The sequence below is a fragment of the Embleya sp. NPDC020630 genome (assembly GCF_044334985.1).
In the GTDB taxonomy this organism is placed as follows: domain Bacteria; phylum Actinomycetota; class Actinomycetes; order Streptomycetales; family Streptomycetaceae; genus Embleya.
In genome coordinates, this window is sequence record NZ_JBIRUB010000006.1 from 278,656 (window position 1) to 506,280 (window position 227,625).

200 protein-coding genes and 1 riboswitch (1 of these 201 only partly in view) are annotated in these 227,625 nt (G+C 72.6%); of the genes, 59 read left to right on the forward strand and 141 right to left on the reverse strand.

What is annotated here, in order from left to right; all coding sequences use genetic code 11:
- Window positions 1-195: 195 nt before the first annotated feature.
- From ACH4XV_RS22665 to ACH4XV_RS22690, 6 genes are all read left to right on the forward strand, one after another.
- Entirely contained in the window at window positions 196-1,668 is a 1,473-nt protein-coding gene (locus tag ACH4XV_RS22665) for a fumarylacetoacetate hydrolase family protein (protein WP_395792512.1), read from the forward strand.
- The gene (gene dapA, locus ACH4XV_RS22670; protein ID WP_395792514.1) at window positions 1,665-2,603 is read left to right on the forward strand and encodes a 4-hydroxy-tetrahydrodipicolinate synthase; all 939 of its coding nucleotides are present in this window, start codon (window positions 1,665-1,667) and stop codon (window positions 2,601-2,603) included. Before ACH4XV_RS22665 ends, dapA begins: the two co-directional genes overlap by 4 nt.
- Window positions 2,600-4,120 (forward strand): 5-carboxymethyl-2-hydroxymuconate semialdehyde dehydrogenase, encoded by a 1,521-nt coding sequence (gene hpaE, locus ACH4XV_RS22675; protein ID WP_395792516.1) that lies wholly within the window; start codon window positions 2,600-2,602, stop codon window positions 4,118-4,120. The genes dapA and hpaE overlap by 4 nt, the downstream gene beginning before the upstream one ends.
- A 177-nt stretch (window positions 4,121-4,297) precedes the next feature.
- Complete coding sequence (hpaD, locus tag ACH4XV_RS22680; protein ID WP_395792518.1) at window positions 4,298-5,416, forward strand: 3,4-dihydroxyphenylacetate 2,3-dioxygenase; 1,119 nt, start codon at window positions 4,298-4,300, stop codon at window positions 5,414-5,416.
- Window positions 5,417-5,476: 60 nt separating this feature from the next.
- Entirely contained in the window at window positions 5,477-6,235 is a 759-nt protein-coding gene (locus ACH4XV_RS22685; RefSeq protein WP_395792520.1) for an alpha/beta fold hydrolase, read from the forward strand.
- 96 nt (window positions 6,236-6,331) lie between these two features.
- The gene (locus ACH4XV_RS22690) at window positions 6,332-7,018 is read left to right on the forward strand and encodes a GntR family transcriptional regulator (protein WP_235619224.1); all 687 of its coding nucleotides are present in this window, start codon (window positions 6,332-6,334) and stop codon (window positions 7,016-7,018) included.
- Window positions 7,019-7,123: 105 nt separating this feature from the next.
- On the opposite strand, the gene ACH4XV_RS22695 is transcribed toward ACH4XV_RS22690, so the two are convergent.
- The 3 genes from ACH4XV_RS22695 to ACH4XV_RS22705 all read right to left on the reverse strand — a co-directional run bounded on the left by ACH4XV_RS22695 (window position 7,124) and on the right by ACH4XV_RS22705 (window position 9,828).
- A complete protein-coding gene (locus ACH4XV_RS22695) occupies window positions 7,124-7,861 on the reverse strand; it encodes a polyprenol monophosphomannose synthase (RefSeq protein WP_395792522.1) in 738 nt (245 codons plus the stop codon).
- Window positions 7,862-8,077: 216 nt separating this feature from the next.
- Entirely contained in the window at window positions 8,078-8,830 is a 753-nt protein-coding gene (locus tag ACH4XV_RS22700; protein ID WP_395792524.1) for an SDR family NAD(P)-dependent oxidoreductase, read from the reverse strand.
- On the reverse strand, window positions 8,827-9,828 hold the full coding sequence (locus tag ACH4XV_RS22705; RefSeq protein WP_395792526.1) for a methyltransferase: 1,002 nt from the start codon (window positions 9,826-9,828) through the stop codon (window positions 8,827-8,829). Before ACH4XV_RS22705 ends, ACH4XV_RS22700 begins: the two co-directional genes overlap by 4 nt.
- Window positions 9,829-9,916: 88 nt before the next feature.
- Here ACH4XV_RS22705 and ACH4XV_RS22710 point away from each other — a divergent pair, with 88 nt between their 5' ends.
- Entirely contained in the window at window positions 9,917-10,894 is a 978-nt protein-coding gene (locus ACH4XV_RS22710) for an aldo/keto reductase (RefSeq protein ID WP_395792528.1), read from the forward strand.
- Window positions 10,895-11,135: 241 nt separating this feature from the next.
- On the opposite strand, the gene ACH4XV_RS22715 is transcribed toward ACH4XV_RS22710, so the two are convergent.
- The 7 genes from ACH4XV_RS22715 to ACH4XV_RS22745 all read right to left on the reverse strand — a co-directional run bounded on the left by ACH4XV_RS22715 (window position 11,136) and on the right by ACH4XV_RS22745 (window position 19,203).
- Window positions 11,136-12,179 carry an aldo/keto reductase gene (locus ACH4XV_RS22715; protein WP_395792530.1) on the reverse strand — a complete coding sequence of 348 codons (1,044 nt, stop codon included), beginning with the start codon at window positions 12,177-12,179 and terminating at the stop codon, window positions 11,136-11,138.
- A 66-nt stretch (window positions 12,180-12,245) separates the two neighbouring features.
- Window positions 12,246-13,373: a zinc-binding dehydrogenase gene (locus ACH4XV_RS22720; protein WP_395792532.1), complete on the reverse strand. Its 1,128-nt coding sequence runs from the start codon at window positions 13,371-13,373 to the stop codon at window positions 12,246-12,248.
- 51 nt (window positions 13,374-13,424) lie between these two features.
- A complete protein-coding gene (locus ACH4XV_RS22725; protein WP_380034171.1) occupies window positions 13,425-14,297 on the reverse strand; it encodes a branched-chain amino acid ABC transporter permease in 873 nt (290 codons plus the stop codon).
- 34 nt (window positions 14,298-14,331) lie between these two features.
- Window positions 14,332-15,510, reverse strand: a complete 1,179-nt coding sequence (locus tag ACH4XV_RS22730; RefSeq protein WP_395792534.1) for an ABC transporter substrate-binding protein — start codon at window positions 15,508-15,510, stop codon at window positions 14,332-14,334.
- Window positions 15,511-15,638: 128 nt separating this feature from the next.
- Window positions 15,639-17,453 carry an ATP-binding cassette domain-containing protein gene (locus ACH4XV_RS22735; protein WP_395792536.1) on the reverse strand — a complete coding sequence of 605 codons (1,815 nt, stop codon included), beginning with the start codon at window positions 17,451-17,453 and terminating at the stop codon, window positions 15,639-15,641.
- Window positions 17,450-18,256 (reverse strand): ABC transporter ATP-binding protein, encoded by an 807-nt coding sequence (locus ACH4XV_RS22740; protein ID WP_395792538.1) that lies wholly within the window; start codon window positions 18,254-18,256, stop codon window positions 17,450-17,452. The genes ACH4XV_RS22735 and ACH4XV_RS22740 overlap by 4 nt, the downstream gene beginning before the upstream one ends.
- Window positions 18,253-19,203: an alpha/beta hydrolase gene (locus ACH4XV_RS22745; protein WP_395792540.1), complete on the reverse strand. Its 951-nt coding sequence runs from the start codon at window positions 19,201-19,203 to the stop codon at window positions 18,253-18,255. Before ACH4XV_RS22745 ends, ACH4XV_RS22740 begins: the two co-directional genes overlap by 4 nt.
- Window positions 19,204-19,295: 92 nt before the next feature.
- Here ACH4XV_RS22745 and ACH4XV_RS22750 point away from each other — a divergent pair, with 92 nt between their 5' ends.
- Both ACH4XV_RS22750 and ACH4XV_RS22755 read left to right on the forward strand, forming a co-directional pair.
- On the forward strand, window positions 19,296-20,726 hold the full coding sequence (locus ACH4XV_RS22750; RefSeq protein WP_395792542.1) for an amidohydrolase: 1,431 nt from the start codon (window positions 19,296-19,298) through the stop codon (window positions 20,724-20,726).
- Window positions 20,727-20,791: 65 nt separating this feature from the next.
- Window positions 20,792-21,349, forward strand: a complete 558-nt coding sequence (locus ACH4XV_RS22755; RefSeq protein WP_395792544.1) for a GNAT family N-acetyltransferase — start codon at window positions 20,792-20,794, stop codon at window positions 21,347-21,349.
- Window positions 21,350-21,438: 89 nt separating this feature from the next.
- On the opposite strand, the gene ACH4XV_RS22760 is transcribed toward ACH4XV_RS22755, so the two are convergent.
- From ACH4XV_RS22760 to ACH4XV_RS22780, 5 genes are all read right to left on the reverse strand, one after another.
- On the reverse strand, window positions 21,439-23,793 hold the full coding sequence (locus tag ACH4XV_RS22760; RefSeq protein ID WP_395792546.1) for a hypothetical protein: 2,355 nt from the start codon (window positions 23,791-23,793) through the stop codon (window positions 21,439-21,441).
- Window positions 23,790-24,290, reverse strand: coding sequence for a GtrA family protein (locus ACH4XV_RS22765; protein ID WP_395792548.1), 501 nt, complete (start codon window positions 24,288-24,290; stop codon window positions 23,790-23,792). The genes ACH4XV_RS22760 and ACH4XV_RS22765 overlap by 4 nt, the downstream gene beginning before the upstream one ends.
- Before the next feature lie 236 nt (window positions 24,291-24,526).
- Entirely contained in the window at window positions 24,527-25,732 is a 1,206-nt protein-coding gene (locus tag ACH4XV_RS22770; RefSeq protein WP_395792550.1) for a hypothetical protein, read from the reverse strand.
- 56 nt (window positions 25,733-25,788) lie between these two features.
- Entirely contained in the window at window positions 25,789-26,298 is a 510-nt protein-coding gene (locus tag ACH4XV_RS22775; RefSeq protein ID WP_395792552.1) for a SigE family RNA polymerase sigma factor, read from the reverse strand.
- Between the two features lie 174 nt (window positions 26,299-26,472).
- Window positions 26,473-26,715, reverse strand: a complete 243-nt coding sequence (locus ACH4XV_RS22780) for a hypothetical protein (RefSeq protein ID WP_395792554.1) — start codon at window positions 26,713-26,715, stop codon at window positions 26,473-26,475.
- Window positions 26,716-26,962: 247 nt separating this feature from the next.
- On the opposite strand from ACH4XV_RS22780, the gene ACH4XV_RS22785 reads away from it, so the two are divergent.
- Window positions 26,963-27,286, forward strand: a complete 324-nt coding sequence (locus ACH4XV_RS22785; protein ID WP_395792556.1) for a nuclear transport factor 2 family protein — start codon at window positions 26,963-26,965, stop codon at window positions 27,284-27,286.
- A gap of 34 nt (window positions 27,287-27,320) precedes the next feature.
- Here the strand turns inward: ACH4XV_RS22785 and ACH4XV_RS22790 are convergent, their stop codons facing one another.
- Complete coding sequence (locus ACH4XV_RS22790; protein ID WP_395792558.1) at window positions 27,321-28,760, reverse strand: lipase family protein; 1,440 nt, start codon at window positions 28,758-28,760, stop codon at window positions 27,321-27,323.
- A gap of 284 nt (window positions 28,761-29,044) precedes the next feature.
- Here ACH4XV_RS22790 and ACH4XV_RS22795 point away from each other — a divergent pair, with 284 nt between their 5' ends.
- Window positions 29,045-30,409: a cytochrome P450 gene (locus ACH4XV_RS22795; protein ID WP_395792560.1), complete on the forward strand. Its 1,365-nt coding sequence runs from the start codon at window positions 29,045-29,047 to the stop codon at window positions 30,407-30,409.
- Window positions 30,410-30,419: 10 nt separating this feature from the next.
- On the opposite strand, the gene ACH4XV_RS22800 is transcribed toward ACH4XV_RS22795, so the two are convergent.
- On the reverse strand, window positions 30,420-31,022 hold the full coding sequence (locus tag ACH4XV_RS22800) for a hypothetical protein (protein ID WP_395792562.1): 603 nt from the start codon (window positions 31,020-31,022) through the stop codon (window positions 30,420-30,422).
- Window positions 31,023-31,171: 149 nt separating this feature from the next.
- Window positions 31,172-31,234, forward strand: a riboswitch (guanidine-III (ykkC-III) riboswitch).
- A 12-nt stretch (window positions 31,235-31,246) separates the two neighbouring features.
- Here ACH4XV_RS22800 and ACH4XV_RS22805 point away from each other — a divergent pair.
- Window positions 31,247-31,561, forward strand: coding sequence for a multidrug efflux SMR transporter (locus ACH4XV_RS22805; RefSeq protein WP_078981618.1), 315 nt, complete (start codon window positions 31,247-31,249; stop codon window positions 31,559-31,561).
- Window positions 31,562-31,654: 93 nt separating this feature from the next.
- Here the strand turns inward: ACH4XV_RS22805 and ACH4XV_RS22810 are convergent, their stop codons facing one another.
- Both ACH4XV_RS22810 and ACH4XV_RS22815 read right to left on the reverse strand, forming a co-directional pair.
- A complete protein-coding gene (locus ACH4XV_RS22810; protein ID WP_078981355.1) occupies window positions 31,655-31,978 on the reverse strand; it encodes a putative quinol monooxygenase in 324 nt (107 codons plus the stop codon).
- Window positions 31,979-31,987: 9 nt separating this feature from the next.
- Window positions 31,988-32,833 carry an SMP-30/gluconolactonase/LRE family protein gene (locus tag ACH4XV_RS22815; RefSeq protein ID WP_395792564.1) on the reverse strand — a complete coding sequence of 282 codons (846 nt, stop codon included), beginning with the start codon at window positions 32,831-32,833 and terminating at the stop codon, window positions 31,988-31,990.
- Window positions 32,834-33,406: 573 nt separating this feature from the next.
- Between ACH4XV_RS22815 and ACH4XV_RS22820 the strand changes: the two genes are divergently transcribed.
- The 3 genes from ACH4XV_RS22820 (at window position 33,407) to ACH4XV_RS22830 (ending at window position 39,091) form a co-directional block, all read left to right on the forward strand.
- Entirely contained in the window at window positions 33,407-35,446 is a 2,040-nt protein-coding gene (locus tag ACH4XV_RS22820; RefSeq protein WP_395792566.1) for an alkaline phosphatase family protein, read from the forward strand.
- Window positions 35,447-35,524: 78 nt separating this feature from the next.
- Window positions 35,525-36,619 (forward strand): WxL protein peptidoglycan domain-containing protein, encoded by a 1,095-nt coding sequence (locus ACH4XV_RS22825; protein WP_395792568.1) that lies wholly within the window; start codon window positions 35,525-35,527, stop codon window positions 36,617-36,619.
- Window positions 36,620-36,658: 39 nt separating this feature from the next.
- Complete coding sequence (locus ACH4XV_RS22830; RefSeq protein ID WP_395792570.1) at window positions 36,659-39,091, forward strand: hypothetical protein; 2,433 nt, start codon at window positions 36,659-36,661, stop codon at window positions 39,089-39,091.
- Here ACH4XV_RS22830 and ACH4XV_RS22835 read toward each other — a convergent pair.
- The 7 genes from ACH4XV_RS22835 to ACH4XV_RS22865 all read right to left on the reverse strand — a co-directional run bounded on the left by ACH4XV_RS22835 (window position 39,075) and on the right by ACH4XV_RS22865 (window position 48,262).
- Window positions 39,075-39,518 carry a GNAT family N-acetyltransferase gene (locus ACH4XV_RS22835; protein ID WP_395792572.1) on the reverse strand — a complete coding sequence of 148 codons (444 nt, stop codon included), beginning with the start codon at window positions 39,516-39,518 and terminating at the stop codon, window positions 39,075-39,077. The genes ACH4XV_RS22830 and ACH4XV_RS22835 overlap by 17 nt on opposite strands.
- 135 nt (window positions 39,519-39,653) lie before the next feature.
- Window positions 39,654-41,261, reverse strand: coding sequence for a glycoside hydrolase family 13 protein (locus ACH4XV_RS22840; RefSeq protein ID WP_395792574.1), 1,608 nt, complete (start codon window positions 41,259-41,261; stop codon window positions 39,654-39,656).
- A gap of 55 nt (window positions 41,262-41,316) precedes the next feature.
- A complete protein-coding gene (locus ACH4XV_RS22845) occupies window positions 41,317-42,168 on the reverse strand; it encodes a sugar ABC transporter permease (protein WP_395792576.1) in 852 nt (283 codons plus the stop codon).
- Window positions 42,168-43,778, reverse strand: coding sequence for an ABC transporter permease subunit (locus ACH4XV_RS22850; RefSeq protein WP_395792578.1), 1,611 nt, complete (start codon window positions 43,776-43,778; stop codon window positions 42,168-42,170). The genes ACH4XV_RS22845 and ACH4XV_RS22850 overlap by 1 nt, the downstream gene beginning before the upstream one ends.
- 28 nt (window positions 43,779-43,806) lie before the next feature.
- Window positions 43,807-45,069 carry an extracellular solute-binding protein gene (locus tag ACH4XV_RS22855; RefSeq protein WP_395792580.1) on the reverse strand — a complete coding sequence of 421 codons (1,263 nt, stop codon included), beginning with the start codon at window positions 45,067-45,069 and terminating at the stop codon, window positions 43,807-43,809.
- Window positions 45,066-46,523 (reverse strand): alpha/beta hydrolase-fold protein, encoded by a 1,458-nt coding sequence (locus tag ACH4XV_RS22860; protein WP_395792582.1) that lies wholly within the window; start codon window positions 46,521-46,523, stop codon window positions 45,066-45,068. Before ACH4XV_RS22860 ends, ACH4XV_RS22855 begins: the two co-directional genes overlap by 4 nt.
- Complete coding sequence (locus ACH4XV_RS22865) at window positions 46,520-48,262, reverse strand: glycoside hydrolase family 13 protein (protein WP_395792584.1); 1,743 nt, start codon at window positions 48,260-48,262, stop codon at window positions 46,520-46,522. The genes ACH4XV_RS22860 and ACH4XV_RS22865 overlap by 4 nt, the downstream gene beginning before the upstream one ends.
- Before the next feature lie 244 nt (window positions 48,263-48,506).
- On the opposite strand from ACH4XV_RS22865, the gene ACH4XV_RS22870 reads away from it, so the two are divergent.
- Entirely contained in the window at window positions 48,507-49,547 is a 1,041-nt protein-coding gene (locus ACH4XV_RS22870) for a LacI family DNA-binding transcriptional regulator (protein ID WP_395792586.1), read from the forward strand.
- A gap of 95 nt (window positions 49,548-49,642) precedes the next feature.
- On the opposite strand, the gene ACH4XV_RS22875 is transcribed toward ACH4XV_RS22870, so the two are convergent.
- On the reverse strand, window positions 49,643-51,640 hold the full coding sequence (locus tag ACH4XV_RS22875; protein ID WP_395792588.1) for a GTP-binding protein: 1,998 nt from the start codon (window positions 51,638-51,640) through the stop codon (window positions 49,643-49,645).
- Window positions 51,641-51,825: 185 nt separating this feature from the next.
- The gene (locus tag ACH4XV_RS22880; RefSeq protein ID WP_395792590.1) at window positions 51,826-52,890 is read right to left on the reverse strand and encodes a LuxR C-terminal-related transcriptional regulator; all 1,065 of its coding nucleotides are present in this window, start codon (window positions 52,888-52,890) and stop codon (window positions 51,826-51,828) included.
- Between the two features lie 144 nt (window positions 52,891-53,034).
- Here ACH4XV_RS22880 and ACH4XV_RS22885 point away from each other — a divergent pair, with 144 nt between their 5' ends.
- Together ACH4XV_RS22885 and ACH4XV_RS22890 are read left to right on the forward strand one after the other, a co-directional pair.
- Window positions 53,035-53,634 carry a GNAT family N-acetyltransferase gene (locus tag ACH4XV_RS22885; RefSeq protein WP_395792592.1) on the forward strand — a complete coding sequence of 200 codons (600 nt, stop codon included), beginning with the start codon at window positions 53,035-53,037 and terminating at the stop codon, window positions 53,632-53,634.
- 4 nt (window positions 53,635-53,638) lie between these two features.
- A complete protein-coding gene (locus tag ACH4XV_RS22890) occupies window positions 53,639-53,956 on the forward strand; it encodes an NIPSNAP family protein (protein WP_395792594.1) in 318 nt (105 codons plus the stop codon).
- Window positions 53,957-54,357: 401 nt separating this feature from the next.
- On the opposite strand, the gene ACH4XV_RS22895 is transcribed toward ACH4XV_RS22890, so the two are convergent.
- The 29 genes from ACH4XV_RS22895 to dnaK all read right to left on the reverse strand — a co-directional run bounded on the left by ACH4XV_RS22895 (window position 54,358) and on the right by dnaK (window position 91,229).
- Complete coding sequence (locus tag ACH4XV_RS22895; protein ID WP_395792596.1) at window positions 54,358-55,236, reverse strand: YwqG family protein; 879 nt, start codon at window positions 55,234-55,236, stop codon at window positions 54,358-54,360.
- A 52-nt stretch (window positions 55,237-55,288) separates the two neighbouring features.
- Window positions 55,289-55,516 carry a hypothetical protein gene (locus ACH4XV_RS22900; RefSeq protein WP_395792598.1) on the reverse strand — a complete coding sequence of 76 codons (228 nt, stop codon included), beginning with the start codon at window positions 55,514-55,516 and terminating at the stop codon, window positions 55,289-55,291.
- A 345-nt stretch (window positions 55,517-55,861) separates the two neighbouring features.
- Window positions 55,862-56,272, reverse strand: a complete 411-nt coding sequence (locus ACH4XV_RS22905; protein ID WP_395792600.1) for a peptidase inhibitor family I36 protein — start codon at window positions 56,270-56,272, stop codon at window positions 55,862-55,864.
- A gap of 385 nt (window positions 56,273-56,657) precedes the next feature.
- Complete coding sequence (gene ppdK / locus ACH4XV_RS22910) at window positions 56,658-59,405, reverse strand: pyruvate, phosphate dikinase (protein ID WP_395792602.1); 2,748 nt, start codon at window positions 59,403-59,405, stop codon at window positions 56,658-56,660.
- A gap of 411 nt (window positions 59,406-59,816) precedes the next feature.
- On the reverse strand, window positions 59,817-61,001 hold the full coding sequence (locus ACH4XV_RS22915) for a hypothetical protein (RefSeq protein WP_395792604.1): 1,185 nt from the start codon (window positions 60,999-61,001) through the stop codon (window positions 59,817-59,819).
- A 178-nt stretch (window positions 61,002-61,179) separates the two neighbouring features.
- On the reverse strand, window positions 61,180-63,117 hold the full coding sequence (locus tag ACH4XV_RS22920; protein ID WP_395792606.1) for a hypothetical protein: 1,938 nt from the start codon (window positions 63,115-63,117) through the stop codon (window positions 61,180-61,182).
- A complete protein-coding gene (locus ACH4XV_RS22925) occupies window positions 63,114-65,063 on the reverse strand; it encodes a phage tail protein (RefSeq protein WP_395792608.1) in 1,950 nt (649 codons plus the stop codon). The genes ACH4XV_RS22920 and ACH4XV_RS22925 overlap by 4 nt, the downstream gene beginning before the upstream one ends.
- Complete coding sequence (locus ACH4XV_RS22930) at window positions 65,060-66,028, reverse strand: hypothetical protein (protein WP_395792610.1); 969 nt, start codon at window positions 66,026-66,028, stop codon at window positions 65,060-65,062. Before ACH4XV_RS22930 ends, ACH4XV_RS22925 begins: the two co-directional genes overlap by 4 nt.
- Window positions 66,025-66,954 carry a hypothetical protein gene (locus ACH4XV_RS22935; protein WP_395792612.1) on the reverse strand — a complete coding sequence of 310 codons (930 nt, stop codon included), beginning with the start codon at window positions 66,952-66,954 and terminating at the stop codon, window positions 66,025-66,027. The genes ACH4XV_RS22930 and ACH4XV_RS22935 overlap by 4 nt, the downstream gene beginning before the upstream one ends.
- Window positions 66,951-69,155, reverse strand: a complete 2,205-nt coding sequence (locus ACH4XV_RS22940; protein WP_395792614.1) for a baseplate J/gp47 family protein — start codon at window positions 69,153-69,155, stop codon at window positions 66,951-66,953. The genes ACH4XV_RS22935 and ACH4XV_RS22940 overlap by 4 nt, the downstream gene beginning before the upstream one ends.
- A 3-nt stretch (window positions 69,156-69,158) precedes the next feature.
- Window positions 69,159-73,298 (reverse strand): hypothetical protein, encoded by a 4,140-nt coding sequence (locus ACH4XV_RS22945; protein ID WP_395792616.1) that lies wholly within the window; start codon window positions 73,296-73,298, stop codon window positions 69,159-69,161.
- Between the two features lie 511 nt (window positions 73,299-73,809).
- A complete protein-coding gene (locus ACH4XV_RS22950; protein ID WP_395792618.1) occupies window positions 73,810-74,262 on the reverse strand; it encodes a GPW/gp25 family protein in 453 nt (150 codons plus the stop codon).
- Between the two features lie 2 nt (window positions 74,263-74,264).
- Window positions 74,265-74,543 (reverse strand): PAAR domain-containing protein, encoded by a 279-nt coding sequence (locus tag ACH4XV_RS22955; protein ID WP_126638728.1) that lies wholly within the window; start codon window positions 74,541-74,543, stop codon window positions 74,265-74,267.
- A gap of 64 nt (window positions 74,544-74,607) precedes the next feature.
- Entirely contained in the window at window positions 74,608-75,261 is a 654-nt protein-coding gene (locus ACH4XV_RS22960) for a phage baseplate assembly protein V (protein ID WP_395792620.1), read from the reverse strand.
- A gap of 188 nt (window positions 75,262-75,449) precedes the next feature.
- Window positions 75,450-76,685, reverse strand: a complete 1,236-nt coding sequence (locus tag ACH4XV_RS22965; RefSeq protein ID WP_395792622.1) for a phage late control D family protein — start codon at window positions 76,683-76,685, stop codon at window positions 75,450-75,452.
- Window positions 76,682-77,380 carry a LysM peptidoglycan-binding domain-containing protein gene (locus tag ACH4XV_RS22970; protein ID WP_395792624.1) on the reverse strand — a complete coding sequence of 233 codons (699 nt, stop codon included), beginning with the start codon at window positions 77,378-77,380 and terminating at the stop codon, window positions 76,682-76,684. Before ACH4XV_RS22970 ends, ACH4XV_RS22965 begins: the two co-directional genes overlap by 4 nt.
- Complete coding sequence (locus tag ACH4XV_RS22975) at window positions 77,377-78,147, reverse strand: hypothetical protein (protein WP_395792626.1); 771 nt, start codon at window positions 78,145-78,147, stop codon at window positions 77,377-77,379. The genes ACH4XV_RS22970 and ACH4XV_RS22975 overlap by 4 nt, the downstream gene beginning before the upstream one ends.
- 110 nt (window positions 78,148-78,257) lie before the next feature.
- Entirely contained in the window at window positions 78,258-78,350 is a 93-nt protein-coding gene (locus tag ACH4XV_RS22980) for a hypothetical protein (RefSeq protein ID WP_371863030.1), read from the reverse strand.
- A gap of 50 nt (window positions 78,351-78,400) precedes the next feature.
- Window positions 78,401-78,793, reverse strand: a complete 393-nt coding sequence (locus ACH4XV_RS22985) for a hypothetical protein (RefSeq protein WP_395792942.1) — start codon at window positions 78,791-78,793, stop codon at window positions 78,401-78,403.
- Window positions 78,794-78,795: 2 nt separating this feature from the next.
- Window positions 78,796-79,233, reverse strand: a complete 438-nt coding sequence (locus tag ACH4XV_RS22990; RefSeq protein WP_078981626.1) for a phage tail protein — start codon at window positions 79,231-79,233, stop codon at window positions 78,796-78,798.
- A gap of 110 nt (window positions 79,234-79,343) precedes the next feature.
- On the reverse strand, window positions 79,344-81,311 hold the full coding sequence (locus ACH4XV_RS22995) for a phage tail sheath family protein (protein ID WP_395792629.1): 1,968 nt from the start codon (window positions 81,309-81,311) through the stop codon (window positions 79,344-79,346).
- A gap of 29 nt (window positions 81,312-81,340) precedes the next feature.
- Window positions 81,341-82,252 carry a Pvc16 family protein gene (locus ACH4XV_RS23000; protein ID WP_395792631.1) on the reverse strand — a complete coding sequence of 304 codons (912 nt, stop codon included), beginning with the start codon at window positions 82,250-82,252 and terminating at the stop codon, window positions 81,341-81,343.
- Window positions 82,249-84,672, reverse strand: coding sequence for a DUF4157 domain-containing protein (locus ACH4XV_RS23005; protein ID WP_395792633.1), 2,424 nt, complete (start codon window positions 84,670-84,672; stop codon window positions 82,249-82,251). Before ACH4XV_RS23005 ends, ACH4XV_RS23000 begins: the two co-directional genes overlap by 4 nt.
- Complete coding sequence (locus tag ACH4XV_RS23010) at window positions 84,672-86,708, reverse strand: AAA family ATPase (protein ID WP_395792635.1); 2,037 nt, start codon at window positions 86,706-86,708, stop codon at window positions 84,672-84,674. The genes ACH4XV_RS23005 and ACH4XV_RS23010 overlap by 1 nt, the downstream gene beginning before the upstream one ends.
- A gap of 170 nt (window positions 86,709-86,878) precedes the next feature.
- Window positions 86,879-87,688 carry a LuxR C-terminal-related transcriptional regulator gene (locus ACH4XV_RS23015; protein ID WP_395792637.1) on the reverse strand — a complete coding sequence of 270 codons (810 nt, stop codon included), beginning with the start codon at window positions 87,686-87,688 and terminating at the stop codon, window positions 86,879-86,881.
- Window positions 87,689-88,116: 428 nt separating this feature from the next.
- Window positions 88,117-88,383, reverse strand: coding sequence for a DUF1876 domain-containing protein (locus tag ACH4XV_RS23020; RefSeq protein ID WP_380002618.1), 267 nt, complete (start codon window positions 88,381-88,383; stop codon window positions 88,117-88,119).
- Window positions 88,384-88,537: 154 nt separating this feature from the next.
- Window positions 88,538-88,834, reverse strand: a complete 297-nt coding sequence (locus ACH4XV_RS23025) for an acylphosphatase (protein ID WP_395792639.1) — start codon at window positions 88,832-88,834, stop codon at window positions 88,538-88,540.
- Window positions 88,831-89,358 carry a nucleotide exchange factor GrpE gene (gene grpE, locus ACH4XV_RS23030; RefSeq protein ID WP_395792641.1) on the reverse strand — a complete coding sequence of 176 codons (528 nt, stop codon included), beginning with the start codon at window positions 89,356-89,358 and terminating at the stop codon, window positions 88,831-88,833. Before grpE ends, ACH4XV_RS23025 begins: the two co-directional genes overlap by 4 nt.
- Window positions 89,355-91,229, reverse strand: a complete 1,875-nt coding sequence (dnaK, locus tag ACH4XV_RS23035; protein WP_395792643.1) for a molecular chaperone DnaK — start codon at window positions 91,227-91,229, stop codon at window positions 89,355-89,357. Before dnaK ends, grpE begins: the two co-directional genes overlap by 4 nt.
- Window positions 91,230-91,721: 492 nt before the next feature.
- Here dnaK and ACH4XV_RS23040 point away from each other — a divergent pair, with 492 nt between their 5' ends.
- Window positions 91,722-92,549 (forward strand): inositol monophosphatase family protein, encoded by an 828-nt coding sequence (locus ACH4XV_RS23040; RefSeq protein WP_395792645.1) that lies wholly within the window; start codon window positions 91,722-91,724, stop codon window positions 92,547-92,549.
- 80 nt (window positions 92,550-92,629) lie between these two features.
- Here ACH4XV_RS23040 and iolD read toward each other — a convergent pair whose 3' ends face one another.
- The 9 genes from iolD to ACH4XV_RS23085 form a co-directional block, all read right to left on the reverse strand.
- On the reverse strand, window positions 92,630-94,543 hold the full coding sequence (gene iolD, locus ACH4XV_RS23045; RefSeq protein WP_395792647.1) for a 3D-(3,5/4)-trihydroxycyclohexane-1,2-dione acylhydrolase (decyclizing): 1,914 nt from the start codon (window positions 94,541-94,543) through the stop codon (window positions 92,630-92,632).
- Window positions 94,540-95,442 carry a 5-deoxy-glucuronate isomerase gene (gene iolB, locus ACH4XV_RS23050; protein WP_395792649.1) on the reverse strand — a complete coding sequence of 301 codons (903 nt, stop codon included), beginning with the start codon at window positions 95,440-95,442 and terminating at the stop codon, window positions 94,540-94,542. Before iolB ends, iolD begins: the two co-directional genes overlap by 4 nt.
- The gene (locus ACH4XV_RS23055; RefSeq protein WP_395792651.1) at window positions 95,439-96,356 is read right to left on the reverse strand and encodes an aldolase; all 918 of its coding nucleotides are present in this window, start codon (window positions 96,354-96,356) and stop codon (window positions 95,439-95,441) included. Before ACH4XV_RS23055 ends, iolB begins: the two co-directional genes overlap by 4 nt.
- Window positions 96,353-97,390, reverse strand: a complete 1,038-nt coding sequence (gene iolC, locus ACH4XV_RS23060) for a 5-dehydro-2-deoxygluconokinase (protein WP_395792653.1) — start codon at window positions 97,388-97,390, stop codon at window positions 96,353-96,355. The genes ACH4XV_RS23055 and iolC overlap by 4 nt, the downstream gene beginning before the upstream one ends.
- 76 nt (window positions 97,391-97,466) lie before the next feature.
- Entirely contained in the window at window positions 97,467-98,342 is an 876-nt protein-coding gene (locus tag ACH4XV_RS23065) for an ATP-binding cassette domain-containing protein (protein WP_395792655.1), read from the reverse strand.
- Window positions 98,339-99,457 (reverse strand): ABC transporter permease, encoded by a 1,119-nt coding sequence (locus tag ACH4XV_RS23070; RefSeq protein WP_395792657.1) that lies wholly within the window; start codon window positions 99,455-99,457, stop codon window positions 98,339-98,341. Before ACH4XV_RS23070 ends, ACH4XV_RS23065 begins: the two co-directional genes overlap by 4 nt.
- Complete coding sequence (locus tag ACH4XV_RS23075; RefSeq protein ID WP_395792658.1) at window positions 99,454-100,449, reverse strand: sugar ABC transporter substrate-binding protein; 996 nt, start codon at window positions 100,447-100,449, stop codon at window positions 99,454-99,456. Before ACH4XV_RS23075 ends, ACH4XV_RS23070 begins: the two co-directional genes overlap by 4 nt.
- A gap of 183 nt (window positions 100,450-100,632) precedes the next feature.
- Window positions 100,633-101,520: a TIM barrel protein gene (locus tag ACH4XV_RS23080; RefSeq protein WP_395792660.1), complete on the reverse strand. Its 888-nt coding sequence runs from the start codon at window positions 101,518-101,520 to the stop codon at window positions 100,633-100,635.
- Window positions 101,517-102,686, reverse strand: a complete 1,170-nt coding sequence (locus ACH4XV_RS23085; protein WP_395792662.1) for a Gfo/Idh/MocA family oxidoreductase — start codon at window positions 102,684-102,686, stop codon at window positions 101,517-101,519. Before ACH4XV_RS23085 ends, ACH4XV_RS23080 begins: the two co-directional genes overlap by 4 nt.
- Window positions 102,687-103,092: 406 nt before the next feature.
- Between ACH4XV_RS23085 and ACH4XV_RS23090 the strand changes: the two genes are divergently transcribed.
- The 3 genes from ACH4XV_RS23090 (at window position 103,093) to ACH4XV_RS23100 (ending at window position 105,863) form a co-directional block, all read left to right on the forward strand.
- Window positions 103,093-104,094, forward strand: coding sequence for a LacI family DNA-binding transcriptional regulator (locus ACH4XV_RS23090; protein WP_395792664.1), 1,002 nt, complete (start codon window positions 103,093-103,095; stop codon window positions 104,092-104,094).
- 118 nt (window positions 104,095-104,212) lie between these two features.
- Window positions 104,213-105,127, forward strand: coding sequence for a TolB family protein (locus tag ACH4XV_RS23095; protein ID WP_395792666.1), 915 nt, complete (start codon window positions 104,213-104,215; stop codon window positions 105,125-105,127).
- Between the two features lie 196 nt (window positions 105,128-105,323).
- The gene (locus ACH4XV_RS23100) at window positions 105,324-105,863 is read left to right on the forward strand and encodes a DUF1772 domain-containing protein (RefSeq protein ID WP_395792668.1); all 540 of its coding nucleotides are present in this window, start codon (window positions 105,324-105,326) and stop codon (window positions 105,861-105,863) included.
- Window positions 105,864-106,311: 448 nt separating this feature from the next.
- Here ACH4XV_RS23100 and ACH4XV_RS23105 read toward each other — a convergent pair whose 3' ends face one another.
- The 3 genes from ACH4XV_RS23105 to ACH4XV_RS23115 form a co-directional block, all read right to left on the reverse strand.
- A complete protein-coding gene (locus ACH4XV_RS23105) occupies window positions 106,312-107,097 on the reverse strand; it encodes a 3-oxoacyl-ACP reductase (RefSeq protein ID WP_078981401.1) in 786 nt (261 codons plus the stop codon).
- A complete protein-coding gene (locus ACH4XV_RS23110; RefSeq protein ID WP_395792944.1) occupies window positions 107,098-108,450 on the reverse strand; it encodes an aldehyde dehydrogenase family protein in 1,353 nt (450 codons plus the stop codon).
- Between the two features lie 71 nt (window positions 108,451-108,521).
- Complete coding sequence (locus ACH4XV_RS23115; protein WP_395792670.1) at window positions 108,522-109,889, reverse strand: glutamine synthetase family protein; 1,368 nt, start codon at window positions 109,887-109,889, stop codon at window positions 108,522-108,524.
- Between the two features lie 83 nt (window positions 109,890-109,972).
- Between ACH4XV_RS23115 and ACH4XV_RS23120 the strand changes: the two genes are divergently transcribed.
- From ACH4XV_RS23120 to ACH4XV_RS23130, 3 genes are all read left to right on the forward strand, one after another.
- Window positions 109,973-110,716, forward strand: a complete 744-nt coding sequence (locus ACH4XV_RS23120) for a FadR/GntR family transcriptional regulator (protein WP_395792672.1) — start codon at window positions 109,973-109,975, stop codon at window positions 110,714-110,716.
- 317 nt (window positions 110,717-111,033) lie between these two features.
- The gene (eat, locus tag ACH4XV_RS23125) at window positions 111,034-112,497 is read left to right on the forward strand and encodes an ethanolamine permease (RefSeq protein WP_395792674.1); all 1,464 of its coding nucleotides are present in this window, start codon (window positions 111,034-111,036) and stop codon (window positions 112,495-112,497) included.
- A 119-nt stretch (window positions 112,498-112,616) separates the two neighbouring features.
- On the forward strand, window positions 112,617-113,402 hold the full coding sequence (locus tag ACH4XV_RS23130; RefSeq protein WP_395792676.1) for a gamma-glutamyl-gamma-aminobutyrate hydrolase family protein: 786 nt from the start codon (window positions 112,617-112,619) through the stop codon (window positions 113,400-113,402).
- 8 nt (window positions 113,403-113,410) lie between these two features.
- Here the strand turns inward: ACH4XV_RS23130 and ACH4XV_RS23135 are convergent, their stop codons facing one another.
- The 5 genes from ACH4XV_RS23135 to ACH4XV_RS23155 form a co-directional block, all read right to left on the reverse strand.
- A complete protein-coding gene (locus ACH4XV_RS23135; RefSeq protein ID WP_395792678.1) occupies window positions 113,411-114,226 on the reverse strand; it encodes a lipopolysaccharide kinase InaA family protein in 816 nt (271 codons plus the stop codon).
- An 84-nt stretch (window positions 114,227-114,310) separates the two neighbouring features.
- On the reverse strand, window positions 114,311-115,282 hold the full coding sequence (locus ACH4XV_RS23140; RefSeq protein WP_395792680.1) for a hypothetical protein: 972 nt from the start codon (window positions 115,280-115,282) through the stop codon (window positions 114,311-114,313).
- A complete protein-coding gene (locus tag ACH4XV_RS23145; RefSeq protein WP_078981407.1) occupies window positions 115,275-115,466 on the reverse strand; it encodes a hypothetical protein in 192 nt (63 codons plus the stop codon). Before ACH4XV_RS23145 ends, ACH4XV_RS23140 begins: the two co-directional genes overlap by 8 nt.
- A 281-nt stretch (window positions 115,467-115,747) precedes the next feature.
- Window positions 115,748-117,754 (reverse strand): phosphocholine-specific phospholipase C, encoded by a 2,007-nt coding sequence (locus ACH4XV_RS23150; RefSeq protein ID WP_395792682.1) that lies wholly within the window; start codon window positions 117,752-117,754, stop codon window positions 115,748-115,750.
- 39 nt (window positions 117,755-117,793) lie between these two features.
- Complete coding sequence (locus ACH4XV_RS23155) at window positions 117,794-119,230, reverse strand: hypothetical protein (RefSeq protein WP_395792684.1); 1,437 nt, start codon at window positions 119,228-119,230, stop codon at window positions 117,794-117,796.
- A gap of 774 nt (window positions 119,231-120,004) precedes the next feature.
- Between ACH4XV_RS23155 and ACH4XV_RS23160 the strand changes: the two genes are divergently transcribed.
- Window positions 120,005-120,412, forward strand: a complete 408-nt coding sequence (locus ACH4XV_RS23160; RefSeq protein ID WP_395792946.1) for a DUF2267 domain-containing protein — start codon at window positions 120,005-120,007, stop codon at window positions 120,410-120,412.
- A 96-nt stretch (window positions 120,413-120,508) separates the two neighbouring features.
- Window positions 120,509-121,003 carry a cupin domain-containing protein gene (locus ACH4XV_RS23165; protein ID WP_395792686.1) on the forward strand — a complete coding sequence of 165 codons (495 nt, stop codon included), beginning with the start codon at window positions 120,509-120,511 and terminating at the stop codon, window positions 121,001-121,003.
- Between the two features lie 30 nt (window positions 121,004-121,033).
- On the opposite strand, the gene ACH4XV_RS23170 is transcribed toward ACH4XV_RS23165, so the two are convergent.
- Complete coding sequence (locus tag ACH4XV_RS23170; RefSeq protein WP_395792688.1) at window positions 121,034-121,480, reverse strand: MarR family winged helix-turn-helix transcriptional regulator; 447 nt, start codon at window positions 121,478-121,480, stop codon at window positions 121,034-121,036.
- Window positions 121,481-121,680: 200 nt separating this feature from the next.
- On the opposite strand from ACH4XV_RS23170, the gene ACH4XV_RS23175 reads away from it, so the two are divergent.
- Window positions 121,681-122,091 carry a RidA family protein gene (locus tag ACH4XV_RS23175; protein WP_395792690.1) on the forward strand — a complete coding sequence of 137 codons (411 nt, stop codon included), beginning with the start codon at window positions 121,681-121,683 and terminating at the stop codon, window positions 122,089-122,091.
- Window positions 122,092-122,295: 204 nt separating this feature from the next.
- Here the strand turns inward: ACH4XV_RS23175 and ACH4XV_RS23180 are convergent, their stop codons facing one another.
- Window positions 122,296-123,741, reverse strand: coding sequence for an amidase (locus ACH4XV_RS23180; protein ID WP_395792692.1), 1,446 nt, complete (start codon window positions 123,739-123,741; stop codon window positions 122,296-122,298).
- A 461-nt stretch (window positions 123,742-124,202) separates the two neighbouring features.
- On the opposite strand from ACH4XV_RS23180, the gene ACH4XV_RS23185 reads away from it, so the two are divergent.
- The 4 genes from ACH4XV_RS23185 to ACH4XV_RS23200 all read left to right on the forward strand — a co-directional run bounded on the left by ACH4XV_RS23185 (window position 124,203) and on the right by ACH4XV_RS23200 (window position 127,771).
- Window positions 124,203-125,336 (forward strand): MBL fold metallo-hydrolase, encoded by a 1,134-nt coding sequence (locus ACH4XV_RS23185; protein WP_395792694.1) that lies wholly within the window; start codon window positions 124,203-124,205, stop codon window positions 125,334-125,336.
- 37 nt (window positions 125,337-125,373) lie between these two features.
- Window positions 125,374-126,054, forward strand: a complete 681-nt coding sequence (locus ACH4XV_RS23190; protein WP_395792696.1) for a response regulator transcription factor — start codon at window positions 125,374-125,376, stop codon at window positions 126,052-126,054.
- On the forward strand, window positions 126,051-127,418 hold the full coding sequence (locus ACH4XV_RS23195) for a sensor histidine kinase (RefSeq protein ID WP_395792698.1): 1,368 nt from the start codon (window positions 126,051-126,053) through the stop codon (window positions 127,416-127,418). Before ACH4XV_RS23190 ends, ACH4XV_RS23195 begins: the two co-directional genes overlap by 4 nt.
- 83 nt (window positions 127,419-127,501) lie before the next feature.
- Window positions 127,502-127,771, forward strand: coding sequence for a hypothetical protein (locus tag ACH4XV_RS23200; RefSeq protein ID WP_395792700.1), 270 nt, complete (start codon window positions 127,502-127,504; stop codon window positions 127,769-127,771).
- A gap of 112 nt (window positions 127,772-127,883) precedes the next feature.
- Here the strand turns inward: ACH4XV_RS23200 and ACH4XV_RS23205 are convergent, their stop codons facing one another.
- From ACH4XV_RS23205 to ACH4XV_RS23225, 5 genes are all read right to left on the reverse strand, one after another.
- A complete protein-coding gene (locus ACH4XV_RS23205) occupies window positions 127,884-128,903 on the reverse strand; it encodes an ABC transporter ATP-binding protein (RefSeq protein WP_395792702.1) in 1,020 nt (339 codons plus the stop codon).
- Entirely contained in the window at window positions 128,900-129,991 is a 1,092-nt protein-coding gene (locus tag ACH4XV_RS23210) for an ABC transporter ATP-binding protein (RefSeq protein ID WP_395792704.1), read from the reverse strand. Before ACH4XV_RS23210 ends, ACH4XV_RS23205 begins: the two co-directional genes overlap by 4 nt.
- Window positions 129,991-130,965, reverse strand: a complete 975-nt coding sequence (locus ACH4XV_RS23215) for an ABC transporter permease (RefSeq protein ID WP_395792706.1) — start codon at window positions 130,963-130,965, stop codon at window positions 129,991-129,993. The genes ACH4XV_RS23210 and ACH4XV_RS23215 overlap by 1 nt, the downstream gene beginning before the upstream one ends.
- 131 nt (window positions 130,966-131,096) lie before the next feature.
- Window positions 131,097-132,857: an ABC transporter substrate-binding protein gene (locus ACH4XV_RS23220; protein ID WP_395792708.1), complete on the reverse strand. Its 1,761-nt coding sequence runs from the start codon at window positions 132,855-132,857 to the stop codon at window positions 131,097-131,099.
- Window positions 132,858-132,910: 53 nt separating this feature from the next.
- Window positions 132,911-133,915, reverse strand: a complete 1,005-nt coding sequence (locus ACH4XV_RS23225; protein ID WP_395792710.1) for an ABC transporter permease — start codon at window positions 133,913-133,915, stop codon at window positions 132,911-132,913.
- A gap of 467 nt (window positions 133,916-134,382) precedes the next feature.
- Here ACH4XV_RS23225 and ACH4XV_RS23230 point away from each other — a divergent pair, with 467 nt between their 5' ends.
- The 4 genes from ACH4XV_RS23230 to ACH4XV_RS23245 all read left to right on the forward strand — a co-directional run bounded on the left by ACH4XV_RS23230 (window position 134,383) and on the right by ACH4XV_RS23245 (window position 139,078).
- Window positions 134,383-135,294, forward strand: coding sequence for a dihydrodipicolinate synthase family protein (locus ACH4XV_RS23230; RefSeq protein WP_395792712.1), 912 nt, complete (start codon window positions 134,383-134,385; stop codon window positions 135,292-135,294).
- 161 nt (window positions 135,295-135,455) lie between these two features.
- Entirely contained in the window at window positions 135,456-136,865 is a 1,410-nt protein-coding gene (locus tag ACH4XV_RS23235) for an aldehyde dehydrogenase family protein (protein WP_395792948.1), read from the forward strand.
- A 187-nt stretch (window positions 136,866-137,052) separates the two neighbouring features.
- On the forward strand, window positions 137,053-137,796 hold the full coding sequence (locus ACH4XV_RS23240; protein ID WP_235619233.1) for a GntR family transcriptional regulator: 744 nt from the start codon (window positions 137,053-137,055) through the stop codon (window positions 137,794-137,796).
- A gap of 13 nt (window positions 137,797-137,809) precedes the next feature.
- The gene (locus ACH4XV_RS23245; RefSeq protein WP_395792714.1) at window positions 137,810-139,078 is read left to right on the forward strand and encodes an alpha/beta fold hydrolase; all 1,269 of its coding nucleotides are present in this window, start codon (window positions 137,810-137,812) and stop codon (window positions 139,076-139,078) included.
- A 72-nt stretch (window positions 139,079-139,150) separates the two neighbouring features.
- Here ACH4XV_RS23245 and ACH4XV_RS23250 read toward each other — a convergent pair whose 3' ends face one another.
- Window positions 139,151-139,591, reverse strand: a complete 441-nt coding sequence (locus tag ACH4XV_RS23250) for a MarR family winged helix-turn-helix transcriptional regulator (protein WP_380011516.1) — start codon at window positions 139,589-139,591, stop codon at window positions 139,151-139,153.
- Window positions 139,592-139,702: 111 nt separating this feature from the next.
- On the opposite strand from ACH4XV_RS23250, the gene ACH4XV_RS23255 reads away from it, so the two are divergent.
- Window positions 139,703-140,077: a cupin domain-containing protein gene (locus ACH4XV_RS23255; RefSeq protein ID WP_395792716.1), complete on the forward strand. Its 375-nt coding sequence runs from the start codon at window positions 139,703-139,705 to the stop codon at window positions 140,075-140,077.
- A 475-nt stretch (window positions 140,078-140,552) separates the two neighbouring features.
- Here the strand turns inward: ACH4XV_RS23255 and ACH4XV_RS23260 are convergent, their stop codons facing one another.
- Both ACH4XV_RS23260 and ACH4XV_RS23265 read right to left on the reverse strand, forming a co-directional pair.
- Complete coding sequence (locus ACH4XV_RS23260) at window positions 140,553-141,032, reverse strand: carboxymuconolactone decarboxylase family protein (RefSeq protein ID WP_395792718.1); 480 nt, start codon at window positions 141,030-141,032, stop codon at window positions 140,553-140,555.
- Entirely contained in the window at window positions 141,029-142,108 is a 1,080-nt protein-coding gene (locus tag ACH4XV_RS23265) for a dihydrodipicolinate reductase (RefSeq protein ID WP_395792720.1), read from the reverse strand. The genes ACH4XV_RS23260 and ACH4XV_RS23265 overlap by 4 nt, the downstream gene beginning before the upstream one ends.
- A gap of 223 nt (window positions 142,109-142,331) precedes the next feature.
- Here ACH4XV_RS23265 and ACH4XV_RS23270 point away from each other — a divergent pair, with 223 nt between their 5' ends.
- Together ACH4XV_RS23270 and ACH4XV_RS23275 are read left to right on the forward strand one after the other, a co-directional pair.
- Window positions 142,332-142,985, forward strand: coding sequence for a response regulator (locus ACH4XV_RS23270; protein ID WP_395792950.1), 654 nt, complete (start codon window positions 142,332-142,334; stop codon window positions 142,983-142,985).
- A gap of 220 nt (window positions 142,986-143,205) precedes the next feature.
- The gene (locus ACH4XV_RS23275; protein WP_395792722.1) at window positions 143,206-145,296 is read left to right on the forward strand and encodes a GAF domain-containing sensor histidine kinase; all 2,091 of its coding nucleotides are present in this window, start codon (window positions 143,206-143,208) and stop codon (window positions 145,294-145,296) included.
- A gap of 550 nt (window positions 145,297-145,846) precedes the next feature.
- Here ACH4XV_RS23275 and ACH4XV_RS23280 read toward each other — a convergent pair.
- The 10 genes from ACH4XV_RS23280 to ACH4XV_RS23325 form a co-directional block, all read right to left on the reverse strand.
- A complete protein-coding gene (locus ACH4XV_RS23280) occupies window positions 145,847-147,193 on the reverse strand; it encodes an acetyl/propionyl/methylcrotonyl-CoA carboxylase subunit alpha (protein ID WP_395792724.1) in 1,347 nt (448 codons plus the stop codon).
- A 6-nt stretch (window positions 147,194-147,199) separates the two neighbouring features.
- On the reverse strand, window positions 147,200-147,673 hold the full coding sequence (gene accB / locus ACH4XV_RS23285) for an acetyl-CoA carboxylase biotin carboxyl carrier protein (protein WP_395792726.1): 474 nt from the start codon (window positions 147,671-147,673) through the stop codon (window positions 147,200-147,202).
- The gene (locus ACH4XV_RS23290; RefSeq protein ID WP_395792728.1) at window positions 147,670-149,451 is read right to left on the reverse strand and encodes a carboxyl transferase domain-containing protein; all 1,782 of its coding nucleotides are present in this window, start codon (window positions 149,449-149,451) and stop codon (window positions 147,670-147,672) included. Before ACH4XV_RS23290 ends, accB (ACH4XV_RS23285) begins: the two co-directional genes overlap by 4 nt.
- 47 nt (window positions 149,452-149,498) lie before the next feature.
- The gene (locus ACH4XV_RS23295; protein ID WP_395792730.1) at window positions 149,499-150,650 is read right to left on the reverse strand and encodes a type III polyketide synthase; all 1,152 of its coding nucleotides are present in this window, start codon (window positions 150,648-150,650) and stop codon (window positions 149,499-149,501) included.
- A gap of 233 nt (window positions 150,651-150,883) precedes the next feature.
- Complete coding sequence (locus tag ACH4XV_RS23300) at window positions 150,884-151,129, reverse strand: DUF5999 family protein (RefSeq protein WP_395792952.1); 246 nt, start codon at window positions 151,127-151,129, stop codon at window positions 150,884-150,886.
- 214 nt (window positions 151,130-151,343) lie between these two features.
- The gene (locus ACH4XV_RS23305) at window positions 151,344-151,775 is read right to left on the reverse strand and encodes a GNAT family N-acetyltransferase (RefSeq protein WP_395792732.1); all 432 of its coding nucleotides are present in this window, start codon (window positions 151,773-151,775) and stop codon (window positions 151,344-151,346) included.
- Between the two features lie 165 nt (window positions 151,776-151,940).
- Window positions 151,941-152,399, reverse strand: a complete 459-nt coding sequence (locus ACH4XV_RS23310) for a hypothetical protein (protein ID WP_395792734.1) — start codon at window positions 152,397-152,399, stop codon at window positions 151,941-151,943.
- A gap of 84 nt (window positions 152,400-152,483) precedes the next feature.
- Window positions 152,484-153,137 (reverse strand): methylated-DNA--[protein]-cysteine S-methyltransferase, encoded by a 654-nt coding sequence (locus ACH4XV_RS23315; protein WP_395792736.1) that lies wholly within the window; start codon window positions 153,135-153,137, stop codon window positions 152,484-152,486.
- Window positions 153,138-153,141: 4 nt separating this feature from the next.
- Window positions 153,142-153,624 (reverse strand): RNA polymerase sigma factor, encoded by a 483-nt coding sequence (locus ACH4XV_RS23320; RefSeq protein WP_395792738.1) that lies wholly within the window; start codon window positions 153,622-153,624, stop codon window positions 153,142-153,144.
- A 43-nt stretch (window positions 153,625-153,667) separates the two neighbouring features.
- Entirely contained in the window at window positions 153,668-154,180 is a 513-nt protein-coding gene (locus tag ACH4XV_RS23325) for a methylated-DNA--[protein]-cysteine S-methyltransferase (protein ID WP_395792740.1), read from the reverse strand.
- A gap of 285 nt (window positions 154,181-154,465) precedes the next feature.
- On the opposite strand from ACH4XV_RS23325, the gene ACH4XV_RS23330 reads away from it, so the two are divergent.
- Complete coding sequence (locus tag ACH4XV_RS23330) at window positions 154,466-155,332, forward strand: universal stress protein (protein ID WP_395792742.1); 867 nt, start codon at window positions 154,466-154,468, stop codon at window positions 155,330-155,332.
- 98 nt (window positions 155,333-155,430) lie between these two features.
- Here ACH4XV_RS23330 and ACH4XV_RS23335 read toward each other — a convergent pair whose 3' ends face one another.
- The 10 genes from ACH4XV_RS23335 to ACH4XV_RS23380 all read right to left on the reverse strand — a co-directional run bounded on the left by ACH4XV_RS23335 (window position 155,431) and on the right by ACH4XV_RS23380 (window position 162,404).
- Window positions 155,431-155,853, reverse strand: a complete 423-nt coding sequence (locus ACH4XV_RS23335) for a CBS domain-containing protein (protein ID WP_395792744.1) — start codon at window positions 155,851-155,853, stop codon at window positions 155,431-155,433.
- 212 nt (window positions 155,854-156,065) lie between these two features.
- Entirely contained in the window at window positions 156,066-156,830 is a 765-nt protein-coding gene (locus tag ACH4XV_RS23340) for a maleylpyruvate isomerase family mycothiol-dependent enzyme (RefSeq protein WP_395792746.1), read from the reverse strand.
- Between the two features lie 94 nt (window positions 156,831-156,924).
- Window positions 156,925-157,305 (reverse strand): hypothetical protein, encoded by a 381-nt coding sequence (locus ACH4XV_RS23345; protein ID WP_395792748.1) that lies wholly within the window; start codon window positions 157,303-157,305, stop codon window positions 156,925-156,927.
- A complete protein-coding gene (locus ACH4XV_RS23350; RefSeq protein WP_395792750.1) occupies window positions 157,289-157,795 on the reverse strand; it encodes a SigE family RNA polymerase sigma factor in 507 nt (168 codons plus the stop codon). The genes ACH4XV_RS23345 and ACH4XV_RS23350 overlap by 17 nt, the downstream gene beginning before the upstream one ends.
- 117 nt (window positions 157,796-157,912) lie before the next feature.
- Entirely contained in the window at window positions 157,913-158,761 is an 849-nt protein-coding gene (locus tag ACH4XV_RS23355) for a metal ABC transporter permease (RefSeq protein ID WP_395792752.1), read from the reverse strand.
- Window positions 158,758-159,630 carry a metal ABC transporter permease gene (locus ACH4XV_RS23360; RefSeq protein WP_395792754.1) on the reverse strand — a complete coding sequence of 291 codons (873 nt, stop codon included), beginning with the start codon at window positions 159,628-159,630 and terminating at the stop codon, window positions 158,758-158,760. Before ACH4XV_RS23360 ends, ACH4XV_RS23355 begins: the two co-directional genes overlap by 4 nt.
- Before the next feature lie 6 nt (window positions 159,631-159,636).
- Window positions 159,637-160,401, reverse strand: coding sequence for a metal ABC transporter ATP-binding protein (locus ACH4XV_RS23365; RefSeq protein WP_395792756.1), 765 nt, complete (start codon window positions 160,399-160,401; stop codon window positions 159,637-159,639).
- Between the two features lie 55 nt (window positions 160,402-160,456).
- Window positions 160,457-161,455 carry a metal ABC transporter substrate-binding protein gene (locus tag ACH4XV_RS23370; protein WP_395792758.1) on the reverse strand — a complete coding sequence of 333 codons (999 nt, stop codon included), beginning with the start codon at window positions 161,453-161,455 and terminating at the stop codon, window positions 160,457-160,459.
- A gap of 182 nt (window positions 161,456-161,637) precedes the next feature.
- Window positions 161,638-161,874: a hypothetical protein gene (locus ACH4XV_RS23375; RefSeq protein ID WP_395792760.1), complete on the reverse strand. Its 237-nt coding sequence runs from the start codon at window positions 161,872-161,874 to the stop codon at window positions 161,638-161,640.
- Between the two features lie 95 nt (window positions 161,875-161,969).
- Complete coding sequence (locus ACH4XV_RS23380) at window positions 161,970-162,404, reverse strand: hypothetical protein (RefSeq protein ID WP_395792762.1); 435 nt, start codon at window positions 162,402-162,404, stop codon at window positions 161,970-161,972.
- 219 nt (window positions 162,405-162,623) lie between these two features.
- Here ACH4XV_RS23380 and ACH4XV_RS23385 point away from each other — a divergent pair, with 219 nt between their 5' ends.
- The 5 genes from ACH4XV_RS23385 to ACH4XV_RS23405 all read left to right on the forward strand — a co-directional run bounded on the left by ACH4XV_RS23385 (window position 162,624) and on the right by ACH4XV_RS23405 (window position 166,469).
- A complete protein-coding gene (locus tag ACH4XV_RS23385; RefSeq protein WP_395792764.1) occupies window positions 162,624-163,235 on the forward strand; it encodes a TetR/AcrR family transcriptional regulator in 612 nt (203 codons plus the stop codon).
- A 321-nt stretch (window positions 163,236-163,556) separates the two neighbouring features.
- A complete protein-coding gene (locus tag ACH4XV_RS23390) occupies window positions 163,557-164,339 on the forward strand; it encodes a hypothetical protein (protein WP_395792766.1) in 783 nt (260 codons plus the stop codon).
- A gap of 143 nt (window positions 164,340-164,482) precedes the next feature.
- Window positions 164,483-165,403 (forward strand): zinc metalloprotease HtpX, encoded by a 921-nt coding sequence (htpX, locus tag ACH4XV_RS23395; protein WP_395792768.1) that lies wholly within the window; start codon window positions 164,483-164,485, stop codon window positions 165,401-165,403.
- Complete coding sequence (locus ACH4XV_RS23400) at window positions 165,403-165,963, forward strand: hypothetical protein (RefSeq protein ID WP_395792770.1); 561 nt, start codon at window positions 165,403-165,405, stop codon at window positions 165,961-165,963. The genes htpX and ACH4XV_RS23400 overlap by 1 nt, the downstream gene beginning before the upstream one ends.
- Before the next feature lie 272 nt (window positions 165,964-166,235).
- Window positions 166,236-166,469: a DUF2795 domain-containing protein gene (locus ACH4XV_RS23405; protein WP_126638651.1), complete on the forward strand. Its 234-nt coding sequence runs from the start codon at window positions 166,236-166,238 to the stop codon at window positions 166,467-166,469.
- Between the two features lie 31 nt (window positions 166,470-166,500).
- Here ACH4XV_RS23405 and ACH4XV_RS23410 read toward each other — a convergent pair whose 3' ends face one another.
- From ACH4XV_RS23410 to ACH4XV_RS23420, 3 genes are read right to left on the reverse strand one after another with little or no spacing between them, the layout of a single operon-like run.
- Window positions 166,501-166,989 (reverse strand): hypothetical protein, encoded by a 489-nt coding sequence (locus tag ACH4XV_RS23410; RefSeq protein WP_395792772.1) that lies wholly within the window; start codon window positions 166,987-166,989, stop codon window positions 166,501-166,503.
- A gap of 22 nt (window positions 166,990-167,011) precedes the next feature.
- Window positions 167,012-167,617: a DNA-binding response regulator gene (locus ACH4XV_RS23415; RefSeq protein WP_126638649.1), complete on the reverse strand. Its 606-nt coding sequence runs from the start codon at window positions 167,615-167,617 to the stop codon at window positions 167,012-167,014.
- Window positions 167,614-168,738, reverse strand: a complete 1,125-nt coding sequence (locus tag ACH4XV_RS23420; protein ID WP_395792774.1) for a sensor histidine kinase — start codon at window positions 168,736-168,738, stop codon at window positions 167,614-167,616. Before ACH4XV_RS23420 ends, ACH4XV_RS23415 begins: the two co-directional genes overlap by 4 nt.
- Before the next feature lie 129 nt (window positions 168,739-168,867).
- Here ACH4XV_RS23420 and ACH4XV_RS23425 point away from each other — a divergent pair, with 129 nt between their 5' ends.
- From ACH4XV_RS23425 to ACH4XV_RS23440, 4 genes are all read left to right on the forward strand, one after another.
- Window positions 168,868-169,779 (forward strand): ABC transporter ATP-binding protein, encoded by a 912-nt coding sequence (locus ACH4XV_RS23425; protein WP_395792776.1) that lies wholly within the window; start codon window positions 168,868-168,870, stop codon window positions 169,777-169,779.
- Window positions 169,776-170,486 carry an ABC transporter permease gene (locus tag ACH4XV_RS23430; RefSeq protein ID WP_395792778.1) on the forward strand — a complete coding sequence of 237 codons (711 nt, stop codon included), beginning with the start codon at window positions 169,776-169,778 and terminating at the stop codon, window positions 170,484-170,486. The genes ACH4XV_RS23425 and ACH4XV_RS23430 overlap by 4 nt, the downstream gene beginning before the upstream one ends.
- Window positions 170,487-170,711: 225 nt before the next feature.
- On the forward strand, window positions 170,712-172,262 hold the full coding sequence (locus ACH4XV_RS23435) for a M4 family metallopeptidase (RefSeq protein ID WP_395792780.1): 1,551 nt from the start codon (window positions 170,712-170,714) through the stop codon (window positions 172,260-172,262).
- A gap of 251 nt (window positions 172,263-172,513) precedes the next feature.
- Complete coding sequence (locus ACH4XV_RS23440) at window positions 172,514-175,969, forward strand: M28 family peptidase (RefSeq protein WP_395792782.1); 3,456 nt, start codon at window positions 172,514-172,516, stop codon at window positions 175,967-175,969.
- Window positions 175,970-176,068: 99 nt separating this feature from the next.
- Here the strand turns inward: ACH4XV_RS23440 and ACH4XV_RS23445 are convergent, their stop codons facing one another.
- Entirely contained in the window at window positions 176,069-176,536 is a 468-nt protein-coding gene (locus ACH4XV_RS23445; RefSeq protein WP_126638644.1) for a MarR family winged helix-turn-helix transcriptional regulator, read from the reverse strand.
- Window positions 176,537-176,720: 184 nt separating this feature from the next.
- Between ACH4XV_RS23445 and ACH4XV_RS23450 the strand changes: the two genes are divergently transcribed.
- The 5 genes from ACH4XV_RS23450 to ACH4XV_RS23470 all read left to right on the forward strand — a co-directional run bounded on the left by ACH4XV_RS23450 (window position 176,721) and on the right by ACH4XV_RS23470 (window position 181,823).
- Window positions 176,721-177,287: a DoxX family protein gene (locus ACH4XV_RS23450; protein ID WP_395792784.1), complete on the forward strand. Its 567-nt coding sequence runs from the start codon at window positions 176,721-176,723 to the stop codon at window positions 177,285-177,287.
- A 217-nt stretch (window positions 177,288-177,504) separates the two neighbouring features.
- Entirely contained in the window at window positions 177,505-177,786 is a 282-nt protein-coding gene (locus tag ACH4XV_RS23455; RefSeq protein ID WP_078981450.1) for a metal-sensitive transcriptional regulator, read from the forward strand.
- Between the two features lie 148 nt (window positions 177,787-177,934).
- Window positions 177,935-178,207 (forward strand): heavy-metal-associated domain-containing protein, encoded by a 273-nt coding sequence (locus tag ACH4XV_RS23460; protein WP_395792786.1) that lies wholly within the window; start codon window positions 177,935-177,937, stop codon window positions 178,205-178,207.
- Between the two features lie 166 nt (window positions 178,208-178,373).
- Complete coding sequence (locus tag ACH4XV_RS23465) at window positions 178,374-179,363, forward strand: hypothetical protein (protein WP_395792788.1); 990 nt, start codon at window positions 178,374-178,376, stop codon at window positions 179,361-179,363.
- Between the two features lie 159 nt (window positions 179,364-179,522).
- Window positions 179,523-181,823: a heavy metal translocating P-type ATPase gene (locus tag ACH4XV_RS23470; protein WP_395792790.1), complete on the forward strand. Its 2,301-nt coding sequence runs from the start codon at window positions 179,523-179,525 to the stop codon at window positions 181,821-181,823.
- Window positions 181,824-182,116: 293 nt separating this feature from the next.
- Here the strand turns inward: ACH4XV_RS23470 and ACH4XV_RS23475 are convergent, their stop codons facing one another.
- The 11 genes from ACH4XV_RS23475 to ACH4XV_RS23525 all read right to left on the reverse strand — a co-directional run bounded on the left by ACH4XV_RS23475 (window position 182,117) and on the right by ACH4XV_RS23525 (window position 194,807).
- On the reverse strand, window positions 182,117-182,905 hold the full coding sequence (locus ACH4XV_RS23475) for a VOC family protein (RefSeq protein WP_395792792.1): 789 nt from the start codon (window positions 182,903-182,905) through the stop codon (window positions 182,117-182,119).
- A gap of 178 nt (window positions 182,906-183,083) precedes the next feature.
- Window positions 183,084-184,676, reverse strand: a complete 1,593-nt coding sequence (locus ACH4XV_RS23480) for an ABC transporter ATP-binding protein (RefSeq protein WP_395792794.1) — start codon at window positions 184,674-184,676, stop codon at window positions 183,084-183,086.
- On the reverse strand, window positions 184,663-185,490 hold the full coding sequence (locus tag ACH4XV_RS23485) for an ABC transporter permease (protein ID WP_395792954.1): 828 nt from the start codon (window positions 185,488-185,490) through the stop codon (window positions 184,663-184,665). Before ACH4XV_RS23485 ends, ACH4XV_RS23480 begins: the two co-directional genes overlap by 14 nt.
- Before the next feature lie 20 nt (window positions 185,491-185,510).
- Complete coding sequence (locus ACH4XV_RS23490; protein ID WP_395792796.1) at window positions 185,511-186,464, reverse strand: ABC transporter permease; 954 nt, start codon at window positions 186,462-186,464, stop codon at window positions 185,511-185,513.
- The gene (locus tag ACH4XV_RS23495) at window positions 186,461-188,059 is read right to left on the reverse strand and encodes an ABC transporter substrate-binding protein (protein WP_395792798.1); all 1,599 of its coding nucleotides are present in this window, start codon (window positions 188,057-188,059) and stop codon (window positions 186,461-186,463) included. The genes ACH4XV_RS23490 and ACH4XV_RS23495 overlap by 4 nt, the downstream gene beginning before the upstream one ends.
- 49 nt (window positions 188,060-188,108) lie before the next feature.
- Window positions 188,109-188,900 carry a class I SAM-dependent methyltransferase gene (locus ACH4XV_RS23500; RefSeq protein ID WP_395792800.1) on the reverse strand — a complete coding sequence of 264 codons (792 nt, stop codon included), beginning with the start codon at window positions 188,898-188,900 and terminating at the stop codon, window positions 188,109-188,111.
- A gap of 160 nt (window positions 188,901-189,060) precedes the next feature.
- The gene (locus ACH4XV_RS23505) at window positions 189,061-190,362 is read right to left on the reverse strand and encodes an MFS transporter (RefSeq protein ID WP_395792802.1); all 1,302 of its coding nucleotides are present in this window, start codon (window positions 190,360-190,362) and stop codon (window positions 189,061-189,063) included.
- Window positions 190,359-191,411, reverse strand: coding sequence for an enolase C-terminal domain-like protein (locus ACH4XV_RS23510; protein ID WP_395792804.1), 1,053 nt, complete (start codon window positions 191,409-191,411; stop codon window positions 190,359-190,361). Before ACH4XV_RS23510 ends, ACH4XV_RS23505 begins: the two co-directional genes overlap by 4 nt.
- Window positions 191,408-192,583 (reverse strand): PLP-dependent cysteine synthase family protein, encoded by a 1,176-nt coding sequence (locus ACH4XV_RS23515; protein WP_395792806.1) that lies wholly within the window; start codon window positions 192,581-192,583, stop codon window positions 191,408-191,410. Before ACH4XV_RS23515 ends, ACH4XV_RS23510 begins: the two co-directional genes overlap by 4 nt.
- Window positions 192,580-193,521, reverse strand: a complete 942-nt coding sequence (locus ACH4XV_RS23520; RefSeq protein WP_395792808.1) for a Rossmann-like domain-containing protein — start codon at window positions 193,519-193,521, stop codon at window positions 192,580-192,582. Before ACH4XV_RS23520 ends, ACH4XV_RS23515 begins: the two co-directional genes overlap by 4 nt.
- Window positions 193,518-194,807 (reverse strand): ATP-grasp domain-containing protein, encoded by a 1,290-nt coding sequence (locus ACH4XV_RS23525; RefSeq protein WP_395792810.1) that lies wholly within the window; start codon window positions 194,805-194,807, stop codon window positions 193,518-193,520. The genes ACH4XV_RS23520 and ACH4XV_RS23525 overlap by 4 nt, the downstream gene beginning before the upstream one ends.
- A gap of 480 nt (window positions 194,808-195,287) precedes the next feature.
- Between ACH4XV_RS23525 and ACH4XV_RS23530 the strand changes: the two genes are divergently transcribed.
- On the forward strand, window positions 195,288-196,157 hold the full coding sequence (locus tag ACH4XV_RS23530; protein ID WP_395792812.1) for a hypothetical protein: 870 nt from the start codon (window positions 195,288-195,290) through the stop codon (window positions 196,155-196,157).
- 195 nt (window positions 196,158-196,352) lie between these two features.
- On the opposite strand, the gene ACH4XV_RS23535 is transcribed toward ACH4XV_RS23530, so the two are convergent.
- The 3 genes from ACH4XV_RS23535 to ACH4XV_RS23545 all read right to left on the reverse strand — a co-directional run bounded on the left by ACH4XV_RS23535 (window position 196,353) and on the right by ACH4XV_RS23545 (window position 203,777).
- Window positions 196,353-196,838, reverse strand: coding sequence for a DUF1992 domain-containing protein (locus tag ACH4XV_RS23535; protein WP_395792814.1), 486 nt, complete (start codon window positions 196,836-196,838; stop codon window positions 196,353-196,355).
- A gap of 119 nt (window positions 196,839-196,957) precedes the next feature.
- Window positions 196,958-197,755, reverse strand: coding sequence for a methyltransferase domain-containing protein (locus ACH4XV_RS23540; RefSeq protein ID WP_395792816.1), 798 nt, complete (start codon window positions 197,753-197,755; stop codon window positions 196,958-196,960).
- Between the two features lie 241 nt (window positions 197,756-197,996).
- Window positions 197,997-203,777, reverse strand: a complete 5,781-nt coding sequence (locus tag ACH4XV_RS23545; RefSeq protein WP_395792818.1) for a glycosyl hydrolase family 18 protein — start codon at window positions 203,775-203,777, stop codon at window positions 197,997-197,999.
- Window positions 203,778-204,039: 262 nt separating this feature from the next.
- On the opposite strand from ACH4XV_RS23545, the gene ACH4XV_RS23550 reads away from it, so the two are divergent.
- On the forward strand, window positions 204,040-204,849 hold the full coding sequence (locus tag ACH4XV_RS23550; protein WP_380011971.1) for an SAM-dependent methyltransferase: 810 nt from the start codon (window positions 204,040-204,042) through the stop codon (window positions 204,847-204,849).
- Window positions 204,850-205,003: 154 nt separating this feature from the next.
- Here ACH4XV_RS23550 and ACH4XV_RS23555 read toward each other — a convergent pair whose 3' ends face one another.
- Window positions 205,004-205,327 carry a chaplin gene (locus tag ACH4XV_RS23555; RefSeq protein ID WP_395792820.1) on the reverse strand — a complete coding sequence of 108 codons (324 nt, stop codon included), beginning with the start codon at window positions 205,325-205,327 and terminating at the stop codon, window positions 205,004-205,006.
- Window positions 205,328-205,570: 243 nt separating this feature from the next.
- Between ACH4XV_RS23555 and ACH4XV_RS23560 the strand changes: the two genes are divergently transcribed.
- Complete coding sequence (locus tag ACH4XV_RS23560) at window positions 205,571-207,064, forward strand: multicopper oxidase family protein (protein WP_395792822.1); 1,494 nt, start codon at window positions 205,571-205,573, stop codon at window positions 207,062-207,064.
- Between the two features lie 62 nt (window positions 207,065-207,126).
- On the opposite strand, the gene ACH4XV_RS23565 is transcribed toward ACH4XV_RS23560, so the two are convergent.
- The 11 genes from ACH4XV_RS23565 to ACH4XV_RS23615 all read right to left on the reverse strand — a co-directional run bounded on the left by ACH4XV_RS23565 (window position 207,127) and on the right by ACH4XV_RS23615 (window position 217,844).
- Complete coding sequence (locus ACH4XV_RS23565) at window positions 207,127-208,179, reverse strand: nitrous oxide reductase family maturation protein NosD (protein ID WP_395792824.1); 1,053 nt, start codon at window positions 208,177-208,179, stop codon at window positions 207,127-207,129.
- 71 nt (window positions 208,180-208,250) lie between these two features.
- On the reverse strand, window positions 208,251-209,639 hold the full coding sequence (locus ACH4XV_RS23570) for an acetyl/propionyl/methylcrotonyl-CoA carboxylase subunit alpha (RefSeq protein WP_395792826.1): 1,389 nt from the start codon (window positions 209,637-209,639) through the stop codon (window positions 208,251-208,253).
- A gap of 21 nt (window positions 209,640-209,660) precedes the next feature.
- Window positions 209,661-210,287 carry an acetyl-CoA carboxylase biotin carboxyl carrier protein gene (gene accB, locus ACH4XV_RS23575; protein ID WP_395792828.1) on the reverse strand — a complete coding sequence of 209 codons (627 nt, stop codon included), beginning with the start codon at window positions 210,285-210,287 and terminating at the stop codon, window positions 209,661-209,663.
- Window positions 210,284-212,350, reverse strand: a complete 2,067-nt coding sequence (gene accD / locus ACH4XV_RS23580; RefSeq protein ID WP_395792830.1) for an acetyl-CoA carboxylase, carboxyltransferase subunit beta — start codon at window positions 212,348-212,350, stop codon at window positions 210,284-210,286. The genes accB (ACH4XV_RS23575) and accD overlap by 4 nt, the downstream gene beginning before the upstream one ends.
- 52 nt (window positions 212,351-212,402) lie before the next feature.
- On the reverse strand, window positions 212,403-212,735 hold the full coding sequence (locus tag ACH4XV_RS23585) for a TcmI family type II polyketide cyclase (protein WP_395792832.1): 333 nt from the start codon (window positions 212,733-212,735) through the stop codon (window positions 212,403-212,405).
- Between the two features lie 99 nt (window positions 212,736-212,834).
- Window positions 212,835-213,317: an SRPBCC family protein gene (locus ACH4XV_RS23590; RefSeq protein WP_395792834.1), complete on the reverse strand. Its 483-nt coding sequence runs from the start codon at window positions 213,315-213,317 to the stop codon at window positions 212,835-212,837.
- A gap of 1 nt (window position 213,318) precedes the next feature.
- Window positions 213,319-213,573 (reverse strand): acyl carrier protein, encoded by a 255-nt coding sequence (locus ACH4XV_RS23595; protein WP_395792836.1) that lies wholly within the window; start codon window positions 213,571-213,573, stop codon window positions 213,319-213,321.
- Window positions 213,574-213,651: 78 nt separating this feature from the next.
- Window positions 213,652-214,896, reverse strand: coding sequence for a beta-ketoacyl synthase N-terminal-like domain-containing protein (locus tag ACH4XV_RS23600; RefSeq protein ID WP_395792838.1), 1,245 nt, complete (start codon window positions 214,894-214,896; stop codon window positions 213,652-213,654).
- On the reverse strand, window positions 214,893-216,161 hold the full coding sequence (locus ACH4XV_RS23605; protein WP_380011732.1) for a beta-ketoacyl-[acyl-carrier-protein] synthase family protein: 1,269 nt from the start codon (window positions 216,159-216,161) through the stop codon (window positions 214,893-214,895). The genes ACH4XV_RS23600 and ACH4XV_RS23605 overlap by 4 nt, the downstream gene beginning before the upstream one ends.
- Window positions 216,158-216,574 carry a cupin domain-containing protein gene (locus tag ACH4XV_RS23610; protein ID WP_395792840.1) on the reverse strand — a complete coding sequence of 139 codons (417 nt, stop codon included), beginning with the start codon at window positions 216,572-216,574 and terminating at the stop codon, window positions 216,158-216,160. The genes ACH4XV_RS23605 and ACH4XV_RS23610 overlap by 4 nt, the downstream gene beginning before the upstream one ends.
- Window positions 216,575-216,626: 52 nt before the next feature.
- Window positions 216,627-217,844: a SchA/CurD-like domain-containing protein gene (locus ACH4XV_RS23615; protein ID WP_395792842.1), complete on the reverse strand. Its 1,218-nt coding sequence runs from the start codon at window positions 217,842-217,844 to the stop codon at window positions 216,627-216,629.
- Between the two features lie 356 nt (window positions 217,845-218,200).
- On the opposite strand from ACH4XV_RS23615, the gene ACH4XV_RS23620 reads away from it, so the two are divergent.
- Entirely contained in the window at window positions 218,201-219,904 is a 1,704-nt protein-coding gene (locus tag ACH4XV_RS23620) for an FAD-dependent oxidoreductase (protein WP_395792844.1), read from the forward strand.
- Between the two features lie 93 nt (window positions 219,905-219,997).
- Here the strand turns inward: ACH4XV_RS23620 and ACH4XV_RS23625 are convergent, their stop codons facing one another.
- From ACH4XV_RS23625 to ACH4XV_RS23640, 4 genes are all read right to left on the reverse strand, one after another.
- Entirely contained in the window at window positions 219,998-220,633 is a 636-nt protein-coding gene (locus tag ACH4XV_RS23625) for a class F sortase (RefSeq protein WP_395792956.1), read from the reverse strand.
- A gap of 200 nt (window positions 220,634-220,833) precedes the next feature.
- Window positions 220,834-221,238, reverse strand: a complete 405-nt coding sequence (locus tag ACH4XV_RS23630) for a hypothetical protein (protein ID WP_395792846.1) — start codon at window positions 221,236-221,238, stop codon at window positions 220,834-220,836.
- A gap of 264 nt (window positions 221,239-221,502) precedes the next feature.
- Complete coding sequence (locus ACH4XV_RS23635; RefSeq protein ID WP_395792848.1) at window positions 221,503-222,537, reverse strand: methyltransferase; 1,035 nt, start codon at window positions 222,535-222,537, stop codon at window positions 221,503-221,505.
- 259 nt (window positions 222,538-222,796) lie between these two features.
- A complete protein-coding gene (locus ACH4XV_RS23640; RefSeq protein ID WP_395792850.1) occupies window positions 222,797-223,957 on the reverse strand; it encodes a PucR family transcriptional regulator in 1,161 nt (386 codons plus the stop codon).
- Window positions 223,958-224,049: 92 nt separating this feature from the next.
- Here ACH4XV_RS23640 and ACH4XV_RS23645 point away from each other — a divergent pair, with 92 nt between their 5' ends.
- Complete coding sequence (locus ACH4XV_RS23645; protein ID WP_395792852.1) at window positions 224,050-225,240, forward strand: amidohydrolase; 1,191 nt, start codon at window positions 224,050-224,052, stop codon at window positions 225,238-225,240.
- A gap of 66 nt (window positions 225,241-225,306) precedes the next feature.
- Here the strand turns inward: ACH4XV_RS23645 and aroC are convergent, their stop codons facing one another.
- The 3 genes in view from aroC to ACH4XV_RS23660 are tightly spaced (at most 48 nt apart) and all read right to left on the reverse strand, a layout consistent with a single transcriptional unit that may run on beyond the window.
- On the reverse strand, window positions 225,307-226,539 hold the full coding sequence (aroC, locus tag ACH4XV_RS23650) for a chorismate synthase (protein ID WP_395792854.1): 1,233 nt from the start codon (window positions 226,537-226,539) through the stop codon (window positions 225,307-225,309).
- Window positions 226,540-226,587: 48 nt separating this feature from the next.
- Window positions 226,588-227,406, reverse strand: coding sequence for a sulfite exporter TauE/SafE family protein (locus tag ACH4XV_RS23655; RefSeq protein ID WP_395792856.1), 819 nt, complete (start codon window positions 227,404-227,406; stop codon window positions 226,588-226,590).
- On the reverse strand, window positions 227,403-227,625 hold the 3' end of the coding sequence (locus ACH4XV_RS23660; RefSeq protein ID WP_395792858.1) for a zinc-binding dehydrogenase. The gene runs 821 nt beyond the window's last position; the window shows 223 of its 1,044 coding nt (coding positions 822-1,044); the start codon falls outside the window, past its right edge; its stop codon occupies window positions 227,403-227,405. Before ACH4XV_RS23660 ends, ACH4XV_RS23655 begins: the two co-directional genes overlap by 4 nt.

Sequence of the window (227,625 nt, forward strand, 5' to 3'; positions counted from 1 at the left end):
GGCCGGGTCCTCGTCGTGCCCGCGCCCCCCGCCTCCCATCTCCCGCCCGAACAAGCGTGCCCCTCCGGGTGGTTGACAGTGGAACCGAGATCACCTCTATTATTCTATCCGGAATCATATACGTTCCGAGATGGCATCGCCGATCCGGCGGGCGGTACCAGGCACGAAGGGCGGTGGCGAGTGACGCAGGACGCGGTGACCGCATCGACGGGACGGCGGCCCGGCAAGGTGCTGGCCGTACACCTGAACTACCCCTCCCGCGCCCGCCAACGCGGCCGTGTCCCCTCGCACGCCTCCTACTTCCTCAAACCCGGCAGCTCGCTCACCGGATCCGGCCGCGTCGAGCGCCCGGCGGGCGTCGAACTGCTCGGCTTCGAGGGCGAGATCGCCCTGGTCGTCGGCCGCGCCGCGCGTCGCGTGACACCGGCCGAGGCCTGGGCGCACATCGGCTGGGTCACCGCCGCCAACGACCTCGGTCTGTACGACCTGCGGCACGCGGACAAGGGCGCCAACGTGCGTTCCAAGGGCGGCGACGGCTTCACCCCGCTGGGGCCCATCCTGCTGCCCGCGGCCGAGCTGCGTCCCGAGGCACTGCGGGTACGCACCTGGCTGGACGGCGAGTTGGTCCAGGAGGACACCACCGCGACCCTGCTCTTCGACTTCGCCCACCTGATCGCGGACCTGTCCCGGCTGCTCACCCTGGAGGTGGGTGACGTGATCCTGACCGGCACCCCGGCCGGCGCCGGCGTGGCCGAGGTCGGGCAGCGCATCGAAGTCGAGGTGGACAGCCTCGACGACCCGACCCGGTGCACCGGACCGCTGCGCACCGACGTGGTCGCCGGCCCCGCGCTCGCCGACTGGGGCATCCCTCCGCTCGTCGACCCGGCCACCCGCGCCGACGCCCACGGCACCGTGCCCGACCCCGCGCTCACCGACGACCTGCGCACCCGGCTCGGCCGGGTCGCGGTGGCCACGCTCAGCGTGCAGTTGCGCGCCCGCGGCTTCGACACCGTCTCCATCGACGGCGTACGTCCGCTCACCCCGGGCACCCGCCTGGTCGGCACCGCCCGCACCCTGCGCTACATCCCGTTCCGCAAGGACCTGTTCGCCGCCCACGGCAACGGCCACACCGCGCAAAAACGTGCCGTCGACAACCTCGAACCCGGCCAGGTCCTGGTCATGGAAGCCCGCGGCGTGGACACCGCCGGCACCCTCGGCGACATCCTGGCCCTGCGCGCCCGCACGCTCGGCGCCGCCGGAATCGTCACCGACGGCGCGGTCCGCGACAGCGCCGCCGTCGCCGCCCTGGGCCTGCCCGTACTGGCCGCCGCCGCCCACCCCGCCGTGCTCGGCCGCCGGCACGTGCCCTGGGACGTCGACGTCACCGTCTCCTGCGGCGGCGCCACCGTACAGGTCGGCGACGTCGTGGTCGCCGACGACGACGGCGCGGTGGTGATCCCGCCCGCCCTGGTGACCGAGGTCCTGGCCGCCGCCGAAGAGCAGGAGGCGCGCGAGCGCTTCATCACCGAACAGGTCGCCCGGGGCGCCGCGTTGGCCGGCCTGTACCCCATCGGCCCCGACTGGGAACCCGCCTACCGCGCCTGGCGGGCCGCGCTGCCGCCCACCCACGACCCGGCTTCGCCCATCACCCGCGAGGAGTACCGATGAAGTACCGCGCCGACCCGTCCCTGATCCGCGGCTCGATCGCGCCGCTGGTCACCCCCTTCACCGCCGACGGCGCCCTCGACACCGCCACGCTGCGCCGCCTGGTGCGCTGGCAGCTCGCGGCCGGCTCGCACGGGATCTCGCTCGGCGGCTCGACCGGCGAGCCGTCCGCGCAGACCCTGGCCGAGCGGGCCGAGGCGATCCGGGTGGTCGCCGACGAACTCGACGACCGGGCACCGTTCTTGCCGGGTACCGGTTCGGCCAAGCTGGAGGAGACGTTGGAGTTGACCGGCGTCGCCCGGGACGCGGGCGCCGACGCGGTTCTGGTGATCACCCCCTACTACGCGCGCCCCACCCAGGACGCGCTGTACTCCTGGTACTCCACCGTCGCCCGCGAATACCCCGACCTGCCGGTGGTGATCTACAACGTGCCCAGCCGCACGGCGGTGGACATCGATCCGCGGACCGTGGCCCGGCTCTTCCGCGCGCACGAGAACATCGTCGGCATCAAGGAGACCACCAGGGACTTCGAACACTTCTCCCGGGTGATGGAGGCCGCCGGCCCCGAACTCCTGGTCTGGTCCGGCATCGAACTCCTGTGCCTGCCCGTGCTGATCCTCGGCGGCGCGGGCTTCGTCTCCGCGCTCGCCAACATCGCGCCCGCCGCGGTGGCCGAGATGTACGAGGCGTATCAGCAGGGCGACCTCGGTCGGGCCCGCGAACTGCACTACGCCGTACAGCCGTTGGTGGACCTGCTCTTCGTGGAGACCAATCCGGCGCCGGCGAAGTGGCTGATGCACCGGCGCGGCCTGCTCGGCTCCGACCTGGTCCGCCCCCCGCTGCTGCCGCTGTCCGAATCCGGCCGAACCGCCGTATCCGCCCTCGCGCAGAGCCGGTTCGACCTGCTGACCGACCCCGCCCTTGGAGAATCCGCATGAGCACCACCACGACGACGCCCGTCGAGCCCGCCGAGGTGCCCGCCGGGCTGCCCACCCGGCTGCGTCACTTCATCGACGGCCGACACGTCGACTCCCTGGACGGCGCCACGTTCGAGGTCTGCGCCCCGGCGTCGAACCTGCCCTACGCCACCGCCGCCGCGGGCAAGGCCGCCGACGTGGCGGCAGCGGTGGCCGCCGCCCGTCGCGCGTTCACCACCGGGCCGTGGCCGCGACTGCCCGCCAGGGAACGGGCCGTGGTGCTCAACCGCATCGCCGACGAGGTCGAGCGACGCGATGCGCGGCTGGCCGAACTGGAGACCTTCGACACCGGCCTGCCGATCACCCAGGCGCTCGGCCAGGCGCAGCGCGCCGCCGAGAACTTCCGCTTCTTCGCGGACCTGATCGTGGGTCAGACCGACGAGGCGTATCAGGTGCCGGGCCGCCAACTCAACTACGTGCACCGCCGACCGGTCGGCGTCGCCGGGCTGATCACGCCGTGGAACACGCCGTTCATGCTGGAGTCGTGGAAGCTGGCGCCGGCCCTGGCGGCCGGCTGCACCGTGGTGCTCAAGCCCGCCGAATTCACCCCGCTGTCCGCGTCGTTGTGGGCCGACATCCTCACCGAGGCGGGCCTGCCCCGAGGTGTGTTCAACCTGGTCGGCGGGATCGGCGAGGAGGCGGGCGCGGCGCTGGTCGAGCACCCCGACGTGCCGCTGATCTCGTTCACCGGGGAGACCACCACCGGGCGCACCATCTTCGCCGCCGCCGCCCGACACCTGAAGGGGTTGTCGATGGAACTGGGCGGCAAGTCACCGGTGATCGTCTTCGCCGACGCCGACCTGGACGACGCGATCGACGCCGCGCTGTTCGGCGTGTTCTCGCTCAACGGCGAACGCTGCACGGCCGGTTCGCGGATCCTGGTCGAGCGCGGGGTGTACGAGGAGTTCGTCGAGCGCTTCGCCGCGCGGGCCGAGCGGATCGTGGTCGGTCCTCCGGCGGATCCGGCCACCGAGGTCGGCGCGCTGGTGCATCCGGAGCACTACGAACGGGTGTTGGCGTATGTCGAGGTGGGTCGCACCGAGGCACGCCTGGTCGTCGGCGGCGCTCGCCCGGCACATCTACCGACCGGCAATTACCTCGCGCCGACGGTGTTTCGCGACGTGCCGCCCGATGCCCGGATATTCCGGGAGGAGATCTTCGGCCCCGTCGTGGCGCTGACCCCGTTCGACGACGAGGCGCACGCGGTGGAACTGGCCAACGCGGTCGACTACGGCCTGGCCGGCTACGTGTGGACCAACGACATCCGCCGCGCCCACCGGGTGGCACACCGGGTCGAGTCCGGGATGGTGTGGATCAACTCGCACAACGTGCGGGACCTGCGCACCCCCTTCGGCGGGATCAAGGCCTCCGGCCTGGGGCACGAGGGCGGCCACCGCTCGATCGACTTCTACACCACGCAGCAGGCGGTACACGTGGCCATGGCGCCACTGCACACGGCCCGATTCGGCGCCGCGTGACGATCACGGCCGAACCCCGCGCGATTCGGCCGTCGGTTCGTGCTCGACCGTATCCGCGCAGGTCGCTCGCTTGCTAGGTTCCGCACAGCTCTCGAAGCCGGTTCCGCACGACCCCAGGACACCGGCTTCCGCACCACCTCTCAACCGAACAGCGCGTCGAACAGGAGGAGAGCCCCCATGCCCACTCCCGCCGTTCCGCCCCCGCCCCCCGTGCCCACCGTCCGCCCCGGCACCCCCGCCCCCGTGCCCGAGCCGGGGGCGATACCCCCGCCCGACATCGTCCGGGCCGCCTACGCCGAGCTGATCGTCACCGACCCCGCCGCGTCCCGGGAGTTCTACGTCGACCTGCTCGGTCTGGTGGTCACCCACGAGGACGAGGACGCGGTGTACCTGCGCGCCTTCGAGGAGTACCTGCACCACTCGCTGGTGCTGCGTCGCGGCGCGAGCCCGGCGCTGGCCGCGCTCGCGTACCGGGTGCGCTCGCCCGGGGAGGTCGACGCGGCCGAGCGCTACTACCGGGCCCTGGGCGTACCGGTGGAGCGCCGCGCGGCGGGCGCCACCCGGGGCATCGGCCCGGCGGTACGGGTGCTGGACCCGCTGGGGTTCCCGCTGGAGTTCTTCTACGCAGCCGAGCACGTGCCGCGCCTGCATCAGAGCTACGACCTGCACGGCGCGGGCGCGATCGCCCGGCTCGACCACTTCAACATCGTGGTGCCGGACGTGGCGCGGGCCGAGCGCTACTACCGCGACCTGGGCTTTCGGGTGACCGAGGACATCCGGGGCGCGGACGACACGCTGTACGCGTCCTGGCTGCACCGCAAGGACACGGTCCACGACATCGCGCTGACCGGCGGCGACGGTCCCCGGCTACACCACATCGCGTTCAGCACCCACGAGCGCGGCCAGGTGCTGCACGTATGCGATCTGCTGGGCGCCCGGCGCCGGTCGGCGCACATCGAGCGCGGTCCGGGGCGCCACGGGGTGTCCAACGCGTTCTACGTCTACGTGCGTGATCCGGACCTGCACCGCGTGGAGATCTACACCACCGACTACTACACCGGGGATCCCGACCACCCGGTGCTGTCCTGGGACGTGCGGGACAACCAGCGGCGCGACTGGTGGGGCAATCCGGTGGTGCCGTCCTGGTACGCGGAGGCGTCCACCGTGCTGGACCTGGCCGGGAACCCGCAGCCGGTGTTCGCCCGGGAGGAGAACCACGAGGCGGAGGTGACGGTCGGCGCCGACGGCTTCTCGTTCGCTCGTGACACATCGCCGCAGGTGGGGTCCCCGCCGTGAGTGTCCACCCCTGGTGTAAGATCCGAAATCGTATCCGAAATAGTCGAGTGGAGAAGTAGGATGCGCCAGCGGCAGCCCCTCGCCGTCACCACCTATCCGAGCGCCGGGCCCTCCGAAGAGGTCGGGGAGTCCGAGCAACCCCCGGTGCTGCTCGTGCACGGGTTCTGTTCCGACGCCCGCCGCTCCTGGTTGGAGACGGGCATGGTGACGGCGCTGATCGACGCCGGCCGCACCGTCATCGCGCCGGACCTGCGCGGACACGGCGCCAGTCCGGCCCCGACGAGCGGCGACGAGGCGGACGCGAACACCACCGTCGACGATCTGCTCGCCGTGCTCGACGCGTACGGCGCGGAGCGGGTCGACATCATCGCCTACTCCCTCGGCGCCCGGCTGGTCTGGGCATTGGCCGAACGCGCGCCGGAGCGGGTGGGTCGCGTGGCGTTCGGCGGCATGAGCCCGGTCGAGCCGTTCGCCGCCGTGGACGTCGCGGAACTGCGCCGCGTCGTACGCGGCGAGGCGACCACCGCCGATCCGCTCACCGGGATGATCGCGGGCCTGATCCGCGCCGAGGGCGACCGCGCCGACGGGCTGGTCACGTGTGTCGAGGGCCTGCGGAGCACACCCTTCGAGCCCACGCCATGGGCCGGCCACACCCCGCCGTGGTTCGTGGTCGGCACCGACGACCCGATGACCCGGGACATCGACGTGTTGGTCGCGGCGGCCGCCGGATCACGCATGGTCGTGGTGACCGGCGACCACCACGGCGTCCTGGTCAGCCCCAACTTCCAGGGTTTGGCCGTGTCGGTCGTCGGCCGCTGACCCACCCGCCGCATACCGCGCGCACCGGATGACGCCGGGCCGGGACACCGTGTCCCGGCCCGCGACCGTATCCGGTCGAGACTGAGGAGACCGTAGTTGAGCCCCGCAAAGGCAACCGCCGCGAGCAAGGCGTCGAAGTCGTCCAAGTCGGAGATGTGTTACGAGCTGCTGCGCGGCCGGATCCTGGACGGCACCTACGGCCCCGGGTACCGGCTGGTGTTCGACCAGCTCGCCCGCGAGGCGGGAGTCAGCACCATCCCGCTGCGCGAGGCGGTGCGCCGGCTCCAGTCCGACGGCCTGGTGGAGATCGTCCGCAATGTCGGCGCCCGGGTGGCCGTGTTCGACCGCTCGCAGGTCGAGCACTCGCTCAACGTGCTGGCCCGCCTCGAGGGCTACGCGACGGCGATCTCGGCGCCGCTGATGAGCCCCGAGAACATCGCCGAGGCGAGGGCGATCAACGACCGGATGATCGAGGCGCTGGCCGACTTCGACCCGACCGCGTTCACCGCGCTCAACCGGAGGTTCCACTTCTCGCTCTACGCGCATTGCCCCGATCGGCACCTGAACGCGCTGCTCGAATCCGAGTGGGCCCGCCTGGACCACATGCGCCGCTCGACCTTCACCTACGTCCCCGGCCGGGCTCGCACCTCGGTGCGCGAACACGAGCACCTGCTCGACCTGATCGGCGCCGGCGCGGACCCCGGGGAGATCGAACGCGCGGCCTGCGCCCACAAGATCGCCACCGCGGCGGCCCTGCACCAGGCCAAGACCGGGACGCCGTAGCGGAACGTCCAAGCCCCGGTCGAACCGGCCGCGCGGCGCCGAAAGCCCCGGCCGGTTCGGCCGGGGCCCGGGTACGCCGGCCGCGGCCGGAGCGAGGTCGCGCCGTCAGCCGACCCTGCGCCCGAAGCGCAGCTTCCAGGGCGTCAGGGCGGATTCGATCTGCACGGCCAGGCTCATCTTCGACGCGCCCTCGGCCCGTTCCTCGAAGCGGATCGGCACCTCGACGATCCGGAGCCCGCGCTTGACCGTGCGGTGGTTCATCTCGACCTGGAACGAGTAGCCGTTGCTGTGGATCGACGGCAGGTCGATCGCCCGCAGCGCCGACGCCCGCCACGCCTTGAAGCCGGCGGTGGCGTCCTTCACGCCCAGCCGCAGGATGGCGTTGACGTAGTGGTTCGCCCACGTCGACAGGAGCTTGCGGTACCAGGCCCACTCGGCGGCGGTCGAGCCGCCGCGCACGTACCGCGAGCCGATCACCACGGCGGCGTCGCCGGTGCGCAGCGTGTCGAGCATGGTCGGGATCACCGCGACGGGGTGCGAGAGGTCGGCGTCCATCTGGATCACCACGTCGGCGCCCTCGTCCAGCGCGCGGGTGATCCCGGCGACGTAGGCGCGGCCCAGCCCGTCCTTGTCCTTGCGGTGCAACACCCCGACGAACCCCGATGACTCGGTGGCGAGCTTGTCCGCCACCTCGCCGGTCCCGTCGGGCGAGTTGTCGTCCACCACGAGCACGTGCAGGTTCGGCAGGCCCAGATCCGCGAGCAGGCCGACCAGAACGGGCAGGTTCTCCCGCTCGTTGTAGGTGGGAACGACGACGACGATCCTCGCGAAGGTCTCTACCACGATCCGGTTCCCGCGCGATCTCCCGGAGCATCGCGCGGCGGCACCCAGGCACCGGCGGACGACAGGTCTGTATGCATGAGGCGCGAGTCTATCGGCGCCCGGGCGCCGGCCGTCCGCACCCGAGCGGCGTGTCCGCCCGCGCGCGGCCGGCGGCACGGCGACCGGGGGCGGCTCCCGGTCGCCGGGGCCGGGTGCGCCCGGTCGCCGTGGCCGGGCTCAGACCAGCAGTTGGCCGCCGTCGACCTGGACGATCGTGCCGGTGATGTGCGCGGCGGCGGGTGAGGCCAGGAACACCGCGAGCGGGGCGACGTCCTCGGGGACCGCGATGCGGCCGAGCGGGATCCGGGACTCCCACGCCTGCCGGGCCTGCGGGTCGTCCATCAGGCCGGCCGTCATCGGGGTGTGCACCGGGCCGGGCGCCACGCCGTTGACCCGGATGCGGTGCGGGGCCAGTTCGATCGCGCCGGTACGGGTGAGCGCGTCCACCGCGGCCTTGGTGGCCTCGTAGTGGCCGAGGCCGGCGGTGGGTTGCCGGGCGCCGATCGAGCTGATGTTGACGATCACGCCGCCCGCGTCCTCCGCGATCATCCGGCGGGCCGCCGCCGCGGTGACGGTGAACGTGCCGCGCAGGTTGACCGCCACCACGGTGTCGAACACCTCGATCGGCAGGTCGACCAGGAGGCCGCCGCCCGCGACCAGGCCGGCGTTGTTGACCAGGACCGCGAGCGGGCCCACCTCGGCGAGCACCCGATCCAGGGCGGCGGCCACCGACGCGGGGTCGGTGATGTCCATCGCGACCGCGGTGCCGCCGATCTCCCCGGCGACCTTGTCCGCCGCGGCGGCGTCGATGTCGGCGATCACGACCCGGTCGCCGCCCTCGGCGAAGGCCCGGGCGACGGCCGCGCCGATCCCGCTCGCGCCGCCGGTGACCACGACCACCCGGCCCGGCCGCGCGTCCGGGGCGGTCATCGGGCCTCCGCCACGATCACCCGGGGGCTGCCGGGCAGTTCGAGCACGTCCACCGGGTGCCAGCCGGCCTCGACGAGCCATTCCTCGACCTCGGCCCGCGGATACACGGTGGTGCCGTCGATGACCAGGTATTCCCCGGCGTGCAGCGTGTCGATCAGGCGCGGCGTCCCGGTCGGCTCCAGGAAGAAGTCGAGCAGCAGCAGCCGGGCCCCGGGCTCGGCGGCCTTGCGCGCCGCAGCCACGATCCGCCGGTTGTGCTCGGGGTCGAAGCGGTGCACCACGTGTTCGAGGAGCACCAGGTCGAATCCGGTGGGCACCTCGCCGGACAGCGGATCGCCGCCGGTCACCTCGACCCGGTCCTCGACGCCGGCGGCGGCCAGGGTGTTCTCCGCGTGCCCGACGAGGTCGCCGTCGGACATGAACGTCGCGGACAGCCCGGGGTGCGCGCGCAACGCCTCGGCCAGGAACGAGCCGGACAACCCGGCCAGGTCAAGGACCCGCCGGTGGCCGCCGAAGTCGTAGCACCGGACCAGCATCGCCGCGTGCAGCGCGTTGTAGGTCATCACGCCGCCGAGGAAGGTGCCGAGCCGGTCGCCGCCGAGGTCGAGCGGGGCGGGGCGGGCCGTGCGCGAGGTCTCGCCGAAGCCGAGCCAGTGCGGGTAGCTGACGCCGTCGAGGAAGGTCAGGAACGGGCGCAGGTCCACGCCCTCCCCCGAGCCGGCGAGATGGTGCGCGGTGGCGGGCGAGTTGGCGTAGCCGGCGTCGCCTCGCTCCAACAGGCCCAGGCCCACCATGGTGTCGGCCAGGATCAGTGCGGTCCGCGCGGGCAGTCCGGTACGGGCGACGATCTCGTCGAGCGGCGCGGGGCCGTCGGCCAGGGCCGCGAACAGTCCGGCCTCGCCGGCCGCGAACAGCTGCTTGGCGGCCATGTATCCGATCGCGACATCGACGATGGGAGCCGGATCGACCGCGGCCCGGGCGTCCGAGGGAACTGGCATGCGGAACTCCTCGAGGGCAGGAAGTTGGTATCTGGAATGCTATATGATTACCGATGCCATCAACAATGCCGATCTTCGTGGAGGACCCGTGACGCGCTCCCCCGGCAGCAGTCCCGTGCCCCGTCGCCGCCTCGGCGCGCACGGCCCCGACGTACCGGTCCTGGGCCTCGGCTCGTGGAACACGTGGGACCGGATGCGTCCCGCCGACGCGGTCGCGCTGATCCTGGACGCGCTGGAGCACGGCGTGGAGTTGTTCGACGTCGCGCACTACGACATGGGCCCGCACGCGGAGAACGCCCGCACGGACCTGATCTTCGGGGAGGCCGTCCGCGAGGCGGGCGTGGCCCGCGAGGACTGGCTGCTGTGCGGCAAACTCTGGCTCTGGGAATACCCGAGGAAGGGCTTCGCCGAGCAACTGGACGTCGCCCTGGACCGGATCGGCACACATCGCGCCGACCTGGTCGTGGTCGGCGACTTCTTCGGCGAATTGCCCATCCCGGCCGTAGTCGCCGACGTCGCCGAACAGATCGCGGCGGGCCGGTTCACCGCGTGGGGCGTCAACAACTGGTCCGCACGCGACGTGTGGACCGCCCGCCGGTTCGCCGCCGCCGAGGGGCTGACCCCGCCGACGTTCGCCCAACTCAAGTACAGCCCGGCCCGCCGGGCGGTGGCCGAGGGCGCGCCGTTCGCCGAACTCTTCGCCGACGGATTGGCGTTGCAGGCGTCCGACGTCCTGGAGGGCGGCATCCTGGCCGGCAACCTGCACCCACAGCGCAAAATCGGCGCCGACCCCGGCAACCTCCGCGACCGCATCCGAGAGGTCTACCCAAAACTCGCCCACGCGGCAGCCGAGTTCGACGCCACCCCCGCCCAACTGGCCATCGCCTTCTGCCTCACCCACCCGGCAGTAGCCACGGTCCTCTTCGGCGCCAGCCGCATGTCCCAATGGCACGACAACCTCAAGGCATTGGACCTCGTCACCAAACACGGCACCACCCTCCGCGACTCCCTGGCGGACATCTGGGTGGACGCCGACATCATCGACCCGGCAGCCTCCGGCACCTGACCCTGCCCCCCGACCGGCACCCAAAACCGCCCGGGCTCCCCTGTTCACCCCAGCCCGGCACTCGAAGCCACCCCACCCCAACCAACCCCCAATCACCGGCCGGGCTCCCCCCTTCAGCCCGGCCGGCACTTGAGGCCAACCCAACCCAACCAACACCAAACGCCGACCGGACTCCCCCCTTCAGCCCGGCCGGCGCTTGAGGCCAACCCAAGTCAACCGACACCCAACGTCGGCCGAACGCTCACGGCCCCTCCGGGGACACCACCTCGCGGTCCGCGTAAAACGGCACGAGGCGTGCCCGCAACGCCGTCGCCCCGACCCGCTCAAGCAGCCGCAACCCCCCGATATTGTCGGCCAGTTGCGAGACCTTCGTCGCACCGAACAGCACACTCGCCGTAGCCGGATGCGACAGCGCGAACGCCACGCACACCTGCGCCGCCGTCGCGCCCAGATCCGCCGCCACCTCGGCGATCCCGGGCGCGGAGGCGATGATCCGCTCCCGCACCCCACCCGGATCCCGCCCGATCTCCCGCGCCGGCGCCACCCTGCCCGCCAGAATCCCGCCCTCCAGGACATCGGACGCCTGCAACGACAGCCCCGCCGCGAACAGTTCCGCGAACGGCGCGCCGTCCGCGATCGAGCGCCGGCACGGGCTGTACTTGAGCTGCGCCACCTGCGGCCCCGGCGACCCGGCGGCGAGCGCGTGCCCCCCGATGGTCCGAATCGCGGTCGCCGACCAGTTGTTCACCCCCCAGTGCCCGATCAACCCGCTCTTCTCCAACTCGGCCAGATCCCCAGCCAGTCGGGCCAGATCCAGATCCGGATCCCGGATGTCCCCCAGGATCGCCAGGTCGGCGTGATCCGTCCCGGCCCGGAACATCGCCCGCTCCACCTGCTCGCGCAACGACTGCGCGGGATACCCCTCCAACCAGATCTTGGTCGACAACTGGTAGTCCGTACGGGCCAGTCCCGCCGCCCGCACGATCGCCGAGAACAACACGTCGGTGAACACCGGCCGCTGCCCGGGAATCCCGTACACCGCGACGTCGAAGAGGTTGACCCCCCACTCCACCGCCTGCGTGACCAGGTCCACCGCGTCGTGGAAGTCCATCCGGTCGTAGGTGTGCCACGACCCCAACGACAACAGCGGCACCTGCGGCCCGTCCGCACCCAACCGACGCCGCGGCACGATCGCGTCGGAGCCCGCACTCCGCCCGCCGGCCTCCGACGCCGCAACCACCGGCTCCGCGCCTGCCGACGCCGAGTCCTTCGAAGTCTCACCCATTGCAATGGTCCTTTCGGCACCGCGAACATCCTCGCGGGCCATCGATCTCGGGGACGATACGGGACGTCACGGCAGCCAGGGGTGCACGACCGCCTTGACCTGCTCCTGCCGATGCATCGCCGCGAGCGCGTCGGTCGCGCCCGACAGCCCGACCGGAGCGGCGAACAGCCGATCCCACGCGAACCGGTCACGGAAGTCGCGCAGGAACTCGACGGCCCGGTGGTAGTCGCCGACATCGCCGTTGAGCGAGCCGACGACGTTCAGTTCCTTGCCCATCACGGTCCCGAGCGGCAACCGCTCCGGGGTGGGACCGGTACTGCCGACGATCACGAACGTGCCGCCGAACGCGGCGAGATCGACCGCCTCCGCGCCCACCCCGGGTGCCCCGGCCAGGTCCAACACCAGGTCCGCGCCGCGCCCCCCGGTGGCCTCCTGTACCGCCTCGCGCCGCTCGGCCGCGTCGACCGCCAGGCCCAGGGTCAGGTCCGCGCCGAACTCCCGGGCAAGGTCGAGCCGGGCATCGGGCGCGCCGATCGTGATCACCGTCCGGGCCCCGCTCGCCCGCGCCATCGCCCCGGCCACGATGCCGAGCGCCCCGGCGCCCTGTACCACCACCGACGCCCCGGGCCGCACCCCGCCGGCGCGGTCGAACGCGTGCAGCACGGTCTTGACCGCGCATCCCGCGCACGCGGCCCAGGTATCCGGCACGTCTTCCGGGATCACCACCTTCTCCGCGCGCGGCCCGACATAGGCGAACTCGGCCAACCCGGCCGTGGCGTACGGCCATTGGTCCGCGCGCTGGCGAAATCCATAGCCCCGATCCACGCACCCCACCGGCCGGCGCAGCACCGTACAGGCGTAGCAGGTCCCGCACGTGGACTCGGACCAGCCGATGCGATCGCCCACCCGCAACACCCGGCCGAGCGCGTCGGTGGCGCCCACCCCCACCGCCTCGACGGTGCCGGTCATCTCGTGGCCGAGCACCATCGGCAACATGCCCGGGAAGCTCATCGCCCCGCGCCACAGGTGCACGTCGGTGGCACACAGTGTGGCGCAGCCGATCCGGACCAACACCGCGCCGGGCTCGCAGCGTTCGGGCAGCCCGATCTCCTCCAGGGTCAGCGGTTCCTCGTGCGCGCGCAACACCGCGGCGCGGGTGGAGCCGTCCGGGACGGCCCGGGTTCCCATGATCATCAACGCTCTCCGGTTCTGTGTGTCATCGACTGTGCGCGCATCGGGTCCGGCTCATCGGCTGTGCGCGGTGTCCCACACCTCGTGCCGGCTGCGCCACCACAGCAGCACCAGGATCACCAGGAAGGGGATGACGCCGCGGTATTCGCGCACCTCGCTCAGGGAGGCGGAGACGCCTTCCAGGCAGCCGAGCAGCAGCCCGCCGCCCAGGGTCAGCGGCAGATTGCGGAATCCGCCGACCATGGCGACGGCGAGCGCGGTGACGATCAGCTTGCCCAGGGTGGAGAAGTCGCCGCCCAGGCGCGGCGCGACCAGGATGATCACCAGCGCGGTCAGCGCGCCGATCGCCACCCACACCGCGGTGGCCAGGCGCGGCGCGGAGATGCCGACCACCTGGGCGGTGCCGGGTCGCTCGGACAACGCCTGCAGGCGCAGCCCGACCAGCGTCCGGCGCAACATCACCTCGACGCCGACGGTGATCGCCACCGCGAAGGCGAGCGAGACCACCACGGCCCAGGACACGACCACGTCGCCGATCCGGAACACCGCCCCGTCGAAGGGCGCGGGGAAGCGGCGCGCGCCGGTGGAGGTGGCGCCGAACAGCCGCAGGCCCACCGCCATGACCGCGACGTACACGGCCACCGTCACCGCGGCTTTGGTGCGTTCGTTGTGCTCGCCGAACCAGCGGATCAGCACCGCGCCCAGCACACCGGACAGCGCCGCGCTGACCGCCACGCCCAGGAACAGCGCCGGCCACACGTTCAGGCCGTCGTCGGTCAGCGACACCATGGTGAAGGCGCCCATCGCGCCGACCGCGGCCATCGCGAAGTTCACCACGGCCACGAGTCGGTAGGTCAACACCACGCACAGTCCCAGCAGGGCGTAGCCGCCGCCGCTGCTCAGGCCCGCGATCACAGAGTTCAGCATGTCGACACCTCGTTCTCGGGCGATCCGCGCGGGGCTACTTCTTGCCCGGCACGATGAAGCCTTCGGGCAGTACCTGCCACTTGCCGTCGACGGCCTTGACGAATCGGCTGCCCTGGACCGGGTTGTGCTTGTCGTCGGGGCCGAACACCCAGGGGGAGCCGACCATCGGGTAGTCGATCGGGCTCATCTTCTTGAACGCCTCGGTGACCGTCTTGCGGGTGATGTCGCCCTTCATGCCTTTGAGCACCTGGACGAAGACGTCGGCGGCCATCACCGCGCCCTGGCTGAACGCGGTGCGCTGGATGCCGCGCTTGTCCATCAGTTCGGCCCAGCGCGCGTTGCCCGGCAGGGTGGTGTCGGTGTACGGCTGCCATTCGGTGCCGACGTAGGCCCGCATGCCCGAGGGCACCAGCTTGGCGTTGGCGTCGGTGTAGCTGTTCGCGCCCATGATGAAGTCGACGTTCTGCATGCCCTGGGTCTGCGCCTGGGCGAACCAGGGGCCGACCTGCGCGTTGTAGAGCACGGCCTGGCAGCCGGCCTGTTTGGCGGCGATCAGGTGCGGGGTGGGATCGCCTTCGCCGACGGCGGTGTCCTTGGCGGCGAGTTGTTTGCCGGTGAGGGTCTCCCACTCCTTGACCGCGTCGCTGATGCCGCCGCCACTGCCGGGCAGGGTCGTGTAGTACAGACAGACCTTGTCGTGGTGCAGCGTCTCGGAGGCGTAGTAGAGCATCGCGGTGAGCAGTTTGAACGGACCGGGGTTGACCGGCGCGATGTCGGGGCTGTTGAAGCACGCGGGGTCGACGCCGACGGCCGGGATGGAGACGATCTTCGCGGTCTTGTACGCGGCGCGGTTGACCCCGCAGTCGACCGCGCTGGAGGAGCCGACCAGGGCGACCACTCCCTTGGACTGCACGAGTTCGACCTCGTTCTCCGTGGAGCGTTGCGGGTTCATCGCGTCGTCTTTGCTGATCAGTTCGAGTTTGCGGCCGTTGATCCCGCCGGCCGCGTTGACCTCGTCGAAGACGGCCTTGACCGCCTGCGGGACCTCGGGGGTCTGGAACAGCCCGGTGATTCCATTGATCGAGCCGACCTTGATGGCGCCTTTGGTGGAGCCGCCGTCGTTGCCGTCGTCGGCGGCGCAGGCCGTCGCGGCGAGGGTGAACGCGAGCGCGAGCACGGCCGCGGCCGGTCGGCGCACGAGGGAACGCTTCATGGGAACGTCCTTGTCTTCGTGGGGGGTTGGATCGGCACGGGGTCGATCCGGTCGAAGGCATGCCGGGGGGATCCGGGTCGGCGGCGCGAGCGGGCGCCGGCCCCGGGGGACGGTCGGGCGGTCGGGGTTCAGCCGGTCGGGGTGACGATCGCGGTCGGGGGGACCGCGCCGTCGGGGGTTTCGGAGCTGCCGAGGTAGGCGGCGGTGACCGCCGGGTCGCGCAGGACCTGTTCGGTGGGCCCGGCGGCGATCACGTGGCCGAAGTCCAGGACGGTGACTTCGCGGCACGCGACCCGCACCAGTTCCATGTCGTGTTCGACCAACAGGACGGACACGCCGTAGCGTTCGGGCACCCGGGCCAGTCGTTCGGCCAGGCGCCGGGATTCGGCGGCGGACTGGCCGGCGGCGGGCTCGTCGAGCAGGGCCACCGCCGGTCGGGCGGCGATCGCGGCGGCGACGTCGAGCAGGCGCCGGGTGCCGGCGTCGACGATCGAGACGGGCAGGTCGCCGACGGGACAGCCGAAGAATTCGAGCAGTTCGTCGGCCTCGGCCCGGTCCAGGCGGCGGCCGGCGCCGATGTCGAGGTATTCGTACTGGGTGAGTTCGGGTGCGATCAGCGTGGTCTGGAACGTGCGGCGCAGGCCGCGTGCGGCGCGTACCTGCGGGGCGAGTCGGTCGATCGGCACGCCGTCGAGGCGGACCGTGCCGGGGAGGGTGCCGAGGAAGCCGCCGACGGCGGAGATGAAGGTGGACTTGCCCGCGCCGTTGGGGCCGATCAGGCCGACCACGGCGCCGGCGGGCACGGTGAGGTCGACCGCGTCGAGGGCGGTGACCGGGCCGTATCGCACGGTCAGGCCGGTGACCTCGAGGGCGGGCCCGGTGCCGATGGGCCGGGCCGGGGCGCCGACCGTGCGCTCCGCGGGCGGGCCCGCGTCGGCGCGTTCCCGGTCGGCCACCGGGGCGGCATCGCGTAGTTTGCGGGCCTTGGCCAGGCGTTTGCGGTTGCGGGTGAAGTCGGTCTGGCTCATCCCGCTGCGCAGCGCGAAGATCGGCACGATGCCGAAGACGATGCCGCCGAGGTCCTGGGGCAGTCGGACCTTCTCCAGGATGGTGGCCATGGCGGCCCCGAACACCCCGCTCATCAGGGCGCCTTCGGGGTGGTGCGGGCCGATGAGGATGGCGATGGCGAACAGGGTGACGGATTGGCCCATGGCGAAGTTGCCGGCCACCACCAGACCGAGTTGGCCGGCCATCAGGCCGCCGCCGACCCCGGCGACGAAGGCGCTGATCGCGAACGCGGCGAGTTTGCTGCGGGCCACCGAGATGCCGTGCGAGGCGGCCATGCGTTCCGAGTGGCGCAACTCCAGCCAGGATCGGCCGAGTCGGGTCTTGTCGAGGGCGGCGAGGGCGAACGCGATCACGGTGAAGACAATCACCACGAGCACGAAGTAGTTCGCGTTGGTGCTGAAGGCGGCGGGTCGGGCCACCGTTTTCAGTTCCTCGGTGCCGGGGAACTGCTTGGCGCCCAGCACGATGTCGGTGGACACCGCGGCGCCGAAGGTGATCACCGCGAGGTTGACCCCGCGTACCCGCAGCGCGGGCAGGCCGATCAGCATGCCGACCGGGGCGGCGGCGAGGCCGCCGAGGATCACCCACACGATCAGCCCGCCGGGGGCGTCGGCGAGGTTGAGCCGCATCACCACCCATGCGCCGATCGCGGCGAAGGAGAGTTGGCACAGGGACATCACGCCGGCGCGGCCGACGATCACGCCGTAGCTCTGCATGACGACGGCGCCGATCACGCTGGTGATGGCGAGGTAGAGCCAGTAGGGCGACAGGATCGCGGGGACGGCCACGCAGGCCAGGGCGGCGAGCGCGATGCCGATTGCCACGCGGCGCGGGTCGACCAGGTCCGAAAGGGTCTTCGCGGCCCGGGACTTCATCGGGTGCCACCGCCGATCGGGGTGTCGAGCGGGTGTGGGTCGAGGGCGTTGTCGGCGGGCGCCGGCTCGGCCGGGTCGGGGGTGGTCGAGCCGAAGTAGTACTCGTGCAGTAGCTCGTGCCGGCCGCGCAGGTCGGCGCAGGGGCCGTCGTGCACGATGCGGCCCTTGCGCAGCACGTAGGCGTGGGTGCCGACGTCGAGGGCGAGGTTGGCGAACTGTTCGATGAGCAGTACGGCCAGGCCGGAGGCGGCGAGTTCGCCGACCACGCGCATCAGTCGGCGCACGATCAGCGGGGCCAGGCCGAGCGACATCTCGTCGACCAGGACCACCTTGGGGTCGGTGACCAGGGCGCGGCCGAGCACGAGCATCTGCTGTTCACCGCCGGAGAGGTGGCCGGCCTGGAGGGTGCGCCGGCGGGCCAGTTCGGGGAAGAGCCGGTAGACCTGTTCCGGATCGCCGGCGCCGGCCCGGGCGACCAGGAGGTTCTGCTCGACGGTGAGAGTGCGGAAGATGGTGCGGGCCTGTTCGACGTAGCCGACGCCGGCCCGGGCGCGTTTGTACACGGGCAGTTTCTGCACCGGGCGGCCGGCGAGTTCTATGGTGCCGGCGGTGGTGCGCACCAGGCCGGCGATCCCGTCCATGAGGGTGGTCTTGCCCGCGCCGTTGGCGCCCAGGAGCACGGTGACCGCGCCGGGGGCCACGTCCAGCGAGACCCCGCGCACCACCGGGATCTCGTCCCGGTCGATGTCCACCTCGCGCAGCCGCAACACGGGTTCGGCGCCGGCCGGGCTGTGGGTACTCACCGCGCTCTCCCGTCGAACGTGTCCCGCAGCGCGCGGATCACCAGGTCGTGCGCGCGCCGTGCGTCGGTGAGGTCGGTGGCGAGCAGGCCGAAGAAGCCGTGGATGAGCCCGTCGAAGCGCACCACCTCGACCGGGGTGCCGGCCGCGGCCAGCGCCCGCGCGTACTCCTCGCCCTCGTCGCGGAGCACGTCGTATTCGGCGCCGAGCACCAGCGCCGGCGGCAGGCCGGAGAAATCGTCGGCGCGCAGCGGCAGCAGGTACGGGTCGGTCAGGTCGGCGGCGTCGCGCGGGTACTGGGTGAAGAACCAGTCCATGCTCGCCTTGGACAGGAAGTAGCCGTCGGCGAAGTCCCGGTAGGAGGGCCGCCCGTCGTCGGGATGGCCGAGCACGGGCGAAACCAGCACCTGGAGCGCGATCGGCGGGCCGGCCAGGTCCCGGCTCATCAGCGCGACCACCGCGGCCAGGTTGCCGCCGGCGCTCTCCCCGCCGACGGCAATTCGGTCGCCGTCCACCGACCGGCGCGCGCCCTCCTCGTGCAGTGCGCGGACCACGGCGTAGCAGTCCTCGGCGGCGGCCGGGTAGGGGTTCTCCGGGGCCAGCCGGTAGTCGACCGAGACCACGACCGTCTCGGCGCCGGCGCATACGGTGCGACAGGCGTACTCGTTCTCGTCCAGACAGCCGATGGTCCAGCCGCCGCCGTGGAACCAGACGAGCGCGGGGAAGGGACCGGCCCCCTCGGGGGTGTAGATCCGGACCGGGATGTCGCCGCCGGGCCCGGGGATCGTGCTGTCCTCGACAGCGCCGACCGCCGGCAGGTCGGCAGGCATGGTCCAGGTCTGCGCGAAGCCCTCGCGCATGGCCTGTGCGTCGAGGGCAAGGGGGGCGGGGCCGGATTCGCCGATCCGAGTGCGCTCGATGATCTGCTGGGCTTCCGGATGCAAGGGCACCGTATGCCTCCCAATCGACTCGCAAATCGTATCTGATTGCGTGTACGGTATGGGCTCTCGCAGGGCCTGTCCAGATCCCAGGAGGAATTAAGGTGCGCAACCGCGAATCGTGGAACGCCCGCCGCCCGGCCGCCCCCGCCGACGACGCGCCCGCCGATCTGGTCCTGACCGGCGGACGGGTACACGTCTTCGACGAGGGCGACCATCTGGCGCAGGCGATCGCGGTGCGGGCCGGACGGATCGTCCGGGTCGGCCACGACCACGAGGTCGCCCCACTGATCGGACCGGGCACCCGGCAGATCCCGCTGCGCGGGCGCGCGGTGCTGCCCGGCATCAACGACTCGCACCTGCACGGGGTCTGGCTCGGCGCGATGTGGCCGCACCTGTTGATGGACGCGCTCACCGCCGGCGCCGCCGACACCCCGCCGCCGGCCGCGCCCGCGCTGCGCACCTCGGCCGACCGCCGCACAGCCATCCTGCGCACCCGCGACCTGCTGGCCGCGCTCGGCGTCACCAGCTACACCGAACCCGGCCTGGGCCCCGGCGAGGACGGCGGCGAAACGGGCTGCTTCGGCTCCGCCGCGCTCGCCGACTACGCGCAACTGGCCGCCGAGGGCGAACTCGCGGCCCGGGTCACCGCGTTGCTCCTGTTCGGCGAGTTGGACGGTCCCGGCTCGGCCGACGCCTTCACCGCCGGACTGCGCGAATTCGCCGCCCCCGCCGAGGTGTCGGGCTGGTTCCGGGTGGCCGGCGTGAAGATCTTCGCGGACGGCATCCCGCCGATGCGCAGTGCCTGGGTGTGCGAGCCCTACCCCGACGGTACGCACGGCGCGCTGCTGATCGACGGCGACTCGGCCGAGCAGCGGCTACACCGGCTGACCGGGATGATTCGCGCCGCGCATGCCGCCGGGCACCAGATCGGCGTGCACTCCACCGGCGACCGCACCTCCGCCGCCGTGGTCTCCGCGCTCGGCGCGGCGCAGGCCGACGACCCCCGGCCGGCCCGGCACTACCTCATCCACGGCGACCTGTTGCCGCCGGCGACGCTCGCCGAGATGGCCGCGGCCGGCATCGGCCTGAACACCCAGCCCGGCATCGCGGTGGCGACCCGACACCTGCTGCACGACACGCTCGGCGCGCACACCCTGGCCCGGATGTGTCCCACCCGCGACGCGCTCGACGCGGGCGTCGACGTCTGCCTCAGCTCGGACTCTCCCGTGCTGACCCCGGACTGGCGCCGCGGGGTGGTCGCGGCGGTGACCCGCGCCGGCGTCGACGGCTCGGTCTGCGGCGTCGAGCAACGCCTCGCCGTGCGCGAAGCGTTGCGGGCGTACACGGTCACCCCCGCCCGCCAGGACGGCGCCGAGACGTGGAAGGGCTCGTTGGAACCGGGCAAGGTCGCCGACCTGTGCGTACTCGCGGCCGACCCGCTGCGGGTCGAGGTCGAGGCGCTGCCGCAGGTCCCGGTGGAACTGACGGTGGTGGACGGGCGGGTGGTGTACGAGGCGGCGGGTCGGGGGTGAGCGGCGGGCCGAGCCCCTCGTGCGAAGATCACGGTGATCGAGAACGGCCAACGTGGAGGACGACGATGTTCGCGATATCGCTGGGCGACGGTGCCGAGCTGCGCCCGCTGGAGCCCTGGCGGGCCGAGGAGTTCCTGGCCCACATGGATCGCGGCCGGGAGTTCGTCGGCCTGCACATCGGCCTGGCCGACGCCACCGCCGACCTCGCCGGCGCGCGAGCATGGCTCCAGTCGTACGCCGACAGGGCCGCCACGGACACCGGCCGGCTGTACGGCATATGGCTGGACGGCCTTCTCGTCGGCGGCGTGCTCTTCCGGACCTTCGACGCGATCGCCCGCACCTGCGAAGTCGGTTGCTGGCTGGAGCCGGCCGCCGCCGGGCACGGTCTGGCCACGCGCGGATCGCGGGTGATCATCGACTGGGCGATCCGCGAGCGGGGCATCCACCGCGTCGAGTGGCAGGTGTCCGACCAGAACGCGCCGAGCATCAACGTGGCCAAACGACTCGGCATGACCCGCGAGGGTACGCTCCGGCAGAACCACCTCTACCGCGGCGCATGGCAGAACACCGAGATCTGGTCCGTACTCGCCCACGAATGGCTCGCCGCGAACGCCCTCGCCTGACCCGAACACCCGAACCCGTACCGGGGTGCCCCGCGTCGCCGCAACCGGCCGGGGCCCCGAACCGGCGGGCGCACCCGGCCCGTTCGGGCTCAACCGCCGACCGCCGCCTCCGCCGGGCCGTAGTACCCGTCGCCCGCGAACCGCACCCGCACCGGCTGCCCGGCCACCGGATCCGGAACCCGCAGCACCGCCTCGCCCCGTGCCCCCGTCACGACCCGCGCGACCTCCCCGCCGGCACCGAGCAGGACCACGTCCACCTCGAACAGCGGCGCCCCGCACGCGTCCCGGAGCACCACCGCCACAGTGCCCGGGTCCCGTGCGGTCACCGCCAGGTCGGGCTCGCGGTTCGCACACAGGTCCCGGGTGAAGTCGCCGACCTCGAACAACTCCGCGCCGCCGAACCCGCCGCCGAACCAACCGATCCCGCCGTTCCCGCGCACCACCGGCCGATAGTGCCCGCGGTCGCCGAGCACGGCGAGCAGCAGGTCCCGGTCGCCGTTGCCGACACCGAGCAGCAGGTATTGCGCGCCGGACGCCCGCAACCGGCGGGTGAAGTCCGCGACATCGCGGGGCTCGCCCAGATTGGTGATCCGCCGCTGTCCGTGCTCGCCCATGATCAGGTACAGGAAGTCCGCCCGGGTGAAGTCGGTGAAGGCGATCGTGCGACCGTCGGGCACCCGGTCGAGCCCGGCGTAGGCGGCCGTGGGCAGGATCCGCCGGTCGCGGTCCGGATCCCGCATCAGCTCCACCGCCTCCCGCACATTCGCCCGATGCGCCCCGTAGCGGTCCCCCGTCCAGGTGTTGGTCGGCTGCGTCGCCCACCACATGGACACCGCCGTGGTCCCCACGAACACCGCCGCGAGCAGCCCCGCGAGTACCCGTCGCGCCGACATCGGCACCGCCACCCGCCCCCCGCGCACCCGGTCGGAGCGTTCAGCCAGCGCCGTCAGCACCACCGCAAGCCCCACACAGCCCAGGGCCGGCACGATCAACTGGTAGCGCGCCCACCACGGCGCCGGGGACGCGATCCCCCACACGATCACCGGAAGCACCAGCCCCCACAGCAGATCGAAGCGCCGCCGAACCCCGAACACCACCAGGCCCGCCACCAGGACAGGCAGCAGCAGGTAGATCCACTGCAACCCGAACCCGCCCGGCTGCTGGTCGTACGTATAGGCGAAGCGCTCCCGATCCAGCAGCCACGAGTGCAACGTGGCCCGCGCCTTCCCCTCCCCGATCACCAGCGGCGAGATGGTGGTCCGGATGATCAACTCGTCGACGGTGCCCCTGCCCGGGAAGCCGAACATGCTGAACGGGTAGAACGGGTTGCCGTAGCGAATCCAGGTACGCACATACCAGTAGCCGCCCAGCGCCGTCATCGGCAGGCCGAGCCGCGCCACATTGGGCACGGCCTCCCGGACCAGCGCGGCGGCATCCCCCCGCAGCCCGGCGACCCGACCGCGCGGTGGCCCGGACGGCGCGCCCCGGCGCACGTCGGCGAGCACGTACCCGGTCTGCACCACGACCAGCACGCCGACCATCGCGGCGGTCAACAGGTTCGACGACTTGACCCCGACGGCCACCCCGAGCGCGATCCCGATCCACCACACCTGGCGGCGCAGCGCGCGCTTCGGGTCCACGCCGCGCGTGATCGCCGCCGCCACCGTCGAGCGCAGGCCGAGCGTCAGGTGCAGCGAGGCGAGGGCGGTGGCCGTCGTCCCGAAGTCGACGTAGGTGGTAGACGCCTCCAGGAACACTGCCGGGACGGCGAGGATCCCGAGCCCGGCGAGCGTCGCGTGTGCGCGCCGGGCGCCGGCGGTGCGGGCGATCCCGGCGGTGGCGACCGCGCCCAGGGCGAGGAAGGGCAGTCCGGACGCCCAGCCCAGGCGGGTGTCGCCGAGGAACGCGCCGCTGAACCCGGTGAGCAGTTCCTGCCCCTGCGGATACACGTCGGCCCACAACACCTGTGGGGTGTGGCCGACATACCCCTGCTGGAGCCAGATCCCCGGCCCGGGCAGGTGGTACCACAGCCCGTCGTAGTCGAGCGGACCCAGGAACACGGCCAGCGCGCCCCGCCAGCAGTACTGCGCACCCACGAGCAACGCCACCACGCCGACCGCCGGATGCCGCCACGACCGCCGCACCCGGGGCGCGAGCGCGCGGACCAGGTCCCGGCCCCGCCGGCGCTCTCCGTCGACGCGGGCCCGCCGGGTCGCCGCGATCTCCGCCGCCGCGACCACGAGGGCGGCGACGAACAGGGGGACCGCGTCCAGTCGGCGCAGCAGGGCGCCGACCAGCAGGGTCAGCGCGGACAGTTGGGCCGTGGTCAGCAGCAGCCACAACAGCACGACGTCCACCGCGCGGCGCATACCGCTCGCGCACGCCAGGTGCCCGCATCCGGCGAGCGTGGCCGCGAGGGCGATCACCAGGGCCGCGGCGTTCACCGCAGACCCTGGGTCGCGTCTCGACGGACGTCGGCCGGGAGGGGAGCGGTGTCGGTCGCAGCGCGGAAGACCCAGGTGCGGTAGCCCCAGAAGCGGAACCCCGTGGCCAGGCCCATTCCGATCACGTTGCCGGAAATGTTGTCCGCGAGCAGGCTGTCGAAGCCCAGGACGTGCCGCGACACCCACAGGCAGCCGACCTGGATGACCAGACCGCCCAGGCTCCAGCCGATGAACAACAACAGTTGCCGACCCGCGTCGTGCACGGCGCCCGACGCGGTGCGCTCGCGGTAGGTCCACCGCCGGTTGCCCAGGTAGGCGACCATCGTGGCGACACTCAGCGAGACCAGCTTCGCGGGCAGGGCGGAGACGTCCAAGAGCGCGCGCAGGACGTTGAACAGAACCACGTCGACGCTGTAGCCGACCCCGCCCACCACCGCGAACCGCGATATCTCGGGGACGAATCTGCGCAGGTGCTTCGGGGGTATGGGCAGGATCATGAGCGGTCTCGTCAACCTCGGGAAGTCGAATGCGGGGCGCCGGTCGCGGACCGAGGCGTCTTCGGGTGTCGCCGACCGGTTCGGCGGTACGGACGGCCGCGATCACCGGGGCGGCACACCATTTCGGGCAGCGCGGAACCCACCCCCGGCATCGAGTCGGCGCCGGGGACAACGCGGGATGTCACATGGGCGGTTCGGTGGTCAGCGCGCGGGTCGGCGACGACCGGCGCGTGTCGTCAGCGGGCGTCCCAGCGCGCCGAGGCCGCCATCGCCTTCAGCATCTCCAGGTCCAACCCCGTGGTGCCCGTGGCGAGTTCGCCGTAGACGAGAGTGGATTTGGCGGATGGCGCGTCCACCTCGAACCGGATCTGCAGCCCGTGCGGCCGGTACACGGTGAGGCTCAGGGGCACGACCCGTTCGTCCACGGTGCGATTGAGAGCGGCCAGGGCCCGGTTCCCGTCGGACAGGGTCACCTCACCGCAGGTCCACGCCAGTGCGCCCGGAGGGCAACCCTGCCACCCGCCGAGCGGAGTCGGATCCACCCGGACGGTCAACAGATGACGGCCGGTAGCGGCCTGCACGACGAACTCGCCGCTGCGCGAGTCCCCGTCGCGGGCTTCCAGCCGCACCGCGTCCGGCAGCAGAGCCGGAACCAGGCCCAACACCTGCTCAGCGGCCGTCGGCTCCACGGCGATCACGGGTGCCCAGACCGGGCTGCGGGCGATCTCGGTGATCTGCTGGATGCTCATGGTCGGCACGCCCGCCGGCTCTCCGGCGTCGTCGTACGCCCCGGAGAGGCGGACCCCGACCATCGCTCCGTCGGCCCGGGTGTGTACGACGCTCCACTCCGCGTCCGGACTCCCGGGCTCCTTCGTGGACTTGCGTACGGTCAGTGCGCCGCCCTCGGGCTGCACCACCCGGACGCACTCGTTGTCCGGGCGAACTCCCGTGCAGTAGGCATAACTTCCCAGCTCGGTACGGCTGCCGGGCACCGGTCGGGAGATCGACACGACCAGCGACGACTTGCCCGCGGCCGTGGCATACGTCCCGGAGACCTGTGCCTCGGTCCGGAGCACCTTGGGCGCGTCGGCCTCGAAACGGCTTTCCGCATCGGTCAGCACCCCTTCCGGGGGCAGCGCCTTCATCAGGTACGGCACCAGATCCCGGCGCACGTCGGCCGCCGAGGGCAGCCGGGTCCGGTCGGCCGAATCCGACGAAAGCCCGAATCCGCCGTCCGTCGCGGCCCATCCCCCCACGCTCGCCGCCACCAGCACGAAGGCCAGTGCCGACCGACGCAGGGTACGGGCCCGCCGGCGCTGTCGGCCCCGGGCGAGCGATCGCGCCACCAGGTCGGAACTGGGCGCGGGGAAGTCCTCGACGGCGGAGCTCAGCGCCGCGGGCAGGTCGCGCTCGTACCGCTCGAAGTCCTCGTCGGTGATCACGGCCACCATGTCCTTTCGATCGCGATCGCCGGGGTTGGGGGAAGCGGTGGGGTCGGTCAGCATGTCGCCGCCAGGTCCCGCAGTTCGCTCCCGAGCAGCGCCCGCAGGCGAGTCAGCGCCCGTTTGGCGCGGACCGGGACGTTGCCGGGCGCGATGCGCAGGATGTCGGCGGTGTCCTTGATCGAGTAGTCCTCCCAGTAGCGCAGCACCAGCACCGCCCGATCGTTCGGGGACAGCCGGTCCAGGCCCTCCAGAAGGGTCAGCCGCAGTTCGATGTCGGTCCCGTCGGGCGACTGCCGGTCCGGCACGTCGCCGGCGGGTCGCTCCGACCAGCGCCGGAGGCGGCGGGCGGACAGATACGTCCGTACCAGCGTGGTGTGCGCGTAGGCCATGGGTGCGTCCATGACCCGCACCCGGCGCCACACCGGGAACAACTTTCCGAAGGTCTCCTGGACCAGGTCCTCGGCGAGATGCCAGTCTCCCGTGAGCAGGCAGGCGGTACGCAGCAGTTGTCCGCTGCGCGCGTGCGCGAACTCCTCGAAATCCGCGGCCATGCTTCTCGACATGGAGCCTCCGTACTTTGGCGTCGCACGAGTAACGCCACGACCCGCGGGTTACATGACACCCTCGCCGAAGATTTTTTCGACGGGTGTCGGCCGCGGCTCCAGGGGGCTCCGATCCGCCCCTCGCCGGGACGCCGAGGGGAGGCAACACCTCGGATCAACCGGGATATCCGGTGATCATCCGGGCTCCGCCCGATGCAGGGCGTGCCGCAGTGCGTGGACCAGCGCGCCCGCGTCGACGGACGGGTCCAGGTACCCGAGCGGCGCGAGGTGGTCGGCGGCGAACGGATCGGGAGCGGGCACGGGGGCGGCGACGGGTTCCGGGGGCGGCACGGCCTGCGGATCCAGGCGGTCCAGGGTGTCCTCGATGGCGTCGATGAGGCTGCTGAGCGCCTCGTCCAGCGATGCCGGTGCGGTCATGGACGGTTAACGAGTGCCGCGTTCACCCGAAACGGCGTACCGCCCGGAGCCATCCGATCGACTGCTTTCCCGTCACTCCCACGGTGCCGCTCCCCGGGCGGACCCGCTCCCGGGCCGAAGCCCGGGAGCGGGTCCCGCGTCGAATCCCTGCGGGTGTGCCGGGTTTATCGGGCCGGGTCGTCGGGGGACTCGTACCGGGCGCCGGTGGCGCTTCCGCCACCGACCGTTTGCCGTTCAGGAGGTTGTCGTGACCATCGCCCCCGGGAAACTGTCGGATCCCATCGTCGGAGCCTTCGTCTCCGCCGTGAACGCACACGACAAGGCCGCCTTCGTGGCATTGATGGCGCCCGGGGCGACCATGTCCGACGACGGGACGGATCGTGACGTCGACGACTGGGTGGATCGTGAGATCTTCTCGTCGAACGGGCACATGAACGTGCGCTCCGAGGCCGACGGCGGACGATCGCTCGTCGTCGACTACCGCAACGACACCTGGGGCGAGATGCGCACCGCCTGGCGCTTCACGGTCGAGGACGGCCTGATCACGCGCTTCGAAACGGGCCAGGCGTAACGGCCCGGGCCCCACGCGACGGCGGCCCGCGCCGTCACCCTGCCCGACCGGCCAGTTCCCGGAACCAGCGCAGCGCGGCGGCGGTGCCCAGCCGATTCGAGCCGGCGTGGTCGACATCCGCCCCGAATCGGGTCACCCGGACGTCCATACCCTTGGCCCGCATCGCCGCCAGGCAGTGCGCGGTGTTGGCGGGCGCCACCTCGTCGTCTCCGGCCGCCGCGTACAGCCGGACCGGCACCCGGGGCCGCCAGTCGGTGCACACCGCATCGGTCTCCCGCAACGCGGCGGCCAGTGCCCCGGTGGGTCGGGTGAGCAGCGCCCGGCCCCCTTCGGTCAGCAGTTCGTCGACGGAGTTCGGGGTCGCCTTCAGGATCTCGTCGTCCCGGTGCGAGCCGTCGAGCAGGCCCTCGATGGTGTCCGCGTACAGGCTCTGGAAGACGTCCGCCGGGCTGTCGTAGATGTGGTGCAGACGGTTGTAGGCGACCAGGAGCAGGGCGCTGTAGAGCACGCTCGGCTTGTCGGCCAACTGGCCGCCGAGCAGCGCGGGCAGTTGCACACCGCCGAAGTCGTACGCGCCGCCGATCGGGGCGATCGCGCCTACCCGGAACCACGGATCGGCACCGGATTGCAGCGCCCGAGCCAGCCCCAGCGCGGCCGACGCGCCCTGCGAGAAACCACTGACGTACACCTCGCGCGCCGTCGTGTGCCCGTGCCGGCCGACGAACTCGCGGGCCGCGCGCAGCAGATCGAGCGACGCGGTGGTCTCCGAGGGAATGTCCATCCAGGGGTGCGGGCCGGGCCCCTCGCCCTGGCCGAGATAGTCCGGCATGGTGACCGCGAAACCGGCCGAGGCGTAGGTCAGCGCCGGTGCGATGCCCCAGGTCTCGTCGCTGGTCGACGGCGCGTCGCCGCGGTACAGCTCGGTGCCGTGCGTGTACGACACCACGCGCAGCCGCCGCTCGCCGTGGACCGGCAGCGCGAGCAGGCCGGTCGCGGTGGTGGGGCGGCCGTGCGCGTCGACGGTGCGGTAGACGAGGCGGCGCAGTACGACGTCGTCGTGGATCGCGCCGGCGTCCCATCCGTCGTCGGCGAGCGCCCGCGCGGCCTCGGCGGCGGACACGGTACGCAGGTCCACGACGTCCACGAGCGTGCCGCGTCCGCGCGCGTCGGGGGCGGCGGCGACGGAGTCCGGCGCGGCGGGGGCGTCGGCCCGGGCGCCGCCGGCGAGGGGGACCACGAACAGCCCGGCGAGGGCGAGGCCCACCACGATCCGGCGACCGGTGGACCGGACGAACGACGGCCGGGCGAAAGGGGGCTCGGCGAAACGGGGCTCGGCGAACGGAGACTTGGCGCACGGAGACTTGGCGAACGAGGGCTTGGCGAACGAGGGCTTGGCGAACCGGTGCTTGGCCGGCAGAGGCATGGCGAACCGGGACTGGGCACCGTCGGGCGATGCCGTGCGCTTCTTGGTCATGTCTCGACGGTAGATTTCCCGAACTCGTCCCGGCAGCCGGTCGGCCGGGGGTCGCCGCGGCGGCATCCCCGGCACCGGACACCCCGGCGAACCCCCGGCGCCGACCCCGGGGCGTGCCGGGTGGACGCGGCGCGGATCCTCGGTACCCACCCACGCGACGCCCCCGACACACCGCCGTCCCCCGACGCGTTCCCCGATCCGCGATGCCGCGCTGCTGGAATGGGTAGGACACCGCACGGCACGAGCCGAAGCCGAATCCGCGCCGAATCCCCAGGGAAGTGCCCATGACCACGGCCCCCCACCCGCCCCGCGACCCGGCGCCCGTCGCCCGCGCCGGTCACGCTCCCGGCGCCTGGCCCGTGGCCGGGCACCTCCCGCACCTGCTCCGCGCGCCGCTGCGCTTCCTCGGCTCGCTGCCCGCGTACGGGGACCTGGTCGAGATCCGCCTCGGCCCGCGCCCCGCGTTCGTCCTGTGCCATCCCGAAATCGCCCGCCAAGTAATGAGCGACGGCCGCACGTTCGACCGCGTCGGACCGCTCTACGAGGGCTCCCGCGCCGCCCTCGGCAACGGCCTCGCCACCTGCCCTCACGCCGACCACCGCCGCCAACGCCTGCTGATGCAACCGGCGTTCCGCACCGAGCACTTGTCCGGCTACGCGGCGGCGATGGGCCACGAGATCGGCGTCGCGCTGGACCGGTGGCGGCCGGGCACGACCGTGGACATGGTCGACGAGATGTTCGCGCTCACCACCACGGTGGCCGTCCGCACCCTGTTCGGCTCGGGCATCGACGACCGCGACATCGCCGAACTGCGCGACAGCCTCGACACGTTCCTCAAGGGCGTCTATCTGCGCGCCCTGCTGCCCGCCGTCGACGCGGTGCCGACCCCGAGCAGCCGCCGCTACCGTCGGGGCCTTGCCGGCTGGCGCGCCCACGTGGCGCGCATCGTGGCCGACCGCCGGGCCGACGGTGCCACCGGCCGCGATCTGCTCGCCCGCCTGCTCGCCGCCCGGGACGACGACGGCGGCGCGCTCAGCGAGAGCGAACTACACGACCAGGTGGCGGTGTTGATCCTGGCCGGCGCCGAGACCACCTCCTCCGCGCTGGCCTGGTCCCTGCACTTGATCGCCGGCCACCCCGACGCGGAACGCGCCCTGCACGCCGAGGTCGACGCCGTCCTCGACGGGCGCGTCGCCGGCCCCGACGACCTGCCCCGCCTGGAATGGACCGGCCGGGTCGTGCGCGAGGCGCTGCGCCTGTACCCGCCCGCCTGGGTGCTCCCCCGCACCACCACCCGCGCGGTCGACCTCGCCGGCCGCCGACTCCCCGTCGGCAGCACTCTCGTGTTCAGCCCGTACATCCTGCACCGGCACCCGGACTTCCACCCGGAGCCCGAACTCTTCCGCCCCGAACGCGAGTACGCCGACGGCACCGCTCCCGGCGCCTGGTCGCGGTCCGCGTTCGTCCCCTTCGGCGCCGGCCCCACCAAGTGCATCGGCGACACCTTCGCGCTCACCGAGAGCGTCCTGGCCCTGGCCTCCGTCGCCGCCCGCTGGCGACTGCGCCCGGCCTCGGCCACGCCGGTTCGGGCCGTCCCGCGCAGCGTGCTGACCCCGCGCACCCTCCCGATGCGCCTGATCCCCCGCTGACCCGCGCCGCTCAGACCCCCTTCGCGACTCGCTCGCCCATCGGCCCGAAGAGCACTGCCCAGTTGCCCGGGAACGCCGGCACCGCCGCGGACAGATGGAAGCGCACGACCGTGCACTCGTCGGCCCCGGACCCGCCACCCCGGATCGCCTCCAGGCAGTGGTCGACGCAGTCGTTGACGTCGTCCTCGTCGAACCCGAGCCGCTCGTACGCCTCTCGCACCTCCGCCGGCAACGACCGCGACTCGTCCCACCCGGCGACCGCGTCGAACAGGTAGAGCAGGTGGCTTCCGGGCTCGGGCGGTTCGGCCCGCAGCCGCGCCGTCTCGAACTCCCGGTGCACGTCGTCCGGGACCAGGCCGGACAGCCTCACCGCCGCGTCCACCAGTTCGGCCCAGTAGGCCGCGTCGTGCTCGCCGTCGGTCTGCCGCAGATACGCGCTCGCGAACGCCGCCATGACCTGCGGGTCCTCGATCAGCGGCGAGACGACCATGTCGCTCTGGTAGTCGAAGCCGAACCAGAGCCGGCGCCCGTCGAGCACGAGGGATTCGATCCCGGCCACATGGCCGACCCGTCCGGGCAGCGGCTCGGGGCATTGCGCGGAGGTGATGTCCATGCCGCAGACCGTACCGGCGCTCCCCGACGCCGGCCCGGCCCTCCCCCCACGCACCCCGACCCCCGCAGGGTGATCCTGGTCACCGGCGGCGGCCGGCACTGGACGCGGCGGCTGTTTTGTGCGCCGTCGCGGGCGTGCGAGAGTGGTTCCCGGAGCCCGAACCGGCTCCCGGACGAGGCACGCCGTACCCGGTCAGGACAAGACGGTGTCAGGGAGTGCTCGTCATGGCCTGGATCGTGCTGATCGTCTCCGGTGTCCTGGAAGCCGTCTGGGCGACGGCCCTCGGCAAGTCCGCCGGCTTCACCCGCCTGTGGCCGACCGTCGTCTTCGGCGTCGCGCTGACCGCCAGCATGAGCGGCCTCGCCTACGCGCTGCGCGACCTGCCGGTGGGCACGGGGTACGCGGTGTGGGTGGGCATCGGCGCGGTCCTGACCGTCACCTACGCGATGGTCTTCGACGGCGAGGCGTTCTCCGTCGTCAAGCTGCTCCTGCTCGCGGGAATCGTCGGCAGCGTGGTGGGCCTCAAGGTCCTGCACTAGCGGGCGGGTTCACCGGGTTCACGACAGACCCCGGCGCCGGACATCCGCTACGAAGGTCCGGCGCCCTCGGGGGTCCGGAGCGCCTGCCCGGCGTCAATCGATCTGTAGTTCCCCCATCGCGCTCCACCCGCTCGCGTCCGGGATCACCGTGCTGACGATCTCGGGCGTGTGCCGAATCAGCGGCCGGAACCGCTCCAACGCGTCCCTGAAGTGGTCGGAGTTCACGTGCGCGGCGGCCGCGTCGTCCCGAAACGCCTCGACCAGGACGTATGTGGTCGGATCGTCGAGACTGCGCGACCACTCGAACCACAGGTTGCCCGGCTCGCCCCGCGTGGCCTCGGTAAACGCCGCGGCGTGTTGCGGCCACTCCTCGGCGTGCTCGGGCTTCACCGGGAACTTCACCACGATAAAAATCATTCGGTAACTCTAAGTCGTCATAGTCGTCGTCGATACCGGCGCCGCGAGCAGTTGGCCCGTTCGGAGGCCGGCCGTCGGGTCGCTCATGCCGCGCCATTCGGTGGCGACGATGTACAGCGTGCGCCCGTCGGCATCGAGCACGCAGGAGAAGCAGCCCCGATCCAGATCGAGCGTCGCCGTCACCTCGCCGCCCTCGCGGACCCGTACGCACCGTTTGTTCGGGACGTCCGCGTACCAGACGGCCCCTTCCGCATCGAGGCAGATCCCGTCCGGGACGCCCGCACCGAGGTCGGCCCACACCCGGCGGCGCGACAGGCCGCCGTCGGCGTCGATGTCGAAGGCGGTGAGGCGGTTGGCGTAGGACTCGGCGACGATCAGCGTCGTGTCGTCGGGGGTCACGGCCATGCCGTTGGGGAATTCGACGCCGCCCGCGACCCGGCGTACCGACCCGTTTGCGGCGATCACCGCGACGAACCCCGGGCGCGGCGCCTCCCCGGTCATCGGGTCGAAGTCGGCGCCGTTGACGAACACGTTGCCCCGCCCGTCCGCGACGATCTCGTTGAAGCCGCCGCCGACCGCGCTCAGATCCGCGTATGTCGCGAACGTACCGTCCGGCTCCGGCGTCACCACGCGCGCCTCGCTCGACGAGACGATCAACCATCGACCGTCCAGCGCCCGGTCGAAACACATCGGCAGGGACGGGAACGGCACCCGCACGACCACCTCGCCGACCCCCTCCGGATCGACCGCGACGATCTCCCCCGTGCCCCAGTCGGCGAACCACGCCCGCCCGGCGTGCCATCGCGCGGACTCGCCGAAGACGATGCCCTCTCGCAGAACCGTGCTCTCGGACATCGCGCACACACCCTTCTCGACACGACCCTCGAAACCGTTGTCGGCCCCGATGCCTGTTCCCCCCTTTCCCGATAGACCCTCGCCGGCGACGGAACTCATCGCCCGCGTCGCTTCGCTTCGTCCCACTACCCGACGAACCGAACCTCCGGATACGCCCTCGACGGTCGGTCGAGCAGATCACCCGACCGGCCGCACAAATCCACCGGACAAGGAAATCCGGGACGTCGGCACATCTCCGCACATCCTCGGAACACCATATATAACAAATCAATAACGGGTCCGGACCAGAAGTTCTCCCGCTGTTCAACCGGCCGACCGCCGCCCGTGCATGGCCACACCCCCGCCCGTTGCATCGTGGTTCCGCACGCTCCCGCAGGACTCCGACGCCCACCGCAACTCGGGCCGACGGTCCGGCGGTTCGATACGTCCACCGGTCCGGCTCGACGCCGGTGGCACTCGACGAAACACAGCCGGGCCGATCACGAGAACGTGCTCGGCCCGGCGGGTCCGCGGCGGATTGCGCCCGCCTCGGACCGACCCCACTCCGGTTCATCCACCGAGGGAGTTATCGCAGTGTACGGATCCATCCGCGCCCGGCGCGGCCTCGCGGCGACCGCGGTCGCCGCGTTCGCCGTCCCGCTCGCCCTGGCCGGCGCCGCACTCGCCGCGTCCCCCGCCGCCGGCGACTCGACGCCACCGTTGCCCAACGGCACCAAGAAGGCGAAGACGCTGGTCATCGGCATCGACGGACTGCGCTTCGACAAGTTGCAGAGCGGTGACGCGCCCCACCTGAAGGCGCTCATGGCCGGTGGTGTCAGCGCGCCGAGCAACCTGTACGCGCAGCCGTTCGCGCCCACCGTCTCCGGCCCCGGCTGGTCGACCATCGCCACCGGCGTCTGGCCCGACAAGCACGGCGTGCACGACAACACGTTCGCGGGTTCCCGGTACGACAAGTACCCCGACTTCGCGACCCGCCTGGAAACGGCCGATCCGACCGCCTCGACCCTCGTGGTCGGCGCGTGGGGGCCGATCGCGTCCACGATCTTCTCGCCGAAGGTCGACGTGCGCGTGCCCACCGACGAGAACGACGACGTCGCCGCCGACACCACCGCGCGGTACCTGTCCACGGGCAATCCCGACACCACGTTCATGCACCTGGACGCGGTCGACGGCGCCGGCCACAACAACGGCGGCACCAGCCCCGAATACGCCAAGGCCGTCAAGGACGCCGACACGCGCGTGGGCAAGGTGCTGGACGCGCTGCGCGCCCGTCCGACATACGCCCAGGAGGACTGGCTGGTCCTGGTCACCGCCGACCACGGCCACACCGACTCCGGCGGCCACGGCGGCGCGACGCCGCAGGAGCGGCAGACCTTCGTCATCGCCAACGGCGCCGGTCTGCCCGCCGGCGCCGTGCGTTACGACGTACGCCTGGTCGATATCGCGCCGACCGTGCTCAAGCACGAGGGCGTCCGCATCGATCCCGCGTGGGGCCTGGACGGGCAGCCGATCGACGAGATCAAGCCGGACGCCTTCGACACGCTGCGGCCGACGCTGTCCGAGCGGGTAGACGAGGCCGGTATCCCCGCCGGCGTCAAGGGCTTCACGCACACCGCGCCCGAGGGCTGGTCCATCGACAACTCCGCGATGCCCACCGGCGGCGTGACCGAGTGGCGCGGCTGGTCGTTCGCCACCGACGAGTTCTTCACCCGCGCCGAGGGCGGTCAGGCCCGCGAGGGCAACGTGCGCAGCCGCAACGTGTTCGCCGTCGCCGACTCCGACGAGTGGGACGACAAGGCGCACGCGGCGGGCCGATTCGACTCGACCCTGGTCTCCCCGGCCTACCCGGTCCAGGGCAAGGCGAAGGTCGACCTGAGCTACGTCACCGACTACCAGGCGGACGGCCCGCAGACGGGTGATGTGTACGTCTCCTGGGACGGCGGTGAACCGGGGCTCGTCAAGTCCTACCGCGCGGACACCAACCAGGTCGAACGCCTCACCCTCGACGTGCCGGCGGGCGCCGGGACCGCGCAGGTCCGCTTCCGCTACACCGGCACCAACAGCCGCTTCTGGGCCGTCGACCAGGTCGCGCTCACCGCGAGCGGCGGCACCACCCCCGGCGGCGGCGACCAGCTGTCCGGAAGCCAGATCATCACCACCACGGTCACGAGCACCGGCGCCCTGACCATGACCTCGACAGGCGGCACCGTGACCCTGCCCGCCCCCGAACTCACCGCCTCCGGCGACCGGCTGGCCGCCTCCGGCGCGCTGAACACCGTGCAGGTCACCGACCTGCGCGCGGCCGACCCGGGCTGGAACGTCAGCGGCCAGATCACCGACTTCACCACCGCCCAGGGTGGCACCGGCTTCGACGGCTCGGCCCTCGGCTGGACCCCGAAGGTGGTCAAGGCCGGCGACGGCCAGCAGGTCACGGCCGGCAGCCCGATAGCCCCGGCGACCGACGGCGGCATCAAGACCACCCGCACCCTCGGCAGCGCCGAAGCGGGCCACGGCCGAGGCACCGCGGTCCTCGGCGCCGACCTGAGCCTGAACCTGCCCACCACCACGGCCCCCGGCACCTACAGCGCCACCCTGACGGTCACCGCGATCTGACCGGCGAGCCCCACCCACACCACAGGCGGCGCGAGGACACCCCGACCCCGCGCCGCCCACGGGCCCGAACGGAACCTCATGCCCCACCCCCCGACCCGCCGCTTCCGCCGGGCCGTCACCACCCTTGCCGACATCGCCGCGACACTCGCCTGCCTGTTCGCCACCTGCCTGTTCACCACCACCGCCGCCACGGCGGCGCCCGCGCCCGCCGACGCCGTGCCCCCGCCCGCCACCTGGTCCGTCCAGCCCTCCACCGAGCACGGGCCCAACGACCGGCCGGCCTTCCGGTACGCCCTGGCCCCCGGCGCCCGCCAGGTCGACTACGTCGCCGTCACCAACGTCGGCGACGAACCCCTCACCGTCGACCTCTACGCGCAGGACGCCTTCACCACCGCCTCCGGCGGCTTCGACCTCCTCGCCGCCGGCCGCCCCGCCGCCGACGTCGGCGCGTGGATCCGCCTCAAGGAGAGCCGGATCACCGTGCCGCCGCACGCTCGCAGCGACGTGCCGTTCGAACTCGCCGTCCCCGCCGACGCATCCCCCGGCGACCACGCGGGCGGCATCGTCGCCTCGCTCGCCGGCCCCGGCCGGGACCAGGCCGGCAACCGGGTCGTGGTCGACCGCCGCGTCGGCACCCGCATGTACCTGCGCGTCGACGGGCCGCTGCGTCCCTCGCTCACCTCCGGCGGGCTCAGCGTGAGCCTGCGCACCTCGCTCGACCCCCGCGACGGCGCCCTGAACGTCACCTACACCGTCCGGAACAGTGGCAACATCCGCCTGGGCGCCCGTCCCGAGCTGACCGTCCGCGGCCCCTGGGGCCTGACCGGCACCCACCGCAAGCCGGCCCCGCTCCCGGAGTTGCTGCCCGGCGCCTCGCTCACCCGAACCGTGCGCGTATCCGGCGTCACCCAGGCCTTCCGCCTCGACGTCGACCTCGCCCTGCACCCGACACCCGTCCCCGGCGGCTCCCCCGACACGGGCCCGACCACCCACGCCCACACCACCGTTCGTGCCATTCCCTGGAGCGCGGTGGCCACGGCGGCGGCGCTCCTCGCGCTGATCACCGCCCGGTTCCTGCACCGCCGCCGGCGCCGCAGGTCCGCCGGCCCGACCGAAAAGGCCTCCCCACCACCAACACCCCACCCCCGCCCCGAGCACCAACCGATCGCGTAATGTCCCCAGGGCCGCACCAGCGCCCCCAGGAGGCCCCGCATGCACGAGACCGGCACATCCGGAACCGCCGCCCTGGTGGCGCTCCGAAACGTCGGTCGGGGCCAATCCGGCGCACTGCTGCGGCGACTGGGCGGTTCCGGCCTCCTGGCCCTGCGCCGTGCCCGGTCGCTGCCGCGTGCCCTGATCGAAGCCGTGTTCGAGACCGACGACACGGACCTGCTCCGGGCGTTGGCCGCGAACCCCGGCCTGGACCACGACACCCTGCTGCGCCTGGCCCGACTCGGCCACCCCGCCCTGGCCCGCACCCTGTACCGACCCACGAACCCCGAGCGGCACACGGTCGTGCTCCGGCGCGCCGTCCTCGCCGCCGCCGACCCCGCGGATACCGACTGGCGCGCGCCGCACGGCTTCGTGCCCTGGCTGCTGACGCAGCATCACGAACGGCTGCTCGAACCGGCGTTGTGGGCCCCCTTCGGCGAACTGGTCGCACACGCCCTGCTCGCACTCGGCCCCGACCTGCCCCCGGCCGTGGTCGCCGACCGCCACCGCGCGCTGCGCGACCTCCTCGACGAATCCGCGTTCGCCCGCTTCCGCCGGGCGGCCGGCGACCTCGACCACGGCGACCTACTCGACCGCCTCGACGACCCGGCCGCCGCCGAAGGCCGCCAACTCTCCTCCGCCGCGCACCTGTTACTCCTGCGCATCCGCCGCGCCAAAGGTCCCGTCCCGGTCCCGCCCGACTGGTCCGCCGCGCGCGAGGAGCACCTGCGCAAACCCTTCCCCTCGTCGGTGACCGCGGTCCTCGCCCGATGGGCCGACTGCCCCGACGAGATCGTCCGAGACGGCGGCCGATCCGCCCGCCCCACCCTGCGCGCCCGCGCCTTCCGTCTTCCCGCGCCCGCTCCGGGGCGAGACCGCGATCACGATCTCGACCACGACGAATGGGAATGGACCCCGCTCCTGCGCCGGGGCCTGCGCCGCGGCCGATTCACCGCATCAGCGCTGCTCACCGAGGCCGGACCGGCCGTGGCCGTGCTCCTGGCCCTGCCCGACGACGACCCCGCCGTCCACGCCGCCGTACACGAACTCCTCGCCCCCCTGGGCACCGACGCCGACGCGTGGTCCACCGTCCTCGCCGAGCTCCCGCGCTTCCCCGGCACCCCGGCCGCGCTCGTCGCGACGGCCCTCGCGGGCTCCGCCCCGAACCGGGCGCACACCCGCCCCTCCGGTGGCGACCCGGCCCGCAACCTGCTGTTCCGCTGCGCGAGCAGCGCACAACAACACACGCTGGTGTCCCTGCTCGACCCGCCCGCACTGCGCCCCCTGCTGGCCGCCGCCCCGCCCGACCGCGCGCTGCGCGAACGCCTCCGGGCCGTGCACGGGCCCGCCGCGAACCTGATCCTGGCCGGCATGGCCGAGCAACTCCCGGATACCGTCGCCGAGTTACTGGATCTCGACGATCCCGCGGTGAACGCCCTGCTGTTCCGCCGCGCCGAGTTGGACGACGCGGCGGTGACCCGCCTGCTGTCCGGCGTGGACCGCACGGGCCGCCCGGGCACGGTCCCGCTCGCCTCCGCCCTGCTCGGCTGCCTCGAACGCGACGAGGGGCCCAACCGCCGGCGCGCCGTCGACGTCGCCCCCGCCTCGGACGACCCCCGCGTCGCGCGGATCGTCCTGCACCGGCGCGCCCTCTACACCGACGCCGGTCGACTGCGCGCGCTGCTCGACCGGTGGCGGGACGCCGGCCCCGACGGCGTGCGCGCTCTGATCGACGAGGCCACCCGCCACGGCCTGGAGGACTCGCGCAACCCCTTCCCGGCCGAGACCGTGAAGCTTGTCCGCGCCGCCCTGGACGACGTCGACGGCCCGGCGCTCCTGCGCGCCCGACTGGCCGAGGTAACCACACCGGCGGCGATCGTCACGGCCCTGCGCGGCCCGGCCCATGCCGCCGACGTCGTCCTCGCCGAGTCCGGGCCACCGCCGTGGGACACGCTGATCGAGACCCTGACCCGCGACTCCTGGCCGGATCAGGTCCGGGACGCGGTGGTCGCGCACCCCGACTGCCCGCGCGAACTCCTGCTCGCCCGGCTGGCGTTCGTATCCGACCATCCGCACGATGTGCACACGTGGGTGCGGGCCGCGCTGGATCGCGGCGCGTTGACCGTCGAGGACATCGTCCGCACGTGCCGCCCCGCCCACGTCGCGTTCGACCTCCTGGCCGGCTCGGCGATCATCGAGGATCCGACCGCCCCCCGACCCGCGCTCGACCCCTGGCGACTGCCCGACGAATTACGACCGCGTCGCCTCCGGGCCCGCCTCGGCACGGCCCCGGAGGCCTGGACGGTGGCCGTACGACTCCTGCCCGACTTCTCCGGCACGCTGATCGAGCTCCTGGACACTGCGGCGGCCATGGCGACACCCATCAGCCGAGCGACACCCGCGTGCCGAACGCCGCTCAGCCGAGGCGTTTGACGAAGATGTACTCGACACTGCCCGGCGGGTAGTCCGGCACGGTCCCCACGAGTTCGTAGCCGTGCCTGCGGTAGAAGTCCGGAGCCTGGAAGTCCCACGTCTCCAGCCGCACGTGTCGACACTCCCGCTCGGTCGACGCGATCTTCTCGGCCCGCTCCAGGAGTTCCGAACCCAACCCGGCGCCGCGCAGGCGTGCGTCGACCCACAGCAGGTGCACGTGCAGCCAGTAGGCCCACGTGTAGCCGGTCAACCCGCCGACGAGATCGCCGTCGTCATCGCGCACGTAGAGCTGGAGGGGTTCCTCGTTCTCGGCGGAAGTCCCGCGCAGGGCCGCCAGATTCGGTGAGACCGCCGTATTGGATTCGGTGAGCATCCGCCCGAGCCAGGCTTCGCGTTCCGGGTCCACGATTACTTCGAACTGCGCCACCCACCCACTGTAGCCGGACCCTCGGGCCCCACGACAGCGACGGATCGGCGGCGACTCCCACCCATGGGAAGCCGCCGCAGAACGCCCGGACCCCGTCGGACAGCCGGGGCCCGCCGAACATCAGAACCGGCCCGCTCAGTCCCCGTCCACCGTGTACCACGCCGCCGTGTCGCCCGGCAGCACGCCATCCCCGGGCAGCTCGCCGCTCGCGAGCAACACCGGCCCGTACTCGGGCAGCCGCACCGGCTCCGCGCCCAGATTCACCGCGCACACCGGCCCGCCCCCGCGCCGGAAGACCAACGTGCCCTCCGGTGACGGCAACCACCGCAGTTCCGCGCCGTCACCGAGGTCCGGGTGCGCCCGACGGATCGCCAACGCCGACCGATACAGCGACAACGTGGACGCGGGGTCGTCCCACTGCGCCTCGACGCTCAACCCGGCCCAGTCACCCGGCTGCGGCAGCCACGTCGGCGCGCTGCCCGGCGCGCCGAATCCGTATGGCGCCCGCCCGCCCGACCACGGCAGTGGCACCCGGCAACCGTCCCGGCCCCGCTCGGTGTGCCCGGACCGCTCCCACCTCGGGTCCTGCAACACCTCGTCCGGCAGGTCCGACACCTCGGGTAGGCCCAGTTCCTCGCCCTGGTACACATAGACCGAACCGGGCAGCGCCAGCGTCAACAGCGCGGCGGCCCGGGCCCGGCGCAGCCCCGTCGCCCCGTCGCCGTAGCGCGTGACGTGGCGGTGCACGTCGTGGTTGGACAACACCCAGGTCGCCGGAGCGCCGACACCGGCGGCGCCGGCCAACGACGCGTCGATCACCTCGCGCAGCGCGGGCGCGGCCCAATCGGTGCCCAGGTAGTGGAAGTTGAACGCCTGGTGCAGCTCGTCGGGGCGCACATAACGCGCGGTGCGCTCCGGGCTCGGCGTCCAGGCCTCGGCGACGGCCATCCGGGCGCCGGGGTACGCGTCGAGGATTCGCCGCCAACCGCGGTATATCTCGTGCACCCCGTCCTGGTCGAAGAACGGCAGTTCGGCGCTGCCGAGCAGTTCGATCCCGGCGCCGCCGCCGATGTCGGGCAGACCCTCGGCCTTGACCAGGCCGTGTGCGACGTCGATCCGGAAGCCGTCCACGCCCAGGTCCAGCCAAAAGCGCAGTACGTCCTCGAACTCGGCGTGCACCTCGGGGTGTTCCCAGTTCAGGTCGGGCTGCTCGGGGGCGAACAGGTGCAGGTACCACTCGCCGTCGGGCACTCGGGTCCAGGCCCGGCCGCCGAACACCGACTCCCAGTCGTTGGGCGGCAGTTCCCCGTCGGCGCCGCGTCCGGGACGGAAGTGGTAGCGCTCGCGGGCGGCCGATCCGGGGCCGCCGGCCAGCGCCTCGACGAACCAGGCGTGCGCCTCGGAGGTGTGGTTGGGCACCAGGTCGACGATCACCCGCAGGCCGTGCGCGTGCGCGTCGCGCAGCAGCGCGTCGGCGTCCTGGAGGGTGCCGAACAGCGGGTCGACGGCCCGGTAGTCGGCCACGTCGTAGCCGTGGTCGGCCTGCGGGGAGGCGTAGAACGGGGTGAGCCAGACGGCGTCCACGCCCAGTTCGCTCAGATAGCGCAGTCGGCTGCGCACGCCGGGCAGGTCGCCGATCCCGTCGCCGTTGCCGTCCGCGAAACTGCGCACGTACACCTGATAGATCACCGAGTCACGCCACCAGCCGGTGGTCGTAAGGGTGTTCGTGGTCGTGACGGTCATCCGAGAGCTTCCTTCAAGGAGAAGTAGAGAAACAACGTGGAACGCGCGCGCCGGGTCAGTTCTTCACCGCTCCGGCCGTCAGGCCGCCGACGATGAAACGTTGCAGGAACTGGAACAGCACCAGCACCGGCAGCGCCGCGATCAGCACGCCCGCCGCGAAAACGCCCCAGTTGCGACCCACTCCGTACGAGATGAAGTGGTAGAGGCCGACCGCGAGGGTCTGCTTGTCCGGGTCGTTCAGGACCAGGCTCGCGATCACGAAGTCGTTGAGCGTGGCCACGAAGGACAGCAGCGCGACCACGGCCAGCACCGGTGCCACCAGCGGCAGCACGATCCGGAAGAACACCTGGGTGTGCGAGGCCCCGTCGATCCGCGCCGCCTCGTCGAGGTCGCGCGGCACGGTGTCGAAGAAGCCCTTCATCAGGTAGGTGTTCACCCCGAGCGCGCCGCCGAGGTAGATCATCACCAGCCCCAGCCGGCTGCCCAGGCCGATCGCCGGGAACACGTCGTCGAAGCTGGACAGGAGCAGGAACAGCGCGACGTAGGCGAGCAGTTGCGGGAACATCTGGACCAGGAGCAGCGTGGTCAGCCCGGCCTTGCGTCCCCGGAACCGAAAGCGCGAGAAGGCGTAGCCGGCGCACGCGCCCAGGAACACCGACCCGATCGCGGTGGCCAGCCCGACCGCCATCGAGTTCAGGAACCACGTGCCGAACGGGTGCAGCGGGTCGTCGAACAGTTCCCGGTAGTGCGCGTCGGTGGTGTCCGAGAACAGTTCGTTGGATCCGGTCAGGGTGCCGCTGGGGTTCAGCGACGCGGAGAGGACGAACACCAGGGGGAAGAGGGCGACCACGACCGCGAGCACCCCGATCAGGTGCCGCCATCCGGTGCGCGCGAACCAACGGATCATCAGGACTCCTCGAACGCGCGGCTGCGGCGCAGGCCGACGACGGAGATCGCGGCGACCACCACGAAGATCAAGATCGAGACGGCGCAGGCCATGCCGTATTGGCGATTGCTGCCGCCGAAGGCGAGTTTGTACACCAGCGAGATCAGCAGGTCGGTGGAGCCGACCTCGATCGGCGCGTCGGGGTCCTTGGGGCCGCCGCCGGTGAGCATGTAGATGACGTTGAAGTTGTTGAAGTTGAAGGCGAAGGTCGCGATCAGCATCGGGGTGACGGCGGTGAGCAGGAGCGGCAGTTTGATGTGCCGCAGGATCCGTCCGCGTCCCGCGCCGTCGATCCGCGCCGCCTCGGTGACCTCGGCGGGGATCGCCTGGAGCGCGCCGGTACAGATCAGGAACATGTACGGGAAGCTGATCCAGACGTTGACCGCGAGCACGCTGAGCCGGGCCAACCACGGATCGGTAAGCCACGGGATGTGCGCGCCGTCCAGGAGCGAGACGTTGACGTAGCCGTAGTCGGTGTTGAGCAGGCCCTGCCACACCAGTGCGGCCAGGAACGCCGGGAAGGCGTAGGGCAGCATGATCAGCGAACGGTAGATCCGGTGCCCGCGCAGCCGTTTGCCGTCGAGCACCGCGGCCAGGACCAGTCCGATGGCGAACGGCACCGCGACCGAGATGCCGGCGAAGACGAAGGTCCATACCAGCACGCCGAGGAAGGGGCCGCGGATGTCGCGGTCGGTGAGGATCTTCTCGAAGTTGTCCAGGCCGACGAAGACCTTCCACCCCGGACTGAGCCTGGTGCCGTCGGCGGCGGCGAATACGCCGTCGGAGGTGGGTCGATAGACCTTGCCGGTGGCCCGGTCGGTGATGGTGTCGGCGTCGCGGTCGTAGTCGAGCGTGGACCGGTAGGCGGCGGCGCTGATCCCGTCGGCGGTGCGCAGGCTGCCGCTGTTCGGGTCCTCGCTCGCGGGCACCCGCAGTTCACTGATCTCCTTCTGCCGGCTCGCGATCTGCGCATAGCTCAACTGGTGCCAGCCGGGCGCGGCCACCGCGCGACCGACGGAGTCGTACACCGGGTCCGCGACGGGCTCCAGCGGGTGCCCTGCCCAACCGAGGCGTACACCCCGGTCGGGCAGGGTCACCAGCAGGCCGACCCGGTCGCCGCGGGCGACGACCGTGGCCGGGCGTACCGGCGAGTCGGGTACGCGGGTCTCGCTGTGCGCGAGGATCGCCGCGACGGCGTCGGGTTTGTCGCTGTTGTGGCCGTCGCCGTAGTTCGTGAAGGCGGCGAACCCGGTGTAGAACACCACGTACACCTGGTACACGAGCAGCAACGCGACGCCGGGGGCGAGGTATTTGGCCGGCACGTGGCGTTTGCCGGCGTAGATCACGTTGACCGCGACCGTGCCCAGGAGCAGGGCTCCGAACATCCCCCACTTGTGCTGCGCGGCCAGGGCGAGGAGCCCGTAGACCGCGAGGGCGTCGACGACGGCGAGCAGGACGATCCGCACGGCGAGGCCGACGAGGCCGCGGCGGGCCGGGGGGTGGCCGGGGTCGGCCGTGGGTCGCCGGCCCGGTGGGGTGTGCGGCGGCTGGGTGGACAGGGTCTGGGTCACGATCTCGGTCTCTCCTCGTCGCCCCGGCTCAGCCGGCGGCGATCTTGGCGCGGATGCGTGCGGCCATCGCGCCGGTCAGCTCCCCCGGGTCGCCATGCCCCTGGATGATGGCCAGTTGGGTCAGGCCCCAGTCGCCCCACACGCTGTCCATGGCGGGCAGGTTCGGCGTCGGCATGCCCGCCTGGGCGGCGCGGGCGAAACCGGCCACCACCGGGTCGTTCTCGACCTGCGCGAGTACGGCGGTGGTCGCCGGGACCCGGCCGCCGGTGTCGTACAGGGCACGCTGCGCCTGCGGGGTGGAGAGGTAGTTGAGGACGAAGTCCTGGGCCAGGATCGGGTTTGCGGACTTGGCGCCGACGAAGAAGCCTTGGACGCCGACGAAGGGCCGGGCCGGGGAGCCGTCGGCGCTGGGCACCGGGTCGACCGCGAACGGCACGTGCGCGGTGCGGAAGGTCGCCGCGTCCCAGGGGCCGGCGAGCAGGAACGGGGTCTTGCCCTTGAGGAAGGCGTCGGTGGCGATGTCGGCGGTGAGCGAGGTGGAGAGCACACCGTCCTTGCCCAGGCCGCGCAGCCAGGGGCCGAAGCGCCGGCAACCGGGGCTGTCCAGTTCGAGTTTGGCCTGGTCGTAGGCGCCGTCGGGCCTGGTGCCGAAGACCTGACAGCCGAACGAGGTTTGCAGCGGGTACAGGTGGTACGGCGATCCGCTCTTGGCGTCGACCGGTACCGCCACCGGCAGTTCGGCGCGGCCCTGCTCGACCAGCCGGCGCCCGGTGGCGAGCAGTTCGTCGAAGGAGGCCGGGGCCTGCGGGGCCAGTTCGGTGTTGCGCAGCAGGGCGATGCTGTCGACGGCGTAGGGCAGTCCGTACGTGCGGCCCTCGTAGCGCATCGCCTCGAGCGCGACCGGGGAGAACGCGGCGGCGCGGTCGCCGAGTTCGAGCGGTGCGAGCACCCCGTTGTGGACGAGTTTGCCGAGCCAGTCGTGCGGTCCGACGACCACGTCGGGGCCCTGGCCGGTGGGGGCCTGGGAGACGAAGTCGTCGCGGATCTCGCCTAGGCCCTTCTGCACGACCTTGACCTTGACGCCCTTGTCCCGGGTGAACGCGGCGGCGATGTCCTGAAGCGGCTTGGCCCGGGCGTCGTCGGCCCAGACGGTCAGCGAGCCGTTGCCGGCCGCCGGGGCCGAGGCGGGCGGGGCGGTCTTGTCGTCGCCCTTGTCGCCGCTGCCGGCGCACGCGGTGACGAGCAGTGTGGCGGCGGCGAGCACGGCCGGGAGCAGCAGTCGTGGTCTCACGGGGTCTCCTCGATGGGTGCGGTCGCGTCGGTCTCGGGCGCGTGGTCGGCGGCGGGCGCCGTCTGCGCGTTGGGGTCGGTCCACGCGGGGACGTGCACGGTGATCCGGCGGTCGCCGTCGTGGTGGAAGGGGTCGCGGATCGGGCTGCCGTCCTCGGCGAGGCCGTCGCAGCGCCAGCCGCGGCCGACCGCGCCGTTCAAGCCGACCCCGCGCGGCAGCCGCCAGGTGCCGTGGTGGATGCCGGCGGCGACGCGGGTGGTGACCAGTCCGGAGTAGTAGACGGTCTCGTCGGCGGGCAGGTCGGCGGCGGCGGTCACGGTGACCTCCAACAGCGCGTCGGCGCCGCCCTCGACCACCTCCAAGGTGCCCTCGGCGGTATGGCCGCCGGCCGTCGCGGTCAGTGCGACAGGCCCGGGTCGACCGGGGGTGACCCGGGCCAGGCCGAGCGGGCGCAGCGCGTCGGCGGGGGTCCAGGCGAGCGCGGCGTCCAGTACCGAGTAGGTGCAGCCGTCGGCGCGCACGCCCACCGGCGCCACGCTCACGTCGGCCTGTCCGGTGGCCACCGCGGGCCGCTCGGGCATGGTCAGTTCGACCAGCGGCAGATCGGCGTCGCCGAACAGGTGCAGCAGCGCGCTGCCCACCCGCCGGGCCCAGGCGCTCTCGTGGTGCGGCGCCTGCGGATCCTCGTGGAAGCGCACCTCGCGGTCCGGCGCATAGCCGAGGTCGGAGACGAGGTGGTCGACCAGGTCGCGGGTGTGCCGCACGGTGATCAGGCCCTCCATGCCGCCGATGTCGATCCAGATCCGCGCCGGGCCGCGCGCGCTCTGCCGGTGGTGCACGGGCGTCTCGGCGAGGGTGATCGGATCGACGAAGACCAGGAACGGCGAGAGCACGCCGGCCAGGCCGAACACGTCGGGACGGCGAAACGCCAGGTGGTAGCTGACCAGGCCGCCCATCGAGGAGCCGAGCACGGCGGTGTGCGCCGGGTCGTCGGTGATCGGGTAGCCGGCCGCGATCAGCGGGCGCAACTCGTCGATCAGGAAACGCTCGTACAGCTCGCCCCGGGACAACGCGCGCGGATCGCGCGGGTAGGGCACGTAGTGGCTGTACTCGGCGCCGCGGTCGTCGCGCCCGTTGTCCACGGCCACCGCGATCAGCGGCGGCAGCAGGCCGGCGGCGATCAGCCGGTCCAGGGTCTCCTCGACCCGCCAGCTGGGTTCGAGGCCGGTGCGGGCGAACACGTGTTGCCCGTCGTGCAGCCACACCACGGGGTACGGTCCGGCCTGCCGGTCGTAGCCGGGCGGCAGGTACACGTGGACGTCGCGGACGTTGTCCAGGTGCGTGGAGCGCACGTTCGACAACGTCTCGATCACGCCGCCGGTGTTCGCGGGCAGGGACATGCGGGGTGACTCTCCCGGGGTGGGCGCGGGGGCGGTGGGCTCGGTGCGGGTCACGGGCGCTCCACCCGCCACACGTGGAAGGCCGGTCCGTCGGCGGGCATCGGCTCGCCGGGACGCAGGTCGGGTCCGCCGGTCAGGCTGTGCGCGGCGACCGGCGCGGCGATCGGGGCGTGCGAGGCGCGGTCGACCTGGACGAGCAGCGTCTCCTCGGGCAACCACCGCTCGAACAGCACGGTGTCGGCGGCGCAATGCAGCCAGCGCAGGCCACCCTCGCGCAGGGCCCGGTATCCGCGCCGCAGCGCGATCAGGTCGCGGTAGACGCGGTGGGTTTCCTGGTCCCAGCGCGCGGGGTCCCACGGGAACGGCCGGCGGCCGTCCTCCAGGTGCACCCCTTCCACGCCGACCTCGTCGCCGGCGAATACCATCGGCAGGCCCGGCAGCGTGAACAGCAGTGCGACGCCAAGGTGTTGGCGTTCGCGACCGGCCATCGAGCGGAAACGCTGGGTATCGTGCGAGTCGAGCAGGGTCAGGTTGTGGGTGTATGAGCGCCAGGGCAACAGGGCGGCGAAGTCCCGCATGACGGAGACCAGTTCGGCGCCGCCGTAGTCCGGGATCGGCCCGGGTACCCCCCAGAACTCGGTGAGCGGCGCGTCGGCAAGCCATCCCCAGACCGGTCGGGTGAAGCCGGCGTAGGCCATCGTGCCCTGCCAGCCGTCGCCGCGCAGGGACGCGGACGCGTCGTGCTGGTGCTCGGCCAGGAGCAGCGTGTCCGGCGCGGCGGCGTTCAGCGTGGCGCGGGTGGCGCGGGCCACCTCGGCGTTGCGGTCCTGGGTGCCGTAGCGGCCGGCCGACTGGGCCACGTCGATCCGCCAGCCATCCAGCCCGAAGTCGCGCGGATACCGCGCCACCACCGAGCCCGCGCCTTCGTACAACCGCGCCCGCAACTCGGCGGACGCGTGGTCGAACTTCGGCAGCGTGTCCACCCCGCAGAACGAGGCGTAGCGGCCTCGATCCGCGCCGTCGAAGTAGTAGAAACCCGCCTCGGCGGAGTCCGGTTCGGCCTGTCCGCGCCGGAACCACTCGTGCCCGTCCCCGGAGTGATTGAGCGTCAGGTCACCGATCACCCGCATGCCGCGCCGGTGCGCCTCGGCGGTCAGCGCCCGCAGCGCCTGGTCGCCGCCGAGCAGCGGGTCGACGCGGTCGAAGGTGGTCGCGTCGTAGCGGTGGTTGGAGCGGGCCGGGAAGAACGGGGTGAGGTAGAGGACGTTCGCGCCCAGTCCCCGGATGTGGTCGAGCCGGTCGAGCACGCCCCACAGGTCGCCCCCGTAGATCTGCTGGAGCGCGCCCGGGGTGCCCCACGGGACGGGATCGTCCCAGGCGGCCGGGGTGGCCCAGTCCGGGAGCGTGTCGCTCTGCCGGGCGGAGCGGGCGAAGCGGTCCGGGAAGATCTGGTACACGACCGCGTCGGCGGCCCAGGCGGGCGGCGCCGGGTGGGTGGTGAGGGTGAAGTCGCCGGTGTCGGGCACATCGCGCGAGGCGATGCCGGCGCCGGTCAGCCAGCGGTTGCCGGTGGGGGTGTCGAGCAGGAAGCGGTACCCGAACTCGGTGCTGCCGACCTCCACTTCGACCCGCCACCAGGTCTCGTCGCCGGCCACCCGGTCCACCCGCGCCTCGGTGAACACCGGTTCGCCGTCGAGCTTGGTGCGCACGTGTACCCGCTTGGTGCCGGCGTCGGTACGGGCACGCACGAACAACTCGACGCGCTCGCCGGGTTGCGGCGACGGGTTGCTCACGTAGCCCTGCGAGCCGTCGTGATGTGCCGCTGTGTTACAGAGTGTTTCCGGTGGGTGCATGGTGTTTGCGACTCCGAAACATGCCGTTCATCAGGTCGAATGCCGAGGAGCGTAAAAGCTCGCCGCCAACAACTGCAACACTCTGCAACATGTTTCAAAGATTTTGTTGCAACGAGGAAACACGTTTCGCTAGCGTGTGCGTGTCCCCCGTGCGCCGTATCCGCCCTAGAGAGGTGACCATCGCGTGACACCAGAGCGCCCATCGGTCCGCAGGATCGCCGACCGGATCGGGGTGAGCGCGGCGACCGTCAGCCGGGTCCTCAACGACAAGCCCGGCGTCGCCGAACACACCAGGACCCGGGTCTTGGCGGCGATCCGCGAGCAGGGCATGGTCGCGCCGGCCCCGGTCGGCCAACCCTTCGTCGGCATCATCGTGCCGGAGCTTGAGAACCCCGCCTTCGCGCTGCTGGCCGGCGCGGTGGAGGCGCGGCTGAGCCAGTACGGGGTGACCGCGCTGATCGGCAGTTCCACGAAGCACGGACCGACCGAGCTGGACTACATCGAAACGCTGTTGAGGCGTGGCATCGAGGGGCTGGTCCTGGTCTCCGGACGACACGCGAACCCCGAGGCCGACCACGGCTTCTACTGGCACCTGCACGGGAAGCACGTGGCGATGGTGCTGGTCAACGGCGGCGTACCGGGACTGCCGGTGTCCACGGTCACCACCGACGAGGCGGCCGGCGCCGCGATGGCGGTGGCGCACCTGCACAGCCTCGGACACACCCGGATCGCGCTGGCCGGCGGCGAGGAGTTCTACCGCCCCTCCCGCCACCGCCTGGCCGGCTACCGCGCGGCGATGACCGCGATGTTCGGCGGTTGCGACGACGCGCTCTATGTGGAGTCCACGTACTCGATCACCGGCGGCCAGGCCGCGGCCCGCCGCCTCCTGGACGCCGGCGCCACGGCGATCATCACCGGCAGCGACCTGATGGCCCTGGGCGCAATCTCCGCCGCCCGCGAATCCGGCCGGCACGTCCCGACCGACGTGTCGGTAGTCGGCTACGACGACTCATACCTGGCCGCCCACAGCGACCCCCCACTGAGCACGATCCAACAACCCATAGAACAAATGTCCACAGCAATCGCCACGGCAATGTGGCAACAACTCCAGGGCTACCACGTCCCCCACGTAGACCACCGCTTCACCCCCCGCCTGGTAGCCAGAGCCTCCACAGCAGCACCCCCCTTGAAAGCCCCCGGCCCCTGCGGCACGCCCGACGCTTGAAAACACCGGGCCGGAGGCCAAACCGCAGCCCCCAACACCCGCAACACCCAAACCAAACCAGCCCGTCCAGCGCCTGAGGACAACCGAACCCGGGCTCACCCGCAGCCGCCCCGAACCCGCCCCAGCGACTGCAACATGTAGCGCTCCCGGTCATACGGATCCACCCCCACACGCTCCCGCGTAGGAACCGCATGGCCGCCCCCAAACGGCCGATACCCCTCGAACTCGCTGACCAGAACCCCCTCCCCCCGCGTCAGCCCCGGCAACCGCCCCGTAACCCCATGCACCATCGCCGCCGGAAGGCTCCCCCGCACCAGGAACCGATCCCCCCGAGCCACCTGCTCCACCGGCACCCCCCGCACCGCGGAAAGCGCCGACAACACCACGCCCAGGCAGTCCGCCGGAGTCTCCACCTCGAACCGATGCGTCGGCTCGAACACCCGCGTCCCGGCCCGCCGCAACGCATCGGCCACCACCAACGGCGTCACACTCCGGAAGTCCCCCGCCGCACTCACCGGACTGAAATACCCCGTACGGGTCAACGTCACCGTGCAGTCCAGCACTTCCCACCCGTGCAACCCCTGCCGCAACGTCCGACGCGCACTCTCCTCGATCGCCCGATGGAACGCGAGCGGCAGCGCCCCCAACTCGACCCCCAACCGCAGCTCGATCCCACTCCCCGGCGCCGCCGGCTCGACCCGCACACCGACCGTGGCCCAGAAGTAGGTGGGCCCGTCCGCGTCCATTTCCTCCACGGCCTCACCCACACCCACCGGGCGCTCGAAGTACAGCGGCCGCGACTCGGCGAAGGCCACCCGCAGACCGAACTCCTCGGCCAGCGTCGACCCGATCACCTCCTTCTGCACCTCGCCGTACAGGCGCACCGAGATCGCCCCCGACGACTCGTCCCCCCGCACGTCGATCATCGGGTCCTCCTCGGCCATTCGCTGCAACGCCGCGTACAGCGCGGGCCGTTCGCCAGGCTGCCGTGGCATGACCTCGGATTCCAACGTCGGCGGCGCGAACAGTCCGGTCCGGGGCAGCCCGTCCGCCGACCCCAGTTGATCGCCGACCCGCGCCTGCGCCAGACCCCGCACCTTCGCGATGGTGCCCGCCGTCGCATCCGCGTCCCGCACCGCTGTACCACGATCGAAAACCTGCACCCCGGAGGCCCGCACGGTCGACTCGACCACACCGCCCCCGTGTTGGCGCCGGAACAGCGCGACCGACTCCCGCGCCCGAAGCACCCCGCTCCAGGTCCGCACGTACGCGATCTTCTCCCCCGCCCGCCCCCGCTCGATCTTCAACACGACCGCCCGCAAAGGCTCTTGCCCCGCCGCCGCGACGCGCGGCAACCACGCGGCGATTCCCCGCACCAGGTGCGCGACCCCCTCCCCGTTCAGGGCCGAGCCGAAGAACACCGGGTACACCCACGCCTCCCGTACCTGGCGCCGCAGTTCGCGCGTGTAGTCCGCCGCCGTGAGCACGACCCGGTCGTCCAGATACGCGTCCACGAACGACTCGCCGTGGTCGGCGAACGCCTCCGCGAGCCGCTCCGCGAAGCCCGGGTCGCCCACGTCGAACGGCGCGAATCGCGCGTCCGCGGTCCCGATCCCGGCCACCGACCCCATCGCGACGCACCCGGGCCCCAGTTCGGCGGCCAGCGCGTCCAGCACCTCCCGGTAGCACGCGCCCATCCGGTCGATCTTGTTCACGAACACCAGGACCGGGATCCGCAATCGGGCAAGTGAGCGCATCAGCACCCGGGTTCGCGCCTGCACGCCCTCCACCGCGGACACCACCAACACGGCGCCGTCCAGTACGCGCAGCGCCCGCTCCACCTCCGCGACGAAGTCGGAGTGGCCGGGGGTGTCGATGACATTGACCTGGAGGTCGTCCACCCGAAACGCCACCACGGCGGAACGGATGGTGATCCCACGCCGACGCTCCAGGTCGAGCGAATCGGTCTGGGTACTGCCGGCATCGACACTGCCGGCTCGGGAGATCACCCCCGCGTCGAACAGCAGACGCTCGGTCAGGCTGGTCTTCCCCGCGTCAACATGCGCGAGAATCCCGATGTTCAGATGGTTCATGACGGCCAGAGGCTCCCGCGGCTGCACTGATGGGACGAATTCCGTAGAGACCGCTGAACCCTCGGCGCATGACGTTCCCTCTCCGAACGAACTCATCCCATGTGACACAGTGCGTCTGGCACCCTAACACCGCCCCGACGCACGTCCGCGACCTTTTCCCGGCGTCCGCCCACCGCCCACGACCGCTACTCCGGCGGCAGCTCACCCTGCACGATGCGGGCGATCAGCGCCCGGCGACTGGACACCCCGGCCTTGGTGAACACGGCCTTCAGGTGGTCCTGGACCGTGTACGGGGTCATCGCCAGGACCCGGGCGATCTCCCGCGTGTCGCAACCGCGAATCGCCTGCAGCGCCACCTCCTGCTCGCGCCCGGTCAACCCGAACGCGGCCAGGTACAGCGGCATCGTCTCGGCCGGTGACGCGGGCGAGGCCACCACCCCGACGTGCCCGTCGGCGAGACCGTCGACCAGCGAGGCGTGCAACACGAACCACCGCCCGTCCCCGGTACGCACCCGAATCGGCACCTGCGCGGCGAGCACCCCGGACGCGGCCCGTCGCGCGTGCTCGGACGCCATCGCGAAGGCGGTGGGCACGGACAGTGAGGCCGACGAGTCGTCGGCGAGGTCGGCGAGCAGCCGCTGGGCCCGCTGATCCGCCGCGACCAGGCCGTTCGACGGACCGAGGATTATCATCGCGGGCGCCGTATCCGCCGGGAGCGCCCACGTCGGGGCGGCATGGCAGGCCCGCAGCGCGTTGCCGATGTGCCGCGCGGCGACATCCGCCAGGTCCCGCTGCCGGCCCAGAAAGGGGCCGTGCTCCCGACCCCGCATGAACGCGGCACAGCCCCACCGGCCGCCTTGCGTGTCGAAGACCACGCGCAATTCGTCACCGAACCCGGACGGGGCGAGCTGCTCGCGAAATCTCATCGCCCGTTCGGGCCGCCCCCGCGTCGCCCGACTCAGCGTCTCGGCCCGGACCCCACTGCGCCGGATCGCGGCGAAGGAGGTGATGTCCTCGTGCCACACCTCCATCCGCACCGCCTCGCGAAACCCCTCCATGCTCAGGTCGTTGCTCACCACGGAGGTGACGAGCCCGGTGGTGGGATCCGCGGTGTGCCAACAGACCGCGTCGTACCCGAGCACATTCCGCAGCAACTCGTCGGCCCGCGCGAACACTTCGGCGGCGGATCGACCCGGTGCGGCCAACTCCCGTAAACCATCGATGACTTGCTTCGCAGCACTCGATGCCATGGCGGGAACGTAACACGCTGGAGCCGGCCACGTCCGCAGTGCGACGATCGGAATTGCGGTGTCACCGACCGCCGATCGACGCTTTCGCTTCTGTTCCACGAGTCGCGTCGCGTGCGAGGATCGGGGTGATCGGAAGGGGGCCCCATGGCACGGGAACACGAGAACGGCGCACGTCCGCCGGTACGGGTGCGGACGGTCGACATCGACACCGGCGCCGTGCCAGTCTTCCTCACCATGCTCGACAGCGCGGTGGCCTGGCTGACCGCCGCCGGCCGCCCCGGCCAATGGGGCACCGAACCGTGGTCCACCCGCCCCGGGGGCGAGGCGCGCGTCGAGTCGGTGATCCGCCGCGGGCACGCCCGCCTGGCCGAGATCGACGGTGTCCCGGCCGGCGGTTGTGTCTTCTCGGACACGCCTTCCGCGTACATCGACCCGATCGACGAACCCGAGTTGTTCATCAACCTCCTCGTCACCGACCGCCGCTTCGTCGGCGCGGGCGTCGGCGCCGCCCTGATCACGGACGCCCGCCGGGAGGCGGCGAGCCGCGGCGTCGACCTGATCCGCGTCGACTGCTACGGGGGCGACGACGGCGCTCTGGTCCGCCAATACCAAAGCCTGGGCTTCACCCCGGTCACCCCCTTCACCGTCGAGCGCCCCGACCAACCCGAGTGGCCCGGCCAGTTGCTGGCCATGCGACTGAAGTCCGGCTGGTCCGCCACGCCGGCCGGCAACACGGCATCATGAGCGCATGATCACCATTCACCTCAAGTACGAGATCGACGCCGACAAGCTCGCCGACTTCGAGGAGTACGGCCGCCGCTGGGTCCACCTGGTCAACCGCTTCGGCGGCACCCACCACGGCTACTTCCTGCCGAGCGAGGGCGACAGCGACATCGCCTACGCCCTCTTCTCGTTCCCCGGGTTCGCCGCCTACGAGCAGTACCGCATCGACAGCGCGACCGACCCGGAATGCCAGGCCGCGATCGAACTCGCCCGCACCACGCGCTGCATCAAGCGCTACGAACGCCGCTTCCTGCGTCCCCTGGACGCAAACCCGCAGCCGTAGACCCGCAGCCCTGGCCCCCCAAGCCCACAGCCACCTCCGCATGGCGCCCCATCGCCTCGTACGACCGCCCGTCCCGCACCACCGCGGCAAAGCCGCCGCCGAGGGCGTCGTATACGAAGCCACAAGGAGACGGTTCGGCGCGGCGAGCAGAGTCCCGGCGTACGGGTACGACCAACGCCGGCCGCCGTCGGCGGCCGAGAGGGCGTAGACCTTGTCGGACGACGCGTACACGGTCAGGACGCCGTTGCGGCTCATCAACCACAACCGATCACGCCACAGCGAGGGTGCGCTGGAGAGATCGGCGATATCCGCGACCCGCCACCGAGTGCGCTTCGGTACACCGGGCCGCGGTCGCGTCGGTGGCGGCGATATGCGACCGGTTCACTCGCGGCTCTGGGGGCTCAGGACTGGGCTATCAGGCGGGTTTGGGAGAAGTCTCGGGTGGTGAGGGCTTCGGGGTGGATCAGCCAGTACAGGGTTCCCGTGTCGGCCCATTCCATTTCCGCGGCCTCGTCGCTGTCGAACTGGGCCAGGAGGACCCAGCGGGTGGCTGCCGCGTCCAACTGTGGGTCGCCCCATGAGCGTTCGATGCCGACGTCCGCGGTTGCGGCCTCGTATTCGACAGGGCCCTGGATCGGTGCGGCATGTCCGCCGATCCGGTGGCCGATGTGGCTGTTGAGCTTCGCGAAGGCGCGGCGGAACGGCCTTAGTGCGAGCGGGATTTCGCGCGGTTCGGGCCATGGGTCGTCGGTGCCGAGCAGGGCCTTCCGCGCTTCCGGCAGCCAGAGATCGGGGGCACTTTGCTCGACCTCGGCCGCCAACTCCACGCGCGGGTACGGTTCCGGCCCGTGGGGCACGTCCGCCGGGAAGACCGGCGTGCCCTCGGGGACGTACAGCACTCGGGCTCCGGCCCACGTCGCGGGATCGTAGATGGAGACGAACGCCGGCCCATCGTCGCCATCATTGTCGACCCGGCCGTCGAAGTAGAAGAACAGCAGCGTTCCGTCGGGCGGAAAGCCCGGCGACCGCCCGGCCGCCGGCAGCGCCGCGCACCGCACCGAGGCGATGAACGACAACGGCCCGACCCCCGGCCAGTCAGGCCAATCGACCCCACTCGGCAGCTCCGGCACGCCGCCGAGGACCGCGACGACCTGCTCGCCCGCACCCGCTCGGCGCAGCCGAACGCAGGGACGCAGCAGCGCGCTCCACCGTTCGGCCAGGTCGGGGGGCAGGTGCTCGGCGGCAAGCCGGGAGTAGCGCTCATCGATCACGTCGACCATGGTGCCGCCCGCTCCCGACAGCCGACCACCGGCGGTCGGCCGACCTCGGGAATCAACCGAGCAGCAGCGCCCAGTCCCACTCCGGGGGGTTCGGCGTCGTCGCCGCGAGCAGGGCCAGGATCACCCCGACCACACCGTCGAGCAGCCCCGGACCGGCAACCGCGCCCGGAGCGGGGTACCGGTCGAGCAGTTCCTCGGTCAGCACACCCGCCACCGTGCGGAACGCCGGATCACCCGAGGCGGGGCGGGCCGGTACGCCGGTCAGTGTGTCGGTGGCCAAACCGCGCACCGTCGCACCGTCGAGCGCCCGCCGACCGTCCGGATCGACCGCGTCGCACAACCGCGTCGCACAACAGATTGGTACAGATGCCGGTAAGCCCACGGTCGCCCGGCATCGGCGCCGCCGGTCCGCGACACGAGGTCGACGTCGAGGCCGGGCGCGACCTCGCGTGACCGCGCGGCCAGGCGCCGATCCGGAGCGCGCGGCACCCCCTCCCCCGCGCCCCGACATGGCGCGGGTGCACCGCGCCGCGCACCACACGCAAAGGCCCGGGGCCGCCATCCCTCGCGGGACGGCGACCCCGGGCGGTCGTACCGAAGTGCCCGAGCTCCGTCGGCCGTGGTCCTACCGGCCGAAGTCCTTGCCCACGACCAGCGGCCGACCGGCCGTGTCGGCGGACGCGAGGTCGCGCCCGGCCTCGACGCGCCCGTCCACGGTGTACTGGTAACAGGGGAACCGAATGCACACCACGGAGCGACTCACGCCGTGGAGCACATCGAAGCCGGTGCGGTTCGCGATCGACAGAACCGGCTCCTGGATCGTGTATCCGGCGTCACTGCGCTCCTCGATCGCCCGCGCCGAGATGACCGTGCGCGTTCCCGTGAGGCTGTCCCCGCTGTAGACGCAGAGGTTCCCCGTCGGGCAGGAGGTGTCGGGAGCGGCGGCGTCGGCCCGTGCGGTGGGCGCGAAGACGAGCGCGCCCATGAGGGTGCCGGCAACCACGCCGGACGCCACGGTGGCGAGTGAGCGGAACATCGAAGTGTCCTCATTCCTTGTTGTGCGTTCTACATGGCTGAGTTCGTACCGATCTCGTCGAGCCGGCCCCTCCGCCCCGGTGGAGCCGTGCGGTTGGTTGGCCCGGCTTCGACGCAGGCCACATTTCCCTATCGACAGCAGTGCGTGAAACCCCATTTACAGACAGTGGCGACACGCTCTGTTTTGGCCTCGTTACCGAAAGTGGACAACGCCCTCGGCCGATCATGTGACCAGGCGACTACACCCGGTGAAATCCCGGAAAACAGCCGAGCGAGCCGAAAGTGAAGAACCCCCTCCTCGGCACGCCCCCGGCGGCCCGCACATCCACATCACGCAGAACCCCCCGCACACTCTCGGACATCACCGCGTGGCCGATTCCGAAGGGTCATGCATTCCGATTCCGACAAGGCGCGACCGGCGCGGCGTCCGGCTCCGGCTCCGCTCGGCGCGTGTCCCCCGGGCCGCCGCCCACCACCGTCGCGCGAGCGGTTTCCAGGCGGGTGCTCGGCAGGCGGTAGGGGGAGCAGGAGACGTAGGTGAGGGGGAGGCCGGCGAGGTAGTGGATCGACGTCGGGTCGCCCGCGTGTTCCCCGCAGACGCCGATGCGGAGGTCCGGCTTGGCACGGCGGGCCTCGGTGACGGCGCTCTCGATCAGTCGGCCGACGCCGGCACGGTCGAGGGTTTCGAACGGGGAGACGGCCAGGATGCCGCGCTCTAGGTAGGCGGCCAGGAAGGAGGCTTCGGCGTCGTCACGGGACAGGCCCCACGTGGTCTGGGTCAGGTCGTTGGTGCCGAACGAGAAGAAGTCCGCCTCACCGGCGAGTTCGGCCGCGGTGAGCGCGGCCCTGGGCAGTTCGATCATCGTGCCCACCGGACACCGCACCGCCACGCCCGCCTCCCGCCCGACCTCGACGAGGACCCGTTCCACCTCCGCCCGGGCCGGGCGCAGTTCCTCGACGGTGGCCACCAGCGGGATCATGATCTCCGCCCTGGGGTCGCCGCCGGCCCGCAGCCGGGCCACCGTCGCCTCGGCGATCGCGCGCACCTGGGTGGCGATCAGGCCGGGGACGACCAGGGCCAGGCGCACCCCGCGCAGCCCCAGCATCGGGTCGCGCTCACGCAGGCGTTCACCCGCCTCGTACATCCGCACCTCGCGCGCGTCCGGCTCGCGCCCCGCCGCGCGCTCCCGGGCGATCCGTACCGCCGATTCGGTGTGGTCGGGCAGGAACTCGTGCAGCGGTGGGTCGATCAGCCGGATGGTCACCGGCAGGCCGTCCATGGCCGCCAGGATGTCGGTGAAGTCGCGGCGCTGGAGCGGCAGCAGGGCGTCCAGGGCCCGCCGACGGTCGGCGTCGTCGCGGGCCAGGATCAGGTCCTCGACGAGCCGGCGCCGGTCGCCCAGGAACATGTGTTCGGTGCGACACAGGCCGATCCCCCGGGCGCCGAAGCGCCGGGCCCGGGCCGCGTCCTCGGCGGTGTCGGCGTTGGCGAGCACGTCCAGGCGGCGGGTCGCGTCGGCATGGTCCAGGAAGCGGGCGACCGCCTCGACCACGCCGGGCGTACGCTCGCCGGTCTCCAGGTAGTGGGTGACGGGCGAGGCCACCAGCGGCAGCTCGCCGAGGTACACGGTGCCTGCCGTGCCGTCGACCGAGATCATGTCGCCCTCCGCGACCACGGTCCCGTCGGCCGCAGTGGCCCGCCGGCCCTCGATGTCGATGTCCAGGTCGGCCGCCCCGCATACGCAGACCTTGCCCATGCCGCGCGCGACCACCGCCGCGTGGCTGGTCTTCCCGCCCCGGCCGGTGACCACGGCCTCGGCGGCGATCATCCCGGGCAGGTCGTCCGGACTGGTCTCGGGCCGGACCAGCACCACCGGCTCCCCCGCCTCGGCCCGCCGGGTCGCCTCGGCCACGTCGAACACCGCCGCGCCGACCGCCGCCCCGGGCGAGGCCGGCACACCGTGCGCGAGCGGTTCGGTGTCGGCGTGCGCGTCGAAGCGCGGGAAGGTCAGCTGGTCGAGCTGCCCGCCGTCGACCCGTGCCAGCGCCTCCGGCCAGTCGATCACGCCCTCGTCCACCAGCGCGCAGGCGATCCGGAAGGCCGCCTCGGCGCTGCGTTTGCCCACCCGGGTCTGCAGGATCCACAACCTGCCCCGCTCGACGGTGAACTCCACGTCGCAAAGGTCGCGATAGTGCGCCTCCAACAATCCCAGGCACCCGGTCAGCCGTTCGTACGCGGCGGGATCGAGCCGTTCCAGGTCCTGAAGCGGATGCGCGTCCCGCACCCCGGAGACCACGTCCTCGCCCTGCGCGTCGGGCAGGTAGTCGCCGTACACGCCGGGGCGGCCGGTACCCGGGTCGCGGGTGAACGCGACACCCGTGCCCGAGTCGGGCCCCGAGTTGCCGAACACCATCGCCTGTACGGTCACCGCCGTCCCCAGGTCGTCGGGGATGTGCTCACGCCGCCGGTAGACCCGGGCCCGCTCGCCGTTCCAGGACCGGAACACCGCGAGCACCGCCCGATCCAACTGCTCGCGCGGATCCTGCGGGAACTCCTCGCCGGTATCCGCCGCGATCAGCGCCCGGAACTCCCGCACGATCGCCATCAGGTCGGACACGCCCAACCCCAGGTCGTCGGCGATGCCCAGCTCGGCCCGCCGCCGGCTCAGCACCCCCTCGAACCGCGCCGCGGCCACGCCGAGCACGGTGGTTCCGTACATCTGCACCAGTCGGCGATACGAGTCCCACGCGAAGCGCTCCCGGCCGCTCGTCTCGGCCAGACCGAGCACCGAGGCGTCGTTGAGGCCGACGTCGAGAATCGTGTCCATCATCCCGGGCATGGAGAACCGCGCCCCCGAACGCACCGACACCAGCAGCGGATCGTCCGGCTGCCCCAGCCGCCGTCCGATCGACTTCTCCAGGCCGGCCAGGTGTTCGTCGATCTCCCGGTCCAGACCGGTCGGCGGCGCGCCGGTGCGCAGGAAGACCCGGCAGGCGTCGGTACTCACCGTGAACCCGGGCGGTACCGGCAGGCCGAGCCGGGTCATCTCGGCGAGGTTCGCGCCCTTGCCGCCTAGCAGATCGGCCCGATCGCGGGAGCCTTCGGAGAAGTCGTACACGTACGCGCCGGCCATGGGCGTCCCCTTCCTGCGCGGCGGCCCGCGACGGGCGGGGGCCGTACCGGGGCCGGAGGCGACGGCGCCGAGCGTGGTGGGACTCGGGACTCGGGACTCGCATCGGCGCGGCTCCACGCGCACTCCGCCGCGAAGGGCTCGATCCGCCACGCCCGATCGGCGGCGCCGCCCGGGTCCGGGGGCTGCCCCGGACGCCGTCGTGGCGTCGACACCGGCCGTCTTTCACGATAGCGCCGGGTGGGCCCGACCACCGGGTGCGCGATCAGGTGCCGGCGGCTTCCGGGAGGGCCGGGCGGGGTTCGCAGGACACACCTCGATCTCCAGTCGAGGTTCAGGGTCGGCTTCCTTCGGCTCGCTCTTGCCCTCTCGGCTGCCTTGACTCCGGCTTCAGGGTTCGGCGGCCGTCCGGGATCAGTCCTCGGTCAGTCGCAGCACCAGGTTGGCGCGGTCGATCGCGGTCAGCACCGGGCCGGGCGGGACGGCCGCCGCCTGGGCCCGCTCGATCAGCGTCGCGGCGTCGGTCCGGGCCAATTCGGCCACCGTGCGCTCGCCCAGTACGTCGGCCAGGTGCGGGGTGTCCGCGACCGCGAGCAGGGCGCGGGCCGGCAACGCACGTACCGCCGCCGGGTCGTCGGCGGTCAGCACGTCCTCGGCGCGGCTCTCGTCGAAGGCATGCGCCGCGGCCTGCCGGGTGACCTCGCCCCACCGCGATCCCGCCAGGCTCTGGCCGGGTTGGCCGCAGTAGAAGCCGAAGCCGCCGAACGAGGCGGCGAAGCGGCGGTTGTACAGCGGGTCGACGGTGAGCCGACCGTCCGCCGCCGCGGTGAAGTCGGCCAGCACCACCCACGGGTCGGTGGGGCACGACGGGCACGGCCGGGTGCCGTTGCCGGTGATCCGGGACGAACAGCCGGTCGTCTCCTGGCGGGTGTCGTCGATGTCTGCGAGGTACGCCGGGGGCAGCGTGTCCAGCACACCGAGCACGAAGCCCTCCCGCACCCGGCTGTACTCGCAGGCCGTGTCCTCGCACCCGCACCCCGCCGCCGCCACGGGCGCGGTGAGGCATTCGTCGTACCGCACCGCCAGGTAGTACGTGCGCCCCGGTTCGCGGCGCCGGCGCACCGGCGCGCACCACGGGTCGGTCGGCGGCGGGCAGCCCTCGGTGCCGCCCGGCAGCGCGTCGCGGACGTCCACCCGCACCGGATGCTCGATCACGATCTCGTCGCCGTACGGGCCCAGCACGTAGCCGGCCGACACGTCGAGCAGCCACGGCACCCGGCCGCCGTCGCCGAACGGCACCGTGCGTACGGTCGCCCCGCACACCACGCCCCATCCGTGCAGCAGCCGGTTGTGCCGACGCATGCGCTCCAGCAGCCAGACCCCGGTCTGCGTCAGATCCTCCGGGCCGACGAGTTGTCCGCCGAACCAGCGGGGGCGCAGCCGCCCGGTCGCGTGCCCCGACAGGCAGTCGCCGCATCCGCAACCACCGGAACCGGAACCGGAACCGCCGGTCCCGGCACCGCCCCCGCCACATCCACAACCGCACCCGCCCGGCCCGCCCGGCGCCACGGGCCGGATCGTTTGTTCGTACCCGGTCAACGTCCCTCAGCTCCTCGGTATGCGTATCGGTGTGCGTATGGGTGTGCGAGTCGGCGTGCGTATCGGTGCGCGCATGGATGGGTGCATGGATGTGCGGATCGGTGCGCGTGCAGGTGTGCGTCACGGCATACGCCTCGGTAGGCGTCTCGGCATACGTCTCGGTCCATCGCCGCCGCGCTCATCCCCGCGCCACCGTGAACGCGATGTGCAGGAACCCACCGGGGCTCCCGTCGAACAACCGCTCGCCGACCGTCGACCGCGTGCCGAGGGCGCCGGCCGGCAGCGGCGGGAGCGGGTGCCGGTCGCCGGACCAGATCGAGAAGAGCGTGTGGTTGTCCAGCGCGGTGCCGAGGAAGTCCGCGTCCAGCGCCAGGGTCGGCGCGTCCGCGCCCAGCGGCGGCACCGGGACGGTGTCCGAGGAGCGCACCTGGAGCAGGAACTCTCCGTCCGGCTCAGCCCCGGTCACCTCGAACGTGTAGGTGACCGATTCGGCCGGTGCCGGCGACTCGCGCTCGGGCTGCCCGGCGACGCCGCCGCCCAGTTCGAGCCGCCGGAAGCCGGCGATCCGGTCACCCTCGCGCACCGCCTGGAACAGCCGCACCCAGCCGCCGGGGTCGGCCAACGCGGCATCGGCGAGCGCCCGATCCACCGTGAGCCGGATCCGCGGCCTACGCGTGAAGCGCGACGCTCCGGCCCGGTCGGGGCGTACGCCACCCTCGGGCCAGACCCGCAGCAGCCGGGGCGCGCGCTCCTCGTCCTGCAGGGTCGGCGGCGGGAACGGGGTGAACACGTGCATCTCGCCGCCCTGGGTGCCGTTGCCGGAGGGGAACGGCGGGACGGCGGTGAGCGGCGCCCGGTCGATCAGCGTGTTCAGGGTGGTGTCCCGGGGCGCGCCCGGGGCCAGCGCCCACAGCGTGTTGCGATCGGCCGTGGTCAGTGCCGTGCCGACCAGGTCCGGGTCCAGGGCGAGACCGTCCGGGCCCTGCGCGCGCGGCGGCCCGCCGAGCGCCACCCGGCTGCCCACCACGAACACCGTCGAGGTGGGCAGCCCCTCGCTCTGCAGGCCGACGGTGTACGCCACACCCTCGCCGCCGGCGGGCACCGTGACGTGCGTGAACGCACCGCCGGCCCGGGTCAGGGTCAGCCGCCGGGCGCCGAGGTGGTCCAGTTGCCACAGGCCCAGCCAGGTGTCGGGGGCATCGAACGCGGCGTCCACGAGCGGCCGGTCGAAGGCGATCTCCAGGCGCTTCTCGGCGACGAACGCCCGCCAGGTGTCCGGGTTCGCCCCGGTGCCCACCTTGGGCCACAACCCGGTGATCCGGGGCGGGGCGGTGGTGTCGGCGCAACACTTGTCCACCCGCGCGGCCAGGCACATCAGCAGGTCGAACAGCACCCGGTTGGAGTACACGACCGGCCGCGCGGTGACCGCGTCCAGGTCCGGCGCGTCGGGCGGGTCGTAGGTCACCGTCGCCAGCGCCAGGCACTCCTCGACGCACCCGCAGTCGTGCTCGACGGTGTCGGCGATCTTCTCCCGGCGGTCGAAGTGCTCGCCGGGCCGGGTCGGGAAGATCGCGGCGCACTGCGCGGCGGTCAGCCCGACCGGATCGGGTTCGCCGGCGGTGATCCGCAGGGAGAACCGTTCCAGGGTCAGCGAGGGCACACACTCCTCGCGCACCTCGCAGTCCACGACGGGCATGCGCGCGTACTCGGCCCCGCACTCGTGCCGGCACAACCGCAGTACCACCGTGCCGGTCTCGATCGGGTCGCCCTTCGGATCCCCCTCGCAGTCCGTGGGCTGGTTCGGGTGCTCGATCCGTACCTGCTCGTCGACCACGATCAGCCGGCCGTGGCCGTCCACCGCGACGCCGGGGAAGACGGTCAGCGCGCCGTCGGCGCCCAGTTCGACGTCGAGCCCGCACAACACGCCCGGGCCGAGGCCGAGTCGGGCCAGGGTGGCCGCCGTCCGCCGGTGGTAGGACTGTTCGATGTACCAGTGGCGGACGTCCATCGACTTGCCGGGATAGAACCGGTTGCGCACCGGCGGCGCCGGGGCCGCGTCCTCGCCGCCGCAGCCGCATCCCGTGTCCGACGTGTGGTTTTGCCGGTCCTGGATCACGTGTGCTCAACCCCTTGCAGACGGACGGGGGTCGCACCGCGACCGCCCGGTGTGGGAAGCGTTGTGTCGAGGCGGGTCTCGACCGGGCCGCCGACGTGCGCGGCGGGCGAGCCGGGCAGGCGTACGTCGGCACCCAACTCGGGACCGGCGCCGGCGGTCCACGCGGGCGGCGGGCCCGCCACGACGGTGTCGATGCCGACCTGTCCCGGAATCACGCCCTGGCGGGCGAGCCGGACCTGTGCGAACACGTGTGCCGGTCGCTCGCGCTCGACCACGCGGGCGATCTCGGGCAGCGCGTCGGCCCGCTCCGGCGGGACGTGCACGCACACCCGGTGTGCGTAGGCCGCGTACAGCGGCAGGCCACGATCGTGTGCCGGGACGAGGTCGGCGCCGTCGAGGACGGCGGTGGTGTCCAGTGCGGGCGGGCCGGGGTCGGCGACGCGGGTGCTGGTGTCCCGGCCGAGGCCGCCGGTGCCCAGGCGCCAGACCTGTGCGCGCAGCAGCGGTTCGACGACCCGGACGGCGACCCCGGTCTCGCGTGCGACCGCCTCGATCAGGCCGGCGGGGGTGCCGCGCCGGCCGTGCGCGGCGTACGCTCCGGCGACGTTCGCGCGGCGGGCCGCGTCGTCGGCGGCGGTGAGCGGTACCGCGTCGACCCAGCCGGCGAGCCGGTCCAGCCACGGGTCGTCGGGGCGGTCGGGGGCCGAGCCGGGGTCGAGCGAGGCGGGCAGGTCGTCGAGGCCGCGCACCGACGCCGCGTGCGCGGAGCCGAACAGGCCGAGCAGTCGGCCGAGCGTGCCGGAGCCGTCGTCGTCGCCCGTGTACGCGGCGGGCAGCGCGTCGAGGAGGCCGCGCCCGAGGCGTTCCACCCGGATGTCGTCCACGCGCGGGGTGCTGCGGCCGTCGCCGAGCAGTTCGATCGTGATCCAGAGCCGGTCGCCTGGGCGGGCCGGGCCGGCGAGGACCCGTACATCCAAGCCGTCCAGCGGGCCGGCACGCCAGCGCCCCCGGGCGGTCGGCACGGGCGCGTCGTCCGCGTCGGCGTGCGTCGGGTCGGGCGGATCGGGGGTGCCGGCGGCGTCGGTCGCGAGCATCGTCCAGACCCGAACGTGGGTGCCCGCCGGCGCGGGTTCGGCGAGCACGACCCGCACCCGATCCCAGTGCTCGACCCCGACCGGCTCCCTCGGCGCGGGCACCACGGCGACGCCGCGCGCGCCGATCAGCCGGGGGCCGAGGCGGGCGATCCCACCGGGGCCGGCGACGAACACCCGCCCGCAACGATCCACCGCGATGCCGGCCAGGTACCCGGCGGCCAACAGCACGACGTCGCCGCCGCCGTCCGGAACGAACACCACCCCGGCGCCCGGCACCTGCCGCGCCCCACCCGCCACCAGCACCCCGTCGGACACCCGCACCGCCGCGAGCCCGCCGACCCGCTCGCGGGCGGCCCGCAGCGCGGGGTCCTCGGCCGGCGGCGGATCGGTCCACGGCGCCAGGTATTCACCGGTGTCGGCCCGGACGACCATGCCGACGGGACGGCATTCCGCTCGGCGCGAACCGTCGGGGGCGCGGAGGCCCTGCGGCGCGTCGTCCACCACCAGCAGCCGTCCGCCGTCGAGCAGCCACAGGCCGCGCGGTTCGCGGAGTGCGGCCGGGTCGCCCGTCGCGACGTCGAGGCAGCCGAGGACGCATACCGTGTGGTCGCAGCCGTCCACTCGTAGCACGCGGCCGTGGCCCGGGTCGGTGACCAGGACCGTGCCGTCGGCGAGCACGACCATGCCCAGCGGGCCGCCCGCCGGGGCGGGGTCGGCGACGGCCACCGGTTCGAGCGAGGCGGTGCCCGGGGCCAGCGCCAACCGCTCGCCGTCGGTGCGCACGCCGGCGAACCGCGCGCCGGGCCAGCGGCCGAGGGCGTTGACCCAGCGGTAGTCGCTCGCGCCGCTCACGCCCCCTCCACCCCCATCCACGAGATGTGCCAGCCGAGTGCGCTTCGCACCAGGTCGGGCAGGGTGACATCGGCCAGCACCTGTGCCGGGTTCAGCGGCAGGGTCGTGGCGCCGCCGATAACCCCGCCGATCCGGCCGGCGGGCATCGGCACCACCACGGTCATCCGTCCCGGCTCGGGGGCGTCGACGTAGGGCGTACCGTCCAGCACGCACGCCTGGCCGCCCGGCGCGCCGGCGGCGGTCAACTCCCGGTCGCCGTCGAGGCGGACGAGATAAGCGGGGGTGTCGCCGAAACCCGCCGCACTCGTGTCCACCAGCGTGCGCAGCCCGACCACCACACCCCCGGCCGGATCCACAACCGGCGACCACACCGTGCCGAAGGCGCCCGTGGAGCCGGTGGCCACATACGGCGTCGGCAACACCGGAAGTACCCGCCGTCCGGCCGGATCGGGCGGCGCGGTCAGCGCGCAACCCCGCACCGACACGGTCGCGAGCAACACGTCCAGCCCGTCGCGCAGTTCGGCCGGCGTACACCAGGCCGCCGTCGGCCCGTCCGCCAACCGCACCGCGCCGACCGCCCCGCACTCGCCCGACCGGGTCCGTACCGTCGCCTCGTCGTCCTCGGTCCAGCGCAGCGTCAGGCAGAACACCACGGCACCGCCGTCCGGCCCGGCGGCGACGGCCGGTACGTCGACCTCCACCCCCTCGGCCAGGATCAGGTCCCGCCCGAGCGCATCGAGCGCGTACCCGGCACCGACCGCCACCCGCTTGCCGCCCCGAGCGCCGGTGACCTCGAGCCCGAGCGCCACCCCCCACCCGTGCAACACCCGGTTGTGCAACCACCGCCGCGAACGCTCCACCGCAACCACGTCGTTCAACTCCGCCGCGGCAAGCACCTGCCGGGGGAAAAAGCTCGGCCGATGCGTAGGCGGCAACCCCGCCCCACTCGTCGTCGGGCCCGTCATACGAACTTCCCCCTCGATCGAGGATCCGGGCGCGTGCCCGGTCGGACGTCGGCCGGTGTGTCGGCTCGGCCGCGGAGGCCGGGCAGGTTCAGGGGTGGGCGGGTGCACGGCGGTGGGCACGGGTCGGTGCGGGGCTCGGGGCGCGCCGGGATCGGCTCGGCGGCCAGTACCGCCGTCCACCCGAACGCCATCGGCGCCGCGGACACCTTCGGCTGCTCGGTCGGCGCGCCGTCGTCCGGCAGCACGTGCCGCACGGTGATCCGGAAGCCCGCCGCGTCGACCGCCGAGACCTGCACGGTGGTGGCGCCCGCGGGGGCCGGCGGCGGCCCCTCGACGGTGACGAACACCTCCGGTACACCCGCGAACGGGCGGACGAAGTCGATCCGGGCCGACCACTGCATCCGCGACCCCTCGGCGGCCGTCCCGCCCCGCGCCATCCGGCCCGCGACCAGCACCGCCGGACCGGGCCCGTGCGCGTTGCGCCGCGCGCCGTCGCCGACGTCCAGCGTCCCCGTGTCGGGGTGGTAGACCGCGAGCGGTACGTCCTCGGCGCCCGCCGGCACCCCGCTCGCCACCCAGCGCGTCCGCGCCCTCGGGCCGCCGCATTCGGCCCGCAGCACCAGCGTCAGCGGCCCGGTCGCCTGCGCCGGCACGAACGGCACCTCGTCGGCCCCGAGCACCAGCAACTCGCCGCAGCGGGTGTGCGCCACGCCCGGCTCCACGAGCACCCGCCCGTCGCCGAGGTTCCACACCTCCAGACCCACACCGACCCCCCACGTGCGATGCGCGGCCCGGGTGTGCCGGGCCAGGCTCGACACCTCGTTGCCCGTGAGGGCGCGCAGATCGGCGGCGGCCAGTCGCACGCCGGCCTCCTCGACCACCCGATCCGCGGAACCCGTCGCCGCCGCGCCGCCACCGACCCTCATCGACCCGCCTCCGCCCGTACCGCGTTCACCGTGTGCGCCCCAGGCACGACCAGCGCGGTCGGCGGTACGCACAACCCGCCGCAACCGGGCGGCCCGCCGTCGGCGCGCAGCGCGAGCGCGCTCACGTGGTCCACCCCGGGGGCCTCGTCGATCACCCGCATCACCTCGCTGCGATACACGTCCCGCCCGAACGGCCAACCCGTACCGCGCGGTCCGCCGGTGACCGGGTGCAGGAAGGTGTCCAGCGCCGTTCGCACCGCCGCCGCGACCACGGCCGGATCGTTGCCCGGGAGCAGGACGACCGTCGTCTCGGCACGCACCTCGACATAGCGCGGCCCGGTGACGAAGAACCGGGTGCCGGCCGTTCGCCGCCCGGCCAGGTGCCGCCGGACCGCGCGCAGCAGGCCCGTGGTGGGTTCGGGGCGCTCGCGCGGCAGCGCCGGCACCACCACGACGGTCACGCAGCCCGCCGCGACCAGGCCCGGAAGGCGCGGGTCGGTCTCGGCGAAGGCGCGGGCCCGGGCGATCCGGGTGCCGGGGGTGGCCAGGGCGCACCGCTCCACGCCCGGCAGGGTGACCGCGCGTTCCGGCACGGCCAGGCGCGGCACGGTCGCACGGGGCAGGTCGTCGAGGGATTGGGCGTCGGCCGCGGTGAGCGCGTCGAGCAGGCGTTCGTGGGCCCACAGCGCCCGCTCCGCGCGGGCCGCGGCGGCGGCCGTGTCCTCGGCGTCGGTGCCGCCCTGCGCCGGGCCGACGAGGGTGGCGGTCAGCGCGGGTGGTCCGCCGAGCAGGACCCGGGTGCGGGCGTCGTCGGCGACGGCCACGGGTGCGGGCGGGGCGAGTACGCCGCCTCGGGCCCCGGCGGTGCTCCGGTAGCCGGCGAGCACCGTACGGCCCGGTTCGGGCACCCGTCCCGCGCGGCCGTCGCCGAAGGTCAGCGTGCCGGTGCGGGCGTCGAACACGGCGGACAGGTCGGTCCGACGGGCCGCGTCCAGATCCGGAACCAACCGCACCGCCTCCACAGCGCCCGCCGGATCGGCCAACCACACCCTGGGCGCCTCGGCCGTCGCACCGCCGGGCAGCGCGAAGACCTGCTCCGGCGCGCCGTCCCCGACGCCCACCGCGACGAGTTCGACCACGAGCCGCCCGGGCACCGTCGCGGTCGGCGCGATCCAGCGCAGCACCCGCACGGTCGGCGCGGCCGAGTCGCCGGTATGCACCGTGCGAACCGTCCGCGCGTTGTCCACGGTGATCGTCAGCGCGATGCGGGCCCCCTCCACCGGAGCGCCCGCCCCGCCGACCACCACCCCCGGCGCGACGTCGTAGGCACCGACCGCCGTACTCGCCTGCGTCGCCTCGACCGCGTCCGCGACCACCCGGCGCAGCCGCGGCGGCGCATCGTGCCGGCCGCGCGCAAGGCGGCAGCGCAGCCAGGCCCGGGCACCGGCCGAGCCCAGCGGCTCGACGGGCAACCCGCCGGGGCCGATCCGCAGGCGCACGGCGGCGGATCGGGTCAGCGCGCGGGTGTGGTCGTCGACCTCGGCCGGCGCCACCCAGGCACCGCCGGAGCGCACCTCCCAGACGGTTCGCGCGCTGTGATGCGGCTCGGTGTCGAGGTCGTCGGTTCCGTCGGCGTCCACCCACAGGGTCAGCGCGGTGCCCGCGGGCAGGGCCCGGTCCAGGCCGAGCAGCAGTGCGGCGCCGATATGCGGGTCCGGGCCGAGGGCGTCCACGGGGGTGCCGGCCAGAAGGGTGGGGGTGTGATCGGTCCAATTGGACTCATCGGCGGAGTCCGCCGCGGTGCCGGCCGCCGCCACCGTGGCGCCGGTCAGGGGCAATGCCGCCACGGTCTCCAGGCCGAGCGGCGCGTCCGCCCCGTGTGCGACGAAGCCGAGCCCGGCGGGCAGTTCGGCCGGTGCGCCCGGCCCGGGACGGATCGCCAACACGACCCGTGCGGCGCTCGGCGCGGCCGGTCGTACACCGAGCAGCGCGAGCAGCTTGCGGCGATGCCGGTCGGTCACCCTGGAGACCCGGTAGACGTCGGTGTCCACCAGCCACGCCAGCATCTCGATCACCGCGATGCCGGGATCCGAGTGGTTGTGGTCGGTCCACCGCGGGCTCTCCAGCGGCAACAGCGCCCGCGCCTCGGCGACGAGGTCGGGCCACCGCCTGGTGTCGGGATTCGGCGGGAACAGGGGCATGGTTCAGTACTCCCTTCCGGAACCCGCGGACCGCCCGGCCGCCCCGGCCAACCGCACCGCGAGCGGACCCGCGCACACCACCGCGTCCGGATCGACCGGAACCACGTCCCCGGCCGGCACCCCGCCCACGGTCAGCTCCAACGAGGTCACCACGTCCACCCCCGGCACCGCCTCCAGCCGCCGGGCGAGATCGGACAGATACACCCCGCGCCCGAACGGCCACCCGGTCCCGCCCGGCCCGCCGTCCAGCGGATGCAGGAACAGCGCCAGATCGGCGAGCACCGCACCGCGCACCGGCCCCGCGTCGCCGGCCCGTATCGGCCGCACCGTCGCGGCCACACCGACCGGGAAATAGCGCGCCCCCTCGACCACCAGGCGCGCCGCCGCCGGCATCCGCGCACCCACCGCGTCCCGGACCCGCCGCAACAACTCCCCGGTCGACGCGGGCCGTTGGGTACCGTCACGCGGCACCACCACGAGCCGGACCACGCCCGGAAGCACCCGCCCGTGCCGATCCCGGGCGCCGAGCGCGCGGGCCGCCGCAATCGCCGGTACCGTCTCCCGGGCCAGCGCGGCCACGTCCGCCTCGGTCAGCGCGAGCCGCCGATGCCGCAGCAGCGCCGGGCCGCGACGCAGCACGTCGGGAAAACGCTCCGCGTCCGTACCGCCGCTCGCGCCAAGGGGGTTGCTCACCCCGCCGACCGCGACCGCGCTGATCGCCTGGGTGATCGCGCCGGCCGGTACGTTCCCGATCGCACCGCCCCCGGAGCGGTAGCTGCGCAGCCGCACGTTGTCCGCGCCCACCGGCGGCACCCGGCCGTGGCCGTCGCCGCCGAACAGCAGGCGTCCGGTGGCGTGGTCGCACACGTACACCCGGTCGGCCGGGCCGGCCAGGCCGAGCGAGGGCAGTTCGTCCCAGCGCACCCACACCTCGGTGGTCCGACCGGTGCGCGGATCGCCGACCAGACGCAGCGCGGCCGCCGCCCGCTCACCCAACTCCCTTTGCAGCAGCGGGAGATCGACCGCCGCCCGGTCACCGTCCAGTTCGCGCACCTCGACCACGGCGCCGTCCAGGACCGGGATCCGCAGGGCCTGGAAGACCTGTCCGGCGCTGCCGTCGGCCGAGCCGAGCAGTTCGTCGGTGACCGTCTGCACCTGCCGCACCCGCGCACCGCCCGGGACCAGCGCGGTGAGCGCCGCCTGCGGCGGGTCGGCCTCGGCCGGGAAGCGGGCCCGGATCCAGGTGCGCGGGGTGCCGAATCGGGCCGGCGGCGCGTCGCGGATTTCGCCGCCGGCGAAGGCGCGGGTGAGCCGGTCGCGCACGGTCAGCGTCTCGCCGTCGGCGGCGGCCACGGTCACCGGCTCGCCGCCGCGCAGGTCGGTGAGCAACAACCGGTCGCCGGGGGCGAATCGGGCCGCGGCGCCGCGCCCGAGCAGGGTCACCGTGTGGTCGGCGGCGCCGGCGACGGGGGCGCCGGGCGCGCCGGAAGTGCCGGGCCACAGCAGGCCGATCACGCCGGTGCGGGTCAGCCCCTCCGTGCCGTCGTCGGTCGCCAGCGTCACCCACGCGGTGCCGTCGTACCCCTCCCAGGTGGGCCGCACCGGTACCGCGTCGGGGTCCTCGTCGGCGGGCTCGACGTAGAGCCCGAGGCGGTCGGCGGGCAGTTCGCCGTCGAAGCCGAGGTACAGGCTCGGAGCGGTCTCGGCCATCGGTCGAAACGGCGTGGCGCCGGGTCCGGGGAAGGCGAGGCGGGTGGTCAGGTCGGCGAGCGAGTGGTCGTCGAGCGCGAGCGTGTGGACCGGGTCGTCCGGTCCGGCGAGGTGACGGTAGAAGACCTCGAACCGGTCCAGGATCGGCGGGCGCGGTTCCACCACGGGCAGGAAGTTGAGCACGCCGGACTTGTCGGTCCAGCTGACCTGTCGCAGGAACGAGAAGCTGCCGCGTTCCAACCTCGCCCGCAGCCAACGGCGTTCGTCGCCGGTGACGCTCGCGCTCGCCCAGTCGTGGGGCACGGTGAAGTGCAGCGCCCCCGAACGTTGCAGGGCGAGTACGGCGGGGGCGCCGGCGGCGCCGATCGGCCGCCAGCGGGTGCCGTCGAAGTATTCCCACGTCACCTCGGGCGCGGTGAGCTGATTGGGGGTCTGCGCACCGGCGACGGCCTTGAGCAGGTCCTCGGGGGCCAGGTTCTCCAGGTCGGTGGCGATCGTGCGCGCCTTTTGCACCTGGGTGTCGACGGCCGCCTTGGCCGCGCCGATCCGCGTGGTCACGTCGGCGACGAACGCGACGGGGTCGGCGGCGAGGAACGACGGCAGCGGTGTGTCCGCGAGGTAGGGCGTGGGGGTGGCCAGCACGGTGCCGAGTACGCCGGCCAACGGCCCGTGTGCGGCGGCCACTTGGGCATCGGTGCCACCCGTCAGGGCCTGGGCGAGCGCGGCCCGGGGCGCGGCCAACGCGCTTGCCCCGGCCGACAGTTGCGCCGCCACATCGGCGGTGGCAAGGAGCAGCGCGGCACTTGCGCGCGGCGCGCCTCCGAGGACGGTCAGCGCGGCGGCGAGGTCGGGACCGGGATCGGCCGCGGTCTGTGCGGCCTTGACGTGGTCGCGGGCGCTGCCGACGCCCGCGAACAGGCCGGGTTCGGTCTGCGCGGCGGTGCCGAGCGCGGTGAGCGCGTCGCGGATGTGCGTCTTGACGCCGGTGTACCAGCCGACCGGGTCCTCGCCGGACAGCGGCGAGACGACGGCCCGGCCGAGGTCGCCGGTGACGGCGGTGAGCGCGGCCAGTTTCGTCGCCACGGCGCGGATGTCGGCGACGGTCTTGTCCCGGAACTCCTTGGCGTTCTGGACCCCGCCGGTCAGTTCGCCGGTGCGCTGGTCGGCCTCTTCCGCCGCGGTGCGCGGTCGGCCCACCACCACGGTCACCCGGGCGCCGGGTTTGCCGAAGGCCGCGTCGCACGCGACGTGGAACGCGCTGCCGCGTACCGGGGCCGGGCCCAGCGGGGTGAACGCCCGGGTGAGATCGACGGCTTGTGCGTCGGCGACCGCCTTGTCCGGGGCCAGTCCGGCGCGCAGCGTCAGGTCCAGGTGCAGCGGCGTGTCCAGGGCGAGCGGCGCGGTGAGGTCGTCGGGGTCGTCGAGCGGGAAGTAGTCGACGCCCGGTTTCGGGGCGGCGGTGCCGGCGGTGAAGGTGTCGGCGGCCGTCGGCGGCACGGTGACGCCGAACCGTACGGTGTGTCCCTCGTGCCCGCCCGCCACGGCGAGCGGCTTGTCGGGCTGTCCGGCCACGTCCTCCTTGACGCCGGCGGTGGTGTCCGCGACATGCAGCGTCACGGTCGGCGGCGCGGTCGTCCCGTACGGCGCGCGCACCGTGACGGTGGTCCCGGCGCCCGTAGCGGGATGCGCGAACAGCGCGATCCGGGCATGCGCGCTCTCCGCGGTGAGCCGGATGTGCGCGAACTCCGGTACCACGAAGCCGGGTTGCGCCGAGAGCGCGGAGTCGAGCCGGGCCCGGATCCAATAGCCGTCGATCCCGTCGACCGTCGTGGTCACGGCCGTCGCGCAAGGGGCGACCAAGCGCACGGTGCCCGAGCGGGTCAGTCCGGCCGTGCCGTCGCGGGAGGCGTCGTCGCCGTCGCCCCACGGCGCGAACGGCCGCCAGTCGGCGCCGTCCCACCAGGCCCAGCCGACCGGCAGCGCGGTCGACGCGGGGCGGGCGAGGGCAATCGCCACCTCTACGACGGCCCGCCCCGCGAACGCGAGCAGCGTGTCGTGTGCCAGGTACAACTCCCGTACGGCGGGCCGCAGTCCGGTGAACAGCGTGACCGGGCGGCGGGCCAGGATGTCGGCGGAGTGGTCGGCGGCGGCGTCCGCACCCGGATCCACGCTCCACACCTCGACCAGCGGCGCGCCGGCCAGGGCCACCGTCTCCTGGGTCTCGAAGACCAGCGGCGCGTCCTGTCCGGGCACGGTGGCACCGAGCCGCGACCCGGCGGTGACCCGGGCGTCGGGCACACCCGGCAGCGGTTGCAGCAACACGGTCGTGTCGGCCCCCTGAGCGGGCAGCAGCGACACGCCCACCATGTCCAGGAGTGCGGCGAGTTGCCGATCCGGCAACGCCGTAAGCCGCTCCTCAAGCGCGGCCAGCAATGCCCCGAAGCCATGCGCAACCCCGATCGAAGCCCCACCCGGCGTCGGATGCCAATCAGGCACCCACCCATTCCGCAGGGCCAACAAGGCCACCACCACCTCACCCCGCCCCCGCACCCCACTCACGACCCCACCCCTTCACCCACACCCACCACACACCGCCCCGACACCTCACCCACGCCCCCACCCGACCGCGACCGCAGCCCACCCACTCGACCCGTGGCCGCCCCACGCGCACGCCCGCGCCCGCCGGCGGCACGCCCGGCCGGCCCCCTCACGAGGCCGCCCCCTCGCGCACCCCCGGCCGCGACCGCAGCGCGCCCCCTCGACGCCCTCAACCGGCCGCCCCCTCGCCCACGCCCGCCACCGCGCACCACCCCGACATCGCAGCCGAACCCGCCTGCGGCATGTCCCCTCGACGCCTCCACCCGGCTGCTCCCTCGCCCTCGCCCGCGGGCCACCCCGCCCGCGCCCCGCCCGCGCCCAAGCGCTGCGCACCCTCTCGATGCCCTCACCTGGCTGCTCCCTCGTGCAGGTAGAACGGGTAGACCAGGTTGTAGAAGGTGTTGGTGGAGCGGATCCGGTAGTCGATGCTCACGTCCAGCCGGCCCGCCGCCCGGTCGGTCACCGACACCTCGACGCCGAGCACGTCGATGCGCGGTTCCCAGGCGATCAAGCCCTGTTCCACCCGCAGCCGCACCACGGCGGCGGTGGCCGCGGTGACCGGTTCGAACAGCAGGTCCTCCAGGCCCGCGCCGAAGTCGGGGCGCATCACCCGCTCGCCGCGCCTGGTGCCCAGGATCAGCAGCAACGACTGGCGGACCTTCTCGGGCCCGGACGCCTGCGCCGCCTCGCCGAGCGCATCCAGGTGCGCGGGCGCGGCCCAGCCTCGACCCAGCACGGCGGCGTCGTCGGGGGTGCGCTGCGCGGGATCCGGATTCAGCGGCGCGTTCGGCTCGGCCACCGTCAACCTCCGATCAGCACGGTCGGCGCGCCGGCCACCACGGGCGCACCGCACCCGGCGAGATCGCCCTGTCGCAGCGCGCCGCGACCGCCGACGAGCACCGTGGCCGAGCCCTTGGTGAACGGCGACGGCGGGTGCGCGGCCGGCGGCGGGAACGCGCACGCGTGCATGTCGCCCTGCACGGCGGCGGGAAGGCCGCCGATCAGCACGGTGGCCACGCCGGGTCCCGCGACCATGCCGGGGTGTCCGGTGGGGTCGGTGACACGCGCTGCTGCGGGCACGGCTGCCTCCTCGGGTGTGGTGCGTTCGGGTGCGATGTCGTGGCCGCGGGCCCGGCCGGGCGGATCAGTTGATCTTCACGAGCGCGCCCTGGATGCTGCATGTGGCCGCGGCCTGGATGTCCGCCCGAGTCGCGTTCGCCGTCAGGCCGTTGCCGGCCTTGACGCTCACATCCAGGCCGGTCACTTCCACCGAGCGGGTACCGGTGATGGTCACCGCGCCGGACGCGCTCAGCGAGATCTTCGCCGCGCCGCCGGCCACCGACAGGGTGATCCCGTCCGCGGCGATCTCGATCGAGTGGCCCAGGGTGTGGCTCAAGGTGAGCTTCTGCACCAGGTCGTCGATGGCGATCTCGTGGCCCACGGGAGTGCGGATCACCCGCTTGGTGATCGAGTCGGTGGGCAGCGCCGCGGGCGGGCGCGAGGTCATCGTCCAGAGCCCGCCGAGCACGTACGGCTCGCGCACGTCGCCGTTGCGGAACGCGACCAGGACCTCGTCGTTCGGCTGCGGCATGAACCACACGCCCGAACCGTTGCCCGCCACCGTCGCGCACACCCGTGCCCACGGCTCGACGCCCGGCAACCACGCGTACCGGATCTGCACGCGCCCGGCCCCGGTCAGGTCGAGGTTGTCCACCACGGTCGCGGGCGCGACGCCGGTCACCCGGGGGCTGTCCGACTCGTGGATGTCGTCGAGGGCGTCGAAGAGCGGTTCGAACATGCCGGTCCTCCCGGGAAGTCGAGCGGTCGGAACATCGGTCCGGTCCGCGCACACGGCGCGGGTGGTCGTCGGTAGCGGATTCGGTCGGCGCTTTCGGTCGGCAGTCGACAGACAGCGTGCGGCGTGCCGCGTTCGGCGTTCGGCGTTCGGCGTTCGGCGTTTGATGGCAGCAAGTCATGTCCCCCCACCTACGAGTTCGGCGCCGGCAACGACAACAGCCCGCCCTGCACCCGCACCGCACCCTGTGCGGCCGGCGGGATCCCCCCGAACCAGATCTCCTTGCGCAGGTCGAAGGACGTGCGGTAGCCGCCGCCATCGAGGGTGTGCTGGGCCGAGACCACTCGCCACAAGCCGCCGAACGTCTCCCCCACACCCTCGATCCGCAACACCCGCCCCGCCGTGATCCGGGGATCGCCCACACACGAACCGCTCGCGGTGGTACGCCGGTTCAGCCGAGGCAGCAGCTTGGACACGATCAGTCGCGGCGCCGTCGCGATCGTCACCGGTTCGTCCACGAGCAACACCTCGCGCGCGGGCCCGCCCTGACCTTCCGGCCCCTGGAATCCGGGCACCACCTCGATGGTCAGCGCCCGACGGTCCCAGTCGTAGCCGACCGCGATGGTCAGTTCCAGGCCGACCTCCGACCGCCACACCCGCACCGAGACCCGCCCCACCTGGCCGACGGTGCTGATTCGGGGGTTGAACTCGATCAGCGAACTCCCGTATCGCAGCGTCACGTCGGGCGACAGATACGCGGCGGGCGACATCAGCCGCAGCACAAAACCCGACGGTTCGCTGTCGTGCTCGACGATCAGCTCCCACGCGTTCTCCGCGGCGATCTTGCGCAGGAAGTCGAGCGTGGTCTCGGAGTGTTGCCGCCGTACCACCCGCTGCCGCATGCTCGGGTCCTCGACCGAGGCCACCACGTCGACCACACCCAGGGCGGCGGACAAAAACGCGCCCAGCGGGTCGAGCAGCGGGATCATCCCGTGTTCCACCGCGAGCAGCGGGGCGACCACCAGGTCCGGCAGGGGCAGTACACCGAGCTTGGGCACAGGCACCCCGAACCAGCGCGCGGGCGAGGCCGCGGCGAGCCTGGTCCGGCGGTCCTGCGCGATCACCCGCAACATCGGCATGCCGTCGGCGGGGAACGTCGCCTCGCTGCCCACCACTTCGCCGGTGAACAACCGGCGCGGCTCGTCCGGCGCGTAGCCCAGGGCGATGCTCACCTCGGTGTCGAGCCCGAACAGCGGGTCGTCCAGCCAACGCAGCGCCTCGTTGGCGAGCGAGACCTCCAGGCGGTCCGCGTCGCCCATGCCCGTCTGGCAGGTCACCCCGGTGACCGAGCCGCGCACCGCGGCCGGCGCGGGCCGCCCGGCGAACCGCAACCGCATCTCCGGGGCGTAGTGCGGGAACACGGTCATGCCGGCACCTCCGGCGGCGGCGCGTCGAAGACCTCGTCGGTACCCCGATCCCGGTACGGCAGGCGCGGGATGTGCAGTGTGTCGCCGACGGCCAATACGCGCGGGTCGTCGAGCCCGTTGTGCAGCGCGATCGGCCGCCACGCGGCGGCGGACCCGTACTCGCGCCAGGCGATCAACTGCAGCGTCTCACCGGCCACGACGGTATGCGCCTTGGTGTAGTCGGAGGTCTGCCGCTTGACCTCCTTCGCCTCCATGTCCACGTTGCGGAACTCACTGAACGTGACGCTCAGTCGGGCCCGCACCGGGGTACCGTCCGGTTTGAACATCACGAACTTCTGTGCGACCCGGGTCAGTACGCAGGTGAAGGTCAGACTCGACCAGGCGAACACCAGCGGCGGCGGCGCGTGCAGCGTGGGGTCGATGTCCATCAGGTCGACGACGCGGCGCACCAGGATCCGCACGTCGCTGCCCGCGCCCGCCTGGTCGTTCGCTTCCAGCGAGTCGAGGAACAACTCCATCTCCAGGGTCTGCGCGTTGCCGTGCACGAACTGCACGATCGGCGCGGACAGTCCGGGGACCGGGAGTTGGGCGTAGGTGGTCTCCCGGTTGACCGTGTAGTCCTCCGGGTTGAACAACACGCGGGTGAGCTTGCCGGTGACGGAATTGGTGATCGTCGCGCGTTCCATCACGGTCATCGGCTCCACCCCCGACGCTCCTGGCGGGCGAGCACCCGACGGTCGATCTCCCGCACCACGCCGTCCACCAGACGCGGCAGATCCGCCGAGGTGAGCGCGGACGCGGGCGGGGCGGCGCGGGACGGCTGCGCGGTCCGGTCCCGCGTGATCGGATCGGCGGGATACCCGGGCACGGCGGCGGCCGGGTCGGGCGCGGGTCGGGCGGGCGCGGCAAACGTCAACACAGTCGGGGGCCGGGCAAAGGACACTGCCCCGGGCGAGCCGGGCCGAGCACCACGCGACGTCGGGGTCGCCCGCCCGTCCGGCTCCTCGATACGCCGACCGTGCCCGGCACCCCGCTCGTACAACTCCCGTGCCGCGCGCGCCCGTTCGACCACCACACGGCCGGCCGCGGCGGAACCCGTACGCAACACCGGTACCGGCAGCCCACCGACCGCCCCGAACCCGGCCGACCCACCCGCGTCGACCCGCTCGACCCGCGTGAGGGCCACCATCGGCGGCAGGCTCACCCGCACGTCGAGACGCACATGCGCACACCGCCGAATATCCGCGCTCCGCCCGGAAATCGCCCCAGGCTTCGCGGGCTTCGGCGCACGCGGCGCCACCCGCAGCACGAACGCGGCCCCGGACACCCGCCCCTCGACCCGCGTCGCCCGTTCCCGTCCCGCGCCCGGCTCGACCCGGGCACGAACGGCGGCGAGCATCGAGGAGGCGGCGGCCCGAACCGGCCACCCCGCCGACGGCGGACGCGCTCCCGTGATGATCACGGTCGAACTCCTCTCCCGCTAACCACGTTCACGACCAGTGCTCCCCTTCGCGCCCGGCGCCCGCAGTGCTCGGACCCACATCCACGCCCGCCGCGCTCTCATCCGCGACGTCACCCGCCGCCCGCCGCCTCGTTGAGGCGCTGGTTGATCGCCGACACCCGCTCCACCCACCGGCGGCGCTCGGCGTGGTCGAGGTCCATCAATTCGGCGTGCGACCAGTGCAGGTGGTAGGCGACGAAGGCGATCTCCTCCCTCAGCCGATCGACCGGATATCCGCGGATCCCCCCAGGCGCTCATGGCCCGGACGGACCTCCTCGCCGCAGTTCGGACAGGACCCCTCGGCCGCCGTATCCGGCTCGTCCACGCTGTTGATCCGGTTGTACAGACCCTGGAGGTGGGCCAGATCGGCGGCGAACAGCGTCTCGATGGTGCGCGGGGTGACCGTCTCGACCGCGCCCACCCGGGTGACCACTCGGCTGAGCAGGATCACCGACAGATAGGCCGGGTTGCGCTGCACGCGCGGGTCGGCGAGCGGCAGGATCTCGTCGGCGGCGGTGGCCAGCCGCATCGTCCCGTCACGGTGCAACGTGCCGTCTTCGCCGAGGAGTCCGACCGGGAGCGTGAAGTCGTGTTCGATCCGCAACATGGTCACTGCACCCGCTCCAGGCCCTCGTGGACCAGTTCCAGGGTCTCGATCGCGATGTCGTTGGACTCGGCGGTGAGCGGCGGGGCGGTGTACTTGGTCGGCCAGGCGCGGACGAAGTTCCAGCGCGAGGTGACCACACCGCGCCGATCCAGGAGCAGCACCGCGCCGTTCTTGCGGACGATGTCGCCCTCGACGATCTGCCGGTGCCAGTCGTACAGTTCGGTGTCGGTGGTCATGCCCCACTTGAGCATGATGTTGGCGAATTTGGCCTGGCCGGGGAACTTGTACGGGGTGATGTTCCAGCCGCCCTCGCGGTGTTCCATCACGTCCACCGTCGCGTCGAGGCCGCTCACCTCGTGGAAGCCGACGCGGATGATCCCGTCGAGTTCGACCTTGAAGTTGAAATTGACAAAGGGATCCTGGATATCGCCCGTGCTCACGACGCCCTCCACTGCCTGTCGTTGCCGTTGCCCTGTCGTACCGGTCTCGCGCCGGTCGGTCTCGCGCCGGTCGATGTAGTACCGGCCGATGTCGCGCCGCCGCGCGCCCACTACTGCTCGCTGACCTCCGCGCCGCCGTCCCAGATGCCGATCCGGACCACGATGAACTCGGCCGGGTAGACCGGCTGTACGCCGATCTCGATGTAGAGCAGCCCGAGTTTGCGGGTGCTCGGCGGATTGAGCGCCTCGTCGATGCGGACGAAGAAGGCGTCCTTGGCCTTGGCGCCGAACAGCGCGCCGTCGCGCCAGACCCGGGTGAGGAATTCGGTGAGGGTGTGCTTGAGCTTGCCCCACAGTTCCAGGTCGTTCGGCTCGAATACCGCTCCGCGCAGGCCGAGTTGGATCGACTCCTCGAGGTAGAGGAACAACCGTCGCACGTTGACGTACTGCCAGTTGCGATCGCCCGTGGTGGTGCGCGCGCCCCACACCACCGGCGAGCCGCGTCCGGGCAGGATGCGCAGCGCGTTGACCCCGTCGGGGTTGAGCAGGCCCTGATCGGCGTCGCTGAGGCGCCGTTCCAGGCCGAGCGCGCCGGCGATGCCGACGTTGGCCGGGGCCTTGTGTACGCCCCGGGTGGCGTCGGTGTGCGCGTAGATCCCGGCCAGGTGGCCGGACGGCGGTTGCAGCACCACCGCTTGCTTGGCGGGGTCGCGGAGTCGGATCCACGGGTAGTAGAGCGCCGCGAATCCCTTGTCCAACGCGCCGGTGAGGTCGGCGCGTTGGGCCTTGACCGTGACCACGTCGACGCCGGGCAGGCTGTCCAGGATCGCGAAGCGGTCGTACAACGACTCGCAGTGCTCGACGATCGCCCGCTGTGCGCCGGTGTCGGTGCAGCCCGGCGCGAGTACGAGGCTGATCTCGTCGATCGGCCGGAGCAGGTTCAGGTGCTGGGGCATCTTGTTCGCCACATCGGCCCAGGAGGTGGCGGGCACGTCGGCGACGGCGCCCGCGAGGGCGTACGTTCCCGCCTTGGGGCGCGGATCGCCCGCCGGGATCGGCGCGTCGGCCGCGATCACGATCCGCAGGTAGTCGCTCGCCACCGTCGGCCCACCCCACCAGCGCGGATGCGACGGAGTGGTGGACAGGCTCGGATAGCCGACGGCTCGGCCGTTGCGGTCGGTGACGGTGAGGTCGAACTCGGCGGTGGCCACCCGCGTCGGCGCGGTGAGCCTGTACGCCTTGGCGAGCGGCTTGCGCAGGGTGATCGCGTCGTTGGAGACCGCCGCGACGATGCCCCACTCGGTGTTGGTGCCGTCGGAGATCCGCACGGACGAGCCGACCGGAACCAGTGGGCGCAGCGCGATCGCGGCGGGCACCGTCAGCCGCAACACGGTGTCCCCGGAGGCGAGATCGTCGCCGCTCACGGTGCCGCCGGCGAAGTCGACGGTGCCCGACAGGCCGCTCGCCAGCACGACCGTGTCCGGCGCCTGGACCGACTTCACCCGCAACGTCTGCCGGTCGGTGCCCTTGGCCACCACCACCCGATCGCCCACCGCCAGGCCGTCGACCGCGTTCACGGTGAGCACGCGCCGGGTGGCGTCGACGGCGGTGATGCTCGCGCTGCCCCGGAGCACGGGAAGGTCGGTACCGGCGCCGGCCGCGGTCAACGCGGCGGCCAGCGCGCTGGAGTCGGCGATCTTCACCGAGCCGCCCTCGCCGTCCGGACCGTCGAGGCGGGCCACCGCACGGGCTACGGCCGGCGCCCCCGCGGCCCGTCCCGGCAGGTCGATCCCGGCCGGTGTCGCGGTACCCACGCGCAGCACGAAGCACTGGGTGCCGCCGTTGCGGAAGAAGCCGTCCACGGCGAGCGGCAGGTAGTAGGGCACATCGCCGCCGTCGACGGGCGGGCCGAACAGCGCGGTGAACGCGTCCGGGCTGGTCACCAGGATGGGTTCGGCGATCGGCCCCTGCGCGGTGATCCCGATGAACGCCGCGATGCTGGTCGACACGCCCTGGATGGGCGCGGCGGGCTCGGTCTCTTCGATGTAGACGCCGGGGTACGAGACCTGCACGGCCATGGCGGACGTCCTCTCAGGTGATCGGGTGATCAGGTGAAGCGCAGTTCGATCAGCGCGTCGGGGGAACCGGGGACCTGGACCGGGGTGGGCGCGGGTGGCGGCAGTCCGGCGGCGGTGACCAGCGCCGTGTACGCACCCGGCCGCACGTCGACCACCACGAAGCGTCCGTCGGCGCCGCTGCGGGCGCGGACCGCCTCGCCGCCCGCCGCGTCGAGCAGCACCACGCGGGCGTCGGCCACCGGCACCGGCGGCACACCGGGGCCCGCGGTGGCGTCGAGCACCAGGCCGCCCACGTCGGCCAGTTGCTCGGCGGGATCGTCGGGCGGTGTGCCCGCGTAGGAGGTGAGCACGGTATGCACCACGCCGTCGATGCGCCGGTCCACCTCGGGGACCGGCATGGTGACGATCAGGTACACGGCGGGACGCCACGAGGTGGCCCGACCGACCGTGCCCCAGAACTCGGCGAGTTTGCCGAACCCTTCCGGCGGCACCACCTCGACGGGCAGCTCCGCCTCGCGCAACACCTCGGGCACCCCGGCCAGTTGATCGGGTGTCAGTACGGCGGAGGCGACCAGCGGGTCGGCGTGCAGGAGCACGGCCAGGACCGCGCCGAGCACCATGTGCTCCTGCTCGGTCGCGGGCATCTGCGGGCTGTCCTTGGCCGCGTTCCACGCGGTGATCAGGTAGTGGCAGCGGATCCGCGCCGGCTCGGGCCGCTCCACGGTGACCGCGCCGGTGGTGATCCGCTGCCGGATGTTCTGCCGCATGTGCCGGTCCTCGCGCAGGTCGACCAAGGCGCAGTTGACCCACACGCCCTGGCTCGCGCCCACCCGCTGCCGCCAGTCGTCGTCGGGCGGCTGGAACCCGATCCGGGCACCGGTCAGGCCGGGCACGCCGGCGATCAGCGTCTCGCGGATGATCAGGTCGAGGATGTCGATCACCGCGCACCGCCGGAGCCGATCGGAAACCAGATGCCTTCGGGTGGTCCGCCGGGCCACCAGTAGTTGATCCGCCCGCCGCTGCGCAGGGCCGCCGCCTGCATGGCGGCGCGGCAGGAGCCGCACGGGTCGTACTGGCCGGTGATGTACGTCCGCTGACCGGCCGTCAGCGCGACCCGGGCCACCGCCTTGGCCTCGGTGTGGCTGTCCTGGTTGGCCCGGTTCAGGCCGCGGGCCGCACGCTGTTCGGGGGTGACGCCGCCGCTGCGCAGGGACTCGTTGTGCACGACACGTCCGTCGGGGTCGAGCACGCGGACCGTGGCCTCGTGCGGCGGGCGAAAGTCGCTCGCGTCGATCCTGGCGAGTTCGTCCTTCTGCTGCTGCGCCCGGCGGCGGTCCCGGACCTGCCCCGCCACCGGATCGTCGCTCAACGCAGCGAGCACGTGGTCGGGTTGGCCCTCGTACAGCTCGCGCAGCCGGTCGACGGCGGACGGGTCCTTCCGCGCCTCCCCCCGCAGCACCTTGGCCCGGGCGCGAACGTCCTTGACCAGTTGTCGCTTGTCCTGTGGCGTCGGCTGGACCGGGGTGGCCTCGGTCCGTCCGACCTCGCCGGGAATACTGCCGGCGGCGGGCTTGCCGGCGGTCTTCCGCTCGGCCGCGGCCTTCTTGGGGGTCGCCTTCCGCGCGGCGGCCTTCTTCCCGGCCTTCGCGCCCGCCTCCTTCGCGGCGCCCTTCGGCGCCTTGGCGGGTGCGGCCGTACCGGGCGCCGGCTCGATCGGAGCCGGCCCGGTGGTCGACGGGGCGGGCTTCGGGTCCGCCGACGCGGTCTTGGGGCTGCTCGGCGGCTTCCTGGCGGGCGCCTTGGCACCGGCGGACCCGCCGGCCGATTTCCCACCGGACTTCACGGCCGGCTTCGGCGGCGCCGCCGGCGCGGGTGTCGCCGGGCCGGCCGTGGTCGGCGCGACCGGCGCCGTTCCCGCACCGGCGTGCGCGGGCGCCGGCGGCGGTCCCGCGGCATGCGCGTCGGCGGCCGACCGCGGCTGCTTCACGGGCGGCCCGGCATGCTCTTGGCCGCCGGTGCCCTCCGTACCGCCCGTGCCGCCGCCCGGTGCCTTCGAGCGTCGGTAGCCGGCGGCGTGCAGCAGGATCTGGTGCATCACCGCGATCAGTGCCCGCACCACCTCCTTGAGGTCCTGTTCGACCACCGCGTCGCGATCCGGGCCGTGTGCGCCCTTCCAATCCACCCACAACTTCCGCACGGCCGGAGCGGTCGACAACGTGGCCGGCGCCGCGTCGAGCATCAGCGCCGCCAACCGCTTGCCCGCCGACGACGCGGCCAGCCCGGCCACGTTGAGCACGGCGCCGACGACTTGGAGCCAGAACCGCGAATCGGACGGCCAGCCCTGCGGATTGGCGTTGATCGCGTTCAGGATCGCCTCGACCGAACTCGCCACGCCCAGCACCTTGAGCGCGAGGAGCACCTCCTCGCCTCCGGTGTAGGCGAGGATGGTCTTCACTCCGAGTTGCACGGCGATCTGGGTCAGCTCGCGGTCGCTGAACAGGCTGCCGTCGTCGGGCGCCCGGCCGCCGCTGACCCGGTCGTAGTACGCCTCGGTCAGGTTGCCCGCCTGCGTGACCCCCGGCGAGAGCGCGGGTACACCGGTGTACGGGTCGACCAACTCCGCCGCCTTGGCCCGGTCGCGCACGGCGTCCAGGACGAATCCGCCGGAGGTTCCCTCGAACCACGCCTGGACCAGCTTCGTCCGGTCGTCCGACAGGCCGAGCAGCGACGCCGCCTTGCGCACGCCGAGGCGGCCCGCGTCGTGTGCTCCGTAGCCGAGGCCGATCAGGGTGTCCACGGCGCCGGTGACCTCCAAGGCGATGCCCTCGGTGGCGCCCAGCGCGACCATCGCCGCGGCGCGGTTCTCCCGCAGTTCGGCGCGTGCGGCCTCCTCTTCCGCTTCGTTCTTCGGCGCTCGGGACACCCCCGGCGCGGTGCCGCCCGCGACCGGGGCGGACAGGCCGGCGGCGGCTCGGGCGCCCGCCGTGTGCGCGGCGCCCTCGGCGGCGGTGCCCGGGGGGTGCACGCCCTGCGGGCCCGGCCCCGGGCCGCCGCGCCGCTGCTGCACCACGTGCGCGAGTTCGTGGCCGATCAGCGCCCGGCCCGCGGTCGAGTGCGGGTCGTAGCGCCCGGGGCCGAACACGACGTGCCGACCGACGGCGTACGCCTTCGCGTCGAGCCGGTCGGCCGACGCCGCCGCGTCGGCGTCGGTGTGCACGACCACGTCGGCCAGGGACGTGCCGAACGAGCGCTCCATCGAGCCGCGCAGCGGCGCGTCCAGCGGCCGGGCCCGTTCGGCCCGCGCCTCCAACTCGGCCGGCAGGTGCGCGGCGGCGTGCCCCGCCTTCGTCGGCGCCGCCATCACCGCGCCCCGATCGTGGCGGGGGTCTGCGGGAACGGGCCGATCTTGTCGTATTCGCGCTCCATCGCCCGGAGCACCGCCGCCCGGTCCACCGCGCGCCCCTCGGCGGCGGCCAGGTGCGCCGCCGCGACCGCGACGTTGTGGATGTGGCCGCCGGAGAGCGGGTAGTGCTCGGCCAGTTCGCCCAGGTCGACGTCCACGTCCCGGGGCAGCGCCGCCGGCCAGGCGCCCTGCCAGATCCGCCGCCGCTCGGCGGCCTCCGGGAACGGGAAGTGCACGCAGTAGGTCAGCCGCCGGATGAAGGCGTCGTCCATGTGGTGCAGGAGGTTGGTGGCCAGCACCGCGAGCCCGTCATGGTCCTCCAACCGCTGGAGCAGATAGGCCACTTCGAGGTTGGCGTAGCGGTCGCGCGCGTCGTGCACCTCGCTGCGCTTGCCGAACAGCGCGTCGCACTCGTCGAACAGCAGCACGGCGTCGGTGCGCGCGGCGGCGGTGAACACGGCGTCCAGGTTCTGTTCGGTCTCGCCGATGTACTTGGACACCACCGACGCCAGATCCACCCGGTAGAGCGGCAGCCCGAGCCGGCCCGCGACCAGGCGGGCGGCGAACGTCTTGCCGGTACCGCTGGGTCCGGCGAACAGCACCGACACGCCGCGGCCCAGACCCGGCCGGTCGGCGAAGCCGGAGGCGTCGAGCACCGTGCGATGCGCGCTCAGGTGGGCGCAGACGTCACGCAGCCGCTCCCCGACGTCGTCGGGGACGATCAGCGCGGACCAGTCATCGGAGGTGCCCAACCGGGTGGCGAGTCGGCCCAATTCGCCGCCGGTGATCCGAGCGGCGACGTCGGCGACCTCGGCCGCGGTGGTGCGCAGCGGCCTGCCGGGCTCGGCCCGACCGCGGGCCCGGGCGGCGACCGCGTCCAGGGTGTGCCGCAACTCCGGCCCGGCCAGGTGGGTCCAGCCGGCCAGCGGGTCGGCGCCCGGCGTGCTCGCGACCTCGACGCCGTGTGCGGCCAGGGCGGTGGCCAGGCCGCCGGGCACGCCGACCGCACGGCGAACCGACAGCGCGGCCACCCGCTCGGCCGGCACGTCGGGACCGGTGGGTGCGAGGGTGTCGGGGCCGCCGACCACGACGGCGTGGGTGAACCGCTCCCACACCGCGTCGGGCGGGCCGCCGGCGTGTGTGTCGACCACGAGTACGGCCTCGCGCAGCAGTGCCTCGGCGGCCAGGCCGGGCAGCAGGGCCGGGTCGGCGAGCGCCTCGGGCCGCGCGGTCAGCACCCGCCGGCCGGCCCGCGCCACGCTCCACCACGCGACGTCCAGGCAGGTCGCGGCGGGTGCGCCGGACAGGTGGGTGAGCGAGGGCGCGTCGCCGACGAGCCGGGCGACCAGCGCCTCGGCGGCGATCGGGTCGGGCGCGTCGACCGGTGCGTAGGTGTCCACCGTCGCGAACGGGGCGAGCGCGTCGTCGAGTCGGCCGATCGTGAACAACCGGCGCAGCAGCACCGCCGAGGGCCGTACGGCGCCCGCGTAGGAGGGCCCGGAGCGCCCGCCGACCGGCTCCACCAGTCCGCACCGGAGCAGCGGACCGGCGGCGGACAGCCGTACCGCGACCGCCGCCCGGTCCGCCCCGGTCTCGCAGCACAACCGGGCGAGCAGGTCGAGCGTCGGGTACGGCTGCCCGGAGTCGCGTTGCAGCCAGGCGATCGCGCGGCCGTACGCCGGGTCGAGTTCGGGCGCGAGGATCAACGCGAGCGCGGCGAGGTCGAAGGGGTCGAAGCCGCGCCGGGCCAGCGGCAGCGCCAGGTGGGCGGGCAGCGGCGGCCCGGTGATCAGCACCGGCGCGGGCCTCGGCGCACCCGCCAGCGCCGCGCGTACCTCGCCGTGGGAGGGGTACAGGCGTTCCAGCGAACTCTCGGCCGATTCGGGCCCGTTGGCCTGCACCGCCCGGGCCAGCACGTCCGCGATCCACCGCTCCAGGTCGGAGAGGTCGGGGAAGACGGGTGCGCTCGAACCGATCGAGCCGGCAACGGCCATGTCGCGATCGTTGATCATCGGCCCGAAGCGCGTCATCCACCCGCCGGTTGGATCTTTGCCGGGCGCGGGAGTAGACCTTGACCGTCGGTCGGCTCCGCCCGCCTCCACCTCGGATGGAGCGCGTCGTCCATCCGATCGGGTGGGCCCGTCGCGCGCCCCCGCAGACCCGGCTATCCGGTCGTGGGCCCGCCACCGGCGGGTTGTTCGTGGTCCGGCGCCCGCCGGGTGCGCGGCGCGCGCGAGCCCCATACGGGTGGTGGCACGGCGTGCGGTGCGCCGAGCGCTCGATCCGGTGCGCCGTCGGCCTCCACCCGGGCGCGGCCGAGGGGTTCGCCGGCGGGTGTCGCCCGCAGCAGGCCGGCGGCGGCCTCACGGTGCGGGACGCGCAACTTCCGCAGTACGGCGTGCACATGGGTCTTGACCGTGGACAGGCCGATGGACAGGCCCCGGGCGATCTCGTGGTTGGTCCTGCCCTCGGCGATCAGGAACAGGATCTCCCGCTCGCGCGCGGTCAGCGTCTCGGGAAGCGCCGAGACGGTGCGCTGCGCGGCGACGGTCGGGGACTGTACGCGTTGCAGCAGCAGTGCGGCGATCCGAGGGCTGCACGAGGCCTCGCCGCGCACGACGCCGATGATCGCGGCGGCGGTCTGCGGGAGCGAGTATTCGCGGCCGATGAACCCGGCAACGCCCGCCTCGGCGGCGGTGATCACGTCGTCGCGGGACTCGTCCACGCCCATCGCGATCAGCCGGGTCTGCGGCGTCCCGCGTCGGATCGCGCGGATCGCGGGAATGCTGTCCGGCGTGCTCAGGTCCAGCAGGAGTACGGAGGGGCGCAGCCGTCGTGCGCCGGCGACCGCCTCCGAGGCGGAGCCGCCCGACCCGACCAGCCGCAACGCGGGTTCGTCGGCGAGCGCCCGCACGGTGGCGTCGCGATAGATCCGGACCGGGGTGATCACGAGTACCTCGATCGCCACACTCATCGGCTCTGCTCTACTCCCCGCCGTCGCGGCCCACGACAACCAACACGCGGGCACACACGGTAATCAATCGATCACACCAAGAGATTCGCGTAATGGATACCCCATCAAATCCTCCGGAACACACCCGACAGCCGGCCACCGCCGGCCATCCACCCATCATCCCGGTCGGGCAGGCGAGCGGGCGTCGAAAGAGCCCTGGGCGCGCGGAACACACGCGGGAGCCACCCGGAATCGGGCCTCATCCCGGTCTGGCAGGCGAGTCGATGTCGATGTCGACCGACGGCTCCCAACCCCCGGCGCCTCGCACGCGAACCGCCCACCGCCCCCATCCGCCCGCCGTTCCGGCCCGAGCGCGCGCGGGCCGGTGTCGACCGGCGGTTCGTCACCCGCCGACACCGGCCCGTCGAGCGCGGTCGGTTCCGTGCCCCTCAGGCGAGCGAGTGGACCGGCCGATTCGTCGACGACTCGATCTCGCCCGCCGCCTTGTCCAGCAGCTGCCGGGTCAGGTCGGTCAACGCCCGCGCCGCGGCGATCTCTTCGCCGACCGCCGGCTGATCCGGGTCGTCCGGATACCGGCTGGCGTGCGCGTGCGAGCGCAGTTCCGTACCGTCGCGCAGGCGCAGCAGCGCCGCGGCCTCGGTCCGCTTGCCGTCCTCCTTGAACTCCATCTCTATGTGCCATCCCACGATCTGCATACCTGTCGCCTCCAAGCCCCCGACTCCGTCGGTCCACTCGGTTGCCGCCGCCGCTTTCATCCCCTCTCACCAGGATGGTTCAATCCGCCATGAATCGGTAGTTTTACCGCGATCGCTCACGCAGCCGACCCATCCGCTCACGCGGGCGGCCCGTTCATCGTTGACGCAGAGCCGGTGTCGGGCGGATCTCGAACCCGACCAGCCCCTCCTCCGCCGGATCCTCGTCGTACACGTACACCCGGTCGACGACGGCCGGCAACGGCCCGCGTCCCGTCCAAGCGGTCAGCCGCGCGACGTCGTCCGGCTCGCCCTCGAACACCGCCTCGACCGTGCCGTCCGGCAGATTCCGCACCCAGCCCGCGACACCGTGCCGCACCGCGGTACTGCGGCACGTGTCCCGGAAGTAGACGCCCTGCACGTCCCCCGACACGACCACCCGCCGGCGACTCATCGCGCACCCGCCGCCGGCGGCCCGGTCACCGTCACCCGGGCCGGACGCAGCAGCCGATCGCCCACCCGATACCCCGGCTCGTGCACCGTCGAGCAGATCGGCGGATCGACCCCGGCCGCCACGTGCAGCGCCAACGCGTCGTGCACGTACGGGTCGAACACGTCGCCCACCGCCCCGAACGCCCGCAACCCGAGCGCCGCGAGAGCGTCCTCCAACGCGTCGACGACACTCGCCACCCCCGGCGTCAGATCACCGGCGGCCCGCGCCCGATCGAAGCCGTCCACCACCGGCAGCAGCGGCGTGAGCACATTGGCCAGCGCCGCCTCCCGCACGGCCAGCCGGTCCCGCCGCACGTGCCGCCGATAGCCGTCGTAGTCCGCCCGGAGCCGGCACAACTCGTCCACGCGCTCGGTCACCTGCTCGCGCTGTGCCGCGATCTCGGCCAGCAGCGACGCCAGGATCGGCGACGGCGGCTGCCCGGCCGGAACCGGCAGCAGCCCCGGGCCGGGAGAGATCCGGTTCATGCGGTTCCACCTCCGCGTTTGTCGTCGTCGACGATCTCGGCGTCGACGACCTCGTCCTCATCGACGTCGGCCTCGGCCGAGGCACCGCCCGCCGCACCGGCCGCGCCTTCCGCGCCCGGTTGGGCGTTCGCATACATCGCGGTGCCCAGCTTCTGGCTGACCGTGCTCACCCGTTCCGCCGCCTCGCGGATCGCGGCCGTGTCCTCGCCCGCGAGCGCCTCGCGGAGTGCGGTCAGCGCCGTCTCCACCTCGCCCTTGACGTCCGCCGGCACCTTGTCCCCGTTGTCCTTGAGGAACTTGTCGGTGGTGTACACCAGTTGCTCGGCCTGGTTGCGGGTCTCCGCGGTCTCCCGCCGCTGGTGGTCCTCCTCCGCGTGCGCCTCCGCCTCGCGCATCATGCGGTCGATGTCGTCCTTCGGCAGACTCGAACCGCCGGTGATGGTCATCGACTGCTCCTTGCCCGTGCCCAGGTCCTTCGCGGACACGTGCACGATGCCGTTCGCGTCGATGTCGAACATCACCTCGATCTGCGGCAACCCGCGCGGCGCGGGCGGCAGACCGGTCAGCTCGAACATGCCCAGCCGCTTGTTGTACGCGGCGATCTCGCGCTCACCCTGGAACACCTGGATCTGCACCGAGGGCTGATTGTCGTCCGCCGTGGTGAAGATCTCCGAACGCTTGGTCGGGATCGTGGTGTTGCGCTCGATCAGCTTGGTCATGATGCCGCCCTTGGTCTCGATACCGAGGGACAGCGGCGTGACGTCGAGCAGCAGGACGTCCTTGACCTCACCCTTCAACACACCCGCCTGGAGCGCGGCGCCGACGGCCACCACCTCGTCCGGGTTGACGCCCTTGTTCGGCTCCTTGCCGCCGGTCAGCTCCCGGACCAGCTCGGTCACGGCCGGCATCCGGGTCGACCCGCCGACCAGGACCACCTGATCGACCTTCTCGACCGAGATCCCCGCGTCGTCGATCGCCGCGTGGAAGGGGGCCCGGCAACGTTCGAGCAGGTCCGCCGTGAGCTGCTGGAACTGGGCCCGGGTCAGCTTCTCGTCCAGGTGCAGCGGGCCCTCGGGCGACGCGGTGATGTAGGGCAGGTTGATCGACGTCTCGGTCGCGCTGGACAACTCGACCTTGGCCTTCTCCGCCGCCTCGCGCAGCCGCTGTACGGCCATCTTGTCCTTGGACAGGTCGATCCCGTGCGCGTTCTTGAACTGCTTGACCAGGTGGTCCATCACCCGCTGGTCCCAGTCGTCGCCGCCGAGATGCGTGTCGCCGTGTGTGGCCTTGACCTCCACGACCCCCTCGCCGATCTCCAGGAGCGACACGTCGAACGTGCCGCCGCCCAGGTCGAACACCAGGATCATCTGGTCGCGCACCTTGTCCAGCCCGTACGCCAGAGCCGCCGCCGTCGGCTCGTTCACGATCCGCAACACCTGGAGGCCCGCGATCTCCCCGGCCTCCTTGGTGGCCTGCCGCTGGGCGTCGTCGAAATACGCCGGCACGGTCACCACGGCGTCGGTGACCTTCTCGCCCAGATACGCCTCGGCGTCACGCTTGAGCTTTTGCAACACCCGCGCGGAGATCTCCTGCGCGGTGTACCGCTTGCCGTCGATGTCGCCGGTCTCGGGAAAGTGCCAGGTGTTGTCACCCATGTGCCGCTTCACCGACCGCGCGGTGCGCTCGACGTTGGTCACCGCCTGGCGTTTGGCCACCTCGCCGACCAAAACCTCGCCGTTCTTCGCGAAGGCGACCACCGACGGTGTCGTCCGAGCCCCTTCCGCGTTCGCGATGACGGTGGGCTCACCGGCCTCCAGAACCGCGACCACCGAGTTCGTCGTACCGAGGTCGATACCAACAGGACGTGCCATGAGGGGGCTCCTCGACTCTCACGCGCTCCGACGCCCCACCCACCCCAGGCCCATCCGCCGAACGCTCGCACCTTCCGGCCGCACGGATACCACTACCCCCTCATCATGACCCACCATCCCAACCTCAACCCACCGCTCACCAACCACCACCCCAAGCCCCCACAAACCCCACACTCGGTAACCGTGCCCAACAGCGGGTATCGGATCGGCTCGGCCACCGTGTGCGGCCGAGCCCGCACCCGCGGCGACGACCGCAGTGCGACCCCACGCCCGGGACCGGCGACCGCGAGACGTGCGGGTGGGGGCCAACTTGGTGGTGGTGGGGGGTGGGGGTCGACATAATGCTGGGGCAAGGAGTTGCAGGGCGGCGAGTCGGTGTCGGGGCGGTCTTCGCTCGGGGCGAGGGGCGTGGGTCGGGCGTGGGGGCCGGTGGGTGCTCCGTGGTCGGTCGGGCACCGGTTTCATCGAGCGCCGTAGGCAAGGAGCGTCACCGTGGTCTTCCCCCTTCCCCGTACGCTTGCGGCGCTGCGCGTCGCCCGAGAGGCCGCCCAGGTCATTCGCCGGGCCGGGCGACCCCGGCGGATCCGGCTCAAGTCGTCGTCCGCCGACCTGGTCACCGCGACCGATCTGCGCGTGGAGAAACTGGTTCGGGCGTGGCTGGGCAGCCATTATCCGCAGGACGCGGTGGTCGGCGAAGAGGGCGGCGGGCTGGCCGAGTTGGACCTCGAACGCCCGACCTGGTTCGTCGATCCGCTCGACGGCACCACCAACTTCGCACACGGACTGCCGCACTACGCCTGCGCGATCGCGTTCTGGGACGGCGAACGACTCGCCCTGGGCGTGGTCGCGGACGCGACGCGGCGCCGGACGTACTGGGCCGAGGCCGGGCGCGGGGCGTACGAGGGCCGCAAACGCCTGCACGTCTCGGACACCCGCACCCTGGGCCGCAGCGTGATCGCCACCGGCTTCCCGCCGTCGCGGGCGACCGATCCGGACAACAACCTGGCCGAGTTCCTGTCGGTGGTCAACGACACCCGTGACGTGCGGCGGTTGGGCTGCGCCGGCATCGACCTGTCCTGGGTGGCCGCGAGCCGGCTCGACGCCTATTGGGAGCAGCGCTGCGGTCCGTGGGACTGGGCGCCCGGCGCGATCCTGGTCCGCGAGGCGGGCGGTCGGGCGACCACCTTCGAGGGCGACGACTGGAAGCCCGGCGACGGGGAGTTGGTCGCGTCGAACGGCGCCATTCACGACCGTTTGCTGGGCTCGTTCGCCGAGGCGCGAGCGGTCGCGGGCCTCCCGGCACGGCCGATCGCGGCCTGATCACGGCCTGAGCGTGGTCTGATCGCGCGCACGAGGGCTCGGGTGGCGCGATCCACCCGAGCCCGGCGGCGCGGGCTCGGTCAGCCCCGGGCCGTGCGTTCCGCTCTCGCCTCGTCCATCCGGCCTCGGGCCGCCGTCACTTCGGGCCGCGCGGAGACTTCGGGGACGCCGACCTCCCACCACGCGCCGGATTCGGTCCAGTGGTTCGGGCTGGTCCGCACCACCACCACGGCCGGCCGCCGCGACGCCCGGGCCGCCGTGTACGCCTTCTCCAGGTCGGCCACCGTGTCGGCGGTGAACACCTCGGCGCCCAACGCGGCGGCGTGCGCGGCGAAGTCGACCCGGTGGTCGGCGGCGGCGCCCGGCCCCCGGCAGTCGGTGATCATGTTGTTGAACGGCGCCGCGCCCTGCCCCTCCTGCAACCGCGCGATCACCGCGTAGCCGCCGTTGTCGCAGACCACCGCGACGAACCGGTGCCCCGACAACACCGCCGAGTACACCTCGGAGTTGAGCATCAGATACGACCCGTCGCCCAGGAGCGTGGTGACCACCCCCTCGGGCCGCGCCATCGCCGCGCCCCACGCGCCCGCGATCTCGTAGCCCATGCAGGAGAACCCGTACTCGACGTCCATCGTCGGCGCCCCGACCGCGCCCACCGACCGCCAGCCGCCCACCAGTTCGCCGGGCAGCCCGCCGCTGGCGGTGAGTACGTAGTCCTGGGGCCCGGCCAACCGGTTGACCACGCCGACGACCTGCGCGTACGTCGGCGGGTCCGCCGGATCGCCCGGCGCGCGCAGTGCGTCGATCACGCCGTCCCAGGCCCGGCGTTCGCTCGCGGCGCGCGCGGTCCAGGCCGGATCCGGGCGCCAATCGCCCAGCAGCGGGGCCAGTTCGCGCAGCGCCTCCCGCGCGTCCCCCGTCACCGGCGCCGCACCGCGCTTGACCGCGTCGAACCGGGCCGCGTTGATCGACACCAGGCGCGCGTCGGCGGCGAAGACCGTCCAGGACGCGGTGGTGAAGTCCTGAAGGCGGGTGCCCACGGCCAGGATCAGATCCGCGTCGGCCGCGAGCGCGTTCGCCGACGCGGATCCGGTGATGCCCAACGGTCCGGCGTGCAGCGGGTGTTCGTGCGGCAGCAGGGTGCGCCCCGCGACCGTCTCGGCGAACGGGACACCGTACGCCTCGGCGAGCGCCAGCACCTCCGCCGCCGCGTCCGCGTACCGCACCCCGCCGCCCACCACCAGCAACGGCCGCGCGGCCGCCCGCACGAGCGCCGCCGCGTCCGCCAGTTCGCCCAGATCCGGGCGCGGGCGCACCGGCCGATGCAGCCGGGGCGCGAACATCGCGACCGGGAAGTCGTACGCCTGCCCCTGCACGTCCTGCGGCAGCGCCAGCGTGACCGGTCCGCAGTCGGCGGGGTCCGTGAGCACCCGGGCCACCTGCGGCAGCGTGGCGATCAGCTGCTCCGGCCGGGTGATCCGGTCCCAGTAGCGACTCACCGAGCGGAACGCGTCGTTGACCGTGCCGCTCGGATCGTGGAAGTGCTCCACCTGTTGCAGCACCGGATCGGGCGCCCGGCTCGCGAAGGTGTCCCCCACCAGGAGCAGCAGCGGCAGCCGATTCGCGTGCGCCACGCCCGCCGCGGTGACCATGTTCAGCGCGCCGGGCCCGATCGAGGACGTGGCGACCATCACCTGTCGGCGCTGCGTCGCCCGCGCGTAGCCGACCGCCGCGAGCGCCATGCCCTGTTCGTTCTGACCGCGCCACACCGGCAGTTGCCCACCCGCCTCGTGCAGCGCGTCGCCCAGGCCGAGCACGTTGCCGTGGCCGAAGATCGCGAACACGCCCGGGAACAGCGGCACTCGGCGGCCGTCCACGAGTTCGCTCCCCTGGGCGATCAGCCAGCGCACGAGAGCCTGGGCGGTGGTCAGCCGCACGGTGGCACCGGACGTCGGCACCGGAGGCACCGGAGGCACCGGAGTCGTCGCAGTCATCGGCTTCCTCCGTCGAGGGCGGGCGGCGAGGTGAGCGGGCAGCGCGGATCGACCGGCTGCCCGGCCCAACTGTCCCGTACCCAGTGGTGGGCGGGGTCGTCGCAGGCGAGCATCGCGCGTTCGGCGGCGGGTCCGGCCATCACGTTCAGGTAGTAGAGATGGTGTCCGGGAGTGGCCACACACGGGCCGTGGTAGCCGCGCGGGACCAGGAAGACGTCCCCGTCGCGCACCGTCACGGTCTCGTCGATCGAGCCGTCGGCGGTGTAGGTGCGATGCAGCCCGAAGCCCTCCCGGTCGGGGGTGCGCCCGTCCCGGCCGGCCACCCGGAAGAAGTAGATCTCCTCGTTGACGACCTCGTGCGCGCTCGCCTCGTCGTGCTTGTGCGGCGGGAACGACGACCAGTTGCCGTCCGGGGTCAGAATCTCGCAGACCACCAGTTTGTCCGCGTCGAACGCATCCGGCGTCAGCAGGTTGTTCGCCTGCCGGGTGGCCCGACCCGCGCCGCGCACCTCGACCGGCACGGCGGCGGCCGGCCCGTACGCGGGATCCAGCCGTCGGGTCGCCCGCGCCGAGGCCAACGCCACCTCGCACCCGTGCGCCGCGCTCAGCCGCAGTTCCGCGTCGCGCGGGACGTACGCGAAGTCCGGCACGGCGGTGAACACCGTTTCGCGCCCGGCCAGTTCGAACCGGCGGCCCTCGGTCTCCACGGTCAGCCCACCGGCCAGCGGGATCACCGCCACCTCGTGGTCCCCGGTGTCCAGCACCCGCCGGCCCCCCGGCGGCAGGTGGATCACCCGAAGTCCGCTGTAGCGCCAGCCGGCCAGTTCGGGCGTGATCAGCAGCGGGTCGTCGGCCCCGCCCGCCGTGCCCCAGGGGTGGAACAGTCGCGGGTCGCTCACACGATCACCTCCGCCGCACGCGGATTGGCCGCGCGCAGGATCCGCGCGGCGGCGTCCACCGCGCCGCGCACGTCCCCGTCGGCCGGATACAGCAGCGCCCGGCCGACCACCAGGCCGCGCACCGCCGGCTGCGCGAGCGCCCGGCCCCACGACGACAGGTCGGCCCGCGGATCGGCCGACGGCACGCCGCCCAGCACGACGGTCGGCAGGGTCGTGGCGCCGGCCACCTTGTCCGGCTCATCGGTCGCGGGCAGCTTCAGCCACGTGTAGGCGGAGGTCGTCCCCAGCGCGGAGGCCACCGTCACGGCCCGCACATTGGCCTCGGTCGACCGATCCAGAACCAGCCGCCCGGACGTGTCGCGCCGATAGGGCAGCGGTTCGATCATCGCCCGGACCCCCCGGTCGGCCAGCTCGCTCACCGCCCGCGCGCAGCCCTCCAGGGTGGGTATCGTGCCGGCGTCGGCGTCCACGATGCGCAACAACATCTTGCCGCCGTCGAGCCGGTAGCGGTCGATGGCCTCGGCGTCGTACCCGGTGAACCGGTCGTCGATCTCCCAGGACGCGCCGGCCAGGCCGCCCCGGTTCATCGACCCGATCACCACCTTGTCCTCGAGCACCCCCAGGAGCAGCAGCTCCTCGATCACATCGGGTGTGCCCAACACCCCGTCCACGTCCGGGTGTTCCAGGGCGGCTGCCAACCGGTCGAGGAGGTCGCGCCGGTCGGCCATGGCGAGTGCGTCCCCGCCCACCCCCAGCGAGCCGCGGCCGGGGTGGTCGGCGGCGACCAGGAAGAGGGTGCCGTGCGAAGAGAGCAGGCTCGGTCGGCGACGGCGCTCGTCGTACGCGGCGAGCACCGCGTCGGGCCGATTCGCCCGGGTCGCGAGCAGGGTGTTCCAGTCGTGGTCGCTGATCACGTTCGGGTCTCCAACATCGGGTGGTTCACGATCGGGTGGTTCACATTCGTCGCGTGTGCGCTCAGCAGTTCCGCTATCTCCCCCGGCGTCGGCATCGCGTCCGCGCACGCGAGCCGTCCCGCCACCAGCGCCCCGGCGGCGTTGGCGAATTCGGCGATCCGCACCGGGTCCCACCCGGACAGCAGGCCGTGCACGAGCGCGCCCCCGAACGCGTCGCCCGCGCCGAGCCCGCACACCACCTCGACCCGGCGCGGCGCCACCGTGTGGCTGCCCTCGGCGGTGGCCACCAGCACACCCTCGGCGCCCTTCTTGACCAGGGCCAGCCGCACCCCCCGAGCCAGCAATCGCCGCGCGGCCTCGTCCGGATCGGCCGTGCCCACCGCGATCTCCACCTCGGCCCGGTTGCCCACCACCACGGTGGCCTCGTCGACGAGCGCGCCGATGTGCCGCGAGGCGGTGTCCCGGTCCGGCCAGAACATCGGCCGATAGTCGAGGTCGAGCACGGTGTGCTCGCGCCGACCGCGCGCGGCCAGCATCCGCAGATGGGTGCCGCGCGAGGTCTCGACACTGGCGCCGGTCCCGGTCACCCACAACACCGGGACCCGACGGACCAGGTCCCACGGCACGTCCGCGTCGGTGAGCGTGAGATCGGGCGCGGTCGGCAGTCGGTAGAACAGCAGCGGCGGATCCTCCGGCGGGTCGAGCGCGCAGAACACCACCGGCGTCAACAGCCGTTCGTGCGTGGACACCCAGGCGGGATCGACCCCGAACCCGGTCAGCGCGTCGCGGACGAACGTACCGAACGGATCCGCGCCGACCTTGGTCAACACCGCCGATCGACGGCCGAGCCGGGCCGCGGCGACCGCCACGTTGGTGGCGGTGCCGCCCAGGAACCGGGCGAAGGTCTCGACCCGGTCGAGCGAGACGCCGCTCTGCTGCGGGTACAGGTCCACCCCGACCCGTCCGACGGTCAGCACCTCGGGCCCGGTGTCGAAGGGCCCGCCGCGCTCCGGCTCCACCGCGGGCCCGGTCATGCCCGCACCCCCGCCATGGCTTCCCGCGCTCCCGTCATGCCTTTCCGCGCCGCCGGCACGTCTTCCCACGCCGCCGTCATGCCTTGGCCCCCGAATGCAACTCGTGTGCCAGCGCTTCCAGTTCGGCGCCGCCGGCCATCTGCCGGGTGAGTTCGGCCAGGGTGATCTCGTCCTTCGTGTAACTGCCCTGGCTGCGCCCGCGGTTGAGCAGGAGGAACCGGTCCCCGACCGGGTGCGCGTGGTGCGGGTTGTGCGTGATGAACACGACGCCCAGGCCCCGATCGCGCGCCCGGGCGATGTACCGCAGTACCGTTCCGGCCTGCTTGACGCCGAGCGCGGCGGTGGGCTCGTCCAGGATCAGCACCTTGGCGCCGAAGTGCACGGCCCGGGCGATCGCCACGCACTGCCGTTCGCCGCCGGAGAGCGTACCCACCGGCTGCTCCACGTCCCGCAGGTCGATCCCCATGTCGAGCAGCGCCCGGCGCGCGCCGGCGCGTGCCTGCGCGATGTCGAGCCGGGCGAACGGCCCGCGCCCCTTGCGGGGTTCGGAACCGAGGAAGAAATTGCGCCACACGCTCATCAGCGGCACCACGGCCAGGTCCTGGTAGACCGTGGCGATCCCCCGGTCCAGCGCCTGGCGGGGCGAGTGGAAGTGCACCGGCGCGCCCTCGACGAGGTATTCGCCGCTGTCGTTGGCGTGCACGCCGGCCAGGATCTTGATGAACGTCGACTTGCCCGCGCCGTTGTCCCCCAGGACACACGTGACTTCGCCGGCGTCGACCGAGGTGGACACGTCGTCGAGCGCGATCACGTTGCCGAACCGCTTCCCCACACCGCGCAGTTCGAGCAGGTGCCCGGCCCCGGCGCCGGCCCGGGTGGCACCCGAACCGAGCGGGGCGGGGGCGTCCGGTGCGGCGCCGGTCGGCCGGGGTTCGGGAGTGGTGTTCGTCATCGGCGGGACCTTTCCGCGCGGCGCCGGAAGGAGTTGTTGACCAGCACGGCGGCGAGCAGCATCACCCCGAGGAAGAGCTGGAACCAGTCGCTGTTCCACTTCGCGTAGACGATGCCCTGCCGGGCCATGCCGAAGATGAGCGCACCCAGGGCGGCGCCGATCGCCGACCCGTAGCCGCCGGTGAGCAGACAGCCGCCGATCACCGCCGCGATGATGTACTGGAATTCGAGCCCGATGCCCTGATTGGCCTGGACCGAGGTGTAGCGCAGGATGTTGATCGAGCCGACCAGCCAGCCGGCCGCGGCGGTGGTCATGAACAACACGATCTTGGTCCGGTCGACCGGGACGCCGACGTTGCGCGCGCTCACCGGTGCGCCGCCGACGGCGTAGATCCAGTTGCCGAACCGGGTACGGGCCAGCACCCACGTGGCCAGCGCGGCCAACAGCAGCCACCACAACACGGAGACCTGGATCTCGGTGCCGGCCACGGCCATCGTCGAGGCGAAGAACCGCCCGGCCGACTCGTAGCCGTCGGTGGCCCGCATCCCGCTGACCTGGACGCTGTTCGTCACATGCCGGGTGACCCCGAGGTTGAGGCCCTGGAGGGCCAGGAACGTGCCGAGCGTGATGATGAAGCTGGGCAGTCCGGTACGCACCACCAGCCAGCCGTTCAGCGCACCGACGGCCAGGGCGAAGAGCAGGGACACCGCGAGCGCCGGCCAGACGGACCAGCCCGCGCGGGTGGCGAGCATGGCGGTGATCAGCGCGGTCGAGGCGGTCATCACCCCGGCGGACAGGTCGAATTCGCCGCCGATCATCAGCAGGGCCACGGCGACCGCCATGATCCCCAAAGTGGCCGAGTCGTCCAGCCAGGTCGCGGCACCTGCGGCGGTGAAGAAGCCGTCGGCGACGACCGAGAAGAACACCATGACCAGCACGGCGCCGATCAGCGAGCCCAACTCCGGTCGCACGAGCAGTCGGTGGGCCAGGCTCACGGGCGACACCCGCTCGTCGCGGGCGCGCGCGGGCCCGGGCGCCTCGGCGCCGGCGCCGCCGGAGATCTGCACCGACGGCGCGGGGGTGGGCGCGGGCTTCGACGGTGGCGTCGTGGTCATCTCGTCCCCCGCTGCGCGTATCCGGCCACCGCGTCGACGTTGTTCTTGTCGACGAATCCGGGACCGGTCAGGACCGGCTTCCCGCCGCCGACGGTGTTGGCGTTGTCCCGATACAGCTTGATCATCGTCACCGGCAGGTAGCCCTGGAGGTACTGCTGCTGGTCCACCGCGAAGACGATCTTGCCGCCCTTGATCGCGGTGACCACGTCGGGATTGAGGTCGAATGTGGCGATCTGCGCCTTGGAGTTGGCGTCGCCGACCGCACCCACGGTCACCGCGGCGACCTGCGGGTTGAGCGCGAGCACGGCGTCGATCGAGGAGTCGGACTGGAGCGCGCCGCGGATCCGGGCCTGGGTGTCGGTGGGGTTGCCGATGTCGACCTGGAGGGTCTGCGTCGCGCCGCCGAAGCCGGCCTTGGCGCCGTCGCACCTCTGGTTCAGGCCGATGTTGCCCGCCTCGTGGATGACGCACAACATCTTGGTCCGGCCCGCCTGCTTGAGCTTGGCGCCGGCCGCCTCGCCGGCGATCGACTCGTCCTGGCCGACGTGCGCGATCGCGCCGAACTCGGCGGACCTGCTCTGCCCCGAGTTGATGGTGATCACGGGGATGCCCTTGGCGGTGGCCGCCTTGATCGAGTTGGCCAGCGCGTCCGGGTTGGCCATCGAGACCACGATCCCGCCCACCCCCTGGGTGACCGCGTTGTCGACCAACCGGGCCTGGCCGGCCGGGTCGCCGTTGCCCTGGTACTGGACGTCGACGCCCAGCTTCTTGCCGGCGTCCTGCGCGCCGTTTTGTACGACGCTCCAGAACGCGTCACCGGCCGAGCCGTGGGTGATCACGGCCACCGTGTTGTTGCCCTTGGCCGCGACCGTCGGTGCGCTGTTCGCGGTGTTCTTGGTGTCCGGGTCCGAACCGGAGGGACTGCTGCAGGCGGCGAGGACGAGCGCGGACACGCCGAGGGCTGCGGCGAATCCGAGGGAACGTCGGGGCATCGAATACTCCTCGTCAGGACGTTCGGGAGGTTCGGGGGAGGTGATGAGGGTGAGGGTCGGGTGCGGCTCGGGTGCGTGGGCGGCTGGGGGTACGCGGCGTACCGGGCACCCGGCCCGGTAGGTGTGTCGTACCCCGACCGGGCGACCGAATCCGCCCGCCGCACCGCGCCCGGCGCCCACCGGTCAGTTGCCGCGCAGGTGGGCCAGCGCGCGCGCGGTGTCCCGGCGCGGCAGGTCCGCGTCGGCCGGGTCGTCGCCGAGGCGCGTGTCCTGTTCGAGGACGTACCAGTTCCGATAGCCCGCCGCGCGCAGCGTCGCCACTATCTCGGCGACCGGGACGTCGCCCTCGCCGATCGGGCGGTATATGCCGCGCCCGACCGCCTCGGCGTAGGTCAGCGCGCCGGACCGCACCAGCGCGGCGGTGTCCGCGTGGACGTCCTTCAGGTGCACGTGCCCGATCCGGTCGGGGTGGCGGCGGACCAGGTCGAGGGGGTCGGTGCCGCCGATCAGCAGGTGTCCGGTGTCCAGGCACAGCGGCAGGGTGCTGTCCCGGAGGAAGCGCTCGACCTCGGCCGCGTTCTCCACGTGGGTGCCGACGTGCGGGTGCAGCGTGGCGCGCAGGCCGCGGTCGGCCGCGATGCGGGCGATCTCCTCGGCGGTGGAGACCAGTTGCCCCCACTCCGCGTCGGACAACTCGCGTCGGCTGTCGTAGCCGTCCAGACCGGTGGCGGCGGCCAGCACCAATACCTCGCCGCCGGCGACCGCGATCAGTTCGGCGGTGTGCGCGGCGGCGGTCAGCGTCTGCGCCAAGCGGTGCGGGTCGTGCAGGACGAGGGCGGCGAAGGAGCCGACCAGGGCCAGGCCATGGCCGGCCAACACGTCCTTGAGCGCGGCGGGGTCGTCCGGCAGGTAGCCGGGCGGGCCCAGTTCGGTGGCGGTCAGGCCCAGAGCGGCCATCTCGCCGAGCACGGTGTCCACCGGGAGCATCGGGCCCCACCCGGGCACCTCGCACACCCCCCACGTGATCGGCGCGCCCGCGAGCCGCAGGTCGGCTCCGGCGGGGGCGCTCACGACGCCGCCTCGCCGAGCGCCGACACCGCCGGGTCGACGGTCGGCGGGTCCGGGACCACCGGGCGCCCCTCGCGCCGCGACCGCTCGCAGGCCTCGGCCAGGATCAGACTGCCCAGCGAGTCGCGCACCGGCGACGGATTGGCCATCCGCCCGGCGACCACCTCGACGAACACCCGCATCTCGTTGCCGTACGCCCGCGCGAAGCGCTCCGGGAAGCCCGGGTAGGCGTCCGGCCCGGCCTGCGGTCCGCCCTCCTCCAGCGAGGTCAGCGGGGTGCGCGGGTCCAGACCCACGGCGAGCGACTGGGCCGAGCCCAGTACCTCGATGCGGTGGTCGTATCCCGCCGGGTTGTGCCGCCCGCCGGTGAGCACCGCGTGCGCCCCGCCGGCGAAGCGCAGCATGACCACCGCGTTGTCCACGTCGTCGGCGTCCGCGAACGCCTGGTCGACCAGCACCGATCCGCCGGCGTACACCTCGACCACGGGTTCGCCGATCAGCCACGGCACCGCGTCCAGGTCGTGGATCAGCAGGTCGCGGAAGATCCCGCCGGACGCGGGCAGGTAGCCGAAGTCCGGCGGCGCGGCGTCCTGGCCGACCGCGCGGACCAGGTAGGGCGTACCCACCTCACCCGCGTCCAGGCGCCGCTTCAGCTCGACCACGGCCGGGTCGAACCGGCGCTGGAAGCCGACCAGCACCGGCACCCCGCTCGCCTCCACCTCGGCGATCAGCGCGCGCATCGCCGGCACGTCCGAGGCGATCGGCTTCTCGCACAACGTCGGGACCCCGGCGGCGACGGTGCGGCGCACCATCTCCGGGTGGGTGTCGGTGGGCGTGGCCACCACGACCCCGTCCACCTCGCCGAGCAGGGTGTCGAGGTCGGCGACCGCCTCGGCGCCGATCTCCCGGGCGAGGGCGTCCGCGCGCCCCGGTTGGGGATCGAACAGGACGAGCTTGTCGACCGTCTCCAGGTCGGTGAGGTTGCGCGCGTGCATCGCGCCGATCCGCCCCACGCCTGCGACTCCGATACGCATCAGATTCATTTCTCCAGTGGGCAGGTGGAACTTGGCAGTCGAGCCGATCGAGGAGCCTCCCCGGGCCCGCCCGACGGAGCACTCCGCATGTTGGTGCGCTCCATTTTTTGGAGCGCTCCAATCCGAGAACGCCACAAGACTGATACTCGCCGTCCGAGCATGTCAAGGGTCACCCGCCACGTTGGCCGAACGTGGTCGACACACCCGGATCAGTGGGCAGTACAGCCATTCGCAGGGTCGGTCGCCGCGGCCCGGGCCCGGTCGGAGTGGAGCGCTCCATTCTTTGGAGCGCTCCAAGCGTGTATCTTCGGTTCAGGTTGTCGGTCGGGAGCCCGGTGTGACCGGGGTCCGGCCGCATGGGGATCGTGGGGATCACGGCGCCGAGGTTCGGGTGCCGGGTGGACGGGGCGCGGTTGTGCGGGTCGCGCTCCCACCGTGACGTCGACGTCGTGGAGTCGTCGTCGCCAATCGACGCCACCGACCCGGCCGGCGGCGCGCCGTCGGATCGACAACGCCGCATCCGGGAGAAAGGTGAGCATCAGTGTCCGGTCCCACCCTCGAGGACGTCGCCGCCCGCGCCGGGGTCTCCCGCTCCCTCGTGTCGTTGGTCATGCGCGACTCGCCCAAGGTCAGCGAGGTCCGGCGGCAAGCCGTGCTCGCCGCCGCCCGCGAGTTGGGCTACCGCCCCAACCTCAACGCCCGCACGCTGGCCACCGGCCACAGCAGCACCCTCGGCGTGATGATCTCCGACCTGCACAACCCGTACTTCGCCGAGGTGGTCGACGGCGTCGAGGCCGCCGCGCACGACAACGGCATGGAGATCATCCTGGGCACCGGTGGCCGCCGGCCCGCGCACGAGCGCCGCAGCGTCGAGCGCCTGCTCCAGTTCCGCCCCGCCGGCCTGCTCCTGCTCGGCCCCGTGGTGGAGACGGCGGCGATCGAGGAGGCCGCGTCCCAGGTGCCCACCGTCCTGGTCGCCCGCGGCGTGCGGGCGGGGCACGTGGACACGGTCAACGACGACGGCGCCACCGGATCGGCGCTGGCCGTCGAGCACCTGGCCGCGCTCGGCCACCGCGACATCGTGCACGTGGACGGCGGTGGCGGCTCGCAGTCGTCGGTCCGCCGCCGGGGCTACGAACAGGCGATGCGGCGACTGGCGTTGGCCCGCCACCTGCGCGTGGTGCCGAGCGAGTACACCGACATCGGCGGCGCCGAGGCCGCCCGCGTCCTCCTGGCCGGCGACGCGCTCCCGACCGCGATCGTCGCGGCCAACGACTTCAACGCGGTGGGCATCATCGGCGAACTGTCCGAGGCGGGCGTCCGGGTGCCCCAGGACGTGTCGGTGATCGGCTACGACAACACGCATCTGGCCGGGCTTCGGCACATCGGGCTGACCACGATCAACCAGCCGAGGGAGGAGATGGGCCGGCTCGCCACCGAGACCCTGCTCCAGCGCCTGCGCGGTGAACGCACCCGGGCCGCCCGCCACCTGCTGCACCCCGAACTGGTCGTCCGCACCAGCACCGGCGCGCCGAGGAGTTGAGCGCTGACCGACTCTTTGCCGTGCCGGGTCCGCTCCGGTGCCACACTGGCGATCATGCGAAGGGCCGGGCGGCGTGCACCGGCCACCGGCGACGGACAGGAAGCGCAGGGGCATCGTGGTGGTTCGTCCTCCCTGGGAATTGACGACGGCCGAGGTACGCGAACGGGTGATCCGCCGCGCCCGGCTGTTGCTCGTCGTGGGCCACGGACGTGGCCGGCGCACGGTCGTCCTGGACGCCGACACCGGCGATTTCGTCGGAATACCGGGTCGGCCGCGCGGCCCCGAGACCGAAGCGCTGTCGTTGTCGCCCGACGGAACCCACGTGGTCTTCCGCGCCGGCTCCCGGTGGCGGTCGGCCCGCCGGCTGGTCGTGCACACGCTGGCCACCGGCGAACAGCGCACGTTCGACGCCCGCGCCGACGGCCTCGACCGACAGGCCGTGCTCTCCCCGGACGGATTCTCCCTGGCAACGCTGGGCGACCTCGACGACGACGTACTGGTCTCGATGCTCGACATCCGCACCGGCACCCGGCGGCGCCTGTGGTCGACCGAGGGCATGAGCATCCTCAGCGGTTGGCTCGGCTGGTCGCCCGACGGTCGCCGACTGGCCGTCACCTACGACACCCACGACGCGGACGGCCGGACAGTGGTGATCGACGCCCGCGACGGCCGCCTCGTCGGCCGGCACGAGGGCATGGTGGCCCTGCCCGGCGCCAACGGCGGCTGGCTCGGCCCGGACGAACTGCTGCTCACCCCGGACGAGTTCGACACGGACACGCCGCCCGTGTTCCTGGCCCGCCCGGACACCGGCGAAGTCGACCGGTACGACCCGGAACTGGCCTGGCTCGACCGGCTGGCCGCCGTCGACGGCCGGGTGATCCAACGCGAGAACATCGACCCCGACGTGGCCGGCGTACGGCTGGTGAGCACCGAACTCGACGGCACCGACCCCCGCCCGTTCCTGACCATCGGCCCCGGGCCGGCCCTGGTGCTGTTCGACCACGCCCCACGATCGGGAGCATGGTCGGCCTGACCGGGCGCGGCCGGCCGCCCGCGTCCCGGTCCCTCGCCGCATCGATAACTCCTGGGTTAACCCCGGTTCCGGGATCGGCCGTTGTTCGGGAGCGACGCACCCGCGAATCTTGAGGTGTCGGAAGAACGGCACGGCAGACCACCGAGGAAAGCCACCGCCCCGACGCCAACACCTCATCGCCACAAGGGAGTTCGTCATGGCCGCCATCAACGACACGCTCGTCGTCGCCTCGACCGCCACGGCCCGCACCCACACGACCGTCGGCCGCTGGCTCACCGCCGGCGCCGTCACCAACACCCTGATGGCCGGCACCTACGTCGCGTTCTCCGCGGTCGTCATGCCGTGGCTCGGCACCAAGGACGACGCCGGCTTCGTGACCACCATGCAGGACATCAACACCGGCATCGAGAACCCGCTGTTCTTCGCGGTCTTCACCGCCGCCATGGCCGCCCCCGCCGTCGCCGCCTGGAAGCTCCGCAGGCTCGGCGGCGGCGCAGCCATGAAGTGGGCCCTCGCCGCCCTCGCCCTCTACACCACCACCGTCCTGACCACCTCCGGCGTCAACGTCCCCCTCAACCAGGCACTCGCCCACGCCGGCAGCGCCGACCCGACCAAGACCCGCACCGACTTCGAAACCACCTGGAACATCTGGAACGGCATCCGCGCGGCCCTCTCCACCATCGCCGCCTACGCCTCGGTCAAGGCCGTCCGCCTGCACCGCCGCAACCGCGTCTGACCTCGGCCCCGATCGAAATCGACGGCGAATGCGCCCTGTTTCACCGACCGAACCGACCAGCCGCACCACGATCCCAAATCGACCGTGCGACGCATCGCGCACACGACCTGGCCCGCCGCGGCCGGCCGCTGCCGATCGCCGGCCCCGCCTTCCCGAACACCGCCGCCGGCCGGGTGCTGATGGCCCGTCGGCCGGACCTGGTCGCGCACCTGCGCACCCGCCCGCTGCGCTCCGTAACCCTCGACATCGTCCGGGCCTTCGCGGCCACCCACGCCGCGCCCTTGGCGGAGATCGCGACGATCGGGCGCCGACGTGCCACATGCGCGACATGCCGCCGCCGACCGGTCGCGTACGGCGCGAACGATCGGCGGCGGCCGACCCGCGGGCGGGTAGGCGTGATCGCGCCCGCGGGCGCTCACCGGCGGGTCGAACCCGCCTATGGGATGGGCTACATCGGGGTGACGTACGCCCCGGCGATGCCACCGTCGACCAGGAATTCGGCCGCGTTCACGAACGACGCGTCGTCGCTGGCCAGGAACGCGACCGCGGCGGCCAGTTCCTCGGGCTCGGCGAACCGGCCCACCGGGATGTGCACCAGGCGGCGCGCGGCGCGCTCGGGGTCCTTGGCGAACAGCTCCTTCAGCAGCGGGGTGTTCACCGGTCCCGGGCACAGCGCGTTGACCCGGATGCCCTCGCGGGCGAACTGCACGCCCAACTCGCGCGACATCGCGAGCACGCCGCCCTTGGACGCGGTGTAGGAGATCTGCGAGGTCGCCGCGCCCATCACCGCGACGAACGACGCGGTGTTGATGATCGAACCGCGGCCCTGCCGGCGCATGTACGGCAGCGCGGCCTTGCAGCACAGGAACACCGAGGTCAGGTTGACCTCCTGGACCCGGCGCCAGGCGTCCAGGCCGGTGGTCAGGATCGAGTCGTCGTCGGGCGGCGAGATGCCGGCGTTGTTGAACGCGACGTCCACCGAGCCGTAGGCGTCGAACGCGGCCTTGAACAGCGCCTCGACCTGTTCCTCGTTCGTCACGTCGACCCGGACGAACAGGCCGCCCACCTCGGCGGCGGCGGCCTTGCCCGACGCCTCGTCGATGTCGGCGCACACCACGTTGGCGCCCTCGGAGGCCAGTCGCCGGGCGGTGGCCAGGCCGATTCCGCTGCCCGCTCCCGTGACGACGGCGGTACGGCCGACCAGGCGGCGGCACACGGGGGTCTGCTCGGTCACTTAGTTCTCCTCGGTGCTGATGAACACGTTCTTCGTCTCGGTGAAGGCGACCAGGGCGTCCGGACCCAGTTCGCGGCCCAGGCCCGATTGCCCGAACCCGCCGAAGGGGGTCGAATAGCGGACACTGCTGTGCGAGTTGACCGACAGGTTTCCGGCCCGGACGGCCCGCGAAACGCGAAGCGCGCGCCCGACGTCGCGGGTCCACAGGGATCCGGACAGGCCGTACGCGGTGGCGTTGGCGAGCCGTACCGCGTCGGCCTCGTCGTCGAAGGGCAACACGACGGCCACCGGGCCGAAGATCTCCTCGACGGCGGTCCGGTCGGCCGCGGACTCCGGGGCGAGCACCGTGGCCGGATACCAAAAGCCCTTGCCGGCCGGCACCTCGCCGCGGATCAGCGCCGGCGCGTCCTCGCGCACATACGAGCGCACCCGCTCGCGGTGGGCCGCGGAGATCAGCGGCCCCATGTGCGTGTCGGGCTCGTTCGGATCGCCGGCCCGGAAGGCCCGTACCGCCGGTTCGAGCAGTTCCAGGAACCGGTCGTACACCGAACGCTGCACCAGGATCCGGGTGCGCGCACAGCAGTCCTGCCCGGTGTTGTCCAGGAATCCGCCGGGGGCGGCGGCCGCGGCGGCCTCGACGTCCGCGTCGGCGAAGACGATGTTCGGGCTCTTGCCGCCGAGTTCGAGGGTGATCCGCTTCAGCCCGGCGGCGCAGCGGGCCATGATGTCCTTGCCCACGGCCGTGGAGCCGGTGAACACCACCTTGGCCACGCCCGGGTGCTCCACCAGAGCCCGTCCGGTCACCGGGCCCGCGCCCGGCAGCACCTGGAACAGTCCCTCCGGAAGCCCCGCCGCCAGGCCCAGTTCGGCCAGGCGCAGTGCGGTCAACGGGGTTGTTTCGGCGGGCTTGAGCAGGACGGCGTTGCCGGCCGCGAGCGCCGGGGCCAGGGCCCAACCGGCGATCGGCATCGGGAAGTTCCACGGCGCGATCACCGCGACCACGCCGAGCGGTTCGTGGAAGGTGACGTCGAGGCCGCCGGCCACGGGGATCTGCCGGCCGTTCAGCCGCTCGGCCCCGCCCGCGGCGTAGTCGAGCAGATCACGGACGTTGCCCGCCTCCCAGCGCGCGTTGCCGATCGGGTGTCCAGCCTCGCGGACCTCCAACCGGGCCAGTTCCTCCAGGTGTTCGTCCACCACGACGGCGAACCGGCGCAATACGCGCGCCCGGTCCCCGGGCGCGCGGGCCGCCCAGTGTTCCGCGGCTCGGGCTGCGCGGACCACCGCCGCGTCCACCTCGGCGACGGGCGTCGCCGCGACGGTGGCGACGATCTCCTCGGTGGTCGGGTCGATGATGTCGTGCTCGTGCGGCCCGTCCGGCGCGAATCGGCCGTCGGGTGCCTGGTGTTCGGACAACGTTCCGATCCTCACATACGTTCGAAGGAGCGGAAGCGCTCCCAGTCGGTGACCGCGGTGTCGTACGCGTCCTGTTCGACCCGCGCCATGTGGAGGTAGTGCTCCACCACCTCCGCGCCGAAGGCGTCCCGGGCGATCGTGGACTGCGCCCACAACTCGGCGGCCTCGCGCAACGTGCCCGGTACGTGCGGCGCGTCGCCCGTGTAGGCGTTGCCCGTGCACGCCTCGCCCGGATCCAGTTCGTGCTCGATGCCGTACAGCCCGGCGGCGATCATCCCCGCGACCGCGAGGTAGGGGTTGACGTCGCCGCCCGGGAGGCGGTTCTCGAAGCGGTGCGCGTGGCCGTGTCCGACCACCCGCAGCGCACACGTGCGGTTGTCCGGGCCCCACGCCACGGCGGTCGGCGCGAACGAGCCGGGACGGAAACGTTTGTACGAGTTGATGTTGGGGGCGTACAGCAGGGTGAACTCGCGCATCGCGGCCAATTGTCCGGCCAGGAAGTGCCGCATCGTCTTCGACATGCCGTAGGCACCGGCCTCGTCCGCGAGCACGGGCCGGCCGGCCTCGTCACGCAGGGACAGGTGGATGTGGCACGAGTTGCCCTCGCGCTCGTCGTACTTGGCCATGAAGGTGAGCGACATGCCCTCCTGCGCGGCGATCTCCTTGGCCCCGGTCTTGTAGACGGTGTGCTGGTCGCAGGTGACCAGTGCCTCGTCGTAGCGGAAGGCGATCTCGTGCTGGCCGAGGTTGCATTCGCCCTTGGCCGACTCGACGGTCATCCCGGCCGCGCCCATCTCGTTGCGGATGCGGCGCAGCAGCGGTTCGACCCGGCCGGTGCCCAGGATCGAGTAGTCCACGTTGTACTGGTTGGCCGGCGTCATCCCGCGGTAGGCGCGATCCCAGCCGGCTTCGTAGGTGTCCTTGAAGACGATGAACTCGAGTTCGGTGCCGGCGTGCGCGGTCCAGCCGCGTTCGGCGAGCCGGTCGAGTTGGCGGCGCAGGATCTGGCGCGGCGAGGCCACGACCGGGGAGCCGTCGTGCCACACAAGGTCCGCGGTCAGTTGGGCGGTGCCGGGGTGCCAGGGGGTGCGGCGCAGGGTGGCGAGGTCGGGGCGCAGCACGAAGTCGCCGTAGCCGCGCTCCCAGGACGACATCGCGTAGCCCGAGACGGTGTTCATGTCGGTGTCCACGGCGAGGAGGTAGTTGCAGCCCTCGGTGCCGTGGGAGAGCGTGTCGTCGAGGAAGAACCGGGCGGCGAAGCGCTTGCCCTGGAGCCTGCCCTGCATGTCGGTGAAGGCCAGGACTACCGTGTCGATTTCCCCGGTGTCGACGAGTGCGCTCAGCTCGTCGACGGACAGCGGGGGCGTTCGGTCTGCCAAGGGAATGCCTCCTGTCGGTCCAACCGGAAGCCATAAGGTATGGCCGTGAACCATTGATTGGGAAGAGCTGGAGGGGAGGGATCGTGGCCGAGGTATCGGGGGCGGACCACCGGGACCGGTTGTCGCCGCTGCTGCGCCCGGTTCGCGCGGGCAACGGCTTCGAGGAGGCGCTGGAGCAGATTCTCCAGGTGATCCGGCTCGGCCTGGTCGCGGACGGCGGCCGGCTGCCGGCCGAGCGCGAGTTGGCCGATCGGCTGGGGGTCAGCCGGGTGACCCTGCGCGAGGTGCTGAAGGTACTGACCGACCAGGGCATCGTGGAGAGCCGCCGGGGACGCTACGGCGGCACCTTCGTGCGTGAGCGTCCGGGGCCGGTGGGCGACGGCTCGGCGGCCGAGCTGCGGCGGCGGATCGCGCGGGTGGACGTGGAGGACACGCTGCGCTTTCGCGAGGTGCTGGAGGTGGGCGCGGCGGGGTTGTGCGCGGCGCAGGGTCTGGACCAGGCGCAGGCCGCGCGGTTGCGGGCGGCGCTCGACCGGACTCGGGACGCGCCGCTGGCGGAGTATCGGCGCTGCGACACGCTGCTGCATCTGACCCTCGCCGAGTTGTGCGGTTCGCCCTCTCTGGCCGCCCAGTACGCGGCGGTTCGGGCCACCGTGAACGATCTGTTGGACTGTATCCCGTTGCTGGTGCGCAATCTGGAGCATTCGCAGCATCAGCACACCGCGCTGGTCGACGCGATCCTGGAGGGCGACCCGGACGCGGCGGCCGAGGTGATGCGCGAACACTGCGCGGGAACGGCGGCCCTACTGCGCGGCTTTCTGGCCTGACGGGGCGACGGGGCGGCACGGTCGAGGGTGATCGCGGGCGCGTGACGGTCTTCCGCGCCCGCCGCGCCGCCGCACCGAACACCCCGCGAGACCTGCCGCCGCCCCGTCGCACCCCGCCTCCCGGGCACGGCGCGAAGCCCCGTCGGGGCCTCCCACGACGCTTCTTGGCGGGACCACCGGGCCTTGCGCATGTCGATATCGATTCGCCCCGGGGTCTTGCGCCGCCCCGACCCGACCGGCAAAGGTATGCGCTCGAACCAATAATCACCCCTCCCCCTCACCCTCCCTCCCGTCAGGAGTGGCTCGTGGTCGACGACATGGCAGCGCGCACGAAGCAGGGCGGCGGCACCGACACGACCGCCGCGCCCGGCACCGCGGACACCTACCTGGAGAAGCGCGCCCTGCGCCGCGGCAGCGCCGGCTGGCTGTTGCTGACCGGCCTGGGTGTGGCCTACGTGGTCTCGGGCGACTTCTCCGGGTGGAACTACGGCCTGGCCGAGGCCGGCTTCGGCGGGCTGGCGATCGCCGCCGCGCTGATGGGCCTGATGTACACGTGCATGGTGTTCTCGCTGGCCGAGCTGGCCTCGATCCTGCCCGCGGCGGGCGGCGGCTACGGCTTCGCGCGCCGCGCCCTCGGCACGTGGGGCGGCTTTTTGACCGGGACCGCGATCCTGATCGAGTACGTCCTGGCTCCGGCCGCGATCGTGATCTTCATCGGCGACTATGTGGAGTCGCTGAACCTGTTCGGCCTGGAGTCGTCGTGGCCGGTCTACCTCGCGTGCTTCGTGATCTTCATCGGCATCCACCTGTGGGGCGTCGGCGAGGCGCTGCGGTTCAGCTTCGTGGTGACCGGCATCGCGGTGGCGGCGCTGCTGATCTTCGCGGTCGGCGCGTTCACCGAGTTCGACGGCGGTGGGCTGAACGACATCCCGGTCGACCACGACGCGCTCGGCGCCAACTCGTGGCTGCCGTTCGGCCTGCTCGGCATCTGGTCGGCGTTCCCGTTCGGGATGTGGTTCTTCCTGGGTGTGGAGGGGGTGCCGCTGGCCGCCGAGGAGACGAAGGATCCGGCCCGTACGCTGCCCAAGGCGATGGGCCTGTCGATCGGCGTGTTGCTGCTGCTGGCCGTGCTCACCTTCCTGGCCGCGACCGGGGCGCACGGGTCGAACGCGGTCCTGGACGCGGGCAACCCGCTGGTGACCGCGCTCCAGGGCGACGGTGATCCGACCGCGCTGAGCCGGTTCGTCAACTACGCGGGTCTGGCCGGCCTGGTGGCCTCGTTCTTCTCGCTGATCTACGCCGGGTCGCGGCAGCTGTTCGCCCTGTCCCGAGCCGGTTACCTGCCCCGCTTCCTGTCCCTGACCAGCCGCCGCAAGGCGCCGTGGCTCGGCCTGGTGGTCCCCGGCGCGCTGGGCTTCACGCTGGCCGCCTGGAGCGGGGACGGCGCCCGGATGCTCAACATCGCGGTGTTCGGCGCGACGATCTCGTACGCGCTGATGTCGCTGTCGCACATCGTGCTCCGCCGCCGCGAACCCGACCTGCCCCGGCCGTACCGCACGCCCGGCGGCAGCCTCACCTCGTCGGTCGCCTTCGTGCTCGCCTGCTCCGCGCTGGTCGCCACGTTCCTGGTGGACAAGGAGGCCGCGTTCATCGCGCTGGGTGTGTACGCGGTCGCGCTCGCGTACTTCGCGCTGTACAGCCGGCATCGTCTGGTGGCGAACGCGCCGGAGGAGGAGTTCGCGGCGCTGGCCGCCGCCGAGGCCGAACTCGACCGGGACTGACCCGGACGCCCGCCCGTACCCGACGCGTGGACCCCCGCGGCCCCGCCCGACCCCGACCCCGACCCCACCGAACCCCGGCACCCGTCCGCCGCGCACCGTGAGGAACCGAGCCGCCCGCCATGCCCAAGCCCCTGATCGGTATCAGCACCTACCACGAGGAATCCGTCCGCTGGGGCGCGTGGCACCAGCCCGCCGTCCTGGTCCCCCTCGACTATCCGACGTACTTCCGGCGCGCCGGCGGCCTGGCGGTCCTGCTGCCGCCGGACGCGCCCGAGGCGGCGGCCGAGACGGTGGCGCGGGTGGACGCGGTGGTGATCGCGGGCGGGCCGGACGTGCGGCCGGAGCGCTACGGCGCGCAGCCGCATCCGCGGACCGGGCCGGCCAACGAAGCGCGCGACGTCTGGGAGATCGCGCTGATCGAGGCGGCCCTCGGGTCGAACACCCCGCTATTGGCCATCTGCCGGGGTATGCAGCTGCTCAACGTGGTGCTCGGCGGCACGCTGATCCAGCACCTGCCGGACGTGGTCGGCCACGGCGACCACTCCGGCCCCCCGGGAACACTGGCCGCGCACGTGGTGGAGCCGCTCCCCGGCACGCTGTTCGGATCGCTGGGCGCGGAGGCGTACGAGGTGCCGACCTACCACCACCAGGCGGTGGACCGGCTCGGCGAGGGGCTCGTGGTGGGCGCCCGGGCCCGGGACGGCATCGTGGAGGCCGTGGAGCTGCCGGGCGACGGCTTCGTACTCGGCGTGCAGTGGCACCCCGAGGCGGGCTTGGACACACGCGTCGCCGACGCCCTGGTCGCCGCCGCCCGCCGGCCGCACCTCGTGTCCGCCCGACGCCCCGAGGCTGCGCCGCACACCGCCACGATCACCGACACCGATTTCCCCTCGCCGGTCGCCTGAGGCCAGGCTCACAGGCCCTTGGCGCGCCGGGCCGGGTCGAGGGACATCGTCGCCTCGATCAGCGACTCCAGATCGGGGTCCGCCCACGGCCGGGCGTCGACCAGCGGTGTGCGGCGCCGGCCGGTGGCGATGTCCTCCAGGATGTCGGCGGCGCCGACCCCGTCGCCGACCTGCCGGTCGGTGGCGGGCGGGCGACCGGTCCACGCGGCCCGGAAGGAGGCGCCGAGGCTGTACACCTCGGCGGCGTCGCTGAGCTCGATGTGCTCGCCGGGCCCGGTGTCCAGGAGGCGCCTGGCTATCTCGGGCGCGGTGGTCAGGTCCATGCCGCCCCGATAGGGCACCGGCAGCGGGAGCAGGTCGCGGTGCTGGGCGAGGTCGTGGTCGATGAACTCGATCTCGCCTCCCGGGGTGACCAGGATGTTCATCGGCTGGATGTCGCCGTGGTGCCAGCCCGCCGCGTGCAGCCGGGCCAGGCCCGCGAACGCCCGGTGTGCCAGGACCGGCAGGTGATGCGCCCGGCCGGGACCACCGCGTCGGGCGGAGGCGCACCACCGCCACAGAGTCACCCCGGGCCGCCACTCCACCGCGGTCCACAACCCGGTGCCCACGCGCCCGCACGTGCCCGAGACCGGATACAGCCCCTGCTTGCGCAACAGCGTCAGCGCCCGCGCCTCGTGGCGCAGCGGGACGGCCTCCGCCGGGCCCTCCGCGGTCTTGATCCGCCACTGTCCCGCCCGCCAGGCGTTGGTGTGGTGCGCGGTCAGCGGACGCGGGCGGTCGGCGATGCCGAGGGCGTCCAGCGCGGCGGCGAGCAGCGGATCCATTCCCCGATCTTCGCAGGCACCCGGGACACCGTGGACGGCCTGGGGGATGACGGCGGGTCTTCGGGTCACGCGAGGGGCGCGCGCTCAGCCGCAGACGGCGCGGAGGGGGTCGCTCGGTCGGCTGCGGCCGTGCCGCAGGGTATGGGCGATCCGGGCGGATATCGGCAGCCCGGTCGCGCTCTCGATCCAGCCGAACTCGCCGACGCAGTTGGTCTCCAGGTAGGTCCAACCGGTGGCGGTGACCACGAAGTCCAGGGCGGCGTAGGTGAGTCCGAGATCGCGGACGTGCTCGACACAGGCCCGTGCCAGGTCCGGCGGCGGGGTGATCACCCGGTGCTCGCACGCGTCGGCGGGCACGGCGCGCCAGTCCAGTTCCCCGTCGGTGGTGATCGCCGCAGCGAAGACCCGGTCGTCGACGACCGTCACCCGCGCGTCGAACAGCCGGTCCTCGACCAGGGCCTGGAGGTAGTGCAGGGTGCCGGCGATCCCGGTCAGGTCGTCGGAGAGCCGGATGCGCGTGGTCGGGATGAACGTGGTGTGCCGCTGGGTCAGCGCCTTGACCACGACCTTGTCCCGATGCGCGGCGATGAACGCGCGTGCGGCCCCGGGATCGCTGGTGAACAGCGTGTCGGGCACGGTGAAGCCGCGCCGCGCGGCGGCCCGCAGCTGGGTGGGTTTGTGGCGTGACGCCTCGACCACGGTGGGATCGTCGATCCACACCTTCAGCGGCTGCGCGCGCAACAGGCCGAGCAGCGCGGTGGTGTTCTCGTCCGCCCGCCAGCGCTCCTCGGCGGAGGCCGGCGTGTCGGGGCGGGTGGGCTTGCGCCAGTAGACGGCGCAGTGCTCGTCCAGGGTCACCGTCGCGGTACCGGAACTCAACACGGTGCGCCAGCGCCCACCACTGAAGTGCCCGGTCACCAAAGGCCGTTCGCGCATTCGCCCCGGATCCAGACGCAGGACGGCCGTCGGGCCGCCGAGGAGGTGAGCCGCCACCATGTCGGCGGTCAGATCCTCCTCGGTGGCCACGATCACGACGCCCGCGCCGTGATCAGTCATCCTTCTTGTAACCCCGGGGTTCCTGGGTGCCGGTGTAGGTACCGGAGTTCACCGCGTGGATCAGCAACTTCCCACCCGCGGTGACGTTGACGCACAGATCCGGGTCGTAGTGGTGACGGGGCAGCACGGGCGCCCCACCCATGGGAACCGGGGCCCTGCGGCCGAGGATCAAGGGACCGGTCATGGCCTCTCCTGACTGTGAATGTGCGACGACCCGAAACGGTGCGTCATGTTCATCAACGCTGAGACTGCCCCGTTCAGTTGCACTCACAGCCAAAGAAGCCAACCGGCTTCCCGCTTCCACCCCACACCGCCCGTCCCCGCGCCGGGCCGTTTGCCCTCGATGCCCGAATCGAGCACGCACCCGGCGAACCGGCGGGACCGGACGACACTCGTACCGGGAGCCGACCCACAGCCGCCTTCCCCCGGGCCCGGTGCATCCGGGGCCGGGGGAAGGCAGGGCGGTCAGTCGCGGTCGGAGGGGTGGACCGTGCCGGCGTAGCGGCGGGTGAAGCCGTCGGGGGCGGTGATCGTGATGTCGTAGCGGCCGTGTTCGTCGGTGGGCCAGGAGACCGAGTCGTGGGCGCGCGGGCCGATCCAGTGGTCGCGCGCGGTGCCGCCGAAGTCGTTCGGGGTGATGGTGAAGCGGACTTCCGTGTCGCCGTCGTTGCCCAGTTGCAGGTCGAGCCGCGCCGAGTCCGGCCGGCGCCCGCGCAGCGTGGCCCGGACCGACGGCACGGGGATGTCGCGCTGCGGCTCGCGCACCACGGTGCCGGCGAAGCGTCGTACGAAGCCGTCCGCCCCGTGCACGCTGAAGTCGTAGGCGCCGTCCGTGCCCGCCGCCTCCCACACGTACGTCGCGCTCTTGCCGGCCGCCACCGTGAACGGCGTTCCGGCGAACGGCAGCGCGATGTTCGGGAACACGGTGAAGTGGTAGCCCACGGTGCCGTCGTTGACCAGCGTGCACACCACCCGACCGGTGCCCCGGTCCACGGTCGTGTCCGCCCACGGCCGGTACGGCAGCGGCCGATGCGGCCGGTAGCCGGGTTCCTGGACCGGCACCTGCTGGGCGCCGGGCTCGGGCAACCGCACACCGGGCAGCGCCTTGGCCGCGTCCGCCTTGGCGATCAGCTCGTTCGTGTCCGGCAGCGCCGGGATGGTGAAGTCGGGCCGGCCGAAGTCGAAGCACGAGGTCAGATCGCCGCAGACGGTGCGCCGCCACGCGGATATGTTGGGCTCCGCGACCCCCGTCACCGTCTCCAGGAAGCGCAGCACCGACGTGTGGTCGGCCACCTGCGAGTTCACCCGCCCGCCCCGGCTCCACGGCGAGACCACCCACAGCGGCACCCGCGACCCGAGACCGATCGGCCGCCCGCCGACGAACTCCTCGGGCGTACCCGGCTCCGGCATCGGCGGCACCACGTGGTCGAAGTACCCGTCGTTCTCGTCGTACATCAGCAGGAACACGGTGTGCTTCCACACCTCGGGGTTGGCGAACATCGACCGCAGCGCCGTATTCACCCAGTGCGCCCCGTAGTTCGGCCCGGCGTCGGGGTGTTCGCTGAACAGGTACGGCGCGACCAACCAGGAAACCGTCGGCAGGGTGCCGTCCTTGCAGTGCGCGTCGAACGCGCTCAGGTCCCACTTGGTCATCGCGTTCACATACCGCGGGTCGTCCTTGGCGAACGTGTGGAACTGCTTGAAGTACGACAGCCCGTTGTCGTCGTAGTCGCCGTAGCGCTCGTCCTTGCTCGGGTTGTGGTACACCCGCCAGCTCACCCCGGCGGCGGACAACCGCTCGGCGTAGGTGGTCCAGTCGGCGACCGGGTTGTCCGTCACGGGGGTGTTGTCGATCCACGGCCCCGTGGTGCCGTCCCGACCGGGTCCCGCCGTGCCCGACCACAGGTAGAGCCGGTTGGGGTCGGTGGGCCCGTTGAGCGAGGTGAAGTACGCGTCGCAGACGGTGAACGCGTCGGCGAGGGCGTACTGGTACGGGATGTCCTCCCGGGTGAAGTAGCCCATCGACCGCTCGCCCTTGGCCGCCACCCAGCGGTTCTGCGCGCCGTTGTTGACCGCGGTGTGCCCGGTGCTCCAGTCGTGCGGGAGGCCGCCGGCGTTCTGCGCGTTGTACTTGGTGGAGTCCATCCGGTACGGCAGCAGATAGCCGCCATCGGTGCGGCCCGGGTGCGGCTGGCGGAACACGTCGCCGCCGCCCGGCAGGACCAGCCCCTGCCGGTCGGCGAAGCCCCGCACGCCCGCGAGCGCGCCGAAGTAGTGGTCGAAGCTGCGGTTCTCCTGCATCAGGATCACCACGTGGCGCACGTCCTTGATGCTGCCCGGCGCGGGCCGGCGGGCGGCGTCCACGGCCGGATCCGGATCCGCCTGCGCGGGCGTCGCGGTGAGACCCACCGCGCCGGCCGCGCCGACGGCCGCGGAGGCCCCCACGAAGGAGCGGCGGCTGAACTCGGTCATGGCGAAGCGACCTTTCGGGAAAGGGGTATTGACGGGCAGTCAGGCGCGGACGCCGAAGGTGGCCACGGCGGCGGCATGGTCGCTGGGCCAGCCGTTCGCGGCCGTGTCCGGGATCGGCTTGGGCCAGCCGGTGACCAGGATGTGCGCCTCGTCGGCGGACAGCGGCCCGGCCGTGTACAGCGCGTCGATCCGGTCCTGGGGCTGGGCCGGGTCCACCGGCGACCAGGTGTTGCCGGGCTCGCGGACCGGGTCGCGGTGCGCGGCCCGGAAGACGTCGACGAGGCGGGCCTGGTCGAGCAGTTGGGTGACCGGCCAGCGCACCGGGCCCGTCGTGCCGTGGCTGCCGGCGGTGCGTACGGTCCAGTCCAGGTGCGAGGGCGAGGACAGCGCGGCGGCCAGCAGCACCGGGGTGTCCCGGGACGCGCCCAGGTCCGGGGCCATCGCGGTGACCAGGTTCTGCGCCTGCCGATAGCGCAGGCTCGCCCACTCGGCCGCCTCCGCCTGCGCGGGGGTGCGCCCCCGTCGGATCCCGAGCGGCCCGTAGTCGCCCTCGTCGAGACGCGCGTTCCATACCCGCACGGGACGCACGCCCGGCGCCCGCACCGTGGCGGCGATCGCGGGCAGATCACGATCCTCGGGCCGCGTGTCGGCGAGCGGATACCGGCTGATCAGCGCGAGCCCTCCCGGGTCCTCGTACACCGCCCACCCGAGCGCCTCGGCCAGCGAAGTACCCAGCGTGCCGCCGGTGTCCTGGAGCGCGAGCACGTCCAGGCCCTGGGTGAGCACGAGTCGCAGCAGCTTGGTGAGCGCGCCGTCCACGTGCCGACCCCCGTCCCAGACGTCGAGGGTGGCCACCTTCAACACGATGCCGCGCGGGTTGCGCCGCACCGGCACCTGCACGGCGAGTTGCGACGTAGCGCCGGTCGCGCCGTCGCGGCCCTCGACGGTCAGTACACCCGGGTGGTGCGTGCCGGCGCGCGGGGCCTTCGCGGTGACGGTGCCGTCGACGCCGACGCTCAGCCAGTCGTCGCCGCCGCGGGCCCGGAACGTGACGCCCCGACCGTTTTGTTGCCCGTCGGCCGCGGTCCACAGGCCGGCCAACCGCACCACGGCCGCCTCCCCCGCCACGACCGCCGAGGTGGTGAGCGTGTCGACGGCGAACCGGGGCCGCGGCGGCACCGGTCGGGCCGCGAAGCCGAACGGCGCGCTCTGCGCGAGGATCCCGTAGCCGTCCTTGGCCAACAGGTAGGCGGTGTACGGCCCGTCGGTGAGCCCCTGGGTCTCCAGGGTCACCTCGCCCTCGGCGGCTGTGACGTACTTCCAGACCAGCGAACCCCCGTTGCCCGGCACGCGGGCGCCGTCGTACACCCCGACCCAGTTCTTCGGGTGCGGCGCGTCGGTGGCGAAGCGGAAGGTCAGTTGATCACCCTCCTTCGGCGCGGTGGGGCGCACAAGGGTGAGCGAGCTCCCAGACATGTCGTCGATTCCTTTCCGGTACGGGGAGGTGGCAGTGGTACGAGGGGCATCCGGGTGGTGCGGTACACCGACTCGGGGAGACTCAGCCGAGAACGTTCCGGCAGGCGGCGCCGCGTAGGACCACCACTCGGCAATCGCACGCCATGCCCGACCCGCGCCCGAGCGCGGCGGCGCGACCGGCGGGGACCGGTATGTCGCGGCCACGGGTGGTGGGCACGGAAGTACTCCAGGCAGAAGTCGAGTTGGCCAAACGGTTCGGCTCAGTAGGCCGGCGACCGATGTCCGGCACATGAACACCCGCGCACACCCGAACGAGCTTCACGGGAAGACCCGGCGCACCCGAGGACCGCCCGAACCCACGAGCGAGGGCGGGGCGGTCGGTCACGTCCCGCCACCGAAGGCCACTCGGCGTGAATCCGCGGGCCGGGAAGACGACACCGGCCCGGCGCCCGACGGCACAATCCGTCCCGATTCGGCGGCGAATGTTCGTGCCGGCGCGAGGTGGAGAGTTAAATAGATGGGGTCACCCCATGCGCGTCGGAGACTCGAGGAGGCGCGCGTATACCGACGCGCATCCGCACGCACCCGCCCCGTGAGCGGGAGCCCCGGAGGCGGCCGGCCCCGGGGTTTTCCCGACCCCCGGGCGTACCGCTCCCGCCCCGAAGCCGCGTGCGCCGACCCGGGTCGAACGACGGCCCGAGGCACCCGTGCCGTGCCCCGTGTCCGCCGGCGGCCCCGCACCGCAGACCGATAGGAAAAGAAGGTCCGATGCACATGCCGATGCGATGGGAATCATTCCTCGCGGCAGTCCGGGAGCGGGGCGAATACTCCTCGCCCGAAGAGGCCGAACGTGCCATCCGGGTCGTACTCGCGCTCTTGGGCGCCCACCTGGTCGGCGCCGAACGTGCCGAACTGGCCTCGCGGTTGCCGGAGACCTGTGCGCTGGTACTGCTCAACCCGCTCCCCGCGCACGAACCGCTCAGCGCAGAGCGCTTCGTCCGCGCGACCGGCGCCTGGATCGACGGCGCGACCGACGAGACCGCGCTGTGGGACGTCGGAGCGGTGCTGAGCGTGGTGGCCGACGCCGCCGGCGAAGACCTGATGAACCGGCTGCTCCTGCAACTCCCGCCGGGCTACGACCTGCTCTTCGGCCGCCCTCGACCGGGCCGACCCCTGGAATGACCCAGCACGGACAAGACAAACGGACCACAGTCCGCTAAATTAAGCGGACCACGGTCCGAATACCGTTTCGGGCCTGCGCACTCTCGGGGAGTCGTCATGGCACGAACTCGTACATGGGCACGTCGGCGGCGGAGCCGGGGTCTCCTGGCCGTCCTGGCCCTCGCCCCGGCGCTCACCGTGGGCAGCGTCGCCTCGGCCTCGGCCGACACCGCACCCACTGCCGCCGCCACGCACGACAAGGTCGTCTACCACCACCACCGCCCCGGCGTCGGCACACCGTGCGAGGGCCTGGCCGGCTGCACGTACGTGCAACTCACCGGCGACCCGAGGACCGGTCCGTCCGAGGCGATGTTCACGCTCGAGGCGGGCACCCGCTTCGCCCCCCACTGGCACACCAGCCCGGAACACGTCGTCGGCGTGTCGGGCACCGTGCTCTGGAACGTCGAGGGCCACAAGCGCTACCGCGTCGGCGCCGGCGACTTCCTGTCCTACCCGAGCAAGGCCGTGCACTGGGGCCAATGCGCACCGGGCGCCGACTGCGTCTACTACGTCTACGACGAACTCCCGTACGACTTCCACCCGGCCGACTGACCCGCCATCGCCGACCGCGCCCAACGCCCCTCAGGCGCGGGCGAGTTCGGCGTTCGCGTGCTCTGTGATCAGGGCCAGGACGCGGCCGGCGACGGCCAGGTCCTCGGGGGCGATGTCGGCGTAGACGCGAGCGGAGATCCCGGCGGTCTCGGCCGTGGTGGTGTCGTACAACGTGCGCCCGGCGTCGGTGAGCCGGAGCCGGGCCGCGTCCGCCGAGTCCGCCTCGACCAGCTTCGCGGCCACCAACTCCTCGACGACGCCGCGCACCACGGACTCGGACTCCTTCAGCGAACCGGTCACCTCGCCGACGAGCTCGTCGCGACCGACGGGCCCGTCCGCGACGGCGACGACCCGCAGCGTGACGCCCTGATGGAAGGTGACCCCGTGGCGGGCCAACACCCGCTCCAGCAGGGCCCGCCCGGCGTAGTGCGCCAGCGCGAGGGCGCGGGGGGTGACCGGGGGTGCGGTGATGGTCATGGTTGCTCCTTGGTTGGTGCGAATACGAGCCCGGGAGCCAGTGCCGCCGTGGCGCTCGTGATCGCCGGGCCGACGACAATTACAGTACATGGCTACCATGTCCATGGCTACTATCTTGCGGCAGTCGGCCCCGGCGGCGGAACCACGACCGGCCCGAAAATCCGGTGCGTCGCCTCCACCCGATCGTCAGACTCGCCCTCATGAGCACCGACATCACGCGCATCAACCCCGACGACCTGCACCCGACGCCCGGCTATCACCACATCGCGGTCGTGGAGGCCGGGCGAACGGCCTTCCTGTCCGGCCAGTGCCCGCTCGACCGATCCGGCGCACTGGTGGGCCCCGGCGATCTCGACGCGCAGATCGACCAGGTGGCCGCGAACGCGCTCGCCGCCCTCGGGGCGGTGAACGCCCGGCCGGAGCACGTCGTTCGCTCCGTCATCTACGTGGTCAGCGCCGACCGCGCGGTCCTCGGCGCCGCCTGGGCCCGCCTCACCCGCTCCGACCTCGCACCCGCGTTCACCACGGCGAGTACGCTCCTCGGCGTCGCGCAACTCGGTTTCCCGGGGCAGTTGGTCGAGGTCGAGCTCACGGCGGCGCTCCCCACCTGAGCACGCTTCGCGGCCCGATAGCCGGCCGACTCCCGCACCTACCCGGCGACTTCGGCACCCCGCAGACCCCCGCGCCGTCCCGCGCGGGGGTCCATCCCGATGCGCTGCCGGACCTGCGGACCACGCTCCGGCTCAACCGGCTCTTCCTGCGGCGAAGGCGATCCCGACCGCGCCCGAACGTTCGGGGCTACGGCGACGTCGGCATCAAGCGCCGAGCACCGCCGGCGGCCACGGCGCCTGTCGGGGCCACGGCGCGGCCTCCTCCAACTGCGCGGCCAACCGCAGCAGTTGCGCCTCGGCGCCGAGCCGTCCGGTGAGCTGGATCGCCACCGGCAACCCGGCCTCGTCGAAGCCCGCCGGCACACTCGCCGACGGCAGTCCGGTCACGTTGAACACCGAGGTGAACCAGGTCATCTCGGCGGCGTGCGCGTACATGCTCGCCGGGTCGCTCGTGTCCAGCACGCCGAGTTCGGGCACCGGCACGCCCAACGTCGGGCTCAACCACACGTCGTACGCCTCGAAGAACGGCGCCACCTCCCTCCCGATCCGCACCACGGTCTGCAACGCCCGGACCAGATCCGGCCCCCGCATCGCCGCCGTGCGCTCGTGGATCACCCGGGTGAACGGCTCGATGTCGTCCTCCCGCAACTCCCGGCCCAGTTCGGCCAACCGGTCCTCGATCTGGGCGTGCGTCGCCGCCGACATCACCTGCCCGAGCGCCTGCCCCGTGGCCGGTCCGTCCCACACCGGCGCGGCCTCCTCGACCCGATGACCCAGTTCGGCGAGCAGCGCGGCCGTGCGCTCCACCGCGCGCACCGCCGCCGGGTGCGCGGCGACCCCGTCCACGTTGGCCGTCGCGAACCCCACCCGCAGCCGGGTGGGCGCGGCGTCGAGCGCGGCCAGGAACGATCCGGCCGCCGGCGCCGGCAGCGCCGCGTACGGGTCGCCCGGCAGCGGTCCGGCGACCACGTCGAGCAGCGCGGCCGAGTCGCGGACCGTCCGGGTGACCGCGTGCGCGATCGACAGCGGGTAGGCCAGGGCGGACAGGCCCTGGTCGTCGGGCACCCGGCCCCGCGACGGCTTGAGCCCGAACAGCCCGCAGCAGGCGGCCGGGATCCGGATCGAGCCGCCACCGTCGTTGGCGTGCGCGGCCGGCAGGATGCCCCCGGCCACGGCGGCGGCCGAACCGCCGGAGGAGCCCCCGGTGGAGTGCGTGGTCCGCCAGGGGTTGTGCGAGGGGCCGTGCAGAAGCGGTTCGGTACTGGCGTTCTTGCCGAACTCGGGGCTGTTCGTCTTGCCGACCACGACGAGCCCGGCCCGCCGGTACCGCGTGGTCAGCGCACCGTCCCGCGTCACGACCGCGTCGGCGAACAGCCGCGAGCCCTGACTGCTCACCATGCCGGCCACGTCGCAGCCGAGGTCCTTCACCGCGAACGGCACCCCTCGCAACGGACCGTCGGGCAACTCCCCCGCCGCCTCGGCCCGGGCGGCCGCGACACGTGTCGACACGAACGCGCGCAGCGTCGGATCACGCTCCTCTATCCGCCGCAGCACCGCATCGAGCAACTCCGCCGGCGACACCTCCCGCCGCCGAACAAGATCGGCCAGCCCCACCGCGTCGTGGTCGTCCAACAACTCACCGGTGTCCATCGCGCGCACCCTCGCTTCGCTTGACTCAATCCATCAACTGCATGATGCAATCAAGCAATCCAGAACACAACAACAACGAAGCCGACCGAACGCACGGCGCGGCGGGCGCGGGACGCGGGGGCGCGGCGGGCGCGGGGCGCGGGGGCGCGGCGGGCGCGGGGCGCGGGAGCGCGGTCGGGGTCGGCGGGCCGGGGTTGCGCGGCGGACGTGGGACGCGGCGGGCGCGGGGCGCGGGCGCGCGGTCGGGGTCGGCGGGCCGGGGTTGCGCGGCGGGCGCGGGACGCGGCGGGCGCGGGACGCGGGGACGCGGTCGGGGTCGGCGGGCCGGGGTTGCGAGCCGGGTGTGCGGGCCGGGCAACTGGCGCGCTCGTGGTGGATGCGTCGGGAATCGGGGTTTGGGGAACGTGTCACACCCGTCGTCGGTTGAAGTGCCTGAGGACGACACGAGGAGAGTGTGATCGATGGCGGGAATCCGATCGGCGGGCCGACTGGTCGCGGGTGGGCTGGCGTTGGCCGCCGCCGGCTGGGCGTTGCGGGACGTCCCGGCGGAGCTCGGCGGCAAGGCCGAGGGCGAACGCCTGGCCCGCGTGCACCGCTCGCCGCAGTTCCGGGACGGCGCGTTCCACAACCCCGTACCCGCCGCCCTGGTCGCGGCCGGCAGCGCGCCCGGCCTGATCGCGGACCTGCTCCGCGACCGTGACCTGCGCCGACCCGCCGCGCCCGTACCCCTGGTCGCCACCCCGACCGTGCCGCAGTCCCCGCACGGCGTGAGCGCCGTCTGGTACGGCCACGCGAGCACCCTGGTCGAGATCGAGGGCCGCCGCGTGCTCTTCGACCCGGTGTGGAGCGACCGCGTCTCCCCCTTGCAGCTCGTCGGCCCCCGCCGGATGCATCCACTGCCGGTCCCGCTCGCCGCCCTGCCCAACGTCGACGCGGTGGTCATCTCGCACGACCACTACGACCACCTCGACCGCGCCACCGTACGCGCGCTCACCGCCACCCAGACCGCGCCCTTCCTCGTCCCGCTCGGCATCGGCGCCCACCTGGAGCGCTGGAACGTCCCCGCCGACCGCATCGTCGAACTCGACTGGGAGGAGGACGCCACGGTCGCCGGTCTGCGCTTCACCGCGACCGCGGCCCGCCACTTCTCCGGCCGCACCCTGCGCCGCAACGACACGCTGTGGGGCTCGTGGGTGGTCGCGGGCGCCGAGCGCCGGGTGTTCTACGCCGGCGACTCCGGCTACTTCGACGGCTACGCCCGGATCGGCGCCGCGCACGGCCCCTTCGACCTGACCCTGATGCCGATCGGCGCGTACAGCCCGAGCTGGCCCGACATCCACATGAACCCCGAGGAGGCCGTCGCCGCCCACCTGGACCTGGGCGGCAAGGTGCTCCTCCCGGTGCACTGGGCGACCTTCGACCTCGCCCTGCACCCGTGGGCCGAACCGGTCGACCGGCTGTGGCAGGAGGCCAAGGCCAAGGACGTACGGCTGGCCATCCCGCGCCCCGGGGATCGGGTCGACACCGACGACGCCGTCCAGGTCAGCCCGTGGTGGGAACTCACGCGCGGCCCGGACCCCGTCCGGACCCACTGACCGGAGCCCACGCCGGACAGGGCCTAAGCTCACGATCATGCGTGTGCTCGTGGTGGAGGACGATCCGGATCTGGGTCGGGCCGTGGTGTCCGGATTGCAGACGGTCGGGTTCGCGGTGGACGCGGCAGGGCGCATCGGCGACGCCGACCTCAAGGTCGCGGTCAACACCTACGACTGCCTGGTCGTCGACCGCGGCCTGCCGGACGGCGACGGCCTCGACCTGGTCCGCCGGCTGCGCGCGGCGGGCGCACGTACCCCGGTGCTGATGTTGACCGCGATGGACGCCGTTCCCGACCGGCTCGCGGGCTTCGACGGCGGCGCCGACGACTACCTCGTCAAGCCCTTCGTCTTCGAGGAACTGGCCGCCCGGGTACGTGCGTTGTGCCGCCGCGCCGAGCAGCCCCGGCCGCCGGTCTCGGTGGTCGGCGACGTCGAGATCGACACCGCCCGCCGCCGGGTGCGCCGGGCCGGGGTGCTGCTCACGCTGACGGTCAAGGAGTTCGCGGTCCTGGAACTGCTGACCGCCCGCGCCGGACAGGTGGTGCCGCGCGCCGACCTGATCGAGTGCTGCTGGGACGAGATGGCCGAGCCGATGTCCAACGTCGTGGACGCGGTGATCGCCCAACTGCGCCGCAAACTCGGCCCGCCGGCCCTGATCGGGACGGTGCGCGGCGTCGGCTTCGTGATCGGTGGGGACGAAGCGGCCGGCACCCCGTGAGATTCCGCGCACGATCGGCGACCGGGGCACCGGACCCACCGCCCACGCGTGCCGGCCGGCCCCTCCGCCCCGCCGTCGCCCGGCTGCGCCGCCTGCGCTGGACGCTGACCGCGCTGTTCACCCTCACCACGGCGGTCTGCCTGGTCGTGCTCGCCGTGGTCGCCGGGTCCATCGACGGCCAGTCCCGGGACCGCGAGTTGGACAACGACCTCGACCGCCGCGTGTCGGGCCTGTCCCGGGCCCTCTACTACGAGGACGGGACGCTGCGCCTCGACTCGCTGCACGAGGACGAACTCGTCGAGGGGGACGTGGCGATCGCCGTGGTCGAATGGGATCCGGCCGGGGTGCCCCGACGCTCCTACGCCGAACCCGCCGACTCGCCGCTGCTGCCGAGCGCGGAGCGACTGACCGAGATCGGCGCGGACGCCCGGGAGGTGCAGTCGGCCGTGGCCTGGGACGCCGAGGGGCGCGACGGCCGCACGGTGCGGGTGGCCGCGGCGCCGGTGTGGGAGGGCGATCGTGTCGACGCGGCGCTGATCGCCGTCGCCGACCCGGGACCCGGTCGGCGCGACCACGATCGGCTCGTGCGCTGGTTGTTCCTGGGCTGCCTCGCCCTGGCCGCGGCGGCGGGCCTGGCCGGGCACCTGCTGTCCGGGCGCAGCATGCGGCCCGCGCTGCGCACGCTGGAGCAGCAGGAGCAGTTCCTGTCCGAGGCCGCACACGAACTGCGCACCCCGTTGGCCACGTTGCGTCTGGTCACCTCCGCAGGCGCGGCTGCGCCGGATACCGCACCGAGGGAGCTGGCCCGCGCGACACGTCTGGTGGATCAACTGGGCCGGTTGGTCACCGGGTTGCTCGTGCGGGCCCGGGTCCAAGCCGGCACGCAGGAGGTGGAGCGCGAGGCGCTGCGGCTCGATCAGCTGGTCGAGCAGGTGATGGACGAACTGCCGCCGTCCGGGGCGCGGTTCACGGTGCGGACCGAGCCGACCGTGGTGCGCGGCGATCCGGAGTTGTTGGCCCAGGCGGTGCGCAACCTGGTGGACAACGCGGTCAAACACGGCGGCGGCGATGCCGCGATCGACGTCGAGGTCGCGGACGGCGCGGTACGGGTGCGCGACCGCGGGCCCGGGGTGGCCGAGGGCGACCGCGAGCGGGTCTTCGAGCGGCGCGCCATGGGCCCGACGGGCGGTACCGGAATCGGCCTGGCGATCGTGCGGTGGGTGGCCGACCTGCACGGCGGCACCGCCCGCATCACCGACGCCCCCGGCGGTGGCGCCGTCGCCGAACTCCGCCTGCCGACCGAACCGGCCCCGGAATCCCGCCCCGAACCGCCTCGCGAGCCCGCCGAGCCCCGCGAACCCTGACCCGACCCACCCCGGCACCACCGCTCCGGCCACGTCAACGCCGCATCATGAAATCCTCATGAACGCCGCGCCACACTCTCCCCATGTCCGTCACCCCCGGCCACGGCGACTTCCGCCGCTCCGACACCCGCCGCCCGAAACCCCCGTCCCGCACCGCTCGTCGGGTGCTGGTGCCGATCGTGGTGGCCGTGGTGATCGTGATCGTGGTTCCGGCCGCGGTGTTCGGTCCCGACGCCGCCCGGCATGACCAACCGGCGCCGCGTCGGCCCACCGTCGAATCGGTGGGCAACCCCGCCTGGCAGCCGGTCGAGCGGGCCTGGCGGTGGTGGCACCGAAGCACCGAACGTCGGTGAAGGGATCGGCCCTTCACCGGCGCCTCCACGGGGCGGGCGGCCCGCCAAGCCATGACCGGCCGCCCGCCCCGCCCCCCATCCCCCACCCGGCCGCCCCCGTCCGGCCGGGGTCCTATCCCCCCACCGACGCCAAGGACTTGGCGGGCGACGGGAAGTGGCAGGCCACCCGATGCCCGGGATCCCCCGCCAGGGCGGACAGCGGCGGCGCGGTCGTCGCGCACACGTCCTGCGCCTTGTGGCAGCGGGTCCGGAAGTGGCAGCCCGAGGGCGGGTTGATCGGACTGGGCACGTCGCCTGTCAGCCGGATACGTTCGCGCCGGCCGCCGTCCGGTCCGACCGCGCCGGGCACCGCCGACAACAGGGCGTGCGTGTACGGGTGATGCGCGTTCTCGTACAGCGCACCGCGTTCCGCGCTCTCCACCACCCGGCCCAGGTACATCACCACGACCCGGTCGCAGAAGTGCCGGACCACCGCCAGGTCGTGCGCGATGAACACGAACGCGATGCCCAGATCGCGCCGCAGGTCCGCGAGCAGGTTGATCACCTGCGCCTGGATGGACACGTCCAGCGCGGACACCGGCTCGTCGGCCACGATCAGCTTGGGCCCGGCGGCCAACGCCCGCGCGATCCCGATGCGTTGCCGCTGTCCGCCGGAGAACTCGTGCGGAAAGCGGTTGTAGTGCTCGGGGTTCAGGCCGACGGTGTCGAGGAGTTCCTGAACCCGCTTGCGCCGACCACCGGGCGGGTCGATGTTGTTGACGTCCAGCGGGGCGCGCAGGATGCCGCCGATGGTGTGCCGGGGGTTCAGCGACGAGTACGGGTCCTGGAACACCATCTGGATCTGCGCCCGAATCGGCGCGAGTTCGCGGCGCGAGGCGTGCGTGATGTCCTGGCCCCGGTACCGGATCGTGCCCGCGCTCGGTTCGAGCAGGCGGGTGATCAGCCGGCCGGTGGTCGACTTGCCGCAGCCCGACTCGCCGACCAGTCCGATGCTCTCGCCGGCCTCGACCGTGAGGTCGATGCCGTCCACCGCGCGGACGGCTCCGACTCGGCGGCGGAGCAGAGTGCGCGGCCCGGGGAAGTGTTTGGTCAGTCCCGCCACTTCGAGCAGCGGCGCCTCGGATGTGCTCATACGTTCTTCCCGCCTTCTCGCGCGTCGGGCACCTGCGCCCGCTCCTGCTCCCGTTCCGCGGACCCGACTGCCGCCGCCACCGACCCGGTCCCCACCGCTACGGGTACCGCCTCCAGGTGACAGGCGGCCGCATGTCCGCTGTCGCCCTCCCCCACGAGTACCGGCGCCTGGGTACGGCACGGCGATCCGGGCCCCGCGATCACCTGGGCGCAGCGCGGGTGGAAGGCGCAGCCGGGCGGCGGCGCGAGCAGGCTGGGCGGTGCGCCGGGCACCGGTCGCAGCGGGCGGTCCAGCGGGTCGGACAGCCGCGGCACCGAGGCGAGCAGGCCCCGGGTGTACGGGTGCTTGGGGTTCTCCAACACCTCGGCGGCCGGGCCGAGTTCGACTGCCCGACCGGCGTACATCACCAGCACCTCGTCGGCGACGTCGGCGACCACGCCGAGGTCGTGCGTGACCAGGATGATCGCGGTGCCCAGTTGCGCCTGGAGTTCGCCGAGCAGGTCGAGGATCTGGGCCTGGACGGTGACGTCGAGCGCGGTGGTGGGCTCGTCGGCGATCAGCAGGTCGGGTTCGCACACCAGCGCCATGGCGATCATCGCGCGCTGGCGCATGCCCCCGGAGAACAGGTGCGGATACTCCCGGGCGCGTCGGGCGGCCTGGGGGATGCCGACCCGGTCCAGCATCTCGATCGCCCGGTCGAGCGCCTCGCGGCGGCCGGCGCCGGTGTGGCGCCGGTAGGTCTCCACGATCTGCGCGCCGACCGTGTAGTAGGGGGAGAGCGCGGTGAGCGGGTCCTGGAAGACCATCGACACGCGTTGTCCGCGCAGGTCCCGCAGGGTGCGTTCGGACGCGCCGACCAGTTCGGTGCCGTCCAGGACGGCGCTGCCCTCGACGGTGGTGCGGGCGGGGTTGTGCAGGCCCAGGAGGGTGAGGTTGGTGACGCTCTTGCCCGAGCCGGACTCGCCGACGATGCCGAGGGTACGGCCGCGTTCGACGTCGAAGGAGACACCGTCGACGGCCTTGACCACGCCGCCCTCGGTGGCGAAGCGGACCCGCAGGTCGCGGACCGCAAGCAGCGGAGGGGTCATCACACACGCACCCGGGGGTCGATGACGGCGTACACGGCGTCCACCGCGACGTTGGCGAGCACCATGGCGGTGGCGGCGATCAGCACCACTCCGGTGATCATCGGCAGGTCGGAGTTGGCGACCGCGTTGACCGCGAGCTTGCCGATGCCGGGAATGTTGAAGGTGGTCTCGGTGACCACCGCGCCGCCGAGCAGCACGCCCAGTTCGATGCCGTACACGGTCACCACCGGGGTGATCGCGCCGCGCCACGCGTGTTTCAGATAGACCTGACGCGACGTCAATCCCTTGGCCCGCACGGTGCGCACGTGGTCCTCGCCGAGCGCGTCGATCATCGACGCGCGGGTCAGTCGGGAGTACACCGCGGCCTGGACGCAGGCCAGCGTCAGCCACGGCAGCAACAACCCGCCCATCCAGCCGCCGGGATCACCGTTGAACGGCAGGTATTCGGGTTTGGGCAACCAGCGCAGTTGGTCGACCAGCACGTAGCGGGCGATCACGCCGAGGAACTGGATCGTCACCGAGGCGCCGATCAGCGACAGCGCCATGGTGGACTTGTCCAGCCAGGTGCCGCGCCGCAGCGCCGCGAGCATGCCGATCATGATACCGACGCCGAGGAAGATCACCGAGGCGCCGAGCGCCAGCGACAGGGTGGCCGGGAAACGGTCGAGCAGGGTGTCGAGGACCGGCTCGTGGTTGACGAACGAGTAGCCCAGGCACGGCGCGGAGCAGTGCGAGGCGCCGAAGTCGCGGCCGGCGAAGACGCCGACGATGTAGTGCCAGTACTGCATCGGCACGGACTCGTCCAGGCCGAGGTCACGGCGGATCAGCGCCAGCGTCTCGGGGGTGCAGGTCTTGCCGCAGGACAACCGCGCCGGGTCGTCCGGCATCGCGAAGAACAGGAAGAAGGTGACGGTGAAGACGACGAACAGGATCAGCGCCGCGCCGAGCAGTCGCTGCACCAGGAATCGGAACATGGGGATGGGCCCTCACTGGAGGTCGGACCTGGGGGTGGCCGGGCGGCCCGGCGGCGTGGGCGGCGCGGGCGGGAAGGGGGGAGCCTTCCCGCCCGCGCCGCCGGCCGGAGCCGGGGCCGCCTCGCCCGGGGCTACTTGACCCAGACGTCGATCGGATAGGTCGAGCCGATGAAACCGACCCGCACGCCGCCCAGGCCGGGACCGTACAGGGTCAGTTGGCGCCGGTAGACGAACGGCACCACGGGGGCGTCGGCCATGATCTTCTTCTCCAGGTTCGACCACTCCTTGCCCGCGGCGACCACGTCCGACATCGCGGTGATCCGGTCCATCTCGGTGCTCATCGCCGGGTTGTTGTACAGGCTGTACACGGAGCCGTCGTCCATGATCTTGCGGCCGTCGAACTTGGCCGGGAGCACGGTCGCCGCGCTCGGCCAGTCGGCGCCCCAACCGGCCCAGTACAGGTCGTACTTGTTGTCCACGCGGCCGATCTCGGTGTAGTAGCTCTTGTCGTTGATCGGCTGCGGGACCACCTTGAAGCCGGCCTGCTGGAGGGCCTGGACGATGGTCACCGAGACCTGCTCCCACATGGGGGTCTGGTTGTACGCGTAGGTGATGGTGGGGTTGGGCGTGCCGGCCTCGGCGAGCAGCTGCTTGGCCTTGTTCACATCACCCGTGGGCGGTACACCCGCCAGGTCGTACGCTTCGAAGCCGAGCACCGTCGGGCCCATCAGCGTGGTGGCGAACTCGCCGTAGGCGGGGCCGCCGAGAATCTGTCGCACCTGCTCCTTGGGGAACGCCGCGATCAGCGCCTGGCGCACCTTCGGGTTGGTCAGGCGCCGGTTGTTCATCTCGAAGTACTCGGTGTACGGGGTGGCCGCGTCCGCCGTGCGGGCCTTCAACTCCGGTGTGGTGAGCACCTGTTGGGCCACCTCGCGGCCGACCGCGACACGGAAGGTCATCGCACTGCGGTCGTTGCCGTTCGCCGCGATCAGCCGCTCGTTGATCTGCTGGTTGGACGCGCCGAACTCGAACTTCCACTGGTCGGGGTAGGCGTGCCGGACCGCGTCGGTGTTCGGGTCCCAGTGTTCGTTGCGCACCATGGTCATGGACTTGTCGATCTCGCGACCGGAGATCTTGTAGGGGCCGCTGGAGAACGGGTGCTTGTCGTACTCGAGTTTGGTGTCCTTGGCGCGCGGCACCGGGGTGCTGGTGTGCATCGCCACCGCGAACGGGAAGTCGCCGCGCGGCGCGGGCAGCGCGAAGGTGATCGTACGCGCGTCGGGGGTCTTGATCGCGTCCAACTCGCGGCCCCCGTAAGGGCCGTCGTAGACCGAGCGGAAGTCGGTGTTGCCGACCAGCCATTCCTGGATCCAGGTCGGGCCGCCGGTGATCTCCTTGGCGAAGGAGCGCTCGATGCCGTACTTGACGTCCTGCGCGGTGATCGGCGACCCGTCCTCGTACTTGAGCCCGTCCTTGAGGGTGAAGGTCCAGGTCTTGCCGCCGTCGGGGCTGGTGCCGGTGTCGGTGGCCAGGTCGCCGACCAGCGTGGTGTGGTCGCCCTCCTGCTTGTACGTGGTGAGCTGACGCGAGATCAGCAGTTCGGCGGTCTGCTCGTGCGAGACGTAGACGCGCGCCGGGTCGAGATGGTTGAAGTCGGCGCGCTCCAGGACCGTGGCGGTGCCGCCGGGCTTGGCGCCGGGGAGTTCCTTGGCCGGACCCTTCGACTCGGCGGCGGCGCCGATCGACACCGCGCGGACCTGGGCCTTGGGAGCGGCGCCCTTGCCGGGCCCTCCGCCGTCGGAAGTGCCGCCGCCGCTGGAACACGCGGCCGCGCCGAGGGCGAGGACCAGCGTGACGAGCGTGGCTCTGGTGGTACCGGTGCGCAGGGTCATGGTTCCTTCCGAGGGTTTGCCGTGCTGGTGCGGTATCGCGAGGAGCGCGGTGGTCAGCGGTCGCTCTTCGGGTCGAGCGCGTCGCGGACCGAGTCGCCGAGCAGGTTGAAGGCGACGACGAACACGAGCATCGAGATGCCCGGCACGCACATGTAGGTGATGTCGGTCTTGTAGACCTCGGCGCCCTTGAGCAGCATCCGCCCCCAGTCGGGGGTGGGTTCGACCATGCCCACGCCGAGGTAGGACAGCGCCGCCTCGGTGGTCACGTAGGTCGGCACCGCCATCGAGGCGCTGACCAGGATCGGGGTGACCAGGTTGGGCAGCAGTTCGCGCAGCACCACGCGGCCGGGCGAGGCCCCGATCACCCGGGCGGCCTCGACGTATTCGCGGCTGCGCAGGGACAACACCTGACCGCGCAGCAGGCGGGCCACCGAGGCCCAGCCGAACGCGGCGAGCACGGCGATGATCACCCCCGCGTGCAGGACCGAGGACATCTGTTCGCCGGGCTCGGTGAGCAGCGAGGTGACCACCGGCGTGAAGGCGATGAAGAACAGCGTCGAGGGGAAGCTGAGCATCACGTCGATCACCCGGCCGACGACGAAGTCGGTGCCGCCGCCCAGGTATCCGGCGGTCACCCCGACCAGCACCCCGAGCACGGTGACCACCACGACCACGGCGAGCGAGATGAGCAGCGAGGTGCGGATGCCGTACAGGAGTTGGGTGAGCACGTCCCGGCCGAGGCCGGGTTCGATGCCGAGCCAGAAGTCGCCGGAGATGCCGCCGTTGGGGGCTATCGGAAAGCCGAACTCGTTGAGCAGGCCGGGGCGGTTCTGGCCGTAGGTGGTGTACGGGTCCTTGCCGTAGAGCTTGGCGAACAGCGGTGCGCCGAGGCCCGCGACGACGAAGACGGCGACGACGCAGGCGGCGGCGATCCCGGTGCGGTCGCGGCGGAAGCGTCGCCAGGCGAGTTGAGAGGGGCGCAGCCCGGCGGGGGCCGGTCGGGTGACGGGCGGATCCTCCTCGACCGGCGGATCCGTGGGGGGCGCGAGGGTGGTCATCTTTGGCGAGCCTCTCGGGAGGCGGCGGGGTGGGTGGTGGTGGGGAACTCTGCCCACGGGTGATCCAAGGGTCAAGGTTTAGGCAGTGTCACATTTGAGGTGCGACATTGTATTTACCTTGTCTTTACTTTTCACCTGCGGTTTTACCTTCGTGGCCATTTTTTGGCCGCCTCCGGCATGGGACTGGCGCAACACTGGAGCCATGTGACATTGTACTGAGGTGACCGGAGCGGATCCCTGCGACAACGACGTCGCACGAGCCGACATGGACCGGCACCGGCGCCGCACCCCCGGCCCCGGCGCCCGGGTGCCGGTCGTACGCCTCGCCGACGACCGGCGCCCGCCCTCCCCCGTCACCCGCCCCTCGGCCCGCGCCGGGCCCGCGCGAACACTCGCCGAGGGCGCCCGGGGGCCGCCTCCGCAGTGCGCGCCACCATCCGATTCGCCTCACTCGTCAAGGAGTTCCCATGTCCGCACCGACCACCGCCGACCGCACCCTGCGCCCCTGGCGCGGCCTCATGGTCGCCACCACCCTGCCGCTGCGGGCCGACCTGAGCATCGACTACGACGCGTTCGCCGAGCACCTGCGCGAGCTGGTCGAGGCGGGCTGCGACGGCGTGGTGCCCAACGGATCCCTGGGCGAGTACCAGACCCTCACGCCGGAGGAACGCGCCCGCGTGGTCGAGGTCGCGATCGAGGCCGTCGGCGGCGACCGCGTGATGCCCGGAGTCGCCGCGTACGGCTCCACCGAGGCCCGCCGCTGGACCGAGCAGGCCGCCGAGGCCGGCGCCCGCGCGGTCATGCTGCTGCCGCCCAACGCCTACCGCGCCGACGACGCCGAGGTGCACGCGCACTACGCCGACGTGGCCGCCGTCGGCCTGCCGATCGTCGCCTACAACAACCCGTTCGACACCCGGGTCGACCTGTCCCCCGAACTGCTCGCCAAGCTGCACGCCGACGGCCACATCGTCGGCGTCAAGGAGTTCAGCGGCGACACCCGACGCGCCTACCGGATCGCCGAACTCGCCCCCGACCTCGACCTGTTGGCCGGCGCCGACGATGTGCTCCTGGAGCTGGCCGTCGGCGGCGCCAAGGGCTGGATCGGCGGCTTCTCCAACGTGCTGCCGACCGCCTGCGCCGAGCTGTACCACGCCACGCGCGCCGGCGACCTGGTCCGCGCCCGCGAGCTGTACGACATCCTGCACCCGCTGCTGCGCTGGGACACCCGCACCGAGTTCGTCCAGGCGATCAAGCTCTCGATGGATGTGGTCGGCAAGTCCGGCGGGCCCTGCCGTCCCCCGCGCCGCCCGCTCTCCGCCGAGGCCCAGGACACCGTGCGCCGAGCCACCGAACGCGCCGTCGCCGCCGGGCTGAGCTGACCGACCCACCGGCCCCCGACCGGCCGGCCCACACCCGCCTCCGGCCCGCGACGCCACCCTCGCCCACCCCGGGCACCGCCCCGAGCCCCGCCCGTCGCGGGCCGCCGACCGGCCGCACCGACGCCGACCGCCCCCGCCGTTCCCTTCCCGAAGGGCTTGCCATCGTGACCACCACCACCGCACCGCCCGTCCGCAGCCACGACCCCGCCGACCCCGACACGCAGGTCGCCGAGGCACCGGCCGTCGCGCCCGCCGACGTGCGTCGGGCCGCCGAGCGGGCCCGGATCGCACAGCGGGCCTGGCTCGACGCGGGCGCCGGCGCCCGCTGCACCGCGCTCGACGCCGCCGCCGACCGGCTCGCCGCCGCGGCCGGCGACCTCGCCGACCTGATCGTGCGCGAGGTCGGCAAGCCGATCGCCGAGGCCCGCGGCGAGGTCGCCCGCGCCGTCGCCATCCTGCGCCACAACGCCCAGCAGGCCTACGACCCGGTCGGCACGGTGCACGAACCCGCCGCCGGGCCCGGCCTGTTGCTCACCCGCCGCCGCCCGCACGGCGTCGCCGGGCTGATCACCCCGTGGAACTTCCCGCTGGCCATCCCGCTCTGGAAGGCCGCGCCCGCGCTCGCCACGGGCAACGCGGTCCTGCTCAAGCCCGCCCCGCAGGCCCTGGGCTGCGCACTGCGCCTGGCCGAACTGTTGGCCGAGGTGCTGCCCGCCGACGTGTTCACCGTGCTGCCCGGCGAGGCCGCCACCGGCGCGGCCGTGGTCGAGGCCGCCGACGTGGTCTCCTTCACCGGCTCCACCGCCGTGGGGCAGGAGGTGGTCCGCGCCGCCACCGCCCGGGGCATCCCGGTACAGGCCGAACTGGGCGGCTGCAACGCCGCGCTGGTGCTCCCGGACGCCGACGTGCGCACCACCGCCGGCCAGCTGATCGCCGCCGCCTTCGGCTACGCGGGCCAAAAGTGCACCGCCACCGGCCGGATCATCGTGGTCGGCGACCCCGAGCCGCTGCGCGCGGCGCTGACCGCCGCCGCCCGCGCCCTGACCGTGGGCGACCCCCGCGACGCCGCCACGGTGTGCGGACCGGTGATCGGCGAGGCGGCCCGCGACCGGGTACGCGCCGCGATCGACGCCGCGACCGGCGCCGGCGCCCGGGTCCTGGCCACGAGCGAGACCCCCGACGGCCCCGGCTGGTACACCGCCCCGACCATCCTGGAGCGGGTTCCCACCGGCCACCCGATCCTGCGCGAGGAGGTCTTCGGCCCGGTCGCCGTCCTACAGACCGCCGCCGACCTCACCGAGGCCCTGGAACTGGCCCGCGACGTGCCGCACGGCCTGGTCACCTCCGTACACACCCGCGACCTCGACGCCGCGCTGACCGTGGTCGACCGGATCGACACCGGCCTGGTCAAGGTCAACGCGCCGACCACCGGCGTCGACTTCCACATGCCCTTCGGCGGCACCAAGGCATCCAGCCACGGCCCCCGCGAACAGGGCCGCGCCGCCGCCGACTTCTACACCTCGGTACGCACCGTGAGCCTGCTCCCGGCGGACCCCACCGGCACGCCGTAGCCGGGCGGTCGACTCACGACCGACCCACGGCCGGACCACGGCCGGGCCCGCCGGGGCCCGGTCGGCGCCCCGGCGCACAAAGAGATCACGACGGAAAGGAGGCTTCGGGCGCGGCGGCGGCTACGCTGTGCCATTGCACATCGTACAAAGGCCGGATCGTATCCGGTCCCGAGGAGGGGCACACCAGATGAGCGCGGACGCCGAAGTATCGAGCGGGCACGTCCTCGGGAACGGCGCCGGGGACACCCCGGGCTCGCTGAACCTGCCGTCCGTGCGGGAGCACCGCAGTCTGCGCGATCAGGTCACACACGCGCTGCGTGCCGCCCTGATCGCCGGCGAGCTGCGCCCCGACGTCGTCTACTCGGCACCGAGCCTGGCCGCCCAGTTCCGCGTCTCGGCCACCCCCGTGCGCGAGGCGATGCTCGACCTCGTCAAGGAGGGTCTGGTCGAGGTGGTCCGCAACAAGGGCTTCCGGGTGACCGCGCTGTCCGGCCGCGACCTCGACGAATACACCGAGATCCGGGCCCTGATCGAGATCCCGGTGATCGAACGCCTGGCCGAGACCGCCGACCACGCGGCCCTGGAGGCACTGCGCCCGGTGGCCGCCGCCATCGTGGCCGCCGCCGAACGCCGCGACCTGATCGGATACCTCGAATCCGACCGCCAGTTCCACCTCGGCCTGCTCGAACTCGGCGGCAACCGCCGCCTGGTCGAGGTGGTCGGCGACCTGCGCAAGCGCTCGCGCCTGTACGGCCTCACCCGACTCGCCGAACGCGGCGCGCTGGTCGCCTCGGCCCGCGAACACGAGGAGATCCTCGACCTGTTGCTCGCCGGAGACGCGGCCGGCGTACGCCGCGCGATGAGCGAACACCTGGGCCACATCCGCTCGCTCTGGTCCGACCGGGCGCGCGAGTCCACACCGGAAGACTAGGGCGAACTCCCCCATGAACCACCGATACACGATGACCGACCACGTGTTCCCGCTGCCGCTGGACCACCACGATCCGACCGGCCCCCGGATCGACGTCTTCGCCCGCGAGGTCGTCGATCCCGCCCGCGCCCACGAGAAGCTGCCCTGGCTGCTGTATCTCCAGGGCGGTCCGGGCGGCAAGTCGCCGCGGCCGATCTCCGGCTCCCCCGGCTGGCTGCGGCACGCCACCCGGACCCACCGCGTGTTGCTCCTGGACCAGCGCGGCACCGGACGCAGCACCCCGGTGACCGCCCGGGCCGCCGCCCGGTTCCGCTCCGCCGACGAACTGGCCGCCCACCTCGCGCACTTCCGCGCCGACTCGATCGTCGCCGACGCCGAGGCGATCCGCCGCGCGTTGTGCGACGACGAGCCCTGGGAGACGCTCGGTCAGAGCTACGGGGGGTTCATCACGCTCAGCTACCTGTCGCTGGCCCCGGAGGGACTGCACCGCTGCCACATCACCGGCGGCCTGCCCGGCCTGTCCGCCACGGCCGACGACGTGTACGCGCTGACCTACCCGCGCATCCGGGACAAGAACGCCGAGTTCCGCGAGCGCTACCCGGACGACGTGGCCCGGCTGCGCCGGATCGCCGACACGGTCGCCGACGGCGGCGTGCGACTGCCCGACGGCGATGTGCTGACGGTGCGTCGGCTGCGCACCCTGGGCCAGGTGTTCGGCATGGGCGACGGCTTCGAGCGGGTGCACTGGCTGCTCGACGAGGCCCTGGACCCCGCCACCGGCGAACTCTCCGACACCTTCCTGCGCCAGGTGGCCACGCTGACCGGCTTCGTGGACAACCCGCTGTACGCGGTGCTCCAGGAGTCCATCTACGCCCAGGGCGCGGGCCCCACCGGATGGGCCGCCGAGCGGACCCACACCGCTCTGGCGGACTTCGCCGACGACGCGGACCCGCTGCTGCTCACCGGCGAGACCATCCACCCCTGGATGTTCGACGAGATCGCCGGCCTGCGCCCGTTCGCCGAGGCCGCCAACCTGCTCGCCGAACGCGCCGACTGGGCGCCGCTGTACGACCCGGCGCGGCTGGCCGCCAACCGGGTCCCGGTCGCGGCGATCGTCTACCACGACGACATGTACGTCGACGCCGGCCTGTCCCTGCGCACCGCCCGCGAGGTCGGCGCGGTCCGCACCTGGGTCACCAACGAGTGGGAGCACGACGGCGTCACCGCCTCCGGCGACACGGTCCTGTCCCGCCTGATGGACATGACGGCCGGCGTGGTCTGAGCCCGCGCGCACCACCCCGAACCCGAGTCGTGCCGCGTCCGCGCGGCACGACTCGATCGTGTCCGGAGGCGGTCACACGGACCGGAACAGGCGCGTGGAGTCGGGCGTGGTCGCCACGACGCGAGACAACACCTCGCGCGTGGTCGCCACTTCCTCGGCACCCAGCCGTTCGGCAAGGCGGCGTTCGAAATCGGCGTGGAACGCCCGGACCCGATCGAGCAGTTCCCGGCCCTGCGGGGACAGGTACAGCCGCTTGGCCCGACCGTCGGCCGGGTCGGGCCGCCGTTCCACGTATCCCGCCGCCACCATGTCGTCGACGATCTTCGCCGCCCCCTGCGCGGTGATCCCGAGCCGGTCGCCGAGTTGACTCGTGGTGACCGCCGCCACGTCCAGGGTGCGCAGCACGAAGCCGTACGACGCGCCCACGACGGTCGCGCCGTTGGCGGTCAGGTGCGCGTGCAGTTCCTGGACGAACGACTCGTAGGCGTGCCCGAGCAACAATCCGAAATCCATTGACGGCCTCTCCCGCATATGTTCAACTCTGGTTGCACACCTTGGTTGTCAATCTCGGTTGAACACCCAGGATCCCTACCGTAGCCGTTGATATCACCCGGAGGAACCACCATGCCGCTCGTCAAAGCCGCCGACGCCCCCGTCTTCGACAACGGCCACGCCACCTTCGTCGGGTTGGCCGCCCCCAGCCGGGGCTCCAGCGAGAACTCGGCCTGGCGGGTAACCCTCAAGCCCGGCGCGGCGGGTCCACCGCACGCCCTGTCCCGGGAGGAGATCTTCGTGGCGCTCTCCGGTCGGGCCGCCGTCACCATGGACGGCGACACCTTCGACGTCGGACCCGGCGACGCGCTGATCGTCCCGGCGGACACGCTGTTCACCCTCGCCAATCCCGGCCCGGACCCGTTCGAGGCGGTGGCGATCCTTCCGGTCGGCGGCCTGGGCCTGCTCGCCGGCCGGGAGCCGTTCACCCCGCCGTGGGCCGCCTGACCAGTCACGCGCACCCGGGCCTCACGCGGGCGGTACGAGCAGCGTGTCCACGACCCGGCGGACCCGGTCCGGCGCGTCCTCGTCGCCCAGACGCAGCGCGGTGTTGGCCGCGGTGAGCACCGCGTCGATCCGGACCGATGCCGAGACCGTTCAGCCCCTCCATGGAGGCCACGTCGACGGCGTGCCGCGCGATCACCTGCCGAGCCCGAGCACCGCGCGACAGCCGCCGATCGGTGATCCCGGACGCGATCGGGTCCACCGGTTCCATCGGGTCGACCGGATCGACGGCATCGGCCGGATCCACCGGCTCGCGGCCCGGCCCGGCCGCCGAATCGGGACGTGTCGGACTCATGCCTCCATCGCTCCACGCGCCTTCCCGATCCATACGAACGCTCGTACGGGGAGGGATCCGCCCCGGTCGCCCGCCGACCGGGCGACCGGGGCGACCGGGGCGACCGCGCCCGGCCGGTCGGCCTCAGTGCTGCGTGAGCACGCACACCGTGTCGAGGCCGAGCACGTGGTTGAGCCGGCCGAACGCCAGCCAGGAGCCGATCGCCATGCTCAGCTCCACGATCTCGGCCTGGCTGTAGTGCGCGGACATCCGGGCCCAGAACTCGTCGTCCAGGTTGTGGTGGTCCTCCGCGTAGCGCTCGGCGTACTCCGCGGCCAGCCGGGTGCGGTCGTCGAAGACCTCGGTGGTGCGCCACTGCGCGACCGCCTCGTCGAAGCCGTCCTCGACCTTCTCCCCGTCCCGTTCGGTGCGCCAGTCCAGGCAGAACACACAGCCGTTGATCTGCGCGATCCGCAACCGCGCGGCCTCGAACTCACGCAGGCCGAGCGTGCTGTGGTCGTAGACCTTCATCGAGAAGGTCGAGGCGGCGATGCCGATCTCCGGCACCATCTCGCCCCAGACGTAGGCGATCGGGTCCTTGTCCTCGGGGATGTCGATCCTCATGCGTGTTTCCTTCCGAGTTTGCCCACGGCCGGCCGAAGGGGGATGTCGAGTGCGTCGTAGAGCCCGGGTTCGGCGTCCACGAGCCAGTCGATGGCGCCCACCAGGCGCCCGACGGCGGTGGCGTTGCCGCCGGCGGATCGGTTCTCGCCCTCGTCCGTGGCCTCCACCGTGACCTCGATCCGCGGCCGGCCCTCGATCACCACGCGGTGCGCCCCGGCCCCGTCGGGCGGCGTCGGCCAGTCGGGCGCGCACGACGGGTGGATCCGGGTGACGTGTTCGATCACGATGCGCGGTTCGCCCTCGACGATGCCCTGTACCTCGAACCGCACCGCGCCCTGTGTGCCCGCCGCGAACTCGCCCATCGTCGAGGTCCGCACCGTACTCTCCAGCGCCCGACGGTCCATCGTCTCGCGGATCTCGTCCAGTTCCACGCCCAGCGCCCGGGCCATCAGCCGGATCTGCCCGCCCCACACCATGGTCGGCATGTCCGGCCACAACATCGGCGCGCCGTAGTCCATGGGTTGGCCCATGCCGACCAGGTTGCGGACCGAGTCCTCCTGGTCGTAGGTGGAGTAGTCGAAGATCTCCTGGCAGCGGATCGCGTCGACCGTGGTGCCCAATCCGCTGATCAGCAGCGGCAGTACGTCGTTGCCCCACCCCGGGTCGACGCCGGAGACGAACAACGAACCACCGCCCGCCGCGATCGCCGCCAGCACCGGATCGCGCAGCTCCGCCGGGGCGTTGGTCGGGTCGTAGAGCGCGTACAGGGCGGGCGTGACCACCACCGCGCCGGCCTCGAGCGCCCGCACGATGTCGGCCAGCGCCTCGTCGGGGCGGATGTCACCCGACGCCGCGTACACCACGGCCCCCGGCCCGGCGGCCAGCACCGCGTCGATGTCGTCGGTCGCCGCGACCCCCAGCGCCCCGTCGAGTCCGGCGAGTTCGCCCGCGTCGCGGCCGACCTTGTCGGGGTTGTGCACGAGCACCGCCGCGAGGTCGAGCGCCGGGTGGGCCTCGACGGCTCGAATGGCCGCGCGACCGACGTTGCCGGTACCCCAGACAACCGTGGAAATCATGCGCTGGAGGGTAGCGACGGGTGCCGGTGGTTCCTAGGGCCATGCCCGGAAAACCTGACCGGTTGGGGCAGTTGCGCCACAACCGGGTCGATCGATGGGCGTGGCGCGGGCTCGGGGCGCCCGGGTGGCCACGCCGGCGTCGCCACATGCGGAACTTACGAGATGTAACGGTCCGTTCACGCGTAGTATGTACCGCGTGGTTGGTGAATGCGGGTCCGTGCCGTTGCGAATCGTGATCGTCGACGATCATCCGCTGTTCCGCGCCGGCCTGCGGGCGGCCCTGGAGAGCGCCGGTGACATCCTCGTGGTCGCCGAGGTGGAGACCGCCGCCGCGGTGATCCCGGCGGTCGCCGAACATCGGCCCGACCTGGTCGTGATGGACCTCAACCTGCCCGACGGTTCGGGCGTCGAGGCCACCCGCGCCCTGGTCGCCGACACGCCGGTGCCGGTCCTGGTGCTGACCATGTCCGACGACGACGGCAGCCTGCTCGCCGCGATACGCGCGGGCGCGGGCGGCTATCTGGTCAAGGGCGCCGCCCGGGACGAGGTACTGCACGCCGTGCGCACCGTCGCCGCCGGCGGCGCGGTCTTCGGCGCGCAGACCGTACCCCGGCTGACCGCGCTGCTCGCGGGCACCGCCGGACGCGGCGGCGAGCGGGTCTTCCCCGAGCTGACCGACCGCGAGTGCGAGGTGCTCGACCTGCTCGCCCGCGGCCTGGACAACCGCCGCATCGCGCGCCGGCTCTTCCTCGCCGAGAAGACCGTACGCAACCACATCACCCACATCTTCGAAAAGCTGCATGTGAGCACCCGCGCCGAGGCGGTGGCCCGGGCCCGCGACGTCGGTCTGGGCGCCGACCACCCCACCGAACCCTGAATCGGCGCCCGCCCGGCCCGCTCCCCGCTCACCCGGCCCCCCTCGGTGTCCCGACCCGCCTCGGGACCGCCTCGGGACCGGTGCCTCCCGCGCCCGGGACCACGGGAGCCGCATGCTGGGAACGGCGAACGCAGATGGCACCCACGTGTCGGATCCGCCGGGGGCGGCCCGGCTCCACTCGTCCGCGACGTCCCCCGCCGACGTCCCGTGAGGAGGCCACATGCCCATCACCGCGCTGGAGCAACGGGCGGGACCCGCCCGGGTCTACGGAGCGGGCGCCGTCAGCCTGCTGAGCTGCCTGGTCGCCCTGGTTCTGCTGATCACCCACCTCGACGACCCGCGCCTGGCCCCCAACCCCGGCCTGACCGGTGTGTTCGTCCTGCTCGGCTGCGGCTTCGCGCTGTCCGGCCTGTTCGTGCTCGCCCGTCGCTCCGCACCCGGTCTGGGCCGCCTGCTGCTCTATACCGGGGTCGCGGTCACCGTCGGCTACGCGGTCCTGCTCTGCGCGGTGTTCGCCGACGCCGGCCCGGGCTGGTCCGCCTTCGCCATCGTGCTGTGGCTGATCTCCGACACCGTGTACCTGTTCACCATGTACGCGCTGCCTCTGTGGCTCCCCGACGGCCGGCTGCCACGCTCCCGCGTCGTGCGGGTCTGGGCCGCGCTGGTCGCGGTGTGGAGCGCGGTACACGCCTACCGCGACTACGCCGGCTTCGACTGGTACGGGCTGCCCGGCTTCCTGGACCAGGGCGTGTGGGCCGACGCGGAACGGTGGCTGAACGACTGGGTCACCCCGCACCAGGATCTGATCCCGCCCCTGGTCATCGCCGTGAGCCTGACCATCATGACGGTGCGCTGGGTGCGCTCCCCCGGCCCGCACCCGGTGCGCTTCCTACCGCTGTTGCCCTACGTGTTCTGGCTCGCCGTGGAATTCCTCGGCTACCACCTCGAACTCTCGGACTCGATCTACAACTTCCTGATCTACGGGGGCATCGTCGTGTGGCAGCTCTCCTTCGCGTACGCCTTCGCCCGAGACCGACGCCGACATCTGGACCGCTCCGTCTCCCGGGCGTTGGCCGCGTTCGCGCTGGCCGCGGTGCTCATGGGCGGATACCTGGCGATCGCCGTGCAACTGTCCGACCGCCTGCCCGGCGCCGACAGCTCCGGCGCCATCGTGGTGGCCGGCGGTGCGCTCGTCATCGGTGCGCTGCTGCGCCCGACCGTCGGCTGGGGCGCGCGCCTGGTCGATCGCTTCTACTACGGCGAACGCGCCAAGCCCTACCAGGTGGTCCGCGACCTGGCCGAACAGCTCAGTCGCGCGGTCGCTCCCGGCGCGGCCCCCGAGCTGTTGTGCCGCACCGTCGTACACACCCTCGGCCTGCCCGGCGCGAGCGTCGTCGTCGACACCCGGCGCGGGGAACGCGAACTCGCCCGGCTGGGCGCTCTCCCCGAGGACCGCACCGAATTCCCGCTCACCTACGAGGGGGCCCTCATCGGCCGGTTGTCCGTACCGCCACGCGTCGGCCAGACCACGCTCGACCGGCAGGACATGGACCTGCTGCGTTTCCTCGCCGACCAGGCCGCCCCCGCCGTCGCGTCGCTGCGCCTGTACGAGGAGTTGCAGGAAAGCCGCGAGCGCATCGTGCTCGCCCGGGAGGAGGCCCGCCGCCGACTACGCCACGACCTGCACGACGGCCTCGGCCCCGCGCTGTCCGGCACCCGCCTCCAGGTCGACACTGCCCGAGCCTGTGTACCCCCCGACACCCCCGCCGCCGGCACCCTCGTGATCGCCTCGCAGGGCATCGGCGAGGCGATCACCGAACTGCGTCGGATCACCGACGGACTCGCCCCCGCCGCGCTGCTGCGCCTGGGCCTGGCCGGCGCGCTCCGCGACGCCGCACACCGCCTGGACACCGGCCGCGACGGGCACCCCCGGATCGAGATCACCTTCGACCCCGACCCGCCGCCGGAACTGGCCCCCGCCGTCGAGGTCGCGGTCTACCGGATCTGCGGCGAGGCACTGAACAACGTGGTGCGGCACGCCCGCGCCCGGCACGCCGCGCTCGCGGTCCGGATCAGCGAGACCCGGGTCACCGTCGAGATCACCGACGACGGTGTGGGCCTGCCTCCCGACCCGGCCGGCCCCGATGCCGCGGGCGGCGGGGTGGGGTTGCGCTCAATGGCCGATCGAGCCGAGGAACTGGGCGGCACCTTCACCGCGACCCGGGACGCACAGGGCACCACCGTGCGTGCGGTGATCCCGCGACCCGGCCCACACACCCGGGACATGCCCCGGACCGGGCCGGGACCGTGATCACATGCGCCCGGGACGGCGCTGCGTGAGAGTGGAGGAGCGGTCGCAGAAAAGGAGCACCGCAACCCCACCCAACTACTACGGAGGACGACATGTCGCACCACCCCCACCCGAAGGGCGAACAGCCACCGGAGCCGAATGGGATCGACAAGCCTGCCTCGTGCACCCCGCCGAACCCGAAGTGCTTCGTGCTGCCCGACCCGAGCGAACCGGACAAGCCGGGTGGTGAACACCCGTCGAAGCCGGGGAAGCCGGGGAAGCCGGGGAAACCGGACAAGCCACACCGGCCGTCGGTACCGGGCAGTCCGCACACCTCCGACCCGGGCCACCGCTACCCGCCGTAGGCCCGCCACACCAGAGGAGCGCTCATCGTCGCGGATCCCGATCCACCCGGTCGGTGACATCGGGATCCGGACATGGGAAACAGTCGAACAGCGAGAAGATCGCCCCCATCGCGTCCGGCGATGGGGGCGAGATCATGTGGACATCCGGCGCACCGAACCGGCCGACGCCTCGAAGGCTCCTCGGCCGGCCGGGGCACCCCCTGTCGTCAGGACGCCGACCGTCGATCGAGCAGGGTCGTGTCGTGGCGGCCCGCGCGGAAGTCCGGGTCGTCGAGCACGTCGGCGAGCAGCCCGGCCGTGGTGTGCACGCCCGGTCCCTCCACTCGCAGTTCGCCCAGCGCCCGGCGCATCCGGGCCAGCGCCTGATCCCGGTCCTGCCCCCACGTGACCACCTTGGCCAGCAGCGAGTCGTACTCCGGCCGGGCCTGCGCCCCCGGGAACGCGTGCGTGTCGACCCGGACGAACGGCCCGCCCGGCGCCTGGAATCCGGTCAGCGTGCCGGGGCACGGCGCGAAGTCGCGCGCCGGGTCCTCGGCGTTGATCCGACACTCCACCGAGGCTCCGCGCCGCTCCACCCGATCCTGGTCGAAGCCCAGCGGTTCCCCGGCGGCGATGCGCAGTTGCTCGCGCACGATGTCGATCCCGGTGACCATCTCGGTCACCGGATGTTCCACCTGGATCCGCGAGTTCACCTCGATGAACGCCGCCTCCGCGCCACGCACCAGGAACTCGAAGGTGCCGGCGCCGCGATACCCCGCGGCCCGGCACCCGGCCACCGCGTAGCCGGCGAGTCGATCGGCCAGGCCGGCGGGCAACTCCGGGGCCGGCGACTCCTCGACCAGCTTTTGATGTCGGCGCTGCACCGAACAGTCGCGCTCGCCGAGATGCACCACGTTGCCGTGCCCGTCGGCCAGTACCTGGATCTCGATGTGCCGGGCGCCGTACAGGTATTGCTCCATGTATACGCGGTTGTCACCGAACGCCGCCTGGGCCGAGGCGCGCGTGGCCCGAAACGTGGGCAGCAGCGCGCCGGCGTCGCGCACCACCGCCATCCCGCGCCCGCCCCCGCCCGCGACCGCCTTGACGATCAGCGGGTAGCCGATCCGCCGCGCCACCTCGGCCGCCTCGTCGGCGGTGCCCACCGGCTCGCGCGAGCCCGGCACCACCGGCAGCCCGGCGTCGGCCATCATTTGCCGAGCGGTGGACTTGTCGCCGAGGCGGGCCATCACCTCGGCCGCCGGGCCGACGAAGACCAGCCCGTTCTCCGCGCAAATGGTGGCGAAGTCCGGGTCTTCGGACAGGAATCCGTATCCGGGATGCACGGCCTGCGCCCCGGTCAGCCGGGCCGCCTCGATCACCGCCGGAGCGTAGAGGTAGCTCCGGCGCGGATCGGCCGGGCCGATGTTGATCCGCCGGTCGGCGGCCCGCGCCGCGGCCGAGTCCGCGTCCACCCCCGAGTGCACCACCACGCTGGTGATGCCCATGTCCCGGCAGGTGCGCACCACACGCAGCGCGATCTCGCCGCGGTTGGCGATCAGTACGGTGTCGAACACGGTGGTTCACCCCTGCCCGTCGCAGTCGAGTTCGAAGAGCGGCTCGTCGTAGCCGACCCCCTCGCCGTTCTTGACCAGTACGGCGGTGACCCGACCGGCGCGGTCCGCCTCGATCGGGTTCATCAGCTTCATCGCCTCGATGATGGCCACCTGTTGGCCCGCCTCGACGAGGTCGCCCACCGCGACAAACGGTGGCGCCCCGGGTTCGGGCGCGGCGTAGAAGGTGCCGACCAGCGGGGCGCGGACGAGGTCTCCGTCGCTCTCCGCCGGCCGGCGCTCCGCCTCGACCGGCGCGGGTGTGGCCGCCTCGGGTGCGGGCGGCGGGGCGACCGCGGCCGACCAGGTCAGCTCGATGCTCTCCCCTCCGGACCGCACCACGACGTGCGTGGGCGGTCGCGGGGCATCGTGCAACACCCGGTCGAGCGCGGCGTGCAGGGCGGCCAGGGTGGCCGCCGGGCCCTGGTGATCGGCGCCGGTCATGCCGATTCCTCCTCGTCGGTGTCCTCGAAGCGCGCCCGGTCCGAACCGGTCGCGGTCGGCCCGGGCAGTCCGAAGCCGCGCAGTCGCCGCCGCCGTCGGCGCACCCGTTCGGCCGGTTCGAGCACGGCGAGTTCGTCCAGCGTGCCCAGCACCGCGTCCCGCAGGATCAGGCTCGCGGCGGCCGGATCGGCCTGCGCGCCGCCCTCGGGCTCCGGCACCACCCCATCCACCACGCCCAGTTCGAGCAGCGACCGGGCGTCGAGACCCAACGCACGGGCCGCCGCCGGGCTCTCCTCCCGGGTCTTCCACAAAATCGCCGCGCAGCCCTCGGGGCTGATCACCGAGTAGAGCGCGTTCGCGCCGATCAACACCCGATCGGCGACGCCGAGCGCCAGTGCCCCGCCGCTGCCGCCCTCCCCGGTGACCACCGCCACCACGGGCACCCGCAGCCCGGTGAATACCCGCAGACAGTCCGCGATCGCCCCGGCCTGGCCCTGCTGCTCCGCCTCGATCCCCGGATGCGCGCCGGGGGTGTCGATCAGCGTCACGAGCGGTACGCCGATCTTCTCGGCGAGCCGGGCCAGCCTGATCGCCTTGCGGTAGCCTGCGGGCGAGGCCATCGCGAAGTTGGCCCGCACGAGTTCGGCGGTGGTGTGCCCCTTCTGGTGGCCGAGCACCACCACGGGCCGGCCCTCGACCGTGCCGAGGCCGCCGACGATCGCCGGGCAGTCCGCGCCCGCCCGATCGCCGCGCAGTTCGACGAAGGTGTCCATCCAGTACGCGAGGTGGTCGCGGGTGGTCGGCCTCCGCAGGTCCCGGGCCGCCGCGACCACCTCCGGCGCGGACCGCACGGCGAGCCGCGCGGGATCGCGCACCACCGTCGCCGGTGCCGGACGCGGCAGTTCCGCGACCCGATCGTCCCGACCGGCGCGCGGCGGGCCGGTGCGGTCGGGGTGCCCGCACGCCGAGGCGAGCAGGACCGCGAGCGTACGGCGCAGTTCGCCGCGCGGGTGCACCGCGTCCACCAGGCCGTGCCGCAGCAGGAACTCCGCCGTCTGGAAGCCGTCCGGAAGCCGCTGCCCGATGGTCTGTTCGATCACGCGCGGACCGGCGAACCCCATCCGCGCCCCCGGTTCGCACACCACCACGTCGGCGAGGGTGGCGAATGAGGCGGCCACCCCGCCGTAGGTCGGATCGGCGATCACCGTGACGGTGAGGATGCCGGCCTCGTCGAGCGCCGCCATCGCCGCCGCGGTCTTGGCCATCTGCATCAGGGCCAGCGCGCCCTCCTGCATCCGCGCCCCGCCCGACGAGGTGACCAGGACCAGCGGCGCCCGCCGGGCCAGCGCGGCCTCGGCGGCCATCGCCACCGCCTCCCCGGCGGCGACGCCCAGGCTGCCGCCCATGAAGGCGAAGTCCATAGCGGCAACCACCACCGGATACCCGAACACCGTGCCGGCCGCGACCCGCACCGCGTCCGCGTGCCCCGTGGCCGCTCGGGCGGCGGACAACCGGTCCGGATACGGCTTCAGATCGGCGAACGACAGCGGATCGTGCACCGTCTCGGCGGCGGTCAACGGCCGGGCGCTGCCCGGGTCGAGCAGCGCGTCCAGCCGCCGCGCCGCACTCAGCGGCGCGTGCGCCCCACAACTCGGGCACACCCCGTCGGCCCGCTCGAACCGTTTGCGGTACACGAGCGCCCGACAGCGCGGACAGGCCAGCCAGTCGGTGACCGGCGCCCCGGCGGAGCCGGCGGGGGCGGAGGTTTTCGCGTTCATCGGGATCTCCCGGTGTTCGGATCTGGCGGACGGTCGGCTCGGCGGCCTCATCCCGGCCGCACGGGCGAGACCGCCGAGTGCACGGGCGCGGACCGCTGCCCGGTGACCCGGCCCCGGGTGCGCCCGCGCCGGCGGTGCTCGACGGGCGGCGCGCCGCGGGTCCAGGTACCGAGCGCCATCTCGGCGGTGATCCCGGGGCCGAATCCGGCCACGATGCCGCGCCCGCCGACACTCGGCTCACCCTCGGCGAACAGCCGGTCGAGCGCGTCGAACACCACCGCGCTGGCAATGTTCCCGTACTCGGTGAGCGTGGCCCGACTGTGCCGGAACGCGTGTTTGTCGACGCCGAGGAATCGGCTCAGGTCGTCCAGGATCCGCGGGCCGCCGGCGTGCACGACGTAGAAGTCCAACGCCGAGGCGTCCCACGTGTGTCGGCTCACCAGATCGGCGATCACCGGCGCCAGCGGCTCCATCGTGCCCGGCACCCGCTTGTCCAACCGGAAGTGGAAACCGGTCGCCTTGACGGCGTACGAGATCCAGTCCTGGGTGTGCGGGATGAGGTAGGAGGCGTTGCGCTCCAGGCGAACCCCCGTACCACCCGAACCGCGCACCACCGCCGCCGCCACCGCGTCGCCGAACAAACCGTCGGACAGCAGCGAGCCGATGTCGTCGTCGTCGGGCTGGTAGCACAGCGAGCAGAACTCGCAGGCCACGATCAGCACGTTGGCGTCGGGGTAGGCGGTGGAGAAGTCGTGCGCCCGATTGATCGCCGCGCCACCGGCCGCACACCCGAGCTGGGCGATCGGCAACTGGCGTGTGTCCGAGCGCATGCCCAGTGCCTCGACCAGCCAGGCGGTCATCGAGGGCATGGTGAAGCCGGTGCACGAGACGTAGATCAGCAGATCGATGTCCCGCACGCCCAACTCCGCGTTGGCCAGCGCCTGATAGACCACGGGCGGCACCCGGCGCTTGGCCTCCCGCTCGTAGACGAGGTTGCGCGCCTCGAAACCCGGGTGCCGCAGGGTCTGTTCGAGCGGCTGCACAAGGTGTCGCTTGCGGACGCCGGTGTTGCCGATCAGCCGCAGCGCCAGCGGCAGCCGCGGGTTGTCGGCATGCAGCCGGCGGGCGATGTCGATCGACTCGTCCAGCGTGACGGTGTTCTCGGGGACGGCCACGGCGGGCCGGCACAGAGTACTCACGGGGTGCCTCTCTCTACCGTTCGAAACTGCGGGGCGATGTGTCCACAACCTTCGGCGCACCCGGGTCCCGATCACCTGAGGCCGAAGTCCCGTCCCGAGTCCCGGAACACCTCGGGACCGAAGGAAGCGGTCACACCCCTTGGAGCACCCGCCGCGCCTCCCCGGGCGCACACGAAGAGGACCGCACGCGCGGGGCGTGCGGTCCTCTGTGGGTATCGGTGCGGTCGGCCCGCCTACCCGGCGGTTTCCAGTCGGCGCTGCGCCGGAACCCGGGCGGGCCCGTCGGCGGACGCTCCTTCCGGGTCGGGCCGGTGCGGTGCCTCGACGACACCGTCGGGCAGCAGCGCGCCGGTGTCCTCGAAGATCACCACCCCGTTGCACAGCAGGCTCCACCCCTGCTCGGGGTGGCTGGTGACGACGTGGGCCGCGAGGTGATCGGGGGCCGATGCGGTGGGACAGGTGGGAATGTGCCGGCACATGATCCTGGTCCTTCCGAGGGATGCTTCGGGTGCCGAGAGCGGGAGCGGGTCGTCGAGTTCCCGCGTGATCGTGTCGCCTTGGTAAGTCATGCACCTACCGTGCGCCCGGCGGTGTCCCGAACGAATGAGCCTGCGGCCCCCCGCCGGCCCGGCCGTGTCCCGCCCGGACCGGGGCCGCCCGCCGCGGGCCGGGCGGGCCGGCGTGGCGCGGGGGTCACTGCTCGCCCAGCACCATCCACGTGTCCGTCGAGGCCGGCCGCCGGAAACCCACCTTGGCGTACACGCCGTGGGCGTCGGCGGTGGCGAGCATGATCCGGCGCAGCCCGTCCGGCGCCAACTCGTCCCGGACGGCGATCGTGAGCGCCGTACCCAGGCCCTTGCCGCGCACCGTCGGATCGATGTAGACGTCGCAGAGCCAGCCGAAGGTGGCCCGGTCGGTGATCACCCGGGCGTAGCCGACCTGGGCGCCGGAAGCGACGTCGTACACCCCGAAGTTGAGCGAGCCGGCGATCGCCCGCTCCAGCTTCTCGCGCGGCCGGCCGAGCGCCCAGTAGGCGTCCTCGGACAACCATCGGTGGATTGTCGCCACGTCGAGCCGCGTCGGATCGGTGGACACCTCGTAGCCCTCGGGGAAGTGACTGTTCATCCCCGGATCCAACCAGCCCCGCCGCCGTCGGACCACCGGATATCCGGGCCCGGGGCGGCAGTTCGGCAACGCAGGGCACCGTGCCCGGAGTGCCGGTGTCCCGCGTGTCCCGGGTGTCCCGCCCGGCTTCCGCGCGGTTTCGGCGGCCGGCTCAACGCGCGGGAATCAGGGCGCGGGGATCAGGGCTTCCGCGTGGGCCCGCAGGGTGGGCGTGCCGTCGGATCCGGGCGCGACCAGGCGCAGCCGGAGCAGGTGGCCTCGGCCGGGGCCGGGGGTGTCGCTGCGCAGGGTGCCGGTGACGCAGTCGAAGGTCGCGGCGTCGGTGTGGTGCACGAAGAAGGCCGGGCCGGCGACGCCGGCCAGCAGCTCGATGGCGTCGGCGAGGAGGCGGGGGCTGCGGGGGCGGGCGTGCTCGACGTCGACGGCGAGGATGCCGCCCGGCAGGAGCGTGGTCCCGCGCAACCGCCAGGGCGAACCGGGCAGGTCACAGGCCACCCGCAGGCGCGGCACCAGGTCCGTCGCGGGATCCGGCTCGACCCAGTTCGGGCGGGTGGTCTGCTCGGCCAACTCGCGCACCGCGTCCCCGGGCGCCTCATTGCCCGGCACGCCGAAGAAATCGTCCATGAAAGTCACTGTATGTCGACATGTCGTAACCGGCTCGCCCGAAACCTCCCTCCGGGCCCCGATCGTGGCGTTCGGGATCCCCGGCTAGCCGGTGTCGCCGGACCGGGCCCCGATCCGGCCGCCGGCCTCCAGGGCCAGCAGGGCGGACTTCCGGGCCGGGCCGCCGGCGTAGCCGCCGAGGGCGCCGTCGGCCCGCAGCACCCGGTGGCAGGGCAGCACGATCGGCAGCGGGTTGGTCGCACACGCCGTACCCACCGCGCGGACCGCGCCGGGGTTGCCGACCAGGCGCGCCACCCGCGCGTAGCTCCAGGTGTCCCCGTACTCGATCTCGGCGAGCCGGCGCTGCACCAGCTGCCGGAAACCCCGGGACAGCGCGAGGTCGAGCGGCAGGTCGAAGCGTGTCCGGGTGCCGGCGAAGTACTCGTCGAGTTCGCGGGCCGCGCGGTCCAGGCGGGCCGGCGCGCGCAACACGCGCGGGCCGAGCCGGCCGGCCAGCGTGTCCAGGACCAGGTCGTGGTCCTCGCTCTCGAAGGCGACCCGGACCAGGCCGGTCCCGGTCGCGGCCAGCAGGAGTGATCCGACGGGGGTATCCACGCTGGTGTAGGCCACGTCCACGAGCCCGTCCCGACTCGCGGCGGCCACCAGCCGCTCGTGCAGCCGATCGAGGGTGTCCGGGCCCGAAACGGCGCGGGCGCGGAGGGCGGAGGCGTCCGGGTCGTCGGTGCGGGTGTCGATCACGGTGCTACTCCTTCGGGGTGGGTGCGGACAGCGCGGCGCGGAGCGCCCTGATCCCGTCGGACGCGGCGCGGCGGATCGCCGCCGGGGTGCCGCCGACGATCTCGGCGATGGCCGCGTAGGGCAGGCCCGCGAAGTGGTGGTAGGCCACCGCTCGGCGCTGCTTGGGCGGCAGTGCCTTGACCGCGTCCCACAACTCGTGGTCGACCGAGCCGGGCACGCCGATGGTCGACGGCCGGTCGGGCAGGTCGTCGGTGACCACCGCGTGCCGCCGCCGAGCGCGGGTGATGTCGATGGCCTTGCGGTGCGCGATGGTCACCAGCCAGGCCTGCACGTTGGCGTCCTCGGGCAGGTCGGGGTAGGCGCGCAGGGCAGCGAGGAAGGTCTCCGACCAGGCGTCCTCGGCGTCGTGCACGCCCACGATCGCCCGGCAGACCCGCAGGACGGTGTCCCCGTGTTCGTCGACGACCCGTTCGAAAGGTTGCTTCATCTCCCCGATCCCGTGCGGCGTCGCTCCCGTGCCCGGCGGGCGCTCAGAACAGCCGGGCCGCCTTCGACGCGTCGGACTCCTCCAGGTCCAGCAGCGTACGTTTGCGGGCGAGACCGCCCGCGAAGCCCGTGAGCTTGCCGTCGCTGCCGACCACCCGGTGACAGGCGACGATGATGGAGATCGGATTGTGCCCGACGGCCTGGCCGACCGACTGGGCCAGCGCCTTGTTGCCCAGCCGCTCGGCGAGCGCTCCGTAGGTCGTGGTCTCGCCGAACGGAATCTCCCGCAACATCGCCCACACCTGCTCCTGGAAAGGGTCGCCGTGGGTGGCCGTCGGCACGTCGAACAAGGTGCGCTCGCCGGCCAGATACTCGACCAGTTGGGCCGCGGTCCGGGCCAGGAGCGGGTCGTCGTGGTGCTCGACCCGGCGGCCCAGGCTCTCCTCGGGTGGCAGATACCAGTGCCCCGGAAAGTAGAGCCCGACGACGGCGTCGTCCGCGGCCACCACGGTCAGTGCGCCCAGGGAGGTGTCCACGAGCGCGTGGCGGGTGTCCATGATGCCGGTCTCCTCTGCGATGTACGGCTGCCGCGTGCGGCCCGCGGCCCTGTGTCGGCGTCTGCCGGTGCCGGTGTGTGTCGGCCCGTGTCGACTCGGTATCGGGTAGACGCGTGGACGCGGCCGAATGTGAGGTCCCGGGTCGATCTCGTCGAACTCGGCCCATCGAAGCGGGCATCAGCCGGGTGGAACTCGCTACCTGTCTGAGCGGGCATCAGCCGGGTGGAACTCGCTACCTGTCTGAGCGGGTATGAAACGGATGGATGCCCTCTAGAGGTGAGTGCCATGTCGTCGCCACACAGCGAAGCCGGTCTCGGGGTCCTGGTCGGTCACGACGGTTCGGCCGCGGCCGAGCACGCGTTGCACTGGGCCGCGCGGGACGCCGCCGCGCGCCGGGTGCCGCTGTACATCGTCACCGCGGTACCGGTCGGCGGGCTCGGCCATCAGCATCGCGCCGAGGTCCGCGAGCGCGCCCACGCGCTGATCGACACCGCCGCCGCGCGGATCCGCGCGGACATTCCCGCACCGGCCGTGGAGACCTCGGTCCGCGAGGGCGACAGCGCCGAGTCGTTGCTCGCCGCGAGTGCCCGGTGCGACACCATCGTGGTCGGCAGTCGTGGGCACGGCGGCTTCACCGGGCTGCTCCTGGGCTCGGTGTCGTTGCGGGTGTGCGCGCACAGCAGTTGTCCGGTGGTCGTCGTACACACCCCGGCGGCCGAGGACGCGCGCGGCGTCGTGGTCGGCGTCGGCGGCCCCGAGGACGGCCCCGCCGCGGACTTCGCGGCCGACCACGCGCGGCGCCTCGGCGGCGGACTGCGCGCCGTGCATTCGTGGGCGCTCCCGGTCACCGGCCTGGCGCCGAGCCTGGTGTTGCCGAACATGATCGACGTGGAGGCGGTCCGGGCGGAGCGCATCAGGATGGTGGACAAGGTGCTCGGCAGGATCCGTACCGAGGATCCCGAACTGCCCGTGGACACCGTGGTGATGAACGGAACGGCGGGCCGCGACCTGGTCGACGCCTCGATCGACAGCGCCCTCGTGGTGGTCGCCGCGCACCGCAGGCGCGGCCACCTGCCGATGCGGCTCGGCCCGACCACGCACGCCGTCCTGCACCACGCGCGGTGTCCGGTGGGCGTGGTACCCATCCAATGACCGAGTCGGCGCCCGGCCCACGCGCAACGGCCGTCCCCCGCGCCCCGGGAGATCGAACCGGGCTGCGGGGAACGGCCGTCGAGATTGGTGACGAGCGACTAACGCGACGCCGCGTACACGCTTTCCGCGAAGGCGGCCATCTGCTCGTCCGACAGGTGCCTGGCCAGGTCCGCCTCGCTGATCATGCCGACCAGGCGCTTGTGATCGATCACCGGAAGTCGCCGAATCCGGTGCTCCTGCATCTCGTGCAACACCTCTCCGATGTCCGCCTCGGCGTCGATCCAGCGCGGTGTGCCCTCGCACAGGTCGCCCGCCGTCACCTGGGCCGGATCGTGGCCGAGGGCAACACACTTGGTGACGATGTCGCGGTCGGTGACGATGCCGCACAGTCGTTCGTTCGCATCGGCGACCGGCAACGAGCCCACGTCGAGTCGAAGCATCAACTGGGCCGCCCGATCCAACGTCTCCGTCCGCGAAATCCACTGCGCGCCCTCGTGCATGATGTCCCTGGCCATGGTCATGGTGTGTACCTCTCCGGATATCCGCCGCCGACGGCGGCGGCCGAAACCGCGCGGCGAAGCCCGCACACGCTCCTTTCATCGTCTCCGCCGCACTCCTCGTCGGCCACTCGGGTGTGTACACGTATCCGTTGCGTATGGATCCCGCGCCGGCACCACACCCGTCCCGTGCGGGAGTGTCGCGCCGGCGTACCCCGGACTCGGCACGATCCGCGCTACTGGGTGGCGACGACGATGCAGCGGTGCAGTTCCTCGACCGCCTCCGGGGCGCCCACAACCGTCACCGGGCTCGTCGCGTCGGCCTCCTCCCGGTTCCAGAGCCGGCGCAGCACCGCCGCCGACGGCCCGCTCACGGTCACGTCCGCCGGGCCGGTGCCGGCGCCGTCCTCGACGCGGAACAGGCCCGGTCCGGTGGATACCCGCCAGGCCGTCTCGTCGGCGCGCACGAGGTAGGTGCGGCCCGGCGATTCGTCCAGGACGCCGGTGAAGTAGTCGCCCCACTCGGCGACGCCGTACGCCACGAACACCTTCAGCAACTCGTCGACGCCGTCCACCGCGAGGTCGGTGGGGATCTCGGCGATCGGCTCCCCGGCGGCGAGTTCGGCGTCGATCCGGTGGATCACCGTCTCCTGCGCCATCCGCCGGATCCAGAAGCCGACGGTCGGGTCCGGGGCGTACCAGGATCCGGCCGGATCCTTCGGGCCGTGGCCGGCGAACTCGTGTCGCAGGTCGGCGTACGCGCGGTCGAGCAGCGCGATCGGGTCCTCCTTCGCCGCCTCCTGCGGCGGCCACGGGTCGGGTTCGGCGCCCTCGCGGATGGCCTGGGCCTTGTGGAGGTACACCTCGCCGACGTGGCGGGTCAGGTCGGCCACGGTCCAGCCCGGGCAGGTCGGCACACCGGCCGTGGGGTCCGTCGCCGACACGGCCCGGAGGCGGGCGAAGTCGGCCGCGAGACAGTCGAGCAGTCGGGAGAATTCCATGCCCACAGTTCAACACAACCCCCCACCCCTACGCGCCCGTTCGAGCTCGGCGCCGCGAGCACGATCCGGTCGTCGACCTGCTCGGCGGGCGGGGTCAGCCGGTCGGGTCGGTGGCGGATCGGTTCGACGGGGCGGTGTACAGCGTCGGTGTCGCGTCGGTGCCCATGGGGGTGGGGACCGGTGACTCCGAGGGCACCGGGACGGGCGATACCGCCGGGGGCGACGGGGTCGGGTCGTCCTGGATCAGCACCGTCGCGAGGGTCGCGGTGCCGCCGAGGACCAGGCACGCGGCGGCGCCCAGCAGGGCCATCCGGCGGCGGCGCAAGCGGTCACCGCGGCGCCGGATCGTGGCGAAGGGGGCGGGTGCGGCCTGACGGCTCCCGTCGACGGCGACCTCCAGCAGCGCGGCGCGCAACGGATCCGGCTGCGGGAGGGGCGGGACGGGCGGGTTCGACGACTCATGAGGCTCCGGCACCGGGGGACTCCTCTGCGTACGGGTCGGGCAGGAGGTGGGCGAGGGCCACACGTCCGCGCACCAGGTGGGTCTTGACGGTGCTGCTCGCCATGCCGGTCTCGGCGGCGATCTGCTCCACCGTCAGGTCGCAGACGTAGTGCAGGGTCATCACCCGGCGCTGCTTCGGGGTCAACTCCCGCAGCGCCGAAACCAGTACGACCATGCCGGGTTCGGGCCCGGGGGCCTGGAGGGGTGCGCCGTGCCGCCGCCACGCGTCGTCGGTGCGCCGTCTACCGCGCCAACGGCTCACCGCCAACCGCCAGGCGACCACCCGGATCCATGCCTCCGGATTGCCGTGCCGGTCGAGTTGTCCGCGTCTGCTCCACGCCTTGACGAACGCCTCCTGGACCACGTCCTGGGCCTCGTGCCGATCGCCGAGCATCAGGTAGAGCTGACCGGTGAGTCGGCCGACGGCAGCCGCGTAGAACTCTTCGAACTCCTCGACGGTCAACGACTCCCCCGGCTCTGTTTCGGACTCGGCGGATATACGCCCGCGGACCAAGTTTCGGTCGACGCGTGCAGCCGGGGAAATCGGGTGACCTGCACCACGGCGTCTCCCGGGGACGGCTCAGGCCGGCGCGGTCGCCGTTCCCGGGCGGCGGTCGAGGAGCCGGCCGAGCGCGCCGTGTCGCGGGGATACGAGCAGCGAGACGACGAAGCCGGCCGCCGCCACGAGGGCGATGGTCGCGCCCGCGGCCACGTCGTAGTGCCGGGAGAGTTCCAGGCCGCTGACCGCGCTGCCGACGCCGAGCAGGCCGGCCAGTACGCCGGTGCGGCGCAGCGAGTCGGTCCACAACCGGGCGCTCGCCGCCGGTGCCACGAGCAGGGCCAGGGTGAGCATGACGCCCACCGCCGGGGTGAGCACCACCACGACCGCCTGCACGATCAGCAGGAGCAGCAGGTCGAGGGCGAGGGCCGGGTGTCCGGCGGCCCGCATTCCGTCGTGGTCGAAGGCCGCGAAGCCGAGTTCGCGGCCGAACACCGCGAGCAGCGCCAGGATCACCGTCCCGACGGCGGCCGTGACGGCCAGGTCGTGGGTGTCGATGGTGACGATGGAACCGACCAGGAAGGCGGACAGTTTGCGATCGCTCGCGGGTCCGGCCGCGACCAGGACGGCGCCCAGGGCGAAGCCGGCCGCGAGGACCACGCCGATCGCCCCGGACGCGGTCCGGCCCGGGCGCCGGGTCAGCGCGAGGACCGCGACGGACAGCAGTACGCCGAACGCGGTACCGCCGAGGTAGATGTCGATGCCCAGGATCGAGGCGAGGACCACACCGGGGAAGGTGGCGTGGGTCGTCGCCATGGCGTGGAACGCGAGTTTGCGCAGCACGACCTGGACACCGACGACGCCGGCCAGGAGGCCGACCATGACCGCCTCGGCGTAGGCGCGGTGGGTGTAGGTGTCGAACCAGGTCATCGGGGACTCCGGAAGCGGGTGGGGCGCAGCCGGGCCGCGCCGCACGCGCCGAGGACGAGCAGATACCCGGCCACGAGGGTGAGCACGACGGTGGGGGCGGCGGGCAGGGCGAGGTCGTGGTCGACGGAGGCGGTGTAGCTGATGGTCAGGCCGAGGTAGCCGCACACCACGGCGGCGATCGAGCCGATCAGCGCGAGGTGGGCCGGGCGGCGGCCCAGGGTGCGGCCGATGGCCGCCGGGAGTACGAGCAGGGCCAGGATCAGCGCGGTGCCGACGGTGCGGACCGCGGCGACCACGGTCAGCGCGACGATCAGGTTCAGCGCCAGGTCCAGCGCGCCGACCCGGTGGCCGGCGGCTCGGGCCGCGTCGGGGTCGAACGCGCGCAGCACGAGTTCGCGGCCCAGGAGGGCGAGCGCGGCCAGGCAGGGCACGGCCACCACGGCGGTTTCGGTGATCTGCGCGCGGGAGGTGTACAGGACCTGGCCGAACAGGAACGTCTCGAGGTCGGCGGAGTAGGAGTGGCTGCGGGAGACGACCAGGACGCCGATGGAGAACATCGCGGTCAGCACGATGGCGAGCGCGGTGTCGTCGCCGGTGCGGCGGTGGCGGGTGAGCAGGGTCAGGGCGCAGGCGGTGACGCCGGCCGCGATCAGCGCGCCGGTGAGGATGCCGGTCGCGCCCCGGAGGGCGAAGCCGATCACCACGCCGGGGAAGACGGTGTGGGTGAGCGCGTCGGCGACGAATTCGAGGCGGCGCAGCGCGACGAACGTGCCGACGGTGCCGCAGAGTACGCCCAGGATGGTCAGTTCGATCAGGGCCCGGGTCAGGTAGGGCACGCGGAAGGGTTCCAGGAGCAGTGCGGTGTCCACGGCCGGTCAGCCTCGGGTGACGACGAGTCGGCCGGCGTCGAGGTCGACCACCCGTCCGCCGTAGCAGGCGCGCAACAGGTCGGGGGTGAGCGCCAGTTCGGTCCGGTCGAAGGCGATCTGCCGGCGATTGACCAGGCAGGTCTGTTCGCACAAGCACTGGACCGGGCCGAGGTCGTGGGTGCTCACCAGCACGGCCGTGCCGGTGCTCTTGGCCCGGGTGAGGGCGGTGATCAGCGCGTCCTGGCTGACCGCGTCGACACCGTTGAAGGGTTCGTCCAGGAGCAGGATCGGCGGGTCCGGGGACAACGCGCGGGCCAGCAGCACCCGCTGGCGCTGCCCGCCGGACAGCGTGCCGAAGCGGGCGCCGGCGCGGTCGGCGAGGCCGACCCGGGCCAGCGCGTCGTCGACGGCCGCCCGGTCCCGCCGGCCGGGTCGGCGCCACCTGCCGATCAGCCGCAGCCGGCCCATCATCACCACCTGGCGGGCGGTGACCGGGAATTCGGGGTCCAGACTCGCGGCCTGCGGTACGTAGCCGACCCGGGCGCGCGCCTCGGCCGGGCGGCGGCCGGCCACGGTCACCGTGCCCGCGATCACCGGGACCAGGCCGAGCACGGCCTTGATCAGGGTGGTCTTGCCGCCGCCGTTGGGGCCGATCAGGGCCACCGCCTCACCGGCGCGGACCCGGCCGTCGACGCCTTCCAGGACGGGGGCGCGCGTGTAGGCCATGGTCGCGGCGGTGAAGCGGATCGGGTCGGGAGCGGGGTCGGTCATGGCCGGGCCCACGGCGCGGTGACGGCGATGGTGGTGGCGCTGCGGTCGATCATCGTCACCCTCGCAGCGCGGCGACGATGGTGTCCGTGTTGTGCTTCTCCGCGCCGAGGTAGGTCTCGCCGGCCGAGCCGGGGACACCGAGCGAGTCGGCGTAGAGCGAGTCGTCGCCGTCGACGATCTTGACGCCGGCCTCCCGCGCGATGGTCGCGGCGGTCTTGGGCGGCAGCGCGCTCTCGGCGAACACGGCCTTGGCGCCGGTGGCCTTGATCTTGCCGACGATCTCGTCGATTCGGCTGCCGGAGAGTTCGGCCTGGTCGTCGAAGCCGGGGATGATCGAGCCGACGAACTCCAGCCGGTAGCGGTCGACGTAGTAGCCCAACGCGTCGTGGTTGGTGACCAACTTACGATCGGCCGCGGGGATGCCGTCGATCCTGGCCCGGGTGTCCGCGTCGAGCGCGTCGAGCTTGGCGGTGTAGGCCGCGAGGTTGTTCTCGTACACCTTGGCGTTCGCCGCGTCGGCGGTGCTCAGGGCGCGGCCGATGTTGGCCACCATCACCTTGGCGTTGGTCGGGTCGTGCCAGATGTGCGGGTCGAACTCCTCTCCGTCGGAGCCGGCTTCGCCCTTGCGCAGCCGTACGCCGGTGGAGGAGTCGACCACCTTTCCGGTGAAGCCGGCGGCCTGGACCGCCTTGGGCAGCCACGCCTTCTCCATGTCCACGCCGTTCTCTACGACGAGCTTGGCGCCGCGGATGGCGTTCAGGTCGGCGGGGGTGGCCTCGTACTCGTGTGCGCTCGCGTTGGCCTTGATCAACTGGGTCACCTCGACCCGGTCGCCGCCGACGTTGCGGACGAAGTCCGCGACCTGGGTGGTGGTCGCCACGACCTTGACCTTCGGCCCCGAACCGGCGGCGGGTGCACCGGCGTTGGCCACCGGAGCGGCCTCGGTCCGCTTGCCGTCCTCGGCGTCCTTGTCGTCGGAACCGCACGCGGCGAGGGCGCCGGTGCTCAGGACGCCGGCGGCGAGGGCGGCGCCGGCACGGACGGATATACGCATGGGATGTCTCCAGGCAGGGGTGGGTCCACGTCGATCGGCGGGTGCCGCGTCGACGTCTCGATAATGAAAACCATAATCATCTGGCGGGAAGGTGTCCAGGCGGGGGCATGGGGGCGCGGTCGGTCGAATCAGGGCGCCCCGTGGCCCCCTGAACGCGCATGCCGGGGGCCACGGGGCAGGGATCAACGCCCGGGGGTCACACCGGTCGGGTCGTGGTCGGGGCCCGGGACACCCGGGATCCTCTCGGGTTCGGCGCGGGCGCCGGGTGGGTCGGCGGCCACGGGGTCGGCAACCGGGGGCCGGGTCGCGGCGGTCGGGGTCTTGGCGGGCGGCGGCTCCGGGGCCCGGGCACCGGCCGCCGCGCGGGCGGCCTCGGCCCGGACCAGGGCGCTCATCAGCAGGTAGACGTCGAAGGGCATGGCGGAATCTCCCGTGTTCGCGGGCTGCGGAATCGGATCGGCACGCCGGCCCGGCCGATCGCCCACTGCGGCGACGGCGGGGCGGCGGTGCCCGCTCAGCAGCGCAGGACCACGGTCCGCGCGGGTGTCGCCGGCCCCACCATCGGATTCGACCCGGTACGGGCGGCCGACGCGTCCGGGTCGGCGGGCCGAAGTCCGCGCCTGCCGACCGACGTTGCGCTCGACGCGGCGTCGGACGGGGACCGCGGCCGGAGGCCGGGCGGGGTACAGCCGGTCGGATCCGCCGGACCGGGCCGACCGCCCGAGTCCTCCGCAGGCGTGTCCTCGGCGTCGACGGGGGCGGTGTACCGGGTGGTACCGGCGGCACACCGATCCGGATCCCACCCACCGACGCGCACTGCGGCGCCGGCGCCGTGCGCCACGTGCAACAGGGCCAGCAGCGCCACGAGTACGACCACCAGGCCCCGTCCGGCAGGGCCTGGGCGCACGCCGTGCCGCGACACAGCACCACCGGCCGTGACGCGCGCCATCGTGACCTCCTTCGGAACCGCCCTCCGAGAGAACCCCCGATTCCGGCCACGGGCACGCCGGCAAGGCCGAGAACCCCGAAACTTCACCCGATCCGGCGAACCCTTTCGGCCGCCCCGAAGCGGCGAGCACATTCCGGCCCTTCGAGGCGCCGCCGCTCCAGTAAACGGATGAATCCTCCTAATGGACTACTCATCCGCTTTGCCGATAACGTCGCGCGCATGGACGACACGGCCTCCCCTCATCGCCCCACACGGCGCAAGGACGCGACCCGCAACCGGCGGCGCATCATGGACGCCGCGCGGGTGCTCGTGCGCGGGGGCAGGCCGCCGCAGCTGAACGCGGTCGCCCTGGCCGCCGATGTCGGTGTCGGCACCGTCTACCGGCACTTCCCCACCCCCGAGGCGCTGCTGGAGGCACTGGCCGCCGACCGCTTCGCCGCACTCGTCCGGCAGGCCCGCGAGGCGGCCGGACTGCCCGACCCGCAAAAGGCGTTGCGCGCCTTCCTCGGCGACGCACTGGACGCCTACATTCAGGACGAGGCCTTCGCCGCCGCGGCCTCCGACTCCGGCGCGGCCACTCCGGAGACGCTGGACCTTCGGGGCCAACTGCTGCGCGCCACCGGCGACTTGCTCGCCCGTGCCGCCGACGCCGAGGTGCTGCGCCCGCCGCTGGGACCGGCCGACCTGCTGCTCCTGCTCTACGGCCTCGGCTTCGCCGTCCGCCACTCCCCCGACCGCGACGATCCGGAGCTGGCCGCCCGCTACCTCGACGCCCTGCTGGCCGGGATACTGGTCCGGCCGCCGGCGGACGCACCCGTACCGGCGTCGTAGCCGACACCCGCGCGCGAGACCCGACGCCGTCCGAGGTCGGCCCGACACGGCACCGGGTCGCCCGAAGCGGACAGGCGCGCGGCCTATCGTGGCTGGGTGGATAAAACGTCTGTTCCGGGACGGCGCGCGGTGGTACTCGGCATCGTCGCGGCAGCGACCGGTTGCTCGTCGTCGGGAAGTCGGCACACCGAACCGACGCCCTCGGGCAGCCCGCCGAGCCGGAGCCCGACCGCGAACCCGAGTCCGGCCACGACCGGCACCCCGCCGGCCGCCCCTCCCTCACTGCCCGTAATCACCGCCTGGGCGCCCAACCCCGGCGACGTGCAACCCCACGTGAAGCAGCGGGCGGTCACCCTGGTGTCCGCGCTCGGCGCGTGGCCGCCGGGCGAACAGGGGGTCGCCGCCGCGCGGACCCGGATCGCCGCCCTGGGATACGCCCCGGCCCTCGCCGACCAGGCCGGGCCACTGCTCGCGGACGCGCCGGAGGCCGTCATCGAGGTGGTCGACGCCCAGTACGGCGGCATCCTCGACAACACCGCCAGTGTCCTGGTCGTCTGCCGCTCGTGGATCCGCAGCGCGGAAGGGACCATGGTGGCCGACGGCGTAACCGTCGACGTACGACTGAGCCGGGCCCAGCCCGACTGGACGGTCACCGCCCTGCACCCCTCGACGCCGGGAACGGCCGCCGCCACCCCCTCCGCCCAGGAGAACCGCGTCCTTGCCGACCCGCGCATCACGCTGCCGCCCGCCGCGACCGCCGATCTGCGCGCCGGCACCATCCACACATCCGTACTGACCGCGCTGGAAACACTCGCCGAGCAGCACACCGTCGACGTGAGCATCCTGCGCTCCGGACACCCGATCTACGTCTTCGGCACCAGCCGTCCCAGCGACCACCCCGTCGGCCGCGCGGTGGACGTGTGGCGCGTCGACGGCCGGGCGATCGTGGATCCGGCCACCCCACGATCCCTGGTCGAGAGCTTCATGCGCGCGGGCGAGGCGGCCGGCTCGTACAACGTCGGCGGCCCGTACCGACTCTCCGGCGCGGCCTTCTTCAGCGACGACACCCACCACGACCACGTCCACCTCGGATTCCGCACCTGAACCCCTCGCCGGCACGCCCACCGCGCCCGCCGGCGAGGCAGAATCGAAGTGGCGCCCGATTCGTTGGCTTCTCATCCGTTTGAGCGCTTCCCTCGGGCCACCCACGAGGCCCGCCACCAGGTCCCCCCACGAGGGAGGAATCGATGACCAGGACCAGCGCCGGCACCCGATTCGCCACCGACCGCGGCCTGGTGGGCCGCATGCTCGCCACCATGTTCCTGCTCGGCCTGCTCTACGTGGTCTTCGTGGGCACGCTCGTGGTCGTCCTGGGCCGGGCCTGGCCGATCGCGGTCGTCCTGATCGGCGGCGTGTTCGTCGCCCAGTTCTGGTTCAGCGACAAACTCGCCGCGTTCGCGATGGGTGCCCGCGAGGTCACTCCCGAGCAGCAGCCGGAACTGCACGGCGCGGTGGACCGGCTGTGCGCGCTCGCCGACATGCCCAAGCCGCGCGTGGCGGTCGCCGACTCCGACGTGCCCAACGCGTTCGCCACCGGCCGCAACCGGAAGAACACGGTCGTGTGCACCACCACCGGGCTGCTCCGCCGCCTGGAGCCCGCCGAATTGGAGGGCGTACTCGCGCACGAGCTGTCGCACGTCGCGCACAAGGACGTCGCGGTGATGACGATCGCGTCCTTCCTCGGCGTCCTGGCCGGGCTGCTCACCCGCGTCGGTGTGCAGTTCGGGCTCTTCGGCGGGATGCGCCGCGACCAGAACACGGCGGTCCTGATGCTGGTGGTGACCGCGGTGAGCGTGGCCGTGTACGCACTGAGCTTCGTACTGATCCGGACCCTGTCGCGCTACCGCGAGCTGTGCGCGGACCGCTCGGCCGCGCTGCTCACCGGGCGGCCCTCCGTACTCGCCTCCGCGTTGACCAAGATCAGCGGCACCATGGCCCGGATTCCCACCCGGGACCTGCGCCGGGCCGAGCCGTTCAACGCGTTCTTCTTCGCACCGGCGATCGCCTCCAAGGACAGCCTGGCCAACCTGTTCGCGACCCACCCGACCCTGGAACGGCGGCTGGAGCAGTTGGCGCGGATCAGCGCCGAACTCGGCGGTGCCGCCTGATGGGGTTGTTCGACTCGCTCTTCGGCCGGAGCCGGGCGGTCAAGCCCGATCTCGACCAGCTGTTCGGCCTGCCCTCGGCGGCGATCACGCTGGAGGCGGCGGCCGGCTTCCGGCCCACCGGCGCCGGGTCGGTGTGTTTCGCCACGGTCGAGGGCGGCACGTTCGACCGGGTGCTGCGCGAGCTGGACGAGCTGCTCGACGGGTTGCGGAGCAGCCGGGACGACTACGGATACACGTGGCTGCTCGCCGAGCGGCCGGCACAGGACACGGGCTCGCTGGTGACCGACCTGCACGCGATCAACTCGGCGCTGGAGGACGGCGGTTTCGGTCCGCAACTGCTCTGCTCCCTGGCCGCGTTCGGGCATCCCGACGGCCGCCGGCTCGCCCTGGTCTACCTGTACAAGCGGGGCACCTTCTATCCGTTCGCCCCGGTGCCGGGCGGGCACGAGAAGCGGGACAGCGCGTTGGAGCTGCAGGTGAGCGCGGCGGTGACCGACGATCTGCGGCTCGAATCCGACCTGTCCCGGTGGTTCCCGGTGTGGGGCGCCCCGGGGCTGTGAGCAGCCGGCCGGCGCGGTTCCGCGCCGGGTACATCCGACCGGATCGTGATCCCCCATCGGCGCGCGGGCGGCGTATTATAGCTCTGAAACCACAAGCTGCCGCCACACCGGGCTCCCGAGCCGCGACAACCACCTCGTGCTCGTCCGACCGGCGGCTCTTCGTGTCGACGCGCGACCCCGAGGGCGACACGGAGACCGGCCCCGGTGTGCGCAGCGACACCGGCCGTCGGTCGTCGCGCACCCGCGGTCGGGCGGACGTGTGTGGAGGAGCCATGAGGAGCATCGGCGAATCGACGACCGTGGATCCCGAGGAGTTGCACTGCGCGATGTTCGGTGTGCGGTTCCCCGCCCGCCCGGCGGCGCTGAGCGCGGCGGCCACGATCAACGGAGCCGCGGTCTGGGTGGCTCGGGCCTTGGCAGCCCTGCCGGAGCGCGCATACGAGGGTCCCAATCAGGTCTGCATGGCCCTGTGTGGTCGGCACGCGGGCCTGGATCCGGGGTTGTGAGGGCACGGACCGGGCTCACCGCCGGATCGCCTCACCGCCGGATCGTCGCCGGGGCCTCCACCTCCAGATACCGCCGACCACCCCTGCCCCGGTACTCCAGCACCACCCAGCCCAGCTCGCCCAACACCCGCGCACACCCGTGCAGCGCCCGCTCCGCCTCGTGACCGGCGCCGCTGCCGCGCGGGCCGAGCCATTCGACCCGGACCACCCGGGGGTGGTCGCCGGCGGTGACGCAGTACCCGGTGGCGGTGCGCTGTGCGCGCGCGTCCAGGGCGGACGGCGGTACGCCGGCGGCCTCGAGGGTCAGCGCGACGGCACGCACCATCCGCACCCGCTCCCACTCGGCCGGCGTCGCGCGCGGGTCGTCGGCGCCGCTGTTCACCACGTCGCGAATCCGCAGCAGCGCCTCGAACGCGTCCCGCACGGCCGCCGCGCGCTCCGGAGTGCCCGCCACCGGTACGGCTTCCGCGCCGGTGGCCGGCTCGAAGGCCGCCGCGTCGGGCGATTCCCGGCCGGTCACCGTCGATCCCCCACCACGGCCGTCACAACCATCCGCGTTCGACCGCGTAGCGGGCCGCGGCGTGCCGGCTCGGGGCACCCACCTTGATCATCGCCGAGGACAGGTAGTTCCGTACCGTCCCGGCGGCCAGGTGCACCCGGCCGGCGATGTCGCGCACGCTCAACCCCTCCCGGGTCAGCCGCAACACGTCCAACTCGCGCTCGGACAACGGGCAGTCCAGTACCAGCGCCGCCGCCGCGATCTCCGGATCCACGTGGCGGTGTCCCGCGTGCACGTCGCGAATCACCTGGGCCAGATGCGCGGCCGGCCGCGACTTGGGCACGAATCCGCGTACGCCCACCCGCAGCGCGCGGGTGAGCACGCCGGGGCGGGCGTGCCGGGTGACCAGCACGATCCGGGTGTCGGGGCGCCCGGCCAGGATGCGGCCGGCCGCCTCCAGACCGTCGGGGCCGCCGGGCATCTCCAGGTCCATCACCACCACGTCGGGCACGTGCCGGGCGGCCTCGGCGATCGCGGCCGTCCCGTCGGCGGCCTGGGCGACCACGGTCAGGTCGGGCTCCAGGTCCAGGAGTTGGCCCAGCGCGCCGCGCAACATCGCCTCGTCCTCGACCAGCACCAGGCGGATCACGCGGGGGCCTCCGTACGGTCGGCGACATCGAGTCGGGCCACCACCTCGAAGACGCCAAGGCCGGCCGAGGCGCGCAACTCGCCGCCGTGGCCGCGCAGCCGGGCGTCCAGGCCGGCCAGGCCGGTGCCGCCCGGGCGCTTCCCCTGTGTCGCGCCGTCGTTGCGGATGGTGAGCCGCCGGCCGTCGGCGGACACGTCGATCGAGGCGGTGGTGGCCGCCGAATGCCGCAGGATGTTGGTCGTGGCCTCCCGCACCACCAGGCCGAACAGCGTACCGGCGCGGTCCGGCAGCGGTGGTGGGCTCGCGTAGTGGCACTCGATCCCGGCCGCCGTCAGCACCGCCGCCGCGTTGGCCAGTTCGGCGGCGAAGGACACCTCGCGGTAGCCGTGTACCAGGCCCCGGGTGTCGGTCACCGCCTCGCGGGCCAGCGCCTCCACCTCGCCCATCTGCGCGGCGGCGGCCGACGGGTCCATCTCGACCAGCCGCCGGGCGAGTTCGCTCTTGACCGCGATCAGGGTCAGCGTATGGCCCTGGATGTCGTGCAGATCCGCGGCGAACCGCAACCGTTCGTTGGCCACGGCCAACTCCCCCGCGATCCGGCGCGCGTCGTCGAGTTCGACGAACTGGCGCCAGACCCAGTCGTTGAGCACGCAGGTCACCGTCACACTGGCGGTGACGACGAGGGCGCCGATCGTCTGATCCGGAGCCTTACTCGGCGACGGCCCGAGGAGTATCGGCAGCGCCACCACCACCGACAGGCCCGCGGCCAGGACCCGCCACCGACGGCCGCGCGCGTACATCGTCAGAAGTCCCACGGCAGTGGCGAGCGGCATCGGCCAGGGGAATATCACGTCGTGGGCCAGCGCCGCCGCGGAGACCCCGAGGGCCACCGCGCAGGTCGCCACCAGGAGGCCGCGCGGCGGCGTGCCGGCCCAGTGCCGGGCGGTGGCGAACAACAGGCCACAGCAGCCGACCGCGGCCAGGGCCAACGGCCATCCGTTGTCGCCGCGGGCCGCCTCGACCACCGCGAGCACCGCGGGGATGCCGGGGACCAGCACCACGGCCGACAGCAGCGACCACGCGGTGAACCGGCGTGCCCGCCGCATCGTGGAGGAGACCATGTGCCCAGCGTAGGTGTGCGGCCGAGGCTCGCTCGCGGTGATCGGTCATCGGCGGGCATGACATTTGTCAGCCGGAGAGCGGACACCGGGCCACTACCGAGCGCGGATGGCCGGGCACACGCTGGGGTCATGGATGCGACGATGATCGAAGTACGCGGACTGCGTTGTTCGTACGGCGGCTTCGAGGCCGTCTCCGGCATCGACCTCGACGTGCGGCGGGGCGAGGTATACGCCCTGCTGGGCACCAACGGCGCGGGCAAGACCACCACGCTGGAGACCCTGGAGGGCCACCGCCGGCCGACCTCGGGGTCGGTGCGGGTGCTCGGCGGCGATCCGCGCTCGACGGCGGTGCGGCTGCGGACCGGGATGATGCTCCAGGAGTCGGGGTTCGCTGCCGAGTTGACGCCGATCGAGACGCTGCGGTTGTGGGGGCGGGTCGCCCGGCGCGAGGACGACGACGAGGCGTTGATCGACCGGCTCGGGCTGACCCGGCGGCGCGACGTCCGGGTGGATCGGTTGTCCGGCGGCGAGCGGCGGCGGCTCGATCTGGCGATGGCGGTGTACGGACGGCCGGAACTGCTGTTCCTCGACGAGCCGACCGCCGGCCTTGATCCGCAGACGCGCGATCTCCTGTGGGATCTGCTGCGCGAGTTGTCGGCGGGCGGCACCACGGTGGTGCTGACCACGCACTACCTGGAGGAGGCGAGCACGCTGGCCGACCGGATCGCGATCATGCGCGAGGGTCGGATCGCGGTCGAGGGCACGCTGGCCGAATTGCTCGCCCCGTACCCCGCGCGGATCTCCTTCGACCTGCCCGACGGACCCGCCGCGACCGATCTGCCGCTCGCGGTGGATGTGGCCGGCAGTCGGGGGGATCGGGTCACCGTGACCACCGACGAGCCGGAGCGCGCCATGGCGACGCTGCTCGCCTGGGCGGACGCGCGCGGCGTGCGGCTGCGCGGCCTGGTGACCCGGCCGGCGACGCTGGACGACGTCTTCCGGGCCGTCGCGGGCCCCGCGCCGACGGGGGTGGCCGCGTGAAGGGCACCGCGTGGCGGGCCGTGGCCGCCGCCGAACTGCGCATCATGCTGCGCAACAAGGCGGTCGCGGCCACGGTGGTACTGCTGCCGCTGTTCGTCGCGTTCACCGCGCTGGCCTCGCCGACGCCGGACACGGTCGCGCATTCCGTGTTGTTCATGCTGCTGATCGGGGTGCACGCGACACTCGCCACCACGCTCGCCGCCCGGCGGGGGGACCTGTTCCTCAAACGTCTGCGCAGCGGCGCGGACCCCGACGCGTCGGTCATCGTCGGGCTGGTGCTGCCGGCGATCGTGGTCACGTGCGGCCAAATCGTGGTGTTGATTGCCGTGTTGTCGCGCACCGATCTGTCCGCGCCCGACAACCCGGCGCTGCTCGTCCTGGCGATCGTGAGCGGGGCGCTGATGTGTACGGGGGTCGCGATGGCCACCTCGGCGTTCACCGCGTCGGCGGAGCAGGCGCAGATCACCACGATGCCGTTCCTGGTCGTCGCCATCGGCGGCAGCCTGCTGGTACAGGACCGCGCCCCGGAAAACCTGCAATGGCTCGGCTACCTGGTCCCCGGCGACGGCGTGGTGGACCTCGTGACCGGGGCCTGGGAAGGGATGGGCGTGGGCGCCGCGTTCCTGGCGCTGGCGTCGGTGACGGCCTGGACGCTGATCGGCGCCGTGCTCGGCATCCGGCTGTTCCGCTGGGAGCCCCGGCACTGAGCAGAGCATGCTGCGGCACCGGGCGGGCCCCGGCATCGGGCGGACCTCGGCCGGGGTGCTCCCATCGCCCACTCCGCTCCCATAACTAGCCAGAATGTGCCGATTTTTCGGCCTTCGTTGCCGCAGAACCGTTCCGGTGCCAGGGTGTTCCTCGCTCGGGCGACGAACCCGGCGCGCCGGCGATCGGTTTCGTCGTCGCGGCCCGTCTTCCCCCGAGGAGCCTCGATGCATCGCAGAACGCCGACGGTCGGGTCGGTCCTGGCCCTGTTGGCCGGCCTGGTGATCGGCACCACCACACCCTCGAACGCGACCCCGCCACCGAACTCCCCCGCCGCCGCCCGCGCCGCCGCGATCGACGCGGCCGACCGCGCCGTCGCCGGCGACTCGGGCAACCTCGCCAAGGCACCCGGCGAGCGGTACCGACGGGGCATGGTGACGCCCTGGCTCGACAACCTCTACTCGATCGCCTACACCCGCACCTATCGCGGCCTGCCCGTGGTCGGCGGCGACGCCGCCGTGTTGGCCGACGGCACCGGCCGAATCCGGGCCGTGGAGACCGCCGACGGCCCGCGCATCGACGTACCGACCGAGCCGACCGTGCCCGCCGCGACGGCCGAGGCGAGCGCTCGTTCCCGGCTGACCGAGGTGGAGAGGGCGGACGCGCCCCGCCTGGTGGTGCGACTCGGGCCCGACGCCGCCCACTTGGCCTGGGAGACGGTACTGGCCGGCCGGGTCGGGAACACGCCCGGCAGGCTGCACGTGTTCGTCGACGCCCGATCCGGTGCGGTGCTCGACGCCGCGACCTTCGACGACGTACGCGCCGGCACCGGGCACAGCAAGTGGAACGGCCCGAACCCGATCACCATCACCACCGCCTCCAGCGGTTCCACCTACTTCATGCAGGACCTGACCCGCCCGGGGCTGAGCTGCGCCAAGTACAACGCCGGAGTGTTGACCAAGACCGTCGACGACTGGGGCAACGCGGACCCGACCACGATCGAGACCGGCTGCGTCGACTCGATGTGGGCGGTGCAGAAGGAATGGGACATGCTCCGCGACTGGCTGGGCCGCAACGGGCACAACGGCAACGGCCGCACGCTCCCGGTCGTGGTCGGTCTTCCCGACGTCAACGCCTACTCCGACGGCTCCAAGGTGTTCATCGGCCACGACGTCAGGGGCCAGTGGCTCGGCGCGATGGACATCGTGGGCCACGAATACGGGCATCTCGTCGACGCGGCCACCCCGGGCTACCCGTTCAAGGAGTACGGCCTCAGCGAGGGCACCGGCGACATCTTCGGGGCGCTCACCGAGTTCTACGCCAACGAACCGGCGCCGTTCGACACCCCGGACTACACCGTCGCCGAGATGGTCGACATGGGCAGCGGCGGGCCGCTGCGGTATATGTACAACCCCTCCCTGACCGGCGACCCGAACTGCTACTCCTCGACGATGCCGCCGGACGAGCACCAGGCGTCCGGCCCGCTGAACCACTGGTTCTACCTGCTTGCCGAGGGCTCCAACCCCGGCGGCGGCAAGCCCAACAGTCCGACCTGCAACAACTCCACGGTCACCGGCGTGGGCATCAAGATGGCCGGAAAGGTCTTCTACGGCGGCCTGTTGATGCGACCGGCCGGCACCGACTACCGGAAGCTGCGCGTGATCACCGTCCGTGCGGCCAAGGTCCTCGACCCGACCTGCGTCACCTGGAAGGCGACCAGGGCGGCGTGGAGCGCGGTCAACGTCCCGCCCCAGGCGGCGGAACCGCTCTGCCCCTGACTCCACCCCGGCGTCCGGGCCCCGCGCCACCGAGGCTCGGACGCCACGACCGCAACAGGCCCCGAGCGACGGCTATTTCGCCAGTATTTGCTGGCCTCGCCAGAGCCCTTCGCGCGGCCCTTGTGTCCGTGTGAGTGTTTCGCTCGCTCGGGCACGAACCCCGGCCTGCACGGTCGACCGCGGCGCTCACGAGGCGCGCGGTCCAAGCCGGATTCGTGGTCGAGGTCTGCCTTCCCACTCGAGGAGCCTCGATGAATCGAAGAATGACCACGGCCGGAACCGTTCTGGCCATGCTCACCGGCCTCACCGTGGGCGTGGCGGCCCAGCCGGCGTCAGCCGACCCGCCGCAGCCCAGTTCGCAGGAACTGGCGGTCTCCGCCGCCGACCGTGCCGTCTCCAGCGGCCTCGACACCCTCGCCAAGGGTCCCGACGAGCAGTACCAGCGCCAAGCCGTCACCCCGTGGATCAACGACCTGTACTCGGTCGCGTACCAGCGCACCTACCGCGGCCTGCCGGTCGTCGGCGCGGACGCCGTGGTGATGGCCGACGGCAAGGGCCGGGTACGGGCGACCCAGTCGTCCACCGACGCCCGCATCTCCGCACCGACCACGCCCACCATCGCCGCCGGCGCGGCCGAGGCCACGTCCAGGACCAGGCTGGCGAGCGTGGACCGGGTCGACTCGCACCGCCTGGTCGTCCGGGTCAAGGACGGCAAGAGCGCGCTGGCCTGGGAAACCGTGCTGATCGGCAGGACCGCGACCGCGCCCAGCCGGCTGCACGTGTTCGTGGACGCGAGCACGGGCACAGTGCTCGACCAGGTCGACGACGTCAAGGCCGGCAGCGCGAACAGCCAGTGGAACGGCCCCAGCCCGCTCACGATCGACACCACCAACTCCGGTGGTACGTACTCCCTGCGCGACCCCAACCGGCCGGGCCTGACCTGCGCCGACTACTCGACCGGCCAGGTCTTCTCCAAGTCCTCGGACTCGTGGGGCAACGGCCAGGCGTCGAGCAAGGAAACCGGCTGCGCCGACGTCTTCTGGGCGGCGCAGAAGGAATGGAACATGCTCCGCGACTGGCTCGGTCGCAACGGCCACAACGGCACGGGCGGCAGCTGGCCGGTCAAGGTCGGCCTGAACGACGTCAACGCCTATTGGGACGGCTCGTCGATCTCCATCGGCCACAACCAGGCCAACCAGTGGATCGGCTCGATGGACGTCGTGGGCCACGAATTCGGCCACGGCATCGACCAGTTCACCCCCGGCGGCGCCGGAACCGAACCGGGTCTGGGCGAGGCCACCGGCGACATCATGGGCGCGCTGACCGAGGCGTACACCAACGAGCCCTCCCCCTACGACGTCCCCGACTACACCGTCGGCGAGAGCGTCAACCTCGTGGGCCAGGGCCCGATCCGCTACATGTACAAGCCGTCCACCAACGGCGACCCGGACTGCTACAGCTCCTCGATTCCCAACACGGAGGAGCACGCGGCGGCCGGACCGCTGAACCACTGGTTCTACCTGCTCGCCGAGGGCACCAACCCGGGCGGCGGCAAGCCGACCAGCCCGACCTGCAACAACAGCACCCTCACCGGGGTCGGCATCCAGCAGGCCGGCAAGGTCTTCTACGGCGGCATGCTCCTCAAGACCAGCGGCATGACCTACAAGAAGTACCGCACGGCCACACTCAGCTCGGCCAAGACGCTCGACGCGACCTGCGCGCTGTTCACCAAGACCAAGGCCGCCTGGGACGCGATCAGCGTGCCCGCGCAGACCGGTGACCCGACCTGCACCCCCGGCCCGGGTCAGAACGACTTCTCGATCACCCTCAACCCGACCGCCGGCACGGTGGCCCCGGGCGCGTCCGTCACCTCCACGGTGGCCACGACCATCACCAGCGGCCAGGCGCAGACGGTCAACCTGACCGCCTCCGGTCTGCCGAACGGTGTGACCGCCCAGTTCAACCCGGCCAGTGTGCAGTCCGGCGGCAACTCCACGCTGACCCTGTCGGCGAGTTCGGCCGCCACGGCGGGCACGTCCACGATCACGGTGACCGGCACCGGTACCGGCGCGACACACACCGCGCAGTACACCCTGACGGTCAGCGGCACGTCCTCCCCGATACCCGACGTGAGCGTCGCGAACGTGCAGGCGCACCTGTCCCAGCTGAACACCATCGCGACCCAGAACGGTGGCAACCGCCGTGCGGGCAGCGCCGGTTACACCGCTTCGCTGGCCTATGTGAAGGGTAAGCTCCAGGCGGCCGGCTACCAGGTCACCGAGCAGACCTGCACCTCCTGCACCTACCGCTCCAACAACCTGATCGCCGACTGGCCCGGCGGCCCCGCCGACTCCACCGTCATGTTCGGCGCCCACCTGGACAGCGTCCAGGCCGGCCCCGGCATCAACGACAACGGCTCCGGCTCCGCCACCCTCCTGGAGAACGCGCTCGTCCTCGCGCAGGCCAACCCGAACCTGACCAAGCATGTCCGGTTCGGCTGGTGGGCCGGCGAGGAACAGGGCCTCCAGGGCTCGCAGTTCTACGTCAGCCAATTGAGCTCCACCCAGCGCACCGCGATCAAGGGCTACTACAACTTCGACATGGTCGGCTCGCCCAACGGCGGCTACTTCATCAACAACATCAACTCCGCCACCGCCGCCCCGATGAAGGCCTACTGGGACTCGCTGAACCTGCGTCCCGAGGAGAACGTCGAGGGCCAGGGCCGCTCCGACGACTACTCCTTCCAGCAGGGCGGCATCCCCACCTCCGGCTACGCGGCCGGTGCCGACGCGGTCAAGACCTCCGCACAGGCGCAGAAGTGGGGCGGACAGGCGAACCAGTCCTACGACTCCTGCTACCACTCCGCGTGTGACACCTCCTCCAACATCAACGCGACGGTTCTGGACCGCAGCGCGGACGGCGTCGCCTACACCATCTGGAAGACCGCGGTCGGCGGCGGCAACCCCGGCAACGACTTCTCGGTCGGCGTCAGCCCGAACTCGGGCAGCACCCAGCCGGGCGGCAACACCACCGCGACCGTCAACACCCAGACCACCAGCGGCAACCCGCAGACGGTGAACCTGACCTCCTCCGGCGCGCCGACCGGCGTGAACGTGACCTTCAACCCGACGTCGGTCCAGTCCGGCGCGTCCTCGACGGTGACCTTCCAGGTGGGGGCCAACGTCGCGACGGGTACGTATCCGATCACCATCACCGGCACCGGCAGTGTCCAGCACGCGACGACCTACACGTTGACCGTCGGCACCGTCAACCCGGGCAACTCGCTGCAGAACGGCGGCTTCGAGCAGGGCACCGCCAACTGGACGCAGAGCGCCAACGACATCACCAACAGCACGCAGGCCACCCCGCACAGCGGTGGCTGGTACGCCTGGATGATGGGTTACGGCAGCACCGCCACCGAAACCCTGAGCCAGGAGAACATCACCATCCCGGCCAACGCCACGCTGCGCGTGTGGGTCAAGATCACCACCGAGGAGGTCGGGAACACCGTCTACGACACCCTCGGTGTCCAGATCAACGGCACCACGCTGGCCACCTACTCCAACGCCAACGCGACCGGTACCTACGTGCAGAAGACCGTGGACCTGAGCGCCTACGCGGGCCAGACGGTCAGCCTCCAGTTCTCCGGTTCCGAGGACGAGTCCGCGGCGACCACGTTCTACGTGGACGACGTCTCGATCTCCTGACCCCGTCCCGAAAGGCACCGCACCACGAGTGACCGCCCCGCCCCCGGCAGCGCGCCGGGGGCGGGGCGCGCCCGTGTCCGGGCCCGCGCCGGACGCGCCTCAGGCCCGGTCGTGTGCCCTCAGCCGGCGGCCGACCACGCCCAACGCCTCAGCCAGTACCGCCAGTTGCTCACGATCCAAGACGTCGATCAGGACCTCGCGCACCCGTGCCACATGTGCGGGCGCGGCGCCGCGCAACCGCGCGGATCCCTCGTCGGTCAGCACCGCGTAGACCCCGCGCGCCTGTTCCGGGCACGCGCGCCGGCGGACCAGGCCCAGCTTCTCCAACTGGGCGACCTGGTAGGTGATCCCGCTCTTCGAGGTGATCAGCCGGTCGGCCAGTTCGGCCATCCGCAGTTCGCCGTCGGGCGCGTCCGCCAGGTGCACCAGGATCTCGTACTGCGGGTGGGACAACCCCGCCTCGTCCTTGAGCTGGCGCTCCAGCGCCCGGTCCACCCGGTGGCCGGCCTCGACGAAGCTCGTCCACGCGGCCATCTCCAGGTCGTCCAGCCAACGCGGTTCGCTCATGCGGCAAACCCTACCCAGCTTGTCGAAGCCGGGGTCGGCCTGTAGCGTCGAAGTAGTTCAAATTTGAACTGACACCGCACCTCGCGGAGCGCGCCGCCACACGCGGTGCCACCGCGTGGCGCCGCCGCATGTCCGCACGCCGCAAGATCGCCCCAGCGACCTCGCCATCGACAGGAGCACCCGCATGTACTCCCCCGCCGAGACGACCCACCGCGACCCCGATCAGGCGACCCGCATCGCGCCGGCCGGCGCGCCCGCCGGGTCGCTTCACGGCTATGACCTCGGCCTGGCCCTGCTGCGCATCGTGGTCGGCCTGACCATGGCCGCACACGGCACACAGAAGCTCTTCGGCTGGTTCGACGGCTCCGGCCTGGACGGCACCGGCCAGTTCTTCACCATGAGCGGCTACCCGTCCGGCAAGGCGATGGCGACCGTGGCCGGCCTCACCGAGACCTTCGGCGGCCTCGCCCTCGTCATCGGCCTGTGCACTCCCCTGGCCGCCGCCGGGATCGTGGGCACCATGATCAACGCCATCGCGGTCAAGTGGGACGGCGGCTTCTTCGCGCCGAAGGGCGTCGAGTACGAACTGCTGCTCACCGCGGCCGCCGCCGCGCTCGCGCTGACCGGCCCCGGCCGACTGGCCGTGGACCGCTTCCTGCCGGTCCTGCGCAGCCACCGCGTCGCGTACGGCATCGCCGCCGTCGCGGTCGGCGCGCTCACCGCCGGCGTCATCCTGATGTTGCGCGACTGAGCGCGAGCACACGAGCACGCCCCGAATCACCTGCGGCCGCCCCCGGGATCCACGGATCCCGGGGGCGGCCGCATGTCGCGCCTCCGACGTTCGGTCCGGGCACCCGGTGTTCCACATATTTTCATAGGGCACGGGGGTATTCGACCGGCGAAACGATACCCTATGGGGGTACCTTGCGGTCGAGCAGAGACCGCATGCGCGACCAAGGAGGCCCGCGATGACCGGATACGACGACGGCAAGGACGCCTACCTCGCCCGCCTCAAGAGGGTGGAAGGCCAGGTCAGAGGGCTGCATCGGATGGTGGAGTCGGATGCCTACTGCATCGACGTGCTGACCCAGGTGTCCGCCGTGACCAAGGCGCTCCAGGCCGTCGCCCTGGGGCTGCTGACCGATCACCTGGGGCACTGCGTGGTCCAGGCCGCCGGGCAGGGCGGCGACGCGGCCGACGCCAAGGTCCGCGAGGCCGCCGACGCGGTGGCCCGATTGGTGCGCTCCTGACGGGAGTTCTCCCGCACTGGCACCCCCGTTTCACAACAGGAATCCATCGTCTCGGCTTGACAACATACCCAGGGGGGGTATGTTGTAGTCGAAGCCGCCGACCGGAACACCTCCGGTGCGGCGGACCCGAGAACCAGGAGGCTTCGCCATGAGCACGACCACTTCCGTCACCTCGACCTACACCGTCACCGGCATGACCTGCGGCCACTGCGTCTCCTCGGTCAAGGCCGAGGTCGGCAAAATCGACGGCGTCACGGAGGTCGCGGTCGACCTCGCGAGCGGCAAGGTGACGGTCACCTCCGACACGGCCCCGGCCGACACGGCCGTCGCGGCGGCGATCGACGAGGCCGGCTACGAACTGGTCGCCCCGGCGGCCGAGGCCCCCGAGGCCGGCGCGAGCTGCTGCGGCAGCTGCCACTGACCCGTCGAGGGGGCGCCGCCCGACACCGGCGCCCCCTCGACGCACCACCCACGACCCCGGTCGGCCACACCACCGGGGCCCGCCGCTCCACGGCGACCACCCGCCCCACCGCCTCGAACGCGGCGTCCGACGCGGTGTCGAACGCGCCATCGAACAGGGAGAGAGCATGAACACCGCAGTCAAGGTCGGCGCGTTCGGCGCCGGCGTGGTGCTGGCCTTCGGGGCCGCCTTCGGCATCGGCCACGCGGTCGGCCCGGTCGGCTCCGATCCCGCCCCCGCACACGGCGGCCACGGCGGCGCCCAGGCGGGCCCGTCGGGCGGCGCCCGCTCCCCCGGCGCCACACCGGCCGCCGCCGAGATGCCGGGCGGCCTCCAGGTCTCCGAGCGGGGCTACACCCTGGTCGCCCCCGCCGAGCCGCTGCCGGCCGGCACCGCCACCGACTTCCGCTTCCGTGTCCTCGGCCCGGACGGGCAACCGTGGACGCGCTACGACCGGGCCCACGACAAGGACCTGCACCTGATCGTGGCCCGCCGCGACCTGTCCGGGTTCCAGCACGTACACCCCGTGCTCGGCGCCGACGGCACCTGGAGCGTGCCGCTGACCTTCGCGAACGCCGGCACGTACCGGATGTTCGCCGACTTCACACCCACCGGCGACCCCGGCGGCACACTCACCCTGGGCGCCGACGTCGTGGTGGCCGGCGACTACGCACCGGCCGCGCTGCCGGCGCCGAGTCGCACCGCCGTCGTCGACGGCTACACCGTCACCCTGGCCGGCGACCTGACCACGGCTTCCGCGCCACTCACCCTGAACGTGAGCAAGGACGGCCGCCCCGTCACCGACCTCCAGCCCTATCTCGGCGCCTACGGCCACCTGGTCGCGCTGCGCCAGGGCGACCTGGCCTACCTCCACGTGCACCCGCAGGGCGCGCCCGGCGACGGCAAGACCCCCGCGGGCCCCGGCATCGGCTTTCACGCCCAGGCCCCCAGCGCGGGCAACTACCGCCTCTACCTGGACTTCCAACACGAGGGCAGGGTCCGCACCGCCGAGTTCACCGTCACGGTGGGCGCCGCGACCACACCGACTCCGCCACCCACCCAGTCCACGCCACCCGCCCAGCCCGCCCAGCCCGAGCACGGCGAGCACGCCCACTAGGGATGCCCGACGCCACCCTCGGGCTCGGCCATGGCCGACGTTTGACGTTTTGATACCCCCCTAGGGTATAGTTCAGGCATGATCGCGGGACGGCACCGGCCGCCACCGCCCCCGGCCCCGCGACGGCCGCGCAACCACCGATCCGAACAGGAGCAGGCGATGGGTTCGACCACCGAAACCTCGACGCCACAGGACAGCGGGCAGATCGAACTGTCGATCGGCGGCATGACCTGCGCTTCGTGCGCGATGCGCATCGAGAAGCGGCTGAACAAACTCGACGGCGTGACCGCGACGGTCAACTACGCCACCGAGAAGGCGAAGGTCAGCTACGCCGGCGAGATCGCGCCGGCCGACCTGATCGCCCAGGTCGAGGCGGCCGGATACACGGCCGAACTCCCCGCCCCTCCCGTCACCGCCGGCGGCGGCGAGGCCGCGCCGGAGGCCGACCCCGAGGGTGGTCGGGTCCGGGCCCTGCGCGACCGGCTGCTGATCTCCGCCGTACTGACCGTGCCGGTGATCGCGATGGCGATGGTCCCGGCGTTCCAGTTCACCAACTGGCAGTGGTTGTCCCTCGCGCTGGCCTGGCCGGTCGTGGCCTACGGCGCGTGGCCGTTCCACAAGGCCGCCTGGACCAACCTGCGGCACGGCACCTCGACCATGGACACGCTCGTGTCCATGGGCACACTGGCCGCGCTCGCGTGGTCGGTCTACGCACTGTTCTGGGGCAGCGCCGGCGAACCCGGCATGACCCACGCGTTCTCCTTCGCCATCGAACGCAGCGACGGGGCCGGAAACATCTACCTGGAGGCCGCCGCCGGGGTGACCACCTTCATCCTGGCCGGTCGCTTCTTCGAGGCCCGCGCCAAGCGCCGCTCCGGCGCGGCGCTCAAGGCGCTGCTCGAACTCGGCGCCCGCGACGTGGCGGTGCTGCGGGACGGGCGCGAGGAGCGCATCCCGGTCGAACAGCTCGTCGTCGGCGACCTGTTCGTGGTCCGTCCCGGCGAGAAGATCGCCACCGACGGCGTGATCGAGCAGGGCACCTCGGCGGTCGACGCCTCGATGCTCACCGGCGAGTCGGTGCCCGTCGAGGTCGCTCCCGGCGACACCGTCACCGGCGCCACCGTCAACGCCGGCGGCCGGCTCGTGGTCCGGGCCACCCGGATCGGCGCCGACACCCAACTCGCCCAGATGGCCCGGCTGGTCGAGGACGCGCAGAACGGCAAGGCCCAGGTCCAGCGCCTGGCCGACAAGGTCTCCGGCATCTTCGTCCCGATCGTGATCGCCCTCGCCGCCGCCACCCTCGGCTTCTGGTGGGGCACCGGCCAGGGCATCGCCGGCGCGTTCACCGCCGCCGTCGCCGTGCTGATCATCGCCTGCCCGTGCGCCCTGGGCCTGGCCACCCCGACCGCGCTGATGGTCGGCACCGGGCGCGGCGCACAGCTGGGCATCCTGATCAAGGGCCCCGAGGTCCTTGAGTCCACCCGTCGCGTCGACACCGTCGTGCTCGACAAGACCGGCACCGTCACCACCGGCCGGATGACCCTCCTGGACGTGCACCTCGCCGCCGACGAGACCGAGGCCGAGGTGCTGCGCCTGGCCGGTGCCCTGGAAAACGCCTCCGAGCACCCCATCGCCCAGGCCGTCGCCAAGGGCGCGACCGAGCGGGTCGGCGACCTGCCGGACCCGGAGGACTTCGCCAACGTCGAGGGGCTCGGCGTGCAGGGCATCGTCGAGGGCCACGCCGTCCTGGTCGGCCGCACCCGGCTGCTGACCGAGTGGGCGCTCGACCTCCCGGCGGAGCTGGAGCGGGCCATGGCCGACGCCGAGGCGCTGGGCCGTACCGCCGTCGCGGTGGCGTGGGACGGCAAGGCCCGCGCGGTGCTGGTCGTCGCCGACGCGATCAAGCCCACCTCCGCCGAGGCCATCCGCCGCTTCCGCGAGCTGGGCCTGACCCCGATCCTGCTCACCGGCGACAACACCACGGTCGCGCACACCGTCGCCGGGCAGGTCGGCATCGATCCGGAGCACGTGTTCGCCGAGGTGATGCCCAAGGACAAGGTCGACGTGGTCACGCGTCTCCAGGAGGAGGGCCGGATCGTGGCCATGGTCGGCGACGGCGTCAACGACGCCGCCGCGCTGGCCAAGGCCGACCTCGGCCTGGCCATGGGCACCGGCACCGATGTCGCCATCGAGGCATCCGACCTCACCCTGGTGCGCGGCGACCTGCGCGCCGCCGCCGACGCCATCCGCCTCGCCCGCAAGACCCTGGGCACGATCAAGTCCAACCTGTTCTGGGCCTTCGCCTACAACGTCGCCGCCCTCCCGCTGGCCGCCTCCGGCCTGCTGAACCCGATGCTCGCCGGTGCCGCGATGGCCTTCAGCTCGGTCTTCGTGATCAGCAACAGCCTGCGGCTGCGCGGCTTCAAGGCCCTGGCCGACGACACCCACCCGACCGCGTAGTCCCGACTCGAAAGCACGAATGGTCCGCCCCTCACCAGGGGCGGACCATTCGCGTGTGCGAGCCGCCGATTCGCAGTACGTCCGGCAGGACCGTGCGCAGCGTGCGTTCGGCGTCGGCCCGCTCTTAGTGGCCGAAGTGGCCGAGTGCGGCGATCCGCGCCTCGGCGGCCCGGCGGCGGCGGGCGACGCGCGCCGGTGGTCACCCGTCCGGTCGCGACACCGCGCCGCTCCGCCCGGCGTACGACCGCAAGGTCCGCCCGACACCCATGTGGGGTGCCGGGCGGACCGTCGGGTCAGTTCGGTGCCGGAGCGGTCGCGTTGATCACCGCGAACGCGCCGCCCTGCGGGTCCGTGACCACGGCCATCCGGCCGGCCATCATGTCGAACGGCGGCTTGAGTACGTTGCCGCCGGCCCGGACCAGCGCGTCGACGACGCTGTCGGTGTCGTCGACGGAGAAGTAGGTCAGCCAGTGCGACGGCGTACCCTGCGGCAGTTGGTCGAGCCCCTGCATCCCGCCGACCACCCGCCCATCCGCACTCAGCGAGAAGTAGCCCTCGGCCCCCTCCATCGGCTCGGCCTCCAGACCGAGCGCGGCCTTGCCGAACTTCGCCGCGGCGCCCGTATCGCTGGTGTTCAGCTCGCTCCAGATCACCGAACCGGGCTCGTTGACCACCTGCGCCCCACCGAAGTCCCGCGCCTGCCACAGACCGAACACCGCGCCGGTGGGATCGGCGGCGACACACATCCGGCCCAGGGTCATCACGTCCATCGCCGGCATCATCACCTTGCCGCCGGCCTTGGTGATCTTCTCCTGGGAAGCGTCCACGTCGGCGGTGGCCAGGTAGGTGGTCCACGCCGTCGGCGGGGTCGGGCCGCCGTCGGGGGACATCGCCTTCATGATGCCCGCGACGGCCTTGCCGTTGAGCGTGCAGACCGCGTATCCACCGGTCTCCGGCGGGCCCACCTCGCCCTGCCAGCCGAACAGGTCGCGGTAGAAGTCGAGCGCGGCCTGCTGGTCGGGCACCATCAGGTCGACCCAACAGGGTGTGCCGGGCTTATAGGGGCTGGTTACCTCGGGCATGACGGAACCTCCAGAGAAGAACGACGCCCCCGTACCCGTCGTCACTCGCCATCGTGGGCAACCCACATCGGGCCACCACCGACGCGCCGGTACCCGCGGGACCACGTCCGTCAACCTCCGATCGGGCCGCGTCGCCCACCCGCCCGGCTCGGGACGGGCGCGACGCGGTCGCCGTCGTTCACCCCCGGCCGATCCGCAGCGGGTCGGGAAGGTCCGTACCGGCGGCCGGGTCGCCGAGGTCGTCTCCCCGGCCCGGTGCCCCGGCACCGCGGGCCGCGCGGACCAGCCGGCGGGTGAACGTGTGTCGAGGGTCGGTCAGGATCCGTCCGGCCGGACCCTCTTCCACCAGCCGGCCCGCGTCCAGGACCGCGATCCGGTCCGCGAGCCGGGCAGCCGCCGCCAGGTCGTGGGTGATGAACACCAGGGACAGGCCGGTACGTTCCCGGGAACGAGCGAGCAGGTCCAGCAACTCCGTCCGGGCCGCGCCGTCCAGGCCCGAGGTGATCTCGTCGCAGACCAGCACGCCGGGCCGGGCGAGCAGGGCTCGGGCCAACGCGGCACGCTGCAACTCGCCCCCGGACAGCGCGCCCGGTCGCCGCTCCGCCACGGACGCGGCCAGGCCGAGTTCGGCCAACGTGTCGAGCGCCTCCGTCCGAGCCGCGTCCGGGTGCACGCCGCGCAGCCGCACGGCAGTCCGGGCCACCTGGTCCACGACCGGCCGGCCCTCGTCGAACGAGGCCCGCGCGTCCTGGAACACGTATTGCACGGCGGACAGTTGGTCAGTAGTACGACCGCGCAGCGAGCGGGGCAACGTCGTACCGTCGAACCGGATCCGCCCCCGGTATCCACTGTGCAGGCCGGCGAGGCAGCGGCCCAGCGTCGTTTTGCCGCTGCCCGAACGGCCCACCAGGGCAAGGCATTCGCCGGGAGCCACGGACAGGCTCACCCGGTCCAGGACGGTCACCCGGCGCCGCACGCCCGCCGGGTATCCGGCCGTGAGGCCCCCGACCTCCAGCCGAACGGCGGTGCTGGGGTCGGGGCCTGCGTCTGCACCCGGCCTCGGGGGCGGAATCTCCACCGGCTCCGGCGCCGGCAGCACCCGTGCCGTCGGCCCGAACCCGACCGGCCGCCCGTGGGCCAACAGCACCACCTCGTCCGCGAGTCGGCGCACCACATCGAGGTCGTGGCTGAGCAACAACACCGCGATCCCTTCCCCGGCCAGGGCCGCCAGCCGCTCCACGACGCCCTGCTTGGTCAGCGCGTCCTGTCCCGTGGTCGGCTCGTCGGCGACCACGACCCGCGCACCGAGCAACAACGCCTGGGCCACCACGACGCGTTGCTGCTGCCCTCCGGAGAGCTGATGCGGGAAGCGCCGCACCACCTCCTCGGGTTGCTCGATCCGCGCCGCCCGCAACGCCTCGACCACCGCTGCCCGGTGCACCGCCCGGCCGCCCACGCGCGCCCGCGCCCGCGCGATGTCCCGCAACAACACGCCGACCCGACGCACCGGGTTGAGCACCGCGCCGGGATGTTGCGGAACGTACCCGACCGCTCCCCCACCCACGACCCGTACCTCGCCCGTCACCCGTGCGCCGGGCGGGACTTCGCCGAGCAGGGCCAGCGCGGTGGTGGTCTTGCCGCTGCCCGAGGGCCCCACCAGCGCGGTGATCCGCCCGGCGCGCAGCGTCAGATCCACCCCGTCCACGATCGCCCGACCACCCACCACGACCCGCAACTCGCGCACGAACGCCACGGGTTCAGCGCCGCTCATCGTCCCTCTCCCGCCCGGCCGTCGGCGTCCGCAACGCGGTGTCGAACGCCAGGTTCGTACCCATCGACAGCACCACGATCAGCGCCGCCGGCACGACCACGGCCCACGGTTGCAGGAACAGGCCGGGCCGGTTGCGGTCCACCATCACCGCCCAGTCGGCGGCGTCCGGGGCCACACCCACGCCCAGGAACGCGGCGGTGGCCACCAGGTACAGCGCACTGGCGAGCCGGGTCCCCGCGTCGGCGGCCAGCGTGCGCCGGATCGACCGCAGCGGGTAGCCGACGGTGATCCGCCACCACGACTCGCCCTGCATCCGTAGCGCCTCGACGGCGGGCCGCGCCGCCACCTCGGTGCCCGCCGCGGCCACCACCCGCGCGGCGTCCGGCATCGCCACCAGGGCAATCACCGGCACCAGTTCGGCCGGCCCCGGCCGAAACAGCGCGGCCACGAGCAGCACGATCAGCAGCGACGGTACCGCGATCAGCACGTCCAGCGGCCGCATCAGCACCTCGGCCACCCACCCGCGCCGCGCCGCCGCGGCGGCCAGCCCGAGCGGCACCGCCACCAGATAGGCCAGGACCGTCGCGGCCACCGCCACCAACACCACCGATCGCCCGCCGAGCAACACCTGCCGCCACACGTCGCGCCCGGCGAAGTCGGTGCCCAGCCAATGCCCTCCCCCGGCGCTGAACGACACCGCACGCGGCTGCACCGGCCCCGCGAACCACGGCCCGATCAACGCGAGCACCAGCGGCAGCCCGATCAACGCGAGCGCCACCGCATACCGTCGGCCGCCGCCGCCGCCCCAGCTCAATCTCCCCAAACGCGAGCTCACTACGCCGCCACCTCCATGCGCGGCGCCAGCCGCAGCGTCACGAGGTCGGCGACAAGGTTGACCGAAACGGTCACCACCCCGAACACCAGCGCCAGCCCCTGGATCACCGGGATGTCGCGCGCCGCGACCGCGTCCTCCAGTACGGTGCCGAGCCCGGGGATCACGAACAGCGCCTCCACCACGATCACGCCGCCCAGCAACCAGTCGCAGGTGCGGGCGAGTTGCTGGCTCGCGGGGGCAAGGGCGTTGGGGAGCGCATGCATCCAGCACACCCGGGCACCGGACAGGCCCTGCCGCCGCGCGTGCGCCACATACGGCGACGCCATCGCGTCGATCATGCCCGCACGCACCAGCCGGGCGATCGTGCACACCGGCCGGGACAGCAGCACCACCACCGGCAGCACCAACACGGCCGGACGGCCGAGCAGATCACCGTCGGTACCCACGGCCGTCGGCGGCAACCACCGCAGTTCCAGCGCGAACAGCGTCACCAGCAACACCCCGAGGGCGAACTCCGGAACCGCGTGCACCGCCGACGTCAGCGCGCTGATCAGCCGATCCACCGGGCCGCCCTCGCGCCGCGCGGCAAGCACCCCCAGACCCACCGACAGCGGCACCAGCAGCACGACCGTGACCCCGGCCAGTACCAGGGTCGGGCCGAACCCGTCGGCGAGCAGGTCGGCGACCGGCCGGCCCGAGACCAGCGAGGTGCCCAGGTCGCCGTGCGCCAGACGCTCGATCCAGGCGGCCAACCGTCCGCCGACCGAACGATCCAGGCCCATCGACTCCCGGATCCGCGCGATCCGCTCCGGGTCGGGCTGGTCGCCCGCCAGGGCCACCGCCGCGTCCCCCGGCAGCGCCTCGGTCAACGCGAAGATCAACACCGCCACGGCCGCGATCTGGACCGGGCCCAGCAGCAGGCGGCGTGCCGGGCGGCCACGATCCGCGCTCACCCGAGCCAGACCTTGTCGAACCGGGCCCAGTCCAGCGTATTGGCGGGCGCGTTCGTCGCCACGCCGCGCACCCGGTTCGCGGTGGCCACGATCCAGTCCGCGAAGCCCCAGATCAGGAACCCGCCCTCGTCGTGCAGTCGGCGCTGCAAACGCTCGTACAGCGCGGTGCGCAACGCCTCGTCGGGGGTGGACTGGATCTGCCGGTACAGCTCGTCGAAGTCCCGGTCCCGCCAGTGTGTGGCGTTGGTGGTGGATCCGGTCAACAGCCGCTGGGAGACGTGAGATTCGATCGGCATCGCCCCCGAGCGGTAGGACGCGAACGTGCCGGAGGTGAGGATGTCCTTCCAGTAGGTGTCCTTGTTGCCGATCCGCACCTGGACGGTGACCCCGGCCTTTGCCGCCTGTTCCTTGAATATCCCGGCGGCCTCGACGAATCCGGTGGCGGCGGGCGCGGTATCCAGGGTGACGGTCAGGCCCTCGGAGCCGGCCTCGCGCAGCAGCGCGCGGGCTCGGGCAAGGTCCTGGGTGCGCTGCGGCAGGCTCGCCGCGTAGTAGCGATATCCCTTGCCGAACAGGTCGTTGCCCACCTCCCCGGCGCCCGACAGTGCCCCGTCGACGAGTTCCCGACGGTCGGCGATCAGGCAGAACGCCTGTCGGACCCGCCGGTCGTCGAACGGCGGCCGATCGGTCTTCATCACGAAGCCCTGCATCGCGCTGTTCCGCAACCGCATCACGCTGATCCGGCCCCGGCCCTCGTGCACCCGCGCGGTGGCCGGATTCAACTCGTGCGCGTACTCGACCTGCCCGCCGAGCAGCGCGTTGGTCCGCGCCGATTCCTCGCCCGCGATCACGAACTCCAGTTCGTCCAGGTGCGGACCGCCGTCCCAGTATCCGTCGTTGCGCCGCAGCAGCAGCGAACTCCCGGGCTTGAACGACCCGAACACGAATGGCCCCGATCCCACCGGCCGCTCGAAGGAGTCCGCACCGGCCGGCACGATGTAGGCGCCGAACGCCGCGAGTACGTTGGGGAATTCGGCGTAGGGCAGCTTGAGCCGGAACTCCACCGTGGCGGGGTCGATCACCCGACTCGCGGCCTGGTCGATCGACTCCAGCGCGGCCTTGGCCCGGAACGCCCGTGCGGGGTCGGCGATCCGGCGGAAGCTGTACAGCACGTCCTCGGCGGTCACGGGCCGGCCGTCGTGGAAGGTCGCCGGGCGCAGCCGTACCCGCCACGTGTCCAGCGTCGCGTTCGGCTCCCACCCGGCGGCGAGCCGGGGTACCGGGGCCAGGTCCGCGCCGTAGTCGGCGAGCTTGTCGAACAGGGCCTTGGCCCGGGCCACGTCGACGAACAGATTGGCCAGGTGCGGATCCAGCGTCTCGTTGGCACCGCCGCCCGGGAAGGCCGCCCTCAACCGCCCGCCGCGCCTGGGCGTTCCCTCGCCCGGTGTAGCGGCACGCGGCCCGGGCTCGGCCGTGCCGCCGGCGCAGCCCACCGCCAGGGTCAGCGCGGCAATGCTCCCGGCGGTCAGGAAGGCCCGGCGGGAGGTACCGGCGCGGGATGCGCCGGGGGGTATGCGGGGGTGGATCCGGCTCATGGGTCGTTCTCTCCGTGTCGGCGGTGGTGGTGGGCGAGGTGATGCCGGGTCAGCGGCGGCGGGCGACCACGTGCAGGCGGTCGCCGTGCCCGGTCGCGGCGGGCGGGGCGCCGTCGACCCAGGGCGGGTCGGTACGCGGTCCCGGGCGGTCGTACAGGTCGAGCACATCGAAGCCGGCGACGTCGAGGAAGTAGTCCAGCTCGCGGGGGAACAGCAGTCGCCACGCGGAGAGCTGCACCCGGGCCGGCGCTCCGTCGTCCGACGTCCATTCCCGGCGTCGGCGCAGCAGTTGGGCGCCGTGGTCGACCCACAGGGTGGTGCGCGAGGTGTAGGTGACCCCGGCGCGCACGACGGTGTCGGTACGGGGTTCGGTTTCGGGCCGGGAGCCCTCGGCACCCTGCAGGAAATAGGCGCCGTTGCGCAGTTCGGCCACGAACAGCCCGCCGGGCACGAGGTGTTCTCGACAACGATCGAGGAACGCCGCGAGCTCGGCGTTCTCGTGGCAGTACAGCAGCGCGCTGTCCAGGCAGACCACAGCGTCGAAGACGCGCCCGAGGTCGAAGTCGCGCATGTCGGCGAGGCGGTAGTCCGGCCCGGGGTGGTGGGTGCGGGCGTGGCGCACCATCGCCGCCGAGGTGTCGATGCCGACCACCTCGCGGGCGGCGTGCGCGTGCAACCAGGCCGCGTCCCGCCCGGTGCCGCACCCCACGTCCAGCACGCGCGGCCCGCCGCCGTGGCGCCGCAGGGTCGCGTCGGTCCAGCGGGCGGCGAGCCGGCCGGGGTCGGGGAAGCGGCGTTCGTAGAGTTCGGGGGTATCGGTCAGGAGATTGCGGGTACTCACGTCGGTTCGCTCTCGGCTTCGTACGGGTCGCGGACGCTCATCGGGGCGGTTTCTCGGCCGCACGGCGGTAACAGGAGCTCATTGCGGCAAGCTCTCGGCCGCGCAGGTGGCACGGGTGCTCGTCGCGGCAAGCTCGCGGCCAGGCGACCGGCACGGGTGCTCATCGGGACTCGCTCTCGGCCCTGGGGTGGTCGGGAGTACGCGCCGGCTCGACCGCGCCGGTTCCGGGCGCGGTCGGCGGCAGCGTCCCGCCCCGGCGCAGCCACCCCACCGCCGATGCCGCGACCAGGCCGAGGAGCGCGCAGCAGGCCCACGGCAACCACGCCCGGCCACCGTCCGAACCCGCGTCCATCGCCCAGCCGATCCCGGCGTTGCCGGCCGCCGCCGCGATGCCCGACGCCGCGTAGAACAGCCCGAAGCAGGTGCCGGTCAATCGGTCCGGGCCGAAGGCGGGGACCAGTTCGAGCACGAACGGCTGGGCGATCATCACGCCCAGATGCAGCAGCAGGGCGGCGGCGATCAGCGGCACCATCCGCACCACCGCGTCCCCGGTCCCGTCCGGGCCGGCGCCGCCGGCGACCACCATCGGGGGCAGAAAGGCCATCCCCGTCACGGCCGTTCCGATCGTGATCCACCGGGCTCGGTCGCCGCGCGTCTGGAGGAGGCGGGTGATCCGCAGTTGCAGCAGCAGGTTGGCGACCGTCCCGGTGAGGAACAGCAGCCCGACGGCGGCCTCCTGGCCGGTCGCGTGCCGAACGCCGTCCGGGAGCAGCAGATACAGCTGTGTCTCCAGTCCGTACAGCCCGGCCATCGCGATAGAGAACGCCACGAAGGCGCGGTTGCCCAGGACTTCGCGCCAGTCGGCCACCACCGAACGCTCCGGCGCGGGCACCGGGCGCGCCGGCAGGACGAGCGCCTGGGCGATCGTCAGCGCCGCGAACAGCACGGCCGCGGTGAGCGCGGCGGCGGTGAAGTCGACCAGGAGCAGCAGGCTGCCGAGCAGCGGGCCGAGCAGGGCGCCGGTGGTGGCGAAGACGTTGAACAGGGCGAACGCCTCGGCCCGGCGCGGCCCCGCCTCGCGGGCGAGGTAGGTGCGCACCGCGGGGTTGAACAGCGCCCCGGCCAGTCCGCTGAGCAGCGCGGCGGCAAGCAGCACGGGGAGTCCGTCGCCCAGCGCGAACAGCGCGAACCCCACGGTGCGCAGCGCACAACCGGCGATGATCACGCCGCGTGCGCCGAGCCGATCGGCGGCGGAGCCGCCGAGGATGAACAGTCCCTGTTGCGCGAGGTTGCGCACGCCCAGGACGATGCCGACGACGGCGGCGGACATCCCCAGGTCGTCGGTGAGGTGGGTGGCCAGATACGGGATCAGCAGGTAGAAGCCGGTGTTCACGCCGAGCTGGTTGACCAGCAACAACCTTACCGCCAGCGGGAATTCGGCCATCGCGCGAAGTGTCCTCATCGGTCGGCCCCGATCGTGCGCCGCACACCCAGCCCGGGCGCGTGTCCGGCTGCGCGCACCGTGCCGTCGATACCGCCGATGCCGGTCCACGGATCGTGGGCGAGCAGCAGATGCCCGTCCAGGTCGACCCAGCGGGCCCGGTCGACGAGGTGTACGGCGGGCGCGATGCCGAGCGAGCTGCCGGTCAGACAGCCGAACATGACCTCGGTACCGCTGCCGCGCAGGTCCTCGAGGATCCGCGACGCCACACGCGGACCGCCACATTCGGCGAGTTTGAGGTTGACCCCGGAAATCCGTCCGGCCAGCCGCAGCACATCCTCGCGGGTGACCGCGTCCTCGTCGGCGATCACCGGAATCGGCGCGTGCCGAGCGATCCGCGCCAGCACATCGGGTCGCCCGGCCGCGATCGGCTGTTCCACCGCCTCCACCCCGAGAAGGGCGAATCGCGGCAGCAGCTCCATGGTCTGCGCCTCGCTCCACGCGCCGTTGGGATCGAGCAGCAGCCGGGCGTTTGGCACCGCGTCGCGCACGGCCGAGATCCGGGCCAGATCGTGCGCCGGATCGGGCGCACCGGCCTTAACCTTGAGCACGGTGAACCCGAGCCCGGCCCACCGCGTCGCCGCACCGGCAGCGTGCTCGATGCCACCGAGCCCGATGGTCCGCGCGGTCATCGCCGCGGGCGCCCGTTCGGCGCCGAGCAGCCGGTGTACGGGCTGCCCGGCGCGCTTGCCCACCAGGTCGAGCAACGCCGCGTCGAGCGCGGCCCGCACCCCGAGCGGCAGCCCGCCCGGTCCGGTGCCGGCCAACTCCCCCGAAGCGCTCTCCGGTTCGCCGAACCGCCCCAGCCACGGCCGGGCCACCCGCGCCAGGGCCGCCCCGATGTCATCGGCCGACAGTCCCAGCCGAGTGCTGCCCAATGCCTCACCCCACCCGCGCACCCCCTCGTGCTCGACACACACCCAGACGGCATCCCGCCCGGTCATCACCGACCGCGAGATGCGCAACGGCTCACCCAGTTCGAGCCGGGTGGTCTGCCACGTGAGCCTCATGCGGACCCCGTTATGGATGCCTCGGGCATCCCCGCGACGCGGGGCGGGGGCGTGGCGGCCGACGCGGGCGTGTCTTCCCGCGCCGACGACCCCGGGCCGCCCGGCGTGCGCGCGACCGTGCGACAGCGCGCCCAGCCGCCGACCTCGACGATCCCGGGGTCCAGGATCTCGACCGGGTGGGTGGGCACGTGGGCACCGTCCAGGCCGTGCGCGGCGCAGAAGGCGTCGTCGTAGACCGTGCCGAGGTACCGGTGCGGGCCGTCCGGAAAGATGGTGGCCACGGTCGTACCGGAGTGCACCCGGGCCGCCCACGCGGCGACCAGGGCCACCGCGCCGGTACTCCAGCCGCCGCTGACGAAGCTGCCCCGGGCCAGCCGGCGGCACGCGTCGACGGCGGCGGCCGGGCCGACCCAGTGCACCTCGTCGAACGCGTGGTGGGCGACGTTGCGCGGCCGGATGCTGCTGCCGAGCCCGCGCATCAGGCGTGGCCGGGCGGGCTGGCCGAAAATGGTCGAGCCGACCGAGTCGACGCCGATCACGGTCAGCGCCGGCCAGCGCCGGCGCAGCGGCCCGATCAGCCCGGCGCTGTGCCCGCCGGTGCCCACGCTGCACACCAGGATGTCCACGTGGTCGAGCTGGTCGGCGAGTTCGGCCGCCATCGACGCGTAGCCCGCCGGGTTGTCGGGGTTGTTGTACTGGTCCGGCCAATAGGCGCCGGGGGTGCCGCGCAGGATCTCACGCAGCCGGTCGATCCGGGCCGCCTGCCAGCCGCCGACCGCCGACGGATGCTCCACCAGATCCAATTCGGCGCCGTGCGCGCGCAACAACTGCCTCATGGACGGCTCGAGTTCGCGATCGCCGACGAGCCGGACCGGATGGCCGAGCGCCTGTCCGGCGAAGGCCAGACCGATGCCCAGCGTGCCCGAGGTGGACTCGACCACGAGCGCGCCCGGGCGCAGTTCGCCGCGCCGGCGGGCGCCGCGCAACATCGATACGGCGGCGCGCGCCTTCATGCCGCCCGCGCTCAGGTATTCGAGCTTGGCCCAGAAGCCCGGATGCGGGCAGGGCAGTTCGGTGCCGACGCGGACCACGGGGGTGCGGCCGAGCAGGGCCAGCAGGTCGGGATTGCCACCCGTCGAACCGGCGGCGCGCGGGAGCGGGACGGTATTCACGCGGCACCTCCCGATCGGTGCGCCGCGCTCGCACCTTCGGGCCGGTGCGCCGCGCTCGTACTTTCGGGCCCGTGCGCGGCACTCGGGTCTGCGAGCCGGTACGCCGTACTCGGCCCGCCGTAGTGGTAGACCACACCGGGCCCGCCGTCCAGCCAGAAGAACGGATAGGGCTCGGCGCACACCGCGCTCACCCCCGCGCCCACGAAGTGCGGCAGGATCGCGCTGCCGGTCTGGGCGAACATCACCAGCGGCTTGCCGGTGCTCGCCGCGTGTGCGCGCAGCGGCTCGAAGGTGTCGTTGCCCAGCGTCATGCCGGAGGCCAGGATCGCGTCGCAGCGGTCCAGTTCGGCCTCGGCGTCGCGGCGGATCGGCTCGCCCCATTCGGTGCGCCCGCCCTCGAAGTCGCACGGCACGCAGCCGATCCCGAGCGTACGCAGCCGCTCCAACAGCGAGTTGACCACGCCCACGACCAGCACCGTGCGTACCCGCTCCACGGGCAGCAGGTCGACCACGGCACGGGCCCGGGCCCGTGACTTGGTCAGCGAACTCCCGGCCGGCAGCGGATACGACCGGGCACCGTGCTCGGAGCCATGCGGCCGGGCCCGCATCAGGTAGGCATCCAGCGCCGCGATCCGGACCGGCGCGAGTGGATGCGCCAGCAGGTCGGCGACGCGGGCCCCGACACAGGCGTCGACGGTGTCGGCGGGCAGCGCGCCCGGCTCGGCGGCACACGAGCCGACCGCCGCGCCCAATCGCACGCTCAGCACCTCGTTGCGGTAGCCGGTGGTGCGTTCCGCGTGCCGGACGGCCTGCACGGTGCGGAAGGCGGTGCTCACCCGCTCCTGGTTCGGGTCGGCCCCGAACTCCCCGGCGCGGACCCGGACGAGCAGATCGTCGAGGGTGCCCGGGGGCTTGGGCACCGATCGCGGCCGGCTCACCCGGTCACCGCCGACACGGCCCCGTAGCGGGGGCGCAGCCGACCCAGCATGCGCTCGGCCGACTCCCGCGCGCCGGCGCCCCGGGAGGCGGTCAGCACGTGGCCCAGATACTCGTTGTTGCTGGTCGCGGCCCTTACCGCCCGCCCCGGTTCGGCCAGGGTCAGCTCGACCACGCCCGGCTCGCCGCGTACCGCGTCGGCGCCGTCGATGCCGGCGAGCGTGCCCGTCCCGTCGGCCGACAGGTCGCGTTCGTCCGGCAGCAGCAGGCCGATGGCCGCACTGCGCACACCGGTCTCCCGCACCGTGAGGTCGGGACGCCGGCCGAGCGCGACATCGACACAGGCCACGACCAGGTCGACGCCGGTGACATGCCGGACCAGTTCGGTGATGCGATTGCCCGCCGGCCTGGGGTTGACCTCGATCGTGCGCGGCCCGTCGGGCGTGAGCCGGATCTCGGTGTGCGCCACGACATGGTCCAGGCCCAGCGCCTCGACCGCGCGTACGGCGGTGTCCGCGGCGGCCCGCGTACGGTCCGGATCGAGTGCGGCCGGGAACATGTGTCCGGTCTCGACGAACGTCGGTTCGGCGCCCAGGCTCTTGTCGGTGACGCCGACGACATGGGTGTGCCCCGCCTGGGTGACCGTCTCGACACTGACCTCGGGCCCGGTGAGGTATTCCTCGATCAGCACCACCGGGGCCCGGCGCTGTCCGCGCGCGTTCACCGTGAGGTCCGTGATCGCCCGCTGTGCGCGGGCCAGTTCGACCTCGTCGTGGACGACACGCACCAACATCCCGGCGCACAGGTCCACCGGCTTGACCACGACGGGATAGCCGATCTCGCGCGCCGCCCCACGCGCCCGCGCCCGGTCCGCGCACAGCGCGAAGCGCGGGCCGGGCACGCCCGCCTCGGCCAGGCGCAGGCGGGTCAGATCCTTGCGGCAGGCCGCCTCCACCGCGTCCGGCGCGGGAGCGGGCAGGCCGAGCCGGGCGGCGATCCGCGCGGTGGCCGGCAGGTAGTAGTCGCACGCGGACAACACCCCGTCGAACGCGAACACCTCGTGCAGCCGTTCGACCGCGGCCGGCAGTTCCACCGCGTCGTTGGTCTCGGTCGTGACGATGTTGCGCGCGGACAGCAGCGGATGCGGCGCCGCGCCGGGCGTCGCACGCAGGTAGTGGTGCAGGTCCCGGGTGAGGAACGTGAACTCGTGTCCGGCCTCGTGGATCGCCCGGGGCAACAACCCGCTCATCGCCCCGACCCAGCTTTCTACAACCAACAGATGACCCACCGAACTCCCTCTCCGACCGCGGCGACGGCTCTCTCGCAGAGCATCGATCCGCCGTGACCGTATCGGGAATGGTTTTCATTTTCAATACAACATCAACGAGAGTCGGCGTCCGTACCCGCCGACACCCACCCGCGCCGGCCCGCCACCGCGCCGCCACCGCCCCGAAACCACATCCGAACCGCGCCCGACACCACATCGGCACTGCCGAATCCGGGCCTCGACGCCGCCCCGAAACCCCCGAACCCCGTTTCCCATGTCACAACCCGTCCGCAACACCGCACACAGAGCGGCCGATCCAAGCTTTCTTCGGGCAATTCCGCACGCGGAAACGTGTTTTGGTGCATGTCACGCGCGGAACGGGCGATCATGGACCCAGCGCGGGTGGGATGCCCCCGCCCGCCGAAGGGGATCAACGTGCTCCGGTCCGCCGGATCGCGACTGCCCCGACCCGATTGCCGAACCACGAAAAGGAGTCGCCGGATGGTCGCATCGTCGGTTGACGAACTGAGAGTTGCATTGGAAAAGGAGGCCACGGAACTGGCCGGGCAACGGGACCGGCTGCAAGATGAACTGGCCGTGGTCGAGGCCCAGTTGGCCGCTCGACTGAGCGCGGTGGAGCAACTGGCACTGATTCGCCCGCTGACCGCGTCGGCGTCGGCCCCGGCCGAGGAGGCCGCGGCGGAGCCGGTCGCCGAGACCGAGGTCGCCCCGGCGCCCGAGGCCGAATCCGCGCCCGAGGACGAACCCGCCGTGGAGACCGCGCCCGAGGCCGAGGCCACCGCCTCGCCCGAGCCGGTCGTCGAGGCCACGCCCGAACCGGCCGCTCCGGAGACCCCGGCGGCGACCGTTCCGGCCCCGCGTCGCAAGAAGCAGGCGGTCGCGGCGGTGGCGGAGCAGACGCGGATACAGTCCGCCTCCGCCCGCAAGGCTCCGGCCGGCAAGCCTGCGGCCAGGAAGTCCACCCGCACCAAGGCCGGCGCCGCGGCGAAGGCAACCGCCGCCAAGCCGGCCACCGCCAAGCCGAGCGCCACCAAGCGGACCACCACCAAGGCGGGCACCGCGACCAAGGCCGCCAAGGCGACCTCGGCCGCCAAGGCCAAGGCCACGGAAGCGCCCGCACCCGCGGCGGCGCCGGCGGCCCGTCCGGTCCGTTCCCACCTGCGCGACGAGATCGCCGCGCTGTTGGCGGGCACCGGCGAGCCGATGAACGTGCGTCAGCTCACCGAGGCCCTGGGCGAGGTCGCCACCAAGAGCCGCATGGAGAGCGTGCGCACCTCGACCGAGGGTCTGGTCAAGGCCGGACGCGCGGTCAAGACCGGTCGCGGCCTGTTCACCGGCCCCGCGGCCTGAACCACCCCGGGTCCGCCCGGTTCTCCGGACGATCGCCGGCTCGACGACCCACCTCGGCACCACCGGGGCCACGTCGAGCCGGCGGTCTCCGTCCCGGCCGAACACCTACCCACCAACGGACCCGCCCCGCGCCCAGGCCCTGTCCGGCGGATCCTGCCGGACGACGCGGACCCGGCAGGATCCGCCGGACAGGACCTACCCCACCCGACGCCGCCAAGGCCGCCACCGCGACGACCCACGCCGACGCGCGTCCGTGCCCACCGGATTCGCCGGCGCCGCCGGCTCCGGCCGCGCCGCCCGCCACCGCGCGACCGCCTCCTCCTCGTCGAACGGCCGAAGGCCCAGCACCGGCCCGGGCGGCGGCATCCGCAACGCGGCGACGATCTTGGCATTGATCTCCGTGACCATGCGCCGGACCTCACGCTCCGAACGGGCCCGCTCGATCGCCGCCATCGTGTCCTCGGCCTCCTTGCGGAGCGCCAGGGTCGGGGGCAGTACGGAGATGCCCTCGGTCTGCATCTTGCGGCGCACCCACCACAGCTCGTCGTAGGGCGCGTCGATCGCGGCCAACGGTTTGCCGGCCCCGGGAAGGTCGTCGAACTCGCCCCGCGCGGCGGCGGCATCGATCTGCCGGTCCACCCACGAATCGAACGGAACCTCGGGCGGCTTGCGCTCGGTCACGGAACTCCTCCTCCGCACGACGACGTCGGTTCCCCTCCAGCATGCCGCACCACCCCACCGACCGGACGGCGGCGGGTCGGCGGCGGGCCACACCCCCGAGCCCGCCGCCGACCCCGAGGTCACCAGTCGCAGGAGCACACCTTCGGCTTGTCGGCCCGAACGATCGCCGACCGCATCCCGTCGGTGATCTCGTGCGAGGGCTCGACGGTGATCCGGATGAACCCGGCCGCCCGGAGCCCGGCCCGATACTCGCTCGCCGCCAACGCCCCGGCCAGACACCCGGCGAACGACCCGCGCGCGATCTGCTCCTCGATCGTCAGCCCCTCACCGGCCACCACGTCACACACGGCGAGCCGGCCGCCGGGGCGCAGCACCCGAAACGCCTCGGCGAACACCGCGCCCTTGTCCACCGCCAGACTGATCACACAGTTCGAGATCACCACGTCGACCGTCGCGGCCGGCAGCGGCACCGCCTCGATCGAGCCCTTCAGGAACTCGACGTTGTCCACCCCGGCGCGCCGCGCGTTCGCCCCGGCCAACTCCAACATCTCGTCCAGCAGATCGAGCCCGTACACCCGCCCCTTCGGCCCCACCGGTCGGGCCGAAAGCAGTACGTCGATGCCGCCGCCCGAGCCGAGATCGAGCACCCGCTCGCCCTCGACCAGGTCCGCCGCCGCGGCCGGATTGCCGCACCCCAGACTCGCGGCCGTCGCCGCCCCGGGCAGCCACCCCAACTCCTCCGCGCGGTACCGCCCCGCCCCGAACCCCCCACCGACCCCGACCCCACTGCCGTCACAGCAGGAATCGCTGGTCACACTGCCCCCGGCCAGCACGGTGCTCGCCGCCGCCACATAGGTCGCGTGCACCCCGGCACGCACATCGTCCATGGTTTCGTCTGCCACGGTTTCCTCGCTCATCCACGGTCCCACCCCCCGACCCCGACCGGTCGGCGCAGGCAGTCTGGAACCATCCGCGGGTGCAATCGCATCATTTCGGCCAATGGACGGCTATCGTTCGCCCGAAGGTCATCAACGCCCATCGACCCACCCGAACAAGCCACGCCCGCGAACCCGGGCCGGCTCGAAACCGGGTCGGAGAGACTCCGACCCGGGCCCGAACCACCGGCTGACGCGCGAGGTCAGCCACTGCTCACCCCGCTCAGGGCGTCGCCCCCAGCCGTCGCCACGGCCGGCCGCCGTTGGGCTCGGCCAGTCCGGGTTCGACCGTGGTGTACCACTGGGCGTACCAGAAGTAGCCCTGCCAGGACACGAACGCCGCCGACGAACCGGCGGGATCACCCGCCAGCACGTGCGTCTCGCGCTCCGCGCTGCCGTTCTGCGCCTCGGCGTCGAACCCGCTCGCCGAACGCAACTTGGCCGCCACACCGTGCGCGGGACCGCCGGGCGTGCCCTCCGCTCCCGTTTGCAGGTCGACCGGGACGAACCGCCACTTCTGCCGATCACTGCCGTCACACCCGGTGGTGGACAGGTCCTTCCCCCCGGTGGTGGCGGTCAGGCAGCGGTTCCCGTTGACGATCCGATACCAGCCCCCACCCGCGTCGGTGACCTGCCAGTACTGGTTGGTGTTGCTCTCGATCGGCTCGATCAGGTGCACCCGGGACTGGTCCGGGTAGTGGTCCATGAGCTTGCCCTGATACTCGAACTGCCAGCCCTTGGCGCCCTTGTTCCAGGGCGACCACAACCGCCCGCCGGTCGGGCTGTACGCGGTGCCCGACTTCCACTCGGGGGCCGAGCAGGTGCCCGCCTCGGGCTCGGGCGGCTGCACGCCGGTGACGGCGCGCCGGTTCTCCGTGGTGACGCCGAACTCCCAATCCCCCACCTTCACGGTGACGTTCGCCGGCCCGGTGATCGGCAGGTAATACTTGATCCCGATGTCCAGGCTCTTCCCCGGCGGGATGTCCTGGCACTTCTCCAGCTTGACGGTGATCCGATGGAAGTCGGCGCCGAGGCCGCCGACGTTGGGCCCGGTGCGCCCGGGTCGGATGATCGGCATCTCCTTGTAGTTGTCGTCCTTGAGCACCGGCGGCGTCGAGGTGGGGATGTCGAACGCGATCTCGGTGCCCTGGGCGAGCGTGACCGCCGAGTCGTTGGTGATCCGCAGCTTGGGCTGCATCGGATACATCTCGGTGCTCGGGTAGTCGACCAACTGCACCTTCACGTCCACGCTTTGCGGCGGCATCGGCCGTCCCGCGCGCGTGTCACCGTAGCCGGAGGTGCCCCGCAGCGCCCCGTCGATCCGGCTGGTCAGGTCGTACCCCATGCCGTATTCGCCGTTGTCGCGCCGCGCGTAGTCGCCGGCCATCTCCCACAACATCACCCCGCCGATACCGTTGTCCTTGACGTATTGGACCTTGGTATCGATGGACTGTTCGTCCTCGGTGGACAGGAACACCCGCTTCTCCGCGTTCCACAACCAGGACGCCTTCAGCGTGTCGTCCCACCTGCGGGCGTACGTACCGGACATGCGGTCGTCCGCGTCCCGGTCCGGGGTGAGCCCGTAGCGGCCCATGTAGCGGGGCTGGATGTTGTTCTCCAGGTTCTTCGCGTGCCACAGCGGGTTGGAGCCCGCCGCCACCTCGCGGCCCCGGTCGGTGTCGTGCCACAGGTTGTCGATCCCGATCGCGCCGGAACCGCACTTGCTCTTCCCGCCGTTGTCACCGGTCCCGGGCGAACAGGCACCCTGGTCCGTCTTCACCGAACTGCCCCACAGCCCGTCGGTGCCGCCCTGGACATCCTTCCAGCCGCGCGTGTAGTACGGCATGCCCAGGTTGATCCGGCCGGGTGGGAGCGCGCCCCGGTAGTAGTGGTAGGACCAGTCGACGTTGAAGTAGCCGTTCTTCTGGAAGTCCTTCGTATTCGGGTCCCGGTCGTTGTAGATTCCGGCGGCGGCCAGTTCGGCGTCCCGCCCGTCGTCGTACAGCGGTGCCTGCGGACCCACGAACGAGTTCCACGAACCGTGCAGGTCGTAGGACATCACATTGATGAAGTCCTGGTACTGGAGCGCTGGTTGGTTCTCCTGACCACGCACCAGATATCCCGACGAGGACGCCGCGGAGGTGAGCAGCAGGTATCGACCGCGGTCGGCGCCCGACGTGTCCAGCCGCTCCCGCAGCGTCTTCATCAGCGCGTCGTAGCTCTTGTTCAGCCCACCGCGCACCGGGTCGGAGACCGGCCAGTCGTCCGGGTTGCCGGACTGCGGCAGCGCCGACGGGTATTCGTAGTCGATGTCGACCCCGTCGAACCCGTAACGGGCCAGGAATTCGGTGACCGAGTCGGCGAACGTGTCGATGGCCGGCTGGTTGGCCGTCCCGTCGTCGTTCGTCGTCATCCGGTAGAAGCCGCGCGATTCGGCCCAACCACCCACCGAGATCAGCGTCTTCACCCGGGGATGGTCGCGCTTGTAGCGGGTGAGCAGGTTGAAGTGCCCCTTGTACGGCAGCGCCGGGTCCATCTCGGCGCCGGTCACCCCGGGCCAGGTCATCCCCGTCGACGGGTTGTTCGGGTCGTTCACGTCGCCGACCGAGATCCGGTTGTCCTCCACCTTCGCGAAGGCGTAGTTGACGTGGGTGACCTTGTTCCAGGGGATGTTCTTCACCAGGTAGCGCGGGGAGTTGTCGGCCCCGGTGCGCCAAGAGGTGAAGTAGCCGACCACCCGCCTGCCGCGGTCCTGGCCGAGCCATTCGCGCCCGTCGCCCTGGTACACGTCGCAGTAGCGCGTCGCCACACCCTGCGTCGGCTGCATCCCGTCCGGTCGGCACGCCGCCTGATCGGCCGGTCGGGCCGGTCGCGCCCCGCCGTCGTCGAAACGTCCGTCGCCCGCGTCGAAGGGGTCGCCCGCGTCGCCGTCCCACACCGGGGAGGCCAGGCACGGACCCATGGTCAGTTCGCTGCCGTCGGCACCATCGCGCGCCGCCAGACACGTGTTGGAGTGCTTGTTGCGGAACTGCTCACCGTCGGGGAACCACTGCTGGTTGTTGCCCCCACCGCAGCCCCACTGCTGGATGCGTCCGGACCCCACGTCCAGGTCCAGGCACTTGCCGCTGTAGCGACTGACCATCTCCATCGACCCGTCGCCGTGTCGCGGCCGCAGGTCCCACTGCTGGTTGTCCCAGCCGCCACAGCCCCACTGGTGAATCCGACCTCCGTCACGCCGACCGTCGGCATCCCGGGTGTCCACGTCGATGCACTTGGTGCTGACCCGGTTGGTGACCAGTCCACGATCGACGACCCGGGTCCAAGTGGTGGCACGCTCCAGCGGAGGCGGCGGTGGGGGCGGCGAAGCGCCGACCCGCTCGATCCACCAGCGCTGGTTCTTGGCATCACTGCACGGATCCCCACTCGCCCAGTGGGTGGGCCGCGAGGTGCTGTGCGCCAGGCAGAACGTGGCGGGCAGCCCCTGCATGATGTCCACGAACTTCAGTTGCCGGGCGCCGCCGACCGCGTCGTCCGAAGTGAACCACTCGGCCGAGTCGCCGAGCGCGGCCCACTGCCAGGACGCGCCACCGTCGCCACGTAGGTAGTTGTTCTGGTTGCTCCGCAGCGTCACCATGCCGGCCTGGCCGTTGGCCATGAACCACTCCCGGCCGGCCTCGCCGGACGGGCCGGTGACCACCCACTTGGAGCCGGGTTCGTATGGGCGCAGGTACTCGCCGGTCTCGGCGTTGCGCAGCCGGACCCACCCCTCCTCCACGTAGCTCGGCGAGACGGGTTCACCGGTCACGCCGTCCGGCCCCTTGCCCGGTGTGTTGGTGCAGCGGAATTCGCGCCTGGTCCAGTCCGGTTCCCGGTTGGCCAGCGCGGCCAGGCAAGCCCCGATCGCCTGCTGGCCGAAGCTGTTCGGGTGCACCGCCTCGCGGTAGTCGCCCTGCTGGTGCGGCTCCGGGATCGGTACACCCGCCAGGTACGGCACCCAACGCACCCACTCGGCCTCGGCCCCGGGCACCCCGTTGGCATCCGTCCCGCCGGCCTGGCGGGCGTTCTTGGCACACAATTCGTGTCCGGCGAACGCCTTGGTCAAGTCCAGGAATTCGGCGTCGGCGGTGGTCGCCGCCGCACGCAGCATCGAGGTGATCCGCGGCACCACCGACTCGACCGCCCAATCCGAGGCGGCGTCGGTGAACGGGCAACCGCCCTGCGAGTAGCGCGGCTTGATGGAATTCTCGTAGCGGTTGTCGGCGGCCCGGGGCAGCGGTGTCGGGTAGGACTGGAGCACCAGGCGATACGAGGTGTCCGACTGTCCGGCCCGGCGCATCACGTCGCGAATCGCCGCGAGTGTCGCCGAGACCTTCTGCTGCGTGTCGGGCAGCGAGGTTTCGAGAGCCTTCTCCCAGCCCGTGCCTCCGCGATTCTCGCAATCGGGCCCGAGGTTGAAGAACGCCTTGCCGCAACTCGCCAGGACGTCGGCGAATTTCAGGTCGTTGCCGCCGATCGAAACCGCGATCAGCGTGACCCTGTTGTCCTTGGCCACATCGGCGAGTTGCTCCACCTGTGGTCGCTCACCCTTGAACGCGTCGGTGAGCAGGTTCTTCGTCTCGGCGCCGGAACAGGCCAGATTGATCCGGCGATCGACGGCCAGAGCCGCACTGTTGATCTCGGCGACGTCGGAGCGCTCGCACCCGTTGCCGCCGTCGTACTTGGTGTTGCCGTACACGGAGTCGCCCCGGTCGGTGCCCCAGTACCCGGCCTCGCCGGTATCCGCGTTGCCGGCCCAGCGGCCCGCCTCACCGGAGATGTAGCTGTCGCCCAACGACACCGCGGCGGTGGGTCGTCCGTCGGTCGAGCAGTTCGGATCCTCGGCGTCCGCGGCGCCCGCCCGGGGGCTCGATGCCTCGTCGCGAACACCTGCGGCTCGATAGCGCGTGGTGTGGTTCCATCTGGTGCAGTCCACCGGTCCCGGCGGTGCGATGCGGACCGGAAAATGATCCGAGCCGATGTCGTTGCCCACGGACACGTTCACATCGCCGCGCTGCCCGGCCACCACCATGAAGTCCAGCGGGTACCCCGAGCGATGGGTCATCTGCGCCGGGTTCGTGGCGACGCCGCCTCGGCGGGCGAAGAGTCGGATGCCCTGATTCTCCGGGAATGTGTCCGCAAGACTGTTGAAGTCGCCGAGAACGGCCCAGTTGTCCTCTCCGACGCCGGCCCGGATGGCCCCGAGCAGGCCCAAGGCATGCGGATTGGGCGTGCGTTCGCTCCGAATGGCGGCGGTATGCACATTGAACACCCAGTTGTCCCCGAAGCGCAGTCCGAGCGCGGGCCGGCTGCGGTTGCGCGCCGGGTCGAAGACGGCGCCGAAACCGTCCGCCTCTTGTCTCGACCAGATCGCCATCGAGGTCCGGACGCCTCGCGGGTTGATCCGCGGGATGTTGCCGTTCGGCAAGGGCCTCTGAAGGGGATGGATCTTCAGGAAGTACAGGTAGCCGGAGTTGCGCCCCCCGTCACGACCCACTTTGGTCTCGGTCAGGTCATACCTGAGCGGCGGCAGATTGGGATCGTTGTTCACGGCCCCATCGTCGGCATCCTCGGGGACGTCGACCGCGTCGCCCACTTCCTCGTCCTCATAGTTCCGGTACCGGTTCAGAAGCTGCCCACCGTCGGGTCTTTCGGTTCCGGCCTCTTGCAGCGCGATGAGGTCCGCATCGCCCTTCAGGCCGTCGACCACCGGCCACTTGGACGTATCCGGGCCGTCCCCGGAACGACCCTGCATGTTCCAGGTGACGAACCGACCCGGTTGCACTGCCGCGTTGACCTGCGCCGTCCCGACCTCCGCCGTCGGTGCCGCCACCGCCGGCGGCACCATCTGCGGTCCCAGCAACAGCGCGCCCAGCGCACCGGCGGCAACCAGTCGCGAACGTTTGCCGCGTCGGCGGGCCCATAAGGTCGACGCGCGTAGCTGCGCGCCGAGACGAATCCGAACCATTTCCGTACCTCTCCTTGTCGAGATAACGACCGAAGGAGAGTATGGGGCGGCGCTCGGCATCGACTGCCCGGGTACTGAACACCCACCTCGGCTCGGCGCCGAACAGCCTTACCGAAACGGGTCGTTCCGCCGTCACCCGGAAAACTTTGCCGACCGTGACGGAAGATTCACCGCCACGCCTGCCGCCTCGGGTCGAACGGCCCCTAGATTGGCCTGGACCACCCCACACGGCATCCGGAGTTGAGAGTTCGTGGCCGAGTTCATGCCCGACGCCGAATCGGCTTTACCAGAGCGGAAGATCGACACCGAGGTGGCCCATACCGCCCGGGTGTGGAACTACTGGCTGGGCGGCAAGGACAACTACCCCGTGGACCGGGAGACCGGCGATCAGATCGCCGCGATCCACCCCGGCACCCGCGATTACGCCCTCGCCGACCGGCAGTTCCTCGGTCGGGCGATCCGCTACCTGGCTCGCGATCTGGGCATCCGGCAGTTCCTCGACATCGGCACCGGACTGCCGACGGCCGGGAACACCCACGAGATCGCGCAGAGCGTGGCGCCGGAGTCCCGCATCGTCTACGTCGACAACGATCCCCTGGTACTGGTGCACGCCCGGGCGCTGCTGACCAGCAGTCCGGAAGGGGCCACCCGCTACATCGACGCCGATCTGCGCGACGTCGACGAGATCCTGGCCAGGGCGTCGAAGACCCTCGACTTCGACCAACCCATCGCCCTGGTCCTGCTCGGCGTGATCATCTTCGTGAACGACGACGACGAGGCCTACGGCACGGTACGCCGCCTCCTGGACGCGCTTCCGTCCGGCAGCCATCTCGCGCTGTCCCACACGGTGACCAGTCCGCCGGCGCCGCCGGACGTGGACGACGCGGTGGCGTTCTGGAACGAGCACGGCACGCCCAAGCTCAAGCAGCGCTCACCAGAGGGCATCGCCCGCTTCTTCGACGGCCTGGAACTGCTCGAACCGGGTGTCGTCACCTGTTCGCACTGGCGGCCGGATACCGGGGTCCGCGCCCCCGAGGTGGCCATGTGGGGCGCGGTGGGCCGCAAACCGTAGCCCGTCGCGCATACGACGAAGCCGGGGCCGCGCCGCAGGGGGAGCGCCGCCACCGGCCGCGTGTGGCGGCCCCTCGGATCCGTCCGCATCGAGGGGCCGCCGGTACTGCGGTGTCACGCGCCGTCAGCGGAGGACGGACGGCACGAACCTCGGATCAGCCGTGCTGACCGTGGTGCGGGGCCTCGTGGTGGTCACCGTGGTGCGGCGCCTCGTGCTGGCCGTGCTTCTCGTCGGCGCCGTCGACGTTCGCGCAGACGTTGCCGATCGCCGGGTTGAGCAGCCCGACGATGTTGATCGTGTTGCCGCAGATGTTGATCGGCACGTGGATCGGGACCTGGATGTTGTTGCCGGACAACACGCCGGGCGAGCCGACCGCCGCGCCGTTCGCCTCGGACCCGGCGCTGGCGACGCCGGCACCGGCCATGACGAGAGCTGCGACACCGGCGGCCACGGAGGCCGTCTTCTTGAGCGTGTACATGTGATCTCCGTTTCGGATGGCGCCGCGGGTGGCGCGATCGACCGGTGCAACGAGGGGAATCCCAGGAGGCAACTGGCGTTCGCGCTCGTTCACCCGACCGGCGGCACGGATCGCGGCCGACGGAGTGGCCCGGCGCCAAGGCGTGTTCGCCGGACCGGGGCGGGGTACTGGCGCCGGATCCCGCCGGCACCCCGGCGGCCGACGCCCCGTCGCGAGTCGACCTCAGGAAGCAGGGCCGCACCGTTGCCTGTCCCCTCCCACCCCACCCGCCGTTCGCTGCTGCTCGGTACGGCCGGCACCGCCGCGCTGCTCGCCGCCGGCACCGGCACCCGGTTCCGCCCCGGCGCCCCCGCCACCCTCGCGCCCGTTTCCCGCGCCGGCTCGGCCGCCGATGTCGCGGTCCTGCTCACGGCCGCGCCGACCACGGTCGACCTGGGCGCGCGCGAGGTGGCCACCTGGGGGTTCGGCGACCGCGTCCCCGGCCCGGAGATCCGCGTCACGGCCGGCGCCACCGTGACCGCGCACCTGCGCAACGACCTGCCGCAGGGCACCACGGTGCACTGGCACGGGGTACGGATCGATCAGCGGATGGACGGCGCCCCCGGGTTCAGCCAGGCCCCGGTTGCGCCGGGCGGCGGCTTCGACTACCGCTTCGTCGTGCCCGACCCGGGCACGTACTTCTACCACTCGCACGTGGGCACCCAACTCGACCGCGCGCTCTACGGCGCGCTGGTGGTCGAGGACCCGGCCGAGCCGCTGTCCTACGACGCGGAGTGGACCGTCGTGCTCGACGACTGGATCGACGGCACCGGCACCGACCCGGACGCGGTGCTGACGGAACTGCGCGGCAACCCCAGGCCGCCGCAGAACCTGCGCAGCACCCTCCTCGGCGGCAGCGCCGGACACGTCGCCTACCCGCACTACCTGATCAACGGCCGCGCCCCGGAGGCCCCGGAGGTGTTCGAGGAGGCACCGGGCCGGCGGGTCCGCCTGCGCCTGATCAACGCCGGGGCGGACACGGCGTTCCGGGTCGCGCTGGGCGGCCACCGGCTGACCGTCACCCACACCGACGGCTTCCCGGTGCTGCCGGTGCGGGTGGACACGCTGCTGATCGGGATGGGCGAGCGCTACGACGTGCTGGTCACCCTCGACGACGGGGTGTTCCCGCTGGTCGCCGCCGCGGAGGGGAAGAACGCCCGGGCCTTCGCGGTGGTCCGCACCTCGACCGGCGACGCCCCGCCGGCCTCGGTCGTCGTTCCGGAACTGGATCGCCGAGTGCTCGACCTCGCCGACCTGACCGCCGACCCGTCGGTCGACCCGGGCGACGAACCGGCCCGCGAGGTGGACCTGGTGCTGCGCACCGGTGGTGCGCGCGGCACGTCGTGGACGATCGGCACGGCGGACGCGTCCGACGACACATCGCTGCGCGTGGCGGTCGCCCACGGCGAACGGGTCCGCCTGTCCTTCACCAACGACTCCCGCATCTGGCATCCCGTCCACCTGCACGGACACACCTTCCGGGTGCGCCGGCCCGGCGGTGGCGGCCCGCGCAAGGACACCGTGGTGGTCCGCCCCCGGGAAACCGTCACCGTGGACCTGCTCGCCGACAACCCCGGCGAGTGGATGCTGCACTGCCACAACGTCTACCACAGCGAGTTGGGCATGATGGCCACCCTCGGCTACGGCGACACCCCACCCGACACGATCATGCCCGGCATGGCCTCCGAACAGCACTGACCCGGGCCAAAGACGCCCGACGCGCCTCCGGCCCGGGCGGGTCGGTCCCTCCCGACAACCCGTCAGCAGTGCCCGGCGGGCTCGGACCGCTCACACACGTTCGCCTCGAACGTGTTGATCTCGGTGACCCGGTACGCCAGGTCGGAAGGCGCGTTGCCCGTCACCACGTTGCCCCGGATCACATTGCCCACGGTCGGGCGCCCGGCCTGGCTGGGCATCACCACGATGCCGCCCGACATCGGCGACTCCCCCTGGTTGTCCCGCACCTGATTGTCCGTCACCTGCGTCTCCCGGGCGCCGGTGAGCACGATGCCGGAACCCTGGATGAAGGCCAGCCGCGGATTCGGCGGGCAATACCTGTTGTTCTCGTCGATGCGATTGCCCCGGATCGCCAGCGGCCCGGCGGCGGGTTCCTTGTCGTCGCCCACGATGAACACCCCGGCGCAGTTCCCGGTCAGTTCGTTCTGCTCGATCGACAACTCCCGCCCGCGCCGGATCAGTACGCCGAGCCGGTTGCCGGCGGAGTGGTTGCGGGCGATGCTCGCGCCCATCGCGTCGGCGGTGTCCGCCAGGAACAGCCCCGCCTGGCCGTTGTCCTCGGCGGTGTTGTCGGTGAGTTCGCCCTGAACCGAGTTCTCCTGGCCGATCCCGTGTTCGCCGTTGTGATGTGCGAACACCCGGCGAACCCGCATACGTTCGGTGCCGCTGCCCATCACGCCGGTCTTGGTGAAGCCGGTGACGGTCAACGACTGGATCCGCACGTCCGCGACCCGGTGCTCGGCCGTGCCGACCACGCACAGCCCGTTCCCGGCCACCGCGCACTCGTTCGTCGCCTCCGCCTCGCCCGGGGTGAGCACCGTACGCTCGCCCGCCCCGCGAATCGTCAGCCGATCGGTGCGGACCAGGACGCTGCCGGTGTACGTACCGGGCGCCACCTCGATGGTGTCCCCGGGCGCGGCGGCGTCCACCGCCGCCTGGATCGACTCGCCCGGATGGACGACATGCCGGGTCTCCGCCTGCGCGGTCGGCGCCAACACCGAGCCGAGGATCGTGAGCGCGGTGACACAGCCGAGGGGAAGCAGCCGCTGTACGGGCAGTGCGTGCATGGGGTGCATGGGGAAAGATCCGCCTTCGCTTGTGCGGGAACGGGTAGGGGAATCGGGTCGCGCCGCAGGGCCTCGGGGCCTCACGGCACCGGAACGGGCTCGGCCGGGGCGGACTCGGTGACGTCCGAGGTCATCGTGTCCACCAGGTCCGTGGTGTGTTCGCCGGCTCGGAAGCTCGGGTGCGCCAGCAGTCGCCGCAGGAAGCCCAGCGTGGTCTGTACCCCGCCGCCGGCCACCCGGAATTCGCCCAGAGCCCGCTCGGCGCGCGCGATGGCCCGCTCCCGGTCGGGTGCCCAGACGATCGCCTTGGCGAGCAGCGAGTCGTAGTCCGGACCGACCGTCCAGCCCGGATAGGCGTGCGTGTCGATCCGCACGCACGGACCGCCGGGCGGCACGAACTCCGCCAGCCGGCCCGGCCTCGGCGCGAAGGCCCGGGCCGGATCCTCGGCGTTGATCCGGCACTCGATCGCCACCCCGCGCGGGACCACGTCGTCCTGACCGAACGTCAGCGGCGCACCGGCGGCGATGGCGAGCTGTTCGCGCACGATGTCCACGCCGGTGACCATCTCGGTGACCGGATGCTCCACCTGGATCCGGCAGTTGATCTCCAGCAGGTGGAACCGGTTCGCGGGCGTGACCACGAACTCGAAGGTGCCCGCGCCCACGTAGCCGACCGCCGTCGCCCCGCGCAGCGCCGCCGCGCACATCGCCTCGCGCGTCTCGGCCGGCAGGTTCGGGGCGGGCGACTCCTCGACCAGCTTCTGGTGCCTGCGCTGCGCGGAGCAGTCCCGCTCGCCCAGGTGCACGGCGCCGCCGCGGCCGTCGCACAACACCTTCACCTCGATGTGCCGGGCGCTGTCGATGTAGCGCTCCAGGTAGAGCCGTTCGTCACCGAAGACGGCTCGTGCCCGGGCGCGGGTGTCCTGGTAGGCCCAGGCCAGCTCGTCCGGGTCGCGGACCACGCTCATCCCGCGACCGCCACCGCCCGCCACCGCCTTGAGGATCACGGGATAGCCGACGCGCGCGGCGATCTCGGCGGCCTCCATCGGTGAACTCAACGCGCCGTCGCTGCCCGGGAGTACCGGCAGTCCGGCCGCGGCCATCACCGTGCGCGCCTCGCTCTTGTCGCCGAGCCGCTGCATCACGTGCGGCGGCGGGCCGATGAAGGTGATCCCGTTCGCCTCGCAGATCTCGGCGAAGTCGGGGTCCTCGGACAGGAATCCGTAGCCGGGGTGGATCGCCTGCGCGCCCGTGCGCCGGGCCGCCTCGATGATCGCCGGCATGTTGAGATAGCTGGACCTGGCCGGCGGCGGACCGATGTGCACGGCCTCGTCCGCGAAGCGCACCACCGCGGACTCCCGGTCCGCGGTGGAGTACACGGCCACGCTGCGGATGCCCATTTCGCGGCAGGTGCGGGCGACCCGCAGGGCGATTTCGCCGCGGTTGGCGATGAGCACGGTCGAGAACACGGGGACCACCTCGGGTCGTCGTCAGTGCCGGTTGTGGGAGCCGCCGGGACGGTCCTCGGCGCCTACGTCCGGATCGGCGCCGCCGGTGTCGATCACGAGCAGGGGCTCCTGGTACTCGACCGGTTGCGCGTCGGCCACCAGCACCTCCACCACCAGCCCGGACACCTCGGCGGTGACGGTGTTCATCATCTTCATGACCTCGAGGATGCCCACCGTCTGACCGGCGCGGACGGTGTCGCCGACGCTGACGAACGGCTTCGCGCCCACCTCGGGAGCGTGGTAGAAGGTGCCGACCATCGGGGCCGACACGTAGCGGCGTCCGCCGTCCGGCTCGGCCGACTGCTCGCCGGGGACGGCGGCGACGGGCGCGGCGCCGGGAACGGCGGGCGCGGCGCCGGAGGGGGCGGCCTCGGGCCATTCGATCTCGATGCTGGTGTCGCCACAGCGCAGCCGGATCCACCGGGGCGACACGGGCGCCGGCCGCACCGGACCCGGCGCCTCGGGGGCGGCCGGCCGAGGATGCGCGGACCCATGCGCGGGATCGAACGGTCTGACCCAGCGCTCGTCGGCGTAGCCGGCGGGGTGGCGGTCGGGTCGATCATCGGCGTGCGCGTCGCGCGCCGGGGACGGTCCATGGGGCGAACTCATCGGGCACTTCCTTCGACAGGAGCAACTTCGACGGGGACGGCCTCCGCGCGGACCGTCTCGACACGCACGGCCGCGCCGGGAGCAACTTCCGCTCGGGCGGCGCGAGTACGAGCGGAGACACCTCGGACCGAGCCGGCACCGACGGAGTCGGCCCGACCATGCTCTGGACGAACGGTCTCGGCGCGGGTGGCTTCGACACGAGCGGCCTCGGGGCGGGTGGCCTCGGCGGCGCCGAATCTCCGGAAACGTTCGCCGCGTTCGCGTAGGAGGCGGGTGCGGTTCAGGGCGAGGAGTTCGTCGACGACGGGGATCAGGGCGGTGCGCAGCAGTGTGGCGGCTCGGCCGGGGTCGGTGTGGGCGCCGCCGGGTGGCTCGGGAACGATCCCGTCGACCACACCGAGGCGCAGCAGGTCGCGCGGCCCCATACGAAGCGCCGCCGCCGCGGCGGGAGCCGCCGACGGGTCCTTCCACAGGATCGCGGCGCAGCCCTCGGGGCTGATCACCGAGTAGACGCCGTGCTCGCCGATCAGCACCCGGTCGGCCACGGCCAGCGCCAGTGCGCCGCCGCTGCCGCCCTCGCCGGTGATCACCGTGACGATGGGGGTGGCCAGTCGGGCCATCAGGCGCAGGTTCTCCGCGATGGCGACGGCCTGGCCGCCGCGTTCGGCGTCCGGTCCAGGGTTGGCTCCCGGCGTGTCGACCAGGGTGATCACCGGCAGGCCGAGTTTGGCGGCGAGCCGCATCAGCCGGGCCGCCTTGCGGAAGCCGGCCGGGGTGGCCATGCCGAACTTGCGGTATTGCCGCTCGGCGAGGTTGTCGCCGCCCTTCTGATGCCCGATCAGCATCACCGGCCGACCGTCGAGCCGACCGATGCCGCCCACGATCGCGGGACAGTCGGCGCCGATACGATCCCCGTGCAACTCGTGGAAGTCCTCCAGGAGTCGACCCGCGTAGTCGAGCATCGTCGGCCGCTCCGCATGCCGCGCCAGCCGAACAGCCTCCCAGGGCTCCCCCGCAAGCTCACCGAGCGACGGCCCATGGCGCGCACGCCCGTTCGCAACGGACCCGTTCGCGGCAGACCCATCCGTCCCGGACCCGTTCCGAGCGACCCCGTTCGGCGTAGCGCCCCCCGGGCCGGCCCCGTTCGACGTCGAGCCGTTCGCCCCCGACTCGTACCCACCCGACACGACCCCGTTCAGGATCGTGTCGTTCCCCCCGCCCCGCCGCCCCGCCCTCGCCCCGCCCACCGCGAGGAAGTGCCGCAACGTCGCGCGCAGCGCGGGTCGCGCGACGATCGTGTCGACCATCCCGTGTTCGAGCAGGAATTCGGCGGTCTGGAAACCCTCGGGCAACCGTTCGCCGATGGTCTGCTCGATCACCCGTGGCCCGGCGAAGCCCATCCGCGCGCCGGGTTCGATCAGGATCACATCCGCCAACGTCGCGAACGAGGCGGCCACCCCGCCGTACGTGGGATCCGTGATCAGCGACAACACCAACACGCCGGCCTCGTCCAGTTCCTCCAGGGCGTGCGCGGTCTTGGCCATCTGCATCAGCGACAGCACGCCCTCCTGCATGCGCGCCCCGCCCGAGGCGGTGATCAGCAGCAGCGGGATCCCCGTCCGCAGGCTCTCGTCGGCGGCGGCGGTGACCAGCGCGCCCACCGCGCAACCCAGACTGCCGCCAAGGAAACGGAAGTCCATCGCGACGACCACCACAGGCTGCCCGTGAATGGTGCCCCGCGCACACACCGCGGCCTCGTCCATGCCGGTCTCCGCACGCGCCCGATCCAGCCGTTCCGGGTAGGGGCGGGAGTCGACGAAGCCGAGCGGATCGTGCGGTGCGGGGTCGGCGCGCAGCGCGATCTCCGAGCCGGGATCGAGGAGTTGATCCAGGCGTTCACGCGCCGTCAGGCGCGCGTGCTCGCCGCAGTCGGGGCACACCCGCAGGTCCCGGGTGAAACGTTTGCCGTATACGAGTTCGGCGCAGCGTCCGCACTTGACCCAGTCGGGTCGGCTGTCGACGGTGAGCCCCGGATGGGTCTCGACCGGATGGGTCTCGATCATGACATCAGGTCCTTGGACGGTCGGGCCTTGGACGGTGGGGCGGGCGGCGAGGTCACCGCTGCGCGTCGCGCTCCCAGCGGTAGAACTCGCGGGCCATCGCGTCCTGGGGTGAGCGCCAGGTCTGCGGGTCGTACGCGTGCACATGCGCCGAGAGCCGTTCGCTGATGTCGCGGAACTCCGGGTGTCCGGCGACCTTCGCGACCGCGGGCCCGGGGGGCCGGTCGGCCTCGATCAGGTGCAGGTACAGGTCGCCGAACTGGAAGAGGCTGCGGCCGGTGACACCGACCAGGTGCGGGAGTTCGCCGGTGTCGGAGGCGGCGAAGATGTCGGCGATCGGGGTCGCCGAGTCGGGCTTCATCCGGGCGACGATCAGGGTGCGGTGCATGGTTGCCGTCCTTGTCGAGAGGTGGGCCGGTGGGGCCGCGAGACGCGCGGCCCCACCGGCGGGGCGTCGTCGCGCCGGGGCGGGCGACGACGCGGGGGTTCACCAGGTGCGCACGGTGGGCGCTACGCCCGTCTCCCGGGCGCGCTCCTGGATCCGGTCCCGGATCAGTTCGAGCTGGACGCGCGAGTTGCGGTTGATGTTGTCCGTCATCCACTCGTCGTCGACCGGGGCGGTCTCCTTCATCGCGAAGTCCTGAACCCAGCGCATCCGTACTCCGTCGGGCACCTCGTGGTATTCCCAGCGGATGTGCATGTGCGCGAACGGCCCGGTCTCCACCCGGCGCGCCCACACCGTGCGCGTCTCGCGGTCGGCCTCGCGCTCGGACACCCAGCTCCAGATCTTGCCGTCCTTGTCGGGCTTCATGGTCAGTCGGAAGGTGACCTTGCTGCCCTCGCGCTCCAGGACCTCCACCGACGCGTATTCGCTGAACAGGTTCGTCCAGTTGTCCACGTCGTTGGTGATGTCCCAGACCAGGTCGAACGGGGCCGCGATGACGATGTCGTTGTCGGTATGGCCGGCCATGTCACACTCCTGAGGTGAGTTGCGAATTCGTGGTTTCCAGAAACTCGCGCGGGGTCTTGCACTGGTCCACGTCCGCGCCGAGCGGGAACTTGTAGCGCCGCTCCAACTCGGCGACGATCCCGAGCAGGCCCAGCGAGTCGAGGCCGAACTGTTCGAACGTGGCTTCGGGGTCCCGCAGTTGCTCGGGCTGAGCGGTGACGCCGGCGCATGACTTCATCACCTCGGCGAGCACTTCGTGGGTGAGCGGTCCGTTCATCGCGGGCTTCCTTTCGGATGAGTCGGATGATGCGTGCGAGGGGCACGGGTGGTACCGGCCGCGGACTCGCCGCGTGGGCTACGGCGTGTCGGGGCGGCCGTCGCCTCGGCGCAGCACCAGTGCGGCGTTGCCGCCCATCAGGCCGCGGCTGAGCACCAGGGCGGTGCGCAGTTCGGCGGCCCTGGCCCGGCCGGTGACCAGGTCGAGGTCGTGGCAGACGTCGAACACGCCCGGGGTGGGCGGCAGGACGCCGTGTTCCATGGCCAGGATCGCGGCGGCGCAGTCGAGCATCGGCGCGCCGCAGTAGGCCCGACCGATGCCGGCCTTGGGCGCGGTGACCGGCACCCGGGCGGCGCGGGCGCCCAGGGCGTCGGACAGGGCGAGTACTTCGGCGTGGTCGGCCTCGGGGGTGCCGAGCGCGTCGGCGAAGACCACGTCGATGTCGGCGGGTCCGCATTCGGCCTCGGCGAGCGCGTCGCGGATCGCGCGGGCCAGTCCGTGCCGGGACGGTCCCCAGCCGCAGGTGCCGGTGAACGTCGCTCCGTGTCCGAGCACTTCGGCCCGGATCCGGACGCCGCGCCGGCGGGCGGACTCGGCCTCCTCGACGACGAACATCGCGCCGCCCTCGGCGGGGGCGAAGCCTCGGGCGGCGGAGGTGAACGGGAGGTAGGCCCGTGCGGGGTCGGCGGCGAGGCTGAGCGCGTCGTAGCCGAGTTGGCAGACCATCGAGTACGGGGCGAGCGGTGCCTCGGCGGCGCCGACCACGACGGCGTCGGTGCCTCGGCGGATGGTCCGGACGGCATGCGCGAGCGCGTCCAGGCCGCCGGCCTCGTCGTTGGCCAGCACCGCGCAGGGGCCTTTGAAGCCGCCGCGGATGGAGATCTGGCCGGTGGTGGCCGCGTAGAACCAGGCGATCGACTGGTACGGCCCGACGAAGCCGGGTCCCTTGCCCCACAGGTTCTGCAGTTCGCGCTGGCCGAACTCGCCGCCGCCGGAGCAGCTCGCGGTGGTCACCCCGACGCCGAAGGTGGGCGTCGGGCCCAGTGCCGCGTCGGCCAGGGCCTGGTCGGCGGCGACCAGCGCAAAGTGGGTGAAGCGGTCGGTCTGGACCAGGTAGCGCTCCTCGACCACGGCGGCGGGGTCGAAGTCGCGTACCTCGCCCGCGACGGTCAGCGGCAGGTGGTCGCAGCCTTCGCGGGAGATCCGGTCCAACACGAAGCGGCCCTCGCGGGTCGCCTTCCAGAACACGTCGGCGCCGATGCCGTTGGGCGCGACGACGCCGACGCCGGTGACCACGGTGCGTCTTGCTGTGGAGCCGTTCATCGGGGTCTCCTCTCCCGACGGTCCAAAACCACCGCGGACTGGAAGCCGCCGAACCCGCTGCCCACCGACAACACCGTCGTCAGGCCCATCGGCCGGGCGGTGCCCGGCACGTAGTCGAGGTCGCACTCGGGGTCCGGCGTCTCGTAGTTGGCCGTGGGCGGCACCGCCTTGTGCTCCATCGCCAGGGCGCACGCGGCGAGTTCGATGGCGCCGATGGCGCCGAGCGAGTGGCCGACCATCGACTTGATCGAACTCATCGGCACTTTGTGTGCGTGTGTGCCGAGCGAGCGCTTGACGGCCGCGGTCTCGTGGCGGTCGTTCTGCTTGGTGCCCGAGCCGTGCGCGTTGACGTAGTCGACGGCGTCGGGGGCGACCTCCGCGTCCGCCAGTGCGCGGTCGATCGCCTCGGACATCTCCAGGCCCTCGCGGGTCAGGCCGGTCATGTGGTGTGCGTTGCCGCGCGTGGCGAACCCGCCGACCTCGCAGTACACATGGGCGCCGCGCCGGTGGGCGTGTTCGAGCTCCTCCAGGATCAGCACCGCGGCGCCCTCGCCGAGGACGAATCCGTCCCGGTCCGCGTCGAACGGCCGGGAGGCGTGCGCCGGGTCGTCGTTGCGGGTGGAGGTGGCCTTGATCGCGTCGAAGCAGGCGACCGTGATCGGCGAGATCGGCGAGTCGGCGGCGCCGGCGATGTACACGTCTGCGCGGCCCTCCTCGATCGCGTGCGCGGCGTAGCCGATCGCGTCGAGGCCGGAGGTGCAGCCGGTGGAGACGGTCTGCACCGGGCCCTTGGCGACGAACTCCTCGGCCACCTCGGCGGCAAGGGTGCTCGGCGAGAAGGCCCGGTGCAGGAAGGGGTCGGCTCTGCGGTGGTCGACGGCCCAGGTCTTGCCGGGGCCGCTGACCGCGATGTAGTCGTGTTCGAGCCGGGTGGTGCCGCCCACGGCGGTGCCGAGGGAGACGCCGATCCGCCAGGGGTCCTCGGCGTCGCGGTCCAGGCCGCTGCCGCGGACCGCCTCGGCCGCCGCGGCGAGCGCGAACTGCACGTAGCGGTCCGCGCGTCGGGCCCGGTCGGGGTCGACGCCGCACGCGATCGGGTCGAAGTCGCATTCGGCGGCGATCCGGGAGCGGAACCCGGTGGGGTCGAAGAAGGTGATCCCGCGCGTCGCCGTGCGGCCCGCCATCAGCAGGTCCCAGAACGCGGTGACACCCACCCCACCGGGTGCCACCACCCCGACGCCGGTGACCGCGACCCGGCGCCTCAAGAGTCGGCGCCCACGGTCTCGGCGGGTTCGATCCCCTCCGTGTCGACGTGCCCGAGTTCGGGCCGCGGCGCGAGCGGGGCGAGTTGGAAGACCATCCGCGCCTGGACGCGGCCGACGTTGCGGAAGCGGTGGCGCATGTTCTTCGGGATCATCAGGCCCTGGTCGGGCCGGAGTTCGTGGGTGACGCCGTCCAGGTCGACCTCGATGGAGCCGACCACGACGTGGATGAACTCCTCGGAGTACGGGTGGTAGTGCTCGGCGATCATGTCCCCGGGCTCGATCAGGGCCAGGCCCATGAATCCGCTGGTCGAGCCGACGGTCGCCGGGCCGAGCGTGACCCGGAGGTCACCGCCGCGGCGGCGGTTCGGCTCGATCTCGTCCAGGTTGACGATGCGTACGGTCTGCGTGGTCATCTGTGCCACCTCCAAGTGGCGGGGCGGCGCCGTCGGGCGCCGCCCCGGGGGATCAGGCGTCGCGAGCGGCGCGACGGTCGGTGACGGGGGTCGTCTCGCACGCGGCGAGCAGTCGGCGCAGCCCCTCGTCGGTGTCCAACTCGCCGTCCTCGCCGAGGTCGAGCAGTCGGCTCAGCCGGGCGGCGGATTCCCGGCGGTCGACGCCGAGCAGCAGCGCCGGGTCCTGATCCGCCGGGCCGCGCAGGTCCAGCACGCGGATCAGGGTGTCGCCGCGCAGGAAGACCTGGCTGTGCGCGATCGGCCCGCCGGCGACGGCGATCGCCTGCTCGTCGTGCCGGCGCAGCAGCGTCGCGGCGGATTCGCCGCAGCCGTGCCGGACCGGGTACAGGAACGCGCGGCGGGTGGTCTCCGTCTTGTCCGACTTCTTGCCCGACGCCTTGTCCGACTTCTTGGTCGGCGCGCTCAGGTGGTAGACCTCGGCCAGCGAGGAGCGCATGAAGAACGCGCGGGCGGCCTCGGAGTCGTTCAGGTCGCGCGCCTCCTCCAGGTGCGGGTTCAGCGCCTCCTCGGCGGCGCGCACCTGGGGCTGCTCGGCCACATGGCGCAGCGCGGCGCGCAGGTCGCCCTCGACCTCGATGGCTCGTACGACGCGGTTGCCGAGCATGAACACCGAGGTGCGGCGCAGCGAGGTGGTCGGGTTGACCCGGGCCTCGGGCGACTCGTAGCCGGCGAGGATGCGGGCCACCTCGGCCTCGCTGCCGGGCTTGACGGTGAAGGTGAGCGCGCAGCGCACCACGCCGGGGGCGGCCGGCGCGGCGACGCGGGCCTTGTCGGCCGCCGCCTTCGCCTTGGGCGTGGCGCCGGCCTTCGCCTTGCCCTTCGGCGCGCGGGCCCCGGTGGTGATCATCGGACCGTCGGGCGCGCGCAGGTCTGTCTCGCGGGCCACCGAGAAGCGCAGCGAGCGGGTGCCGCGCACGCAGCCGTGCAGCGGCTGGACCATCACCTGGTGCTCGGGGCTGTCCACCCACGCCAGGTATTGGGAGGCGCCCTCCCACTCGCTGGTGATCAGCCACTGGCTGGGGTCCTCGATGGACTGGCACAGCTGGTCGCGCAGGTGGCCCGGAACGGCGGCCACCTGGTGGCGGATGCCTTCGTAGGCCTCGAGGAAACGTTGCTCCGACCCTTCGTGCAGCTCCAGCATGAGCAGCACCCGGAGCTTGGACGTGGTGTCGGCGGTGGGATTCGCCGTGGAGTGGACGAGGGTGTCCATGTCAGTCCTTTGGTCATGGGATTCGGCCGAACGTCGTGCCCGCCCGCCGAGGGCGCTCCCGGGGGACCGGGTCGCACCGACGCCGCCCGGGGAACGGAAGGTCGAGCGGGTCGCGGTCGGTCGCGCCGCTCGCGCGATCACACCGGGATACCCGCCCGATCCGTCCGTCGGGACCCGGCTTCGACTTCGAGCGTGGCGGCCGATCATCACCCTGTGCATCTTTTGAGGGCATATGAGTGACATTGGGCGACGACGACCGGCCGGCGGCGATGAGCGGGAACAGGAGGACCCCCGGCGGACCTCCTCCGCCCGCGACGGCGGCCGGGTCCGCAGTCCTCGCCAACGCAGGAGTAGTGATGAACCCCGAGATCCAACACCGGGTGCCGGTTCTGGTCGTGGGCGGCTCGCTGGTCGGGCTGTCCACGTCCGTCTTCCTGGGCCGACTCGGCGTCCCGCACATGCTGGTGGAGCGGCACGCCGACACCTCGCGGCATCCGCGCGGGCGCGGCAACAACGTGCGCACGATGGAGGTGTTCCGCACCGCCGGGGTCGAGGATCGAATCCGCGCCGCGTCCGCCGTACTTGCCGACAACCACGGCATCCTCCAGGCGGACACCATCGCCGGCGACATCCAGGAGTGGCTGTTCAAGGAGATCGATCCGGGCGGCGGACTGGCCAGGTTCAGCCCGTCGTCGTGGTGTCTGTGCAGCCAGAACGACCTGGAGCCGGTACTCGCCGACTACGCCCGCGAACTCGGCGGCGACGTGCGATTCGGTACCCAACTCCGGTCCTGTGTACCGGACGAGGACGGGGTGACGGCGGTCGTGGAGACCCGCGAGAGCGGGCAACGACTCACCGTGCGCGCCGACTACGTGGTCGCGGCGGATGGGCCGCGCAGTCCGGTGCGCGACGCGCTGGGCATCGACGTGAGCGGTCCGGGCGACCTGTTCCACAACGTGAGCGTCACGTTCACCTCGCGCGACCTGGCCGCGTACGTCGGCGAACGCCGGTTCATCGTCTGCTATCTGACGAACCCTCGGGGCGAGGGCGCGCTGCTGCCGGTGGACAACCGGGAGCAATGGGTCTTCCACCTGCCGTGGCATCCGGAGGAGGACGAGCCGATCGAGGCGTTCTCCGACGAGCGCTGCGTGGCGCACATCCGCGCCGCCGCCGGGGTGCCGGACCTGGATGTGACGATCACCGGCAAGGCGCCGTGGCACGCCGCCGAGCGGGTGGCCGAACGTTACCGCTCCGGGCGGGTGTTCCTGGCCGGCGACTCGGCCCACGAGATGTCGCCCACCGGCGCGTTCGGGTCCAACACCGGGATCCAGGACGCGCACAACCTGGCCTGGAAACTGGCCGCGGTGCTGAACGGGCACGCCGGCGCCGACCTGTTGGACACCTACGAGGCGGAGCGCCGGCCGGTGGCGGTGGCCACGGCCGCGCGGGCGTCCACCCGTTCGGCCGAACACAGCCACCCGGGGTACGCCGCGCCCACGGTCGGCGGCGGCAAGCAGCCGGGCGTGCTCGGTGTGGTGCTCGGCTACCGCTACGCGTCCGCCGCCGTGCTCGGGGCGGACCCCGAACTTCCGGTGCTGCCGGAGCGGTTCCGACCGCCGAGCGGCGAGCCGGGCACCCGGGCGCCGCACCTGTGGCTGCGCCGCAACGACGCCCGGGTGTCCACCCTGGACCTGTACGAGACCTCGCCGGTGTTGCTGGTCGGCGCGGGTCCGGCCAGGGCCGCGTGGCAGCGGTCGGCGCAGCGTGCGAGCCGGCGCCTGGGCGTGCCGGTGGCGGTGTACCGGGTGGGTACCGAGGCGGAGGCCGCGGTGGTGGACCTGGTCACCGCGCCGGACGTGGACTGGGCCGAGGTGCACGGGGTCACCGACGAGGGCGCGGTGTTGGTCCGCCCGGACGGGTTCGTCGCGTGGCGGGTCCCGGTCGCCGAGCCGGATCCGGAGGGCACCCTGGTGGGGGTGTTGGGCGCGGTGTCGTGCCGGACCGAGCGGGGCGCGCGGGGTGGTGAGGCCGCGAAGGTCGGCGGCGACGCGCAGGTGTAGCGGAACGCGCGGCGGCCGGCTCCGGGAGGAATCCGGGGCCGGCCGCCGTGTGTTCGGGAGCGGGTGTACGAGGTCGCGCGCGTGCGGGAGCGGCTACTCCGGGGGCAGCAGGTGGGCGAAGACGACCACGTTGTCCCTGTAGTCCTTGGCCTTGCGGTCGTACGTGCCGCCACAGGTGATCAGCCGCAGCTGGGCGTCCTGGGTCTTTCCGTACACCCGCTCGTCGGGGAAGGCGTCCTTCGGGAACGCCTCGACCGAGTCGACCGCGAACCTGGCCACGCTGCCGTCGGCGCGCGAGATCTCGACGGTGTCGCCGGACTTGAGGCTGCCGAGCCCCCAGAAGACGGCGGGGCCCATCATCGTGTCGACATGGCCGAGCACGAGCGCGTTGCCCCGGGAGCCGGGGGTGACGCCGTCCTCGTACCAGCCGGCCAGATTGCGGTTGCCCGCGGGCGGCACGTCCAAGACCCCGGAGGAGTTCAGGCCGAGGCCGATGAACGGGGCGTCCACCTTGATCCGGGGGATCTTGATCCGCACCGGCTCCGACCGTTTCATCGCCTCGGGGGTCGGGCTCGGCGAGGGGGCGGCGTTCGCCGCGGCGCTCGGTTGCGCGGCGGCGGGCACGGGTTGGGGTGGCGGACCCGAGTCGCTGCTCAGGTCGTGCTTGATCATCAGGGCGCCCAGGAGGATCGCCACCGCGGCGATCGCCATCAGTCGAGCGGCGCTCATGCGGCGCGGCGCGGCGGGCTCGGACGTCTCGGTGGGCGGGGCGGGGTCGGGCAAGACGATGCCTCTTTCCTGGCCGGAGGGGTACCGGGGCCGGCTTCGGGGGAGCCGGCGGTGCGGGCCGGGGCGGGGACGACGTCACCGTGGCCACCGCCCCGGGAAGGGCGGTGGCCACGGCGGGTGTTGCCTGGGGGTGGGACGGGTCAGGCCCGAGCCGCCGAGACGGCGGGACGACGACGCAGCGCGTAGACGCCGACGCCGACACCACCCGCGATCAGGGCCGCACCGGTGCCGAGCGCGGCACCGTCGTCGAGGAAGGAGCCGCCGATGCCGGTGTGCACGCCACCGTGCGGGCTCTTGTGCTCCTTCCAGGACTTCTCGTGCGAGCCGCCTTCGCCGCCCTTGTCCTCACTGGATTCGCCGCCCTTGTCGGGCGTCCACTTTCCTTCACCGGACCAGGACTTCTCCTGTCCGCCGTTCCCGGGGGCCGAAGGGCCACTGTCCGGCTTCACCGGCGCCGGGGCATCGGCGTAGGCGGCCGGAACCGCCAGGGTCAGGGCGGCGAAGCCGAGGGCGGAACCGGCGACGAGAGCGCGTGCACGACGCATCGTGATATTCCTTCCGGCGCTCGCGAACTGCCGACGGGCATCGGCAACGGGGATCGGCGAGGCGCCTTCATCACCATCGAACGGCGGCGGCGACCCCGCGACCCGCGTGACTGCATTCGGGGCCCCCGCTCTGCGCCTCCCGGGCGGATATCCCGACCGGCTTCACCCCCGGGGAGCAGTCGCATGTTTAGCTCATGGTGATCGTGCATGACTTTCCGTAGTCGGAGGCGGCGGGGTGGGTCGGACGGGTCGGGTGCCGCCCGATCAGCCCGGGACCGTGCACTCGAACATGTGCAGCGAGGGGTTCACCGCGCGCACGTCCCGGCCGCGCAGGCCCGCCTGCTCGATCAGGGTCAGCAGGCTGTCCTTGGTGTGTTTGCGGCCGCCGACGTTGAGCAGCAGCAGGAGGTCCATCGCCGCGGTGAAGCGCATCGAGGCGGTCTCGTCGACCAGGTTCTCGATCACCGCGACGCGGGCGCCGGGGGCGGCCGCGGCGACGATGTTGCGCAGCGTGCGGAGCGTGCTGTCGTCGTCCCATTCGAGGATGTTCTTCACGATGTACAGGTCCGCCCGCACGCCGATGTCGACCCGGCAGTCCCCGCCCACCAGGGTTGCCCGGCCGGCGAGTTCGCCGCCGTCGCGCAGTCGGCGGTCCGCCGAGGCGACCACGCCGGGCAGGTCGAGCAGGGTGCCGCGCAGGGTCGGGTTGCGCTCCAGGAGGGTGGCCAGGACCAGGCCCTGGCCGCCGCCGATGTCGGCGACGGAGTCCACGCCGGTCAGGTCGAGCGCCGCGGTGACGTCCTGGGCGGAGGTCCGGCTGGACTGGGTCATCGCCCGGTCGAGCGCGGCGGCCGACTCGGGGGCGTCCTCGTGCAGGTAGTCGAAGAACTGCTTGCCGTGCAGCTCGGGGAAGACGCTGCCGCCGGAGCGCACCGCGCGGTCCAGGTGCGGCCAGGCCTCCCAGGTCCACGGCTCGGTGGTCCACAGCGCCACGTCGCGCATGCTGCGGGGCGCGTCCGCGCGCAGCAGGCGGGATGCCTCGGTGTGCGTGTAGCGGCCGTCGGGCTCCTCGGCGAAGACGCCCTGGCAGGCGAGCGCGCGCAGCAGGCGGTGCAGTGCCCCGGGGTGCGCGGACACCTCGCGGGCCAGTTCCTCGACGGTCGCCGGGGTGTCGCCCAGCGCGTCGGGCAGGCCCAGGCGCAGCGCGGCGCGCAGCGCGCCGGCGGACATCGCGCCGAACGCCAGCTCGCGCAGCCGGGTGGCCGCCTGCGGGGTAAGGGTCACGTCGGTTTCGGTCATGCTGATCGCCTCTCGACCGGTGGGACACCCCGAGCAACCGGCGGGCTCGACCGAATCGGCCCGCGCGTCGACGTCCCGGCGGTCCGCACCGGGGCTGGAACGACTGTGACCCACACCCGGCGGCATCCCGCCGAGGCGCGGCCGATCGGCGCGAACTCTCGCCCGGGAGTCATCCGGATGGCCCCACTCGGACACCGGCGGGCGCATGATTCGGGGGCCTGCGGGGGCGCCCGGGGGCCTGCGCGCTCTCGTGGGGGTGTTACGGGACCTCTCGGAGGGCCAGGAGGAGTTCGCGGGCGGTCAGGGCGGCCTGGAGTTGGAGGGTGACCTCGGGGTCGAGGGGATTGGCGCCGAGGAGTTCGCGGATCTGGCCGATCCGGTAGCCGACCGAGTTGCGGTGCAGGTGCAGCAGCTCGGCGACCGCGGCGCGGCTGCCGTTGGTGGCCAGCCACGCGCTGAGCGTGGCCACCCATTCCTCGCGTTCCAGGATCGGGCCCAGGTGCTGGTCCACGAACGCCTGGAGTCGGGCCGGCGGCACGCCGAACAGCAGTTGGGCCAGGCCGAGCGAGGAGAACATCAGCTGTACCTCGCCGGGGCGGCGGCGCAGCAGGCCGAGCACGGTCTCCGCGTCGTGGAAGGAGCGGGCCGTCCCGCGCGGGTCGCTGACCGTGGGGCCGGCGGCGGCCAGTACGGGGACGTCGCCGACCATGCCCTGGAGCCGGATGCGGATGCGGCTGATCTCGCGTTCGACGTTGCCCGAGAGCACCGCCAGGCCCAGTTCGCCCTCCTGGCGCACCGGCATCTCCAGCCAGGACAGCGCGGTGGTCCAGGTGCGCTGGTTGGGTCCGGAGTAGGCGAACACGACGGCGGAGTGCGGGCGATCGAGGTGCAGGCCGAACCGGGCGGCGGTGCGCGTGACATCGCCCAGGTTGCGCAGCGCGCCGTAGCGCAGTTCGTCGATCAGGCGACCCGCGGTCTCGGCGGTCGCGGTGGCCACCGCGTCCCGCCGAATCGCCTCGATCGCCACCGCCGTGACCGCGGCGCGCAGCAGCGGCTCGTCGTCGCGGGCGCCGTCCGGCTCGCCCAACAGCAGTAGTCCGACCCGGCGTTGGGCCACCCGTACGGGCAACGCCGAGGCCCGCCATCCCTCGTCGCAGGTGACCTCGACCACGCGGTCCTCGACGAATACGTGGGCCACCGCGACCGGGGTCATCGACTCGGTGCCGTCGTCGGTCGCGGCGAGCACACCGCCGTGCACGCCCACCAGTCGGGCGGTGCGGCCGGTACGTCCGGCCAGGGCTCGCAGGATCGCGGGCCAGCCGTCGCCGGAGAGGGCGAGGACGTTCAGCTCACGCTCGAACGCCTCGGCCCGGTCCGGCACGGGGGTCCGGTTTTCCGTGACTTCTGCCTTGTCGATCATGGATTTCCGCACCTTAGCCGGTCGTTGTTACGCGGAACAGATACTTCGTTCGGTCACTTCCCGTTACGTCCGTCGTGGGGCAGGATGCGCCCATGCGAGCCTTCGACCTCGCGGCACCCGCAAAGGCCGCCGCCCAGGCGGCGGTGGACGCCGCCGCACCACAGCTGGTTGCACTCAGTCACCGTCTGCACGCCCATCCCGAACTCGGCTTCGCCGAGGAGCGCGCCTGCGGATGGTTGGGCGAGCAGCTGACCGAACACGGCTTCACCGTCACCCCGGGCGTGGGCGAGTTGCCGACCGCGTTCGTCGCCGAGCGCGGCGCCGGGCCGCTGGTGCTGGGGATCTGCGCGGAGTACGACGCGCTGCCGGGGATCGGGCACGCGTGCGGGCACAACGTGATCGCGTCCGCCGCGATCACCGCCGCGCTCGCGCTGGGCGCGGTCGCCGACGACCTGGGCGTGACCGTACGCGTGTTCGGCACCCCCGCCGAGGAGAACGGCGGGGGCAAGGTGCTGATGCTGGAGCGCGGCGTGTTCGCCGGGGTGCACGCGGCGATGATGGTGCACCCCTCGCCCCGGGAGCGGCTCGATCCCACCTGTCTGGCCCGCGCGCAACTGCACGTCGAGTACGACGGCCGGGCCGCGCACGCGTCGGCCTGCCCGGAGGACGGGATCAACGCGGCCGACGCGCTGACGCTCGCGCAGGTGGCGATCGGGCTGCTGCGCCAGCACATGACGCCGGATCAGCGGGTGCACGGGATCACCACCACCGGCGGGCAGGTGCCGAACGTGATCCCCGAGCACACCGAGGCCGACTACTACGTACGCGCCGCCACGTTGGCCGGGTTGACCGATCTGGAGGCGCGGGTGCGCGAGTGTTTCCAGGCGGGCGCGGTGGCCACCCGCTCGCGCCTGACGTTGTCCTCGACCTCGCCCGCGTACTCGGAATTCCGGCACGACCCGGGCCTTTTGGCAGCCTACGAGCGCAACGCGCTGGTGGTGGGACGGGAGTTCCCGCCGGTAACCGCCGAGGACGATCGGCAGGCCGGGTCCACCGACATGGCCAACGTGTCGCTGGCGATCCCGTCCATCCAGCCGCTGATCTCCATCGACTCCGGTGATGTGGGGCTGCACCAGGCCGAGTTCGCCGCGTATGCGGCGCGTCCGGCCGCGGATCGTGCGCTGCTCGACGGTGGTCTGGCGATGGCGTGGACGTGTGTGGACGCCGCGCTGGACGAGGGCCTGCGCGCGCGGCTGCTCGCGGGGGCGCCGGCCGGGGGCTGAACCGCCGATGGGCTCCGGGGTGATCGCCCCGGAGCCCATCGGCCGGTTTCGACCCGGCGTGCGTGCTCATGCGTCGGCGACGGTCACCGGCAGGGCCGCGAGGTAGGCGTCGGCGTTGCGCCTGGTCTCGGCCACGCTGTCCCCGCCGAACTTCTCCAGGACCGCGTCCGCGAGGACGAGGGCCACCATCGCCTCGGCCACCACGCCGGTCGCGGGCACCGAACACACGTCGCTGCGCTGGGCGATCGCCTTGGCCGGATCTCCGGTGCGCACGTCGAACGTGGCCAGGGCCCGGGACAGGGTGGAGATCGGCTTCATCGCGGCGCGCACGCGGAGTGGTTCGCCGGAGGTCATGCCGCCCTCGATGCCGCCGGCGCGGCCGGTCTCGCGGCGCACCCGGGTGGGGCCGGGGTGTCCCGGGGCGACCGGGGTGATCTCGTCGTGCGCGACCGAGCCGCGGCGGGTCGCGGTGGTGAAACCGTCGCCGACCTCGACGCCCTTGATCGCCTGGATGCCCATCAGCGCGGCGGCCAGGCGCGCGTCCAGGCGGCGGTCCCAGTGCACGTAGCTGCCCAGGCCCGGCGGCAGGCCGTACACGACCACCTCGACCACGCCGCCGAGGGTGTCGGCGTCCTTCTGCGCGGCCTCGATCTCGGCGTTCATCGCGGCGGCGGTCTCCGGGTCGACGCAGCGCACCGGGTCGGCGTCGATCGTGTCCAGGCTGCCGCGTTCGGGCACCAGCGCGGTCGGCAGCGCGACGGCGCCGATCCGGACGACGTGGCTGAGGATCTCCACGTCCAGGGTCTGGGCCAAGAACGCGCGGGCGACCTCGCCGAGTGCCACGCGGGCCGCGGTCTCCCGGGCGCTGGCCCGCTCCAGGACGGGGCGGATGTCGTCGAAGCCGTACTTCTGCATCCCGGCCAGGTCGGCGTGCCCGGGGCGGGGGCGGGTCAGCGCCGCGGCCCGGCCGCGATCGGCGAGCCGGCCCGGTTCGTCGTAGCGGCGCCCGTCGGCGTCGACCGGATCCGGCGCCATCACCTCGGCCCACTTGGCCCATTCTGTGTTGGCCACGCGCAATGCCACGGGCCCGCCGAGGGTGATCCCGTGCCGCACACCGCCGGTGAACTCCACCTCGTCCCGCTCGAATCGCATCCGGGCCCCGCGCCCGTTCCCCAGCCGCCGCCGGGCCAGCGCGTGTGCCAACTCGCCGGAGGACACCTCGACTCCGGCCGGCAGCCCCTCCAGTACGGCGGTGAGCGCGGGACCGTGCGACTCCCCGGCGGTGAGCCAACGCAACATGGGATTCCTTCTTTCACGAGTGCGACGGTCGAACGGGACCGGGCGGGGTCAGGTGAGCAGCAGGACGACCCCCACCACCGTGCCGACGACGATGACGAGGGTGCGCAGGATCGGGGCGGGGACCCGACGACCGACGTGGGCGCCGACCCGGCCGCCCACCACCGAGCCGAGGGCGAGCAACAGCACGGGGAGCCAAACGACTTCGGCGGTGAGCGCGAACAGCACGGCGGCCACGAGGTTCACCAGCGCCTGGAGGAGGTTCTTCAGGCCGTTGAGCCGGTTCAGGTCCTCGTCCAGCACGATCGCCAGCAGCGCGAGCAGCAACACGCCCTGCGCGGCGCCGAAATAGCCGCCGTACACGCTCACCGCGAACACCGCGGCGGGCAGCGCGACGCCGACGCCGGAGCCGGCCGTGCGGGACGCGGGAGGCGCCTCGGTCGAGGATCCCGGCACCACCGCCGGGACCCCCGCGTCGGCCGCGCGGCGGGCGCGCAGGCGGGCGGACAACCACGGCTGTACGCCCATCAGCGCCGCGGCGAGCAGGACCAGTACGGGCACCACCGCGCGGAACGCGCCCGGCGGCAGGCCGAGCAGGAGCAGGCCGCCGGTCGCGCCGCCCAGCACGGCGGCGACGGACAGCGGGAGCAACCGGGGTGCCTGCGCGGCCAGCTCGCGCCGGAAGCCGAGGGTTCCGGCGATCGACCCCGGGGTGAGGCCGATCGTATTGGAGACGTTGGCGACCACGGGCGGGTGGCCGAGGGCGAGCAGGACCGGGAAGGTGAGCAGCGAACCGGAGCCGACGACCGTGTTGACCGTGCCCGCGCCGAGGCCGGCCGTCAGCACGAGCAGGGCCTCGGCGGGGGTCATCGGGCGCCGCCGGGGAGCAGGGTGACCTTGCCGAACGCGGCGCCGCTCTCCAGGCGCCGGTGGGCCGCGGCCGCGTCGGCGAGGGGGAACGCGCCGTCCTGTACCGGGGTCAGCTCCCGGTCCAGGCAGAACTCGACCATGGCCGCGAAGTCCGCGTCGCCGATCGAGCCCGCGCCGAGCAGGGTCAGCCCGCTGTGGAACGCGTGCGGGAGGTCGAAG

What these genes read in the sequence shown, in the direction of transcription:
- dapA (WP_395792514.1), top strand. Translation starts at nt 1,665, where the DNA reads ATGAAGTACCGCGCCGACCCGTCCCTGATCCGCGGCTCGATCGCGCCG.
- hpaE (WP_395792516.1), top strand. Translation starts at nt 2,600, where the DNA reads ATGAGCACCACCACGACGACGCCCGTCGAGCCCGCCGAGGTGCCCGCC.
- hpaD (WP_395792518.1), top strand. Translation starts at nt 4,298, where the DNA reads ATGCCCACTCCCGCCGTTCCGCCCCCGCCCCCCGTGCCCACCGTCCGC.
- ACH4XV_RS22685 (WP_395792520.1), top strand. Translation starts at nt 5,477, where the DNA reads ATGCGCCAGCGGCAGCCCCTCGCCGTCACCACCTATCCGAGCGCCGGG.
- ACH4XV_RS22700 (WP_395792524.1), bottom strand. Translation starts at nt 8,830, where the DNA reads ATGACCGCCCCGGACGCGCGGCCGGGCCGGGTGGTCGTGGTCACCGGC.
- ACH4XV_RS22705 (WP_395792526.1), bottom strand. Translation starts at nt 9,828, where the DNA reads ATGCCAGTTCCCTCGGACGCCCGGGCCGCGGTCGATCCGGCTCCCATC.
- ACH4XV_RS22715 (WP_395792530.1), bottom strand. Translation starts at nt 12,179, where the DNA reads ATGGGTGAGACTTCGAAGGACTCGGCGTCGGCAGGCGCGGAGCCGGTG.
- ACH4XV_RS22720 (WP_395792532.1), bottom strand. Translation starts at nt 13,373, where the DNA reads ATGATCATGGGAACCCGGGCCGTCCCGGACGGCTCCACCCGCGCCGCG.
- ACH4XV_RS22725 (WP_380034171.1), bottom strand. Translation starts at nt 14,297, where the DNA reads ATGCTGAACTCTGTGATCGCGGGCCTGAGCAGCGGCGGCGGCTACGCC.
- ACH4XV_RS22730 (WP_395792534.1), bottom strand. Translation starts at nt 15,510, where the DNA reads ATGAAGCGTTCCCTCGTGCGCCGACCGGCCGCGGCCGTGCTCGCGCTC.
- ACH4XV_RS22735 (WP_395792536.1), bottom strand. Translation starts at nt 17,453, where the DNA reads ATGAAGTCCCGGGCCGCGAAGACCCTTTCGGACCTGGTCGACCCGCGC.
- ACH4XV_RS22755 (WP_395792544.1), top strand. Translation starts at nt 20,792, where the DNA reads ATGTTCGCGATATCGCTGGGCGACGGTGCCGAGCTGCGCCCGCTGGAG.
- ACH4XV_RS22765 (WP_395792548.1), bottom strand. Translation starts at nt 24,290, where the DNA reads ATGATCCTGCCCATACCCCCGAAGCACCTGCGCAGATTCGTCCCCGAG.
- ACH4XV_RS22775 (WP_395792552.1), bottom strand. Translation starts at nt 26,298, where the DNA reads ATGTCGAGAAGCATGGCCGCGGATTTCGAGGAGTTCGCGCACGCGCGC.
- ACH4XV_RS22780 (WP_395792554.1), bottom strand. Translation starts at nt 26,715, where the DNA reads ATGACCGCACCGGCATCGCTGGACGAGGCGCTCAGCAGCCTCATCGAC.
- ACH4XV_RS22790 (WP_395792558.1), bottom strand. Translation starts at nt 28,760, where the DNA reads ATGACCAAGAAGCGCACGGCATCGCCCGACGGTGCCCAGTCCCGGTTC.
- ACH4XV_RS22795 (WP_395792560.1), top strand. Translation starts at nt 29,045, where the DNA reads ATGACCACGGCCCCCCACCCGCCCCGCGACCCGGCGCCCGTCGCCCGC.
- ACH4XV_RS22800 (WP_395792562.1), bottom strand. Translation starts at nt 31,022, where the DNA reads ATGGACATCACCTCCGCGCAATGCCCCGAGCCGCTGCCCGGACGGGTC.
- ACH4XV_RS22805 (WP_078981618.1), top strand. Translation starts at nt 31,247, where the DNA reads ATGGCCTGGATCGTGCTGATCGTCTCCGGTGTCCTGGAAGCCGTCTGG.
- ACH4XV_RS22810 (WP_078981355.1), bottom strand. Translation starts at nt 31,978, where the DNA reads ATGATTTTTATCGTGGTGAAGTTCCCGGTGAAGCCCGAGCACGCCGAG.
- ACH4XV_RS22815 (WP_395792564.1), bottom strand. Translation starts at nt 32,833, where the DNA reads ATGTCCGAGAGCACGGTTCTGCGAGAGGGCATCGTCTTCGGCGAGTCC.
- ACH4XV_RS22825 (WP_395792568.1), top strand. Translation starts at nt 35,525, where the DNA reads ATGCCCCACCCCCCGACCCGCCGCTTCCGCCGGGCCGTCACCACCCTT.
- ACH4XV_RS22830 (WP_395792570.1), top strand. Translation starts at nt 36,659, where the DNA reads ATGCACGAGACCGGCACATCCGGAACCGCCGCCCTGGTGGCGCTCCGA.
- ACH4XV_RS22840 (WP_395792574.1), bottom strand. Translation starts at nt 41,261, where the DNA reads ATGACCGTCACGACCACGAACACCCTTACGACCACCGGCTGGTGGCGT.
- ACH4XV_RS22845 (WP_395792576.1), bottom strand. Translation starts at nt 42,168, where the DNA reads ATGATCCGTTGGTTCGCGCGCACCGGATGGCGGCACCTGATCGGGGTG.
- ACH4XV_RS22875 (WP_395792588.1), bottom strand. Translation starts at nt 51,640, where the DNA reads ATGAACCATCTGAACATCGGGATTCTCGCGCATGTTGACGCGGGGAAG.
- ACH4XV_RS22880 (WP_395792590.1), bottom strand. Translation starts at nt 52,890, where the DNA reads ATGGCATCGAGTGCTGCGAAGCAAGTCATCGATGGTTTACGGGAGTTG.
- ACH4XV_RS22885 (WP_395792592.1), top strand. Translation starts at nt 53,035, where the DNA reads ATGGCACGGGAACACGAGAACGGCGCACGTCCGCCGGTACGGGTGCGG.
- ACH4XV_RS22890 (WP_395792594.1), top strand. Translation starts at nt 53,639, where the DNA reads ATGATCACCATTCACCTCAAGTACGAGATCGACGCCGACAAGCTCGCC.
- ACH4XV_RS22895 (WP_395792596.1), bottom strand. Translation starts at nt 55,236, where the DNA reads ATGGTCGACGTGATCGATGAGCGCTACTCCCGGCTTGCCGCCGAGCAC.
- ACH4XV_RS22905 (WP_395792600.1), bottom strand. Translation starts at nt 56,272, where the DNA reads ATGTTCCGCTCACTCGCCACCGTGGCGTCCGGCGTGGTTGCCGGCACC.
- ppdK (WP_395792602.1), bottom strand. Translation starts at nt 59,405, where the DNA reads ATGGCCGGCGCGTACGTGTACGACTTCTCCGAAGGCTCCCGCGATCGG.
- ACH4XV_RS22930 (WP_395792610.1), bottom strand. Translation starts at nt 66,028, where the DNA reads ATGACGGGCCCGACGACGAGTGGGGCGGGGTTGCCGCCTACGCATCGG.
- ACH4XV_RS22935 (WP_395792612.1), bottom strand. Translation starts at nt 66,954, where the DNA reads ATGAGGGTCGGTGGCGGCGCGGCGGCGACGGGTTCCGCGGATCGGGTG.
- ACH4XV_RS22940 (WP_395792614.1), bottom strand. Translation starts at nt 69,155, where the DNA reads ATGCCCCTGTTCCCGCCGAATCCCGACACCAGGCGGTGGCCCGACCTC.
- ACH4XV_RS22960 (WP_395792620.1), bottom strand. Translation starts at nt 75,261, where the DNA reads ATGTTCGAACCGCTCTTCGACGCCCTCGACGACATCCACGAGTCGGAC.
- ACH4XV_RS22965 (WP_395792622.1), bottom strand. Translation starts at nt 76,685, where the DNA reads ATGACCGTGTTCCCGCACTACGCCCCGGAGATGCGGTTGCGGTTCGCC.
- ACH4XV_RS22970 (WP_395792624.1), bottom strand. Translation starts at nt 77,380, where the DNA reads ATGACCGTGATGGAACGCGCGACGATCACCAATTCCGTCACCGGCAAG.
- ACH4XV_RS22985 (WP_395792942.1), bottom strand. Translation starts at nt 78,793, where the DNA reads ATGTTGCGGATCGAACACGACTTCACGCTCCCGGTCGGACTCCTCGGC.
- ACH4XV_RS22995 (WP_395792629.1), bottom strand. Translation starts at nt 81,311, where the DNA reads ATGGCCGTGCAGGTCTCGTACCCCGGCGTCTACATCGAAGAGACCGAG.
- ACH4XV_RS23005 (WP_395792633.1), bottom strand. Translation starts at nt 84,672, where the DNA reads ATGGCGGCGCCGACGAAGGCGGGGCACGCCGCCGCGCACCTGCCGGCC.
- ACH4XV_RS23010 (WP_395792635.1), bottom strand. Translation starts at nt 86,708, where the DNA reads ATGGCCGTTGCCGGCTCGATCGGTTCGAGCGCACCCGTCTTCCCCGAC.
- ACH4XV_RS23015 (WP_395792637.1), bottom strand. Translation starts at nt 87,688, where the DNA reads ATGAGTGTGGCGATCGAGGTACTCGTGATCACCCCGGTCCGGATCTAT.
- ACH4XV_RS23020 (WP_380002618.1), bottom strand. Translation starts at nt 88,383, where the DNA reads ATGCAGATCGTGGGATGGCACATAGAGATGGAGTTCAAGGAGGACGGC.
- ACH4XV_RS23025 (WP_395792639.1), bottom strand. Translation starts at nt 88,834, where the DNA reads ATGAGTCGCCGGCGGGTGGTCGTGTCGGGGGACGTGCAGGGCGTCTAC.
- grpE (WP_395792641.1), bottom strand. Translation starts at nt 89,358, where the DNA reads ATGAACCGGATCTCTCCCGGCCCGGGGCTGCTGCCGGTTCCGGCCGGG.
- dnaK (WP_395792643.1), bottom strand. Translation starts at nt 91,229, where the DNA reads ATGGCACGTCCTGTTGGTATCGACCTCGGTACGACGAACTCGGTGGTC.
- iolD (WP_395792647.1), bottom strand. Translation starts at nt 94,543, where the DNA reads ATGACTGCGACGACTCCGGTGCCTCCGGTGCCTCCGGTGCCGACGTCC.
- iolC (WP_395792653.1), bottom strand. Translation starts at nt 97,390, where the DNA reads ATGACCGGGCCCGCGGTGGAGCCGGAGCGCGGCGGGCCCTTCGACACC.
- ACH4XV_RS23065 (WP_395792655.1), bottom strand. Translation starts at nt 98,342, where the DNA reads ATGACGAACACCACTCCCGAACCCCGGCCGACCGGCGCCGCACCGGAC.
- ACH4XV_RS23070 (WP_395792657.1), bottom strand. Translation starts at nt 99,457, where the DNA reads ATGACCACGACGCCACCGTCGAAGCCCGCGCCCACCCCCGCGCCGTCG.
- ACH4XV_RS23075 (WP_395792658.1), bottom strand. Translation starts at nt 100,449, where the DNA reads ATGCCCCGACGTTCCCTCGGATTCGCCGCAGCCCTCGGCGTGTCCGCG.
- ACH4XV_RS23100 (WP_395792668.1), top strand. Translation starts at nt 105,324, where the DNA reads ATGGCCGCCATCAACGACACGCTCGTCGTCGCCTCGACCGCCACGGCC.
- eat (WP_395792674.1), top strand. Translation starts at nt 111,034, where the DNA reads ATGGCAGCGCGCACGAAGCAGGGCGGCGGCACCGACACGACCGCCGCG.
- ACH4XV_RS23130 (WP_395792676.1), top strand. Translation starts at nt 112,617, where the DNA reads ATGCCCAAGCCCCTGATCGGTATCAGCACCTACCACGAGGAATCCGTC.
- ACH4XV_RS23135 (WP_395792678.1), bottom strand. Translation starts at nt 114,226, where the DNA reads ATGGATCCGCTGCTCGCCGCCGCGCTGGACGCCCTCGGCATCGCCGAC.
- ACH4XV_RS23140 (WP_395792680.1), bottom strand. Translation starts at nt 115,282, where the DNA reads ATGACTGATCACGGCGCGGGCGTCGTGATCGTGGCCACCGAGGAGGAT.
- ACH4XV_RS23145 (WP_078981407.1), bottom strand. Translation starts at nt 115,466, where the DNA reads ATGACCGGTCCCTTGATCCTCGGCCGCAGGGCCCCGGTTCCCATGGGT.
- ACH4XV_RS23150 (WP_395792682.1), bottom strand. Translation starts at nt 117,754, where the DNA reads ATGACCGAGTTCAGCCGCCGCTCCTTCGTGGGGGCCTCCGCGGCCGTC.
- ACH4XV_RS23155 (WP_395792684.1), bottom strand. Translation starts at nt 119,230, where the DNA reads ATGTCTGGGAGCTCGCTCACCCTTGTGCGCCCCACCGCGCCGAAGGAG.
- ACH4XV_RS23160 (WP_395792946.1), top strand. Translation starts at nt 120,005, where the DNA reads ATGCCGATGCGATGGGAATCATTCCTCGCGGCAGTCCGGGAGCGGGGC.
- ACH4XV_RS23165 (WP_395792686.1), top strand. Translation starts at nt 120,509, where the DNA reads ATGGCACGAACTCGTACATGGGCACGTCGGCGGCGGAGCCGGGGTCTC.
- ACH4XV_RS23170 (WP_395792688.1), bottom strand. Translation starts at nt 121,480, where the DNA reads ATGACCATCACCGCACCCCCGGTCACCCCCCGCGCCCTCGCGCTGGCG.
- ACH4XV_RS23175 (WP_395792690.1), top strand. Translation starts at nt 121,681, where the DNA reads ATGAGCACCGACATCACGCGCATCAACCCCGACGACCTGCACCCGACG.
- ACH4XV_RS23180 (WP_395792692.1), bottom strand. Translation starts at nt 123,741, where the DNA reads ATGGACACCGGTGAGTTGTTGGACGACCACGACGCGGTGGGGCTGGCC.
- ACH4XV_RS23185 (WP_395792694.1), top strand. Translation starts at nt 124,203, where the DNA reads ATGGCGGGAATCCGATCGGCGGGCCGACTGGTCGCGGGTGGGCTGGCG.
- ACH4XV_RS23190 (WP_395792696.1), top strand. Translation starts at nt 125,374, where the DNA reads ATGCGTGTGCTCGTGGTGGAGGACGATCCGGATCTGGGTCGGGCCGTG.
- ACH4XV_RS23200 (WP_395792700.1), top strand. Translation starts at nt 127,502, where the DNA reads ATGTCCGTCACCCCCGGCCACGGCGACTTCCGCCGCTCCGACACCCGC.
- ACH4XV_RS23205 (WP_395792702.1), bottom strand. Translation starts at nt 128,903, where the DNA reads ATGAGCACATCCGAGGCGCCGCTGCTCGAAGTGGCGGGACTGACCAAA.
- ACH4XV_RS23210 (WP_395792704.1), bottom strand. Translation starts at nt 129,991, where the DNA reads ATGACCCCTCCGCTGCTTGCGGTCCGCGACCTGCGGGTCCGCTTCGCC.
- ACH4XV_RS23215 (WP_395792706.1), bottom strand. Translation starts at nt 130,965, where the DNA reads ATGTTCCGATTCCTGGTGCAGCGACTGCTCGGCGCGGCGCTGATCCTG.
- ACH4XV_RS23220 (WP_395792708.1), bottom strand. Translation starts at nt 132,857, where the DNA reads ATGACCCTGCGCACCGGTACCACCAGAGCCACGCTCGTCACGCTGGTC.
- ACH4XV_RS23225 (WP_395792710.1), bottom strand. Translation starts at nt 133,915, where the DNA reads ATGACCACCCTCGCGCCCCCCACGGATCCGCCGGTCGAGGAGGATCCG.
- ACH4XV_RS23230 (WP_395792712.1), top strand. Translation starts at nt 134,383, where the DNA reads ATGTCCGCACCGACCACCGCCGACCGCACCCTGCGCCCCTGGCGCGGC.
- ACH4XV_RS23240 (WP_235619233.1), top strand. Translation starts at nt 137,053, where the DNA reads ATGAGCGCGGACGCCGAAGTATCGAGCGGGCACGTCCTCGGGAACGGC.
- ACH4XV_RS23245 (WP_395792714.1), top strand. Translation starts at nt 137,810, where the DNA reads ATGAACCACCGATACACGATGACCGACCACGTGTTCCCGCTGCCGCTG.
- ACH4XV_RS23250 (WP_380011516.1), bottom strand. Translation starts at nt 139,591, where the DNA reads ATGGATTTCGGATTGTTGCTCGGGCACGCCTACGAGTCGTTCGTCCAG.
- ACH4XV_RS23255 (WP_395792716.1), top strand. Translation starts at nt 139,703, where the DNA reads ATGCCGCTCGTCAAAGCCGCCGACGCCCCCGTCTTCGACAACGGCCAC.
- ACH4XV_RS23260 (WP_395792718.1), bottom strand. Translation starts at nt 141,032, where the DNA reads ATGAGGATCGACATCCCCGAGGACAAGGACCCGATCGCCTACGTCTGG.
- ACH4XV_RS23265 (WP_395792720.1), bottom strand. Translation starts at nt 142,108, where the DNA reads ATGATTTCCACGGTTGTCTGGGGTACCGGCAACGTCGGTCGCGCGGCC.
- ACH4XV_RS23275 (WP_395792722.1), top strand. Translation starts at nt 143,206, where the DNA reads ATGCCCATCACCGCGCTGGAGCAACGGGCGGGACCCGCCCGGGTCTAC.
- accB (WP_395792726.1), bottom strand. Translation starts at nt 147,673, where the DNA reads ATGACCGGCGCCGATCACCAGGGCCCGGCGGCCACCCTGGCCGCCCTG.
- ACH4XV_RS23290 (WP_395792728.1), bottom strand. Translation starts at nt 149,451, where the DNA reads ATGAACGCGAAAACCTCCGCCCCCGCCGGCTCCGCCGGGGCGCCGGTC.
- ACH4XV_RS23300 (WP_395792952.1), bottom strand. Translation starts at nt 151,129, where the DNA reads ATGTGCCGGCACATTCCCACCTGTCCCACCGCATCGGCCCCCGATCAC.
- ACH4XV_RS23305 (WP_395792732.1), bottom strand. Translation starts at nt 151,775, where the DNA reads ATGAACAGTCACTTCCCCGAGGGCTACGAGGTGTCCACCGATCCGACG.
- ACH4XV_RS23310 (WP_395792734.1), bottom strand. Translation starts at nt 152,399, where the DNA reads ATGGACGATTTCTTCGGCGTGCCGGGCAATGAGGCGCCCGGGGACGCG.
- ACH4XV_RS23320 (WP_395792738.1), bottom strand. Translation starts at nt 153,624, where the DNA reads ATGAAGCAACCTTTCGAACGGGTCGTCGACGAACACGGGGACACCGTC.
- ACH4XV_RS23325 (WP_395792740.1), bottom strand. Translation starts at nt 154,180, where the DNA reads ATGGACACCCGCCACGCGCTCGTGGACACCTCCCTGGGCGCACTGACC.
- ACH4XV_RS23330 (WP_395792742.1), top strand. Translation starts at nt 154,466, where the DNA reads ATGTCGTCGCCACACAGCGAAGCCGGTCTCGGGGTCCTGGTCGGTCAC.
- ACH4XV_RS23335 (WP_395792744.1), bottom strand. Translation starts at nt 155,853, where the DNA reads ATGACCATGGCCAGGGACATCATGCACGAGGGCGCGCAGTGGATTTCG.
- ACH4XV_RS23340 (WP_395792746.1), bottom strand. Translation starts at nt 156,830, where the DNA reads ATGGAATTCTCCCGACTGCTCGACTGTCTCGCGGCCGACTTCGCCCGC.
- ACH4XV_RS23355 (WP_395792752.1), bottom strand. Translation starts at nt 158,761, where the DNA reads ATGACCTGGTTCGACACCTACACCCACCGCGCCTACGCCGAGGCGGTC.
- ACH4XV_RS23365 (WP_395792756.1), bottom strand. Translation starts at nt 160,401, where the DNA reads ATGACCGACCCCGCTCCCGACCCGATCCGCTTCACCGCCGCGACCATG.
- ACH4XV_RS23370 (WP_395792758.1), bottom strand. Translation starts at nt 161,455, where the DNA reads ATGCGTATATCCGTCCGTGCCGGCGCCGCCCTCGCCGCCGGCGTCCTG.
- ACH4XV_RS23375 (WP_395792760.1), bottom strand. Translation starts at nt 161,874, where the DNA reads ATGCCCTTCGACGTCTACCTGCTGATGAGCGCCCTGGTCCGGGCCGAG.
- ACH4XV_RS23380 (WP_395792762.1), bottom strand. Translation starts at nt 162,404, where the DNA reads ATGGCGCGCGTCACGGCCGGTGGTGCTGTGTCGCGGCACGGCGTGCGC.
- ACH4XV_RS23385 (WP_395792764.1), top strand. Translation starts at nt 162,624, where the DNA reads ATGGACGACACGGCCTCCCCTCATCGCCCCACACGGCGCAAGGACGCG.
- htpX (WP_395792768.1), top strand. Translation starts at nt 164,483, where the DNA reads ATGACCAGGACCAGCGCCGGCACCCGATTCGCCACCGACCGCGGCCTG.
- ACH4XV_RS23400 (WP_395792770.1), top strand. Translation starts at nt 165,403, where the DNA reads ATGGGGTTGTTCGACTCGCTCTTCGGCCGGAGCCGGGCGGTCAAGCCC.
- ACH4XV_RS23405 (WP_126638651.1), top strand. Translation starts at nt 166,236, where the DNA reads ATGAGGAGCATCGGCGAATCGACGACCGTGGATCCCGAGGAGTTGCAC.
- ACH4XV_RS23420 (WP_395792774.1), bottom strand. Translation starts at nt 168,738, where the DNA reads ATGGTCTCCTCCACGATGCGGCGGGCACGCCGGTTCACCGCGTGGTCG.
- ACH4XV_RS23425 (WP_395792776.1), top strand. Translation starts at nt 168,868, where the DNA reads ATGGATGCGACGATGATCGAAGTACGCGGACTGCGTTGTTCGTACGGC.
- ACH4XV_RS23435 (WP_395792780.1), top strand. Translation starts at nt 170,712, where the DNA reads ATGCATCGCAGAACGCCGACGGTCGGGTCGGTCCTGGCCCTGTTGGCC.
- ACH4XV_RS23440 (WP_395792782.1), top strand. Translation starts at nt 172,514, where the DNA reads ATGAATCGAAGAATGACCACGGCCGGAACCGTTCTGGCCATGCTCACC.
- ACH4XV_RS23445 (WP_126638644.1), bottom strand. Translation starts at nt 176,536, where the DNA reads ATGAGCGAACCGCGTTGGCTGGACGACCTGGAGATGGCCGCGTGGACG.
- ACH4XV_RS23450 (WP_395792784.1), top strand. Translation starts at nt 176,721, where the DNA reads ATGTACTCCCCCGCCGAGACGACCCACCGCGACCCCGATCAGGCGACC.
- ACH4XV_RS23455 (WP_078981450.1), top strand. Translation starts at nt 177,505, where the DNA reads ATGACCGGATACGACGACGGCAAGGACGCCTACCTCGCCCGCCTCAAG.
- ACH4XV_RS23460 (WP_395792786.1), top strand. Translation starts at nt 177,935, where the DNA reads ATGAGCACGACCACTTCCGTCACCTCGACCTACACCGTCACCGGCATG.
- ACH4XV_RS23465 (WP_395792788.1), top strand. Translation starts at nt 178,374, where the DNA reads ATGAACACCGCAGTCAAGGTCGGCGCGTTCGGCGCCGGCGTGGTGCTG.
- ACH4XV_RS23470 (WP_395792790.1), top strand. Translation starts at nt 179,523, where the DNA reads ATGGGTTCGACCACCGAAACCTCGACGCCACAGGACAGCGGGCAGATC.
- ACH4XV_RS23475 (WP_395792792.1), bottom strand. Translation starts at nt 182,905, where the DNA reads ATGCCCGAGGTAACCAGCCCCTATAAGCCCGGCACACCCTGTTGGGTC.
- ACH4XV_RS23480 (WP_395792794.1), bottom strand. Translation starts at nt 184,676, where the DNA reads ATGAGCGGCGCTGAACCCGTGGCGTTCGTGCGCGAGTTGCGGGTCGTG.
- ACH4XV_RS23495 (WP_395792798.1), bottom strand. Translation starts at nt 188,059, where the DNA reads ATGAGCCGGATCCACCCCCGCATACCCCCCGGCGCATCCCGCGCCGGT.
- ACH4XV_RS23505 (WP_395792802.1), bottom strand. Translation starts at nt 190,362, where the DNA reads ATGAGGACACTTCGCGCGATGGCCGAATTCCCGCTGGCGGTAAGGTTG.
- ACH4XV_RS23510 (WP_395792804.1), bottom strand. Translation starts at nt 191,411, where the DNA reads ATGAGGCTCACGTGGCAGACCACCCGGCTCGAACTGGGTGAGCCGTTG.
- ACH4XV_RS23530 (WP_395792812.1), top strand. Translation starts at nt 195,288, where the DNA reads ATGGTCGCATCGTCGGTTGACGAACTGAGAGTTGCATTGGAAAAGGAG.
- ACH4XV_RS23540 (WP_395792816.1), bottom strand. Translation starts at nt 197,755, where the DNA reads ATGAGCGAGGAAACCGTGGCAGACGAAACCATGGACGATGTGCGTGCC.
- ACH4XV_RS23545 (WP_395792818.1), bottom strand. Translation starts at nt 203,777, where the DNA reads ATGGTTCGGATTCGTCTCGGCGCGCAGCTACGCGCGTCGACCTTATGG.
- ACH4XV_RS23550 (WP_380011971.1), top strand. Translation starts at nt 204,040, where the DNA reads ATGCCCGACGCCGAATCGGCTTTACCAGAGCGGAAGATCGACACCGAG.
- ACH4XV_RS23555 (WP_395792820.1), bottom strand. Translation starts at nt 205,327, where the DNA reads ATGTACACGCTCAAGAAGACGGCCTCCGTGGCCGCCGGTGTCGCAGCT.
- ACH4XV_RS23565 (WP_395792824.1), bottom strand. Translation starts at nt 208,179, where the DNA reads ATGCACCCCATGCACGCACTGCCCGTACAGCGGCTGCTTCCCCTCGGC.
- accB (WP_395792828.1), bottom strand. Translation starts at nt 210,287, where the DNA reads ATGAGTTCGCCCCATGGACCGTCCCCGGCGCGCGACGCGCACGCCGAT.
- accD (WP_395792830.1), bottom strand. Translation starts at nt 212,350, where the DNA reads ATGATCGAGACCCATCCGGTCGAGACCCATCCGGGGCTCACCGTCGAC.
- ACH4XV_RS23585 (WP_395792832.1), bottom strand. Translation starts at nt 212,735, where the DNA reads ATGCACCGCACCCTGATCGTCGCCCGGATGAAGCCCGACTCGGCGACC.
- ACH4XV_RS23590 (WP_395792834.1), bottom strand. Translation starts at nt 213,317, where the DNA reads ATGGCCGGCCATACCGACAACGACATCGTCATCGCGGCCCCGTTCGAC.
- ACH4XV_RS23595 (WP_395792836.1), bottom strand. Translation starts at nt 213,573, where the DNA reads ATGAACGGACCGCTCACCCACGAAGTGCTCGCCGAGGTGATGAAGTCA.
- ACH4XV_RS23600 (WP_395792838.1), bottom strand. Translation starts at nt 214,896, where the DNA reads ATGAACGGCTCCACAGCAAGACGCACCGTGGTCACCGGCGTCGGCGTC.
- ACH4XV_RS23610 (WP_395792840.1), bottom strand. Translation starts at nt 216,574, where the DNA reads ATGACCACGCAGACCGTACGCATCGTCAACCTGGACGAGATCGAGCCG.
- ACH4XV_RS23615 (WP_395792842.1), bottom strand. Translation starts at nt 217,844, where the DNA reads ATGGACACCCTCGTCCACTCCACGGCGAATCCCACCGCCGACACCACG.
- ACH4XV_RS23620 (WP_395792844.1), top strand. Translation starts at nt 218,201, where the DNA reads ATGAACCCCGAGATCCAACACCGGGTGCCGGTTCTGGTCGTGGGCGGC.
- ACH4XV_RS23625 (WP_395792956.1), bottom strand. Translation starts at nt 220,633, where the DNA reads ATGAGCGCCGCTCGACTGATGGCGATCGCCGCGGTGGCGATCCTCCTG.
- ACH4XV_RS23630 (WP_395792846.1), bottom strand. Translation starts at nt 221,238, where the DNA reads ATGCGTCGTGCACGCGCTCTCGTCGCCGGTTCCGCCCTCGGCTTCGCC.
- ACH4XV_RS23635 (WP_395792848.1), bottom strand. Translation starts at nt 222,537, where the DNA reads ATGACCGAAACCGACGTGACCCTTACCCCGCAGGCGGCCACCCGGCTG.
- ACH4XV_RS23640 (WP_395792850.1), bottom strand. Translation starts at nt 223,957, where the DNA reads ATGATCGACAAGGCAGAAGTCACGGAAAACCGGACCCCCGTGCCGGAC.
- ACH4XV_RS23645 (WP_395792852.1), top strand. Translation starts at nt 224,050, where the DNA reads ATGCGAGCCTTCGACCTCGCGGCACCCGCAAAGGCCGCCGCCCAGGCG.
- aroC (WP_395792854.1), bottom strand. Translation starts at nt 226,539, where the DNA reads ATGTTGCGTTGGCTCACCGCCGGGGAGTCGCACGGTCCCGCGCTCACC.
- ACH4XV_RS23655 (WP_395792856.1), bottom strand. Translation starts at nt 227,406, where the DNA reads ATGACCCCCGCCGAGGCCCTGCTCGTGCTGACGGCCGGCCTCGGCGCG.